The 230,686-nt window shown below is 54.4% G+C and carries 199 protein-coding genes, 3 tRNA genes, 1 rRNA gene and 1 pseudogene (1 of these 204 cut by a window edge); 101 read left to right on the top strand and 103 right to left on the bottom strand.

Features of this window, described 5'->3' with window-relative positions; translation table 11 throughout:
• The 4 genes from ACAW74_RS05600 to ACAW74_RS05615 all read right to left on the bottom strand — a co-directional run.
• Window positions 1-118: ribosomal RNA gene (locus ACAW74_RS05600) — 16S ribosomal RNA — on the bottom strand; the annotation flags it as partial.
• Window positions 119-591: 473 nt separating this feature from the next.
• Window positions 592-1,884 (bottom strand): tyrosine--tRNA ligase, encoded by a 1,293-nt coding sequence (gene tyrS, locus ACAW74_RS05605; protein ID WP_370697227.1) that lies wholly within the window; start codon window positions 1,882-1,884, stop codon window positions 592-594.
• A 95-nt stretch (window positions 1,885-1,979) separates the two neighbouring features.
• On the bottom strand, window positions 1,980-3,176 hold the full coding sequence (locus ACAW74_RS05610) for an S-adenosylmethionine:tRNA ribosyltransferase-isomerase (protein WP_370697228.1): 1,197 nt from the start codon (window positions 3,174-3,176) through the stop codon (window positions 1,980-1,982).
• Window positions 3,166-3,684, bottom strand: a complete 519-nt coding sequence (locus ACAW74_RS05615) for a hypothetical protein (RefSeq protein WP_370697229.1) — start codon at window positions 3,682-3,684, stop codon at window positions 3,166-3,168. The genes ACAW74_RS05610 and ACAW74_RS05615 overlap by 11 nt, the downstream gene beginning before the upstream one ends.
• 96 nt (window positions 3,685-3,780) lie before the next feature.
• Here ACAW74_RS05615 and ACAW74_RS05620 point away from each other — a divergent pair, with 96 nt between their 5' ends.
• Window positions 3,781-4,347 (top strand): cob(I)yrinic acid a,c-diamide adenosyltransferase, encoded by a 567-nt coding sequence (locus ACAW74_RS05620; protein ID WP_370697230.1) that lies wholly within the window; start codon window positions 3,781-3,783, stop codon window positions 4,345-4,347.
• Between the two features lie 97 nt (window positions 4,348-4,444).
• Here the strand turns inward: ACAW74_RS05620 and ACAW74_RS05625 are convergent, their stop codons facing one another.
• The gene (locus ACAW74_RS05625) at window positions 4,445-4,858 is read right to left on the bottom strand and encodes a DoxX family membrane protein (protein WP_370697231.1); all 414 of its coding nucleotides are present in this window, start codon (window positions 4,856-4,858) and stop codon (window positions 4,445-4,447) included.
• A 289-nt stretch (window positions 4,859-5,147) separates the two neighbouring features.
• On the opposite strand from ACAW74_RS05625, the gene ACAW74_RS05630 reads away from it, so the two are divergent.
• The 5 genes from ACAW74_RS05630 (at window position 5,148) to ACAW74_RS05650 (ending at window position 9,518) form a co-directional block, all read left to right on the top strand.
• On the top strand, window positions 5,148-6,218 hold the full coding sequence (locus ACAW74_RS05630) for a branched-chain amino acid aminotransferase (protein ID WP_370697232.1): 1,071 nt from the start codon (window positions 5,148-5,150) through the stop codon (window positions 6,216-6,218).
• Between the two features lie 136 nt (window positions 6,219-6,354).
• A complete protein-coding gene (locus ACAW74_RS05635) occupies window positions 6,355-7,239 on the top strand; it encodes a ChaN family lipoprotein (RefSeq protein WP_370697233.1) in 885 nt (294 codons plus the stop codon).
• Window positions 7,240-7,347: 108 nt separating this feature from the next.
• Complete coding sequence (locus ACAW74_RS05640; RefSeq protein WP_370697234.1) at window positions 7,348-8,757, top strand: MBL fold metallo-hydrolase RNA specificity domain-containing protein; 1,410 nt, start codon at window positions 7,348-7,350, stop codon at window positions 8,755-8,757.
• A gap of 148 nt (window positions 8,758-8,905) precedes the next feature.
• Window positions 8,906-8,989, top strand: a tRNA-Leu gene (locus ACAW74_RS05645).
• Between the two features lie 136 nt (window positions 8,990-9,125).
• Entirely contained in the window at window positions 9,126-9,518 is a 393-nt protein-coding gene (locus ACAW74_RS05650; RefSeq protein ID WP_370697235.1) for a hypothetical protein, read from the top strand.
• A gap of 179 nt (window positions 9,519-9,697) precedes the next feature.
• Here ACAW74_RS05650 and ACAW74_RS05655 read toward each other — a convergent pair whose 3' ends face one another.
• The 5 genes from ACAW74_RS05655 to nhaD form a co-directional block, all read right to left on the bottom strand.
• Entirely contained in the window at window positions 9,698-10,339 is a 642-nt protein-coding gene (locus ACAW74_RS05655) for a hypothetical protein (RefSeq protein ID WP_370697236.1), read from the bottom strand.
• A gap of 24 nt (window positions 10,340-10,363) precedes the next feature.
• Window positions 10,364-11,119, bottom strand: coding sequence for a hypothetical protein (locus tag ACAW74_RS05660; protein WP_370697237.1), 756 nt, complete (start codon window positions 11,117-11,119; stop codon window positions 10,364-10,366).
• A gap of 79 nt (window positions 11,120-11,198) precedes the next feature.
• Window positions 11,199-12,239: a YrzE family protein gene (locus tag ACAW74_RS05665; protein WP_370697238.1), complete on the bottom strand. Its 1,041-nt coding sequence runs from the start codon at window positions 12,237-12,239 to the stop codon at window positions 11,199-11,201.
• Window positions 12,240-12,383: 144 nt separating this feature from the next.
• On the bottom strand, window positions 12,384-12,725 hold the full coding sequence (locus ACAW74_RS05670) for a YtxH domain-containing protein (RefSeq protein ID WP_370697239.1): 342 nt from the start codon (window positions 12,723-12,725) through the stop codon (window positions 12,384-12,386).
• A 315-nt stretch (window positions 12,726-13,040) separates the two neighbouring features.
• Complete coding sequence (gene nhaD, locus ACAW74_RS05675; protein ID WP_370698024.1) at window positions 13,041-14,339, bottom strand: sodium:proton antiporter NhaD; 1,299 nt, start codon at window positions 14,337-14,339, stop codon at window positions 13,041-13,043.
• A 162-nt stretch (window positions 14,340-14,501) separates the two neighbouring features.
• Between nhaD and ACAW74_RS05680 the strand changes: the two genes are divergently transcribed.
• The gene (locus ACAW74_RS05680) at window positions 14,502-14,768 is read left to right on the top strand and encodes a hypothetical protein (RefSeq protein WP_370698025.1); all 267 of its coding nucleotides are present in this window, start codon (window positions 14,502-14,504) and stop codon (window positions 14,766-14,768) included.
• Window positions 14,769-14,884: 116 nt separating this feature from the next.
• Window positions 14,885-16,075, top strand: a complete 1,191-nt coding sequence (locus ACAW74_RS05685) for a DUF748 domain-containing protein (RefSeq protein WP_370697240.1) — start codon at window positions 14,885-14,887, stop codon at window positions 16,073-16,075.
• Window positions 16,076-16,083: 8 nt separating this feature from the next.
• Here ACAW74_RS05685 and ACAW74_RS05690 read toward each other — a convergent pair whose 3' ends face one another.
• The 4 genes from ACAW74_RS05690 to ACAW74_RS05705 form a co-directional block, all read right to left on the bottom strand.
• A complete protein-coding gene (locus tag ACAW74_RS05690; RefSeq protein ID WP_370697241.1) occupies window positions 16,084-16,539 on the bottom strand; it encodes a hypothetical protein in 456 nt (151 codons plus the stop codon).
• A complete protein-coding gene (locus ACAW74_RS05695; protein ID WP_370697242.1) occupies window positions 16,536-17,333 on the bottom strand; it encodes a hypothetical protein in 798 nt (265 codons plus the stop codon). The genes ACAW74_RS05690 and ACAW74_RS05695 overlap by 4 nt, the downstream gene beginning before the upstream one ends.
• 92 nt (window positions 17,334-17,425) lie before the next feature.
• Window positions 17,426-17,944 (bottom strand): hypothetical protein, encoded by a 519-nt coding sequence (locus ACAW74_RS05700; protein ID WP_370697243.1) that lies wholly within the window; start codon window positions 17,942-17,944, stop codon window positions 17,426-17,428.
• A gap of 111 nt (window positions 17,945-18,055) precedes the next feature.
• Window positions 18,056-18,580: a hypothetical protein gene (locus ACAW74_RS05705; protein WP_370697244.1), complete on the bottom strand. Its 525-nt coding sequence runs from the start codon at window positions 18,578-18,580 to the stop codon at window positions 18,056-18,058.
• A gap of 303 nt (window positions 18,581-18,883) precedes the next feature.
• Here ACAW74_RS05705 and ACAW74_RS05710 point away from each other — a divergent pair, with 303 nt between their 5' ends.
• Window positions 18,884-21,715 (top strand): hypothetical protein, encoded by a 2,832-nt coding sequence (locus ACAW74_RS05710; RefSeq protein WP_370697245.1) that lies wholly within the window; start codon window positions 18,884-18,886, stop codon window positions 21,713-21,715.
• Between the two features lie 98 nt (window positions 21,716-21,813).
• On the opposite strand, the gene ACAW74_RS05715 is transcribed toward ACAW74_RS05710, so the two are convergent.
• The gene (locus ACAW74_RS05715; RefSeq protein ID WP_370697246.1) at window positions 21,814-22,995 is read right to left on the bottom strand and encodes a cation:proton antiporter; all 1,182 of its coding nucleotides are present in this window, start codon (window positions 22,993-22,995) and stop codon (window positions 21,814-21,816) included.
• Between the two features lie 161 nt (window positions 22,996-23,156).
• Here ACAW74_RS05715 and ACAW74_RS05720 point away from each other — a divergent pair, with 161 nt between their 5' ends.
• From ACAW74_RS05720 to ACAW74_RS05730, 3 genes are read left to right on the top strand one after another with little or no spacing between them, the layout of a single operon-like run.
• Window positions 23,157-24,173 carry a dipeptide epimerase gene (locus tag ACAW74_RS05720; RefSeq protein WP_370697247.1) on the top strand — a complete coding sequence of 339 codons (1,017 nt, stop codon included), beginning with the start codon at window positions 23,157-23,159 and terminating at the stop codon, window positions 24,171-24,173.
• On the top strand, window positions 24,170-25,255 hold the full coding sequence (locus ACAW74_RS05725; protein WP_370697248.1) for an aminotransferase class I/II-fold pyridoxal phosphate-dependent enzyme: 1,086 nt from the start codon (window positions 24,170-24,172) through the stop codon (window positions 25,253-25,255). Before ACAW74_RS05720 ends, ACAW74_RS05725 begins: the two co-directional genes overlap by 4 nt.
• A gap of 22 nt (window positions 25,256-25,277) precedes the next feature.
• Complete coding sequence (locus ACAW74_RS05730) at window positions 25,278-26,582, top strand: serine hydrolase (RefSeq protein ID WP_370697249.1); 1,305 nt, start codon at window positions 25,278-25,280, stop codon at window positions 26,580-26,582.
• Here ACAW74_RS05730 and ACAW74_RS05735 read toward each other — a convergent pair.
• The 11 genes from ACAW74_RS05735 to ACAW74_RS05785 all read right to left on the bottom strand — a co-directional run bounded on the left by ACAW74_RS05735 (window position 26,566) and on the right by ACAW74_RS05785 (window position 39,712).
• On the bottom strand, window positions 26,566-28,224 hold the full coding sequence (locus tag ACAW74_RS05735; protein WP_370697250.1) for a flavin monoamine oxidase family protein: 1,659 nt from the start codon (window positions 28,222-28,224) through the stop codon (window positions 26,566-26,568). The two genes, ACAW74_RS05730 and ACAW74_RS05735, sit on opposite strands and share 17 nt — an antisense overlap.
• An 18-nt stretch (window positions 28,225-28,242) precedes the next feature.
• Window positions 28,243-29,841 (bottom strand): polyamine aminopropyltransferase, encoded by a 1,599-nt coding sequence (locus tag ACAW74_RS05740; RefSeq protein WP_370697251.1) that lies wholly within the window; start codon window positions 29,839-29,841, stop codon window positions 28,243-28,245.
• Window positions 29,834-30,049, bottom strand: coding sequence for a DUF350 domain-containing protein (locus ACAW74_RS05745; RefSeq protein ID WP_015334208.1), 216 nt, complete (start codon window positions 30,047-30,049; stop codon window positions 29,834-29,836). Before ACAW74_RS05745 ends, ACAW74_RS05740 begins: the two co-directional genes overlap by 8 nt.
• 11 nt (window positions 30,050-30,060) lie before the next feature.
• The gene (locus tag ACAW74_RS05750; RefSeq protein WP_370697252.1) at window positions 30,061-30,249 is read right to left on the bottom strand and encodes a hypothetical protein; all 189 of its coding nucleotides are present in this window, start codon (window positions 30,247-30,249) and stop codon (window positions 30,061-30,063) included.
• Window positions 30,242-31,594: a DUF4178 domain-containing protein gene (locus ACAW74_RS05755; RefSeq protein WP_370697253.1), complete on the bottom strand. Its 1,353-nt coding sequence runs from the start codon at window positions 31,592-31,594 to the stop codon at window positions 30,242-30,244. The genes ACAW74_RS05750 and ACAW74_RS05755 overlap by 8 nt, the downstream gene beginning before the upstream one ends.
• Window positions 31,591-31,944: an S-adenosylmethionine decarboxylase family protein gene (locus tag ACAW74_RS05760; protein WP_370697254.1), complete on the bottom strand. Its 354-nt coding sequence runs from the start codon at window positions 31,942-31,944 to the stop codon at window positions 31,591-31,593. The genes ACAW74_RS05755 and ACAW74_RS05760 overlap by 4 nt, the downstream gene beginning before the upstream one ends.
• Before the next feature lie 16 nt (window positions 31,945-31,960).
• Window positions 31,961-35,467, bottom strand: a complete 3,507-nt coding sequence (locus tag ACAW74_RS05765) for a carboxypeptidase regulatory-like domain-containing protein (protein WP_370697255.1) — start codon at window positions 35,465-35,467, stop codon at window positions 31,961-31,963.
• Between the two features lie 42 nt (window positions 35,468-35,509).
• Window positions 35,510-36,349 (bottom strand): sugar phosphate isomerase/epimerase family protein, encoded by an 840-nt coding sequence (locus tag ACAW74_RS05770; RefSeq protein WP_370697256.1) that lies wholly within the window; start codon window positions 36,347-36,349, stop codon window positions 35,510-35,512.
• Between the two features lie 135 nt (window positions 36,350-36,484).
• Window positions 36,485-36,925 (bottom strand): c-type cytochrome, encoded by a 441-nt coding sequence (locus ACAW74_RS05775; protein WP_370697257.1) that lies wholly within the window; start codon window positions 36,923-36,925, stop codon window positions 36,485-36,487.
• A gap of 64 nt (window positions 36,926-36,989) precedes the next feature.
• A complete protein-coding gene (locus tag ACAW74_RS05780; protein ID WP_370697258.1) occupies window positions 36,990-38,042 on the bottom strand; it encodes a sensor histidine kinase in 1,053 nt (350 codons plus the stop codon).
• A 206-nt stretch (window positions 38,043-38,248) separates the two neighbouring features.
• Window positions 38,249-39,712, bottom strand: coding sequence for a PKD domain-containing protein (locus ACAW74_RS05785; protein WP_370697259.1), 1,464 nt, complete (start codon window positions 39,710-39,712; stop codon window positions 38,249-38,251).
• Window positions 39,713-40,122: 410 nt separating this feature from the next.
• Between ACAW74_RS05785 and ACAW74_RS05790 the strand changes: the two genes are divergently transcribed.
• Window positions 40,123-41,166 (top strand): sensor histidine kinase, encoded by a 1,044-nt coding sequence (locus tag ACAW74_RS05790; RefSeq protein WP_370697260.1) that lies wholly within the window; start codon window positions 40,123-40,125, stop codon window positions 41,164-41,166.
• Here ACAW74_RS05790 and ACAW74_RS05795 read toward each other — a convergent pair.
• Window positions 41,163-42,254, bottom strand: coding sequence for a sensor histidine kinase (locus ACAW74_RS05795; protein WP_370697261.1), 1,092 nt, complete (start codon window positions 42,252-42,254; stop codon window positions 41,163-41,165). The two genes, ACAW74_RS05790 and ACAW74_RS05795, sit on opposite strands and share 4 nt — an antisense overlap.
• Before the next feature lie 314 nt (window positions 42,255-42,568).
• Between ACAW74_RS05795 and ACAW74_RS05800 the strand changes: the two genes are divergently transcribed.
• Together ACAW74_RS05800 and ACAW74_RS05805 are read left to right on the top strand one after the other, a co-directional pair.
• Window positions 42,569-43,366: a carboxypeptidase-like regulatory domain-containing protein gene (locus tag ACAW74_RS05800; protein ID WP_370697262.1), complete on the top strand. Its 798-nt coding sequence runs from the start codon at window positions 42,569-42,571 to the stop codon at window positions 43,364-43,366.
• 20 nt (window positions 43,367-43,386) lie between these two features.
• Entirely contained in the window at window positions 43,387-44,733 is a 1,347-nt protein-coding gene (locus ACAW74_RS05805) for a hypothetical protein (protein ID WP_370697263.1), read from the top strand.
• 37 nt (window positions 44,734-44,770) lie between these two features.
• Here the strand turns inward: ACAW74_RS05805 and ACAW74_RS05810 are convergent, their stop codons facing one another.
• Complete coding sequence (locus ACAW74_RS05810) at window positions 44,771-45,109, bottom strand: cupin domain-containing protein (RefSeq protein ID WP_370697264.1); 339 nt, start codon at window positions 45,107-45,109, stop codon at window positions 44,771-44,773.
• A 142-nt stretch (window positions 45,110-45,251) separates the two neighbouring features.
• Between ACAW74_RS05810 and ACAW74_RS05815 the strand changes: the two genes are divergently transcribed.
• From ACAW74_RS05815 to ACAW74_RS05825, 3 genes are all read left to right on the top strand, one after another.
• A complete protein-coding gene (locus tag ACAW74_RS05815) occupies window positions 45,252-46,016 on the top strand; it encodes a carboxypeptidase-like regulatory domain-containing protein (protein WP_370697265.1) in 765 nt (254 codons plus the stop codon).
• Window positions 46,017-46,214: 198 nt separating this feature from the next.
• Window positions 46,215-46,898 (top strand): outer membrane beta-barrel protein, encoded by a 684-nt coding sequence (locus ACAW74_RS05820; protein WP_370697266.1) that lies wholly within the window; start codon window positions 46,215-46,217, stop codon window positions 46,896-46,898.
• Window positions 46,899-46,917: 19 nt separating this feature from the next.
• Complete coding sequence (locus ACAW74_RS05825) at window positions 46,918-47,535, top strand: hypothetical protein (protein WP_370697267.1); 618 nt, start codon at window positions 46,918-46,920, stop codon at window positions 47,533-47,535.
• 17 nt (window positions 47,536-47,552) lie between these two features.
• Here the strand turns inward: ACAW74_RS05825 and ACAW74_RS05830 are convergent, their stop codons facing one another.
• Window positions 47,553-48,353: a DUF2490 domain-containing protein gene (locus tag ACAW74_RS05830; RefSeq protein WP_370697268.1), complete on the bottom strand. Its 801-nt coding sequence runs from the start codon at window positions 48,351-48,353 to the stop codon at window positions 47,553-47,555.
• Window positions 48,354-48,556: 203 nt separating this feature from the next.
• Here ACAW74_RS05830 and ACAW74_RS05835 point away from each other — a divergent pair, with 203 nt between their 5' ends.
• From ACAW74_RS05835 to ACAW74_RS05845, 3 genes are all read left to right on the top strand, one after another.
• Window positions 48,557-49,678, top strand: coding sequence for a sensor histidine kinase (locus ACAW74_RS05835; RefSeq protein WP_370697269.1), 1,122 nt, complete (start codon window positions 48,557-48,559; stop codon window positions 49,676-49,678).
• A gap of 61 nt (window positions 49,679-49,739) precedes the next feature.
• The gene (locus ACAW74_RS05840; RefSeq protein ID WP_370697270.1) at window positions 49,740-50,852 is read left to right on the top strand and encodes a sensor histidine kinase; all 1,113 of its coding nucleotides are present in this window, start codon (window positions 49,740-49,742) and stop codon (window positions 50,850-50,852) included.
• Window positions 50,853-50,946: 94 nt separating this feature from the next.
• Window positions 50,947-51,738 carry a LytR/AlgR family response regulator transcription factor gene (locus ACAW74_RS05845; RefSeq protein ID WP_370697271.1) on the top strand — a complete coding sequence of 264 codons (792 nt, stop codon included), beginning with the start codon at window positions 50,947-50,949 and terminating at the stop codon, window positions 51,736-51,738.
• A 16-nt stretch (window positions 51,739-51,754) separates the two neighbouring features.
• Here the strand turns inward: ACAW74_RS05845 and ACAW74_RS05850 are convergent, their stop codons facing one another.
• Window positions 51,755-52,663 (bottom strand): DUF1338 domain-containing protein, encoded by a 909-nt coding sequence (locus ACAW74_RS05850; protein ID WP_370697272.1) that lies wholly within the window; start codon window positions 52,661-52,663, stop codon window positions 51,755-51,757.
• A gap of 116 nt (window positions 52,664-52,779) precedes the next feature.
• On the opposite strand from ACAW74_RS05850, the gene ACAW74_RS05855 reads away from it, so the two are divergent.
• The 3 genes from ACAW74_RS05855 (at window position 52,780) to ACAW74_RS05865 (ending at window position 54,674) form a co-directional block, all read left to right on the top strand.
• A complete protein-coding gene (locus ACAW74_RS05855) occupies window positions 52,780-54,063 on the top strand; it encodes an APC family permease (protein WP_370697273.1) in 1,284 nt (427 codons plus the stop codon).
• A gap of 49 nt (window positions 54,064-54,112) precedes the next feature.
• Complete coding sequence (locus ACAW74_RS05860; RefSeq protein WP_370697274.1) at window positions 54,113-54,340, top strand: DUF433 domain-containing protein; 228 nt, start codon at window positions 54,113-54,115, stop codon at window positions 54,338-54,340.
• A 91-nt stretch (window positions 54,341-54,431) separates the two neighbouring features.
• Window positions 54,432-54,674: a DUF5615 family PIN-like protein gene (locus tag ACAW74_RS05865; protein WP_370697275.1), complete on the top strand. Its 243-nt coding sequence runs from the start codon at window positions 54,432-54,434 to the stop codon at window positions 54,672-54,674.
• 9 nt (window positions 54,675-54,683) lie between these two features.
• Here ACAW74_RS05865 and ACAW74_RS05870 read toward each other — a convergent pair whose 3' ends face one another.
• On the bottom strand, window positions 54,684-55,877 hold the full coding sequence (locus tag ACAW74_RS05870; protein ID WP_370697276.1) for an acyltransferase family protein: 1,194 nt from the start codon (window positions 55,875-55,877) through the stop codon (window positions 54,684-54,686).
• 182 nt (window positions 55,878-56,059) lie between these two features.
• Between ACAW74_RS05870 and ACAW74_RS05875 the strand changes: the two genes are divergently transcribed.
• The 5 genes from ACAW74_RS05875 to ACAW74_RS05895 all read left to right on the top strand — a co-directional run bounded on the left by ACAW74_RS05875 (window position 56,060) and on the right by ACAW74_RS05895 (window position 59,869).
• Window positions 56,060-56,824, top strand: coding sequence for a M48 family metallopeptidase (locus ACAW74_RS05875; protein ID WP_370697277.1), 765 nt, complete (start codon window positions 56,060-56,062; stop codon window positions 56,822-56,824).
• A 102-nt stretch (window positions 56,825-56,926) separates the two neighbouring features.
• Window positions 56,927-57,571, top strand: coding sequence for an RNA polymerase sigma factor (locus ACAW74_RS05880; RefSeq protein WP_370697278.1), 645 nt, complete (start codon window positions 56,927-56,929; stop codon window positions 57,569-57,571).
• On the top strand, window positions 57,568-58,170 hold the full coding sequence (locus ACAW74_RS05885; RefSeq protein WP_370697279.1) for a hypothetical protein: 603 nt from the start codon (window positions 57,568-57,570) through the stop codon (window positions 58,168-58,170). The genes ACAW74_RS05880 and ACAW74_RS05885 overlap by 4 nt, the downstream gene beginning before the upstream one ends.
• 14 nt (window positions 58,171-58,184) lie before the next feature.
• A complete protein-coding gene (locus ACAW74_RS05890) occupies window positions 58,185-58,637 on the top strand; it encodes a hypothetical protein (RefSeq protein ID WP_370697280.1) in 453 nt (150 codons plus the stop codon).
• Window positions 58,637-59,869 (top strand): hypothetical protein, encoded by a 1,233-nt coding sequence (locus tag ACAW74_RS05895; RefSeq protein WP_370697281.1) that lies wholly within the window; start codon window positions 58,637-58,639, stop codon window positions 59,867-59,869. Before ACAW74_RS05890 ends, ACAW74_RS05895 begins: the two co-directional genes overlap by 1 nt.
• On the opposite strand, the gene ACAW74_RS05900 is transcribed toward ACAW74_RS05895, so the two are convergent.
• Both ACAW74_RS05900 and ACAW74_RS05905 read right to left on the bottom strand, forming a co-directional pair.
• Entirely contained in the window at window positions 59,841-61,961 is a 2,121-nt protein-coding gene (locus ACAW74_RS05900; RefSeq protein ID WP_370697282.1) for a caspase family protein, read from the bottom strand. The two genes, ACAW74_RS05895 and ACAW74_RS05900, sit on opposite strands and share 29 nt — an antisense overlap.
• Window positions 61,958-63,277, bottom strand: a complete 1,320-nt coding sequence (locus tag ACAW74_RS05905; RefSeq protein WP_370697283.1) for a lipase/acyltransferase domain-containing protein — start codon at window positions 63,275-63,277, stop codon at window positions 61,958-61,960. Before ACAW74_RS05905 ends, ACAW74_RS05900 begins: the two co-directional genes overlap by 4 nt.
• 154 nt (window positions 63,278-63,431) lie before the next feature.
• Here ACAW74_RS05905 and rpiB point away from each other — a divergent pair, with 154 nt between their 5' ends.
• Window positions 63,432-63,860, top strand: coding sequence for a ribose 5-phosphate isomerase B (rpiB, locus tag ACAW74_RS05910; RefSeq protein ID WP_370697284.1), 429 nt, complete (start codon window positions 63,432-63,434; stop codon window positions 63,858-63,860).
• Window positions 63,861-64,026: 166 nt separating this feature from the next.
• Complete coding sequence (locus ACAW74_RS05915) at window positions 64,027-64,665, top strand: DedA family protein (protein WP_370697285.1); 639 nt, start codon at window positions 64,027-64,029, stop codon at window positions 64,663-64,665.
• Here ACAW74_RS05915 and ACAW74_RS05920 read toward each other — a convergent pair.
• Window positions 64,645-65,961 carry a gluconate:H+ symporter gene (locus ACAW74_RS05920; protein ID WP_370697286.1) on the bottom strand — a complete coding sequence of 439 codons (1,317 nt, stop codon included), beginning with the start codon at window positions 65,959-65,961 and terminating at the stop codon, window positions 64,645-64,647. The genes ACAW74_RS05915 and ACAW74_RS05920 overlap by 21 nt on opposite strands.
• Window positions 65,962-66,240: 279 nt before the next feature.
• On the opposite strand from ACAW74_RS05920, the gene ACAW74_RS05925 reads away from it, so the two are divergent.
• The 6 genes from ACAW74_RS05925 to ACAW74_RS05950 all read left to right on the top strand — a co-directional run bounded on the left by ACAW74_RS05925 (window position 66,241) and on the right by ACAW74_RS05950 (window position 73,216).
• Window positions 66,241-67,659 carry a M16 family metallopeptidase gene (locus ACAW74_RS05925; RefSeq protein WP_370697287.1) on the top strand — a complete coding sequence of 473 codons (1,419 nt, stop codon included), beginning with the start codon at window positions 66,241-66,243 and terminating at the stop codon, window positions 67,657-67,659.
• Window positions 67,660-67,716: 57 nt separating this feature from the next.
• Window positions 67,717-69,789: a M16 family metallopeptidase gene (locus ACAW74_RS05930; protein WP_370697288.1), complete on the top strand. Its 2,073-nt coding sequence runs from the start codon at window positions 67,717-67,719 to the stop codon at window positions 69,787-69,789.
• 108 nt (window positions 69,790-69,897) lie between these two features.
• Window positions 69,898-71,262 carry an OmpA family protein gene (locus tag ACAW74_RS05935; RefSeq protein ID WP_370697289.1) on the top strand — a complete coding sequence of 455 codons (1,365 nt, stop codon included), beginning with the start codon at window positions 69,898-69,900 and terminating at the stop codon, window positions 71,260-71,262.
• A gap of 113 nt (window positions 71,263-71,375) precedes the next feature.
• Complete coding sequence (locus ACAW74_RS05940; RefSeq protein ID WP_370697290.1) at window positions 71,376-72,134, top strand: hypothetical protein; 759 nt, start codon at window positions 71,376-71,378, stop codon at window positions 72,132-72,134.
• A 30-nt stretch (window positions 72,135-72,164) separates the two neighbouring features.
• Window positions 72,165-72,587, top strand: a complete 423-nt coding sequence (locus ACAW74_RS05945) for a DUF1016 N-terminal domain-containing protein (RefSeq protein WP_370697291.1) — start codon at window positions 72,165-72,167, stop codon at window positions 72,585-72,587.
• Entirely contained in the window at window positions 72,557-73,216 is a 660-nt protein-coding gene (locus ACAW74_RS05950; RefSeq protein ID WP_370697292.1) for a PDDEXK nuclease domain-containing protein, read from the top strand. Before ACAW74_RS05945 ends, ACAW74_RS05950 begins: the two co-directional genes overlap by 31 nt.
• Before the next feature lie 40 nt (window positions 73,217-73,256).
• Here the strand turns inward: ACAW74_RS05950 and ACAW74_RS05955 are convergent, their stop codons facing one another.
• The gene (locus tag ACAW74_RS05955) at window positions 73,257-73,751 is read right to left on the bottom strand and encodes a hypothetical protein (protein WP_370697293.1); all 495 of its coding nucleotides are present in this window, start codon (window positions 73,749-73,751) and stop codon (window positions 73,257-73,259) included.
• A 174-nt stretch (window positions 73,752-73,925) separates the two neighbouring features.
• On the opposite strand from ACAW74_RS05955, the gene ACAW74_RS05960 reads away from it, so the two are divergent.
• Both ACAW74_RS05960 and ACAW74_RS05965 read left to right on the top strand, forming a co-directional pair.
• Window positions 73,926-75,563 (top strand): amidohydrolase family protein, encoded by a 1,638-nt coding sequence (locus ACAW74_RS05960; protein WP_370697294.1) that lies wholly within the window; start codon window positions 73,926-73,928, stop codon window positions 75,561-75,563.
• 732 nt (window positions 75,564-76,295) lie between these two features.
• Entirely contained in the window at window positions 76,296-77,519 is a 1,224-nt protein-coding gene (locus tag ACAW74_RS05965) for a hypothetical protein (protein WP_370697295.1), read from the top strand.
• A 446-nt stretch (window positions 77,520-77,965) separates the two neighbouring features.
• On the opposite strand, the gene ACAW74_RS05970 is transcribed toward ACAW74_RS05965, so the two are convergent.
• From ACAW74_RS05970 to ruvX, 3 genes are all read right to left on the bottom strand, one after another.
• The gene (locus ACAW74_RS05970) at window positions 77,966-78,760 is read right to left on the bottom strand and encodes an amidohydrolase (RefSeq protein ID WP_370697296.1); all 795 of its coding nucleotides are present in this window, start codon (window positions 78,758-78,760) and stop codon (window positions 77,966-77,968) included.
• A gap of 150 nt (window positions 78,761-78,910) precedes the next feature.
• On the bottom strand, window positions 78,911-79,489 hold the full coding sequence (gene def / locus ACAW74_RS05975) for a peptide deformylase (RefSeq protein WP_370697297.1): 579 nt from the start codon (window positions 79,487-79,489) through the stop codon (window positions 78,911-78,913).
• A gap of 89 nt (window positions 79,490-79,578) precedes the next feature.
• The gene (gene ruvX / locus ACAW74_RS05980; protein WP_370697298.1) at window positions 79,579-79,992 is read right to left on the bottom strand and encodes a Holliday junction resolvase RuvX; all 414 of its coding nucleotides are present in this window, start codon (window positions 79,990-79,992) and stop codon (window positions 79,579-79,581) included.
• 245 nt (window positions 79,993-80,237) lie between these two features.
• Between ruvX and ACAW74_RS05985 the strand changes: the two genes are divergently transcribed.
• The 3 genes from ACAW74_RS05985 (at window position 80,238) to ACAW74_RS05995 (ending at window position 82,340) form a co-directional block, all read left to right on the top strand.
• Entirely contained in the window at window positions 80,238-80,699 is a 462-nt protein-coding gene (locus ACAW74_RS05985; RefSeq protein ID WP_370697299.1) for a type II toxin-antitoxin system VapC family toxin, read from the top strand.
• 189 nt (window positions 80,700-80,888) lie between these two features.
• A complete protein-coding gene (locus tag ACAW74_RS05990) occupies window positions 80,889-81,173 on the top strand; it encodes an ArsR/SmtB family transcription factor (RefSeq protein WP_370697300.1) in 285 nt (94 codons plus the stop codon).
• Window positions 81,174-81,248: 75 nt separating this feature from the next.
• Window positions 81,249-82,340, top strand: a complete 1,092-nt coding sequence (locus ACAW74_RS05995; protein ID WP_370697301.1) for an alkene reductase — start codon at window positions 81,249-81,251, stop codon at window positions 82,338-82,340.
• Between the two features lie 74 nt (window positions 82,341-82,414).
• Here ACAW74_RS05995 and ACAW74_RS06000 read toward each other — a convergent pair whose 3' ends face one another.
• Complete coding sequence (locus tag ACAW74_RS06000) at window positions 82,415-84,031, bottom strand: glycosyltransferase family 39 protein (RefSeq protein WP_370697302.1); 1,617 nt, start codon at window positions 84,029-84,031, stop codon at window positions 82,415-82,417.
• Between the two features lie 218 nt (window positions 84,032-84,249).
• Here ACAW74_RS06000 and ACAW74_RS06005 point away from each other — a divergent pair, with 218 nt between their 5' ends.
• Both ACAW74_RS06005 and ACAW74_RS06010 read left to right on the top strand, forming a co-directional pair.
• Window positions 84,250-85,170 carry a PfkB family carbohydrate kinase gene (locus ACAW74_RS06005; protein ID WP_370697303.1) on the top strand — a complete coding sequence of 307 codons (921 nt, stop codon included), beginning with the start codon at window positions 84,250-84,252 and terminating at the stop codon, window positions 85,168-85,170.
• Between the two features lie 131 nt (window positions 85,171-85,301).
• Window positions 85,302-85,829 (top strand): hypothetical protein, encoded by a 528-nt coding sequence (locus tag ACAW74_RS06010; protein WP_370697304.1) that lies wholly within the window; start codon window positions 85,302-85,304, stop codon window positions 85,827-85,829.
• Between the two features lie 27 nt (window positions 85,830-85,856).
• On the opposite strand, the gene ACAW74_RS06015 is transcribed toward ACAW74_RS06010, so the two are convergent.
• The 5 genes from ACAW74_RS06015 to pyrF all read right to left on the bottom strand — a co-directional run bounded on the left by ACAW74_RS06015 (window position 85,857) and on the right by pyrF (window position 90,146).
• Window positions 85,857-86,369 carry a DUF6265 family protein gene (locus ACAW74_RS06015; RefSeq protein ID WP_370697305.1) on the bottom strand — a complete coding sequence of 171 codons (513 nt, stop codon included), beginning with the start codon at window positions 86,367-86,369 and terminating at the stop codon, window positions 85,857-85,859.
• A 95-nt stretch (window positions 86,370-86,464) separates the two neighbouring features.
• A complete protein-coding gene (locus ACAW74_RS06020) occupies window positions 86,465-86,875 on the bottom strand; it encodes a putative toxin-antitoxin system toxin component, PIN family (RefSeq protein ID WP_370697306.1) in 411 nt (136 codons plus the stop codon).
• A 2-nt stretch (window positions 86,876-86,877) separates the two neighbouring features.
• A complete protein-coding gene (locus tag ACAW74_RS06025; RefSeq protein ID WP_502918606.1) occupies window positions 86,878-87,099 on the bottom strand; it encodes a DUF8507 family protein in 222 nt (73 codons plus the stop codon).
• An 85-nt stretch (window positions 87,100-87,184) separates the two neighbouring features.
• Window positions 87,185-89,230, bottom strand: coding sequence for an OPT family oligopeptide transporter (locus ACAW74_RS06030; RefSeq protein WP_370697308.1), 2,046 nt, complete (start codon window positions 89,228-89,230; stop codon window positions 87,185-87,187).
• A gap of 94 nt (window positions 89,231-89,324) precedes the next feature.
• Entirely contained in the window at window positions 89,325-90,146 is an 822-nt protein-coding gene (pyrF, locus tag ACAW74_RS06035) for an orotidine-5'-phosphate decarboxylase (RefSeq protein ID WP_370697309.1), read from the bottom strand.
• An 89-nt stretch (window positions 90,147-90,235) separates the two neighbouring features.
• Between pyrF and rfbC the strand changes: the two genes are divergently transcribed.
• The 5 genes from rfbC (at window position 90,236) to ACAW74_RS06060 (ending at window position 95,464) form a co-directional block, all read left to right on the top strand.
• Window positions 90,236-90,781 carry a dTDP-4-dehydrorhamnose 3,5-epimerase gene (gene rfbC, locus ACAW74_RS06040; RefSeq protein ID WP_370697310.1) on the top strand — a complete coding sequence of 182 codons (546 nt, stop codon included), beginning with the start codon at window positions 90,236-90,238 and terminating at the stop codon, window positions 90,779-90,781.
• A 146-nt stretch (window positions 90,782-90,927) separates the two neighbouring features.
• Entirely contained in the window at window positions 90,928-91,359 is a 432-nt protein-coding gene (locus ACAW74_RS06045; RefSeq protein WP_370697311.1) for a MarR family winged helix-turn-helix transcriptional regulator, read from the top strand.
• Between the two features lies 1 nt (window position 91,360).
• Window positions 91,361-92,692 carry a TolC family protein gene (locus ACAW74_RS06050; RefSeq protein WP_370697312.1) on the top strand — a complete coding sequence of 444 codons (1,332 nt, stop codon included), beginning with the start codon at window positions 91,361-91,363 and terminating at the stop codon, window positions 92,690-92,692.
• A gap of 19 nt (window positions 92,693-92,711) precedes the next feature.
• On the top strand, window positions 92,712-93,821 hold the full coding sequence (locus ACAW74_RS06055; protein WP_370697313.1) for an HlyD family secretion protein: 1,110 nt from the start codon (window positions 92,712-92,714) through the stop codon (window positions 93,819-93,821).
• An 86-nt stretch (window positions 93,822-93,907) separates the two neighbouring features.
• On the top strand, window positions 93,908-95,464 hold the full coding sequence (locus tag ACAW74_RS06060; protein WP_370697314.1) for a DHA2 family efflux MFS transporter permease subunit: 1,557 nt from the start codon (window positions 93,908-93,910) through the stop codon (window positions 95,462-95,464).
• A 96-nt stretch (window positions 95,465-95,560) separates the two neighbouring features.
• Here ACAW74_RS06060 and ACAW74_RS06065 read toward each other — a convergent pair whose 3' ends face one another.
• The 4 genes from ACAW74_RS06065 to uvrA form a co-directional block, all read right to left on the bottom strand.
• Entirely contained in the window at window positions 95,561-96,241 is a 681-nt protein-coding gene (locus ACAW74_RS06065) for a type 1 glutamine amidotransferase domain-containing protein (RefSeq protein ID WP_370697315.1), read from the bottom strand.
• Between the two features lie 86 nt (window positions 96,242-96,327).
• Complete coding sequence (locus ACAW74_RS06070) at window positions 96,328-98,685, bottom strand: T9SS type A sorting domain-containing protein (protein ID WP_370697316.1); 2,358 nt, start codon at window positions 98,683-98,685, stop codon at window positions 96,328-96,330.
• Between the two features lie 107 nt (window positions 98,686-98,792).
• Window positions 98,793-99,440: an NAD(P)-dependent oxidoreductase gene (locus tag ACAW74_RS06075; RefSeq protein WP_370697317.1), complete on the bottom strand. Its 648-nt coding sequence runs from the start codon at window positions 99,438-99,440 to the stop codon at window positions 98,793-98,795.
• Between the two features lie 200 nt (window positions 99,441-99,640).
• Window positions 99,641-102,571 carry an excinuclease ABC subunit UvrA gene (uvrA, locus tag ACAW74_RS06080; RefSeq protein WP_370697318.1) on the bottom strand — a complete coding sequence of 977 codons (2,931 nt, stop codon included), beginning with the start codon at window positions 102,569-102,571 and terminating at the stop codon, window positions 99,641-99,643.
• Between the two features lie 144 nt (window positions 102,572-102,715).
• Between uvrA and nfi the strand changes: the two genes are divergently transcribed.
• The 5 genes from nfi to ACAW74_RS06105 all read left to right on the top strand — a co-directional run bounded on the left by nfi (window position 102,716) and on the right by ACAW74_RS06105 (window position 111,103).
• Window positions 102,716-103,423, top strand: a complete 708-nt coding sequence (gene nfi / locus ACAW74_RS06085) for a deoxyribonuclease V (RefSeq protein ID WP_370697319.1) — start codon at window positions 102,716-102,718, stop codon at window positions 103,421-103,423.
• Window positions 103,424-103,471: 48 nt separating this feature from the next.
• Window positions 103,472-103,918 (top strand): GatB/YqeY domain-containing protein, encoded by a 447-nt coding sequence (locus ACAW74_RS06090; RefSeq protein WP_370697320.1) that lies wholly within the window; start codon window positions 103,472-103,474, stop codon window positions 103,916-103,918.
• Between the two features lie 109 nt (window positions 103,919-104,027).
• Window positions 104,028-104,561 (top strand): CvpA family protein, encoded by a 534-nt coding sequence (locus tag ACAW74_RS06095; RefSeq protein ID WP_370697321.1) that lies wholly within the window; start codon window positions 104,028-104,030, stop codon window positions 104,559-104,561.
• A 72-nt stretch (window positions 104,562-104,633) separates the two neighbouring features.
• Entirely contained in the window at window positions 104,634-105,710 is a 1,077-nt protein-coding gene (rlmN, locus tag ACAW74_RS06100) for a dual-specificity RNA methyltransferase RlmN (protein WP_370697322.1), read from the top strand.
• Between the two features lie 134 nt (window positions 105,711-105,844).
• Window positions 105,845-111,103 (top strand): hypothetical protein, encoded by a 5,259-nt coding sequence (locus tag ACAW74_RS06105; protein WP_370697323.1) that lies wholly within the window; start codon window positions 105,845-105,847, stop codon window positions 111,101-111,103.
• A gap of 8 nt (window positions 111,104-111,111) precedes the next feature.
• Here the strand turns inward: ACAW74_RS06105 and ACAW74_RS06110 are convergent, their stop codons facing one another.
• The gene (locus tag ACAW74_RS06110; protein ID WP_370697324.1) at window positions 111,112-111,954 is read right to left on the bottom strand and encodes a maleylpyruvate isomerase N-terminal domain-containing protein; all 843 of its coding nucleotides are present in this window, start codon (window positions 111,952-111,954) and stop codon (window positions 111,112-111,114) included.
• 219 nt (window positions 111,955-112,173) lie between these two features.
• Here ACAW74_RS06110 and ACAW74_RS06115 point away from each other — a divergent pair, with 219 nt between their 5' ends.
• The 3 genes from ACAW74_RS06115 to ACAW74_RS06125 all read left to right on the top strand — a co-directional run bounded on the left by ACAW74_RS06115 (window position 112,174) and on the right by ACAW74_RS06125 (window position 117,555).
• Window positions 112,174-112,431: a DUF6582 domain-containing protein gene (locus ACAW74_RS06115; RefSeq protein WP_370697325.1), complete on the top strand. Its 258-nt coding sequence runs from the start codon at window positions 112,174-112,176 to the stop codon at window positions 112,429-112,431.
• A gap of 344 nt (window positions 112,432-112,775) precedes the next feature.
• Entirely contained in the window at window positions 112,776-116,009 is a 3,234-nt protein-coding gene (locus tag ACAW74_RS06120) for a SusC/RagA family TonB-linked outer membrane protein (protein WP_370697326.1), read from the top strand.
• Between the two features lie 13 nt (window positions 116,010-116,022).
• Entirely contained in the window at window positions 116,023-117,555 is a 1,533-nt protein-coding gene (locus ACAW74_RS06125; RefSeq protein WP_370697327.1) for a SusD/RagB family nutrient-binding outer membrane lipoprotein, read from the top strand.
• A 100-nt stretch (window positions 117,556-117,655) separates the two neighbouring features.
• On the opposite strand, the gene ACAW74_RS06130 is transcribed toward ACAW74_RS06125, so the two are convergent.
• Together ACAW74_RS06130 and ACAW74_RS06135 are read right to left on the bottom strand one after the other, a co-directional pair.
• A complete protein-coding gene (locus ACAW74_RS06130; RefSeq protein WP_370697328.1) occupies window positions 117,656-118,720 on the bottom strand; it encodes a Gfo/Idh/MocA family protein in 1,065 nt (354 codons plus the stop codon).
• Between the two features lie 69 nt (window positions 118,721-118,789).
• On the bottom strand, window positions 118,790-119,389 hold the full coding sequence (locus tag ACAW74_RS06135) for a hypothetical protein (protein WP_370697329.1): 600 nt from the start codon (window positions 119,387-119,389) through the stop codon (window positions 118,790-118,792).
• 272 nt (window positions 119,390-119,661) lie between these two features.
• Between ACAW74_RS06135 and ACAW74_RS06140 the strand changes: the two genes are divergently transcribed.
• Complete coding sequence (locus ACAW74_RS06140; RefSeq protein WP_370697330.1) at window positions 119,662-122,508, top strand: M16 family metallopeptidase; 2,847 nt, start codon at window positions 119,662-119,664, stop codon at window positions 122,506-122,508.
• A 74-nt stretch (window positions 122,509-122,582) separates the two neighbouring features.
• Here ACAW74_RS06140 and ACAW74_RS06145 read toward each other — a convergent pair whose 3' ends face one another.
• From ACAW74_RS06145 to ACAW74_RS06185, 9 genes are all read right to left on the bottom strand, one after another.
• On the bottom strand, window positions 122,583-123,062 hold the full coding sequence (locus ACAW74_RS06145; RefSeq protein ID WP_370697331.1) for a Uma2 family endonuclease: 480 nt from the start codon (window positions 123,060-123,062) through the stop codon (window positions 122,583-122,585).
• Window positions 123,063-123,126: 64 nt separating this feature from the next.
• Window positions 123,127-123,672 (bottom strand): DUF2911 domain-containing protein, encoded by a 546-nt coding sequence (locus ACAW74_RS06150; protein ID WP_370697332.1) that lies wholly within the window; start codon window positions 123,670-123,672, stop codon window positions 123,127-123,129.
• 91 nt (window positions 123,673-123,763) lie between these two features.
• Window positions 123,764-125,512 (bottom strand): aspartate--tRNA ligase, encoded by a 1,749-nt coding sequence (gene aspS / locus ACAW74_RS06155; RefSeq protein WP_370697333.1) that lies wholly within the window; start codon window positions 125,510-125,512, stop codon window positions 123,764-123,766.
• Window positions 125,513-125,805: 293 nt separating this feature from the next.
• Window positions 125,806-127,194, bottom strand: coding sequence for a DUF5723 family protein (locus ACAW74_RS06160; protein WP_370697334.1), 1,389 nt, complete (start codon window positions 127,192-127,194; stop codon window positions 125,806-125,808).
• Window positions 127,195-127,439: 245 nt separating this feature from the next.
• Window positions 127,440-128,042, bottom strand: coding sequence for a NifU family protein (locus tag ACAW74_RS06165; RefSeq protein ID WP_370697335.1), 603 nt, complete (start codon window positions 128,040-128,042; stop codon window positions 127,440-127,442).
• Window positions 128,043-128,130: 88 nt separating this feature from the next.
• Window positions 128,131-128,559, bottom strand: a complete 429-nt coding sequence (locus ACAW74_RS06170; protein ID WP_370697336.1) for an arsenate reductase ArsC — start codon at window positions 128,557-128,559, stop codon at window positions 128,131-128,133.
• A gap of 131 nt (window positions 128,560-128,690) precedes the next feature.
• Complete coding sequence (arsN2, locus tag ACAW74_RS06175; RefSeq protein ID WP_370697337.1) at window positions 128,691-129,122, bottom strand: arsenic resistance N-acetyltransferase ArsN2; 432 nt, start codon at window positions 129,120-129,122, stop codon at window positions 128,691-128,693.
• A gap of 37 nt (window positions 129,123-129,159) precedes the next feature.
• The gene (locus tag ACAW74_RS06180) at window positions 129,160-130,047 is read right to left on the bottom strand and encodes an arsenite methyltransferase (RefSeq protein ID WP_370697338.1); all 888 of its coding nucleotides are present in this window, start codon (window positions 130,045-130,047) and stop codon (window positions 129,160-129,162) included.
• A 48-nt stretch (window positions 130,048-130,095) separates the two neighbouring features.
• Window positions 130,096-130,422 carry an ArsR/SmtB family transcription factor gene (locus ACAW74_RS06185; RefSeq protein ID WP_370697339.1) on the bottom strand — a complete coding sequence of 109 codons (327 nt, stop codon included), beginning with the start codon at window positions 130,420-130,422 and terminating at the stop codon, window positions 130,096-130,098.
• Window positions 130,423-130,604: 182 nt separating this feature from the next.
• On the opposite strand from ACAW74_RS06185, the gene ACAW74_RS06190 reads away from it, so the two are divergent.
• Entirely contained in the window at window positions 130,605-132,404 is a 1,800-nt protein-coding gene (locus ACAW74_RS06190) for an acyl-CoA dehydrogenase FadE (RefSeq protein ID WP_370697340.1), read from the top strand.
• A gap of 262 nt (window positions 132,405-132,666) precedes the next feature.
• Here the strand turns inward: ACAW74_RS06190 and ACAW74_RS06195 are convergent, their stop codons facing one another.
• A complete protein-coding gene (locus ACAW74_RS06195; protein WP_370697341.1) occupies window positions 132,667-133,200 on the bottom strand; it encodes a hypothetical protein in 534 nt (177 codons plus the stop codon).
• A 125-nt stretch (window positions 133,201-133,325) separates the two neighbouring features.
• Between ACAW74_RS06195 and ACAW74_RS06200 the strand changes: the two genes are divergently transcribed.
• Window positions 133,326-134,813: a TonB-dependent receptor gene (locus ACAW74_RS06200; RefSeq protein WP_370697342.1), complete on the top strand. Its 1,488-nt coding sequence runs from the start codon at window positions 133,326-133,328 to the stop codon at window positions 134,811-134,813.
• Window positions 134,814-134,907: 94 nt separating this feature from the next.
• Here ACAW74_RS06200 and ACAW74_RS06205 read toward each other — a convergent pair whose 3' ends face one another.
• The 5 genes from ACAW74_RS06205 to ACAW74_RS06225 all read right to left on the bottom strand — a co-directional run bounded on the left by ACAW74_RS06205 (window position 134,908) and on the right by ACAW74_RS06225 (window position 143,339).
• Window positions 134,908-135,471 (bottom strand): DUF308 domain-containing protein, encoded by a 564-nt coding sequence (locus tag ACAW74_RS06205; RefSeq protein WP_370697343.1) that lies wholly within the window; start codon window positions 135,469-135,471, stop codon window positions 134,908-134,910.
• A gap of 152 nt (window positions 135,472-135,623) precedes the next feature.
• Entirely contained in the window at window positions 135,624-136,817 is a 1,194-nt protein-coding gene (locus tag ACAW74_RS06210; RefSeq protein WP_370697344.1) for a PepSY-associated TM helix domain-containing protein, read from the bottom strand.
• Window positions 136,818-136,858: 41 nt separating this feature from the next.
• Window positions 136,859-139,288 carry a TonB-dependent receptor domain-containing protein gene (locus ACAW74_RS06215; RefSeq protein WP_370697345.1) on the bottom strand — a complete coding sequence of 810 codons (2,430 nt, stop codon included), beginning with the start codon at window positions 139,286-139,288 and terminating at the stop codon, window positions 136,859-136,861.
• A 215-nt stretch (window positions 139,289-139,503) separates the two neighbouring features.
• Window positions 139,504-140,541: a sugar phosphate isomerase/epimerase family protein gene (locus ACAW74_RS06220; protein WP_370697346.1), complete on the bottom strand. Its 1,038-nt coding sequence runs from the start codon at window positions 140,539-140,541 to the stop codon at window positions 139,504-139,506.
• A gap of 29 nt (window positions 140,542-140,570) precedes the next feature.
• Window positions 140,571-143,339, bottom strand: coding sequence for a PQQ-dependent sugar dehydrogenase (locus ACAW74_RS06225; RefSeq protein WP_370697347.1), 2,769 nt, complete (start codon window positions 143,337-143,339; stop codon window positions 140,571-140,573).
• An 86-nt stretch (window positions 143,340-143,425) separates the two neighbouring features.
• Here ACAW74_RS06225 and ACAW74_RS06230 point away from each other — a divergent pair, with 86 nt between their 5' ends.
• The gene (locus tag ACAW74_RS06230) at window positions 143,426-144,199 is read left to right on the top strand and encodes an NUDIX hydrolase (protein ID WP_370697348.1); all 774 of its coding nucleotides are present in this window, start codon (window positions 143,426-143,428) and stop codon (window positions 144,197-144,199) included.
• Between the two features lie 854 nt (window positions 144,200-145,053).
• Window positions 145,054-146,097 (top strand): NAD(P)-dependent alcohol dehydrogenase, encoded by a 1,044-nt coding sequence (locus ACAW74_RS06235; protein ID WP_370697349.1) that lies wholly within the window; start codon window positions 145,054-145,056, stop codon window positions 146,095-146,097.
• An 850-nt stretch (window positions 146,098-146,947) separates the two neighbouring features.
• Here the strand turns inward: ACAW74_RS06235 and ACAW74_RS06240 are convergent.
• From ACAW74_RS06240 to ACAW74_RS06265, 6 genes are all read right to left on the bottom strand, one after another.
• Window positions 146,948-147,020, bottom strand: a tRNA-Gly gene (locus tag ACAW74_RS06240).
• Window positions 147,021-147,097: 77 nt separating this feature from the next.
• Entirely contained in the window at window positions 147,098-147,757 is a 660-nt protein-coding gene (locus tag ACAW74_RS06245) for a response regulator transcription factor (protein ID WP_370697350.1), read from the bottom strand.
• A 149-nt stretch (window positions 147,758-147,906) separates the two neighbouring features.
• Window positions 147,907-148,713: a sensor histidine kinase gene (locus ACAW74_RS06250; protein WP_370697351.1), complete on the bottom strand. Its 807-nt coding sequence runs from the start codon at window positions 148,711-148,713 to the stop codon at window positions 147,907-147,909.
• Window positions 148,714-148,725: 12 nt separating this feature from the next.
• The gene (locus tag ACAW74_RS06255; protein WP_370697352.1) at window positions 148,726-149,376 is read right to left on the bottom strand and encodes a hypothetical protein; all 651 of its coding nucleotides are present in this window, start codon (window positions 149,374-149,376) and stop codon (window positions 148,726-148,728) included.
• A 38-nt stretch (window positions 149,377-149,414) separates the two neighbouring features.
• Window positions 149,415-149,777 carry a hypothetical protein gene (locus ACAW74_RS06260; protein ID WP_370697353.1) on the bottom strand — a complete coding sequence of 121 codons (363 nt, stop codon included), beginning with the start codon at window positions 149,775-149,777 and terminating at the stop codon, window positions 149,415-149,417.
• Between the two features lie 369 nt (window positions 149,778-150,146).
• Entirely contained in the window at window positions 150,147-152,426 is a 2,280-nt protein-coding gene (locus ACAW74_RS06265; RefSeq protein ID WP_370697354.1) for a T9SS type A sorting domain-containing protein, read from the bottom strand.
• Window positions 152,427-152,782: 356 nt separating this feature from the next.
• Here ACAW74_RS06265 and ACAW74_RS06270 point away from each other — a divergent pair, with 356 nt between their 5' ends.
• The gene (locus ACAW74_RS06270) at window positions 152,783-153,802 is read left to right on the top strand and encodes a zinc metalloprotease (RefSeq protein ID WP_370697355.1); all 1,020 of its coding nucleotides are present in this window, start codon (window positions 152,783-152,785) and stop codon (window positions 153,800-153,802) included.
• Between the two features lie 74 nt (window positions 153,803-153,876).
• On the opposite strand, the gene ACAW74_RS06275 is transcribed toward ACAW74_RS06270, so the two are convergent.
• The 6 genes from ACAW74_RS06275 to ACAW74_RS06300 all read right to left on the bottom strand — a co-directional run bounded on the left by ACAW74_RS06275 (window position 153,877) and on the right by ACAW74_RS06300 (window position 158,411).
• The gene (locus ACAW74_RS06275; protein ID WP_370697356.1) at window positions 153,877-154,404 is read right to left on the bottom strand and encodes a DUF4123 domain-containing protein; all 528 of its coding nucleotides are present in this window, start codon (window positions 154,402-154,404) and stop codon (window positions 153,877-153,879) included.
• A 31-nt stretch (window positions 154,405-154,435) separates the two neighbouring features.
• On the bottom strand, window positions 154,436-155,017 hold the full coding sequence (locus ACAW74_RS06280; protein WP_370697357.1) for a hypothetical protein: 582 nt from the start codon (window positions 155,015-155,017) through the stop codon (window positions 154,436-154,438).
• A 29-nt stretch (window positions 155,018-155,046) separates the two neighbouring features.
• Window positions 155,047-156,126, bottom strand: a complete 1,080-nt coding sequence (locus tag ACAW74_RS06285) for a hypothetical protein (RefSeq protein WP_370697358.1) — start codon at window positions 156,124-156,126, stop codon at window positions 155,047-155,049.
• Window positions 156,123-156,488, bottom strand: coding sequence for a hypothetical protein (locus ACAW74_RS06290; protein WP_370697359.1), 366 nt, complete (start codon window positions 156,486-156,488; stop codon window positions 156,123-156,125). Before ACAW74_RS06290 ends, ACAW74_RS06285 begins: the two co-directional genes overlap by 4 nt.
• A gap of 14 nt (window positions 156,489-156,502) precedes the next feature.
• On the bottom strand, window positions 156,503-156,913 hold the full coding sequence (locus ACAW74_RS06295; RefSeq protein WP_370697360.1) for a PAAR domain-containing protein: 411 nt from the start codon (window positions 156,911-156,913) through the stop codon (window positions 156,503-156,505).
• A gap of 136 nt (window positions 156,914-157,049) precedes the next feature.
• Window positions 157,050-158,411, bottom strand: a complete 1,362-nt coding sequence (locus ACAW74_RS06300; protein WP_370697361.1) for a DUF58 domain-containing protein — start codon at window positions 158,409-158,411, stop codon at window positions 157,050-157,052.
• Between the two features lie 196 nt (window positions 158,412-158,607).
• Here ACAW74_RS06300 and uvrB point away from each other — a divergent pair, with 196 nt between their 5' ends.
• The 10 genes from uvrB to ACAW74_RS06350 all read left to right on the top strand — a co-directional run bounded on the left by uvrB (window position 158,608) and on the right by ACAW74_RS06350 (window position 169,118).
• Window positions 158,608-160,629, top strand: a complete 2,022-nt coding sequence (uvrB, locus tag ACAW74_RS06305; protein WP_370697362.1) for an excinuclease ABC subunit UvrB — start codon at window positions 158,608-158,610, stop codon at window positions 160,627-160,629.
• A 268-nt stretch (window positions 160,630-160,897) separates the two neighbouring features.
• Window positions 160,898-162,832, top strand: coding sequence for a 1-deoxy-D-xylulose-5-phosphate synthase (gene dxs / locus ACAW74_RS06310; RefSeq protein WP_370697363.1), 1,935 nt, complete (start codon window positions 160,898-160,900; stop codon window positions 162,830-162,832).
• Between the two features lie 221 nt (window positions 162,833-163,053).
• Window positions 163,054-163,779 carry a ferritin-like domain-containing protein gene (locus tag ACAW74_RS06315; RefSeq protein WP_370697364.1) on the top strand — a complete coding sequence of 242 codons (726 nt, stop codon included), beginning with the start codon at window positions 163,054-163,056 and terminating at the stop codon, window positions 163,777-163,779.
• Window positions 163,780-163,792: 13 nt separating this feature from the next.
• Complete coding sequence (locus ACAW74_RS06320; protein ID WP_370697365.1) at window positions 163,793-164,542, top strand: ferritin-like domain-containing protein; 750 nt, start codon at window positions 163,793-163,795, stop codon at window positions 164,540-164,542.
• Between the two features lie 267 nt (window positions 164,543-164,809).
• The gene (locus tag ACAW74_RS06325) at window positions 164,810-165,373 is read left to right on the top strand and encodes an RNA polymerase sigma factor (protein ID WP_370697366.1); all 564 of its coding nucleotides are present in this window, start codon (window positions 164,810-164,812) and stop codon (window positions 165,371-165,373) included.
• Between the two features lie 129 nt (window positions 165,374-165,502).
• Window positions 165,503-165,919, top strand: coding sequence for a phage holin family protein (locus tag ACAW74_RS06330; RefSeq protein WP_370697367.1), 417 nt, complete (start codon window positions 165,503-165,505; stop codon window positions 165,917-165,919).
• 118 nt (window positions 165,920-166,037) lie between these two features.
• Entirely contained in the window at window positions 166,038-166,583 is a 546-nt protein-coding gene (locus ACAW74_RS06335; RefSeq protein ID WP_370697368.1) for a hypothetical protein, read from the top strand.
• On the top strand, window positions 166,495-167,313 hold the full coding sequence (locus ACAW74_RS06340; RefSeq protein ID WP_370697369.1) for a phosphoglycerol geranylgeranyltransferase: 819 nt from the start codon (window positions 166,495-166,497) through the stop codon (window positions 167,311-167,313). Before ACAW74_RS06335 ends, ACAW74_RS06340 begins: the two co-directional genes overlap by 89 nt.
• Window positions 167,314-167,320: 7 nt before the next feature.
• Window positions 167,321-167,776 (top strand): energy transducer TonB, encoded by a 456-nt coding sequence (locus tag ACAW74_RS06345; protein ID WP_370697370.1) that lies wholly within the window; start codon window positions 167,321-167,323, stop codon window positions 167,774-167,776.
• 73 nt (window positions 167,777-167,849) lie between these two features.
• Window positions 167,850-169,118: an aspartate kinase gene (locus ACAW74_RS06350; RefSeq protein ID WP_370697371.1), complete on the top strand. Its 1,269-nt coding sequence runs from the start codon at window positions 167,850-167,852 to the stop codon at window positions 169,116-169,118.
• Between the two features lie 76 nt (window positions 169,119-169,194).
• Here ACAW74_RS06350 and ACAW74_RS06355 read toward each other — a convergent pair whose 3' ends face one another.
• Window positions 169,195-170,232, bottom strand: a complete 1,038-nt coding sequence (locus ACAW74_RS06355; protein ID WP_370697372.1) for a PorP/SprF family type IX secretion system membrane protein — start codon at window positions 170,230-170,232, stop codon at window positions 169,195-169,197.
• A 255-nt stretch (window positions 170,233-170,487) separates the two neighbouring features.
• Here ACAW74_RS06355 and ACAW74_RS06360 point away from each other — a divergent pair, with 255 nt between their 5' ends.
• Window positions 170,488-174,942, top strand: coding sequence for a T9SS type B sorting domain-containing protein (locus tag ACAW74_RS06360; protein ID WP_370697373.1), 4,455 nt, complete (start codon window positions 170,488-170,490; stop codon window positions 174,940-174,942).
• A gap of 155 nt (window positions 174,943-175,097) precedes the next feature.
• Window positions 175,098-176,126, top strand: coding sequence for a Holliday junction branch migration DNA helicase RuvB (gene ruvB, locus ACAW74_RS06365; protein ID WP_370697374.1), 1,029 nt, complete (start codon window positions 175,098-175,100; stop codon window positions 176,124-176,126).
• A gap of 130 nt (window positions 176,127-176,256) precedes the next feature.
• On the opposite strand, the gene ACAW74_RS06370 is transcribed toward ruvB, so the two are convergent.
• The gene (locus ACAW74_RS06370; RefSeq protein ID WP_370697375.1) at window positions 176,257-176,553 is read right to left on the bottom strand and encodes an ArsR/SmtB family transcription factor; all 297 of its coding nucleotides are present in this window, start codon (window positions 176,551-176,553) and stop codon (window positions 176,257-176,259) included.
• A 333-nt stretch (window positions 176,554-176,886) separates the two neighbouring features.
• Here ACAW74_RS06370 and ACAW74_RS06375 point away from each other — a divergent pair, with 333 nt between their 5' ends.
• Complete coding sequence (locus ACAW74_RS06375) at window positions 176,887-178,128, top strand: MFS transporter (RefSeq protein WP_370697376.1); 1,242 nt, start codon at window positions 176,887-176,889, stop codon at window positions 178,126-178,128.
• A gap of 1 nt (window position 178,129) precedes the next feature.
• Here ACAW74_RS06375 and bla read toward each other — a convergent pair whose 3' ends face one another.
• The 4 genes from bla to ACAW74_RS06395 form a co-directional block, all read right to left on the bottom strand.
• Window positions 178,130-179,044, bottom strand: a complete 915-nt coding sequence (gene bla, locus ACAW74_RS06380) for a class A beta-lactamase (RefSeq protein WP_370697377.1) — start codon at window positions 179,042-179,044, stop codon at window positions 178,130-178,132.
• 29 nt (window positions 179,045-179,073) lie between these two features.
• Window positions 179,074-180,000: a DMT family transporter gene (locus ACAW74_RS06385; protein ID WP_370697378.1), complete on the bottom strand. Its 927-nt coding sequence runs from the start codon at window positions 179,998-180,000 to the stop codon at window positions 179,074-179,076.
• Between the two features lie 102 nt (window positions 180,001-180,102).
• Window positions 180,103-181,410: a ribosome biogenesis GTPase Der gene (gene der / locus ACAW74_RS06390; protein WP_370697379.1), complete on the bottom strand. Its 1,308-nt coding sequence runs from the start codon at window positions 181,408-181,410 to the stop codon at window positions 180,103-180,105.
• A 105-nt stretch (window positions 181,411-181,515) separates the two neighbouring features.
• The gene (locus tag ACAW74_RS06395) at window positions 181,516-182,580 is read right to left on the bottom strand and encodes a GTPase Era (RefSeq protein WP_370697380.1); all 1,065 of its coding nucleotides are present in this window, start codon (window positions 182,578-182,580) and stop codon (window positions 181,516-181,518) included.
• A 118-nt stretch (window positions 182,581-182,698) separates the two neighbouring features.
• Between ACAW74_RS06395 and ACAW74_RS06400 the strand changes: the two genes are divergently transcribed.
• From ACAW74_RS06400 to ACAW74_RS06420, 5 genes are all read left to right on the top strand, one after another.
• Window positions 182,699-182,771 (top strand) — tRNA-Met (locus tag ACAW74_RS06400).
• A 287-nt stretch (window positions 182,772-183,058) separates the two neighbouring features.
• A complete protein-coding gene (locus tag ACAW74_RS06405; protein WP_370697381.1) occupies window positions 183,059-184,108 on the top strand; it encodes a hypothetical protein in 1,050 nt (349 codons plus the stop codon).
• 1 nt (window position 184,109) lies between these two features.
• Entirely contained in the window at window positions 184,110-185,645 is a 1,536-nt protein-coding gene (locus ACAW74_RS06410) for a hypothetical protein (protein WP_370697382.1), read from the top strand.
• A gap of 5 nt (window positions 185,646-185,650) precedes the next feature.
• Window positions 185,651-187,321: a hypothetical protein gene (locus ACAW74_RS06415; protein WP_370697383.1), complete on the top strand. Its 1,671-nt coding sequence runs from the start codon at window positions 185,651-185,653 to the stop codon at window positions 187,319-187,321.
• Window positions 187,318-188,358, top strand: a complete 1,041-nt coding sequence (locus tag ACAW74_RS06420) for a DNA adenine methylase (protein WP_370697384.1) — start codon at window positions 187,318-187,320, stop codon at window positions 188,356-188,358. Before ACAW74_RS06415 ends, ACAW74_RS06420 begins: the two co-directional genes overlap by 4 nt.
• A gap of 284 nt (window positions 188,359-188,642) precedes the next feature.
• On the opposite strand, the gene ACAW74_RS06425 is transcribed toward ACAW74_RS06420, so the two are convergent.
• Window positions 188,643-189,671, bottom strand: a complete 1,029-nt coding sequence (locus ACAW74_RS06425; RefSeq protein ID WP_370697385.1) for a DNA-methyltransferase — start codon at window positions 189,669-189,671, stop codon at window positions 188,643-188,645.
• A 121-nt stretch (window positions 189,672-189,792) separates the two neighbouring features.
• Between ACAW74_RS06425 and ACAW74_RS06430 the strand changes: the two genes are divergently transcribed.
• The 6 genes from ACAW74_RS06430 (at window position 189,793) to ACAW74_RS06455 (ending at window position 194,009) form a co-directional block, all read left to right on the top strand.
• Entirely contained in the window at window positions 189,793-190,590 is a 798-nt protein-coding gene (locus ACAW74_RS06430; RefSeq protein WP_370697386.1) for a helix-turn-helix domain-containing protein, read from the top strand.
• Window positions 190,591-190,685: 95 nt separating this feature from the next.
• Window positions 190,686-191,315 (top strand): hypothetical protein, encoded by a 630-nt coding sequence (locus tag ACAW74_RS06435; RefSeq protein WP_370697387.1) that lies wholly within the window; start codon window positions 190,686-190,688, stop codon window positions 191,313-191,315.
• Window positions 191,302-191,754: a hypothetical protein gene (locus ACAW74_RS06440; protein ID WP_370697388.1), complete on the top strand. Its 453-nt coding sequence runs from the start codon at window positions 191,302-191,304 to the stop codon at window positions 191,752-191,754. Before ACAW74_RS06435 ends, ACAW74_RS06440 begins: the two co-directional genes overlap by 14 nt.
• 336 nt (window positions 191,755-192,090) lie before the next feature.
• On the top strand, window positions 192,091-192,405 hold the full coding sequence (locus tag ACAW74_RS06445) for a helix-turn-helix domain-containing protein (protein WP_370697389.1): 315 nt from the start codon (window positions 192,091-192,093) through the stop codon (window positions 192,403-192,405).
• 345 nt (window positions 192,406-192,750) lie between these two features.
• Window positions 192,751-193,698, top strand: a complete 948-nt coding sequence (locus ACAW74_RS06450; protein ID WP_370697390.1) for a hypothetical protein — start codon at window positions 192,751-192,753, stop codon at window positions 193,696-193,698.
• A 125-nt stretch (window positions 193,699-193,823) separates the two neighbouring features.
• Window positions 193,824-194,009 (top strand): hypothetical protein, encoded by a 186-nt coding sequence (locus ACAW74_RS06455; protein WP_370697391.1) that lies wholly within the window; start codon window positions 193,824-193,826, stop codon window positions 194,007-194,009.
• Window positions 194,010-194,044: 35 nt separating this feature from the next.
• Here ACAW74_RS06455 and ACAW74_RS06460 read toward each other — a convergent pair whose 3' ends face one another.
• Entirely contained in the window at window positions 194,045-194,275 is a 231-nt protein-coding gene (locus ACAW74_RS06460) for a helix-turn-helix transcriptional regulator (protein ID WP_370697392.1), read from the bottom strand.
• A 135-nt stretch (window positions 194,276-194,410) separates the two neighbouring features.
• Between ACAW74_RS06460 and ACAW74_RS06465 the strand changes: the two genes are divergently transcribed.
• Window positions 194,411-195,046, top strand: coding sequence for a hypothetical protein (locus ACAW74_RS06465; RefSeq protein WP_370697393.1), 636 nt, complete (start codon window positions 194,411-194,413; stop codon window positions 195,044-195,046).
• Window positions 195,047-195,112: 66 nt separating this feature from the next.
• Here ACAW74_RS06465 and ACAW74_RS06470 read toward each other — a convergent pair whose 3' ends face one another.
• Complete coding sequence (locus ACAW74_RS06470) at window positions 195,113-196,411, bottom strand: site-specific integrase (protein ID WP_370697394.1); 1,299 nt, start codon at window positions 196,409-196,411, stop codon at window positions 195,113-195,115.
• Window positions 196,412-197,386: 975 nt separating this feature from the next.
• On the opposite strand from ACAW74_RS06470, the gene ACAW74_RS06475 reads away from it, so the two are divergent.
• Window positions 197,387-198,694 carry a DUF3472 domain-containing protein gene (locus tag ACAW74_RS06475; protein WP_370697395.1) on the top strand — a complete coding sequence of 436 codons (1,308 nt, stop codon included), beginning with the start codon at window positions 197,387-197,389 and terminating at the stop codon, window positions 198,692-198,694.
• 41 nt (window positions 198,695-198,735) lie between these two features.
• On the opposite strand, the gene ACAW74_RS06480 is transcribed toward ACAW74_RS06475, so the two are convergent.
• From ACAW74_RS06480 to ACAW74_RS06505, 6 genes are all read right to left on the bottom strand, one after another.
• Entirely contained in the window at window positions 198,736-200,103 is a 1,368-nt protein-coding gene (locus ACAW74_RS06480) for a glucoamylase family protein (RefSeq protein WP_370697396.1), read from the bottom strand.
• Window positions 200,104-200,168: 65 nt separating this feature from the next.
• Window positions 200,169-201,833, bottom strand: coding sequence for a glucoamylase family protein (locus ACAW74_RS06485; RefSeq protein ID WP_370697397.1), 1,665 nt, complete (start codon window positions 201,831-201,833; stop codon window positions 200,169-200,171).
• A gap of 96 nt (window positions 201,834-201,929) precedes the next feature.
• Window positions 201,930-202,835: a LamG-like jellyroll fold domain-containing protein gene (locus ACAW74_RS06490; protein WP_370697398.1), complete on the bottom strand. Its 906-nt coding sequence runs from the start codon at window positions 202,833-202,835 to the stop codon at window positions 201,930-201,932.
• An 84-nt stretch (window positions 202,836-202,919) separates the two neighbouring features.
• A complete protein-coding gene (locus ACAW74_RS06495) occupies window positions 202,920-203,285 on the bottom strand; it encodes a hypothetical protein (RefSeq protein ID WP_370697399.1) in 366 nt (121 codons plus the stop codon).
• A gap of 46 nt (window positions 203,286-203,331) precedes the next feature.
• Window positions 203,332-204,864: a RagB/SusD family nutrient uptake outer membrane protein gene (locus ACAW74_RS06500; protein WP_370697400.1), complete on the bottom strand. Its 1,533-nt coding sequence runs from the start codon at window positions 204,862-204,864 to the stop codon at window positions 203,332-203,334.
• A gap of 13 nt (window positions 204,865-204,877) precedes the next feature.
• Window positions 204,878-207,907 carry a SusC/RagA family TonB-linked outer membrane protein gene (locus tag ACAW74_RS06505; protein ID WP_370697401.1) on the bottom strand — a complete coding sequence of 1,010 codons (3,030 nt, stop codon included), beginning with the start codon at window positions 207,905-207,907 and terminating at the stop codon, window positions 204,878-204,880.
• Between the two features lie 141 nt (window positions 207,908-208,048).
• Between ACAW74_RS06505 and ACAW74_RS06510 the strand changes: the two genes are divergently transcribed.
• Both ACAW74_RS06510 and ACAW74_RS06515 read left to right on the top strand, forming a co-directional pair.
• On the top strand, window positions 208,049-210,937 hold the full coding sequence (locus tag ACAW74_RS06510) for a hypothetical protein (protein WP_370697402.1): 2,889 nt from the start codon (window positions 208,049-208,051) through the stop codon (window positions 210,935-210,937).
• A 100-nt stretch (window positions 210,938-211,037) separates the two neighbouring features.
• On the top strand, window positions 211,038-212,675 hold the full coding sequence (locus ACAW74_RS06515) for a sodium/sugar symporter (protein ID WP_370697403.1): 1,638 nt from the start codon (window positions 211,038-211,040) through the stop codon (window positions 212,673-212,675).
• A gap of 9 nt (window positions 212,676-212,684) precedes the next feature.
• Here the strand turns inward: ACAW74_RS06515 and ACAW74_RS06520 are convergent, their stop codons facing one another.
• The 3 genes from ACAW74_RS06520 to ACAW74_RS06530 all read right to left on the bottom strand — a co-directional run bounded on the left by ACAW74_RS06520 (window position 212,685) and on the right by ACAW74_RS06530 (window position 216,472).
• A complete protein-coding gene (locus ACAW74_RS06520; protein WP_370697404.1) occupies window positions 212,685-213,710 on the bottom strand; it encodes an LLM class flavin-dependent oxidoreductase in 1,026 nt (341 codons plus the stop codon).
• A 125-nt stretch (window positions 213,711-213,835) separates the two neighbouring features.
• Entirely contained in the window at window positions 213,836-214,792 is a 957-nt protein-coding gene (locus ACAW74_RS06525; protein WP_370697405.1) for a polysaccharide deacetylase family protein, read from the bottom strand.
• A gap of 90 nt (window positions 214,793-214,882) precedes the next feature.
• Window positions 214,883-216,472, bottom strand: a complete 1,590-nt coding sequence (locus tag ACAW74_RS06530; RefSeq protein WP_370697406.1) for a flavin monoamine oxidase family protein — start codon at window positions 216,470-216,472, stop codon at window positions 214,883-214,885.
• 293 nt (window positions 216,473-216,765) lie between these two features.
• On the opposite strand from ACAW74_RS06530, the gene rpmG reads away from it, so the two are divergent.
• The 5 genes from rpmG to ACAW74_RS06555 all read left to right on the top strand — a co-directional run bounded on the left by rpmG (window position 216,766) and on the right by ACAW74_RS06555 (window position 219,504).
• Window positions 216,766-216,948 (top strand): 50S ribosomal protein L33, encoded by a 183-nt coding sequence (gene rpmG, locus ACAW74_RS06535; protein ID WP_015334349.1) that lies wholly within the window; start codon window positions 216,766-216,768, stop codon window positions 216,946-216,948.
• Between the two features lie 65 nt (window positions 216,949-217,013).
• A complete protein-coding gene (locus ACAW74_RS06540) occupies window positions 217,014-217,169 on the top strand; it encodes a DUF4295 domain-containing protein (protein ID WP_015334350.1) in 156 nt (51 codons plus the stop codon).
• A 139-nt stretch (window positions 217,170-217,308) separates the two neighbouring features.
• Window positions 217,309-218,277, top strand: a complete 969-nt coding sequence (gene ftsY, locus ACAW74_RS06545) for a signal recognition particle-docking protein FtsY (RefSeq protein WP_370697407.1) — start codon at window positions 217,309-217,311, stop codon at window positions 218,275-218,277.
• Between the two features lie 118 nt (window positions 218,278-218,395).
• On the top strand, window positions 218,396-218,869 hold the full coding sequence (locus ACAW74_RS06550; RefSeq protein ID WP_370697408.1) for a carboxypeptidase-like regulatory domain-containing protein: 474 nt from the start codon (window positions 218,396-218,398) through the stop codon (window positions 218,867-218,869).
• An 11-nt stretch (window positions 218,870-218,880) separates the two neighbouring features.
• The gene (locus tag ACAW74_RS06555; RefSeq protein ID WP_370697409.1) at window positions 218,881-219,504 is read left to right on the top strand and encodes a hypothetical protein; all 624 of its coding nucleotides are present in this window, start codon (window positions 218,881-218,883) and stop codon (window positions 219,502-219,504) included.
• Here ACAW74_RS06555 and fbp read toward each other — a convergent pair.
• The gene (gene fbp, locus ACAW74_RS06560; protein WP_370697410.1) at window positions 219,474-220,487 is read right to left on the bottom strand and encodes a class 1 fructose-bisphosphatase; all 1,014 of its coding nucleotides are present in this window, start codon (window positions 220,485-220,487) and stop codon (window positions 219,474-219,476) included. The genes ACAW74_RS06555 and fbp overlap by 31 nt on opposite strands.
• A 35-nt stretch (window positions 220,488-220,522) precedes the next feature.
• On the bottom strand, window positions 220,523-222,139 hold the full coding sequence (gene pckA, locus ACAW74_RS06565; protein WP_370697411.1) for a phosphoenolpyruvate carboxykinase (ATP): 1,617 nt from the start codon (window positions 222,137-222,139) through the stop codon (window positions 220,523-220,525).
• Between the two features lie 308 nt (window positions 222,140-222,447).
• Here pckA and ACAW74_RS06570 point away from each other — a divergent pair, with 308 nt between their 5' ends.
• Window positions 222,448-223,938, top strand: coding sequence for a helix-turn-helix domain-containing protein (locus ACAW74_RS06570; protein ID WP_370697412.1), 1,491 nt, complete (start codon window positions 222,448-222,450; stop codon window positions 223,936-223,938).
• On the opposite strand, the gene ACAW74_RS06575 is transcribed toward ACAW74_RS06570, so the two are convergent.
• On the bottom strand, window positions 223,930-224,310 hold the full coding sequence (locus ACAW74_RS06575; protein WP_370697413.1) for an endonuclease domain-containing protein: 381 nt from the start codon (window positions 224,308-224,310) through the stop codon (window positions 223,930-223,932). The genes ACAW74_RS06570 and ACAW74_RS06575 overlap by 9 nt on opposite strands.
• 182 nt (window positions 224,311-224,492) lie before the next feature.
• Between ACAW74_RS06575 and rimO the strand changes: the two genes are divergently transcribed.
• Complete coding sequence (gene rimO / locus ACAW74_RS06580; protein WP_370697414.1) at window positions 224,493-225,815, top strand: 30S ribosomal protein S12 methylthiotransferase RimO; 1,323 nt, start codon at window positions 224,493-224,495, stop codon at window positions 225,813-225,815.
• Window positions 225,816-225,915: 100 nt separating this feature from the next.
• The gene (locus ACAW74_RS06585; RefSeq protein ID WP_370697415.1) at window positions 225,916-226,152 is read left to right on the top strand and encodes a DUF433 domain-containing protein; all 237 of its coding nucleotides are present in this window, start codon (window positions 225,916-225,918) and stop codon (window positions 226,150-226,152) included.
• A gap of 11 nt (window positions 226,153-226,163) precedes the next feature.
• Here the strand turns inward: ACAW74_RS06585 and ACAW74_RS06590 are convergent, their stop codons facing one another.
• Together ACAW74_RS06590 and ACAW74_RS06595 are read right to left on the bottom strand one after the other, a co-directional pair.
• Window positions 226,164-227,060 (bottom strand): oxygenase MpaB family protein, encoded by an 897-nt coding sequence (locus ACAW74_RS06590; RefSeq protein ID WP_370697416.1) that lies wholly within the window; start codon window positions 227,058-227,060, stop codon window positions 226,164-226,166.
• Between the two features lie 101 nt (window positions 227,061-227,161).
• Entirely contained in the window at window positions 227,162-227,797 is a 636-nt protein-coding gene (locus ACAW74_RS06595) for a pyridoxamine 5'-phosphate oxidase family protein (RefSeq protein ID WP_370697417.1), read from the bottom strand.
• Between the two features lie 101 nt (window positions 227,798-227,898).
• On the opposite strand from ACAW74_RS06595, the gene ACAW74_RS06600 reads away from it, so the two are divergent.
• Window positions 227,899-229,386 carry an aminotransferase-like domain-containing protein gene (locus ACAW74_RS06600; RefSeq protein WP_370697418.1) on the top strand — a complete coding sequence of 496 codons (1,488 nt, stop codon included), beginning with the start codon at window positions 227,899-227,901 and terminating at the stop codon, window positions 229,384-229,386.
• A 67-nt stretch (window positions 229,387-229,453) separates the two neighbouring features.
• On the opposite strand, the gene ACAW74_RS06605 is transcribed toward ACAW74_RS06600, so the two are convergent.
• The gene (locus ACAW74_RS06605; RefSeq protein WP_370698026.1) at window positions 229,454-229,822 is read right to left on the bottom strand and encodes a CHRD domain-containing protein; all 369 of its coding nucleotides are present in this window, start codon (window positions 229,820-229,822) and stop codon (window positions 229,454-229,456) included.
• A gap of 15 nt (window positions 229,823-229,837) precedes the next feature.
• A pseudogene (locus ACAW74_RS06610) lies at window positions 229,838-230,149 on the bottom strand (CHRD domain-containing protein); the annotation flags it as partial.
• Between the two features lie 408 nt (window positions 230,150-230,557).
• Here ACAW74_RS06610 and ACAW74_RS06615 point away from each other — a divergent pair.
• Window positions 230,558-230,686, top strand: partial view of a DUF1553 domain-containing protein gene (locus ACAW74_RS06615; RefSeq protein WP_370697419.1) — the start only. The gene runs 3,381 nt beyond the window's last position; 129 of the gene's 3,510 nt are visible here — the first part of the coding sequence; its start codon is at window positions 230,558-230,560; its stop codon lies beyond the right edge, outside the window.

Raw genomic sequence — 230,686 nt, forward strand, 5'->3', positions numbered from 1 at the left:
GGGCAGGTTATTTACGCGTTACGCACCCGTTTGCCGCTGGTCTTGCGACCCGCTCGACTTGCATGTATTAGGCCTGCCGCTAGCGTTCATCCTGAGCCAGGATCAAACTCTCCATCGTAAATATGTTTGTCCCGCCCAAGGCGGGACGTGTCTTAGTGATCGGCTGCTACTTTTTCTCCGAAGATCGAAAGCGCTTTACCAAATCTCGACATATTGTTATTGTGCTGCCAGTTGGTCAAAGAACAGATCGGCAAACCGTTGTTTACCGGGGTGCTAATCACTTAGCTATTTACTTCTTACTCCTCCCGTTTCGTTGTGTTATCGATTTGGGACTGCAAAGATACGCTTTTGATTTCGTTTGTCAAGCTTTTCGTAAAAAATATTTTTGACTTTTTCCGAGGTGCTGACCCTTTGCCTTCTCAGTAAAAGCGGCCGTTTTGCTCTCGCTTCGTGGCCGTTGTCCCTGATTGGGACTGCAAAAGTAGTAGGTTGATAGGCCCGTGTCAAGCCCCATTTAAAAGAAAGTGGTTAACCTTTTCCCCTCAATCGTGTTAACCACTTTCTTTCAGACGGTTAGCTGTCGAAATTTTTTCAAACTTTTTTCAGCAGGTGATTTTTCTTGCCTTTCGAGACAAGCAAATAGCGCCCCTGAAGCCACTCGATGTCGACGGATGCCGCCGGATCGCTGATTTTTGTTTTGTTCAGGCTGACCGCATTTTGGCTAATTGCCCGCCGGGCCTCACCTTTCGAGGCGTATACTTCTCCCTTCGAGGCTATCGACAGGAGGTCTGTAATGTCTTTGCAGGCATCCAGCTCGGCTGAGGTTACTTCCGTTTGGGGGACTCCCTCAAAGATTTGATCAAACTCATCCAACGCGATGGAGCGTAGGGTATCAATCGTTGCCTTACCAAACAGAACTTCTGACGCCTTTACAGCCAGATCGTAACCAGCCTGCCCATGCACTCGCACCGTTACATCCTGCGCGATGGCTTTCTGCAAAATGCGCAGGTGAGGCGCTTCGGCATGCTCGGCCTCCAAGCGTTCAATGGTCTCCTTGTCGAGTAACGTAAATACCCGAATCAGGCGCGCACAATCACCATCATCGGCGTTGAGCCAGAATTGATAGAACAGGTAGGGCGAGGTCATAGTTGGGTCGAGCCAGATATTGCCCCCAGCCGATTTGCCGAACTTGGTTCCGTCGGATTTAGTAATCAACGGTGTAGTCAGGGCATAGGCATGATGCTCTTCGACCAGCCCACCTTCTTTCCGGCGGATCAGTTCGGTACCGGTCGTGATGTTTCCCCATTGATCTGAGCCGCCCATCTGTAGCCGAACGCCTTTGTGCTTGTAGAGCCAGTAGAAGTCATAGCCCTGTAGCAACTGGTAAGAGAATTCCATAAACGACAGCCCTGTCTCCAGCCGCTTCTTCACGGAATCTTTAGCCACCATATAATTGACGGTGATGTGTTGCCCAGCCTCCCGCAAAAAATCGAGGAAGGTAATGCCTTTGAACCAGTCGTAGTTGTTGACCATTTCGGCGGCATTTTCCCCTGAATCGAAATCCAGGAAGCGCGTCAACTGATCCCGGATACCAGCCTGGTTACGGCGCAGTGTTTCTTCCGACAGATAATCCCGCTCCGTTGAACGCCCCGACGGGTCGCCGATCATCCCGGTGGCACCGCCTACCAACGCATACGGTTTGTGACCGGCGCGTTGCAGATGCACCAGCAGCATGATGGTGGCCAGGTTTCCGATATGTAATGAGGCTGCCGTTGGGTCGAAGCCGATATACCCGGCCGTCATTTCCTTCGATAGCTGTTCTTCGGTGCCGGGGGTCATGTCGTGCAGCATGCCGCGCCAGCGCAATTCTTCGATAAAGTTCATAATTAAATGGAGGAAGGAGGACAGAGGAAATGTGACGCTGACAATTCTATCACTAGCCTCCTGAACGGAGTACAAAAATAGACGCGGGGTTTGGTCTACGGCAACAGTAGCGACGAATCGCCGTAGCTCAGAAAGCGATAGTCGTGTGCCAACGCTTCATTATATATAGTGCGCCAGTCGTTGCCGACCAGGGTAGCAATGAGCAGAATCAGCGTAGAGCCGGGTTGATGGAAATTGGTAATGATGCCCCGGCAGACGCGCAACTGATAGCCCGGCGTAATGTAGATACCTGTATGCGCCGTCAATGTGGGCTGACTGGTTTCCCGCAGGTACGTTAACACCGCCCGGATCGCCGTTTCGGCATCGGGTTGCTCGGTGCTGGGTACGTTGTAGGCGTAATGCTGATCGAGGTGGAACGGGTCGGGGTGGCGTTGCAGCAGCCGAACCCCAAACCAATACAGACTTTCGAGCGAGCGCATCGATGTAGTCCCAACCGGAATAACGTACCCGAGGTGCGGCAACAGATTTTCGAGGTTTTTCTGCGTGTAGATGACCTGTTCGCTGTGCATGGTATGGGCCCGCACATCGGTCGTTTTGATCGGCTGGAACGTACCTGCGCCCACATGCAGCGTCAGTGTATCATGGGCGATACCGCGTTTGGCCAGGTCATCGAAAACGGCTTCGGTAAAATGCAGGCCCGCCGTGGGTGCCGCCACAGCGCCCTCCTGCCGGGCGTAAACTGTCTGGTAGGTAGCGCTATCGGCTTCCGTAGCGGCCCGTTTGAGGTAAGGCGGCAGCGGCATCTGCCCCGCCTGTTGCACGATTTCGGCAAACGCAACATGGGCGGGTTGCCAGCAGAAACGGATTTCGTTCGCGTCGGCATTGGCCCACTCGGCCGTCAGCACGGTATCACCGAGGGACATCTGTAACACCTCGTCGGCCTTCCAGCGTTTGCGGTTACCCACCATACACCGCCAGACAGTCTCACCCTCGTCGGCCATGGCGTCGGTAATCGGGCGGTCGGCGGGCGCGGGATTCAGTAAAAACAGTTCGACGATTCCGCCCGTAGACCGGGTAAAGAGCAGCCGGGCCGGAATAACCTTCGTATTATTGAAGACCAGGTAGCTGTTGGGCGGCAGCAAATCGGGCAGGTCGCGGAAGGTATGGTGAGCGAGTTTCCCCTGCCGGTACACGAGTAGCTTCGACCCATCGCGCTGCGGCAGGGGAAACCGGGCAATGCGCTCGTCGGGCAAGTCGTATTGATACTGATCGAGTACTAAATCAGGCAACATCGTCAACCGGGGGTTTCATCATCAGCCGCACGGGTAGCGAAACAATCACGATCCCCAGAATAGCGGTGCTGACGGGCAGCAGCCAGGCATAATCAGAAGCGCCGACGTTAGTGCGGTTGTTGTTATTCAGAAAGGAAAGCACCATCAGGCCCAGCGCCAGAATGGTGTTGAAGGCCGCCGCCAGCGCATAGAACCAGTCGACATACACAGCCGCTAACTCCTGCCGGTGCCCCTGCCATTTGACCGGGTTTGGATTCGGAATCTTTTCGGCAGGCAATTTGGGAAACAGCTTTGCCACGGCGTTGGTAACCACGTAGACTAGTATGAACAGCGCTACACTGGTGTAAAAAACGGTTTCCCGGCTAAAGTACTGAACGGCCTGTCCGCCTTCATTGAACCGGAAAGCGACATCGATCGGATACGAGATATAGCTACTCAACAGCAACCCTACAAAACCCAGGATGGATAGAATCCGCCAAGTACGAACAAAAAAAGAACCAGCGCGCATAGCTTTGGTTTAACAAGTGAAAATGGGCTGCAAAGGTACGGGGAAGGGAGTTCAAAGTTCATGATCCATCGTCCAAAGTGCGCTAACTAGTCAATAATGAAGATATATACTCGAACGGGTGATGCCGGACAGACGTCGCTCATTGGTGGCCGACGGGTGAGCAAAGCCAATTTGCGAATCGACACCTACGGTACGGTCGATGAACTCAACGCGTGGATTGGCCTACTGCGCGATCAGCCGATCAACGCCAACCGCCGCCTGTTGTTGAAGGAGATTCAAGACCGGCTCTTTACGGTCGGGGCCGAACTGGCGACCGATCCCGGCAAAACAATTCGCAAGGCGCTACCCGCCATTGTCGACCACGACGTGACACGCTTGGAAAACGAAATGGATACGATGGATGCCGAGCTGCCCGAGTTGCGCCAGTTTGTATTGCCCGGTGGGCATGCGTCGGTATCGTACTGCCATTTGGCCCGAACGGTCTGCCGCCGGGCCGAGCGCCTTTCTATCGCGCTCAACGACGAAGCCGAGCAGTTTGGCGGCCCGGTCGATCCGCTCGTGCTAACGTACCTGAACCGGCTGTCGGATTACCTCTTTGTGCTCAGCCGCAAAATGGCCAAAGAACTCGACGCCGAAGAGGTTACCTGGGAACCGAGAGTATAAAACAGTGAACAGTATACAGTATGCAGTGAGTTGGAAAGCTAAATCCTTTTCTATCATCACTTACTGTATACTGTCCACTGCATACTGTTCACTGTATTCAGTCTCTGCCCAGCATCATCCGGTCGACGGAGTAATAATTGGACTGATGCGCCCAAATCAGGATGAAGAAGATGATCGAATAGATCAATTGCGAGGCCACCACGTCCCACTTTTGCTGAAACGACGTACCCACGGTCAGGGCCATCATCAGCACCCCCGCCGCAAATGCCGACACGCGGGTGAAGAGGCCGATTGTGAGCAGTAAACCAAGAATCAGTTCGATGTAGGACAGGGCCGTACCGAACACATACACGGCGAAACCAGGCAACGGAGTCTGACTAAAATCGGCCACCATTTTGTCGCGAAACGCACCCACGCCTTTGGCAAAACGGGAAATGGCATGAAACGAGAAGTTGATGCCAATGGTGAGGCGTAATAAGAGGTAAGCCAAAAACTGATCAGACATTTTCATACGTACATGAGGCAAAAATCAATAAATCGACACGGCCAAGCCAATTAGCAGACCTAGCCTATGGAAAACGACGAGTCTGCCGATTTATCCGCTTCCACGAAGAAAATGTTTAGTTTACGGCTAACCCCGTGATACCGAGCGGGTATTTTTCTATTTTTGTTGTCAAAGCAACTAATTGCAGCGTTCAATGTCCAACGACCAATGTTCAAGGTTGCGAGTGCAGACTTATCGAAGCACGGCATACGCTTGAACGTTGAGCATTGAACATTGAACGCTGCCCCCCTATACCATGACGACTGACTTGCTCCAGATTGAGATGCAGAAGGTGCCGCAGAGCCGCATCAAGGAGGTTGATTTCAACAACTTGCCCTTCGGCAAACACTTCTCCGACCACATGTTTGTGGCCGACTATGTTGATGGCGAATGGACCGACCTGCGGATCGTGCCTTTCAGCGATTTTTCGTTCAACCCGGCCCTATCGTCGTTGCACTATGGTCAGTCGATTTTCGAAGGGTTGAAAGCCTACAAAAACGAAGCTGGCGACGTGCTGACGTTCCGCGCCCGCGACAACTGGGCCCGCATGAACGAGTCGGCCAAGCGTATGTGCATGGCGACGATCCCGGAAGAGGTGTTCATGGGTGGTCTGGAAGCGCTGCTTCGCACCGATGCCGATTGGGTACCTAGTCAGGCTGGTAGCTCGCTTTACATCCGCCCTTATATGTTCGCGACCGACGTGTTCCTGGGTGTAGCCCCCTCGAAAACGTACCGGTTCTGCATTTTCACCTGCCCGGTTGGGGTGTATTACGCCAAGCCGCTGAAAGTAAAAGTCGAACTCGACTACATCCGCTCGGCACCGGGTGGGGTTGGTTATGCCAAATGCGCCGGCAACTACGCCGGTTCGCTGTACCCAACGCTGCTGGCCCAACAGGCCGGTTACGATCAGTTGATCTGGACCGACGCGACCGATCACCAGTACATCGAAGAATCGGGCACAATGAACGTCATGTTCATCATCGATGGCAAGCTCGTTACGCCCGCTACGTCAGACTCGATCCTGCGCGGCGTGACCCGCGACAGTATCGTGCAGATTGCCCGGAGCTGGGGCCTCACCGTTGAGGAGCGCAAGGTGTCGATCAATGAAGTCATCGAAGGCATTCAGAACGGTTCGGTAACCGAAGCCTTTGGCGCCGGTACGGCCGTGGTGGTGTCGCCCTTCCAGGCGATTGGCTACGAAGGCACCGATTACATGCTGCCCGAGCGCGCCCCGGCCGATTCGTTTGCCGTTCGCGTGAAAGAATACATGACCGACCTCCGCACGGGCAAAATCGACGACCCGTTCGGCTGGGCAGTGACGATTTAAGCCGTTCATTTTATACGTAGAGACGCAAACCCTTGCGTCTCACGGGCGTCAGCAATATAGTGTAGTAGTTAAGGTTTATTGCTAACGCCTGTGAGACGCAAGGGTTTGCGTCTCTACGTGTTTATACCCTATTACCATGCGACTACTTGTCTGTTTTCTTTTTCTGACCATGGGGGCGTTTCGAGGCGACAGGCCGGCCTACCAGTTTTTTACCCAAACCGGCAAAACCACTTCCTTCGATAAACTGGTGCGCGACGCAGCGAAGGCCGACGTGGTGCTCTTCGGCGAACTGCACAACAACCCCATTTGCCATTGGCTTCAGTTGCAGTTGATGCAGGAGCTGGTGCAGGCGCGGGCCAACCAACTCGTACTGGGCGCCGAGATGTTTGAGGCCGACAATCAGAAAGCCCTCTCCGGGTACGTTAGCGGGCAACTATCGGCTAAGGAATTTGCCCAACAGGCGCGGCTTTGGCCCAACTATACGACCGATTACCGACCCGTTGTCGATCTGGCGCGGGACAAGAAGCTGTCGTTCATCGCCACCAACGTACCCAGGCGGTTTGCCTCGCTGGTGGCGAAACAGGGGCTACCTGCGCTCGATACATTGTCGACCACCGACAAACGGCAGATAGCTTCCCTCCCACTCACCGTCGACCTGACGTTACCCGGCTATAAGGGCATGCTCGATATGATGGGAACGCATGGCGGGCAGGCCACACAGGGCAGCCACGGCGGTGCCGCCGAAAACTTTGCCCGTGCGCAGGCGCTGAAAGATGCCACGATGGCGCGGTTTATTCTCGAAAACTGGAAGCCAGGGCAAACCTTCCTGCATCTGAACGGCGATTATCACTCGAAAAACTTCGAAGGCATTGTCTGGTACCTGCGCCAACAGAAGCCCGATTTAAACATTGTCACGATTTCGTCGGTTGAAGCCGAAGCCATTCTGAAAGCTAAACCCGACTGGCAAGGACTGGCCACCTACGTGCTGGCCATCCCCGCCGATATGACAAAGACATATTAAGTTCAAGGTTCAATGGCTGACGTTTAACGTTGTTCATACGTCTAAGTACGGCGCATGCTCAATGTTAAACGTCAGCCATTAAACGTCAAACACCTTTTCCTACACGCCATGACCATTCAATTTATGGGGGCTGCCCGCACCGTAACCGGCAGCAAACACCTGATTACAACCAGCAGCGGCTACACCATCCTGCTCGACTGCGGCCTGTTTCAGGGTATCAACACCGACGAACTGAACCAGCACTTCCATTTCGACCCGGCCGAGGTCGATGTGTTGATTCTGTCGCACGCCCACATCGACCATACGGGTCTGGTGCCGCGGCTGGTTCGGCAGGGCTTCAAGGGGCCTATCTACGCCACGCCGGCCACCATCGACCTTTGCCAGATTATGTTGATGGATAGCGCCCGGATTCAAGAAAAGGACCTGGAGCGCGTGAACCGCCGCCGTCAGAACCGGGGCGAGGCCGAACTGGAATTGCTGTATGACGAAGCCGACGTACAGCAGGCCCTCAGCCAGATGCAGCCGGCCGACTACGGCAAACGAACGTACCTGACGCCCGATATTAGCTTTCTATACACCGATACGGGCCACCTATTGGGCAGCGCCGCCATCAGCCTGAGCATCAAAGAACCGGGTGCAGATGGGAAACCAACCGAAAAGCGGGTTTTCTTCAGCGGCGACATTGGTCGCCCCGACGACAAGATTCTGCGCACCTTCGAGACGTTCCCGCAGGCCGATTACATCCTATGCGAATCGACCTATGGCGACCGCCTCCACGAGCCCGAACCCGACATGAAGGCCCACCTGCTGCGGATTGTGCAGGAAACCTGCGTCGACAACCGGGGCAAACTCCTGATCCCCGCCTTTGCCGTCGACCGGACGCAGGAATTGATCTACGCGCTCGATCAGTTGTCGAGCGAAGGCAAGCTTCCCGTCATTCCGGTCTATATCGACTCACCCATGTCGGTGAGCGCTACGCGGGTGATGCAGGACCACGAGGAAAACTTCAACCCGGAGATTCTGGCTTATATCCAGAAAGATGGCGATGCGTTCGATTTCCCGAACCTGCACTACATCTCCGACGTGGAAGACTCGAAGGCCATCAACAACCGGCCGGGGCCGTGCATCATCATCGCGCCTTCGGGTATGGCCGAGGCAGGGCGGATCAAGCACCACATCAAAAACAACATCGAAGACCCGAGCACGACCATCCTGTTTGTGGGCTATGCGTCGCCCAACAGCCTCGGCGGCGTGTTGAAACGCGGCGATCGGGAGGTGACCATTTTCGGGGAAAAATTCGAGGTGCGCGCCCGGATCGAGATTATGGATTCGCTCTCGGCCCACGGTGATGCCAACGAAATGCTCCAATTTTTGAGTTGCCAGAACCCCGCCGCCGTAAAAACGCTCTTTCTGGTGCACGGCGACTATGAGAAGCAGCTCATCTGGAAAGACAAACTAACCGCCGCTGGTTTTCAGCACATTGCCATTCCTGACCTATACGAACGGGTAGAACTGTAACACTTTCCTAAGACCTATAAGGTTTTAAAAACCTTATAGGTCTGCCTGCACATCAACATTTTTTTCAAAAAACCCTTGCAAAAGGCCATTTGAGCCTATTACCTTTGCAGTCCCAACACGGGAAAAGCGAACCTGTACCGGTTCAACCGCCGAAGTGGTGAAATTGGTAGACACGCACGTTTCAGGGGCGTGTGTCTTTACGGACATGCGAGTTCGAGTCTCGCCTTCGGCACAAAGCCTGCTAGATAACTAGCAGGCTTTTTTATTAGTTGTTCACGAGGTCCTACCGCTTAGTGTATAACCAGAAATAAACAGCAGCAAAGCAGCGTTTTCTCGTTTGTAAACGAACTAACGACCCTGCTTTTGCCATGACTATTTCCTTACTAGTGACCGCTTGCCTTGGCCTCACCGGTCTGATACAACCGAACGGATTGTCAATGAAGCCGCAGGATTCCACCCGCTTTAAGTCGCTTTTCAAGTACACGTTGATGGCAAATCAACCCAAACAGAAGCACGCCTTGACGTTGGTTGTACGCCCAGTCAAGACCCAATCGGGGGCAGCTATTAACCTGCCCATCGGTATTGATGAACGAACCGTTCTGGTGAGATCAGGCAGCAGACTACTTACACTGAACGAAGGCTATGTATTCGTAGCTGATGCCACCCAAATTCGTATACTGGACAAACAAGCTTTGACATCAGATCAGCTAACGATTTCTTACGAACTGTTGGCGCCTGCTTATAGCTATAAGTCGCTCTAGTCAGCATCACCGCTCGCTACGACAGGTACGTTGTCAACCATTGCCTAGACTAGTCTCAATCCGTATCAAGATCAAGATGATCTGATACGACCGCTTGGCTGTAATGCATAGGCTAAGAATGTACCCAGACCCTTATTCCGCACGCCGGTTGGGGGCTGAAGTGAGGCCAATTCAACCACCTACGGATTGGGTTTCCGGGCCGTCAGGAGCATGTCGCGGGTTACTTCCTTGTCAATGTCGATGTAGCCGGGGTACTTCACCTGTTTGTTGCCCAGCATCAGTGTCGGCTTGATTTTCAGCGTGACGCGCGAGGGCGGCACCTGACTGCTGCCCGCTAAATTCCGTACCAGGTCGACAAAGGCATTTCGGGTCGATGCGTTCGTTACCAGTTCGTAGGCATTGGCGTTTACGGGAATGGGGACAACCACTTTGCCGCCGCCGGGTGGCACTTCAACGCGCTGCTGAACGGTCCCAGTAGCCAGTTCGTTGCCAGCCAGCAACAGCCGATAGTCAAACTGATTGATCGCGGCAACGTCGTTCGTTGGGTTGACGATCTCCAGGTTAATATTGGCCCTGAACGGAATGTTCCGGCTCAGTAGTCCAGCCGCAATTCGGGGATATTTGAGGGGATTGATATCCTCCAGTTGTCGGATGTCTTTAAACTCCTCAACGTCGTATCCCGCGATGGTAATGCTGTCGGCCGACCGAACGGCATACTGGCTCTTGCCCAGCATTTTGGCCTGTTGCACCTGCCGGTTTATGCCGCATTGCGAAAAGAGCACCGGCATAGCCAGCAGGGCGAGTTTGATAGGTAGTCGCATAGATGTACTGATTTGCGTGGGTGATTAACGTAGTCGATAGGTAAGCAGCACGTTGAGCGTAGGCAGAAAACCGTGCTGACGAAGTTTGGTGTCGATCTCATTATCCAGATTGCCGTACAGCCGCTGAGTAACGCCCAGCCCATCAACCAGCGCCCGATTCGATGTGAATGTATTCTTCGTCGCCACGATCTTACTCACGCTCAGTTCCGTAGCTAAGCCAAACGGCGAGTCGCCAAACTGAAACGAGCGTCCTATGCGAAGACCGGCCAGCCAGAGACTCGATTGCAGGTTGAAGGCGAACGAAGGTGAGTCGAGCAGCCCGAACCCTGAGAAATCCTGTTTGAAGTACACACTCAGTCCGTCGGCGGGCGTGATGGGCCCTGCCGAGAAATTGGTATACTGCCCAAACAAGCCTCCGTACCAGGGTGAGTTGGCGTGTATATTGATCCCGAGGCTAACCGAACTACCGCGCCGGAACGAGCGATCGATTACCCGGCTCAGGTTAGGGTCCAACCCAAATCCTTCCATCAACGCCAGCGTGTACCGATCGAACGGAGCCGCGATAAGCCCGCCCTGCGCCTGCACCGAGATGCGTTGGCTGACCTGATACCGATACCCAACGGTGTAGTTTAGCGGAACCTGCAAGCCTATAAATACCGTGTGGCTGGCTGGTATCGGCGGCCTAACGACCTGTGTGCTGATTGAATCCTGGCCATAAGTGGCCGAAGCGATGCCGACGAGTAGGCCGAGCAGCGTTATATAATGACGAACTGTTTTCATCGCGTACCAACGGAAAGGGCAGAAAAAGAGCCGGCTCGGCACTCAGGTTGAGCGCCGAGCCGGCTCTCGTTTCCAGCTGTTAACGGGTAGCCCCAATGGTACGGTCCAGTGTATTTGCGCTGTCTTTCGATTCGGTACCCATCTTGGCACCATACCCGGCAGCAACAACGCCGATCAGGAGTCCGAAGAAGCCAAAAATGGCGGCTTTCGAGGCGGCCGACGCGGCAGCATCCGCAGCCTGCCGTGCTTTTTCGGCGGCTTCCTGCTTTGTCTGTTCAAACTTGGCCGCAGCCTGTTTGTATGTGCTGATCCAGTTGTCGACGATCTGCTCCGACTCAGCCCGGCTTTTTCCGGTCCGTTTCATCACCACGTTTACTGCATCGTCCCGATCGACACTGTTAACTGTGTTCTGCCCCTGTTTAAACAGTCGGCTAAACAGCCCACCTGCGATATCATCGGCTGCCTGAGGGTTGGCCGCTGCCCGGTCTGCCGCTGTTTTGGCCTGCTGCCCGGCCTGTTCGGCTTTGCGCTCCAGCGTGTTCGGATTCAGATTGGCGTCGCCAGTTTGCCGCAGCAGCCGGTTGGCTTCCTCTTTCAGGTCGGTCAGATCAATGTTTTGCAGATCAATGCCGTTTTGTTTCAGCTGCCCTTCAACGACATTACCGATACCAGGCGCCGCCACCGCAACGGCCGAACCAGCGGTGCGCACCAGACTACCCACCAGCCGACTTGCGCCGCCAATCAGGCTGCCAACGGTTGTCGTCAGGAAATAAATGGTTAGCAACGTGGCCAGAGACCAGGTCAATACGCCATGGATGAGCCCGTCGAACAGGCGGGGTGCACTCGCCAGACGGCCCGCAATCCAGCCACCAATAAACAGCGACAGCAGGCTGCTGACAATGTACCAAATGGCGCTACCTGTGCCCAGGCCCGCAGTTGGGTTTGCTTCTGTTGCCGGGTCGACTGTGCTCAGCCCTATGCCCAAGCCTAATAAAGTCAACAGCATCTGGCTGACAATAGCTACCAGTACACCGGCAAAAACCGCACTCCACGAGATGCGTTTCATAAAATTAGTGCGGCCATAAGCCGACTCAGTTGAGTAAGAAAGTTCGCGTTCCATAACGTTAGGTTTGAATGAACATGAGTCTCGCCAAGTGATCGCCAATCGATCCTCGGTACTAAGAGCGAATCCCCAATTCGATAAGAATCAGGGACTCTTTCAGGGTTGTTGAGTAAATCAGAAAAGCCAGCAGGCTATAACTGCTTAGAAAAATCGGGTCTTGTCTTTGAGCTTGTTGAACCCGTCTTTAGCCTCGTCGGCCAGTTGGTCGGCCTCATCGCCCGCTTTGTCGGCAACCTGACCGACTTCGTCTTTTACGGTGTTGACCGCATCCTTAGCTTGCGACTTAGCCTTTTCCCACTGGTGTTGTACGGTATCCGTCTGATCATCAATGGATTCTGAAAGCTGATCGCGGAGATCCTTACCCGACCGGGGCGCAAATAGTAGGCCGATGGCCAGCCCGCCGATTAACCCTGTAAGTACACCAGCCAGATAGGTCTTATCGGTCAGGTAATCCTGCGGGTATCTTTTTGTGCTAAAAAACATAACGTTGAGTGTATAAAAGTTGAGTACGACAATCGTCACGCCCCACAGCGGAAAGATCATGCCATTTCATTTACCCCTATACTAATTGGTTAGTAGTAAGCAGTTTACGATAACTTATTGTAACTATTTATACCAATCAGCGTAGACCATAATACTCAGCTTGGGGCACACTTACCCCGTCAATAGTATTTATACGTTAGTATATTTTTATATAATTTATCCCTGTCACATAGTCATTATATACTATGGTATCAGATTAAGATCATAGTAGCATATATTCCCTAGTGAGCGTTGACCGGCTGGCGAGCAGGTTGATTAGCCAAGCCATGTAACCATTGCCAGGTACGTTCCGGCACCAGCCAGGTAGCCAAGTAGGGCCAGCCAGCTAATCTTGCGCAGGTACCAGCCAAATTCGAGCTTTTCCATGCCCATTACGGCCACACCCGCCGCCGAGCCGATGAGCAGAATACTGCCGCCCGTACCAGCGCAGTAGGCCAGAAACTCCCATAGCTTGTTGTCGGTTGGGTACGTTTGCAGGTCATACATGCCCATCGCCGCCGCTACGATGGGTACGTTGTCGACCACCGCCGACGCCAGCCCGATCAACACCACAATCAGGTCGATGTTACCCACGGTCTGGTTGAGCCAGTCGGCCATGGCGCGCAGGCTACCTACGCTTTCCAGCGCCCCCACCGCCAACAGAATCCCCAGGAAGAACAAGACACTGGGCGTATCAATGTTTTGCAGGGCGTAGGCGGGCGTGAGGGGTTCGCGCTCGGCCTCGTCTTTGTCTTTGTGAATGAGTTCCGACGCCACCCAGATCGCCCCCAGCACCAGCATCATACCCATGTAGGGCGGCAGGCCCGTTACGGTCTTGAAAATGGGGACGAACAGCATCCCGCCCAACCCGATCGACAGCATGAGGCGGCGGTCGCGGCGGGCCACCTTCGTTACGTAAGGCCGGCTGACGCCCTCCTCGTCGGCCGACGGCACAAAGACGGTCGTGGTGGCGGGGTAACGGTACATCAGGATCAGCAGCGGTACCAGCATCGCCACCAAACTCGGCAGCAACAACGTCTGGATCACATTAAGCGTGGTTATGTGCCCGCCGATCCAGAGCATGGTGGTGGTCACGTCGCCGATGGGTGACCAGGCGCCGCCCGCGTTGGCCGATACAATGACCATCCCGGCCATAATGCGCCGCTGATCGGGGTCGCGTACCAGTTTGCGCAGCACCGACACCATCACGATCGAGGTCGTCAGGTTATCGAGCAGGGCCGACAGGAAAAAACTGAGCAGGCTCACGATCGCGAGCAGCGTGCGCGTGCTGCGGCTGGCAATGCGATCGGTGATGAGCGTGAAGCCATCGTGCGCGTCGATCAGCTCAACGATGGTCATGGCGCCCAACAGAAAGAACAGGATTTCGGCGATGCCCACCAGATGATGCCCCAACTCCTCACTCACACCGTGACCGGCCGGGTACCCGCCCAACGCGTAGATCGTCCAGCACAGCACACCCGTGATCAGGGCCGTAGCCGTTTTGTTCAGATGAATGACGTCTTCGAGCGTAATCAGCAGATAACCCAGTAGAAAAGCGATCAGTAGCACAGGCAGATTGAGTGGTATGTGTTGAGAATGGACAGTTGGGCAGGCAACGCACAGCCCCGATGGAATGTTGGCCCGTGGTTCCGTGTTTACGGTCTGAGGCTTCGTTCATCATCCTTACTTCTTAATCCGCAATTGATTCTCGTTGTTCCCTGGCTGTGGGTAAATGGCATGACCATCTGGCCGTTTGTATTGGTACGACGACCCAACCCGTCGGCTCAATTGCTCAATCACGAGCGTATTCACCTGCGTCAGCAGCTGGAATTGGGCATTCTGCCGTTCTATCTCTGGTACTTCGCCGAATACGGCTACTGGCGGCTGCGGGGCAAGGGGCACTACGCCGCTTACCGCGCCATTTGCTTTGAACGCGAGGCATTTGCCCACGACTCCAACCTGACCTATCTCAACAAAAGGCCATTCTGGGCGTTTATAAAGTAGTTTAACGTTTGAGGTCTATGGTTTGACGTTGGCTGACGCATCAACACTCCAGCGTCAACCAACGTCAAACCATAGACCTCAAACGTTAAACTGCCTTACAAAAACTGCTCAGCGTTTTGAAACGATCCGTTAAGATTCTTATCGCCTTTGTGGTGGTGTTAGTCGTGGCCCGGCTGCTACTACCCTATTTCGTGCTCAGGTACGTTAACAAAACCCTGGCCGATCTGGGCGACTACACCGGACACGTCGAAGACATCGACATTGCGTTGCTACGAGGGGCCTACCAGATCAACAACCTGGTGATTCGGAAGGTCAACGGCAAGGTCAAAGAGCCGTTCGTTTCTATTCCCAAGAGCGACTTGTCGGTCGAGTGGCGGGCGATTTTCAAAGGGCGGCTCGTGGGTGAGGTGGAATGCTACAAGCCCGAGCTCAACTTTGCCTTCAGCGAAAACGAGGCCACCAGCCAGACTGGCGAAGGCGCCGACTGGACGAAGGTGGTGAAAGACCTGCTGCCCATTCAGGTTAACCGCTTTGCCCTGTTTGATGGCCGGATCGACCTGAAAAACCTCGTCACCAACCCCGGCTCCGACTTATCGCTCCAGCAGGTAAATGGTGAGCTGAGAAACATTCGGAACGTCGACGAAAAACCCGGCAGCCTGCCCTCGCCGGTCTGGCTCACAGGCGACGTACCTGGCTACGGCGGCACGATGAAATTCAACGCCAACACGTACCTGCTAAAAGACGTACCTGACTTCAACTACGATCTGCAGTTTAATGACCTGCAGCTGATAAAGCTCAACGAGTTGGCCCGTCATTATGCCAACATCGACTTCGAAGGGGGCACAATGAGCGTGTTTTCTGAGATGGCCATGAACGACAAGAAGCTCAATGGGTATCTGAAGCCGCTCACGAAAGACATGAAGATTTTCCGGCTGAAGGAGCCGGGTGAAAAGCGCACCATCGGCCGGTTTTTCACCGAGCTACTGGCCGAAGGAGGGTCTGAGGTGCTGGAAAATCAGCGGCGCAATCAGGTGGCGACACGGGTACCACTCACGGGCACCGTCGACAACATCGAAACGCACGTATGGCCCACCATTTTCGGCGTGTTGCGCAATGCCTACGTGTCGGCCTTCGAGAAAAAATTCGATAACGACATCACCTTCACCGACGCCTTTAAGTCTTTTAAGGAAAGCGTAAAAGAAAAACGAGCAGATCGTAAGGCCGAACGCAAACAGAAACGAGCCGAGCGCAAAGCCGAACGGCAGAAGAAGCGGGCCGAACGCAAGGCAGCTAAGGATAAAAAGTAGCCGCAGCGTTATTGCGCCGTGAGCAAAAAAGTAAGCGTGGTGGTATAAGCACCGCCGGGCCGAAGAATCTCCTGCCCCCCCGCCAGTTTGTATTCGATGGTCACGGGTACGTTGAACGCGGGCAGTAGCGTCCAGAACGACGCCAGCGTCTGGTAGGCGGTGTTCAGGGTAACCCCGCCCGTGGCGCCCGACAGGTTGGTAACCCGCAGCCGCACCTGCGAGACAGGAATGCTGTACATGCCGCTGTTAAGGTTGCCCGCCGCTTTGACCTGTAAGGAATACACCGTCAGGCCCGACAGGCTCATCTGAAGCGTATTGTGCGATAGGGTAACCCCGTTGGCGTAATCAGATGTGTTGGTGACGTTGAGGGTCGGATTGCCCATTACCCGAAAACTCAACACCTGCGCGTTGGCGGTCAATGTCAGCAACAGCGTACCCAGCAACAGCCATACCCGCCCACTCATTGCATCTCGGTTTCCAGTTCGGCCACTTGCAAGGGCACGTCGGGGCCGCTGTCGATGATGGTAATGACCAGATACCGGCCGGCGGGCAGTTTAGCCGGCAGAGCGGCACGTACCCAGATGCGTTCACCGGGCATCGAATTAACCGTGATCGGCTCCAGTTTTACTTCTTCGGCGGTTTTCAGGTTGGTCAGCTCCACACGCATCTGGCTTTCCAGTTGCAGACTACCCGTGTTGTTCACCCGTACCCGCACCAGCCGATCGGCGTTCGTTTTGGCAAACGCTACGGTGTCGATGGCGATCATTTTCTGGGTTACGTTGCGCGGCGTATGGTACAGGTGCACCCCCAGCTGCACTTTGAAGATGAAGCCCGATTTCACGCCCTGCGCTTCGGCAATTTCGCGTTCGTTGATCTGCGACAACATCAGCATACCATTGTGCAATTGCGCAGGCAGCGGCTTATCGGGGTTGAGCGACACCAGCATGGTTTGTTCACCACCGGGCAGCAACTCAACGGTTTCGGGCTGCACGTTCAGGTAAGGGCAGCACGAGTTGGGCAATTTGCCTGCGGCAAAAAACTGCTTTTCGCCCAGCGAGTCCCGGCGCCAGTCGGCGCAACTCGCCCGAATCACCATCCGCACCTTGGTCGGGTTCGTTAGCTTGATGCGCATGGGCGTCAGCTTCCCGTTCTGTTCGTCGAAATAGAGCTTGGGCGGTTCAACCTGAAAGCCCGACTGAGCCTTTAGCTGACCAGCCAGCAGACAAAGCAGCAGGCAAAATGTAGAGGCGTACTTCATGGGGCAGTGTCGATGTTTATCAATCAGTTGATGATCATCCGTCAAAGAGTATTCCAACCCCAACTGATTCACGCCCGGCAGCCCGCTATTTTTTAATTGGCTACGGCCGTAAACGTCAGCGTGGTGGTGTAGGCCCCGGCCGGTTTGAGGAAATCCTGATTGCCCGCGCTCGTCGAATAGTTCATGTTAACCTGCCGACTGATCGACGCCGGTACACCCGTGGCCAGAGACTGATCGGTGGTGCTGAGCGCGACGCTGGGATTAGCCGCCGACTGCCCCGTGTAGTTGGCCTGAGCCGCTACGTTACTCACCGGAATGGTGTTGGCACCGCTCGTCAGGGTGGCAGTGGTGGTTCGTACTTTCAGGTCGTAGGCGCGGTTGCAGGTAACCGAAATCTGGTTCGGTACCGACGACGACACGCCGTTTTTATAATCGGTAGGTGTGGCGAAGTTCAGTGTTACGGTAGCCGTGTTGACCGTCAGTTGCAGCACGTCGGCCAGGTTGACGGTCATGGTGGCGTTCCCCGACGACTGAGCCAGTACAGGCCCGATGCTGAGACCGCCCGCCAGTAGAAAGATCATGACGGCGCGGAGCAGGATGGTGGATTTCATCGGTTGGATAAAGCGTAATGCGGTGGGATCGGAATGATTCAGGTTGATGAAAAACCCTCCCGGCCATGAGGCCTTTGGCCAAGGAGGGGGTACGCAGTGAGTGGTGAGAGTTTATTTAGCTGATACCGTGAAGGTTAGCGTAGTCGTGTAGGTAGAGGCCGGCACCAGGAATGCTTCGTTCTTAGCCGCCGTGGCATACTGCATTGTGATGGGTTTCGACATCGACGGCGGTACGTCTGAAGCCAGCACCTGATCGGTCGTCGACAGACCCGATACCAGTTTGGCCGAACCGATGCCCTGCCCTACCGGCTGCGCCGAAATGTTGCTGACGGGGATTTTGTTCGTTCCGTCGGTCAGGTCACCTGCCGTTTTCACGCTCAGTTCGTACGGGCGGTTCGACGTAACCATCAATTGGTTGTTTACCGTCGCGCTAACGCCTTTATTAAAATCTTCGGGTGTTGCAAAAACGAGATCCACTGTTTTTGTATTTACAGTCAGTTGCAAAACGTCTTTTACCGTGATGTTCATCGTCGACGTTCCGGTCGTTTGTGCTTGTGCCGATACGGCTGAAAAACCGACAAAAGTAATGGCCAGTATAGCGGCGGTGCGGAGGGTGGTGAACAGTGAAGATTGCATGAGGAACTAGGTGTTTATTGTTAAAATCTGCTTGTTTGCACATTAAGATCATGCCCCCTTCATATGGTCACACGGCAATTTATTTTTGTTGTAAAAAAAGAGGATTACAAATAGTTAAATATTTGACTATCAGCATAAATTTATTTTTAAAATAGTACCTTAAGGTTTGACACAACATAAAAATCGTGCTCTAGCCTGTGACGATGGCTACTTAATTCTGTCAGTATTACTCAAATACGATAAAACTATCATTTGTTTGATTGATCCAGGTTTTATCCGCTGACAGTAGTGTTATCCGGCGACATGAAAAAACTAGTATTTTCTCTGCTCATTCTCTTTTTTTGGCAAGCGGCCGCGGCATTTAGCAATAAGTATGCCGGTATTATTGGCGTTGCGCAACAACAGGTAGATGGCACGCCCGGAGAAACGTTTTCGAACATCATTACACTCACAAATCCTACCGATCAGAGCAGCGATTTGCGGCTGACTTTAACCGCACCGAAGGCGTTTCGGTTGCTGACTCAGTTGCCCACCAAGCTGACGCTGGGCGCGCACTCGACGCGGCAGGTAGTGCTTAAGTTTATGATCGAACGTACCTGGGCGGGCGAGGCCGGTACGGTGCGCATCGAATCGTCGCAGGCCAACGTCACGGAGTCGTCGGTGAGTCAGTTTATGGTGCTGCCCAATCGCAATGCACCGTCGGTTTTGTCGTTCACACTGCTCGACGATGCCCCGCTGCTGGCTCCCGGTCAGGATACTTTGTTTGTACCGGTCCGGTTCTCCAATCAGGGGCCGCGCACCCGCGTCGTACGCATTCGGCTGTACTCACTGCCCGACGGCTTTCGGTTGCCACGCCCGTTTCTGGAAGCCAAACTGACCAACAACCGCGATTCGACCCTTTACATTCCCTGCCTGACGACCGGCGCACTCACCCGCGACCGGCGCTACGACCTGACGATTGAAGTGCAGGACGGCGAAAAACCGGATGGTTCGGGTCCGTTTCTGGGTAGCATCATTTGTCGACCGGTGTTGCTGGCATCGGCCAAGCGCTTTACCGATCGGGATCTGCTGGGCGAGTCGCCGTTTGGGGTGGCCGTGGGTGTGGGTAAACTCGGGCGGGCGGGGTTGGTCAACGAGCTACGTACCTGGGGGCAGCAGGCCGTGGGCAAGGGTCGGCTCGATTTCAAACTGTATTACCTCAATTACGCTCAGCTGAATTACCACGAACTGCGCGACACCTACGTGCACTACCAGCAGAACGACTTCGAGCTGCACGTTGGTAACCTTTACGATATGCACGAACTGTCGCTGATTGGCGTGGGCGTCCGGGCGGCAGGTACGTTCAGCAACGGGACGCGGGTCGAAGGTTGGGCCCTCCGCAATCAGTCGAACTGGCTGGCGGGCCTTGTGCCGTTTAGTGGCAACAGCGCGGCGCAGTTTCAGGCTACGCAGCCGCTCGCCGATCAGACCTACTCGATGCGGGTGTCAGGTACGTTGCCGCTGCCGGGCGAGGCGCGCTACGAACTGAGCAGCAGCTACTACCAGCAACGGCGGCTCGAACGGGCGGGATTGTTGCACTACGCGGCGGCCCAATGGCGGCTCAACGCCCAGTCGACGCTGAAGTTGCGCGTGGGTAACAGCTACGAGTATTCGCCCACCCAACCCAGCCGCCAACAGCTCACAGGCTGGGCGGCGGGTGGTTCATTCAACCACCTGACCAAATCGATCGACCTGTATGCGTCGGCCTACATCAGCAGCCCGGTCTATGGCGGTATTCAGCGGGGCGCCACGCTGCTCGAACACAGTCTGACCTGGAAAAAATGGCGCTACACCCGGCTGGCCTACCGCTATAGCCAAATCAAGTATAACCAACTGGTGCTGAGCACACCCAGCGAACTAACGAGCCGGCAGTATGGCAACACGGTGGCCGATTTGTATTGGGCGCAGCAGATTGGCCGGCTGACGACCGTGTTGCGGCCTTATGTCTGGATTCAGGATCAGGCCCTGCCGAGCGGCGTTAATCAGCAGGCCAATTCGTACCGGCTGATGGCCTCGCTGCGCTACGAAACCCGCCTGGGTGCGCGGCTCGAAGCGGGTGTCGACGCGGGCCGGTTCGATCTGGTAACGCCGCCGACCAACGCCTTTCGGGTACCGTCGATGCGGTATTTCGGCTCGGTGGGCTACGGCAACCTGACCCTGACGGCGCTGTATCAGCAGGGCCCGTTCCTAATCAACGATTATCAGACAGGGCAGGGCAATCCGGCCAATTTTCGGCAGCTGTCGGTAGGTCCGACGGCGCACGTCAGCCTGCTCGACGGGCGGCTGCGGGCCAACCTCGGCGCCGGCCTCACCTACAACAGCACGAGCAACTCCTGGAATGGCCTGCTCTACAACTCCATTCATTTTCAGGCCAACCCGACGTTGCGGTTTAACCTGGACATCAACACCTTATCATACGGACAGTTGTTGACAGACCTGTCGGCAGTGCCGGGGCAGGACACCCAGTTGCGGCTCGAAGTCGCCAAGACGTTCCGGCGGTTACCGGGGCAGTCGGCGCGGACGATGCGGCTGCGTTTTTTCGAAGACGAAAACAACAATCAGCGGAAAGATGGCAACGAGCAATATCTGCCCGATTTGGTGGTCAACGTAAACGAAACGACGCTACTGACCGACCGCAAAGGGCAGGTGCTCTGCAAAGACATTCCACGGGGCACCTACACCATCCGGGCAGTCAGCAAGCTGAGCACAGGCGAGCCGGTCTGGTTTCAGGACACCGTGCAGGTAGTGAACTCGGTGGAACTCGAACTGGGTATCCGTAAAACCTGGCGCACGGCGGGTCAACTGCGCTGCCAACGCGCCCGTTACGACAACCAACCCTGCGATCTGGAACAGTACCGCGTTGAAACGACCGGCGCCGCGGGCGAACTCTACCGCACCTACGCCGACGCCGACGGCCGGTTTACGCTGTACCTGCCCGTGGGTACGTATCAGCTGTCGGTGATTCCGGTGCAGACGCCCGCCAACCGCAAGCAGATCACGTACAACGTAGAAACGGGCGGTCAGCAAAAGCAACTCGATATCGACCTAGCCCCCAACAGCCGCCCCGTGCAGTATAAGCGGTTCACGAAGAATTGAGTTTGGCGTTTAATGTCTAACGTTTGATGTTTAAGGTTGGCGCGGTAACCAGTAGGAGCCAACGGAGCGCGCAAACGTCAAACCTTAAACGTCAAACATCAAACACCTTCCCCTTCCGGCTTGTAGCGGATAGTACCGATGGTCATGGCGACGGACGTGATGATGACGACGAGCGCCAGAATGCCTTCCCGGAAGCCCGTCAGCTTTAGCGAGGCGGGGATGTTCAGGTAAAGCAGGATGGTGATGAGTCCGCGCGGGGCAATCCAGTTGAGGGGCCGGAAATTACCCACATAAAGCAACCGCAGCAGCCCGCCCCGCACCGCCAGAATAACGATGACGAACAACGCGCCGACGATGAGCGCGTCGGTATCGACGAGCGCCGCCAGATTGGTGGAATAGCCGAACAGCAGAAAGAAAAACGTGCGGATGATGAAGGCCCCCTCGGCCGTCAGGTTTTTGAGCTGCTCCAGTTCGCGCTCAAACAAATCGCTCTTGAAGACTTCGGCCAGCCGACCGCGAATAAAGAGTTCGGTATTGTTCAGAAACAGCCCGAAAATCAGCACCAGCACCAGCGACGACAACTCGTAGATATCGGCAATGGCGTAGACCAGCAGCAGCACCGAAATAATGGGCAGAAACTTGACCGGGTGGTTGATCCGACCAATCAGGTAAAGCAGGGCAAAGCAGCAGATAATCGAAATAAAGCCCATCACCAGAATGTCGCGCACAAACCCAAACGTTGCCGATAGCACCGACTGATCACTGACAATCAGAAAGTTATACAGCATAATGCTAATGATGGCAGCAAACGACGTTTCGTAAACCATGAACTCCCGCTGCCCGTCGGACAACACACGGGTAGCCTGCCCCACGATGGAGCTACTGATGATGCTGAAGGGTAGGGCGTTGATGAGGCATTTGTAAAACGATTCGTCGAGCAGCACGAAGAGCATCGACGCGAGCAGCAACGTCGTAATCACGATGGAGAGCAGGGCCGTCAGCCCCGTGCGCCGGACGAGGCTAAACCGCTGGGGCTCAAGATTCAGATCGAGGCCACCTTCCAGCACCACCAGAATCAGCGCCAACGTACCCAGCGTGGAGATGGCCTCAGGTACGTAGGGGATGGTCAGGTTGAGGGAGTTGGTCAGCAGCCGCAGCAGCGCCCCCATCGGCAATAGCAGCAGTACGGGCGGCGTCCGAAACCGGCGGCTCAGCAAGTCGAACGCGTAGGAGATCAGTACGGCGGTGCTAAGGGCAATGATGAAGTAGGAAGTAGCCAAAGTAAACTAGTTTGCCGTTTGCGGTTTAACGTGTAAAGTTGGCTGGCGTACGCGTACTGCTGACGCCGCACGGATGCCTCAATAGGCAACCTGAAACCTTAAACGATAAACCGCAAACTTCTTTTTGCTACCAAGTTAGGCGTGTTTGGTAATTTGAGCGCATGGAACTGATTTTACACCGCTTCGAGCTGCGGCTTCGCCATACGTTTACCATTGCCCACGACAGCCGCGACGTGCAGCAGACGCTTATTGTGGAGCTGCGCGACGGTCCGCTGCGTGGCTTCGGCGAGGCGACGGCCAACCCCTATTACGGCATCACCATCGACCGGATGATGACCGACCTCGGTCAGGTACGTTCCCTGATCGAAACCACCGACTGGACCACTGCCGAAGCGCTTTGGGAACAGGTACACGACGGCCTGAAAACCAATCCGTTTGCCCAATGTGCCCTCGACGAAGCCGCGCATGACCTGGTAGCCAAGCGGGCCGGGCTGCCGCTCCTCAAACAGTGGGGCCTCGACGACACCGCGCCCCGCCCGCTGACCAACTACACCATCGGCCTCGACACGCCCGAGGTGATGGCAGCCAAGCTCCGCGAACTGCCCTGGCCAGTGTATAAGATTAAGCTGGGGCGGCCGGAAACCGACATGGCCACGCTGCGACTCCTTCGCCAGCAGACCGACAGTGTATTTCGAATCGACGCCAACTGCGGCTGGACTGCCGACCAAACGATGGCGTTTATGCCCGAACTGATCGACCTGGGCGTCGAGTTTATCGAGCAGCCACTCCCTGCCTCGGATTGGGATGGAATGGCGCGGCTGCGGGCCGACAGCCCCTTGCCCATCATTGCCGACGAAAGCTGCATCGTGGAAACCGACGTGGCTCGCTGCGCCGATTTTTTCCACGGCATCAACGTCAAGCTGACTAAATGCGGGGGCCTCACGCCCGCCCGGCGGATGATAGCCGAAGCCCGGCAGCGCGGCCTGCGCGTGATGGTCGGCTGCATGACTGAATCGAGCGTGGGGATTTCGGCCATTGCGCACCTGCTTCCCCTGCTGGATTACGTCGACATGGACGGTACGTTATTGATCACCAACGATCCGGCCACGGGCGTTACGTTCGACTATGGCCGGGTTATCTACGCTACCGACAACGGCACCGGCGCCGCTCTCCGATGAACCAACCCTTCACTATCGACCAACAGCCCAACCGCACCATCGTGCACCACCGCGATGGCGGACCGGGGCGAACGTACCTGTTCTTCTCAGGTACGTCGTATCTGGGCATTGCGCAACACCCACAGATGCAGGCCTTACTGGCCGAGGGTGTGGCGCGCTACGGCCTGCATTTTGGGTCATCGCGCAACGGCAACCTGCAATTGTCGATTTACGACGAAGCCGAGCAAAAACTGGCCCTGTGGACCGGGGCGGCGGCCGCCCTCACTACCTCGTCGGGCATGGTGGCGGGGCAGGTGGTCGTCGACTGGTTATCCAGCCATCTCACCCCCGATACGCTCGTGCTGCAAACGGAAGGCACACACCCGGCCCTCTGGCATCCGCTGATTAAGCCACAAACCATACCGTTCACGCCGGAAGGTTTACTGCCAGCCCTCGACCCCGCCGACCACCGTCCGCTCTGCATTCTGACCAACTCGGTCGATGCGCTTCGGGGCGATTATTATGATTTTAGCTGGGTGAGTAACATCCGGCACCGGCGGGTGATACTCGTTGTCGACGATTCGCACGGCATCGGTGTGCTACACGGGCGGCGGGGTATTTACCCGGAATTGGCGGCACTGGTAGAAAAGAACCTACCCAACGTCACGTTCGTCGTGACGGCATCACTGGCGAAGGCGATGGGCCTGCCGGGGGGTGTGGTGCTGGGGCCGTCGCTTCTGATCGAACGTTTACGCCGGACGGCCTATTTCGGGGCCTGTTCGCCCATGCCCCCTGCCTATGCCTACGCGTTCGTGCACGCAGGTACGTTGTACAAAGACGCACGAAAACGACTTGATGACAACGTGGCACTGGCTGAAAAACGGCTGATGCCAACGGGCCTGTTTACCCACGGCGCGGGTTATCCTGTTTTCTACACCGACCACGACGAGCTGTACGCGAAACTACTCAAACAGGGCATTTTTATTTATTCGTTTGCCTACCCCACCCCCGCCGACAAAACCAATACCCGCATCGTTATCTGCGCGTACCATGAACCCGACGACATTGAAAAACTGGCCGAGGCGATTCAGCACGTATTGTAGGGCCGCAACCCTTTTCGGCTATATGGCGTCAGCAACGGCGCTGGCCCAATCGCCCAATCAGGGCAAGACGGACAAGCTGCTGGTCGATTTGCTGGCGAGTCGGCCCGAGCAGTTCAGCGCGGTGCTGGCCCATCCCGAGCGGCACGACGTGCAGATTATCTACACGCAGATCGACCGTGACGCGCAGAATCGACCGTCGTTTCGCACGTTTCAGTACCGGGTCGACAAAGACCGCTATTTCTACCCGGCCAGTACGGTTAAACTCCCGGCGGTGCTCATGGCGCTGGAAAAGCTAAACAAGCTGGGTATCCCGCGCGACGCGCCGATGATCACCGACTCGGCTTACAGCGGGCAAAAGCGGGCGTGGCGCGACACCACCGCCCGCAACGGCAAGCCGTCGGTGGCGCAGTATGCCCGAAAGATTCTGCTCGTCAGCGACAACGACGCCTACAACCGACTCTACGAATTGCTAGGCCAATGTGGCTTCAACGACGATCTACGCGCCAAAGGTTACCTCGGCCACCGCTTCACGCACCGGCTATCACTGCCCCTAACGCCCGACCAGAACGCGCACACCAACCCGGTTACGTTTCTGACGAATCAAAGCACGTCGCCCGTTGTCAAGATCAGCGATATCAGTCAGCTCACGAAAACGCTGGACACCACGCTGGCGCGGCTAATGACCTCGCTGCCCGCTCAATTCTGCGATCACACACCCGCACCCGCCGGGCGCATTTTGCGCGGGACCGGCTATATGGCCGGTGGCTCGTTCTATGCGGGCGATTCGCTGGTGAAACAGCCGTTCGACTTTACGGGCCGCAACTGCTTTCCGCTGGAGGAACAGCAGGCGATCCTGAGGGCAGTGCTCTTTCCTGAAGCCGTACCGGCCAACCAGCGCTTTCAGCTGGCGCCCGACGACTACCGGTTTGTGTACCAGTACATGTCGCAATTGCCGCGCGAAACACGCTGGCCCAACTATCAGGCCGACCCAAAGCTGTATGATAGTTACTGCAAATTTCTAATGGTCGGCGATCGGAAAACGCCTCTACCCGGTTCGATTCGGATTTTTAATAAAGTGGGCGATGCCTACGGCTACCTGCTCGACAACGCCTACATCGTCGATTTCGACAAAGGCATCGAGTTTATGGTCACGGCCATGATTTCGTGCAACAGCGATGGCATTTTCAACGACGACAAGTACGACTACGACACCGTCGGTTTCCCGTTCATGGGCAATCTCGGCCGGCTCATCTACGACTATGAAATCGCTCGTAAAAAGCTCCGTAAACCCGATTTAAGCCGGTTCAAGCTCACATATGGCGAGTAGATAGCACATCGCTGGCCGCACGAATGCCCTGATGGAAGGCCTCTTCAAAAACAGATACGCCGCTGAGGTCTGAGTGGGCCAGATAGATGCTATCCGCAACGGGTTGGCTCAGTTGCGCGCGAACATGGCCCCAGATGTAGCCGGGCGTGGGCGACACCATGCCGTGGCCCCACACCCAGAAGTCGGCCTGTTGCACCTGCGCGCGCAGGCCGGGGTGAGCGGTTTCCAGTTCGTCCAGCACTTGCGACAACCATACTTCGCGGGGCGTTTCGTAAGCCATTCGCCGGGCCACGGCCGGGTCGCTGTGGCAGAGGGGTCGGTAGCAGGTCAGTACCCGTTGTGGGTCGTTGGTCAGGTGCTGATGGTTCGCCACGATATACCCCACCGACTCGGTGCCATACAGCACGTTGTCCCAGCATAGCGGTGCACCCTTTGCCTGCGCCAAGTCGTTGACCGTCAGATTCGCCACCAGCCAGGGTGCATAGTGGATCGCCGAAGCCAGCTTGGCCCGGTCGGGGTCGAGTGGGGTCAGGAGCCGCGCGGCCACAAACTGCGGGATGGCCAGAATAACCCGCCGGGCCAGCACGCGGGCCGTCGTGTGCCGGTGAGTGTCGTATACCAGCGCTTCGATGCCTGTCTGGGTACGTTGTAGCGCATAAACGAGCGCGTTCGACCGGATAGGCGCTGCACCCTGCTGACGTAACTGGTCTACCAGGAAGCCATTGCCTTCGGGCCAGGTGAGCACGGCTGAACTATCCGCGTTGGCGGCTTGCCCCCGCCGGGCCGCGAAGTAATGCAGCCCCGCCCAGGCCGAGGTCTGTTCGGGCAGGCTGCCATAATCATCTTTACAACAATAGGCCAGGTACCAGCGCAGGTACGTCGACGTGTAGCCCTGCTGATCCAGGTACGTTGCCAGCGAAATCGCGTCGAGCTGCCGATAGGCTGGGTCAGCCGAGGAGCGGTCAAGCGGAATGGCGAAGGCGGGTTTTCCGTCGTTGCCGACGGCCTTTTTCAGCTGGTCGATCAAAGCAAAAAAACGAGCAATCTGCCCTTTATCAGCCTCGGTGATACCTTCGTGCGGCACCAATCCTTCCTGCCAGCGCCCGTGCAGGAACAGGCGTTCTTCGGGGTCGTGGCAGAGCGCGTAGTCGTCGTAGACGGGTAGCCCCCGGTCAAAGCCGGTGATGAGGCGGCTCTCGGTTAGGAAATCGATCAGCTCGCGGTCGGTGGGATCGGCAATGGGCAGGTAATGCGCCCCCCAGGGATAGGCCGAGCTTGTGTTTTGACCATGCGCCGCGTTACCACCTACCTCATCTTCCAGTTCGAGCAGCAGTACATCGCGCACGCCCTGTTTGTGCAGCCACCGCCGCGCCGATAATCCCGCTACGCCGCCGCCTATGATGAGCACGTCCGTTTGGCTGGTTTGGGTTGGTGCGGGAAACGCTAGGCCATCGCGAAACCGATGCCCCGCCGCCTGATTGGGACCCAGTAATTGCCCCGGAATGGCGGCGTCGGAACCGCTTAGCTGCTCAAAAAACGAGGCGCTGGCCGGCTTCCCGCCCGACTGGCAACCCACTGCGCCGGTTGCCAGCGCGGCAGCGCCGAGGGTGGTTTGGGCGATAAACTTACGGCGTGTCGGCATTGAACGGTGCGCAGTGAGCTACTGCCATTTACCCCAGTCTTCTTCAAAATAGCGCACCAGCACCTGATTGTTGAGCCGGTTCACGTCGGTGGGCAGTTCGGCCATATCGGGCGGGAAATTACCCATTTCGCCGAGCGTCTGCGCGTTTACGTAGCGCAGACCAGCGGGCAACGTACCTGTCGCGCGGGCAAACGGGTCGCCAGGTACGTTGCCCGCCGAAGGATAGGCCAGCACATAGCCCCATTCGCCAAACGACGGTACGTAGGCGTGGTAAGGCTGCGTCTGAAACCCCACCGCCTGTAGCGTGTGAACAATGCACCAGAACGACCGCCGCCCCATAAACGGCGACGTCGACTGCACCACCATCCGACCGCCGGGCCGGAGCAGGCGGGGTAATTCGCGATAAAAGGCCGTGCTGTACAGTTTGCCCACGCTGTAATTCGACGGGTCGGGGAAGTCCATCACGATCAGGTCGTAACGGGTGGTATCGGTACGTACCCAGTTGTAGGCGTCGTCATTCCAGACGCGAACCTTGGCGTGATTCAGCGCATTGGCGTTGAGGGTCGTCAGGAGGGTGTTTTGCCGGAACAGCCGCGTCATGGCGGGGTCGAGGTCGACCAGATCGATCTGGCGCAGGTGAGGGTAGCGCAGCAGTTCGCGCACGGCCAGGCCATCGCCGCCACCCAGCACCAGCACGCGGCTCGCCTGCGGCAGTTGCCGCATGGCGGGGTGAACGAGCGCTTCGTGATAGCGGTACTCATCAACCGAACTGAATTGCAGGTTGCCGTTCAGATACAGCCGCATTTCGTGCGCATTGCGGGTCAGTACCAGTCGTTGGTAAGGCGTATTCTTACTGAAAATGACCGTGTCGCGGAAAGTCGCCGTTTCGGCAAAGGTTACGATGCGGTCGGCACCGATAAACGCCGCCAGCAACGCCAGCACGGACAGCGCCACGGCCCACCCCATCGACCGGCGGTAGGGACGCGTCTCGGCAAACTGAGCCAGCAGGTAGCCCGCCACGCCCACGTTGAGCAGCCCAAACAGTACCGACGACCGTACCAGCCCCAGATACGGCACCAACACCAGCGGGAAGATGAGCGACGCCAGCAGCGCTCCGATATAATCGAAGGTAAACACTTTGGAAACCAGCTCTTTAAACGACAACTGATCTTCCAGAATACGCATCAGCAGCGGAATTTCCAGCCCGACCAAGATGCCCGTGAGGCCAACGAGACTGTAGAGCATGAGCCGGAACGAGGCGACATATTCAAACAACACAAAGAGCAGCGGCGCGCTGAATCCGCCCACCAATCCCACCAGCAATTCGACGCGAATGAACCAGCGCAGCAGGTTGCCCTCTACAAATTTCGACAGCCACGAGCCGATGCCCATCGAGAACAGATAGACACCGATGATGGTCGAAAACTGCGTGACCGAGTCGCCCAGCAGGTAGCTTGCCAACGTACCCGCAATGAGCTCGTATATGAGCCCGCAAGTGGCAATGACAAACACCGCCAGCAGCAACAGCCACTGCCGCGGCGGAGCCAGCCGCCCCCGGCTCCCGGGTAGGTACGTCCCGCGTTCATTCACGCCACTTGGCGGTGCCGGATCAACCATGCGATGCGAAACCGATGATGATCGCTACGGCCAGCATGAACCCGGCGGCCATGATTGCCAGGGCCATATTCTGCTCATCGACAATCTTTTTCCAGAGGTTTTCGGGCGCAATCTTTTCGATCACCACAAAGGCAATCACCAGAATGATGATGCCCAGCAGCGAGTACACCACCGAGGCAACAAGGGCTTTCAGGTTCAGGTAATCCATGAGACGATTGGTTATTTATGGTAAAACGATGTGCGGCCCCGGTATCCACGCCGCACCGATGATGACGACGTCTCTTCTTTGTCGTCGCCCAGCAGGCGGGTGCCAGATAGCTCGGCCCAGGCAAAGACACCCAGCCCAAACAGGATAAAAAACGGGTACAGGCCGTATTGCCGATACAGGGTTTTCAGGCGGTTAATCATCCGAAGCGTTGGGGTTATAGTCGCTTTGTGCCCAGCGGTCGCGTTCAAACCAGCGGCCACGCGCAAACAGGTATAGGGGATAGAGGCTGCTCAGCAGTAGCCAGACAAGCACATTGGAAAACGGCGCCGGGCCCGCCGTGACATGCACATCCAGCGACAGATTGGCCTCGTCGGTATAAGGCTTGATAGTCAGAAAATAGCGCCCGCTCGGAATGCGCGACAGCGAGGCGTCGTCGGCTTTGTCGCCCTCGCTCCAGCTCTCGCCCCCATCGACGCCCTGATAATACTCCACGGCTTTGGTGAACGAATAGGTCCGCCCCGTTTTCTCATTGACCATATCGGCTTCAAACTCAGCCCAGTGGTTGTTGAGGTCGGTTACGTACTCTACACCCACGTGCGCGGGACCGTTGACCTGAAACGAGTTGGTACGAACCGTTGGGCGGCCCTCCGTCGTGGCAGTGTCCTTCGCCACTGAAAAATGTTGCGTCAGCACCTGTGCCGGATGCGGGTTGATCATCGCCAGGAACAGATGCAGCGCCAACGCCCCGACGGCGCCCAGCGCCCACACCCGGATCGTTGGGAGCCAGCGTTCGTCGGTCGGATTGGGCTGAATAGCCCCGACGCCGTAATGCGGGCGCAGCGTTTTTGCGTCCAGGTCGAAGCCTTTTTCCAGTTCTTCCGGCTCCACATACCGGGCTTCGTACCAGTCGACGTTCTCGCCAACCGTTTCGGCAATGAGCATCGTTGGCGGCTGAATGTATTCGTAAACAGTCATCTGCTCTTCGTCGAGCAGGTTGTAGTCGAACTCGCCCACCGCCCCGACCAGCTCAATCTGGTATTTATTATAAAGCGTATACCTTCGGTTATCGGTTCGGTCGTGTACGTAGGCCCCGGTATGAGCAGTGTGTTTGCCAAACTCGAATAGCGCGTAGTTGCTCGTATACGCGACAAGGGTATGGGCGGTTGGCTCGCTCCACATCCAATGCTCGTTGTATTCCGACAGGGTGCGGTACGAACCATCATTGAGCAGCAGGTAATACTCGCGCCAGTCGTAGCGGGTGCCGGCTTCGCGCTTGATTACGCACCCAACCATACGTACCCATTGCCCAAACAAATACCCCTCGGAGCCAAGCGCGATGGCCGGTTGGCCACCTATCGGAGCGAACTGCCGCAGAATCTGGGGCGGGTCGTCGTTTTCGTACTTGAAATAGGTGTGGCAGTTAGGGCAACCGTAGTAGTAACTGCCCGTTACGTCGTAATAAGTGATGGTTGTCTGGCAGCGGGGGCAGTCGAGCGTGGCCGACGGTTGCGGCGTGGTAGCAGGCTCGCGTTCGGAATCGGTCATCGCCGGATCTGGTGTTTGGTTTGCTCGGTACCCTCAAACTGCCGCAGCGTCTCGGCGTAGAACGTCTCTACCTTGGCGGCATTATCGCGCCGGAAGTTAGACAAAAACACGTCGAACGTAGCCAGCCCGAATTCGGGCCACGTATGAATCGAGACGTGCGATTCGGTCAGGCATACTACCGCCGTGAAGCCGCCTTCGGGAAAAGCGTGGTACGTTTCGCCCACCTTCGTCAGGCCCAGCGTCGCAATCAGGCCATCGAAGGTAGTGCGGCAGGCCGCCACGTCGACAAGCCGGGCAACGGGTGCCGAAAACGTAGCCAGTAGGTGCAGACCGGGCTGATACGGAGTCATGTCTTTTTACAACTTGCTAGGGACGAACGGGTAGCTCCCACGTAGCGGAAATGGGCGCTCCCTCACTGGTTATTCCCTGTATGACCAACCGGAGCCGCCTGGTAGTGTCATTCAGTTGAAAAAGCAGCCTGGCCTGACCGTCGGCGTCGTTCTGTCCTAATGGTTGCCAATATACTACGTCCCGCCTGTCCTTCAGCGTCTCAGATGCTGTCGGTTCGTAACGGGGCGTGTAAAATTCGCGGGACGTGGCAAAACCGGGTACCAGCGCCGAAACACCGCTGCGGATCGTGGGGACGCCGCTGCTGCCTTTAGTCAGATAGATAGCAATAATGCCCCCTGCCGCCCGCGCGCCATACATGGCAGCACTGCTGTGTTTCAGCAACTCAATACGGCTAACCTGCAGCGGATTAATTTCCGCCAGTACATGCTCATCCACATACACGCCGTCGACGATGTACAGAGGTGTGTTATCACCAAAACTACCAATACCGTTCAGGCGAATCTGACCGCCAATGAGTTGCATTCCGGGCACCCGTTTGATCAAATCGAACAGCGTGAGTGCCGACGCAGCCGTGTTTCTGTCTACAACCAGTACACCATCGGCCATTCCGTGCAGGCTGCTACGTTGCACGTCCAAAGGGCGCTCCGACGGGCGTTTATTCGCCCTGACGATTACCTCGGCCAACTGACGGGCGGTCGAATCCCGGTAGAGGGCGGGCCATGCCGCCTGGCGCGTTTCGGCTTCGTTCAGCCAGGGGCGCAGGGCCGCCCAGTTAGGTACTGACGCTTTTGGAGCAGCGAACGGAAGGCCGGGGGCATCGAAGGTTAGCCGCGTTTCAGACGGATCGGCGCCCGGCACACTGCCTTTAACCTGAATCGTGTCCTGATTCAGTAACCCCTTAAGTTGAAAACGCCCTTTGTCATCCGTCGTCCGGCTTTGCATTAGTTTCTGGCCGTCCTGTTCCAGCTCCAGTAGCACGGCGGCATTCGCGATGGGTTTTCCTCGTCCATCCCGAACGTGTCCCCCCAAGGCCCAGCCGGTCAACGAACCGGCCCCGACCGGCGCCGGTAACCGTCGCCACCCCTGAGTAAGCAGCAGGTTATCCAGATCCTGTCGATGGGCGTTTTGCAAATAATAAGTGGGCGATTCGACCACCCCGCGAAGGCCGGCCGTTAGCAACAGGTACGTTCGCATATCGACCTGCGCCGTGTCGGCAGGCAATTGGTCGGCATCCGTTACAGCCGCTGACCAGGAACCCAATACCGGGTACCCGTTTTCATCCCGAAACTGCACCCCAACAGCGACCTGTTCTCTGGCGGTATACTGCGGTTTGGATAAACTGATCCGCAACGACGTACCTGCCACGCGCTCGGGCACGAATACCAGCCGTTCGGCGCGAGGCTGGCTGGCGGCGTCCCACAGCGTCAGCCGACAAACGCCCGGAGGGAGCGAAGCCGCCGACAGCGAGAAGGTAGCGGCACCATTCGTCAGTGTCCATTTCTGATTGTACACGAACTGCTCCCGACTTTGCAGCGTGATATAAACCGGCTGTTGGGTATAACGACCGGTAGCGCGCACCGTCACGGTCAGGCGACTGCTGTCTGACACAGCATCCACGGCCAGCGCCCAGCCTTCCGGTTCAACGGCTGGTAAGGCCACCGACTGACTAGCCTTGCCCGCCGATGCATCAACAATCGCTACGTACCGCTGCCCTGCTTTGGGCGTCATGCTCACTTGCCCTATGCCCAGCCAGTTGGTTGTAAATTGAGCTACGTCCGCGCCGCGTTGGTCGATGATACGGCCACGTAGGGCACGGCCATAGCCATCGGGGCCAACCGCCTTAATGCCCACGCGTCCCGCTACGTCGGCCAGCCAACGGCCGCCTTCTGGCAAAAACTGCACATCAACAACGGCAGCGGAGGGGGCTACAACGCTCGCGTTGGTGAAAGAAGCGACCTCGTCAGCGGCCAGCACATGCGCGCCGGACTGCCTGACGTTGTAGACGGGAAACGAACACTCAAACGCAGGGCCATTGGCTTCCTGATCTAGCGCGGTATAGGCTCGCAGGTGGTACGTACCTGGGGAGAGGGTATCGGCGAGTCGAACGTTCGCAGCGGCCCGGCCGTCCAATAGACGTACCCACTGATGCTGTACCGCCCGGCCGGTAGGCGCAATCAATTCTACCTGCAGGGCCGTTCCGCTGCGACCGGCCACAGGCAACTGACGGGCGGGATCCAGCACATAAGCACTCAACCAAAGCTGATCGCCTGCACAGTACAGCGTCTTGTCGGTATGGATATACACAAGAGGAGGCGTTCGCTCGGCCTGACGAAGGCGCATGGCGACAAGCGAGTCTACACCGGCGTCGGCCCGGCCGGGGCGGCCAGCGACCACATCACTCGCCGTTATTACCTCTGCACCGGGCAGCGTCCAGTCGGTCGGCAGCAGAGTGGCCAGTCGGTCATTACCCAGGTAGCCTCGCACATCCAGGCCGTTCCCCTGCGTAATGCCACCGTCGACCGTCAGGTCCACGAAGCCTTTTGGTAGCAGTAGGAGCGAGTAGGCGTAGGGCAGGTCGCGGTATGGCGAGTTAGCGGCATAGACCCGATTGTAGTAAACCTCCAGCGGCTGATCGGATTGCAGCCGACGCTCGAAAGGCAGATCGGCCGACTTGAACAGCCCCTGAGCCCTCTCCTTTCCGATATATTGACGATCACCGATACCCACAATGGGCATCGACTGATCGCTGGCGTTGCTGGCAAGCGGTGCCCGGTAGACCACGTACCCAGCCTGCTCATGTGTACCGGCCAGCAAATTCACCAGCAAGTGTTGCAGCGAGCCCTGGTAGACTTTCAACCGGTTGGCTTGCCAAACAGCTTTCTGCTGAGTCGAAGTGGAGGGCAGTTCTTCGAAACGGGCAGTACCGGCAAACTGCATTTTCCCCTGATAAAGGTCGAAGAACAGCAGGTTGTAATGCAGTTGATAACCCAGCGCGCCATTTTCAATGACCAGTGGTTCGCTCGCCTGCGCACGCAGATGTCCTTTTTCTTCCTGAAATGACAGGACATTCGGGTTGAGGATACGGCACTGTCGGGCCTGTGGCCGATTGCCCAGCAGCTCGCGGCTGAACGTACGGAATTGCCGTGACCAGGCCGAGCTATGTCGGGCCGTGACGGTGACCGCTGCCAGTGCCTGATCGGTCGGCTCCAGCCGGAGATCGATTGTTCGTGGTTGTACATCGACCAGGCGAAGCGGCTGACGGACAACCTTGTAGCCCAGTACTGACCCGACGAGCTCATGACTTCCCAGCGGTACGTGGGTCAATTGATAGCGGCCGTGCTCATCTGCCGCGGTACCCCGTGAGCTGTTGTTAATGTAAACCGTCGCAAAGGGAAGCGGCTCGCCTGTTTTAGCGTCGAGCACACGGCCTGTCACGGTTGCCGTTGAGTGCTGAGCAATGGCAAAGCCTAAACTGCCATATAGCCAGCCCACTAACCACAGTGCGGCGCGTTGTGCGTTCATCGCATTCAGCTTAAATCACGCTTGATGGAGTTACTAAAGGGGCTATTTCAGTCCGCGCAGGAAGGCGATGCTACGGGGCATCTGTTCCATCGAACGCGACGATTCATCTTCGATGAAAAAATGCTTTACCCCCGCCCGTTTGGCAGCCTCCATAAACTGAGCGATGCCAATATCGCCATCGCCGAGGGCCACGTTCGTTTCCACGTCGGCATGGCCGGTGGCGGTCAGGGGCGTACCCGGCTTGCGGTCTTTCAGGTGCGCGAGCGGGAAGCGTTTACGGTATTTTTTGAGCAGTTCGAGCGGATCCTGCCCTGGTGCTTTAATCCAGTACACATCCATCTCGAAGTTCACGAAGCGCGGATTCAGATTGGTGGCGAGGTAGTCGAAGTAATTCCCGCTGAAGCCCGGCACGGGGCCAAATTCATACCCGTGCGTGTGGTAGCAGAATTTGATGTTCTGATCGGCCAGCAGCCGCCCGGCGGTGTTGAACACGTCGATGGCGCGGTCGGCGTCGCTCTGCGAAAAGATATCTTCGGTATGCGGAATCCAGGCGCAAACCACATAACTGGCTCCCAGCGCTTTAGCCTGCTCGATCACCTTGGGTACGTCGCTTTCCAACGCCTCGAAATCGGCACCCATGCTCACGGCTTTAAGGCCATTTTTGTCCAATTCCTGCCGAAACGCGGCGTCGCTCATGCCGTACGTACCGGCGACTTCGACCTCCCGAAACCCCATCTGCTTCACGATGGCCATCGTGCCGGGTACGTCCTTGCTGAATTGATCCCGGAAACTATAGAGTTCAAGGCCAACCGGGGCGGGTTGTTGCGCCAGCGCAGGCAGCGTCAGCACCACAGCCAACATAATTAGGAGAGATGGTTTCATAGGGAGTTTAGGGGGGTGTTAATGTACAATGCATAATGTACGATGCACAATGGCTGGCGACAGAATAAACAGCTGATCGTCAGCCATTGTACAGTATTCATTGTTCATCGTACACCGTACATTATCAATTTTGCATTACTTCTTCCCCCGCTGCGCCTGCACCTCGTCGGACGTGATAGCCGGGGCTTTGTTACCGAAGTTACTACGAATGTAGGTCAAGACGTCAGCGATTTGTCCGTCGGTCAGGAAATCGTGCGAAGGCATCACATTGTCGTAGGGTTCGCCCTCGATTTCCACGTTTTGCAGCCCGTTGAGCAACACACCGATCAGGCGCGTTTTGTCGCCATTCACCCAGTCGGTGCCGCGCAGGGGCGGATTCAGGCCGGGCACGCCGCTGCCGTTGGCCTGATGGCAGGACAGGCAATTCTGTTTATAGATCAGCTCACCGGGTTGGGCGGCTGCCACCGACTGACTGACGGGGCGTGTCGACACGGGTTTGGTGGCTTTCACGGGCTTTTTGACCTGGGCAAAACTGGTCGTTGCTGACAGCATCAGTAGCCATACGAGTTGCTTCATGGGACAGGCATACGCAGGCTGGTTCGTTGAGGGCGTATGTTCCCCTAAAAATAAGGAGTGTTTGTCAGCGTACCGAATCCACCGGCGTTTCGAGCAGCGGCAGCGTCACGCTAAACGTATCGGCACGTTCCTCGATCTCGACGGGTCTGTCGGTCAGATGCCGGTATTTGGCAGTCAGGTTGACGAGGCTATGCTGCGTGGTCACGATAACCCGACTTTTCCGCTGCCGGGTATTGGTGACCCGGATCGACGGCCCCGCCACCGGCTCAATCTGAATCACCAGCGGCCGCGCTGCCGACATACTGTTGTGTTCCAAGGCGTTGTCGACCAGCGTTTGCAGGCTTGAAGGTGGCACGCAGGCCATGTAGGCCGGTTCGGTGGGCAGCTCGATACGGATGGCCGCCCCGTAACGGACCCCCAGCAACTGCGCATAGGTCTGTAGAAACGTCAGCTCCTCGGCCAACGACACCAACGGCCGGTTGCCCGCCTGAAGCAGGTAGCGGTACACTTTGGCCAGATCATCCACGAAGCGTTCGGCCAGGGCGTTGTCTTCCCCGATCAGGGCCGAGATGGAGCTGAGGCTGTTGAAGAGAAAGTGGGGGTTGACCTGCCCCTTGAGCGCCTCGAACTGCTGCTGCAAAACGGTTTGTTGCAGGCGTTCGGCTTCGGTCGCATTCTGTTTCCACTGCTCAAACGTGTAGAACAAACCCAGAGTCGTGCAAAGCAGCACATCGAACACGCCGCCCAATACCCAGATGTCCTGCACGGTCGCCCAACTAAAGCGGACACCCGTTGCCGGAACCAGACTATACACCCACACGTCGACGGGGGCCAGCACAACCGTACAGAAGGCCACCATCAGCAGCATCGCCCACAAACGGGTGCGGGTCTGGCGCACGTCGGGGAAACGCGCGATCACCCGCCGCACCACCACTGTCAGCGTGATGATGGAACACCAGTACAACCCGAACACCACCAACGTACCCGCCACGAAGGTGTCGAGGTACTGGAAGTAACGTGGTCCAATAAAGAAGTAGTTGCCCAGCGGAAATAGCACCGGCATCATAGCCAGGTGGTACCACCATTCGTAGTGGGAAAAGAAGCGAGGGCGAATCACGTTGAGGAGAGCAGGGTAAACGAGCTATTTTTAAAGATAGATACGCACCAGGCAGCTGGCGTTGGCAAATTTGGATGTCTGGTAACAAAACAAGGATAAACTGTTTGAAATCGGGGTTCAGTTGCACAGCCCATATAACCAAACGCCTCGCCGCCCTCCGACTATCAGAGAGCAACGAGGCGTCGCTATTGGCGGCGTTCGGGGCGCTACAGTTTATACAAACTGGCCTGGGCATTGCCCGAAAACGTATTGGCCGATCCGGCATCGGTGTTCAGCTCGGCGTCAGACGTGTACATGATTGCGTAACCGCCGCTGTTGCTCAGACGGCTGTTTTTCACGGTTGTTTTGGCACCTTTTCCATAAACCGTCAGCAGGGCTCGCTGCCCGGACACAATGGCCGCGCTGCCACCACCGCTGATCTCGACGCCATCGAGTACCGTCAGGTTGCTGACCGAATACACGATCACGCCCCGCCAGTAGGCTGCCGTGTGGCCCGCCCCCGTAATGGTCACTTTTTGTTCCGCCGTCCCTTTGGCCGATAGGTATCCGCCTTTGTTCACGCTGATGATACCATCGCGCGCCGCCTCGACGATCACGCCGGGCTGCAACGTCAGGCCTGCCTCGATGGTCAGGTTACCGAGCAGGCGATAGGGCGTTTTGTCGCCGAAAGCCGACCACTTTACGTCCTGCGCACCCGTGATCGCCGACGAACTGATCTCGACCACGTCGCGGCCATTGCTGCCGGTAAAGGCCGAGGCGGCATCCAGCCGGGTAGCGTTGTAGGCATCGATCAACACCGGCGCTTCGGTTTGTTTGCTGAATCCGTTGCGAGCAAACGTGCGCAGCAGGGCACCGTCCTGCACATACAATCCGTAGCCGTCGTTGCTGGTAAACCGGCTGTCGGTCAGGCTGATCTGCGCGTGGTTGTTACCGAACAGGGCCAGTCCGGCTTTCGTCCCCGTAAAAGCGACCCGGCTACCCGCGTATTCGATATCGACAAACGCCAGCGCGTTGGCGGTGCTGGGCGAATAAATAATCAGGCCGGCCCAATAGCTTTTTTGGGCCTGTGTACCCGTAAACCGGATGCGCCCATCGGCTACACCTGTCGCGTTCAGCGTACCCTCTTTCTCGATCGTCAGTCGTTTGTCGCGCTCAAACGCCATCACCACCCCCCGATCAATGGTCAGTTCGGCCGTAGTTGCCAGGTCTTTGGTCACGATGTAATCGGGTTTGGCTGGGTCGATGATACGGTCCATCAGCCGGGTTTTGCTGGTGATGTCTTTGTCGAGCGTAAGTGGTGTGGGGTATTCGACCGTTACCAGCACACGATCCTGACTCTGTTCGGTGCCGCTGCGTACGGTCAATTCCAGTTCGTAGTACCCAACGATATCGGGGTTGAAACTGAGCGTGGCGCTGCTGGCGCCGTCGAGCGTCATGTTGCTGTTACCTGGTTTGCGTACCACCGTCCACTGATACGTCAGTGGCCCCGTACCCGTAGAGGTAGAGCCGTCGAGTTTGACAGTCCCCGTGGGTAGCACAGCCTGATCGGTACCGGCTTTAGCCACCAGTGTTTGGGACGGCGTAGGGGTTATCGTTTCGGTCTTTTTGCAGGCCGACAAGCTGCTGATAAGGGCTACCGCGAAGGCGGCGGTGATGAAATTGAGTTTCATGGTCAAGAGAGCGATTTGCGTTTGGATGGCCCAAAACTGCCCTCTCCGCCCCTGTTTCTGAAACCAACTCATGGCTGAACTGCGTAAAACGATACCTTGATTGTGTATTGATCTGCGCAAATTGTAACAGCCTGACTGACATTCACATAGCCCCTTTCAGCAACGTACCTGGATAATCCCTATCCCCTCAACATCGTACCTTTTCGGTCACCGGCAACGTACCTGAACGGGCTCGACAGACTGCGGCCACCAAACAGGCCAGACAGTTCAGGCACGGTTTTGCGCAGTTGATCCGTCGTAAGTGCGCTTTGAGTCAACCGGGGTGGTATAATCCAGCGACTCAGCGCTTAGTTTTATACTTGGTTGCGCTACCCTCCCGGTTATTGCCAATGAACGAACCCACCGACTCCATGCATAGGTTGAACGACAAGTGGATGCGCATCGTGGGGGTGCCGCTGCTGGCGCTGGTAGGGCAATGGATCATGTATGGTTACACCAGCGTCCCCTACCCCGACGACTGGCGTATTCCGTTTTTCTTCGTGCTGGGTTCGGTGCTGGTTTGGGAAGTCAATCGGCAGGGCATCATCCTATCCCGACGTCGCTACCCAACCTTGCCCCAAACGCGGCAGCGGGTGTTGTTTCAACTGCTTTGGTTCGTTGGGTTCTCTACCCTTATCCGCATTACGCAGACGGCCTTTTACCACTGGCTGAACCTCTGGCCAACAGAAGATTACCTGCTTTTCAAGCCCTATTTCTTCAACACACTGGTCTCTGTCGTCGGCACCATTCAGGTGGCAGCCTACTACGAGGGGCTCTATCTATACCATTGCTGGCGGGTGTCGTATACCGAAACCGTTGAACTGAAAAAAGAAAACCTGCAAAGCCAGCTGGAATCGCTGAAGACCCAGATCAATCCGCATTTTCTGTTCAACAACCTCAACTCGCTATCGGCCCTCATCAGCAGCGACGCGCCCCTGGCCGAAGAATTTCTGGATCAGCTGTCGTCGGTATATCGCTATTTGCTTCAGCAAAACACCCGCGATTTGTGCCCGCTGAGCGACGAAATTCAGTTCATCGAAGCCTATTTCCACCTGATCAAAACACGTTTTGGCGATGGCATCAGCCTGGATATGGCCGTTGATCCAACGTACCTGTCGTTCCGGGTGCCACCGCTGACGCTACAATTGCTGTTTGAAAATGCCATTAAGCACAACATCATTTCGAGCAGCCGCCCCCTCACCATCCGGCTATACACGCAGGAGGCTTATCTGTATGTCGAGAACAATTTGCAGAAGAAAAAGCTATCGGTACCGTCGAGCCAGATTGGCCTGCAAAACATCATGCTGAAGTACAAGCTGCTCGATCAGTCGACGGTGACGGTTTATCAGGACGACACGCGCTTTCTCGTCAAAGTCCCCCTCATCACACCCGCAGTTGAGGCGTCGGTACTTTAATAAACTGCCACCACATCCTGCACCAGTGGCAGCGTTACGCTGAAGGCCGTTTCGGTCTCTTCGATACGCACCGGCATCGTGATCAATTGCTGAAATTGAGCCGTGAGCGAGGCCAGACCAGACCGGTTCGTGGTCAGATGGCGTTTTTTTCGCTGTAACGAGTTGACGACCTCCACCTTCAGGGGTGGCCGAATCATCACCTGAATCACCAGCGGTTGCGTCGCCGACATGCTGTTGTGTTCCAGCGCGTTGTCGACCAGCGTTTGCAGACTTAGCGGGGGCAGATACCCCGACGCCTCCGTCGGCTGCACAGGCAGCTCGATACGGATGGCCGCCCCGTAACGTACCCCCAGCAGCTGCGCATAGGTCTGAAGAAACGTCAGCTCCTCGGCCAGCGGCACCAACGGCCGGTTGCCCGCCTGAAGCAGGTAGCGGTACACTTTGGCCAGATCATCCACAAAGCGTTCGGCCAGGGCGTTGTCTTCCCCGATCAGGGCCGAGATGGAGCTGAGGCTGTTGAAGAGAAAGTGGGGGTTGACCTGCCCCTTGAGCGCCTCGAGCTGCTGCCGTAACGTCTGGTTGCGCAACTGCTCTAGTTCGACCTGCTCTTTTTTCCACTCCGTATAGGCGTAAAACAGATTCAGGACAATGCAGAAAATGCTCACATAGGACACGATAATCAGCCACATCGACTTGAGCGTTTGCCAGGTGAAATCGATCCGGAACAACGCTATGTGGCTACAGAGGTAAAGTTCAATCAGGTTCAGCAACATGGCCGCAAGGCTCACCAGCACAACCATGACCAGGGTCCGGTGCAACGTTTGCTGAGAGCCCGGATAATGGGCCACAATGCGCCGGACCAGCAGCGTGAGCACGACCACCGAACTGGCATACATCAGCAGCCCTGCCAGACTCCCGGCCACGAACACCGGCCCTTCGCTCAGATACGGCTTGCCAAAAAAGAGGTAGTTGCCAATCGGAAACGAGACCAGGGCTAGGGCTAAATGAAACCACCACTCCCTCCTGGAGAAAAAGGTCGGGCGAGATCGCTCAACAAGCTGGCTTACGGGCAGGAGAAAACTCGGCATCTGCATGGACTGAACTGCGGGTTTTAGTCCACTAAAACTACGGATTATTAGCTAATTTTAGTTACCCTAACTGCCTGATATTAAACAAATAACATCCCTTTCAGACAGGTTAGTACACCCTTAAGTAACCGGTTCTAGATAGCGGCTATTCACCGCGTGGGTACGTTGTCGGTTTGCAATTCAGGTTCAGTCCGGCGCAATTGGCAACGTACCTACGTCAGTTGGTACCGATCCTGGTTGAATTCCCCCTAGCCGATCCATCAGTTTTGTGTCGTCAGTGCACGCTGGCAACCACAAGAACAAACAGACTACTGATGAATCGCTCCCAAACCCTCCGCCTCCTTACCGGCTCGCTCCTGCTGCTCAGCGGCCTTAGCCTGACTGCCTGTAAGAAAAATACCATCGACCCTACCGAACCCACCGACCCGATCAACGGACCGGGCGGCAAGGCGGGCTACCTGGTCGGTAAAGTAACCGACCCACAAGGCAAAGCCCTACCTCGGGCAACAGTCTACACCGACAATACGGTTTTTAGAGGCCGTGGGGCCGAAGTGAAAACCGGTAACGACGGCACCTACCAGATTCAGCTGGTTCAGGACCTTGGTCAATGGGTGGCCAAAGGCTATATCCTGAAGCAATACAACGACCGGACATACAAAATCAACCTCGATCCCGAGAACCCCGATTCGTTTACCGACAGCGAAAAACCGGTTCGCAACTTCCAGTGGAAACTGACCGGCCACATCCCCGACCAGAGCCTGGACCTGTATTACGGCGGTACACTGGAGATGTCGCGCGACCCAAACATGGATTTGTATGACAACGAAAACGTCGAGTTTACGCTGACGCCGGTGGGTCCGCTGATCGATGGCTCTACGGGAAAAACGCTCACCCTGCGGGCCAAACGCCGTTACGATACATTCCTGAAAGACATTCCCATGGGCCGCTACAAGATCACGGCCGTGTACAAGCCCACCGGGCAGGCACTGCGGGTGTGCGACTATTACAACGACAGCGACTATGCCTACGCCTCGTCGGTGACGGTCGATTTTACCGGTACAGAATCGGCCAACCGCGGCAACATGATGGGCATCAGCTACACCAATCGCTAACCAACCACACCCTTTTAGTCATGAAACGAATATACCAGGCCGGGTCTGTCCTTACCTCACTGCTACTGGCCGGTTTGCTCGCCTGCCAACCCCACGATAAAGGCATCGTTCCGGGCCCCGACCTACCGGTTACCGGCACCCCTACGCCGGTCGGCAAACCGATTGGCGCTGCCTTCACGGCCACCATCAGCCCAGGCGGCGGGTCGGTGACCAGCCCCGACGGCAAGCTCTCGCTGACGTTTCCGGCCGGGTCAGTCAGCAAAGCCACGCAGCTGACGATACAGCCCGTTGAAAACACCGCGCCAAACGGGGTAGGTATGGGCTACCACATTAGCCCCGACACCCTGACGTTTGCGCAACCCGTGACGTTCGATTATCGCTATCAGGACAGTGACCTCACGGGCCGGTCGGCCGACGCTATCGGCATTGCCTTCCAGGATAAAGACAACAGCTGGCAGCTGACCCAGCCCGCCATCGTCGACAAGACGCATCGCATTATCCGCACACGCCTGAAAAAAGCGCGCTGGTGGAGCCTGATAACGCAGTACCAGCTAACGCCCGAAACAGATACCGCCGTGGTCAACGAAGTGCGTAACCTGCAACTGATTCGGGCCATCAACGGCGAATGGCCTAGTTACTCGGCCAACAACAGCAAAGACGACCTGCTAACCCCGCTTATCCGTTCCGCAGTGGCCAACAAAGATGTCCGGGGCGCTTACCTGAACGGGCAGGACTGGAGTTACAAGGCCCCGACCGATCAATCGTGGGGCAGCCTGACGATTGATTTTCAGGATGCCAAAATTCTGTACATGGCGCCCAGCAAGAAACCCAAGGCCAACAACCCGGTGAAAATAGGCATTGCCGTGAGCACCGGCGGCACCAACGGGCTGCTCGTACTTTTCAGTGAGATGTATGTCAAAGGCGATGTCGCGCTTACGTTGAACGGCCGGGATTTCAGCAGTAACATACTGGCGCAGGGTTCGGTCGCCAACAATACCCTGAATCTGGCCATACATGGTGTGGATTCGACCGGCAAAAACGGCACCATGATCGTTTCCGTCAACGATCCGCGGGTGGGTTCGTTCAAGTGCGATCTCGACAAAACATCAGTGGGTACAAGCAACGAGGCCGGCAAACAACTAGAGGAAAATGGCGCGTCTGTTTACGAAGCCTGTTCTACGGCGAAGCCCGCCGAGTGCACCGTCTTTCTCACCAAAGTGGAGCCCTCTGCTACTCCAGGCTATCTACGGGTAGAGGGACGGGTGGCCGGTTCGCTGGTTGTTCGCCACGAAGAAGACCGTTGCAAGGTTACAGCCCACGTGACCACACAGGTATACGCTGAGTTTTCGCTCCTGGTCAGACGGTAAGATGGTAGCCGCAACTAGTCAGCGCCAATACTGATGCTTACAACACAAAATCGGCACGCATGGGTGTAAATACGTCGATCAGTACGCCAGCTTCCAGGCACACAGCCCCGTGGGGTACGTGCGGCGGAATGTAATAGGCATCACCCGCCGCCAACTCCCGGTCGACGCCGTCGATACGGATGGTGAACCGCCCGCTTTCTACGTAGCTCATCTGGGTATGTGGGTGGGTGTGCAGCGCTCCGACGCCCCCCGCGTCAAAGGCTACTTTCACCATCATCAGGTTATCGTCGAAGGTCAGAAGCTGGCGTTTCAGGCCGCCACCCAGTTCCTCCCAGGCCAGGGTTCCCGATTCGACAAAGCGTTGCTCTCGTTGCATACGTCAGGTTGTTCGGCCACAAGTTAGTCAGCTTTTCCCGCGATTGATAACCGGCAAATCCCAGTTCGTACATACCTGCTTTTCCGAGGGATAGCCAACCCGACAACTTTGCCTACACCTACTCTTACTTCCTCTTTTTACTATGAAAATCATCGTCAATCTCCTGTTGGTCGCCGGGCTCCTTAATGCAGCGGCCTGCAAACAATCGGGCGATACGGTATCGCCCAGTACCACTTCAGCCGAAAAAGGCGTGGTTAAAGGCCGCGTCGTCGATGGTCAGGGGCAGCCGGTTGCCAACGCCCAGATCATCGCCAACAGCACCGATTATTACAACAAAACCACAACGGCCTATACCGATGCCAACGGCGTTTATCGTATGCAGTTGCCCACGGGCGTGGCCGAAGGATCTTACTCGGCCAGCGGCACCGTTACGATCAAGTACCACGGCAAAAACTTCAAGATGGCGCTTTATGAAGAAAATACGCGGGTGTTTTCGGCCTACGATGGCGCCGTGCGCAATTTCGTCTTCCGCCTGACGGGCAAGCGCACCGCCAACGATGACGACACCGCCAAGCCGCTGGGTGGTTCCGTGCAGGTGCACCACCAGGTTGACAACGTAGTCTGGGAAAACCTCGAACTCACGCTCCAACCTGTGGGCCCGCTCGTCGACGGTAGCACCGGTCAGACGATCATCAGGACCATGCCCGCCCACGACAATTACCTCCGCGACATCCCGGTTGGTCAGTATGCCATCACGGCCCGCGACAAAGTAACCGGCAAGCGGCTGGGGGTCACCATCAAAGACTCGTTCAAAGACTACACGTCGTCGGTCACGACCCTTTTCAGCGAGGAAAATTTCGACGGCGATACGTTTTGGGAAATCGTTTTGCTGGTCAACACGCTGTAAACCGTCTTTCGTGCTAGCCCGCTGCTTTTGGGTAGCGGGCTTTTTTGTGGAAAATCAGTTCAGGTGAGCGTCCAGACAGTCTGTGATGCCCAATTGGCAACTCATGCATAGCACCATTTCGGAAGCAACGTACCCAGCCGACTTTTGACCTCGTCAAGAACCGATAACCCGGCCTCGGGCCGCCTTCCTCCTTTTGCTATGATCACTCGTTACGTTCAGTTGCTCATTCTAACGTACTTGCTCACGTCAGGTACGTTACTGGCGCAGTCAGGTGCCAAAAAAATCACCGTTGGGCTTAAAGTCGGGGCCAATTTCTCGAAGCTCGACAACCTGTCTTACCGGACACCCCGCCTCGATCAGCATGGTCTGCCGGTGCTCTCGGGTGGCAGCATCGTTTATGACTTCTTCCAACAGAACGACGCCCGTTCGGCGGGGCTGGTGGGTGGCCTGTTTGCCCGCTTCGGCAACCGGTTTTATGTACAGCCCGAGTTGCTGTTTTCTGTCAAAGGCGGCCGATTCGACATCATCCGGCAAGGGCTGGAAACCGAGTCGGTCAAGGTGAAAGTCGGCACGATCGACTTGCCCGTATTGCTGGGCGTACGGTTGGGGCTTCTGCGGATCAACGCCGGCCCAATGGCATCGCTGACGGTGCTGGACGGTAATCTGAAAGGGACCTTCGCTCAATATGGCTCGCAGCCTATCGGTGAAACGGCCAAACAGGCCACGTTGGGCTATCAGGCGGGCGTTGGTCTCACGCTGGCGGGCCTGCAACTCGATCTACGGCACGAAGGCGGCTTTACCCGTACAGTTGCCGTCGGCGGAGCCACTACCCAACCCACCCGCTCTGACCTCTGGCAGCTGACCGTCGGTTTTGGCTTTTAATCAACAAACAATCAGCTACATGAATACGAAACTGCTGGGCGGCTTTGCCCTTCTCGGCGCCCCCTGCCTGGCCATTGGCCTGAGCCTCGAATCCATTTTCGGCAATGCCTCTCGCTCGCCCTGGATGGGCCTGTGGGGTATCCTGTACATTTCGGGTTGGATGGCCAGCCTTATCGCCCTGCGCGACTTGGGCGTTTTCGACGCTAGAAGCCTACAGGCCCGCCGCGTGGGCCACACGCTCGCCCGCCTCATCCTCGTCACGCTTACACTCGCCAACATCCTGAACGTATGGGAGATGGTCGCCCCCACGTACAAGCCGACCCTGTTCTACATAGTCGATCTGGGCTGGCCGGTCAGCAACCTGCTGATGCTACCCATCGGCGTCGCTATCCTCATGGCAAGGCAGCTATATGGCTGGCAGCGGTGGGCACCGCTGGCGGTTGGGTGCTGGTTACCCATCGCACTGCTTACCAAAAACATACCCGACCTACGGTATCTACCACTGGTTTATTCGGCCGTTGCCTGGGTACTGCTGGCCGTAGTGGTACTGCTCGAATCGGCGCGTCAGCAACGTACCCACACCATCAGTGGTATTGCCCTGCGCGACGACATCCCCCGCCCACTCATTCAGGAATAACGTAGTGGCGAACAGAATCAACGCTTTTTCCGGAAATCGAGTGAGTGATTCACGTTGAGCCGGAAGCCGTTGTTGATTTCAAAAACGGGGCGACCCGATACAGGGTCAGTGTCGGCGTGCTGCACCACCTGATTGAGCGCGTTGAGTTCGATTTGCAGCCCGTCGCTCACCTGATAACCCAGCCCGACCGAAATCCGGTTCTGGTTATAAATGTTCTCGCCCACGTTCTGCCCGAAACCGATAAACAGCTCATCGAAGAAATTGAGGTAGAGCTCCCCGTCGTCGACTGTAGGGCCGTTCAGCGCCAGTTCGCCCGCGATCTGGTACCGTACCCGGTTCTGAAACTCCCAACTGGCGGTTTGCCGGGGGTCGGTGTCGGCCAGCTGGGCCAGCCAGCGTTGTTCCAACCGGATGCGGTGCGTCAGGCTCAGCCTACCGTAGCTTTCCGACAGCGACACATCCTGATGCAGCCGGTGCTCGGAATAAGGCACGCCCAGATCAGCCTGGGGGTAATCGCCGTAGGGGAAGGTAGTGAAGTACGTATACCCGGCTCCGAATTTTACCCGATCCGACGATTTGTAGTTGACTCCCAGCCGGGCCAGCGACTGCTGCCAGGTACGTATGAGGTCGATACGGCGCCATTGGTATTCGGTATGCAGCGTCCAGCGTTGGGCTATCTTATGATCGCCGTTGTATACGTACCAACCAATGGCGTTATGATCGAGCAGACGTTGCCGCTGCCCGAAGCCGTCGGTTAGCAACGTACCCAGCAGGGCAAGAATCAGGAAGCAGCGGTAACCAGTCGTAGTGAATGTCATGAAAACGCAGTAAGACGTACCCGAGTTAACCCCGTAACCGCCCGACTGTTCAACTGGCGTTGAGCCGGTTGGGTGTTCCCTGACAATTCATACACGTTTTTTCGCAATTCAGACAGCGCCTGTGCCAACTGATACACGTCTGGCACGGTATTTTGCCCATAGTGGGGGTATTTTTGGTAAAGGCATCGACTGCCCCCACGCGCATGCCACCACTGCTAACGTACCTGTCACGCTTCTTCAACACGATCCGACACGATCCACTGCGGCGCTACATTTACCTGCTGCTGTGGCCGTGGTTTATCCCGGTGGTGAGCTACCTGATCTTCGGGGAAGCGCTGCTTGCGGGCTGGCGGCCCTTTGTCAGTGGCGTGGTGGTGGTGCTGTTGCTTTCCACGCTGGCCAACGAGGTCGATACCGCCGCGCTCATCCGCATCATTCATCGCTTTCCTGGCTTCGATCAGACCATCTGGCGGCTGGTCAGCATGGTGGCTGCCTTTTCGTTGCTCAACTGCCTGCTGGCCGAGGTAAGCCTGCGGGTGTTCGAGGTCACGCACTTCCTGGGGTATCGCGCCAACGCCGACACGCATAAATGGACGCAAGCCTTCGTCTTTATCTCAGGCGTGGTGGCCGCCGGTCTGATCGAAAGTGCCTATGCCTTCACGCAGTGGCGCACCCACCAGTCTGACCGGCAGAGCCTGGAGCAGGACAACCTCCGCATCCAGCTCGACAGCCTCCGGTCGCGCATCAATCCCCACTTCCTGTTCAACAGCCTCAACTCGGTTTCGTCGTTGATCGCCGACGACCCCAAACAGGCCGAAGCACTGGTCGACGAGCTGTCGAAGGTGTATCGCTACATGTTACAGGCCAACCAGAAACCGCTGGTCGAGTTGAGCGCCGAGGTGCGGTTTATTCAGTCGTATGCCCGGCTGCTCGAGGCCCGCTACGGCGCGGCGCTACAACTCCACATCGACATTCACCCCGCCGCCAGCGGATTGCTGCTGCCGTCGCTATCGCTACAGTTGCTGCTCGACCACATCTGCCAGCACAATGCCCTTACAGCGGCCCGCCCGCTGACTATCCAGATCGAAACATCGGGCGGAGGTCGGCTTTGGGTACGGCACAGCCGGCAGCCCCGCACCATCCTGATCGACCGACAACTACCCGGGCTGGACGCCATTGCGGCCCGCTACGACTGGCTGGGAAGCGAGCAGATTCTGGTCGACGAAACCGACCGGCAGATCACCATTGCCTTGCCCCTGTTACCTGCTGATACGTCTCCGCCACCTCTGTCCACAGTTCAAGCCGCCGATTTGCCAATTGAGTAAGGTTCCGCATCGTATTGCACCCGTTGTCCAATAAGTTGCCGCCGAAATCCTAACGATGAGCATGTTTTCCCTACTGATGACCCACGAGCGGTTCCGCTACCGGCCCACGAACCAACTGAAATGGCAGTTGATTCTGCTGTTTCCGTGGTTTATTCCGCTGGTAACGTACCTGTTGCTGGGGCCGCGCTACTTCCAGCACTGGCCTACGTTTGTGGGGGCCACGCTGATCAACGCCAGCATCGGGGTGACTTGCCAGTTGCTGCTCGATTACATCACGCAACGCATCGCCGACCGCTATCCGGGCCTGCGCCAAACCGGGCTGCGGCTGTTCTGGCTGCTGCTGTCGTTCATGACCATCACGCCGCTGTTTATTCTGGGCCCGATGTGGGCTTACGACCATGGTCACTGGTTTGGGTACGTTTATACGCCCGGCACCGCTACCCGCATTTTGCTCTTCAACGTCGTGGTAAACCTGATCTCGGTAGGGTCGTTCGAGAGCGTGTATTCGCTGACCAAGTGGCGGGAGAATATGCTTGAAAAAGAGCAGCTGAAGAAAATCAACCTGCAAAGCCAGTACGAAAGCCTTAAGAACCAGGTCAACCCGCATTTTCTGTTCAATACACTGAACTCGCTTTCATCGCTGATCGCCGATGAACCCGAGCGGGCCGAAGCGTTTGTCGATGAAATGGCGAAGGTGTACCGCTACCTGCTGCAAACCAACCGCCGCTCCGACGAGTCGACCGATGGCGAACTGACCACCCTGAAAACCGAACTGGCGTTTATCCAGTCGTATTTCCATCTGCTGAAGACCCGCTACGGGCAGGGTATTGCGCTGGTTGTCGACGTACCTGACTCGGCACTCCCCTGTCTGCTACCCCCGCTGACGTTGCAGATGCTGGTCGAAAATGCGGTGAAGCACAACGTCATTCACCCCCAAAAACCGCTAACCATCGAAATCCGGGCCGAAGCCAACAGCCGACTGCTGGTACGCAACAACCTCCAACGTAAAACAACCCGCGTCCTGAGCAATCAGGTGGGGCTAAGCAACATCACCGCCAAATACCGGCTTCTGACGCAGGGTCGGACCAACCTTAATCCCGCCGCGGCTACCGTGATTGTCGACGAAAGCAACGACTATTTCACGGTAAGCCTGCCGCTACTGGGAAATGGGTAGTCATTCATGGTCATTAATTGCTTTTACGATGAATGACTACCAATGACCATGAATGACAATCAATGACGCCGCAAGCAAATGACTACTAACAACCATGAACGTACTAATAATTGAAGACGAAGACCTGGCGGTGCGGAAGCTCCGCAAGCTGGTCGCCGATGTTGACCCCTCGTTGCAGGTGATGGGCGTAACGGCAAGCATCGAAGATTCGGTTAACTGGCTGAACGAACACGCGCCACCTGACCTGATTTTTATGGATATCGAACTGGCCGACGGGCAGAGTTTCGAGATTTTTGAGCAGATCGACATTCGGAGCCGGGTCATTTTCACAACTTCCTACGACGAATACGCGCTACAGGCGTTCAAAGTCAACAGCATCGATTACCTGCTCAAACCCATTCAGCGCGAAGACCTCGAACGTAGCCTCCGCAAGCTCCGCGAGCTAACGACCGTCGATCAGAAAACGGCGGAGCTGACTACGCCACCGCTCAACATCGAGAAGCTACTGCGCGAGTTGCAGGGGGCCGGTAACCCCGCCGCCCGGGAATATCGCAAACGGTTTCTGGTGAAACAGGGCCAGAAGCTGCTGTCGATCGAGGTAAACGACATCCTGTATTTCTACACCGACGAACGGTTCAGCTTCTTCAAGACCCGCACCAACCAAAAATTCTTGGTCGATTATACCCTCGACGAACTGGCCGATTCGCTCGACCCCGCGCAGTTTTTCCGCATCAACCGGGGGCTGATTCTGACGCACGGGGCCGTTGAGCAAATTCAGCCGTATTTCGGTAACCGCCTGGCCCTTACTCTCAAACCGACGTTCGACAAAGACGCCATCGTGAGCCGCGAAAAGGTGAGCGATTTCAAACACTGGATGGGAAAATAACGCTACCTATTGCCCCTTAGCGGCCTGTCTGCGTCGTAAACGTACTCTCGAAAATCTTGTCGGCATTGCCCGCCTCGAAGCCCTCGCGGCGGTGAGCGCGGGTGAGCTGATCGCTGGGTACGTTGGCAAATTCGGGCAAGACACGCCGCTCGGCAAACTCAACGTATGAACCCGCGATCCGCTGCGTTTCGCCACCGGCAAACTCGGCCTCGACCAGTTGCGCTACGGTAGATGCCTGCCGCAACCCGCCATCGGGGCTCACTTTAACCACCCCGCCCGACGAATTCAGCCGGATGCCGCGATCCTGCAAAAAACCCACAAACTCGTCGATGCGGTTGTAGCCTTCTGGCAGGTTGTGCACGCTGATGGTGAAGTGGTTGAGGTAATAGCGGTTATAGATCACCCAGGCCGCATACTCGCTTTCGGCCAGCAGTGTCTGGTAATCGGCGAGGGTGGGCGTCGGCCAGAGGGGCTGGTGCAGAAACGCGTCGATGGCCGCGCCATCCCTCAGATCGAGCGCATCGACGGGATCGCTCGTGACCGTGTCGGTGTATTTGTGGATAATCGCCTGCGCCGTGGTGGATAAGTCGTCGACGCGCAATTCGCTCACGAAGATGCGGGGCAGGTTACCGCCATTGGCTTCGTCAGCAGCGGGTGGGGCATACCACCAGGCATTCAGTTTCTTCTCGACAAACTGGTAGGGGTCGCGTTTTTCGTAACCCAAGGCCAGAAATAGCTTTTCAAACGAAGCGATACCCAGGTGGGGTACGCCCATCGTACGGAAGGCGATGTGGTCGTTTTCAATGTCGGCGGCCGAGTCGATCATGCCCGCGTCGATCATGGCGTCGATGATGCGCTGCACATCGGGCACGCGTTCGCTGTAGCGACGCATCAGCCCGGAAAGAACGGTTTGTAAGGTTGTCATGAAGTTTTTAACGCGAAGTGCGCAAAGGTTGGCGCAATGTGCGCAAAGATTCTTTATTCTCGCAACCACATCCCTTCGCGCTCTTGGCGCCAGCCTTTGCGCACTTCGCGTTCACAATGACAAAAATATCCTGGCAGACGGCTTGCGGACTGGTGATCGCCAACATGATTGGCACGGGGGTGTTTACGAGCCTTGGCTTTCAGCTGGCTACCGTTCAGAACACTTGGTCGATTATCCTGCTCTGGGTGCTGGGCGGCATCCTGGCCCTGATCGGTGCGTTTACGTTTGCCGAATTGGGCACCCACTACGCCGACCAAACCGGCGGCGATTACGTGTTTATCCGCAATGGCTTTCACCCCTTTCTGGGTTATCTGGCAGCCTGGACGTCGCTGATCGGTGGGTTTGCCGCGCCCGTTGCCATTGCAGGGAAGGCCATGGAAGCCTATCTCACCCCCTTCGGGTCAGCCCTCGGAGGAGTCAACCTCCGGGCGCTGACAGTCGTGCTCATCATCAGCATCGGGCTGCTGCATACGGTGAGCCTGCGGCAGAGTAGCGTCTTTCAGAACCTGACCACGCTCATTAAGCTGGCCTTTGTGCTGGTGCTGCTCGCCATTGGTGTGTTTGTGACCGCCGCCCCCGACAATGCGCTGAGCTGGGACGGTAGCGTTCAACGCGAGGTATTCACGTCGCCTTTCGCCGTCTCGCTGCTTTATGTGACCTACGCCTACACGGGCTGGAATGCGGCGGCCTACATCGTTGCCGAAATCAGCGCCCCCCGCCGTAACCTACCCCGTGCCCTGCTGCTGGGTACGTTGCTCGTTACGGTGCTGTATGTAGGCCTGCAACTGGTGCTGCTCAAATTCGCGTCGGCAGGGCAGTTAACGAATCAGGCCGACGTTGCCGTAATCGCGATGCAGAACCGGCTGGGGGCATCGGCGGGGCGGTGGGTCAGCGCGGGAATTGCCCTACAACTACTCGCCACCATGAGTTCGTATGTCTGGGTGGGAAGCCGCGTGATGCAGCGTATGGCGCAGGACTTTCCGCTCTGGCGCTTCTTCGCTGTCCAGTCGGCGCAGCAGATTCCGGTGCGGGCTATCTGGCTGCAAACCGCCGTAACGCTGGTGCTGCTGTTTTCAGGTACGTTGGAGCAGGTGCTGCTCTGCACCTCGTTTGTGCTGCAACTGATGGGTACGTTGGCCGTGGCCAGCCTGCTCCGCACGCCGCGCCGCCCGTCCGATTTTCACAGCCCGTTTCGGCCGTGGCTCCAATGGGCTTACATCGGGTTCAGCCTGTTTGTGCTGGCCTTCATCCTGACCGACCGCCCCCGCGAAAGCCTCGCGGGCCTGGCCATCATCGCCGTTGGCGGGGTTACGTATTGGATTGGCAATCAGAAGCATTAACTTAATTCGCGGATAGAACCGTTACAAGGGCATACAGATCACCAGTAGTATGGACAATTATCAGCAATATATCAGTCTCGATCCGGCCATTCGGTTTGGTAAACCATGCATTAAAGGCACCCGCATTACAGTACAGGACATCTTGAACTGGCTGGCATCTGGTATGACAAACGAGGAGATTCTCGAGGATTTTCCAGAATTGGAACTGGTTCATATCCGAGCGGCCCTCTTTTTTGCCGCCGACAGCGAACGTCGTACCCGTCTGGTAGCCGCTTGATGAAACTGCTCCTCGATGCCAACCTCTCCTACCGGTTGGTTAAAAGCTGGCTTCTGTTTACCTGGTTTGTCAGCACGTTACGCGAACAGGTTTGCTGGTTCCGGCCGATGACATAAGCATCTGGAACTGGGCAAAGACTAATGTCTACGTTATCGTGACTAATGATGACGATTTCTATAATCTGGCAAATACGTACGGATTCCCGCCGAAAGTGGTCTTACTACGCATGGGCAACCAATCGTCTTCAAGCGTAGTAGCCACCCGGTTTAAGCATACAGACGATTTGCGGCGATTGGCCGATTCAGACGAATACGGTATCCTCGAACTATTCTGACTAACGTCGCTACAACACACCAGCGATGGTGTCATTTTTCCGAAGCCATTGACTGCTGAGCCAGCTCAGGCTAGTAGCCCCTGCAAAAACCAGCAGGCATTTGATGCCGGCGGGCCACTCAACCGGTAGTAGGGCAAACTGAAGCCAGGTTACGAAGCCATAATGCACCAGGTAGATGGCATAGGCGTTGGCCGACAGCGATGACCACCCTTTGCTGGGCCGGTTCATACACTGCCTGAACAGGCTGAGGCAGGCCGCTATGCTAGCCAAACAACTGCCAACAACCAGTATATCATACAGCAGGTACCCCTGCGTTTCGGTCAGGTGGCCGAGCCCGACCTGCTGCGCACCGAACTCGGCTTCGACCCGTACCAGTCCGTAACTGAGTAAGCTCAGACCAACCCAAACCGGCCAGTTCACGCCCAGGAGTTTTTCGTGCCGGAACAGGTGGCTTTGCCAATCGGTCGTACCCAGGCAAAGACCCAGTCCGAAGGCCATCAAATAAAAGAGCACCCGGTTAAGCTGAACGTCGAACGGCCCCCAGTTCCCCACCCAGGTAAAATGGCCTACATAGAGGCTCAACGGCGCCAGACTGACAAACAACAGGCCATAGAGGACAGCGCAAAACCGGAGCGGGTGCTGGCTCAGGTTCGTCAGCCAGCGGCCTGTTTTTACAAAAAAAGCGGAACTCCATTGAAACAGTAGCGCGGTAATTACGTCGAAGAAAAGCAGCAGCCAGATAAACCAGGGCGGGCCCACCGGCCATTGCTGGCTGGTCAGGTAATCCGAAACGAATACATCGAGGCGGGAGGTGCCAGTAGCCAGGTAGAATGAAGGCCAGTAAGCCAGCGGAATCAGCAGCAGTTCGGCGATGAGAAACGGAACTACCAGCCGGGCTACGCGATCAGCGAGATACGCCTTCGGCCCCTTGCGCGACAGGCCCCGATACACAAACAAGCCACTCAAAAAATACATCAACGCCATGAAAAACAGGTCGTTGAACCCAACAAACACATCCAGTCCCACCCACCGTTGCTGGTCGACGATGGGCGCCGTCGACTCGATGTAGCGAGTGGGTACAAACCGAGCGAACGTGGTGTAGGCCAGGGCCGCATGGTGTGCGACCACCAACACGGTAATGAATGAACGCAGGTAATCGAGCCAGAGCGCCCGGTCCGTCTTACGAGACGTAGTAGATTCCATGCCAGGGTTACAGCTTGGCCGCTTTTTCAGTAATGAAGCGAAATAACTGTAAACGCTGCATGTCTTCTAACGGGTTGGCGGGACAATGGGCGGGCTAAACTATTCGACGGTTTGTTGGTCTATAGATAAATGTCGTGCGCTGGTTGCGCTACGATACCCATTGACAAAACACACTCAACCATATGATTCGCAAGACCTTAATCGCCATGAGCCTTGTTGCAACGACCACCTCGGCAACGCTGGCTCAGAACGGAAGTCTCGGTCAGGCCGCGGCTGAAGGCCTCGGTTCACTGACTTTATCCGATCAGCAGGTAGCCGAGTATTCGCGGCAGGCCGTAGCCCAAATGGACGCCCAAAACCCCATAGCCGGGCCCAACGATCCATACACACAGCGGCTTAACCGCATCGTTAGTCGGCACCGCACCATCGATGGCGTACCAATCAACTACAAGGTGTACATGGTGAAAGATGTCAACGCCTTTGCTACCGCCGACGGCAGCGTGCGGGTGATGAAGGGCCTTATGGACATCATGACCGACCAGGAACTGCTGGCCGTGATGGGTCACGAGATCGGGCACGTCATCAACCACGACACCCGCGACGCCATGAAGGCAGCCCTGCGGCGGTCGGCTTTCCGTAACCTGTTGGCGTCGCGCTCAGGCGTGGTGGGCAACGTAGCCCGCTCACAACTAGCTACGCTGGCCGACGGGTTGTTCGGGGCCAAGTTCAGCCGTCAGCAGGAAACCGAAGCCGATGACTACAGCTACGGCTTCCTGAAACGGAACGGCTATAACGTACTTACACTGGCTACGTCGTTCGAGAAACTGGCCAAACTGAGCGGCGGAAGCGGCGGTGGCCGGGTGGCCGAGATCGTATCGAGCCACCCCGACAGCCAGCGTCGGGCGCAGCGGGTTCGCGACCGGGCCCGTCAGGAGGGCATTCGATAAGGTACTTCGAGATGATTGTGAAAAAAAAAACAGCGGGACTGGTAACCTCTGGGTACCTTCCGACATATACTTATACAAGTGGGAAGTTCCCATGGACCCGCTATGAACACACTCGTGCCATTCAGCAAAACGGTCGAACTGATTCGCCAACGTGACCCAAGAGTCTGGAGTGCGCTCCTGCGGCGGAATAAGGTGCGCCTAGCAGGGTATGCACACCGCAACGGTCTCTTTGGAAGCGACGACATTGCCGATCTGGTTAACCGGACGTTTGTGGTATTAATGGAACGACTTGATGATACAGGCATCCAGCTCAGTTTCGAAAACGAAGCGAAGCTGGATGCTTATATTTTAAAGATATTTATCAACCTGACTCACAACGAATTGCGAAAAAAGGGCAGGCATTCGAAGCTCCACATTCCCATGGAACGGATTGAATTGCCTGATGATGAAGACTCAGACTATCTGTCGCAGCCCGACGCTCTACCAGCTGTCGAAGCCTGGTATACCGGCAACGACCCCATCGACGAACAGGAGCGTATCGCACAGATGGGCCGGGCGCTCGAATCATTATCACCTGACGACCGGGAATTACTGATGCTTTGGGCGCAGGGTTATAGCTACGTCGCCATTGCCGAAATACTAAACCTGGGCATTGCCGTCGATAGCCTGAAAGTGCGGGTGCATCGGGCAAAGCTGCGCGTTTCCCGATGGTTCGCCGAACATACACAAAAAATTGCCCTTATATGACCACCTCCCCTGATGCCTTTGGCTTTGCCTTGCAACGTATCTGGCTGGCCGCCCCCGACCCGTTCACCGCCCTGTCGGAACAGACGGCCGATCAACTTGTCGACTACCTGATGGTGACAGAGCCGTCGGCTACACTCCCCTCCTTCTACGAACATCAAATCCTGGAACGGCTCGGCATTGCAGCGTCTTCACCATCCTTAGGCGATTACCTAGCTACCCGGCTGGTAGACACCCGTCTCGACTGGCAAACGGAGCAAACCGGTTTGTCGACCGATACACTGGAAGCCATCTGTCAGGATAACCTTATGCCGACATCGATTCCGCTGATGCGCATGAAACGGCTCATCGGCTTTCTGGCGCTCTCGGTCGAAGATACCCTGCTAGCCATTGAAGAAACGGCCTATCGGTTTCAGAAACAGTTACGGGCCAACCCAGCTTTGGCGCAGGTTGCCTACAGCCGAATCGCTCCACCCAGTAGCGAGAGCGCCTCGTTGGCCAGTAGTAACGGCGACCGGTTGTTTGAACAGGATGAAGCGATACAAGTATATCTCGATCGGTTGAGTGCCCTGCTATCAGCCGATGTTCACAGTCAGGATTAATCTTCATCAACGTTATGTCTATTATCAACTCATGGACCAGCCAGTATTCAACGCTGGCCGGCGTAACCGATTCGATCAACGAGTCGGTGCAGGTGTTAATCAAGGAAAAACAGGTCAGTAAGTACCCACAGCTGGCCGATAAGTCAAGCTTTCAGGTGACCGACGAGCAGGTGCACGACGCGCGAAAACAGATAGCGAGCCTAATCGAGAATCTGATTGCCCCCATTGCGAGCGATCCGGTAGCGGTGTATCGAACGGCCCCGCTGCCCGAGGATCTGCTCGACGAATACCGCGAACGACTGGAAGAAAACCAACCGGCTCGGAAGCGCTTCGAACAGCTTTATAGTGTGTTACAAAGCGACAAACCCGTGCGCGATGCAGACAAACCAGCGCTCGATGACTTGGTTATGACACTGGATGGGAGCCGGAAAGAGATTTTTCAGAAACTTAGACAAAGCGGCGGCTAATGCGAACGTACCTGATGGGCCTTTTTGTGGATGTACAGGGACGTACCCAGCGAATGCTCGACGAGCTGACGCAGCGGTGCTCACCCCTGTCACCCACGGCTGCCTTTCTGGCGGCGGCACCTCTCAGGGCGTTTATGGACGATACCCTCGAAAACCTGCGCACGCTCGCCAAAGACACCGGCCACATCATCGCCGAACGAAGGCAACTGTACACCGATCTGCTCGTGCTGGGTTCCGATGACGCCGAACGCGAACTGGCCGAGTACGATTCCAGCTACTTCGGCATTTACTCGCGCCTTTACGAACGTCTGCAAAGGCTCGACTATCGCTACACGGTTATTATCCACTACGGCCCGGATTCAGCCGAAATAGGCCATCTACTGGCCCGTATCTACGCCGAAATTGGGCTGAGCACGATTGCCCCGCCGGTGGTATCGCTCATCAGCAAGGCTGAAGACTATTACAGCGCCAATTGCGAAGATGGTGTCATAGGAGCACCTTTCGAGGAAAAACACCACCTGCTCAACTGGCCTGACATCTACCACGAGATCGCGCATTTCATCTACGAAAACCACAAGCACTTTTTGCTCGGACAGGGGCAGATAGAGCAGCAGGTTCGTCAACACTTTAGCTCGCAGCTTGAACAGGCCGAGGCGTCGCGGAAGGGTTTCTGGCGCGACACGCAGTCGCGGTGGCTATCCTACTGGCTCATGGAGTTTACCTGCGACCTGCTGGCAACGTACCTGACGGGCCGGGCCTACGCTTGGAGTAATTTCCGGCTGTCATCGGTCATTCCGGTCGATGGTGATCGAAAGCCCAAACGGCACGTCTACACTGCTTACACCACACACCCACCCAATGAAGCCCGGATGCGGGCCATTTTCAAGATGCTCGAACGCTGCGGCTGGCACGAGGCAGACCTCACGGCGCTCAAAGCCGACTGGATGGCCTACATCCGGTTGAGCGTTCACGAAAAACCCGTCGCCTACGAGGCTATCATCCCTGATGACTTGCTCGAATTGCTCGTCGGATGTGTGTTCGAGGAGTGCCCCAATATTTTACTTCGAAGTTACCACGAGCAGCTTCGGCACGCGCCCATCCGAACGCCCATCGCGCACCTGCTCGACGTGGCGTGGCAGGAATTGCTCGTCCGTCCCGAAAATTATCCGGTCTGGGAAGCCGAGCAAATCCGCCAGCTGCACGCTACCGATACCCCAGCGACTGGGGCGTAAACGAGCCAGGCTGACCAGCAAACACTGCCAGTAAACCACCCGGCCGGAAGTACCGCAGGGCGTCGCGGAGTTGCCGCTGTAGTCTTTCGAGCTGGGTACGTTGCTTTGGGCCGGGTACGTTACTGCTCAGCAGCCGGTCGAGTTGCCAGACTGCCATGCTAAACGCTTCACCCGTGCAGGGCATACCTCGCTGCAGGAGTTGGAGCAGGTTGGCAATAACCTCCTTGTCTCGTTTAGGGGCGTTGGTTTGCAGTAACCAGTAATTACGGAGCAAAAGTCCGTCAGTCAATGCCGGGAACCACTCGGCCAGATTACGTAGCCAGTCGCCTTTGGCCAGATCGTAGCGGCGGGCCTGCAACAATACAATAGACCCTACCACGGCTCCGAACGGTGAGGTACGTTTGGCCTGTAGAGCATCTTGCAAAAAGGTCATATCGATCAACTCGGCGGCCGACACGGCATTAACGGTTTGGTATTTTTCCCAGAGGTTAGCGACCTGCCGAAGCGACGACTCGCTGTTGTTGGCCAGATCGGCTTCGAGTTCTGTTACCTGTCCGTCGGCGGCTACGTTAAAGTTGATTTGAAAAAAGGTCCTTTCGCTACCCAATAGTGTACTATTAATGGGAAGAGGCATGCCAAAGGTGGTCTGGCCGCTGGTGAATTCAAGCCAGAGCGAGAAGCGATGACCGGTACGTACCGAAAACACGACTCGATAGCCCGTCGCCAGGGGCGAATAGTCGGTCCGCTCGACCTGCTCCAACACTATAAACGGCGCGGTAGACAAGGGGAGGCCAGTGCGCCGGTCGTAGAGCCGGGCGCTATCCCAGAACGCCGTGACCGTTTCGCGCCCCATCAGGTCGTGCAGGCTCATGTCCCGTACCGGCGGGCGGCCAAACTCCTCGCCGGGCAACGCGTTGATACTGACCCGGTAAAATGTATTGTTCGGCGTAGTTTCCGGAAAATCGCCAGCCGATTCCGGAAAACTGCGCGTGTCGTCGGCAGGCCTTTCGTTTGTACCGGTGTCAACGGCAAACCGGTGCGTAAACTGCCCCTGTTCCTGCGTCCAGACCGAGGGGATGTACGGGGCCGGTTGCGTGGGGCTGGGTACGTGGGTGATCACCGAAAACAGGTCGAGGGGTTCGCTGCCAAGCTTGATGTATTGCCGTGTTTGCCAGCCCGCCGCCTGCAACAGCTGGTTGTACCGCTGCCCGATGAACCGTTGCAGGTGCGCGAGTTGCACCGAACACGGCTGCGGAGCACATTCGGGCACAAACCCTGCCTGCGACTGTAGCCCGTCGAGCAGCGACCGCCCAAATAGCGAGTAGCCTTTGTCGACGTCGTTGTACTGGTGGGCTGGCATACCGCTGGCCGTCGCGTACAGAATGGCCGAATTGCAGGCCGAGTTGACCGCCGTACCCGACGTGATGGTTAGCACACCGTCGCCCTGAATGCTCAGCGCGGCCAGGTCAGGATGGGTGTTTCGGCAGGCATCGACAAAGAAAAACTGGTCGCAGACGGGCAGGGTCGTCATAGCGTCGGCCAGTTTGCGGATACTCAGCGCCCGGTTGTGCGTGTTGGGCAGGCGTAGGTAGTCGGTTGGCAGCAGCACCTGTTCGCGCTGGTGTATTTCGAGGCCATGTCCGCTAAAAAAGAAGAACGACCGGCTGGCTTCGGCAGCGGCTTTGGGCAATTGCGCCATCGTGTGGCTCCAGAGCGCAACGGCGTCGGTCAGGTTATTGAACGTACCCGGCAGGTTGTGGGTCAGTACGTCGGGTACGTTGTTCTGCTGTACAGCCTTGTTGATGGCCTCAATCTCACTGTCGGTGGGTGCCAGCAGCAGCCAGCAGTGGGCCAGCGGGGCGTTGGTGTACGCGTAGGTCCGGTGGAGCCAGTCGAAAAGGGCGTAGGTGGTCCAGGCCGATACGGCGAGTTGCGCCAGCCCATAGGTATTGGTGGCGATGGGCCCCTGCCCGCCGTCGAGGTGGTCGTAGCGACTGACGCCGATGAGCAGGGCAAATGTACCCGGCGTGCCGGGCGTCCAGTCCTGATTGACCCAAAGGCCGGGTTGCTGCGGAGCGGGTTGGAGATTCATGGGCGAAACCAGTCGGCTGGCAGGTGGGTACGTAGCTTGGTGGCGAATTTGCGGTAAAAACTAGGTTGTTGCAGGTACCCCCCGTGCGCGCTGATCACCGACATACCGCTGTCATAGGATTCGTCGTCGATATTGTCAAAAATCGGTCTGGCGGTATAGCTGAGGTAGTCGTTGGCATCCCAGACGTTCCACCAATGGCCGAGTTGCGCGGAAGCAGGGAGCATCATCTTATTCCCTTTTGCCTGACTAAAATTGGGGCTGCTCATGGCAAAGAGTTTCATTTCCTCGAAAATGCCCACCTGCGAGGCCGTCGCACACCAGAAGTCGACCTTGATGTGCTGGTACTGGGGCATGTTGGGCAGGAAGTACGTCAGCACGTCGTATACAATCTGCCCGCCCATGCTGTGGCTCAGCAGTACAATTGGCTCACCGTGGCGCTGCTGTTGCAGGTCATAAGCCTTTTCTAGCTGATCGAGCAGTCGTTGCGTAATCTCGCCGGGCTGTTCGGGTGTACCCCGCCGACCCAGGTACGTAAACACATCGCCGAAAAACAACATAGCTCCGCTGTTGAGCGCCGGCCGGAACCGATTGAGCACGCGGGTCAGCACAAAACCGTCTAGTTGGTCGGCGCGGGTCATGGCTTCCTTGATCCGGTCTTTCAAATCACCAAACCAGCCCGGTCCCTGAAGCAATAGCCCATCGCGATCCCGTTCAAGTTCGGTGTATCTGGCCTCGATCAGCTTTTGCAGCAGGGCGGTTTCGGCATCAGCATTGGGTTCGGCGGCCAGTTTGGCAAACGTCGTCGGGTTCTGAGCTACCTCGTCGGCAGCGATGATCGCCAGGGTTTGTTGCCACGGTTCGGTTACAGGTTTGGTCAACACCGTCGTTACGGCCAAGTCGCTCAGTTGGTCGGCGTTCAGGTCACGTAGGCGAGTTTTAGGTTGGGCTGGTGGTGGGGTGGTGTTGGTATTGCCCGTAGTCAGCCCCGAATTGGCATTTGCGGTTACCGCGGCTGGCGTCGCAAGCGGTACGCCTTTCAGCTCGGGACCAAACTCGGCCATGAGTTGGGCCTGTTCGGCGGGCGATACGGCAGCGGGGCCACCCATCATCTGCAGCGGGTCGGGGCGGGGGCAGGCTTGCAGGTTCCAGGCGAAGGTCGCGCCGAGGTCGCCCCAGAACGTGCGCAGGATGGGAACGTTGCCGGGTACGTTGGGGTGCTTTAGTTCATCACTGATGTAGCGGCTAAGCATGGCTTCGCGCTGCGCGAGGTCGTCGGGTGTACGGGTCGCGACACCGTGGATATGTATGATAGGCATAGGAAACGGGGGAGGGCTGGTCAGTCACGAAAATAATCGTTCCATTCAGGGCATCTTTCCCAATTGAGTAAGTGGCAACTGCAGGCCCGATTATGACAAATCGTGTCGAAGTGATGCCGATATTTGGCGCTTCATTCACCTGATTGTTTTTGCTATGACCATCGCCCTCGGCACCGACCACGCTGGCTTTCAGTATAAGGAACTCGTCAAAGCCCACCTCACGCAGGCTGGCCATACCGTTATCGACAAAGGCACGTTCTCGCCCGACCCGGTCGATTACCCCGATTTCATCCGCCCGGCGGCGCAGGCTGTGCTCGACGGCGAGGCCGACCGCGCCATTGTCTTTGGTGGCTCGGGCAACGGCGAGGCCATGACCGCCAACCGGCTGAAAGGCATCCGCTGCGGCCTCTGCTGGAGCGAAGAAACGGCCCGCCTTACCCGCGAGCACAACAACGCCAACGTACTGTCGATGGGTGCCCGCATGATCCCGGAAGACCTCGCCCTGCGCATTGTCGATATTTTCCTGACTACCGAATTTGAAGGCGGCCGCCATCAGGCCCGCATCGACAAACTCGACGCGTAGGGAAACGGCAGGGGGTGGCAGGGAGCAGAGATGGCAAGGCAAGTAGCTAACCCCCGCTATCCCTGCCACCCCCTGCCGTTTCCAACCCCCGCCCCTACGCTAACAAAATAAACACCGGGTGGCTGCGGACGTTTTGCCAGGTACGTTATGCAAAACTTGTCCAGCTATGTCGTTCCAGGAGCTAATGCTAACCTATGGCTACCCGATCCTCTTCGTGGGGGTGATGCTTGAAAGCGAAGCCTTTCTGATCGTAGCCGCTTATCTGGCCCATCGGGGCTATTTCTCGCTACCGCTGGTGATTGGGGTGGCAGCACTATCGTCCTTTGTCGTCTCGCAGCTTTGCTTTTATCTCGGCCACCGCTACGGTTCGGGCTTTATCAGCAAGCGCCCGGCCTGGCAACAGCGGTTTGCTCGGGTGCAGGCACTCCTGCATCGCTACGGAGCGGGGCTCGTGTTTGGCTATCGGGCGCTGTATGGCCTGCGTGGTTTTATTCCCGCCTCACTCGGTCTGGCCAATTATTCGCGCTCCCGGTTTCTGCTGATCAACGGTCTGAGCGCCGTCGTCTGGGCGGTCGTGGTCGCGCTGGCGGGCAACAGCATCGCTCATTACGCTGAATCGCTGTATAGCCAGATCCGGCAACACGACAAGCTGGTGATTCTTTGCCTACTAGGCTTGGGCACGGCGTGGACGCTGTACAAACTGTACAAACAACCCAGCACCAACACGCGCCCTAAAGCGGCAACCGCGGGTTTGCTAGCCGAACCCAAGCAGCAACTGAGCCCTCTACCCCACAAACACGCTTAACGCCATCACCCCGGCCAACCCACACACCGACACGAGCACTTCCATCATCGACCAGGTTTTGATCGTATCGGCCATCGAGAGTTGAAAATAGTCGCGGAACAGCCAGAAGCCCGTATCGTTGACGTGCGAAAACATCATGCTACCCGCGCCGATGCTCAACACCATCAGGTTCGGATCAACGCCCGACTCTTTTAGCAGCGGTAGTACAATGCCAGCCGTGGTGATCCCCGATACGGTCGAAGAACCCACGCAGACGCGGATGACGGCGGCAATGCCCCAGCCAATGACGTAAGGATGCAGCGACGCGTGTTGCATCAGATCGGCGATCGACTGACTCACCCCCGCATCGGTCAGCACCTGTTTCAGCGCCCCCGCGCCGCCAAAAATCAGGAAGAGCATCGCCACTTCTTTTACCGAATCGGCCAGCAGGTCGGCCACTGCCGCCATGGACTTACCGCGCCAGAGGCCCAGCGTAAACAGCGCCACCAGCACTGAGAGCAACATGCTCACGATGGGTTCGCCTACAAAAAGCAGCCCTGCTTTGAGTCCCGACCCCTCGGCCAGAAACGGACTACCCAACGTGCTGACGCTGATGAGCAGAATCGGCAATAGCACCGTCAGGAAGCTCACCAACGTACCTGGCATCTGCTCGTCGGTGAGTTCGGGCGCAATAAATGCCTGATTAGGCAACGTTGTGTACCGTTTCAGGGTCGAGCCGAACAGCATACCCGATACCAGAATGGCCGGAATCGCCACGATAATGCCGTAAAACAGCGTCTTGCCCATGTCGGCGTTGAACTGCTTCAGAATAGCCAGCGGCGCGGGATGCGGCGGCAGATACCCCTGCGTCACCGACAGCGACGCCAGCATAGGAATGCCCACGTAGACTGCCGACAACCGATACCGATGCGCCACCGCGATTACCAGCGGGGCCAGCAACAGAAAGCCTACCGAATAGAACAAGGGCAGGCCCACGATAAAGCCCGTTAGCATAAAGGCCCAGCGGATGTGGCGTGTACCTACCTGCCCAATCAGGGTGGTGGCGATTCGTTGTGCCGCTCCACTTTGGGCCACCAGTTTCCCCAGCATGGCCCCCAATGCAATAATACCCAGAATGGAGCCGAGCGTGCTGCCAATGCCTTTCTGCACCGATTCGACAATGGCCAGCGGAGCCATCCCGAGTGCCAGCCCCACCCCCAGCGATACTACCAGGAACGCCAGAAACGCATGAAGCCGGGCGTAAGAAATCAGTACCACCAGCGCAGTGATACCCAGAACGGTAATCAGTAGAGACATGACAACGGAATGGGTAAGCATTCGCGCAGCGGCCGAAGAAGCGAAGGATCAGTAACAATAAGTATAAAGCCTTACTGACACTATAAAGTCGATTGATAGCTAACCACCATTCAACCGGCCACCTTTCCTTTCGTGTAATCCCCGAACCGCTGCGTAGTGCTATGTAACGCCCAAATTGTATTTTTATACCCAGTCGGCGATACGAAGTGGGTAGATTTGGCCAGTTTCTGATCAGTTTACGCAGTCGATCGCCCATTCATCATACCAAAACCGTTACTCATGAAACGTACAGTACTGCTGCTGGCAGCAGGCGTTTGCGGTCAGCTTATCGCTCAGGCGCAACCCAAAAAGGCGAAGCCGACGCCCACTCAGGCGGTCGTCAGCGCCGGGGCCAAATCAGCGGCCAACACCACACAGGGCCGCATCAAATTTTCGGAGTTTGATCTGCCTAATGGCCTGCACGTGATTCTGCATCAGGACAACAGCACCCCACTGGTGGCCGTAACGATGATGTACCACGTTGGCTCGAAAAACGAACAGCCCACCCGCACCGGATTTGCCCACTTTTTCGAGCACCTGCTCTTTGAAGGCTCGGACAACATCAAGCGGGGCGAGTACATGAAGATCGTGAAAGGCAATGGCGGGCAGTTGAACGCCAACACCAGCCAGGACCGGACCTTCTATTACGAGGTAATGCCGTCCAACAAACTTGAGCTGGGTCTGTATCTGGAATCGGAGCGGCTGTTGCACGCCAAAATCGACGAGAAGGGCGTAGAAACGCAGCGCGAAGTGGTGAAGGAAGAAAAGCGGCAGCGCATCGACAACCAGCCCTATGGCTCGATCTTCACCGAAGTGCTGAAGCATGCCTACACGAAGCACCCCTACCAATGGGCGCCCATTGGTTCGCTGGAGCACCTCAACGCCGCTACTATCGACGAATTCCGGCAGTTCTACAAAGATTTCTACGTACCCAACAACGCTATCCTGTCCATTGCGGGCGACATTGACCCCGCGCAGGCTAAAACGCTGGTAACGAAGTATTTCGCCGAAATTCCGAAGGGCACGAAAGCGATCTACCGCCCGTCGATTAAAGAACCGGCGCAAACGAAAGAGATCCGCGACACGATCTACGACAACATCACGCTGCCCGCCGTAGTGCAGGCCTACCACATCCCCGCGCAGGGTACGCCCGATTCGTACGCGATGGAGGTGTTGCAGACGATTCTGGCTGGGGGCGAAAGCTCACGCATGACCAAGGAGATTGTCGACAAACAGCAGAAAGCGCTTCAGTCGGCGGCCTTCCCGGTGGCCAACGAAGACGCGGGCCTGTTCCTGACGTACTCCATTGCCAACCAGGGCGTTAAACCCGACGAGCTGGAAGCTTCGGTGAACACGGAAGTAGAACGCGTGAAGAAAGACCTCGTTACCGACGCCGAACTGACGAAGGTGAAAAATCAGATCGAAACGAACTTCGTCAACCAGAACGCCCGCATCTTCGGGGTGGCCGAAAACCTCGCCAACTACAAGATGTACTACGGCGACGCCAACCTGATCAACACGGAAATCGATCGGTATAATAAGGTGACGAAAGAAGACCTCCGCCGGGTAGCTAATCAGTACCTCCGCCCCGAAAACCGGGTCGTGCTGTATTACCTGCCGAAAGCCGCCGAAGGCAAAGACACTGGTAAAGGCAAATAGCTTAACTACCCCCCGCCCGAACGCGGGACCGCCTAAAGGGGGTAAATACACAAAGCAATGACACTCAAACATACCATTATGGGCCTATCGCTGCTGACGACAGCCGCGTTTGCCCAAACTCCGCTCGATCGGAGCAAATTGCCCGCGGATGCGCCTGCGCCGCAAATCAAAATTGGGAAACCCGAAACCTTCACGCTGCCCAACGGCCTGAAGGTGTTTGTGGTCGAAAACCACAAGCTGCCCCGCGTTGCCGTAAACCTGGTGCTCGACCGGGAACCACTGCTCGAAGGCGATAAGGTGGGCACAGCCAGTTTTGCCGGTCAACTCCTGCGTAACGGCACCAAAACCCGCAGCAAAGCCCAGCTCGACGAAGAAATCGACTTCATCGGCGCCGATCTGAGCACCTCGCCCACCAACGTGTTTGGCCGGTCGCTGAGCAAAAACTCGGGTAAGCTGTTCGAACTAATGTCGGACGTGGTGCTGCACCCAGCGTTTCCGCAGGCTGAACTCGACAAGCTGAAAAAGCAGACGAAATCGGCGCTGGCGTCGCAGAAAGACAACCCCAACGCCATCGCTACGAAGGTGGCCAACGTGGTAATGTTCGGCAAAAACCACCCCTACGGTGAGCAGCAAACGGAAGAGACCGTCGACAACGTGACGCTGGCCGATGTGCAGAATTACTACAATACGTATTTCAAACCCAATATCGGCTACCTCGCCGTGGTGGGCGACATCACGCCCGCACAGGCTAAAACCCTGGTGGAAAAGGCCTTTGGCAGCTGGCAGCGTGGCGACGTACCCAAGCCAACGTACCCAGCCCCGGCCCCCGTTGCGAAAACCAAGATTGCGCTCGTCGACCGTCCGTCGTCGGTGCAGTCGGTCATCAGCGTGGGGTATCCTGTGGCCTTGAAACCCTATTCGCAGGAAACCATTCTGGCCAGCGTGATGAACGACATTCTGGGTGGTTCAGAGGCCCGCCTGTTCAACAACCTGCGCGAGAAACACGGCTACACCTACGGCGCTTACTCGAGCCTGTCGGGCGACCGGCTGGTGGGACGCTTCCGGGCTGGAGCCAGCGTGCGCAACGCCGTAACGGATAGCTCTGTGGCAGAAATCATGAACGAACTGAAGGCCATCAGCACTACGCCCGTAACGGCCGCCGAGCTGAAGCAGACGAAAAACGCGTTTGGCGGTAACTTCATCTTCACGCTCGAAGACCCGCAAACTGTCGCCAACTTCGCCATCAACACAGCCCGTTACGGTCTGCCTGCCGACTTCTTCCCCAACTACCTGAAGTATGTCGATGCCATCACTGAAGCCGACGTGGCCACAGCCGGTAAGCAGTTCGTTAAGCCCGAAAACGCCGTTATCGTGGTGGTGGGTAAAGCGAGCGAAATTGCCGACAAACTCAAGCGGTTTGGCGATATCGAGTATTACGACGCCAAAGGCAACCGCGTGGAAGCACCCAAAGCTGCCGCGGCCGTGCCTGTTGGCCTGACGGCCCAACAAGTGATCGACAAGTACCTCGCTGCCATTGGTGGCAAAGAGGCCCTCTCGAAAGTGCAGGACATGACCATGCAGATGAGCACCGAAATGCAGGGCCAGAAAGTGTCGATGATCCGCAAGGCCAAAGCGCCTAACAAATCAGCGATGTCGGTAATGGTAATGGGGCAGGAAATGATGAAAACCGTCAGCGATGGGCAGGCGGCCAGCCGCACGGTGCAGGGGCGCAGCCAGAAACTGGAAGGTAAAGACTTGGACATGGCTGTTCAGGCCGGGATGTTCCCCGAACTCTATTTTGCCGCCAACAAAGTGAGCAGCACGCTGGACGGCACCGAGAAGGTCGACGGCAAAGACGCCTACCGGATTAAAAACAGCACCCCCGGCGGCGCCACTTGGACGAATCTGTACGACGTGGCTACAGGCCTGAAACTGCAAACCATTTCGATGCAGCGCGGGCCGCAGGGCGAAACGGCCGTAGCCGTCGATTACGCCGATTACAAAGATGTCAATGGCATCAAAGTTCCTTACACGATGATCCAGCCGATGGGTCCCATGAAGATGACGCTCACCGTTGATAAGGTCGACATCAACAAAGGCCTGAGCGACGCTGACTTCACGGTGAATTAAGTACGGGCACTATTTTACAGCCCGATACGCTTAAAAAGGAGTAATAGATGCCTAGACTAGGTGGCTGTTACTCCTTTTTTCGTTGTATTGTAAAACACCTGATTCGGCATGAAGATCATCATCTGCGTTATCAGCTTCGTGGCCCTGCCTTTGGCAGTGCAGGCACAGATCCGTATCAACGACCCCACAAAGGTGGTGCAGCGGCGAGTAGAGTCGGGCATCAACAGCCGGGTGAACAAAGAAGTCAACGGGGGTATCAAAAAGGCGGAAGACAAGGTCACCAGCAAACCGGCCAAGAAAACCAGTACGTCGTCTACCCCATCAGCTGAGCCTGCCACCCGACCAACAACAGAGTCTCGCCCAGCAAGCGACCGCACAGCGACAACAACGGCGGGCAACTCCGCTGGATACGTACCCGGCACGGGGGCAACGGGGCCATACAGCCAGTTTGATTTTGTACCGGCCACGACCATTACCCTGGCCGAAGATTTCAAGCATACCAAACTGGGCGATTTCCCGGCGGGCTGGAACACCAACAGTACGGGTGAGGTCGTCACGATTCGGAACATTCCAGGGCAATGGCTCGCGCTGAGCAAGCAGGGCCAATACATGCCGGAAGCCATTACCGAACTGCCCGAGAACTTTACATTACAGTTCAACCTGGCCTGTTCTACCCAACTTACCGCCGCTTCAACGGCCTTCTCGACCGCTTTTGTGGCGATGAAAAAACCGGCCAAGGAGTTTGCACAGTGGACCTACGGCCGCACCGAAGGTGGGCATGGCGTAAGTTTCACCCTGCACCCCTACGACACCAACGGACAGAACGGCAACAGCGAACTCCACGTCATTACCCCACGCGATGAACGCCTAACCAACAAGGTGGCCGTGCAGTCGTTCATGACGAAAGGGCGCAACCTCGTGCGGGTTTCGGTGTCGCGGCAGCAGGAGCGGTTGCGTGTGTACATCAACGACGAAAAAATCTGGGACGTACCCCACGCCTTCCAACCCAAAGTCGATTATTCGTCGATTGTTTTTGCGCTGGGCGAAACGCATCAGCCCAACGAGTTTTATTACCTCAGCAACCTGCAATTGGCCGTAGGCGCGCCGGATACCCGCACGCAACTGCTCGATAAAGGCAAGTTCGTCACGCGGGGTATTCACTTCAAAGCCAACAGCGACCAGGTCAAACCCGACTCGAATGGCGCCCTGCGCGATATTGCGGCGGTATTGAACGAGAACCGCACCATCCGCGTGCTGATCGTCGATCATACCAATACGGAAAGCAGCGATGCGGCGAATATGGCGCTGTCGAAACGGCGGGCCGAAGCCGTTCGGGCGGTATTGGCCAGTCAGTTTGGGGTCGACGCCAGCCGCCTCAGCACCGACGGCAAGGGCGAAACCCAGCCGGCTGTCCGGGCCGATTCGCCCGAAGGTCAGGCCAATAATCGCCGCGTTGAATTCATTCGTCAGTGACAGCCAGCCAGTTGCCCGGCGCGATCTGAGGCAACTCAAAGCCCTGTCGTTCGGTTTTAGGTATAGTCTCCGGCTCCGTCAGCAGCTATCCCTGGCGCCGCCCTGTTCTGCATATGCCTCGTTTTGTGTTTGTTCTGCTGCTAGTTCTTGCCGCCTGTTCAGATAAAAAAGATCGCCCGGCCGCTGTCGCCGACGAACCCAGCTATACGGTGTTTTTCATCGACAAAAGCCTGAGTAACAACAGCCTGGAAGGAGCCAGAGCCACCTACGAGCGCGTCATCCGGGAGGCCATTGCCGACAACGTGCATCAGAAAGGCGATAAGGTGGTGGTCTATTTCATTCACGACAATACAGCCAAAGCCCGTGCGCTTTCACTGACGGCTCGCACCCCTTTGCCCGAGGTGGAAGGTGCCAGCCCCACCGACCGCGAAGCTGCCCAGTCGGACTACGAATTGCAACTAGCCCGCGAGCAGGCGACGCTCCAGCGGCAGGTGCTGGCCAAGCTTGATCAGGGTAACAGCAACAAGTCAAATCAGCATACCGACATCTGGGGCAGCCTCGACGTGTTGGCTCGCGCCGACGAATCGGGGCGTCAGGTACGTGCCTATTACCTCAGCGACATGGTCGAGAGCATGAACGGAACGGATCGGCGCGATTTTCACAAAACGCCCCCCGCCAGCAATGAACAGGCCGACGACTGGGCCAAAGCCGACGCGAAGAAGCTGGGCGAACAATACGCCATTGGGTCCCCCACTGTACGGCTGGTGTTGCCCTTTGCAGCAACGGCTTCCGCCAAAGAAAACAACCCCACCGTCACGCGATACTGGCACACCCTGCTCGAAACGATGGGCGCCCAGGAAGTGACGGAGTAGCATTTGTGATTAGCTTACCAATTCCCGCCCATGCCTCAATCCCACCACACCGACGACTACGGCCACCTGCTGGCCGATCTTAAAGCAGCCATTCGTCAGGCCCGCTTGCGCGCTACCCTGGCCGCCAACACCGAGTTGTTACATCTCTACTGGCAATTAGGGCACGCCATTCTGGAACGCCAGAAAACGGCGCAGTGGGGTGATAAAGTGACGGCACAATTAGCAGCAGATTTGCAACGTGAGTTTCCCGAAATGAAAGGTTTGTCGCATCGCAACATCAAGTATATGAAGCCGTTTGCCGCGACTTATCCTGACTTCCTAATTGGGCAACGGCCCGTTGCCCAATTACCGTGGGCGCACCATGTGATCTATTGGACAAGGCAAAGTCGGCAGAGAACCGGGCGTTTTATATCGCTAAGGCGGTGGAACATGGCTGGTCACGCGATGTGTTGAGCCTGCAAATCAAGTCGGGATTGCATGAGCGGCAGGGAAAGGCCATTACCAATTTTGACAACAGCCTGCCTGCGCCTCAGTCTGATCTGGCTCAGCAATTGACCAAAGACCCATACCTATTCGACTTCCTGACCCTTCAGGATGACTATCAGGAAAAGGATCTGGAAAATGCCCTTACCAGCCACATCACCAAGTTTCTGCTTGAGTTAGGAGCCGGATTCGCGTTCGTCGGCAAGCAGTATCATCTGGAAGTGGGCGATCAGGATTTCTATCTCGACTTACTGTTTTACCACCTGAAACTTCGGTGTTACGTTGTTGTCGAGCTGAAACGGGGCAAGTTTCAGCCAGAATTTGCTGGTAAGCTGAATTTCTACCTATCCGTCGTTGACGATCAGCTTAAAACAAGCCTTGATCAACCCAGCATTGGTTTGCTCATTTGTCAGGACAAAGACAAGGTGATTGCCGAATATGCCCTGAAAGACATTAACAAACCCATCGGCATTGCCGAGTACCGGCTCATCGACAGCATTCCTGCCGACCTGCGGGGTACGTTGCCGAGTGTTGAAGAGCTGGAGCGCGAATTACAAGGGGCCGCCGATAGCGATGATCAACCTACCAGTGTGCCCTAACGCACGGTCGGGTCAGGAAAGGCAAAAAGCGTTGCGAACGTCACTGCTTAGTGGCTTTCAACTCCATGCGCACAGTTTCGCCGCTTTTGTTAGTCTCTTCTATAGTCACCACAAAGGCATTGTCGTCGAAGCGGGCAATTTTCCGGCCTTTGCCATACAGATCATAGCCATTGCCGTTGGTCTGTATCTCCATATCCTGCTGGTAACTAATGTTTTCAACAGCAGCCCCCTGCTGAAATACCGACTTATCAATAACCGTCGAGACGGCCAGGTTGATCAGGTTTTCGGCTTTTCGCTCCACCTTGATCTGCGACGACAGCACCGGTTTGCCGTTCAACAGAATCGGGTACTGAATTACCTGTTGTGGGTACGTTCCAACCTGCATCCCGATCGTATTGACCTCATACGTACCGGCCAGACGACGGCCCCGATCGGCCGACGTGGGCGAATCAGCGGGCGATACCGTTGAGTCGGCGGGGGATGAGCAGCCAGCCAGCGCCAGCAGAAAAGCCATTGGGTAGAGTAAGCGTTTCATAGACGAGTCGCGTTAAACGTAAAGTGGATTGGAACGGGGAACACGTTGAGCAATAACCTCAGCAAAGTAGCTGATTGGTAGCAGACTAGCTACATAAAGTTAGCCAACTGCCCTTGTGTTGATGGCCCTTTCGTCACGTGTGCTATCTTGCATTTCCCACAAACCGCCTCCCCCATGCGCCGCCCCTCACTGCTCATCGTAGCGCTCCTTCTCCATTTTACGTTTTTCATTTTTCATTCCGCTCTGGCGCAGGTCGAAAAGGCACCGGCGCGCAGGACTGGCGAAGGCGGTGGCCCCTACAACCGACTGATCATCCGGGGCGTCACGCTCATCAACAGCACCGGTGCACCACCGATGGGACCGGTGGATATTGTGGTGGAAAAGAACCGCATCGCGCAGATTCAGCAGGTAGGCTACCCCGGCGTAGCCATCGACCCGAAAAGTCGCCCGAAAGACAATGCAGGCGATCAGGAACTGAACTGCGAGGGCATGTACCTGATGCCGGGGTTCGTAGACATGCACGGACATATTGGCGGACAGGCGCAGGGGGCCAATGCCGAATACGTCTTTAAACTCTGGCTGGGCCACGGCATCACCACGATCCGCGACCCATCGGCGGGTAACGGGCTGGATTGGGTGCTGGAACACCGGGCTAAAAGCGACCGTAATGAGATTGTGGCGCCGCGCATCAAAGCGTATACCGTATTCGGGCAGGGTAGCAAAGCCGCCATCACCACCCCCGAACAGGCCCGTGCCTGGGTACGTCAGAACGCCGAACGGGGCGCCGATGGCATCAAATTTTTCGGGGCTGAACCGGGCGTATTCCGCGCGGCACTCGACGAAAACAAAAAGCTGGGCCTGCGCTCGGCCTGCCACCACGCCCAGTTGGAGGTAGCCCGGATGAACGCGCTGGCGACGGCCAAAGCCGGCCTGACTACGATGGAGCACTGGTATGGCCTACCCGAAGCGCTTTTTGCCGACCGGACCGTGCAGGATTACCCCGCCAACTACAATTACAACAACGAGCAGAACCGCTTCGAGGAAGCCGGTAACCTTTGGCAGCAGGCCGCTAAGCCCGGCACCGACCGCTGGAACAAGGTGATGGACGAGCTAATCGCCCTCGATTTCACCCTCGACCCGACATTTAACATCTACGAAGCCAACCGCGAACTGATGCTCGCCCGCCGCGCCGAATGGCACGACGATTACACGCTGCCCAGCCTGTGGCGTTTCTATGGCCCCAGCCGCATCTCGCACGGGTCGTACTGGCACAACTGGGGCACCGAGCAGGAAGTAGCCTGGAAGAAAAACTACCAGCTCTGGATGGCATTTATCAACGAGTACAAAAACCGGGGTGGGCGCGTCACGGCGGGTTCCGATTCGGGCTTCATTTACCAGCTCTACGGGTTTGCCTACATCCGCGAGCTGGAACTGCTGCGCGAAGCCGGTTTCCATCCGCTCGAAGTGGTGCGGGCCGCCACCATCAAAGGGGCCGAAGCCTTGGGCATGGCCGATCAGATCGGGTCGGTAGAAGTGGGGAAACTGGCTGATTTCGTCATCGTGAAAGAAAACCCGCTCGCCAACCTGAAAACGCTCTACGGCACCGGAGCCATTCACCTCAACGAGAAAAACGAAGTCGAGCGCGTAGGCGGCGTGACCTACACAGTGAAAGACGGCGTAGTCTATGACGCCAAACAACTGCTCGCCGATGTGCGAACGTTGGTAGCCGAGGCCAAAAAGAAAGAGAATTTCGAGATCACGCAGCCGGGGATTGCGCCCAAAGCCGCCCAGCAAGGCTCAGGCAAGCAATGAGCACCGTGCTGTTTTGATAAATTCTGTATGTTTGCATACGCTCAATGGTAAAGTTCTAACTGTCAGCAATTTAACATTTAGTGATTTGACGCACAATAACATGTTGGGTGAACCGGCCAAGCCGTTGCTTCCATTTCCGGGCTGCGTGTGACAAAGTGAACGCCCCGTTAGGCAGGTTTGGGCTTCCATTTTCGGGTCTCGGCTGACAGGCCAACCGCCCCGATAGGTAGCGTTTTGGTTTGTGTGCCACGTACCTGGCGACAGGGTAAACGTCTCGACAATCGGGGTTTGACAGAAACAGATAAAGCTATGGGAGTAACTTTTGTAGTAGTGTTGATTCTTTTGGCGGCTGGCATCGGTACCGGAGCCACTAAAAAGCGTAATCCATTTGGATAATCAGGCTTCGCGCTGGGCTGTAATCGGATTGTACGTTTTGTTCGCTCCGCGTGGGGTTGCTTCCTGTGACAGGACTCCGGCCCCGTCTTGGAGGCCGCAGCCCAACCAAACAGGGGTGTAAAGGTTGCAGGTGGCTCTTGTTCAGGGAGGTATCATCATCATCCATCAACCCCTGCGGTCGTTGGGTGGCCCGTCCATGTAAGCGGGTATTTCTCGTCTCGTGCGACAGGATAGCCGATTAATAAAAAATATTTCCTTGACTCTTTACAAGTAGAGAAAATACATAAAGTTTTCGTTTATTATTTGTTTTTTCACAATTATTATTAAACTAGTTCCATGGAAGACGCCGAAGGTCAAGTATTTGAATTAGGAGAGCAAAATATTCTCGAAGAGTTTTACGAACTAATCGAAAAGCATAGATTAAGTAAAAATAACTATTTTCAATTAGGGGACTTTTATGACTATCTAAATAGTTTCGATTTGGCTTATCAAAAGTTCAATACCGATAATGAAGGGAAAGAATCGGTTACATATATAAATAAATATCTAACACATTCTTTGTATATTTTTCTTGTATTATTCAAAATGCGGGGGTTTACTGATCGCCCTATTTTTTATAGTTTTAAACGGTTTATTCATTGGTTCAGCATAGTTTTACAAAAAAATCATAATTTGACAAGTGAATTCTTTTTTGCAAAAAATATATTTCAAAACTTTTCAAGCCTCGTAAAGGGTAGTTACGTTAAATTTCTGTCCGAAAATCCGTTAAACTTTAATTTATATAAACCATATCAGTATGCTGATTTAGCGTATAGAGCTGATGAAGCTGAACATAATATTTCTGTTGACTTTGGTATTATTGCAGATGGAGATATATATAGAGATAATCTTCTAGTTTTTGGTGACGATTTTTCTGTTACTAATTACCGGATAAGTCCATCTAATGAAAATTTTGAAGAACTTGAAGTTGTTTATGAAATGATTTTAGATTTTACAATTGCAAATGAAGATAACGATGCTGCTAAAATAGTTACTAGCTTGAGCTTCATTCTAAATAGCATATCACATATCGAAAATGTCAAAGTAGAAATTGAAAGTGTAAGCGTTGGTAGTTTGTACGCGCGGGTAAGAGTATACTTAAAAGATTTAGTAGCAAAAGAAGAAACCAAAGCTGTATTAGAAGCTTCCAAAGAAATTGTAGTAAAAACACTATCAGGCGGTCAAGTATCTTACTCGGAAATAAAAAAAGCCAATGCTGAAGTTACTAAAATAAAAGCCGAAACTGAGTTAATCGAAGCTGAAATACAAAATAAGCCTGATGAGTTTGAGGCTAAGATGGCTATAGCACTTGATTTAGAGAAGAAAGCTTTGGAAAATGAACAGCTTAAAGTTCAAATAACAAAGGAGAAAATAGAGGTGATTAATAAATTGTCAGACTTAGCTACGAAAGGGATTCTTTCAGTTGACGATGTAAGAATTGATATTAATGAAGTTTTATATCTCTTGAAGCAGGGAAATTCTATTCAAGATCCAAATGTAGATATTGATAAGATAACCTAAATCCAAACCATTAGTCGACAATCCAAAGTCCCTTTTATAGAACGCAATAAAGTGTTGCGTATAGTAAGTGAACCTATCTGGTTGAAACCGTTCAACAAGCTTTTTCTTGTTTGGTTTCGTGTGTAGTTTATTAGCTCTGCTAGGTCCACTTACCTCTGATAGGAAACTGTCCGGTTAGTCAAACCGGCACCCAACAAAGGCAAAGTTGAAAAGGTCGAACGTACCTGATGATGGTTTATCTTTTGGTGCACCATCAGCCTTTGCAGGCGTTGGGTGCAAAACATCGTCATTTATTTGTTGAATAACAGCCTCAATTGTCCGGCCCCTGTAGATCTATTCTGGTACTGAATGCGAGCTACCAGCAATGCAGGCTGAACAGTATAAACGCAAAAAAGCCAACTAAGAAGCGGGCAATAATGAGAGCTAGTAGCATTAACTAGCTTTATTTACTCAATCGTAAACTCATCGGCGTCGAGATAGGCCGGGAATTTGACGCGGAAGGCTCGTAGGTCGTCGAGCGAGAGTGTCTGCTGATGGACCACTTCGGTATCGTACTGCCGGAAGAGTACTTCTCCCTTGAAGTCGATCAGGGCGGTGCCGCCTGTGTAAGGATGGCCGTTGCCGTCGGTACCTACGCGGTTGACGCCCGCCACGTAGCTGAGGTTTTCGATGGCGCGGGCCTGCAACAGCGTGTCCCAGGCCGTTTGGCGGGGTGCGGGCCAGTTGGCGACATAGAGCAACAGGTCGTAGTCGAGTTGGTCGGAAGCAATGGGTCGGTTGCGGCTCCAGACCGGAAAACGCAGGTCGTAGCAGATGAGCGGACAAATGCGCCAGCCGCGCCAGGTACGTATCAGTCGCGACGTACCCGCCGTGTAGGTCTTCTCTTCCCCCGCCATCCGAAACAAGTGGCGTTTGTCGTAGGTAGCGAACGTACCGTCGGGCTCCATCCAAACCAGCCGATTGTAAAACTGCCGATCGGCTTTACCCCCCTCCTGCACTACGTAACTGCCCGTAATGGCCGCGTTGGTCTGCTGCGCCAGTTGCCGCAACCACCGAAACGTGGTCAGGTTCATCGGTTCAGCCACCGCCGCCGCGTCCATCGTGAAGCCCGTTGTGAACATTTCGGGCAGCACGATCAGATCCGTCGGCTCGGGCAGGTTAAACAGCGTCTCTTCCAGCATCGCCCGGTTCGCAACCGGGTCGTGCCAGTGAAGGGCCGTTTGGATCAGGGTCAGGTGCATAGGGAGGTAATGTACAATGAACGATGTATAATGTACGATGTCTGCGCAATCACGAGTAACTACGCGATTACAATGGCTACCAGATCACCAGTCTACCGCAGCAGCGTACCGCATTGTGCATTGTGCATTGTACATCGTACATTATACATTCTATTTCAGAAACCGCATCTTGTACTCGACGTCGACGTTGCCTTTGGTGATGTCGGCGAGGCGTTTTTTGAGGAGTTGCCGTTTCAGCGGCGACATGTAATCGGTGAAGAGTTTGCCGTCGAGGTGATCGTACTCGTGTTGAATAATCCGGGCGGCGATACCGTCGTATTCTTCCACGTGCTCGTTCCAGTCGAGGTCAACGTACTTGATCTTGATGAATTCGGGGCGGTATACGTCGTTACGGATACCGGGAATGCTGAGGCAACCTTCTTCAAAGGCCCATTCATCGCCGTCTTCTTCCAGAATTTCGGGGTTGATAAAGACTTTCTTAAAGCCTACCAGCGACGGGTCGAACTCGTCATCGTCGGGGGTTTCATCTTCGTTCATAGGCGTACCATCGACCACAAACATTCGCAGGCTCTGCCCGATCTGCGGCGCGGCCAGGCCCACCCCCGATGCGGCATACATCGTCTCAAACATATTGTCGGCCAACGTCTTCACATCAACCTGACCTTTCTCGATCTCTTTGGCGCGCTTCCGCAAAACCGGATCGCCATAGGCTACAATTGGGAGAATCATATAGTAGGCAGTTCAACGTTCAAACTGTCCAAGGTTCAAAGCTGGTCATTGATTCATCAACCTTGAACATGGGACCTTGAACCTCGAACCTATTTTTTACTTTCCATAAATGACTGTAAAATGATCGTCGCACTAACCATGTCGATGGCCCCTTTCTGGCGACGGTCTTTTTTACTCGTACCACCGGCGATCATCGCCTGCAAGGCCATCCGCGACGTAAACCGCTCGTCGTGCTGATAGACGGTTTGCTCGGGAAACACCGTTCGGAGCTTTTTCAGCAAGCCCCGCACGGCGGCCGTCGTGTCAGTGTCGGTGCCGTCGGTGTTGGTTGGCCAGCCCACTACGAACCCTTCTACCGGTTCGGCCGCCGCATAGGCCTTCAATCGGTCGATGAGCGTGTGGGTCGGCACCGTCTCGAGCGCCGTTGCAATCAGTTGCAGCGGGTCCGTGACGGCGAGGCCGGTCCGTTTGTTTCCGTAATCAATCGCCACGAGTCGCGCCATAATGCGGGCAAAGGTACGGCGAAAGGCGATTAGCGACTTCTTTTCATAACTTTGTATATTGAGTTAGCTGTTATTCGGATTATGAAAGCACCCAAGCCTCTTACTGTGCGCGAAACAGATAAAACTACCAGGCCGAAGAAAAAACGCAGTCTGGACAACTCGTCATTGTTACCATTTTTCGGTAAGAGTCCTGAGGGTATTTGGGATAAGGATATCCATACGGGCGAAGGGGACAATAGCTTCTAATGGATGAGCTCATTCTTGATACGATCACGTTAGATTACCTTACCCGTAACCAGAAGGCGCTTTCTGCAGCCGCCCGTAGGCGCATCGAACAAGCCGATACGGTCTATATCTGTGTAGTCAGCATGTGGGAACTGGCTAATCATATTCGCGAAGGGCTCATCGTGTTGAACGCCGATTTTGATACGTTTTATCAGAGAGCCCTACAAACACTGGGCATTACGCTACTGGACACCCAGTGGCTGGCACTCAACTACCTGTCTGCGTTCGATTACCAGATCATTAGCAAACCCTGGCAGCGAACAATTAAAAACACACTGACAACGGGTATCAAGCAGGAACTACACAAAGACCCGTTCGATCGGATGATCATTGCGCACGGCATAACCATGAACCTACCCGTTGTGTCGCCGGATACACTCTTCCCCTATTACGCTGATCGCGGATTGAAGGTCATCTGGTAAGGTCGTGTTACGGTTCGTTCTCTCCTCAAACAGTCGCGGCGAATGAACGTACCTGGGCAGCTTCGTCCCGTTTGTCGTTTCCTCAGGCAGTCTCTCAAACGGACAGGGATACGTTGGGTCCCTACCAATTTTTGCACCTCGCCGGTTCGTTCGCTGAATTATACTAGTTTTAATTCGTGTTAACCCAGTATGACTGACACCAACATGGAGTTACGCTCAATTGAAAAAGCCACCAGCGCCATCGCCGACAAGTATCGCCTGTCGATTCTGATGCAGCTGGCCAAGCAGGAAACCATGACCAGCTCCGACGTGCAGGAGCTGACGGGCCTCTCGCAGCCCTGTGTGTCGCACCATGTCAAACAACTGACCGACAGCGGTTTGGTGGAAGCCCAGAAAGAGGGGCGAAACCTGTTTCTGCGCCTCAACAAACCAGCCTTGCAGGAATTGGGTGAGTTTCTGAAAAGCCTTGGCTAAAATTTTTCAGCAATACATTCAAACTTTTAAATCTTTAAATGAGTTGTCCCTCCGAATCGTACTAACCAAATCAACATGGCAACTCAGCTTTTCGAACCGGCCCAGTTGGGCAACCTCACCCTGTCAAACCACATCGTCATGGCCCCCATGACCCGCAACCGAGCTACAGTTGGCCACGACGTTACCGACATCATGGCTACCTATTACGCGCAGCGGGCGTCGGCCGGTCTGATCATAACGGAAGGTGTCGCTCCGTCGGCTAATGGCAACGGCTATGCGCGGGTACCGGGTCTGTATACGGCCCAACAGGTGGCAGGTTGGAAACAGGTTACCGACGCCGTACATGCCGAAGGTGGGCGCATTTTTGCCCAGTTGATGCACACGGGGCGGGTATCTCACCCGGTTAACATGCACGAAGGAGCACAGATTCTGGCCCCGTCGGCCATAGCAGCAGCCGGCCAGATCTACACCGACGAGCAGGGCATGCAGGACCACCCGACGCCCGAGGCGTTCACCATCGACCAGATCAAAGCCACTGTTCAGGAGTTTGTAACTGCCTCGAAAAACGCGATCGAAGCTGGTTTCGACGGGGTTGAGCTGCACGGTGCCAACGGCTACCTGATCGAGCAGTTCCTGCGCAGCACCAGCAACCAACGTACCGACGAATACGGCGGTAGCGTGGAAAACAACGCTCGGTTCGCGCTGGAAATCGCCGAGGCCGTATCGGCCGCCATCGGCAAAGACAAAGTGGGTATTCGCCTGTCGCCCTACGGCGTGTTCAACGATATGCCTTATGATCCGGCTTTCGACGCCCTTTACCATTACCTGGCCAAGCAACTGAACGATCATGTGGTGTACGTGCACCTTGTCGACCACGCCAGCATGGGTGCGCCTGCCGTAGCTCCCGAGATTGCTGAGGCCGTTCGCGAACACTATACGGGCGTGCTCGTTCTGAGCGGTGGCTATACGGCCGAAACGGCAGAAGCCGCCCTCGAAAGTGGCCGGGCCGATCTGGTGGCGTTTGGCCGTCCGTTCATCTCGAATCCGGATCTGGTGGAGCGCCTGAAAACGGGTGCCGACCTGAACCAGCCCGACTTCTCGACCTTCTACTCGCCCGGCGAAAAAGGCTACACCGACTACCCGACGCTGGCCGAAGTAGCCGCCTAAGTCAGGTACGTTCAGACTATATAAAAAAGGCCTGTCGCAAGCGACGGGCCTTTTTTGTGCTTCTAGCTAGTGAATCAGGGACGTACCCGGTAGATCCGATAGCCATCGCCACCCGGCGGGCCGTCGATTTCTTTGACCACCTCTACCTGTCGGCCGTGTTCAGCCACGATGTCGAGAAAGGGGCGACAATAGAAATCGCGGAAGCGGGCGACCTCGCCCCTGTTCATCGGGTTGGTAGAATCGATGAACAGGTATTCGCCGGGCTTCGTCAGGTATTTTTGGGCAAACTCAGCATGGTCTTTGGCCCGAATGGTCAGGAATTTATGCGTGACGTTGAACAGATACGCCAACTCGTAATATTTGTCGGGCTGCTGCGTCATCGTAATCAGCTGCGTGGTGCAGGCCCCGCCCACGATCACGAATTTCTGATTTGTCGGGCGGGCGTACTCGATGAGCTGATTGATGGCCGCCCCGTGCAAAAACGGCTGCCGACGCAGGCCCTTCATCATGTACAACTGCGTGGTCAGTACCAGCCCGAACAGTGCGGCCATCGTCAGCCCCGTTCCCAGCCGACTAAGGGTTACCGAACCGGGCAAGCGAGCCCACAACCACCTGATCGCATACAGCCCAGACAGCGTAGCAAACGGATAAACAGCAAAAATATGCCAGCCGTAGCGGGCGCGTTCGGTCACAAACATCTGCGCCAGCAGCGCAAACAGGATTACCGTCGAAAACAGGAATAGCCGATCCTGCGCCGCCAGGGGGCCGATCAGCCGGGCGCGGAACAGCAACGTACCTGCCACGATCACCGACGTACCCAGCAGCAACGTCGCCACGATGGGCTGAACGGAAAAGAGCCACTGCGGCCAGCCACCAAAGCCAAACCAGTAGGTATACACCATCAGGCCCGAGCCACCCATCACGTCGCCAAACAGGTCGAAGACCCGGAAGAAGGGTTCAGCCAGGCCTTTCTCGTTGCCAATTTTCTGGCCAAACACATCGAACAGTCGGTTAGCCACGAGCAGATACACCACAGCCAGCAGGTACGTTCCTCCGATCGCCAGGAGCGCCTGCACCCGTTTGGCTCGGCGCGCCTGCTGCCACCAGTCGAACGCCCAGCGCCCGTAGGCCACCACCAGCCCGGCGTAAAACGCGTTGATGTACCAGATGAAATTGAGTTTATTGAATTGCCCCAACAACAGAACCACGCCGATCCAGACCACGTAACGTACCCGGCTTGTTTGCACAAAGCGCAGCCAGAGAGCGACCGACGCAATTTTGAGAAACAGTTCGATCGCGTTGGGACCGGTATCGAAGCGGGTATAATGAATAAAACTGGCATCGAAGGCCAGAAAGAAAGCGACCAGCAGGGCCATCCGCCAACCCCATTCGCGCCGGACAAGGTCGGCCAGCCAGAACAGTCCCCCTATCGTGAGAAGGGCCATCGGCAGACGAATTGACCAGATCGACACGCCAAACAGTTTGAAAATGGGGTAGTAAACCCAGGCTTTCAGGGCCCCGATGTAGTCCATCAGCAAAATAGGGACGTCGCCCCACTTGACGAAGTTGAACAGATCGGGGTCGACGCCGCCCAGTGCTGCGTTGCAAAACAGCAGTTCGTCGTACCCAAGCGGAATGCCGGTCAGTCGATAACAGGCAAAGACCAGGTAAACGGCGGCTGCAATTGCCAACAGGGGGTAGTAGAAGGTAGGTGTTGGCGAGGCAACAGGAATGGTGGCGTGGGACCTCGCGGATTCAAATACGTGACGCATACGCTGTAAAATAACGGCCCGATGCTGGTTTATCCCAAAAATCGTTTATCTGCATCCGTTTTATCGCCCGTCCGGAGACCATACCTTTCTATTGTCCACATCCGTACCTTTGCGGCTTCATTTTCAGCATATATAGCATGAGCTTACTCACCGTGGGGTCGGTCGCCTTCGACGCACTGGAAACTCCCTTTGGCAAAACCGATAAGATCATCGGCGGGGCCGCCACCTACATTACGCTTTCAGCTTCCTACTTCACGTCCAACAACAACCTCGTTGCCGTGGTGGGCGACGATTTCCCGCAGTCGATGATCGACACGCTGGTGAGCCACGGCGTCAACGTTGACGGTTTGCAGATTCGGGAGGGCGAAAAAACGTTTTTCTGGTCGGGCAAGTACCACAACGACATGAACAGCCGCGACACGGTGGAGGTGCAGCTCAACGTGATGGAAAACTTCGACCCCATCATTCCCGATCAATACCAGAACTGCCAGTACCTCATGCTGGGCAACACGGCGCCGGCTATTCAACATCAGGTGTTGAAACGGCTCACCAACCGCCCTAAACTGGTGGTGCTCGACACCATGAACCTCTGGATCGAGATTGCCAACGCCGATCTGAAAGCGCTGCTCAAGGATGTCGATGTGCTGGTGCTGAACGACGAAGAAGCCCGGCAGCTTACCGGCGACTACGCGCTCGTGCGGGCAGCCACCAGCATCCGGGCAATGGGCCCCAAAACGGTCATCATCAAGAAGGGCGAACACGGCGCGTTGCTTTTCCACGAAGACCGCATCTTTGCCGCACCCGCTCTGCCGCTGGAAGAAGTATTTGACCCCACCGGCGCGGGCGACACGTTTGCCGGCGGCTTCATTGGCCACCTTGCCAAAACCGACGATCTTTCGTTCGACAACCTCAAACGCGCCATCATCTACGGATCGGCGATGGCCTCGTTCTGCGTCGAAAAGTTCGGTGCCGAGCGTATCCTGAACTTAACGCAAGACGAGATTCAGGACCGCGTCGATCAGTTCGTCCGGCTCTCGGCGTTCAGCGTGGAGATGTAGTTCCTAACGCGAAGGGCGCGAAGGAATGCGCAGAGAATGTGAAGCATTCGGCTCAGTAGTAATGACATAAGAAAGGCGCAGGGAAACTCGTTTTCTCTGCGCCTTTCTTGTTTCTTCTCTCTGACTCGTCAATGCGCCGCGCGACCATTCTGATTCTGGCAATAACCTTGACACAGCAAAGCTATTGTCAGGTTCAGACCAGTCACACCCTTATCGAAAACCTAGCTTCGCGGTTCACGTACCGCCCCCAGCTCGATTCATCGATCAACATCAATGCCCTTTCCCATGAGCAGTGCAACCAGCTCATCGAGCGCATGCATCGTATTGATCAGCAGTATCGTAAAGAGCTTGGTTCCGATATGAACCGGCAGGATGAAGCAGCGCAAAAAGCGTGGCGGTTGATGAGCGTCAACGATCAAACCAATCAAGTCATCCTGCTGAAACTTCTCAAGCGCTTCGGCTGGCCTTGCAATAATACCAAGCGGCAACTCGGCGATAAAGCCTATTGGATCGCGTGGCATGCCCGAGGTGATTACGATACGATGGCAGCTTTCTACCCTTACCTGCAACGGGCAACCCGACAAGGCTGTATGCACACCGCTTACGAAAAGGAGTACAGAACCCGGCTGACCGACTTAAAGCGAGCGTATGGGCGATGAGTTGCGCTAACCACACTCGGCAGTGGCCTACTTACGTACCTGATTGAAGATGAACAGGTCGCTGAACGCCCATTGCCCGTCTTTTTGCTGCCCACGCTGAATGACCAACTGGGTGGGCGACCGACGTTCGTAGATGATGCGGATGGAACCGTCTTCTTTCTCGAACAGCGCCTGATTTTTCTGCGCACTGATAAACGCATAGCGATCCGACTTATCTTTCTCTTCAACGCCGATCATGCCGGGTTTGAAGTGCTTGACCATCGCCACCGGGCCGCGTTCCGTCTGCTCGAAGACAAACAGTTCGTACAGCGACGGTTTGTTGTCCTTCATCATGCGGATGTAGCCGATGATGTTATCGCTGGCTGGGGCCGTCCAGGATGCTTCGATGGGGCCGCCGTTATACGTACCCAGCCAGTGGCCTTCGAGTAAGGCAACATCGGCCAACGAGCCGGGTTTTGATGAGGTAGTTTGCGCCTTGGCAGTGAGTAGTGTGGTGCTGCTCAGTAGCAGAGCCAGCAATAGGGTTTGAATCGTTTTCATCTACACAGAAGTTGAATCGAGCCCTAAACTAATGGACACTAAGGTTTGTATGAGTCTCGATTAGCCAACTATAGCCAACCAGTCTCGCTCGCTTGTTACCGCCCGACTAACTGCCTGAACGCTTCCAGTCGAACTACTTTGATTTTAGGGTACTCCCGTTCAGCCAATACATTAAAATCTGTATCGTTACTGACCAGATAATCCGCTCCGGCAGCGAAAGCGACATCTGCGAACTTGTCATCATCCGGATCGTGGCGAATCATCAGCCATTTAAAACTCGCCTCGACATGAATGACATGCGGTGCAACAGCCAACAATTTTAATACATTTTGAGCCAGCGAAGGGCTATAAAACTCACTTAGTTTTTCTTCGTATTCAGTCAGAATTTCCTGGCTAACCACCCATTCGAAGTCACGAGCCATAAACGCTGTATACAGCCAATAGTGCTCACTCGAACGGGGAATAGCGGCGATCAGGCAATTGGTATCAAGAACAACCCGGAGCATAGTCATGGCCTTGTTCGCTGCTGCTGATTCAGTATCTGGTCGAGGTTAGCCTGCGTGTAGCCTTTCTGCTGCATAATTTCGTCTGCTTCATTGCCGATCAACTCACTGTAGTACTCCATCAATAACTGATGCACTTTATCCAGTTCATCAGGTTGCATGGGCCGGTCAAAAAGCCGCATTAGTGATATCTGAACAGAATTAGGGCGGTTCGTTTCGGTCAACATCTTAAGCAATGGTTTACAGCCTATTGTGCCATCAGTATCGAATCTTGTTCCAAACTACTGACACAATAGGCTAACAACTAGCGGTTTACTCTGGTTTGCTCAGGCCCACGCGGCCCAGCGTGAAGGCCAGCGCGACGAATGCCAACGTACCCAGCAGCATGTAGCCGCCTTCGCCCAACGCCTCCGCCAGCGACGGTTCGAGCGACAGGCTCGACAACGCCCTGAACGCCCCCTCATTGACCGACAACCCCGCGACCAACACGCCTGCCAGCGCTCCACCAGCGACGAGGCCCGTAGCAAACAGATTGCCTTTGCTCAGGTCGTCGGTCTCTTCGGTTTCTTCTTCCAGCGGCGCGCCCGAATGCTTCACAATGGGCTTTTTCGTCCGCCAGTCGACGAAGGCTTTGACGCAACCACCCGCAAAAATGGGCAGCGTCGTCGACAGCGGCAGGTACAACCCCACGGCAAATGCCAGCGCGCTGATGCCCACCAGTTCAAACACAAACGCAAGCACGGCTCCTACCAGCACAAACTGCCAGTCGAGGTTGAACGACAGCAGGCCCTTGATGAGTGTCGCCATCAACGTACCCTGCGGGGCGGGGTAGCGGTCAGAACCAATCGCGTGGGTAATGCCCTGCGCCACCAGATCGGGCGTGGGCGTATCGAGCAGCTTCACCGTAGCGCCAACTACCACCGACGACACCACAACGCCCACGAACAGGGCCAATTGCTGGGCGCGGGGCGTAGCCCCGACCAGATACCCCGTTTTCAAATCCTGCGAGGTAGCCCCCGCGTTGGCCGCTGCTACGCAGATCAGGCTGCCCACCACCAGCACCGCCGGTTCGTAGGTACGTCCTGTCAGGCCGATACCGATGAAAATCAGCGCCGTACCCATAATGGTAGCGATGGTCATGCCCGACACCGGCGACGAACTCGACCCAATCAGCCCGACGATCCGGCTGGCGACGGTCACGAAGAAAAAACCGAATACGAGTACCAGAATGGCAATCAGCAGCTTGGTCAGGTACGTATCGCCGGGAATCTGCGGCAGCAACACCATCACGCCCACCAACACCAGACAGCCGATCACGACGGTGCGGCCACTCAGTTCCAGATCAGTCCGTAGTACCGGGCCAGCGGCTGTTTTGGCGTCGCCCTTGCTGATCGACGACCGAAACGACGAGACAATCGTCGGGATGGTTTTCAGCAGCGTCATGAAACCACCTGCTGTTACAGCACCAGCCCCAATTTGCCGGATGTAGGCCCGGTACACCGCCGCCGCTGTGTCGGTAAATGACTTGGTCGCGGGATTCCAGCCACCGGGACCACCAGCTTTGGTCAGGTCGTCGAGGTAACCGAGTTTTTGCAGTTGCAGGGCAATGGTTTCGCCCGGCACCAGCGACGCCAGCAGCGGAATCAGGCCCAGCCAGGCCAGGAAACCACCCGCTACCAGCACCGCCGAAATACGAAACCCGATGATATAGCCCACCCCGAGGTACTCCGGCGTAATTTCGCCCGCCACCTGCGCCGATGGGAAAAAGCGGTTGGTCTGTTTGGTTGCCCAGACCGGCACCTCGGCCACAATGTGCAGCACTTTTTGCAGGGCTGCATATAGAAACGCCGCGCCCAGCCCCAAGTAGGCCGTTCGGGCGAAGTCACCACCTTTTTCACCGGCAATCAGCACCGACGCACAGGCCGTACCTTCCGGGTAGGGTAACGTATCGTGTTCATCCACAATCAGAGACCGGCGCAGGGGCACCATCATCAACGTACCCACCAAGCCGCCAATGATCGCCAGCGTCAGGATCGTCCAGTAGTTGAAGAAGTTAGTCCCGGCGCCTTCCGTCAGAAACAGAAAACCCGGCATGGTGAATACAACACCCGAGGCGATGCTCTCCCCCGCCGAGCCGGTGGTCTGGATAATGTTGTTTTCGAGAATAGTGGTACCCAGAAACCGACGCCCAAGCGAGATAGCCAGCACCGAAATCGGGATGGAGGCCGACACGGACAACCCGGCTTTGAGCGAGAGGTAAACGGTGGCGGCGCCAAAGAGGACACCAAAAAAGGCGCCCACCAGAATGGCTTTGAGCGAGAGCTCAGCCGGTGATTCGGAAGCAGGGATGAAGGGCAATGGTTCGTTAAAGGTTTGATGTTTGTAGTTTGAGGTTGGCTTTCGTCGGAGAACTCCTGGGCGTTAGCCAACCTCAAACTACAAACATCAGACCTTAAACCAAAAAAGTAGCCATCTCCTGCTGAATAGCCTTAGCTTCGGCAGCGGCGGCTTCGGCGAAGTCGGTTCCTGACGAGGCATAGAGAATGCTGCGCGAGGCATTAACGAGCAAACCACCGTCGGGTGTGAGGCCATTTTTCGAGACATCGGCCAGCGAGCCGCCCTGCGCGCCTACCCCCGGCACGAGCAGGAAATGCTGCGGAGCCAGTTCACGGATGCGGCATAATTGTTCGGCTTGCGTGGCTCCCACCACAAACATCAGTTGCTCGTGGGTAGCCCAGGTTTGGGCTTTTTCGATAACCGTCTCAAACAGTTCCTGCGTATCATTATCGACCGATTGACGCTGAAAATCAGCACTACCGGGGTTGCTCGTCAGCGCCAGCAGAATCACCCATTTCCCGGGGTAGTCGAGGAAGGGTATCACCGAATCGTGGCCCATATAGGGCGCAACCGTCACGGCGTCGAAATCCAGCCCAGCGGCCGATTTATCGAAAAACGTGCGCGCATACAGGCCCGACGTGTTGCCGATGTCGCCCCGTTTGGCGTCGGCGATGGTGAAGCAATCGTTCGGAATATATTCCAGCGTTTTTTGTAGGCTTTCCCAGCCGCGAGGTCCCTGCGCTTCGTAGAACGCGATGTTGGGTTTGTAAGCCACGGCGTAGGGCGCGGTGGCGTCGATAATGGCCTTGTTGAACGCAAAAACGGGGTCGGCCTCACTCAGCAAATGCGGTGGGAGTTTCTGAATATCGGTGTCTAACCCCACACAGAGGTAGGATTGTTTTGCCTTGATGAGTGCCGAAAGTGCCTGATAATTCATGCTTTTAATCAATTGCGGTGGGTCAAAAGTACGAACGTACCCGGCGGAAGTCTATTTTTGCTCCCGATTCAGCATCGAAACAACTTCACATGCAAGTGCGTCAAACGGCCATCGACGGCCTGATTGAATTGATTCCCCGCGTTTTCGAAGACGAGCGCGGCCATTTCTTCGAATCATACAACAAGACATTATTCACGTCGCTGGGCCTGCCGATGGATTTTGTGCAGGATAACCAATCGTTCTCGACCAAAGGCGTATTGCGCGGGCTGCATTTCCAGAATGAGCCTTTCGCGCAGGGCAAGCTGGTGCGGGTGATCACGGGGCAGGTGCTCGACGTAGCCGTTGACCTGCGGCCCGACTCGCCCACGTTTGGCCAGTACGAGACCTTTCTGCTCGATGGCAAAATGGCCAACATGGCCTGGATTCCTGAAGGCTTCGCCCACGGTTTTGTGGCGCTCGAAGACAGTATCTTCAGCTACAAATGCACCAACGTGTATAACAAAGCCGCCGAAGGTGGCATCCGCTGGGATGATCCCGACCTGAATATCGACTGGGGCATTACCAACCCCAACGTGTCGGAAAAAGACCAGATTCTGCCTACGTTCCGGTCGCTCTTCCCCCACGTAGTGATCTAGCTCTTTTCCTGGAATACCCTTTCATCAGCCACCTGTTGCCCTATCTGGCGCACTGGGTGGCTGATCTTATAATTGGATTAAATTTCGTTTAAACGAAATTCGTTCAAACAACTATTGGTTATACCTTTACCAGCCTATCAGCCGTCATGAATAAGCCTTATCGCAATGAATATCACCGACTTATCGCCAACCTGCATAAGACAGATGGCTATATCGTCAACTATTTCGCGCAGAAACTGGCCCCGTTTGATCTGTCAGTACAGCAGTACGTAGCCCTTCGGCGGCTCTCAGAGGTCTACCCCAATAGCCTGACGGCGGGCGAACTTAAAGAGAAGCTCAACGACCTGAATCCCGACCTGACCCGACTGGTCGACCGCCTCGTGGCCAAGAACCTGGTAGTGCGCGAAGTCGACCCCGACAACCGCCGCCGCGTGAACCTGCGGCTCACGAGTGAGTCGATTCAGTTCGTGGAAAAAGTAGCGACTGAGTTCAACGATTTTGAATCCATCGTCAGCCACCTGACCTACGATGAAGTGAATACCCTGAATACACTCCTGACTAAAATTCGTACCAAGTAAGATGAAGAAGTACCTCGTTGGCCTGAGTTTGTGGAGCCTGAGCGTTGGAGGGGCGCTGGCCCAACCTGCACCTCAGGTGTTGCCGCTGGATCAGGCCATCCAACTCGCGTTGAAAAACAACAAAGGCCTCAAACTGGCCGATTCGCGTACCCAAGCCGCTCAGGCCCGGGCGCAGGAAGTAAAAGACCGCAACCTGCCGCAGGCCACCGCTTCGCTGGCCTATTCGCGTTATAGCCTCACGGGCCCCTTTGCTTTCGGAGAGGGCTCAGACGGCAAACCGCTGTTTGGCATTCCGGCGGGGTCGTTTCCCGCCACGATCGGTGGCGTAACGGTCAGCAAGGAAGTTTTTGGTGGATTTGCCGAAAAATCGGCGAAGCTTTCCGCCGACCTACTGGCCCAAGCCAGCAAACTCGATGCGCAGCGCAACCGGGAAGAACTGGTCTACACGGTTACGGAAGCGTATTACAACATCGTGAAGCTGATTCGGTCGACGGCGGTAATCGAACAGAACATCCGGCAGTTTGACGAGCGGGAACGCGAAGCCAAAAATTTGCAGAAAGAGGGGGTCGTCACGGCCAACGAAGTGTTGAAGATTCAGCTTCAGCGCAACAACCTGCAACTGAGTCGGCAACAGGTGGAAAAGTCGCGCCAGACGGCCCTGTATAACTTCGGTTTGCTGATTGGTCAGCCTGACAATCAGCCTATTTCGGTCGATACGACCCTGCGCAACCCAGCCACGACACTCGCCCCGATGAGCGATTTTCTGACGAAAGCCGTTCAGGTACGTCCCGAGGTGCAGGCCAACAACCTGCGTGTTCAGGCGGCCGACGCGCAGTTGACCAACGTAAAAAGTGCCATGTATCCGCACCTGGGTGTATCGGCGGGCTACAATTACATCAACCCGTCGGCGCGGGTGATTCCCGAAGGCAATTCGTTTATCAGCGCCTGGAACGTGGGAGCGGGTATCAGCTACAACATCGGGTCGCTTTACAACCTGAAAGGTCGCCTGAACACCGCCAAAACGGCGATCGATCAGGCCACGATTCAGGGGCAACAGCAAACCGACCAGATCCGGTCGGAAGTGGTGACAGCCTACAACAATTACCAGCTGGCGATTGAGCAGCAGAGTGTGATCCGCACGGCGGTCGATCAGGCGCAGGAGAATTACCGCCTCGCCGAATCGCGGTTCCGCAACGGACTGGTGGGTTCAACCGACCTGCTCGAAGCCGACAGTTTCCTGATTCAGGCCCAGCTCAACGTGATCAACGCGACCGTCGACGCCCAACTGGCCTACCAGCGGCTCCTGAAAGCGAGCGGCATCAACCTTAATTAACCGTTTTCGATACAACCTTATGAATACCAAGTTATTGCTCCGCGTAGGGGGCGTTCTTATTCTGGTCGCTGCGCTTTTCTTTGGGTACAGCGAGTTTCGGTACCTGCAACGCTATGAAACCACCGACGACGCCCAAATCGACGGCGACGTTGATCCCGTAACGCCCAAAGTAGGTGGGTACGTGAAAGCCATTCGCTTTAAAGACAACCAGTTTGTGCACGAAGGCGACACGCTCTTTGTGATCGACGATGCCGATTACCGCATCCGGGTGGCGCAGGCCGAAGCTGCCCTGCAAAGCGCGCAGGCCGGTGTTGGTGTGAGCCGGTCGCAGGTAAACGTGGCGGCCGCCACGATTCAGAGTTCGCAGGCAACCGTACAGACGGCCCGTAATCAGGTCGCTACGGCGCAGGCCAATCTGGCCGCTGCTCAGGCCCGTGCCCGCAAAGCAAGCCAGGATTTTGACCGGTACAGCCGGTTATTAGCCGAAAAAACGGTGCCGCAACAACAGTTCGACGCCATACAGGCCGAACGTGATGCGGCGCAGGCACAGGTACAGGCCGCACAGGCGCAGCTCCAAACGGCGCAGTCGCAGGTGAGCGCGGCCGGTACCCAAACAGGTATCACCAACTCGCAGCGCCGGGCTACAGAAAGCCAGATTTCGGTGGTGCAGGCAACGATCAAACAACGGCAGACCGAACTCGATCTGGCCAACCTGCAACTGTCGTACACGATTGTGCGGGCACCGGCGTCGGGCGTGATTTCGAAACGGTCGGTGCAGGTAGGGCAGCTGATTCAGGCGGGTCAGGCGCTGTGCTCGGTGGTTGGCAATGACAACCTGTGGGTAACGGCCAACTTCAAAGAAACGCAGGTGGGGCAGATGCAGCCGGGACAACTGGTTAACGTTGAAGTCGACGCCTTCGATGGCGAGAAATTCACGGGCCGCGTTGGTTCGTTTGCCGGTGCCACGGGTGCCAAATTCTCGCTGCTACCGCCCGACAACGCTACGGGCAACTACGTCAAAGTAGTGCAGCGGATTCCGGTACGGATCGAATTAGCCAAAAACAGTCCCCTCTTCGCCCGCCTGCGCCCCGGCATGAGCGCAACCGTAGCCGTGGATATTCAGAAGTAGTTTAATGTCTGACGTTTAAGGTTTGAGGTTCAGTGCAACTACTGCGTCTTAACCTTAAACGTCAGACGTCAAACCTCAAACAATTTATGAAATTAGGCTTTGATAAATGGATCGTTGTCCTGACCGTGACGACGGCAGCGCTGCTCCAGACCATCGACTCGTCCATCGTCAACGTGACGCTGAACCAGATGATGGGCAACCTCGGCGCGTCGCTGGGCGATATTAGCTGGGTCGTAACGGGCTATGCGGCGGCCAGTGCGGTCATGATTACGATGTCGGGTTGGCTCAGCGCCAAGCTGGGGCGGCGGAATTACTTCGCGGCCTCCATCGTCGTCTTTACCATCGCGTCGGTCTTTTGCGGCCTGTCGACCAACGTGTGGGAACTCGTCTTTTTCCGGGTCTTGCAGGGCATTGGCGGGGGCGGCTTACTCACCACAGCTCAATCCATTCTGATCCAGACGTTTCCGAAAGAAGACATTGGCATCGCCAACGCCATCTTCGGGATGGGCGTGATCATCGGGCCATCGATTGGTCCTACGCTGGGTGGCTACATTACCGACAATCTCTCGTGGAACTGGGTGTTCTACATCAACATCCCGTTCGGCATTCTGGCCACCGTGATGACCTACGCTTACATCAAAGAACCGACGGAGAAGGTCGCGGCGGGCAGTATGGACTGGCTGGCGCTGATCATGCTGATCGTGGGTATCGGTGGGTTGCAGATCATTCTCGAAAAAGGACAGGAAAACGACTGGTTCGATTCGAGCTTTATCACCATCATGACCACCGCCGCCGTGTTGTGCATCATCGGCTTTATCTGGCGGCAACTGACCGTCGACATCCCTATTCTTGACCTACGATTACTCCGCTTGCGGCGTTACGCGGTGGGTACGTTGTTCAACTTCATTCTGGGCTTCGGGCTGTTTGCGTCGGTGTTTATTATCCCGGTGTTCTGCCAGACCATTCTGGGCTTCACGGCGAGCCAAACCGGGTTGCTGCTGATGCCAGGCTCGCTCGCCACCGGCCTGATGATGCCCGTGGTGGGTGGGTTGATGAAAAAGAATTTCACCTCGCCCATCGTCTACGCTGGCATCGGCTTCGTGCTCTTCTTCGGCTTCTGTTTCGATCTGTCGTACATCAGCCTGGAAGCGGGTCCCGAATATTTCTTCTGGCCGCTCATTATCCGGGGCATCGGTATGGGACTGATTTTCATCCCGTTAACCACCGTGACGCTGGCTGACCTGAAGCCCGTCGAGATTCCGCAGGGATCGGCCCTGTCGAACACCATCCGGCAGTTGGGCGGTACGTTCGGTACGGCCATCATGACAACCTATATCTCGACCCGGACGGTCTTTCACAGCTCGCGGCTGGGTGATAACATCTCGCTTTACAACCCCCTCTCGGCCGAGCGGCTACGGCAGTATACGCAGCTATTCCTGTCGAAAGGCGACGCGCTGGTAACGGCCACCAGCAAGGCGTACCGGCTGTTGCAAGGATCGGTAGTGAAACAGGCGCTGGTGATGACCTACGCCGATGCCTTCCTGATTATTGGCGGTTTCTTCCTGGTCTGTGTGCCGCTGTTGCTGCTCTTCATTGGTAAGAAGATCGAAACCCCCGCCCACGTCGAGATGGCGATGGAGTAAGGGGAGTCTTCTGTTTGCTGTTCACTGTCCTCTGTTGGCTGACGCACGTGTATGTATGCGTCAGCCAACAGAGGACAGTGAACAGCAAACAGAAGACTACTTTTCAAACATCTCTTCCACCACTTTCCGACCGACTTTGCGGGCGGAGAGGGGATTCTGGCCGGTGATGAGGCGCTCATCGACCTCTAAGTGCGGCATGTATGGAATCAGCGATTTGCTGTAGATCGCGCCGCGTTTTTTCAGCTCATCTTCCAGCAAAAACGGCACTTCGCCATCGAGCCGGACCAGTTTTTCTTCCATGTTGGAAAAGCCCGTCACCTGTTTGTCTTTCAGGAAGGGCGTGCCGTCGGAGAGCGTCACGTTGAGCAGGCCCGCCACACCGTGGCAAACCGCCGCCACCATACCCCCGTGTTCATAGATCTGTCGCGTGATGGCCTGTAGGGCTTCGTTGTTCGGGAAATCCCACATGGTACCGTGGCCGCCCGTAAAATAGATGATCTGGTAATCGGCAGCACGTACCTGATCGGGCCGCAGCGAATTGGCCAGTTTCTCCTGAAACACCGGGTTATGCGTCCACTTATCGTTGGTGTTATCGCGCGATTCGACGCTGCGCTCATCGAGCGGAATCGGGCCACCCTGCGGGCTTACAAAGTCGAACTGGATATTCCGATCCTGCAATTCGTCGTAGAAATGCGTAGCCTCGCTGAGCCAAAGGCCCGTCTTCTGGGGCTTGGTCGGGTAGTTGGAGTGGCTCGTGCAGACGATCAGTGCTTTCATGGCAAGGCGTATTCAGTAGGCAACGGCGAAAGTTACGGCATAACGGCGGAGGGGGCAAACTGCGGCCTTCGCTTACCCCGTCAAGATTAGCGCGTTACCATCAGTTTGTTGGTCTGGCTGTAATCGCCCGTGTCGAGCCGGTACAGGTACAGACCCGCCGACCACGTGCTCGTATCCACTCCAATCCGGTGCGTACCGGCTGGGTACGTGCCCTCGGCGAGTGTCCTGACCAACGTACCTGAACTGCTCAGCAACCGCAGGGTTATAGCGCCGGCGCTCGGCAGCGTAAACGAGATGTATGCCATCTGACCCGCCGGGTTGGGTACGTGGCGCAGGTTCACGCGCAACGTTGGCTCGCTGGCTGTCAGCACAAACGCGTCTGACACATTGCTACAGCCGTTGGTCGTAACGCGTACGGCATACGTACCCACCGCCGTATTGGTAAACGTTTGCCCGGTCGCATTCGGAATCACGGCCCCATTCAGGAGCCACTGATTGCCCGTCGGGCTGCTCGACGTCAGCCCGTTGGCCGTGGCGGTGATGGTCGGTTTGGCCGGGATGGCATTGATGCTGACGGCCACGGGCGACGAAGCCGTGCTCACACAATTGCTCGTGTTACGTGCCGTGACGGTATAATTGCCCGATGCCGTGGCCGAATACGTTGGCGACACGGCACCCGCGATAGGCGCGCCGTTGAGCAGCCACTGGTAAGTAACGCCCGCTCCGTCGGCGGTCAACGACACAGCCGAGCCCATACAGACCGAGGCGCTACCAGCCACGGTTACCGCAGGCGTTGCCGGAGTTGCACTCGTCGTTATGGCTATTTCATTCGAAAGCAAGCTGTTGCATCCAGCTGCATTCCTGACCGACAGCGCATAGTTACCGGCCTGTGTAACGGTGAGCGAAGCCGTGCGGTCGGGCAGAGGCACGCCGTTGAGATACCAGATGTACGTATCGCTCTGAGGCGCTACCAGCAACGCCGAACCGCCCGGACAAAAGGTTGCCCCCCCGCTGACGCCAATGGTGGGTCGCGTGGGTACGTTGGCGCAGTTGACGTTGGTGTTGAGCAACGCCCGCAACGTAGCGCGGCCGCCCGTAGCAACCTGAAACGGCTTGCCCATGTATGATATCAAGCCCTCGGTTGCTTGCATCGCTGTCCGACCCTCGGCGCGTTTGGCCATGTAATCGTAATAAGCCATTTCGGTGGGCGTGAGCAGGCTTTCCGACAGCACGATAGAGGCGATGGCGTACCGTTTCTGGCTCTGCGTGGCGTTAGGCACCCGTGGGCCTTCGATGGCGATAAAGTCGTTGATGCTGTAGGTATTGAACGCCGTTTTGGGGAATGTACCGCCCGCAGGTACGTTGGTCTGGTCTTTGAAAATGATGGCGGTCTGTTTCACATCGGCGGGGGCGAGTAACCCCATCATGTACAGCTCCCAGTCGTTGTAGCCGCCTTCGACCGTCTTGGGGTTGTAGTCCAGCCGCCAGCTATCGCCAAGGTCCACGAAGTTGTAGTTGAAATTGCTGCCCTGCTTGGTGGCGCCGCCGCTGTAGCCCATGACGGCCGTAGCCAGGTTGGAGATAGGCCAATGCGGAACCCCATCTTTTAAAAAGCTTTTGCTCGACTGGTTAATCCACTGATGCGCTATTTCGTGAATGTAGCCCTGGTTGGCCCCGTCGAATAAGCTGGGCAGCGGAAACTGATTGTAGCCGATCAGCCGCCCCGCGCTACCAAACGGAACACCGCCATTGGCAGGCCCGGTACCGAAGCCAATACCCTGCACGGTGTTGTTGATCGTGGCGTGATAGCGGTTATCCAAAAAGCCGGGCACAAGCACGTAATTGATAAAATCAAACTCGTCGGCGTGGTATTTATAAAACGTTTTGGTGTACGCCTGCCGGTCATTATCGGCCGGGGTATTGATCGTCGACGGAACGACGATGTTGAAGACGTAATCCGAATACTGGGTGCTGTTGTCGATTTTCCTGGGCGTAACAACGGGTACGTCGGCGGGGAGTAGCAGGATGAACCCGTTGACCTGCGAGATCTGTGTAGTGCCCACAAACAGGCGAATGAACCCAAAGAAAGGCTCGGCCCATTTGCCAGCAGGAGGCGCCATGTTGGCCGAAAAAATGCCGTCTTTGGCTTTCTTGTCGCCGTTGCTGCCGTTGTCGTTCAGCGTTACTGTTGTCTGCGTGGTTTCGTTAACCATGCGCAACTCGGTAGGTTGTCCTGTCGTTGTCACCTCGAGCAAGACCTGTTGCGTACTGTTGATCGGAACTACGCTCGGTGTCAGCGCATACCGGACAATACGTTCACCCGCCAACGGTTTGTTGAGGGTAACCATCTGCGCCAGATCGTTGTAGCAGCTTGTCGTAGACTGCGCCTGTAAGGCAGTGATCAGGTGCAGCAAAAAGAGGGCGGATAGTAGCAGTTTTTTCATGCAGCAAAACGGATTTAACTGGATCTAAAGCAGTTAGTCAGCGAAGATATACCGTTTTGCGAAAGCCCGGTCAGCGACCCAAACAGACCGCCAACCGGGCTGGCTACTTACGACCGACTAGCCACAAACAGCGCCTGCCGATGGTACGACCGATCGGTGAGTTGATCGATCAGGAAACGGGCCAGATCTACTCCGGCAATGTGTTGGCCGGGCAGCTGATGCGCCGCCACAACGTACCCAGCCGCTTCGGCTTCCGGCAAAATGTGGGGTACACGCACGTACGTCCAGTCGAGATCGCTGTCGTGCAACAGCTGATACTCTACACGGCGGTCGTTCATCATGGCCGGAAAATGCTGTTGCATGTAGTCGGCAGCGGCGCGGGTTGGGCCGTCGAGTGGTTCCTGCCCCGTATCAAACAGGCTGGACACGACTACGTACCGGCTGATGCCCGCCTGTGTCATCGCCGCGATAATCCCACGGGTAACGCCCGACGTGATGGGCACAGTTTCACCCTTCGGGTGGCCCAGCGTGCTCAGCAGGGCAGAACTACCCGTCAGCAGGTCGCGGAGGGCGTCGGCATCGCGGGCATCGCCCGGTAGAATCGTGAGATTAGTATCCCGGATCGTAGACTGATCGGGGTGGCGAAGCAGCAGTCGAACGCGGTATGCCGCGCCAAGGGCTGCCTGCACAAGGGGCCGTCCGGCTTTGCCGGCACCGCCCAAAATAGAAATCGTTGATTGTGAAATTGTATGCATACGGCTAACCGGCTGATGATGAAAAATCAGACATACCGTTCCCGGTGCCGTTGAGGGCACGCAGAACAGGCGGATATATGGTTAGCAGCGTTTAATGGGGTAAAAATAGGGTTTAAAGTTTAACGTCTAGCGTTTAAGGTTGGCTGACACACACAGAGAATGCATCAGCCAACCTTAAACGCTAGACGTTAAACTTTAAACTACACTTTCCCTTTCAGGAAATCAGCCGTGTAGCTGACGCCTTCGTCGAGTTTGGTCATCTCTTCGGGCGTGCCGGTGAAGGTAACGTACCCACCCGTGTCGCCGCCTTCTTTGCCCAAGTCGATGATGTGATCGGCCGATTTGATCACCTCCATATTGTGCTCGATGATAATCACCGAATCGCCCTGATCAACCAGTGCGTTGATGGCTTTCAGCAGCTTACGGATGTCGTGAAAATGCAGGCCGGTGGTGGGTTCGTCAAAAATGAACAGCGTCTTGCCTTTGTTGGGGTTACCCTTCGTCAGGAACGACGCCAGCTTCACGCGTTGCGCCTCACCACCCGACAGCGTATTGGCCGACTGCCCCAGGCCGATGTAGCCGAGACCTACTTCCTGCAACGGCAGCAGCTTGTCGACCATCTTCGGCTCGACTTTCCGGAAAAAGTCAATGGCTTCGTCGACGGTCATGTCGAGAATGTCCGACACGTTTTTGTCGCCGAGCGTGACCTCCAGCGTTTCCTGCTTGAAGCGTTTACCGCCGCAGCCTTCGCATTTGAGGTAAATGTCGGCCATGAACTGCATCTCGACTTTCACCTCGCCTTCGCCCTGACACACCTCGCAACGCCCGCCGTCGACGTTGAACGAAAACTGGCTGGGTTTATAGCCCCGCGCTTTCGAGATGGGTTGGTCGGCCATCACCTGCCGGAGGTAGTCATAGGCCTTGATGTAGGTGACGGGGTTCGATCGGCTCGATTTGCCAATCGGATTCTGATCGATCATCTCGATCGCCGCAATCCGGTCCACCGACCCCGTGAGTTCGGTGTATTTACCCGACTCTTCGCCCCCTTCGCCTTTCATCCGACTAAGCGCGGGGTAGAGCACTTTCCGAATCAGCGTCGATTTGCCCGATCCCGACACGCCCGTCACGACAGCCATTGTATTGAGCGGGAAACGTACGTCGACGTCTTTGAGGTTGTTTTCACGCGCACCCTTCAGGTCAATCCAGTGCGTTGGCTTGCGCCGGAACGTCGGCACCGGCACGGTTTCCCGCCCCGTCAGAAAGTCGAGAGTGTGGGAGTGCAGGTCGGAAAGGTATGCAGCAGAAAGGCTCCCCCCTGCTCCCTGCTCCGTGCCCCCCGCAATGTCGTCCCATGTTCCCTGGAACACGAGGTGACCACCACCAGAACCCGCTTCGGGACCGATGTCGATGATCTGATCGGCGGCGCGCATCACTTCTTCTTCGTGCTCCACCACAATCACGGTGTTACCCATGTCGCGCAGGGTTTCGAGCACGCTTACGAGCCGTTGGGTATCGCGTGGATGCAGCCCGATACTGGGTTCGTCGAGAATATACATCGACCCCACGAGCGCCGAGCCGAGCGACGTTGCCAGCTTAATCCGCTGGTACTCTCCACCCGACAAACTGTTGGTCAGCCGGTTGAGCGTCAGATAGCCAAGTCCCACGCGCTCCATGTAATCGAGCCGGTTCTGGATCTCGACCAGAATCCGGTCGGCTACTTTACGATCGCCTTCGGGCAACGCAAGCGTACGGAAGAACTGCGCCGTCTGAGCGATGGGCATCAGCACCAAGTCGGTAATCGACTTGCCGCCCACCTTCACGAAGCTGGCATCACGGCGGAGGCGCGAGCCCCGGCACTCCGGACAAGTGGTTTTGCCCCGGTAGCGCGACAGCATCACGCGGTATTGCACCTTGAACGTCTGGCTTTCGACAAACGAAAAGAAATCGTTCAGGCCACTGAAATACTGGTTGCCCGTCCAGAGCACCTCCTGCTGCTCGGGCGTCAGTTCTTTATAAGGCCGATGGATGGGGAAGTCGAACCGGATGCCGTTGCGCAGCAGGGGTTTCAGGAACTCCTCGCTCATCTTCTCGCTTCGCCAGGGCATAATAGCCCCTTCAAACACCGACAGATTTTTGTCGGGAATGACCAGATCGGGGTCAATACCCAACACCTTCCCGAAGCCATCGCAACGGCGGCAGGCGCCGTAGGGATTATTGAACGTGAACAGGTTAACGCTCGGCTCCTCGAAGGCAACACCATCCAGTTCGAACCGGTCGGAGAAGTCACGTACCTCAACGCCCACCACATCGACGCGGCAGGCGCCTTCGCCTTCGTTGAAAGCCGTCTGCACCGAATCGGAGAAGCGGTACTGCGTGTCTTCGTCGGGTTGGCCGTTTTCGTCCAGGATCACCGTACCCCGGTCGATGAGAATGTATAAGTCGGAGGAAGGGAGGCTAGATGACGGGCTTCCGTCTCCATCAATAACAGCCTCGATCTGAAGCACCTGCCCTTCCGAAACCAGCCGCGTGTAGCCTTTCTGGAGCAGAATTTTCAGCTCGGCAGTCAGGGGGCGGTCTTCGCGGAGGTGCAGCGGCGCCATCACCATCACCCGCTGACTTTCGGGCTGGGCGAAGATGAAATTCACTACGTCGGTGACGGTATCTTTTTTTACTACCCCACCCGAAACGGGCGAATAGGTAATGCCGACACGGGCATACAGTAGTTTGAGGTAATCGTAGATTTCAGTCGACGTACCTACGGTTGACCGCGGGTTGCGCGAGGTCACCTTCTGCTCGATGGCGATGGCCGGCGACACACCCTTGATGTACTCGACTTCGGGCTTTTCCATCCGGCCCAGAAACTGCCGGGCGTAGCTGCTGAGGCTCTCGACATACATGCGCTGCCCTTCGGCAAAGAGTGTATCGAACGCCAGCGACGACTTGCCCGACCCCGACAAACCCGTGACCACCACCAGTTTGTTGCGCGGAATGGCCACGTCGAGACTCTTTAAATTGTGGACTTTAGCCCCCTTAATGATAATAAACTGTTTGGGGTCTAACTGATCAACCGACCCATTCAGGGCACCATTAGACTGAATGGGCTGAACGTCGGCTTCGGCTTGTTGACTCATGCGTTGGAAATGCAGATGGGCTATCTTGTTTCCAACGGAAAACCGCGGTGGTAGGTTCTGTTTGAGTTGACATATACTAAGTTTAAAGTCTAAAGTGCGTCAACTCGCGTTGTACGGGTAAAATCACCTTATAGCAACTGTCCTTTGGCCACTCAACCCCTTAATCGACCCGTTGGGCCACCTTGGCCCGATAGCCCAGAAGCGGCCGTTGCCTTGCAACAGCAACTGCGGCATCAGGTACGTATCCAACCGCTGACCGAGCCGCCCCAGACCATTGCGGGTTGCGACATTTCGTTCAACAAGTTTGAAGAGACCGTCTACGCGGGCATCGTGGTACTTCGCCTCGACACGCTGGAAACCATCGCCGAAGCCACCGCCATCACCACTACGAGCTTTCCCTACATACCTGGCCTGCTCTCGTTCCGCGAAATCCCTGCCTTGCTCGAAGCCTGGGACAACCTGACCGTCTTACCCGACGTAGTCGTATTTGATGGACACGGTATTGCACACCCGCGCCGGATAGGTATTGCGTCGCACGCGGGTCTGTACCTCGACCGGCCCACTCTGGGCTGCGGCAAGTCGGTGCTGGTGGGCCGCTACGACGAACCGGCGCCCGAACGCGGCGCATGGTCGCCTATGCTGCACCGGGGCGAGGTGATCGGCGCGGCGCTACGCACCAAAAATCGGGTCAACCCGGTCTACGTCTCACCCGGCCACCTGATCGACCTCGACACGAGCATCGACCTCATGCTTCGTTGCGACGGTGGCTATCGCATTCCGGAGCCAACCCGTCGGGCGCATAATCTGGTCAATGCCGTGCGGCGGGCCAACTTAGCCGACCAGGCCCAATAGGTTTAAAAACCGACGTACCTTTGCCTATTCATTCAATCAACTACCCTGATGACACTGAAAGAACAAATCGACGCCGATATTAAAGAGGCCATGAAGGCCAAAGAGCAGGATCGCCTCCGCGCACTGCGGGCCGTGAAGAGCATGATTCTCCTCGAAGAAACCAAAGAGGGCGCTACCGGCACGATCTCGAAAGACGATGAAATCAAGCTACTGTCGAAAGCCGTGAAACAACGCCGGGACTCGGCCGACATTTACCGCCAACAGGGTCGCGAAGATTTGTTGGCTACGGAAGAAGCCGAAATCGCCGTGATCTCGAACTACCTGCCCAAGCAACTGTCGGAAGACGAACTGCGCGCCAAAGTACAGGAACTGATCGCGCAGGTAGGTGCCACCGGCCCTGGCGACATGGGCAAGGTAATGGGCGCGGCTTCGAAAGCGCTCGCCGGCCAGGCCGAAGGCAAAGCCATCTCGGCGATGGTAAAGAGCTTGTTGTAATGTCTAATGAACAATGGATAATGCACAGCACATTGTTGTATCCGGTCTTGTTGACCTAACCAATCTATTGTGCATTATTCATTGTGCATCGTACATTATTTACTAAGAAATGGCTACCCTTGATATTCTGATCCTGATTCCGCTCATTTGGGGGGCCTACAACGGCTACCGCAAAGGGCTGCTGGTCGAGATCGTGGCCATACTTGCCTTCGTGGTTGCCCTGATTATCGGGTTCAAGTTTCTGCAATTCGGCATCGACCTGCTGGCTCCCTACATCAGCCGCGAGCTGGCCCGGAAATTTCTGCCCTGGCTGGGCTTCTCGGTCATTTTCTTTCCGGTCGTGTTCATGATCAACCGCATGGGGTATTCGCTACGCCGAACCCTGCGCTATACCCTGCTGGGTACGTTCGATAGCCTTGCCGGAGCGGCGGTGGGCATCTTTACCTGGGTGTTTGGAATTAGTACGATCTTATGGCTGTTCAGTTTTATGAACGTCAGGATGCCGCCCAACCAAACCCGCGACAGTTTCATGTACCCGCTGTTACGCCCCGTAGCACCCAAGGTCATGGACGTAGCAACCGTCTGGATGCCGAAAGGCCTGGAGGCAGGTCGGCGATTGAAGCGTGAACGACTGCATGAGTGAACGAGTGGCTAACGCTCGGTGCTTGTTCAGCTTGTTGACCATCCAGGTAGTCATCCTTTCGCTCTTTACGAAATGAAACAGGATATTCGTACATACAGCCCGGCGCAGTTGACCGAGTGGTTCAAGCAGAATGGCGAGCCGGCCTTCCGGGCCAAACAGGTACAGGAGTGGCTTTGGAAAAAAGCGGCCCGGTCGTTTGGACAGATGAGCAACCTCGGCCTGCCCCTGCGCGAAAAGCTCGATCAGCATTTTGCCATCAACGCGCTGACGGTTGCCACCGAGCAGCGCAGCAACGACGGGACCATCAAATCGTCGTTTAAGCTGTATGATGGTAATCTGGTAGAGGGCGTGCTGATTCCGGCGCTTCGTACCGATGACCGTGGCGACGGACCGCAAGATCGAATGACCGCCTGCGTATCGAGTCAGGTAGGGTGCTCGCTTACCTGCAAATTCTGCGCGACGGGCTACATGGACCGCAAGCGGAACCTCACTGCCGCCGAGATCGTGGATCAGGTGGTCGAGATTGACCGGCAGGCCAAAGAAGCCTACAACAGCCCGCTGACCAACATTGTCTACATGGGCATGGGCGAGCCGCTGCTCAATTACAAAAGCGTAATGGAGTCGGTAGACCGGATTACCTCGCCTGATGGGCTGGGCATGTCACCGAAGCGAATTACTATTTCAACGGCGGGCATTGCCAAGATGATCCGGCAGTTGGGCGACGATGGCGTGAAGACCAATCTGGCCCTGTCGCTGCACGCCGCTAATGACCAGAAACGCGATCAGATTATGCCGATCAACGAAAGCAATTCGCTGGCAAATCTGGCCGATGCGCTCAATTATTTCTACCGGAAAACCGGCACCCGCGTCACGTTTGAGTACATCGTGTTTTATCATTTCAACGATACTGTACAGGACGCCAAAGAGTTGTTCGAGTTTACGAAAAAGGTGCCAGCCAAGGTGAACATCATCGAGTATAACCCCATCGCCGAGGCCAATTTTAAGAATACCGACCCTCAAACACTCGACAAATTCGCGGGCTATCTAGAAGATCGGGGTGTTACGGTCAACATACGCCGGAGCCGGGGCAAAGACATCGACGCGGCTTGTGGACAGCTAGCTGGCAAGGAAAAAGCCCAGATTAAGTAAACATTCGCCACCGATACTGGTACGCTATGTTACTGGCATAAAATTTTAATATTAAAATAGGGGCATATACTGCCCTATCTATTAAGTCGGGCATATAGTTTGATGCGGGACAGGTAACTCTGCTTTGTCCAAGTATGCCTGTACGTTTACGTTTGTCTTCCAGCCTGCCTACGGTTCTGATTATCCTGATCATGTCCGTATCGGCACTCGCCCAAAAATCACAGCTCAACAATCCGTTTGTCACGCGCAACACGAGGCAACTCGATTCGCTGCGTCGTGTCATTGAGCAACAGCAGCGCCAACGTACTCAGGATCCGGCGCTGGGTCGTGTCCCCACTGAACGCCTCGCTGGCATTCGGCAGGAGCTAGCCAGCCAACGGCAGGCTCGTGCTGCGGCCCCCATAACCTGGACCGAACGCGGCCCACAGGGCGTTACCGGCACGATCCGCACCTTTCTGGTCGATCCACTCGACCCCAACGGCCGCAAAGTATGGGCCGGGAGCCTCACGGCGGGGTTGTGGGTAAACGGAAACATCAACAGCGCCGACAGCGTATGGCGGTGCGTGAGCGATAGCTGGGATAACCGGGCTGTCTCGGCACTGGCGGCCGACTCAGCCAATCCGCAGGTACGTTACGCCGCTACCGGCGACTTGCTGAGCACGCTGGGTGGGCCCGACGGTGGTGGCATTTATAAATCAACTAACGGCGGTGCAAGCTGGGCCAAGCTTAGCTCGACCGTGCCGACTAGTGGCACCGGCCTGCTTCAATCGGCATTTCTGCGCGTCAGCAAACTCGTGGTGGGGCGAGGCAGCGCCGTATATGCCGCGACGCAATACGGTTTGGTCCGCTCGGCCGACGGGGGTACTTCCTGGCAATTTACGCTGGCTCCCCAACAGAATATCGGTGCACAACCCGTTACCAATGGCGATGATCGCATGACTGACGTGGAGATGCACAGTAACGGACTGATCTACGCCGCAACTGGTACAGGCCGCATTTTCCGCTCGATCACTACGGCGGGTACGTCGTGGACCGAAGTTACGCCTCCCTCCACAGCCCCTTATACGGGTGTACGTACCGAGATTTCACTAGGTCCACTACTGAAACCAGCTACACAGGGCATCTACGCGATCAATATTGCTTACGATGCCACCTACGGAGGCTACACAACCCGATGGTTACGCCGCTCGGGCGACGGAGGCAAAACCTGGGTAACGCTTACGAAACCCATTAATGCCAACTATCCGGGCATCGACTTTACCCTTGGTTTCGGCGACAATTATTTAACCATGAATATTGCCCCGGACGATATAAATACCATCAACATCAGCGCCTACGACCAACTGTACCGCTCGACCGACGCCGGCAAAACCTGGTCGGCAGGTACGTTTATCGATCGGACGACGGCGATGCTACAAACGTCGACTCAACGCGTTATCTGGGGGGGCGATGTAGCCGTTCGGTACGCCCCGGTGATGAGCACATTGGCTAAACAAGGGTTCACCGAGGCGCAGAACGCACGATCAAAAGGGTTCGGCGGGCTCTCGGCCAACGGTGTTGCCATGCGGAATTCGGCCGGTAGCGTGTACCGACTGATTGGGGGCCGGGGCGAACCCGGTTTATTGGAAATGCCGGTTTCGGGCGGTAGCGCCACGGCGGCACAGGTCAGTTATCCGGCTTACCCGTTGCGCCCCTACATTGATCAGGACGAACCGGGCTTACAACTGGCCACGACACCCGGCGACGGTTTTTTGTGGCGAAACACAACCCAATCGGCCGACTGGACGTACACGTCGACTTCTCTGGCCACCGGCAATACATCGCTCAACGATTTGTCGGATTACGACAGCCGGACCAATACACTTTATTACTGGGCTGGCAACTACCTGACCGCCACCTTCAACGCGGCCAACGGCACTCTTGCCGACCCCACCTTCAAAGCACTATCGACCACGCTCACGCAGCCGACAACCCTAAAAGTAGGCGCATTGCCAAACACCCTTCTCGTAGCGACAGTCGATGCCAAACTGTATCGCCTGACGGGCACCAACCAATCGACGATGGTCGTGACGGCGATTGACCGGGGTGCTTTTCCGGCTAATAGCGCTATCAGTAGTATCGACGTGGGTGCGACGAACGATGAATTGATTGTGACGTTGGCTAATTACGGCGTTAAATCGGTTTGGTACACCAGCAATGGCGGCACCACCTGGACCAGCAAAGACGACACCGGGTCTGGCCTGCCCGACCTGCCCGTTTATGATGCGCTGATGAACCCAACCAACCGCAAGCAGGTCCTGCTGGCCACAGAACTGGGTCTTTGGGCTACCGACGACATCACCGCGGCCTCGCCGGGCTGGACGCTCAGCAACGGATCGATGCCGGTCATCCGCAGTACGCAACTTGCTTACCGGGCAGCCGATGGGCGCGTCGTTGCAACCACCGACGGGCGGGGCGTCTGGGAAACCAACGCCTGGGCAATTGCCAATCCGGCTTCGCCTACGCTGACGGTCGGTCGCCTGGCGCAGACCTCGGTTTGCGCCGGCAGTACGCTGCCCGTCCCCTTCACGCTTGTCAACGGCAATGGTACCCCTATCGAGGTGCGTTTATCCGACACACAGGGAAGTTTCACCACTAGTGTTCTGGTGGGCAATGGCACAACCAGCCCTCTATCGATTACACTACCAGCCAGCGCGACTTACGGCACCCGCTACCGCCTGCGACTCGACGTACCTGACCTAAACCTGACAGCAACAGCGAGCCAGACCCTGACGATCAGCGACTTGCTCACGCAGCAGCCGTACATCTCTGACCGGCGCAATGCAGCCGATCCGCGCTTGGCCTTGGTTCGCTTTACCGACGGCTACATCTGCGTGGGTGACACCGCTACTCTATATGCCAGCGTACCTGGCCGCCCACTCTCAACGTCGGCTACGTACCGTTGGGCCGTCGATGAAACCGTGCTGACCGCCGCAACATCGGCCACGATCAAAACGAGTCAGACGGGCACATACAGCTTTACCGTCACTGAATTTGGTTGCAAGGCCACCAATGCTGATGGGTTTCTGCTGAAAGCTACAGACAGCCCTGCGCCGATTGTACTGAACCCAACTCCCGACGATGGTCCCATCTGTGCCGGTCAGAAGGCGCCGCTGGTAGCCAGCTATCTGGGCGAACGAGCGGCGTACCAGTGGTTCCGGAATGAAGCGGTTATTCCCGGCGCCACATCGGCCCTCTTTTCGGCCACACAGACCGGCGCCTATACCTATAGCGTAGCCAGGGGTACGTGTGGCGTAGCAGCGCCACCTGTCGTCCTGACCTTCAGCAAAGCAATTCTGGCCTCACCCATCGCTGTGGTGGGCGATGTAGCCCCCACACTTTGCGGCTCCAATACGGTACAACTGTATGCCACCCGCCAGCCCGACAGTACGGCTTACCAATGGTTACGCAACGGGTATCCCGTGAGTGGGCAAACCACGCCCGAACTCACCGTGACCGACGAGGGCCTTTATGCCTTGCGCGTACAACGGGGTGGCTGCCAGGCCGTCAGTAGTGCCTTATCCGTCACAACCAGTACCCAGCTAGCCACCGGATTTTATTATTTCGGCAGTACAACCGCCTGTACGGGCGAAGGAGTTTCGTTATACGCCAGACGCTACGATCAGTCGTTGCAGTGGATGAAAAACGGCGTTGATATTCCGGGAGAAACCGACCTGTTCTACGAGGCAACGACCTCAGGTACGTATACGCTTCGGGCTACCTCCGGCGGTTGTTCAGCTACAGCCGTGGCTGTGTCGCTGGTGTTCAGCCAGACCATTACACCCAAACTAACCAGCAATGAGCGCTGCACCAGCGTTGACCTCTCGACGCAGGATTACCCCCGCAGCGGCACTACGTCGTTTTACTGGCTACGGAATGGGCAGGTAGTAGCCAATGGCGATCAGGCTTACCAGACCATATATACCTCAGGTACGTATAGTCTGTCGGTATCTAATGGCGTCTGTGGTGGCATTTCCGCGCCGCTACCCCTGACGATCGGCCAGCCAGCCGCGCCTGTGATTGAGGCAAGTGGTGGTGTGCTCCGCTGCCCCAACTCGGCGGTTGAACTGATCGTCTCGAAGGGACCATACAGCGTCTGGAAACGGAACGGTATACCCATCGACAATGCCAATAGCTTTCACTATGCCGCTACCGAATCGGGCATTTACACCGTAGCCTACGAAGACGGAAGCTGCACGACCCAATCGAACGCCCTGACGATTACCTTCGGTCAGTCGGTATCGGCTACGTTGGCAGGCCGTACGCTGATTCAGCCCGGGCAGTCGACCACCTTGTCGATTGGTTTGACCGGCACGGCTCCGTGGTCATTGTCCCTGTCCAACGGGCAGTTGATTACCAACACAACTCAAAGCCCCTACTCGCTCACGGTTGCGCCAGCCCGAAGCACCAGCTACTCGGTTGTCAGTGTCGCCAATAGCTGCGGTTTCGGCTCGGTCAGCGGCTTTGCCCGGGTCTTCGTAGGTGGGGCCGATGTCTCACTGAGCAGTTGGGTCAGTAGCCGAAAGACCGAAATAAACGGAGTTGTTACACATACAGTACAAGCCTACAACGCAGGTCCCGATGCTGCCGAAGGGCTTGTTATTACGAACCGCCTCCCGGCAGGTACGTCCTACGTAGGGAGTGCTTCAGCGGTAAGTGCAACCAGCTATACCGTGGGTACGTTAGCTGCCGGGCAATCAGTGACTTACAGTTTCGGTATCAAGACGAACCTAGCTGGCACATTTGTTAATGCCATTGAGGTTAGCGCTTGCGACACGCCCGACCCCGATAGTGCCCCAGGTACGGGTACAGACGATGGAGAAGATGACGCCACCCAAGCAAGTTGGCGTTCTTTAACTTTCCGATCGATAATTGACACTACACGGTATTATGCGGTTTCACCCAATCCTAATGGGCGTGTTCTACCCGCAGTGTCCATGAATCAGCCCCCACCGGTTGCCAACAAAGCAGATTTGAGTCTGATGCTCTGGACCAGCCGACGCGTAGTAGCCAGCAAAACCGATACGATTCAGGTTGTGTTGAAAATCCAGAATCGGGGGGGGCTTGCCACCTCCAACGTCCGCGCGTCGCTCACGATTCCCAACGGGACGTTCAGCACCGATGGCGAAAACTGGTTTTCGGTTGGGGGTAACGCATCGTTGTCCATGAGCTTAGGGCAGGTAGGCGCCAATCAGGCCCTGACCAAAATCATCTACTGGATTCCAACGGCATCGGGCCGCCTCAGTAGCGAAATCTTGAATTCATCCGTTGCAGATCCTAACTCAACACCCAACAACAGCAGCACCCGCCCCGGTGAAGACGATGAAGCCATGGCCGACATTCGAGTATTCTAACGGCACAGCTACATCATGACCGACCGCGTGGCTAACACCTGCCGACCCAGCGCCTCATCGCCTTCGATCTGAACGAAGGCAGTGGCTTGCTGGGTTGGCAGGTTGCGGGTGAATAGCTGCCAGGCAAAAACCCGGTCGATGCGGACTGTCACGTCGGGCTGAATAGCTGTCTCGTTTAGCACTAATGCCCATCGGTCGGCCAACCGATGCAGCCACCAATCGCCTCCGTTGAGGGCCGGCACCGAAACGCGCAACAACGTACCTGTGGGAGCCGACACCTCACGATACGCGTGGGGTAAAGCCCGCATAAACGTGTCGAGCAGGGGTTGATACAACTCGTCGGTCAGCAACGCTTCCTGCTGCCCAACGGACAGCTGAATCTGCTGCTGATGGTGCCAGCGTTCGGTGTATTCGCGGGCTATATGAAACCAGTTGGGCGACTCGGCCTGCCCGGCCCACGCTACGGAATAGATGGCCGGTTCGTCAGGGGAAAGCCCCATCACCAGCGCATCGGCGGTGCGGCCCGCATCATCCAGCCAATCGACCAGTAACCTGGGGCTAAGTCGGCGGGTGGAACGTACCCAATCATTGTTGAGCCGGTTAAGGTAATCGACCAGATCGCGGTATGAATGAATTGCCACGTTTTTGGGCGACGGGTAGCCATCCCGATAGAGCGTAATGGTGCGCAGTGACGTGTCGAGCAGGTGCGAGACCACATCTTTCACCGTCCAGCCCGCACAGATCGTATCGCGGTGCCAGTCGTCGGGCGAAAGGCTGCGGAGAAGATCAATGAGCTTTTCGTGGAGAACGGGGAAAAGCGGGGCGGTTTCGATGGGGCCGATCGGTTTCATATACGTTGTCTTGATGTGCGAAGATACCGGCAACGCCTTTTTCTCAAAACCACTCCCCTATCTGCGCAACCCCAGGCGCTGACCCCAATCGTCGGGAACGTACCTGAGCCGATGGCTGGTTGCCGACCGCTCTATACTTCCTCACGAAGAAAACTGAACCAGTCGGCTCTCGATTAGTTACTCCATAAAATTAGTAGACAATCTCAACCATCAACAACGATGAAAACGGACCCGAACATTGACCGGCGCGACGACGTGCAGCCTGCCGAAGGCGAACACAAATACGGCGACGTTGACTTTGCCGACCCAACGAACAAAAAATACCCCATCGACACGCCCGAGCACGTGCGCGCTGCCTGGAGTTACATCAATCACAAAGACAATGCAGCCAAATATGAGGCCGATGAAGTACGGATTGTTAAAGACCGTATCGAACGGGCCGCTAAAAAGCACGGCGTCGAGATTCAGACCGACTAACCTTGCTTGCCTGTATCGGCCCGTCCGTCAATTTATAATAACCAGTTTATACGTATAAGGACTGGGCTGATACAGGCATGAATCAACCAGCCCTATGATATACTCAAATCTATTCATGTGGCGACAAATAGCTAATCACCTGACAATCTATTCATTCATGAACTTAATGGTAAGTTCAACGTAAGTAAATTACATAAATATAACCTGCTTCGTATACGCTACTCAGTGCAACTGATTACATATTGACTTTTACTAGTTAAAAATAAACGCAAGAATAAAGAATAGTACTTTTTGGCGATTTAGTTTTGTTATATTTCTGTCGTAAACCTAATATCTTTTACGACATGATAAACAAATACTTGTGGGGCAGACCGGGTCTACTGGCAACCTGGCTCTTGCTCAGTATCCTCATTTGCTGGACTGGAGCGGTACATGCGCAGGATCGGCGCATAACCGGGAAAGTAGTTTCCAGCAAAGATCAGCAGGGATTACCGGGCGTCACCATTCTGGTCAGAGGCTCGCAACTGGGCACCACAACCGATGCCAATGGTGGGTTCGTACTCAACGTTTCACCCAGCGCAACGCTGGTTTTTAGTGCAATCGGTTTCACAGGCACTACGGTCGAAGTGGGCAACCAAACGCAGTTGAACGTTACGCTACAGGAAGCCGAGCAGAATCTGGGCGAGATCGTGGTTACGGCACTGGGTATTAAGAAAGAAGCCAAAACGCTCGGGTACGCGACGGCAACGGTCGATCCGGCGCAGATGACCACCAACCGGACCGTCAATTTTATGAACGCCCTGCAAGGTAAAATTGCGGGCGTCAACATCTCGTCGCTCGGGACGGGGGCTGCGGGTACGTCGAAGATCCGGATTCGGGGACAGTCGTCATTTTCGGGGCAAAACAACCCGCTGATCGTGATCAACGGCGTGCCGGTCGATAACACCAACTTCGGGCAGAACGACGGCAACCGGGGCGGCGACAACTCCGTGGGTAACCGCGACCGAAACTACTCCGATGGTGGCGACGGGCTGTCGAGCATCAACCCCGACGACATCGAGGGCATGACCGTGCTGAAAGGGGGGACGGCGGCGGCGCTCTATGGCTCGCGCGCCAAAGACGGTGCCATCCTGATCACCACCAAAACGAAAGGAACAACGGGCGGTATTGGCGTGGTCTACAACTCTAACTTCACGACCGACCATCCAGTCGATTTTACTGACTTCCAGTATGAATACGGGCAGGGTGAATACGGTGTGCGCCCCACAGCGGCCAACCCCACGTCGGGTGTGTGGAGCTTTGGCGAGAAGTTTCAGCCGGGTATGACGCAGGTGCTGTTTGGCGGTATTACGGTGCCTTACCAACCTGTACGTAACCGTATCAACACCTTCTACCGCGACGGCAGCACCTGGACCAACTCCGTTGCGTTGTCGTCGGGCAGCGAGAAAGGCGGTTTCAACCTTTCGCTCTCGAACCTCGACAACAAAGGCATCACGCCCAACAACACCTTTACGCGCCAGACTATCAACCTGGGTTTCAGCTACAACCTGTCGCCCAAGCTGATCGTAACGGGCACCATCAATTACTCGAACGAGCTAAACAAAAACCCGCCACAGATTGCGCAGCAGGACAACAGTACGCCAACGGTTATCTACACGCTGGCCAACTCACTGCCGCTCGACGTACTGGAAGCCAACCAGATCAACCCCGCCACGGGCAACGAGTTTGTGTATTCGCGGTTTATGAACCGCACCAACCCGTATTTCGTCCTCAACAACAAGTTTGAGAACATCCGGCGCGACCGTCTCCTCGGCAACATCACGGCCCGCTACAATTTCACCGACTGGCTGTATTTGCAGGGCCGGATCGGGCAGGATTTCTGGGCACGCGATCAGGATTATAACTTCCCCACCGGGCAGGCGTCGCTGGCAGCAGCACCCGCCGGTTTTGTGAATGGCGCCTATGTGCAGGAAGCCCGCCGGTTCCGCGAGCTCAACAGCGATTTCCTGATCGGGGCTAACCAGAAGTTTGGCAAAATTGGCCTGAACCTCACGGCCGGTGGCAACCAGCTCTACCGGCGCAGCGATGTGAATTCAGTACTGGCTACCGACTTCATCGTGCGGGGCCTGTATGTACCACAAAACGGCCGCGTGAAAGATCCAACCTACGGCCTTACTGAACGCCGGGTGAACTCGCTGTATGGTGCGCTCGAGGTGTCGTACAACGATTTCCTGTACATCAACGCCACCGCCCGTAACGACTGGTTCTCGACGCTGGCCCCGGCCAACCGAAGCATCCTGTACCCCTCGGTAACGGGTAGCTTTGTGTTCTCGCAGGCGTTGAAGAACGTACCTGGCTGGCTCAACTTTGGTAAACTGCGGGCCGCCTACGCGGAGGTGGGTAGCGACGGCGACGTCGCCCCGTATTCCAACAACCTATTCTACGGCGTATCAGCCAACCTGTTCCCGAATCCGTCGGGAGCCGGGCAGCCTGTCGGGTTCATTACGTCCAATACGGTACCGAGTGCCTCGCTGAAACCCAGCCGCACCGCCGAGTCGGAAGTGGGTCTTGAGCTGAAGCTGTTCAATAACCGGGTGGGCGTCGACCTGACGTATTACAACAAAGTCACGCGCGACCAGATCGTATCGGTGCAGTCGTCGGACGCATCGGGCTACACCAACACGCTCATCAACAGCGGGGTTAGCCGCAACCGAGGCTTCGAGTTACTGCTGAATCTGGCCCCCATACGTACCTCGGCGTTCTCATGGGATATCACGCTCAACGGCTCATACAACGAGACGAAGCTGCTGAGCCTGATTACCGACGACGACGGCACACCCGAGCGCGATTACAACAAAGACAAACTGCCCGAGCAGATTGTAGTGGGTACCGGCGTGTTTGTGGGTGATCTGCGGCAGGTGGTGGGCCTGCCACTCGGTCAGCTCTACACCTATGGCTACCAGCGTAACGCAGCGGGGCAAATCATTCACGGCACTGACGGGCTGCCACTTCGGACCAACACGCCCATTTCGTTTGGTTCGGCGCTGCCTAAGTACGTAGGGGGTATCACCAACTCGTTCAACTACAAAGGCATCACGTTGTCGTTCCTGATCGATTTCAAACTGGGCAACAACATGATGTCGGGCACCAACCTGAACCTCTTCCGGCACGGCTTGCAGAAAGAAACGCTGGTGGGCCGGGGCGATGCCGACAACAAAATGGTGGGTGCTGGTGTGAACGAGAAAGGCGAACCCAATACGGTTCGGGCGTTTGTGCAGGACTACTACTCAGTGGGCCGTTCGAAAAGCTTGGGCGAGCAGGTTATCTACAACGCCGGTTTCTGGAAACTCCGTCAGATTTCGGTGGGCTACGATTTCACGCCGCTGCTGCCGAAAAGTTTGTTTATCAAAGGGTTGCGTCTGAGCGCAGTAGCCAACAACGTAGCTGTATTGAAAAAATGGGTGCCCAACATCGATCCCGAGCAATTCGGCTTCAGTTCCGACAACCTGATCGGTCTGGAAGCGACGGGTCTGCCCATTACGCGCAGCATTGGCTTCAACCTGAATGTTCGACTATAAGCCCAACCTGACCATGAAAAAAATACAATTCCTTGCTCCGCTGGTGGCCCTTGTACTGGGCGTCAGTAGTTGCGATAAAGGGTTCGATGCGCTGAACGTAAACCCAACGGCAGCGACTTCGCTCAACCCGGCCTTTTTGTTCAATAACGCCTTGATTAACAGTACATACCCCGGTTCGTCGCTGATCTTCGAACACCCGATTGTGCAGCAGTTGTTTACGCCCAACTCCGGCATTGTGGCAGGCGGTAATTTCAACATCGACAACCGCGGGCCAACCGGCGCCAACGCCGCACTCTGGCAACGCTACTACCGGGACAACATCCGGTATCTGGTCGAGGTGCTCAATCAGACCAAATCCGATGCCAACCGGTCGAATCTCTACAACATGGCCCGCATCTGGAAAGCCTATTCCTTTATGGTGCTAACCGATACGTATGGCGATATTCCCTATACGGAAGCGGGTTTGGGCTATATCGGCAGCAACGTAGTGCCTAAATACGACACGCAGGAAAGCATCTACAACGACATCATCAAAGAGCTGACCGAGGCATCGGCGGCGCTGGACGCGGCCAAACCCACCGAAGCCGGTGAAGTCGTATACGGCGGTAATATTGCCCGCTGGAAACGGTTTGGCTATTCGGTGATGTTGCGGGCGGGCATGCGGCTCTCTAAAGTGAACCCGACGCTGGCTCAATCAACGGTGCAGAAGGCGGTCGCCGGGGGCGTATTGCAGTCGAACGCCGACAATGCCGTGTTGCGCAACGATGCCAACTACCAGAATCAGATCGGCGTTACGCTCAACTCGACCGAAGCGGCTAACTACTACCTGACGGGCTACTTTGTCGATTACCTGAAATCGACCGCCGACCCACGGCTGGCTTCCATTGCCGTTCGGTATGTGGGGGCGAAAAGTGGTCCTGAGCAAACAGCCGCCCGCGCCAACCGCGACCCGGCCATACAGAAAGGGATGCCGCTCGGTTTCGATAATGGTACGATCGGTGCCCGCGCCACGGCCGATGGTCTGGCCAGTTTCTACGATTACTCGCAGCTCGACCGCACGCGCATGGGCAAACTAGCCGCGCCAACGTATTTTGTCACGTATGCCCAGACCCAATTGCTGCTGGCCGAAGCCGCCGTACGTACCTGGACTACCGGCAACGCAGCCGACTACTACAATGCGGGCGTAAGAGCACATATGCAGCAGTTGGGCGACTACGATGCCACCTCGCTGGTATCAGACGCTAACATTGCTACGTACCTGGCTGCTAACCCCTACGTGGCTGCCAGAGGGCTGGAACTGATCAACACGCAGTACTGGGTAGCGTCGTTCCTGAACGGCCCCGAGGTGTTTGCCAACTTCCGCCGCAGTGGTTTCCCCAAACTGACGCCCAACCCGTATCCGGGCAAGGAGATCAAAGGCAGTTTCATTAACCGCCTCTCCTACCCCGATACCGAAATCTCGGTGAACTCGGCGAAAGTCCAGGAAGCCATCTCCCGGCAAGGCCCCGATAACCTCGACACCCGCGTGTGGTGGGATAAGCAGTAAACGTTAGGTCAAGGTCCAATGTCCAAGCGGTCCAAAGTTGGCTGGCGCGTATTCTGCTTGCGCCAGCCAACTTTGGACCGCTTGGACATTGGACCTTGTCCTATATGCTCACCGCTTGTCCGGTACGTTGCGACTCGTAGATGGCTTCGAAAAGTTGAACCACACGACGACCGTCCTGTGCCGTAATGGCCGGGGTACGTTGCTCCCGAATGGCTGCGCAGAAATCGGCGAGTTGCAGCGCAAAATAGTGCGTCAGCGGGTTAATCTGCCCGAACAGGGTAGTGTCCTCCTCTTTCCACTCCGCCAACAAATGTTCTTCGCCGGGTACCGTCCACAGGTCATTGACGGGAGGTTCCTGAATACCCGACCGGCCAGCAATAAACATGCTGCCGCCATCGGTCTGTACCCCCACCGACGCCCCACTACTCCCGTGCAGGTGTACCTTGCCGTAGAGACCGGGTTTCTGGCTATTACTAGCCACAATATTGCCCACACCCCCATTTTTGAACTGTACGATGGCCACCGCCGTATCTTCGACCTCGATGTACGGGTGATTCACGTTGCGCCACTGCCCGTAGACCATCGTGGGCTCACCCATGTACCAGAGCAGCAAATCCAGTTGGTGCGGCGCCTGATTGACCAGCACCCCACCGCCTTCGTGCTGCCACGAACCCCGCCAGGGGTCCGACCCGTAGTAGGCTTCGTCGCGCCAGCCGAGCATCTGTACCATCCCCAGTGCGGGCATGCCAATCTTGCCCGCGTCGATGGCTGCCCGGATGCGCTGCGACGGTGCATAGAACCGCCGCTGACTCACCACACTCAACACCCGCTGGGTACGTTCGGCGGCTGCGATCATCGCATCACAATCGGCCAGCGATGCTGCCAGCGGTTTCTCTACCAATACATGCGCCCCGGCTTCCAGCGCGGCAATCGTGGGTTCGCGGTGATTGGGGTGCGGCGTCAGCACCACGCACACGTCGATACCTTCCCGGCTCACCATCTCCGACACGCTGGTGTAGGGCGCGATGCCATACTGACGCGCAAAGTCGGCGGTTTTTTGTTCGTTCCGGCCGCATACGGCTGCCAGCGTAACATCGGGGATTTCCAGCACAGCTTGGGCGTGCAGATGGGCTACTTTACCAGGTCCAATCAGGGCTATTTTCATAGGATGAAAAGCAAAAAAACGGCCCTCACATACTGTGAAGGCCGTTTGATTTCTGAAAAGAGCGACGTTCTACCGACGGCCACCGCCGATGTCGAAGCCCAGTTTCACACCCAGGTACGAGTTTTTGCTTTGTACGCTCGTGCCAACTTGCACGTTGCCGTTGCTGTCATAAACTACTGAGTTCGTGTTCGGCACGATGTTGTATTCGGCTGCCAGTACGAAGTGGCCTGTTTTGAAGCCAGCCCTCACCATACCGCCAAACACGTTGCCTGCCTGGATTTCGCCGTTGGTACCCTGGTTGCCATTCGTTACGAATGACGTACCGGCAATACCGAACAAGCCGATACCAGCCCCGATAAACGGACGGAAGTTTGCATCAGACAACAAATAGTTGCCCGTCAGCAGGTACGACGCCGCCCCAGTGGCGTTACCTGACGTTTCGTTGCCGTTGTAGACAACCGACCGGGCCATCGCAGCCAGTTCGAGGCGAAGACCCACGTCGATGCGGTCACTTACGCCATATTTGGGTTCAATAGCGAACAGCACGCCGCCGCCGCCGCTGGGGATAGCAGCCCCCAGTGACACGTTCACTTTGAAGGGTTTGAATTCCTGCGCCTGGGCCGACACGGCCAACAATAAGGCTACGCTGAGGGAGAGAAAATACTTCATCGGTTGGTTTTGTAAATGGTTTATCGGCGGCGAAAGTATATCAGCTTCCCCAATATGAAACGTTCTGTTATCACTTATTTCAGACTTATCTATCCAATAGTCTGATAATCAATCCGAACACTTCATTCGCTGATTAATTATGCTTAACCGGTGCGGCAACTGTTCTTTTTCGTAAATCGTTATACCCAACGTAAGTACGTAACCCTGGGTTTATAGCCTGAAAACCGCCCAGGAGCAGGCTAAGTCCAATCCCCGAATCAACTCGTTTCTGCATGCATTCAACCCTGCTTAAGTCGCTGCTTTTCGTAGCGGCCTTGAACGTACCTGGCACGGTCTCCACCGCGCTGGCCCAAACGGCTCGTAAAGCCGCCCCCCAACCCAGACAACCTCTGACGGCACCCATTCCCTTCGACCGCGACGTGAAGGTGGGCAAGCTGCCCAACGGCCTCACCTATTACATCCGCAAAAATGCTGAGCCAGCCAACCGAGCCGAGTTGCGCCTCGTGGTCCGGGCGGGGTCGGTGCTGGAGAACGACGCCCAACAGGGTCTGGCTCACTTCATGGAGCACATGGCGTTCAACGGAACCAAAAACTTCCCGAAAAACGAGCTGGTCAATTTTCTGCAATCGTCGGGCATCCGCTTTGGGGCCGACCTCAACGCCTATACCAGTTTCGACGAAACCGTGTATGAACTCCCCGTACCAACCGATTCGGCGGGTGTTTTTGAGCGGTCGATGCAGATTCTGGAAGACTGGGCGCACAACGTAACGCTCGACCCGGCTGAGATCGAAAAAGAGCGTGGCGTGGTGCTTGAAGAGTGGCGCCTAGGCCGGGGTGCCCAACAGCGGATGCGCGACAAGTATTTCCCGTTTATCCTGAACAACTCGCGCTACGCCAACCGCCTGCCCATTGGTAAAGACAGCATCATCCGCACGTTCAAGCCTGCCGTGCTGCGCGATTTCTACAAGACCTGGTACCGACCCGACCTGATGGCCGTGGTGGCCGTGGGTGATTTCGACGTAAAACAGGTGGAAGCGATGATCCGGCAGAAGTTCGGGCGTATTCCGAAGGCCACTTCGCCCCTGCCCCGCCCGACGTTTACGATTCCGCCCCACAAAGACACGAAGGTGGTGATCGTGACCGACAACGAGCAGCCGAACACCATTGTCCAGATTATTTACAAACGGCCGCAGTTGAAAGAAAAAACGCTGGCCGACCTCCGGTCCGACATCGTCCGCGACCTGTTCAATGGCATGCTGGGCAACCGCATTCAGGAGCTGACCCAGCAGGCCGACCCGCCGTTTCTGTATGGCTACAGCAACTACGGCAGCTTCCTGGGAAACCTCGACGCCTTCACGGCCTTTGCCGTGGCTAAAGAAGGCAACATCGAGCGGGCCATTCGGGCGTTGCTCGACGAAAACGCCCGCGTGAAGCAGTTTGGCTTTACGCCCACCGAGCTGGCCCGCGCCAAAACCGACCTGCTGCGCGGTATCGAGCAGGCGTATCTCGAACGCGACAAAACCCGCTCGGCCAATTACGTAGGCGAATATGTCGGCAATTTCACCGATCAGGAGCCCGTGGTCAACATTGGCTATTACTTTGATTTTGTGAAGCAGCACCTCGACGGGATCAAACTCACGGAGGTGAACGGTCTGGTCGATCAGTTTATTCGGAACGAAAACCGGGCGGTGGTGCTGATGGCACCCGAAAAAGATAAAGCCAAATTGCCCAGCGTGGAGCAGGTCATTGGGTACGTCGATGCGGCGGGCAAAAACCTGACGGCCTACGACGACAAGGTACTCGACAAACCCCTACTGGCTAAAGCGCCCGTTCCCGGCAAGATCATCAGCGAACAGAAGCTCGACAAGATCGGCGTGACCGAACTGCGCCTGAGCAATGGCGTTCGCGTGGTGCTGAAACCAACCAATTTCAAAAACGACCAGATTCTGTTTTCGGGCAATAGCCTCGGCGGCACCTCGCGCTACGAACTGGCCGATTTTCAGAGCGCCCGCTTCGCCTCGACGCTGGTATCGCTGGGTGGCACAGGCGAGTACAGTCAGGTACAGCTGGGTAAATTCCTGGCGGGTAAGGCGCTGAACGTGAGTCCGTACATCAGCGAGTTGAACGAAGGCGTCAGTGGTGGCACGGCCCCTAAAGACCTCGAAACGGCGCTGCAACTGCTCTATAGCTATTTCACCCAGCCGCGCAAAGACCCCGACGTCGTAGCGGGTTTCCTGTCGAATCAGAAAAGCGCGCTCGCTAACCAATTGGCAACGCCCACGCCACAGAAGGTTTTTCAGGATACGGTGAGCGTGACGCTGGGCAACAACAACCCACGCCGCCAGCCGCTAACCCCCGCCGACCTCGACCGTATCAACCTCGACCGGGCGCTCCAGATTTACAACGATCGGTTTGCCGACGCCAGCAATTTCACGTTCACCTTCGTGGGTAACTTCGATCCGGTCAAGATCCGGCCGTTGCTCGAGACGTACCTAGGCGGCCTGCCCAGCACCCAGTCGAACGAAACCTTCCGCGACTTAGGCATCCGCGCCCCGGAAGGCCAACTGAGCAAGACCGTCCGGCGGGGCGTCGACCCTAAAGCGAGCGTGCAACTGGTTTACACGGGCAATTTTGACTGGACGCCCGAAAATGCCGTGCAGGTCGACGCGCTGGCCGAAGTGCTGGAAATTAAGCTAATCGAGAAGCTGCGCGAAGAAGAAAGCGGCGTGTATGGCGTTAGCGCCAGCGGCGTCTATGGCCGGTATCCGGTGCCGCGCTACACGTTCCGCATCAATTTCGGCTGTGCGCCCGAAAACGTCGACAAACTCATTGCCAGCGTCAATCGGGAAGTGGCCAAGCTAAAGACGACCGGCGCTGACCCGAAAGACATTGCCAAGTTCAAGGCCGAAACCCAACGTGAGCAGGAGGTACAATTGCGCGACAACAATTTCTGGCTCAGCTACCTGGCCAACCAGTATTACAACGGCGACGATCCGCAGGAAGTGCTGCGCCAGCCCGAACTGCTCAAAACCGTGACCGTCGAGAGCACCAAAGCTGCCGCCAACACGTACCTAGGCAACAACCTGATCAAGTTCGTGCTATTGCCGACGGGACAGTAATGGTAACGTACCTGTAAAACAAACAAGACCGCTTCTATAAAGAGCGGTCTTGTTTGTTTTACAGGTACGTTACGCTATTCGAATACTTCATCAATTGCTAGTTCAATGCCCGTAGCAGGGTCGGTGAGCGTAGTTCCGCTGTTGAAGAACTGGTACTGGCCGGGCGCAGAATAAACAGATATGGATTGGAAGCTCGGAATCACCAGCCAGCAGGACTGTACACCGGCCGCAAAATACCGCTCGAACTTAGCCAGAATCTCGTCATTCGACTGCGACGGCGAAATGATCTCGACAACTGTCAAGGGAATTTGCGTCATCGACTGGATATCATGCAGAAAGTCGACGGGAAGCTTTAGATAGATTGCCAAATCCGGAACGGTATCAGGCCGCTCGGGCATGGTTATATTAATCTCCGGTAGTATAGTATACGTGTTTCGATGACCCGCTTTCAGTAAAAAGAGCAGATTACCCTGTACAATCGCGTGATTGAAGGTGGGCATAGGTTTACCTCGTTCGAGTTCGTACTCAGAGAGTTGATCGATGATAGCTTCCATAGCGTCCGTCTTTTCTCAAATATAGTCAGAACGACAATACGACCTCCTGCCAGCGGCAACGTACCTAGGCGGCTTTCTGGATCGGGACAACTGCCTGCGTTTCGTCCCAGGTCAGGAGCATGTTTACCCCGCCGGGTTGTGGCTCGAAGCTGATGAAAAACTGCTCGGCGGCGGGGGTGTAGGTACGTGTCGGTACGGTCAGGCGCATGATGTCGGCGTCTTCTTTGTAGCTTACGCCCCACTGCCCCGTGCGGCGGTTGATGATGACCGTCCAATCGGTGAGCGTCGGGATGGTATACAGCGAATACCGGCCTTTGGCGAGTCGGTTACCACCCAGGCGCACATCCTGCGCCAGTTCGATGATCGTGGCGGCATTGGCACCCGTACGCCATACTTTATCGTATTTCACCACCTCTCCGAAGACGGTACGCCCCCGTTTACTGGGTTGGCTGTAAATCACTTTTACGGAGATACCGTTCTGCGTTACCTGCGCCACAGCTTTAGGGCTACGGCTGCTCGACCAGCGCAGATACAGCGCGATCAGAATAAGGAGGAGTACAACCCCGCCAATAATGAGCCAGGTGGTTGTGTCAAATGCGGTTAAGTCCATGAGTAGCAGAAACAAGTAGTGAAACAAGCGTAATGAAAAAGGTCCGAAGAAACGGACCTTTTTCGCAGTATATCTTCAAACCGATCTACGACTAAACGGTCGTTTTGATCTTTAGTTCGTCCAGTTGTTTGTTGGCAATGGTCGAGGGTGAGTCGATCATCACGTCGCGGCCCGCGTTGTTTTTCGGGAAGGCAATGAAATCGCGGATGCTGTCGGCCCCACCGAAGAGCGAGCAAAGCCGGTCGAACCCGAAGGCGATGCCGCCGTGCGGGGGCGCGCCAAACTCGAAGGCGTCCATCAGGAAGCCAAACTGTGCCTTGGCCTCTTCGTCGCTGAAACCCAGCAGGCTGAACATCCGGGCCTGCAAGTCGCGGTTGAAGATCCGGATGGAGCCCCCACCCACTTCGGTACCGTTGATAACCAGATCGTACGCATTGGCCCGAACGGCACCGGGGTCGGTGTCGAGCAGCGCAATATCTTCGGGCTTGGGCGAGGTAAACGGGTGGTGCATGGCAAACCAGCGCTGTTCTTCTTCGCCATATTCGAGCAGCGGGAAGTCCAGAACCCACAGCACTTTATAGTCGTCGGGGTTGCGCAGGCCAAGGCGCGTACCCATTTCAAGGCGCAGTTCGTTTAGTTGCTTCCGGGTTTTGTTGGCATCACCCGCCAGCAACAGCAGCAAGTCGCCCGGCTGTGCGTTCATGGCCGTTGCCCAACCCGCGAGGTCTTCGGGCGAATAGAACTTATCGACCGACGATTTCACACTACCGTCTTCGTTGACGCGGGCGTAGATCAGGCCTTTCGCGCCAATCTGCGGGCGTTTTACCCACTCGGTCAGTTCGTCGATCTGCTTGCGGGTATATGAAGCGGCGCCCGTGGCGCAGATACCCACGACCAGTTCGGCGCTGTCGAACACGCTGAAGCCTTTGCCTTGCACCTGCCCGGTCAGCTCAACGAATGGCATACCGAACCGAATGTCGGGTTTGTCAGAGCCGTAGAGCCGCATGGCGTCGGCATAGGTCATGCGGGGAACTTCAGGCAGGTCGATGCTTTTCACCGTTTTGAACAGGTGGCGCACCAGCCCTTCAAACATGTTGAGGATGTCCTCCTGCTCCACAAACGACATTTCACAGTCGATCTGCGTAAACTCGGGTTGCCGGTCGGCGCGCAAATCTTCGTCGCGGAAACACTTGACAATCTGATAGTAGCGATCAAAACCCGACACCATCAGCAGCTGTTTGAACGTCTGCGGCGACTGGGGCAGTGCATAAAATTCGCCGGGGTTCATGCGGCTGGGCACCACAAAGTCCCGTGCTCCTTCGGGCGTCGATTTAATCAGGACCGGCGTTTCAACTTCGATAAAATCCTGGCCGTCCATGTACTCGCGGGTGCGGCGGGCGACCTGATGGCGCAGTTCGAGATTCCGGCGAACCGGGGTACGGCGCAGGTCAAGGTACCGGTAACGCATCCGCAGGTCGTCGCCGCCGTCGGTTTCGTCGTCGATCAGGAAGGGCGGCAGTTTGGCGGGGTTCAGAATCGTCAGTTCAGTCGGACGTACCTCGATGTCGCCGGTGGGCAGGTTCGGATTTTTCGCCTGCCGCTCGGTCACCTTGCCCTTAGCCTGAATCACAAATTCGCGCCCCAGGGTGCGGGCCGTTGCAAAGAGCGGTGCCGCCGAAACACCTTCTTCCAGAATCAGCTGGGTGATGCCATATCGGTCGCGCAGGTCGATCCAGAGTACCCCTCCTTTGTCGCGGATGGTTTGTACCCAGCCACTTAGGCTAACCGTTTTTTCACTATCCGACAAACGCAGTTCGCCGCAGGTATGTGTTCGAAGCATGATAAGGTCTCAAGGGTCAACATCAGCGACCAACGATCAATAGCAGCTCCGACCGGCTTATCTACTGACAGCGTTGCCCCGCCAACGTTGAGCGTAAAAAGTGGCCGCAAAAATAGCCAGCTTAGCAGGGTTTCGCAATGATAAAGGTGGAGATGGGAACGCTGATGCTACAGATTGAACAAATGACCACAGATTGATAGAGCGATAAGGGCCGAACAGGCTTCTTTTTAACCTTCAGTCCTTCACCAATCGGCGACGATCCGTTCAATCCGCATGATCCGTGTACCAATCCGCTAGTCGTTATCGGCGTTGCGCGAGCCAAAGCCCATGGCCAACCCCAGATATACATCGACCCCACGCGGGCGAATGCCGTTGTTGCTGGTACCAATCAGGCCCAGCAGGTTATCGGAGCCAGCCCAGACCGGACCGGCGCGTAACGACAACCCTACTTGCGCGCCCCCGTTCACGACCGAAAGCGGCACCGATACGCCGCCCCATTTTACGTCGTAGCGCGGCACAATCGCCAGTACGGTGGGTTGGTGGGCCGCCACTGCTGAATTGCTGCGCAAATCCTGCCACAAGGCCACCTGCAAACCCAGCCCAGTTGGCAGGGCATAATCGGCCGATAAGTTGAGCGAGGTGGGTAGGCCACTCGTAAACTTACCCCGGTTTTGGGCCTCGGTTACGCCCAGTTTCTCGCGGATGATGTTCACCGCCTGTTCGGTATTGCGCACGTCGTCGAAGTCGCTGGGCAGGAATCGGGTCTTCTGCTGGGTAATATCATACGATTCGCCCGAATACGTCACAGCCCCCAGATCGGTTAAGGCCAGCCCCAGCCGCATGGTAGGGCTTTCTGAGTCAACCTGACGCACATAGGCCAGCCCAACGTCGACCCCCACGCCGCGCCCCGGCGCGTTGCCACTCACCAGCGAGCTGAGGGTCAGGTTCTGGTTATTCAGGAAAGACGTGAAACCAAAGTCGGCGTCGATGCGGCTGATGTCGAGGTAGCCCCCGTCAGGTACGTTCGGGTCGGGCAGTACGGTGTAGTCGAGACCCCGGTTAACGAAATAGCCCGATGTGAAGCCGACGAGGTATTTCAGGGTAACGCCCGCCATCAATTTGTCGGTTTCCGATTCGAGCAGCGTGTGCCCGATGCTGGCGGCCAGTTCACCATACACGTTCGTGTTGACACTGAACGCGTTGTTGCGGCTGGGAATGCTATAATAGGCCGAACTGGCAAGGCTGGCCCGGATGGCCGCCAGCAGTTGCTCCGACGCCCCCCAGATTTGGCCCGAAGCGCGCAGGCGCGTCGACAGCCCAATGACGGTGCGCGGTCCGAGGCTCAATTGTGCCGACGGCCCCCGGAACTCGGCCCAGAGCGTGCCGTTTTTGGGTTTGCCGTCCAGTATTTCCTGTGTGTAGTCGGTTTCAAACCGGAGCGCTCCGTTGGCCTGCCGGTATTGGGCAGGTACGTTACCAGTTACCAGTCGTAGCAGTGAATACGGCGCCTGATACCGCACAAAGTTGTTGTTGACGTTGAGGCCAACCGCGCCAAGGCTGAAGTAAAACCGGTGGGGCGAATCGGCCAGCCAGGCCGGATTCTGGTAAGCACGGTGAATTCCCCCTTCTGGACTGGTGGTTAAGCCCAGCAGATTCTGCGCAGATGCGACGAATGGTGCCATACCGACACCAAGAAAAAAAAGCCGACGGAGGTAGGATCGCGTACGCAAAGATGAGTTGGTTGTATTCATACGCATGCCACACCGCAGGTTGTCTGTAGGCAGCTATACGTCGCAAAGAAAACGCCAACGTGGCTAAAGCGTTGGCGTTTTCTTTGTTTTTCTGATGAAACGGACGAATGACCGCTCTACAGGTCGACGTTTTCAGGCAACAGCAGGCGCTGAGTGCTCAACAACCCAACCTACGCTTAGACGCCTTCCGCCTCAACCGTTTTCACGGCGGGCACCAGGCGCGTCAGCAGGTTTTCGATACCGGCTTTCAACGTAAGAGTCGATGAGGGGCAACCGCTGCACGAGCCCTGCAACAGGACCTTTACCGTACCGGTTTCTTCATCAAACGTATGGAAGTTGATGGCACCACCGTCTGACTCAACGGCCGGCCGAACGTACTGATCGAGCGCGGCTTTGATCTGTTGCACGGTCTCGCTGTCGGCTTCGAGGCGGGTCGAGTTCAGCTCCATGGTGCGTTGCACAAACACGGGCTTGTCGGCCTCAAAATAATCTTTCAGGAAGACTTTTACTTCAAACAGAATCTCACCCCAATCGACGTCTTCGTCTTTGGTAAGGGTGATAAAGTTACCGGCGATGAATACCCGACGGACGCCATCGACGCCAAAAAGGGCAACGGCGAGCGGTGAATTTTTGCCTTCTTTCAGCGCTTCCGACGGCTCGGCATAGTCGAACGAAAGACCATCAGGAACCAGTTCTCGGTTCAGCACGAACTTCATCGAGTTGGGGTTCGGGCTTTGTTCCGTGTAAATCGAAACGGGCGGGCGCAACGCTGCGTGCATGGTAATGAGTTTGACGTTTAGGGTTTAACGTTTACGGTTCCGCGCAAAGTTCAACAGAGGGAGTGATGAACGATGAATCGCTTACCACTTATCGTTTATCGCTCATCACTTCCTGCACAAACGCCTCACTAAATGCTTTGATCTGATCGCGGATGCGGGCGTAGTTGGCCATGACGCTTGCCTCGTCGGGGCCGGTCACTTTGGATGGGTCTTCAAAGTTGTGGTGCAGCCGATTGGTTTTGCCGATCCAGACGGGGCACCGTTCAGCGGCACTGTCACAAACCGTGATCACGTAATCGAACGGCAGGTGCGCGTACTCATCGACGTGGTTCGACGTGTGGTGACTGATGTCGACGCCATCGTCGGCCATGGTCTGTACGGCGCGGGGATTCAGGCCGTGGGTTTCTACGCCTGCGCTGTACACCGCCGCCCGGTCACCGGCCATGTGTTGCAAATAGCCGTGCGCCATTTGACTGCGCGTCGAATTGCCGGTGCAGAGAACAAGTATATGTAGCATAGTCAGTTTATAGTTCGCTGTCTTCTGTTTCACTGTTCGTTGTTTGTCGAAACGAATTGCTTGCTGTACAGAGGCCGATACGGAGGGGATGAGCCGTTGGAAACAGTGAACAGAAGACAGTGAACGGTTATCTATATGGTGAGTTGCATGACAACGGACGAGTCGGGGCAGAGGGTAGTGAACTGCTGCGTTTGGGCAATGGCTTCAGGTACGTTATTACGGCTGACGTAGCCGAACCCTAGCCGTTCGAAATACGCATCGGCGGTGGTCGTGAGCAGGTATACGTCCGTGAGGCCGTTGTGTTGCGCTGCCTGTAGCAGGCCGTCCACCAGCGTTTGTCCAATGTATTGGCCCCGAAAATCGGGCGACACCGCTACTGAGCGCAGCAGCCCCACCTCGCCCAATGGCTCAATTCCCGCTGCCCCGATCAGGTCGCCTTCTTCGGATTGAGCCAGCAAAAAAGTCGACAAATCGGCCGGCAAATCGGTGGTGGGTAGTTCAGCCTGCGTCAACAGAGCAACGAGGGCGGGGCGGTCGTCGGCAGTAGCGGGGCGGTACGTCATGGCTTGGCTATTTGGTAACAAAACTAACAGACGCAGACTAACAGCAATCAGGACCGCAACAGGCCGAACCGGTAGTAGCGCCCGCCAGAGTCGTGTCGGCCGACACCTCAGCGGTTGCTTTTTCGGCGTAAACGGTGATGCTGAAGATACCAATCTCCGCGTCTTTATACGCGGCTAGTTCCGTCTGAGTCAGATATTGCGTTAGCAGGTCGTCGGGCAGCGTAATCGGTTTACGTTTCTGAGTCTGGATGTTGGTAAACCCGGCCTGCGCCACCGTGTCGAGGTACGCCTGCTCCTGAATCGCGCCCGATACGCAGCCCGCATACAATTCGGCGGCCTCTCGTATACCCGCTGGCAACGTACCTGACAGTACAATGTCTGAGATGCTGAAATGCCCGCCCGGTTTCAAGATTCGGAAGGTCTCGGCAAAGGCCTGCGCTTTGTTGGGTACCAGATTCATCACGCAATTGCTCACCACCACATCAGCCAGATTATTGGGCAGAGGCATGTCTTCAATGTCGCCATAGACAAACTCAACGTTGGTGTAACCCAGCTTTTGGGCGTTCTGTCGGGCGCGGTCGATCATGGCAGGCGTCATATCCAGGCCGATCACACGGCCGGTTTCGCCCGTTTCGGCGCGGGCCACAAAGCAGTCGTTACCAGCCCCGGAACCCAGATCAACGACCACGTCGCCGGGTTTGATCTGGGCAAACTGCGTAGGCAGCCCACAGCCCAGGCCGAGGTCGGCGTCGGCAACGTACCCAGCCATATCGGTATAGTCGTCGGCCATGATCGCTGCGTCGTCGAGGGGCGAGCAGCCACAGGCAGAACCGCAGCACGAGGCCGCATTGACCACCCGCGACTGATCGGCCACCTGCGTGTAGGTGTCGCGGACAAGCGTTTTGAGTTGTTCGTCGGTTTGCATAGCGAAATTGGTTTATTGCGATATTACGATGATTGATTACAAAATTTTTTAACAGCATACATTCCCTTCAAACGAGGTCAGCAGCGCCCCAAATATGACCTTAGCTTCTGCCCAGACCTCTTCGTTGATGCAGTAGCACACGCGCGGCGGCTGGACATTTCCTTTAATGATACCAATCCGGCTCAGTTCTTTCAAGTGCTGTGACACCGTTGCCTGCGACAACGGCAGCACATCGACCAGATCGCCGCAGATGCACGACTGGGTTTTGACCAGATGCTGCAAAATGGCGACCCGCGCCGGGTGCGCAAACGCCTTTGCCAGATCGGCCAGGCGGTTTTGGTCGGCGGTAAATACTTCGGTCTTGGTCAATCCCATGCTGTAAAGGTAGATCTGCTTTTGTTAATCGCAATAATACGATAAACATTTTTGCAGTTGACAGTCGATAAGGGCAAGTCGGAACGCCCATCCATAAAAAAATGTTATGCATGCATACTACCTATCCACCCATTCACCATCTTTGTAGTGAAATAGTATGCACGCATAACAATTCCTGACCAATGATTGCCACCGACAACAAAGCGTCGATTAAGGGCGGCGAATTCCTGATCAAAGACACTGACGCCTCGCAGGTTTTCATACCCGAAGAATTTACCGAAGAACAGCAAATGATTGCGGCGACCTGCCGCGAATTTCTGGAGCGCGAAATCTGGCCTCGTCTGGATGAAATCGACGCGGCGAAATCGCCCGAACTGATGTCGTCACTGATGGACAAAGCGGGCGAACTGGGGCTGCTGGGTACGTCGGTTCCCGAGGAGTACGGCGGCTTCGGCATGAATTTCAATACCTCGATGCTGGTGGCGGAAGCAACCGGCGCGGGTCACTCCTTTTCGGTAGCGCTCTCGGCTCATACTGGTATCGGTACGCTGCCGATCGTGTATTACGGCAACGAAGAACAGAAAGCCAAGTACCTGCCCAAACTCGCCACTGGTGAGTGGAAAGCCGCTTATTGCCTCACCGAGCCCGATTCGGGGTCAGACGCCAACTCGGGCAAGACCAAAGCCAAACTGACCGAAGACGGCACGCATTACATCATCAACGGGCAGAAAATGTGGATCACCAACGGTGGTTTCGCCGATCTCTATATCGTTTTCGCCAAAATTGATGATGATAAAAACCTGTCGGCCTTCATCGTAGAGCGGTCGTACGACGGCATTACGATGAACGAGCCCGAGCATAAACTGGGCATCAAAGGCTCAGACACGCGTCAGGTTTTCTTCAACGACGTGAAAGTCCCGATCGAGAACCTGCTGTCGGAGCGCGGCAATGGGTTTAAAATCGCCGTAAACATCCTGAACATCGGGCGGATCAAACTGGGTATCGCCGTGGTAGGTGGTGCCAAACAGACCGTCAACGAAGCCGTTCGCTACGCCAACGAGCGCAAGCAGTTTGGCATCAGCATTTCGCGCTTCGGGGCCATCAAGCACAAGCTGGGCGAAATGGCCGTAAAGATTTACGCTTCAGAATCGGCCAGCTATCGCGCTGGTCAGAATATCGACGATGCCATTGAAGACCTTAAAGCGGGCGGCATGGACGACGCCCAAGCCAAGCTGAAGGCGCTGGAGCAGTTTGCTATCGAGTGTGCCATCATGAAAGTACACGGCTCGGAAGCCCTCGACTACGTGGTCGACGAAGGCGTGCAGGTGTATGGCGGCATGGGTTACTCAGCCGACGCGCCGATGGAACGCGCCTACCGCGATGCCCGGATCAACCGGATTTTCGAAGGCACGAACGAGATCAACCGGATGCTCGTGGTGGATATGCTGCTGAAACGGGCCATGAAAGGCGAACTCGACCTGATGGGCCCGGCCATGGCGATTGCCAAAGAAATCATGTCGATTCCCGACTTCAGCAGCGACGATGATGAAACATTGTTTGCCGCCGAGAAGAAGGTGCTGAAAAACCTGAAAAAATCCGTACTGATGGTGGCGGGTGCCTCGGCGCAGAAGTTCATGGCGAAACTCTCGCACGAGCAGGAGATCCTGATGAACCTGGCCGATATGGCGATCGAGGTGTATGTAGCCGAGTCGGTGCTGCTGCGCGTCGAGAAGCTTATCGGTATGAAAGGCGAAGGCGCGCTGTCGCTGCAAAAAGACATGGCCCTGACGTACCTGCACGAGGCGGTCGAGAAGATCAACAACGCAGGTCGCGCCGCTATCACCAGTTTTGCCGAAGGCGACGAGCTGCGCGTGATGCTAATGGGCCTGAAGCGGTTCACGAAAATTGAGCCGATGAACCTCAAAGACGCTCGCCGCCGCGTGGCCGACGCCATGATCGCGGAGAATAAGTACGTGTTTTAGTCATTAGTAGTCAAATGACATTTCCCCTTTACAACAACTGAAGAGTCAAAAAGCCATTGCCGGATTCGGTGATGGCTTTTTTGTGTGAATTTTTGAACGCAAAGGCGCAAAGAAAACGCGAAGGGCGCAAAGGTGATTTGCTGGTGTAGTTTTCTGTGCCCTATATAAGGCACCGTCAGATTATTAAGCCGATCACAACTAATACCTACAGAATGCTTTGCGCCCTTCGCGAAATTCTTCGCGCCTTTGCGTTCAAAACCCTCTACTTTTTTGCGTTGATGTGCCGGATGACTTCGCGTTTGGGGAAGGCCAGCCGCCAGACGGCCAACGGTTGTTTCTGGGTACCGAAACAGGCCTGACAGAGTTTGTCTTCAACGGGAACGGCATCGTTGTAGACGAAGAGCGTATCGCCGATGCGCTGAATGTTGGACGACTGCGGCAGCTTCTTCTCGACGTTATACAGGTACGCGTCCAGCACCTCACGTTCTTTCTGGGCCAGTTTGGGGTTTTGCACGTCGGCGACCCCCAGCAGGCTGATGGTCATCCCGTAGCGTTTGGCCAGCGCCTGCGTCTTGGGTAGGGCACTCAGGTTACAAACAGCGAGCGTTTCGGCACCAGTTGTCAGTTTGGCGGTGGCTTCCCGGTTGGCGATAGCCACGATTTGCTCCCCCCAACTATTTACAGCTTCACTGAGATCAGCGTTGGTAACACGCTTCACTTTCATGTCGGCCATTTGCTGTTTGAGCTGATCGTTGTACTGCACCCGGTCGGGATTGCACGAAAAAAAGAAAGACAATAGAGCGGTAGAGAACAGAAGGCGAGCGCAGTGCATTGGGTACGTTGTTTGTCCCAACAACGCCAAACCCAAATGATCGGTTTTCACGTTATCCTAGTAAATTTGGTGGACACCCATCAACGCGTATGTACGAGAAAAATATAGGTACAAAACAGAAAGCGCTACGCATTAACCTCGACCGACGCATTTACGGCTCGTTTGCCGAGATCGGGGCGGGCCAGGAAACAGCGGCCATGTTTTTCAAAGCGGGGGCCTCGTCGGGAACCGTTGCCAAAACAATGTCGGCCTATGATATGACGTTTAGCGACGCCATCTACGGCACGGAAGAAAGCGGCCGGTACGTGGTTGAAACGCGGCTGGTGAAAATGCTCAACAAAGAGTATAGCCTGCTCGAAAAACGACTATCGGAAAAGCGCGGCGCCGACACTACTTTTTTTGCCTTCGCCAACACGGTGGTGGCGCTCAACTACCAGAAAACCAACGAAGGCCACGGCTGGCTGGGTTGCCGGTTCCAGAGCGAACCGCAGGGGCCATACAACGACGTCATCATCCACGTGCGGCTGCTCGACAACGAGAACGTGCTGCAACAGCAAACGCTGGGCGTCATTGGCGTGAACCTGATCTACGCTTGTTTTTATTACAGCAAATCGCCCGAAACGCTGCTGCTGTCGCTCATGGACGACCTCTCGCCCGAGCGCATCCAGATCGATACAGTTCGCTGCGAAGGGCCCGAATTTGCGCAGGTCGATAACCGGCTGATGAGTCTGTATCTGGTTCGCAACGGCTTCACCGACGCCACCCTATTTGACCCCAGCGGCCGGATTCTTCAGCCAAAAGAGGCCCTGTACAAGAAGAACATCCTGGTGATGCGCGGGCGGCTGCGCCCCCTCACCAACGTGCAGCTCGACATGATCGAGAATGGCTACAAGCAGTTTCTGGAGGAGCCCGACGTGGAAGCCAACCGCGTGGTGCAACTCTCCGAACTAACGTTGCACAACCTGAAAGCCAACGAGCAGGGTATCGACGAGAAGGACTTCCTCGACCGCGTGGATATTCTGTGTAGCATGGGACAAACGGTGATGATCTCCAACTACCACGAGTATTATCGCCTGGTGGCGTATCTGTCGCGCATTACCCGCCTGAAAATCGGCCTGATCATGGGTATCCCGAACCTCGAATACATTTTCGAGGAAGAGCACTATTCGTTTTTGCCAGGCGGTATTCTGGAAGCTTTCGCTACGTTGTTCAGCCGGAAAGTGAAGCTGTTTATTTACCCCACGCTTCGCGACGGTCAGCTCTACACCGGCGAGCAGTTTCAGCTATCACCGGCCTTGGAACCGCTGTTTCAATACCTGAAACAGAACGATAAGATCGAGGACATCACCGACTACAACGAACAGAACCTGCACATTTCCACCGATCAGGTGCTGGAGATGATTCAGGCCGGGCAGGAGGGCTGGGAAGATATGGTACCGGCGCAGGTGGTGAAGCGTATCAAAGACAACTGCCTGTTTGGGTATCCCTGCGAAGTCGAGTACGTATCGCTCAGCGAGCAGATCAAACAAGCGGCCGAGCAGGGCGAGTTGGGCGCTGTCGAGTCGGCGGGCGTGTAAGATTTGCTTACAAGGTTAAGGGTCCGGGTTTATAGCCAGTTAAGTAGCTATAAACCCGGACCCTTACTTATAAACAAAGCCCCGTTGGCTCACTCTATCTTGGGGCCGATATCGGCTTTTGCTCGGTTAACCGAACCTGTATGATAAGCAGAATGCCCAGCCCAATCGGGAAGAAGCCCATAATGCCCAATGAGTCGATCAGACCAATAGGACGCATCAGAATATTGAAGGCCAGATAACCAGCCACCACCACACTCAGGAAGTGAAGGAGTTTATTGGGCAGCGACGAGCCGCCCTCCATGAGCGCGGCGTACATAGCCCGCACAGCCTGCAAAAAGGCGTAGATCAACGCCCAGAAGCCCAGCATATCCACGAAATTCTTTAGTCCGCTGCTGGCGGTGATCAGAAACACCACGCCAAAAATCAGGTCGTTCAGGCCGTGCAGAACCACCCAGAAGTTGTTGCCATCGACCCGACTGTTGGCTCGCGCGTAGGCCGAGCCAGCCAGACCTGCTACCAGCGTAACCACGCCCAGAATACGCCCCGTACCCGGCGTGAAGGTGTTGGCATAGACAAACATGCCTGCACCCATCAGGATGTAACAAACCCCACGGGCGGTCAGTAGCCAGCGGTGCTGAATGTGCTGTTGATTATTCATAACGTTGTGTTGCTTACGTACCTTATACAACGTACCCAGCCGGTCTTTGTTCGGCCTTTAAGAGCCTGTAAACCAACAACAACAGTCCGTTTCCGGCTTATACTCAGACAGATAGACCTACCCCGGCAGGTCAGTCATGGCAGGCGCGCACCTTATGGATTAGGTAGCTGGCTGGTCCGTAACCGCGGGCGAACACTATGCCGAACGGGCTTGTGTGGCCGCACCACCTTCTTAGCTTTCTTACGACGCCCCCACCAGATCAGGAAGCCGGTAACGGGCAGGCTCGCCACCAGCAGGCTGGCCAGAAAGGCAATGAGTTTGCCCGGAAGCCCGAGTATGGCCCCTACGTGCACGTCGTAGTTGAGCCGGGCAATTTTCTGGGCTACCGACACCGTCTCATCGAATCGACCGTACTGGTGGTTTACCGACAACTCCTTCAGCGTGTACTGATCGTAATAGCGATGATCGCCCTGCCAGTAGGTGGCGGCGTCGGGGTTGGTGCTGATGGCAATGGAGGCCGTTGGGGTTTCGGGAAAGTGCACCTCTACCGTTTCAGCGGTTGGGTTGCTGGCTATCGTTTGCTGCCAAAGCCGATCGACGGCGGGCAGGTCGGCAGTCTGGGATCCGGCAGGCACCGTCGAGGTGGGCTCATAATAGACTGGTAGCGACTCGCCGCCCGACGTGGCCCAGTACACCGATTTAGCAAACCACTGGAAGCCCCACACGAGCCCGGTCAGCGCCAGCAGCATGGCGATGCCCATCACGTAGAACCCAAACACATTGTGCAGGTCATAGTTACGCCGCCGCCAGGGTGCCGTCCATTTGACCGTGAACCGCTGCTTGCGCGCCGCCCGGTTTTTAGGCCACCATAGCACCAGCCCCGTGATGAGCAGCACGACAAAGATCAGGGTTGCCGAGGCCACGATGGGCTGCCCGATGGTGGGCGGTAGCCAGAGGTAATAATGCCCCTGCAACACCTGATAAAAGAAATCGCGGCTCATGTCCTGCACGTGCAGCACCTTACCCGTATACGGATGAATGTAGGCGAGGTAGTAGTAGGTTGGTTCGTAGTGGTAAAACGCCAGGATCGCCGCTCGCCCGCCGGTGCGGTAGGTAACGCTGTGCAGGTTTTTGCCCGGCAACAGTTGTTGGCCAATCGCTTCGAAACGCGACGGTGGCAGGGCCGGACGGGCCTCCGCAGGTACATAGCGATAAGCCTGCGTCAGGTCTTCAATCTCCGTTTTGAAGGCATACAGGCAGCCTGTTACGGCTACGATGAACACAATCAGCCCGGAGGCCAACCCAAGCCACAGATGAAGTTTACCAACAGCTTTCCTGAACGTCATACCCTTGAGCGACTAAACAAACTACAAACCAACCCACTCCCTTAAAACTTGTACGTTACACTCCCCACGAAGCTGCGCAGCTTTTGCGGATTCATGGTCGTGTAGCCAATCCAGTAGCGCTCGTTGGTGAAATTATCCGCTTTCACGGCCACCCGGAACTTGCGCTGCTCATAAAACGCCGATGCGTTCAGGACTGTATAGGCGGGTAGAATAAACACGCCCTGACTGATGCTGTTCTGGATCTTGTTGTCGCTGGCGTAGTTACCGCCAAACCCAATACCCAGGCCACGCAACACACTGCTCTGAATGCGGTAGCTAAGCCACAGATTGGCCAGCACAGGCGATGAGGCCGTGGCGGGGCGGCGCCCGTTCACGTCAGCGGCAGCGTTGGTCAGTTTCGAGTCGTTGTACGAGAAACCCGCTACCATATTGAAACCCACAAACGGATTGGCAACGACGTCGACTTCAACACCCCGGCTTAGTTGGGTACCATCCTGCGTCTGAGCGAATTTGGCCGCTGCCAGCGGGTTCGGGTCGGTGCGCAACAGGTTTTTCACCTGAATATCGTAATAGCTGATGGTGGCGCTCAGGCGGCCGCTGTAGGCGTTGAGCTTAACCCCCGCCTCAAACTGGTTGGCTTGCTCAAGTTTGGCAAATCGTTGCGTCAGGCTATCCCGCGCCGTTACGTCGTAGGCGTTATAAATGCCTTGATTGTTGAAGCTATTCTGGTAGTTGGCAAATAGCGACACCTTGTCTTTCACGGCCTGATAGACCAAACCAAATTTGGGTGAGAACGCCGTTTGCTGATAGCCAGGTACGTCGGAGCCAACTTTTCCACCCTTATTGTTGAAGTTGTCGACACGCAACGCGGCCAACACGCTCAACTGGTCAGTCAGGTTCAGCACGTCAGATACGAAAGCGCTGTATGTATTGCGAATCCCCGTGATCGGGTACGTAAAATCGGGGGCTTTGTTGGCATAGAGCGCCGCCAGCGCCGCGCCATTGAACTGGCTGTAGTCGGTGTTGGCCGAGAGCGGAACGGTGTCGAACACGCTACCAAAAAACAGCTGATTTGAATTAACGTGCAGGTAATCAAGCCCAACCACGATGCGGTTACGCAGGCTACCCAACCGGAAATCCCCGTTGATCAGTTGTTGCACCTCAAACACATCGTTGGTGCTGTTGCGCGTCGACTGGTCGGCCCGGACCAGGTTGTTGGTGCCCAGCGCGCCACCCGAGGGAAGCAGGTAGAAGTAAGGGCCAAAGCCGTTCGAAAAACTGTGGCTGCTGCTGAGGTTGGTCGACGACGTAAACGAGGGCGAGATCCGGTAGTTCACCTGCCCAAACAGGTTGGTGCTGCGCGTTTGCTGCGTCAGGCCCTTGCCCATATACGAGTTGCGGTAGTCGACGTTCAGCTCGTTGGCGCGGGTAGCCCCGAGTGTGGCGGCCGGTACGTAGAAGAACAGCAGTTGCTTGCCGATGCCCTCGGCCCGGAACAACTCCGCATCGAGCAGAATCGACAGCCGGTCGTTCGGTTTGTACAAAAGACTGGGTGCCAAGGCAAACCGGCGGCTAAAGCCCTGCGTCTGGAATGTGCCTTCGTGGGTAAACGCCGTATTCACGCGCAGCATCAGGTTCCGGCTCTGGTTTAGAGGCGTGTTCACATCGACGCTGGCTCGCTGAAGATCGTAGCTGCCTGCTGAGAGCGATACTTCGCCACCAAACGTTTCGTACGGTTTCTTGGTCACCCGGTTGATGAGCCCGCCGTAGGAGGTCAGCGCGCTACCGAACAGCGTGGCCGATGGCCCTTTAATCGTTTCCAGCTTTTCCAGATTGACGGCGTCGATGTCGCTCGTGACGTTGCCAGCCAGCCCGTTTCGCAATTGGCTTTGTACAATAAAGCCACGCGTATTGTAGTAGCTGCCACCATCGCCAGCGCGGCCGGTCGCTTCCCACATTTTCTGGATACCCGGTGCGTTGCGCATGGCATCGTCGACCGAGAACACAAGCTGTTCGGTCAGGAGCTCTTTACCGACGCTATTGTACACCTGCGGGTTCTCGATGTTCTTCAGCGGCATCTTCGATACATAATCGCTCGACGAACGGGCAAATCGGTTGATACGCCCCGCGCTGACGGTCACTTCCTGAAGCTGCGCCGTGTTTTCGGCCAGCACAAAATCGAGCGTTGCGCTTTCGCCCGTGTTCAAGGTCAGTTCTTTCTCGGCCGTCGTCAGCCCCACGGCCGACACCTGCACGGTATACGTACCTGGCTTCACCCGGTTAATGACATACTGGCCCTTGTCGGTGGTAACGCCCCCCTGCCCTTTTCCTTTCAAACTCACCGTGACAGCCTCTGCCGGATTACCGTCGGAGGTCGTTACGGTGCCACGAATACTAGCGGCTTGCTGAGCCTGTGCCACGAACGGCAATAGCCCGATAGCCAGTATATAAGCCTTTATAAATGGTCGCATATGGTTGCTTGGGTAATAAATCTGGCTGCAAAACAAGGCACGACAGGCGACAAAATGAAATTGTTTTTAATTAATCTAAATAATACCTGTTCCGTACAACCACATTCCCGGTATCGTCCTACTTTTTAGGTAGCCCGGTATACTGCCAAGCAAAACAGCCAGCTACCGTTCCGATAGCTGGCTGTTAGGGCGCGTTGCCAACCAGACTGGCTCGCTTACGACAGCTCGGTTCGTACGCGTTCCAGTAGCGTTTTCGTTGCTTTAACACCGTCGGTGCTCGACAGATAGCCCCCCGTCGGGTTATAGGCATTCATCAATCCGCCTTCATATTCAATACCGACGTACCCGTTGAACCCGGCATCCTTGATAATCTTGAACATCCGCCGGAAGTCGGTTTCGACTTCGTTACCGTTGGCATCGAACTTATGCGTTTTGGCGCTGATGCCCTTGGCGTACGGCATCATCTTCTTCACTCCCTCATAACGGTCATACTCCTGGATGCATTTGGTGTCCATAATGCCCTTGATATCGTTGGTTTTGGGCTGGGTACGTTGCCGACAGAAATTACCGAAATCGGGCAGCAGCCCAGCGTTGGGCATGTTTACCTGCTTCATCACCCCCACCAGCCAGTCGATATCGGTTGAGTTACCGAAGTGATTTTCAACGATCACGTTCATCTTCTGCTTGGCAGCAAATTCGAGCAGTTTGTGGTATCCGTCGGCAGCCGATTTGGCCGCTTCATCGGCCGGATCGTCGGCCACGCCCGAAATGGCCTTGCTGGTATCGCCCAAATTGACCCGGATGGCCGAACAACCCAGAAATTTGGCCGCATCGACCCAGCGATAGTGCCACTCCACCGCCTTTGCTCGCTTGGCGGCATCCAGATCGGCAATGTTGGGACCATCGACCATGATCAGGTTATTTTTCATCCCCAGGTCGTCGCAACGTTTCTTTAGCTCGTTCAGGTACGTCTGGTCGGTGTGTTTGTCGCCGAAAAACATGGAAACGTATTCGAGTACGTTGATACCGAAGTCATTTTTAGCTTTGGCCGGAAACTCCATATTGGTCATTTTACCGCCCATCAACTCGGGGGCAAACGAGAACTCGGCCAACGAAATCTCAAAACGCAGCGCTGACGTGTCGGCGGCAGCGGTAGTGGCCGCGATCGAACGAGACGGTAAAACAGAGGCCAGGCCCAGGCCAGCAGCCGACAGCCCAAGCTGATTCAGAAATTGACGACGTGAAGAATGCATAGTCGATATTGGGAAAAGGTGATGGTCAATTAATTGGCTAACAGTACCGTAACTGGCACAAACAGCGGCGACTTACCCGCTTTTTCATTCTTGAAGACGAAGAACAGATCATGTCGCCCAGTCACCGGCGTCAGGTTTGCTTTTGCCAGGCTGGTTTTGAAGGGGTCGGCGTCTTTGGTCTCGGCCGGTAGTAGTTCGTCGGTCTGGCCAAGCAACGGCCCCGTTGGTGAGTCGACCCTGATTTCAATCCGCCCGCCAACGGCATTCAGCTGCGCTTTCGGAATCGACACCGAGAACGTCATGGTTTTGACGCCCGTCAGGTCCAGCTGATTGAACTGCACGTATGTATCTGGCGCCATCACAACGACCAACGGGTGAGGTTGCGTGCCCATTTTAAACAGCATAACGCCTTTCGACTGGCTATTGCTCGCGCCCAGGGGTAGCAGCGGATTGCGCAGTACCAACGCCTGTTCGGTTGTCTGGCCGGGCAAGCCGTTAGCGCCTTTGTCCTTATATGAGGCGCGCAGCACCAAGTCGGCGTTTTCGGCGCTGCCGGGTGCATACGTACCTTTAATGGGCAGCGAGGGCGTAACCACGGGCTTATCGGCCAGCGTCAGGATGTAGTTTACAATCTCGCTGGCGTCCGACGTACCCAGTTGCGGGTGGGCCGTCATGATGGCATCGCCCCAGACGCCACCACCGCCTTTGATGATCTTGTTCGAGAGACTTGCTACCGCATTAGGGTCTCGTTTATAGCGCCTGGCGACGTCGATGAATGAAGGCCCAACCGATTTTTTATCGGTAAAATGGCAGGCTTTGCAGTCGCTTTTGTCCATCAGCGTCTTGCCCATGCCCAGGTACGTTGCCTCCGAAAACTTATGGCCTGCCGCGCTGGTGACCTGCGCGGCGTCGGTCAGGTACGTTGCCTGCACCATCACCTGTTTGGGTTGAATTTTGCCGCTGGCGAGGCTGCCGTCTTCCTTGTCGGTCACGCTTACCTGATAGGCAATGGGCTGGCCGGGAAAGTAAAAACTTTTGTTACCCTTCGTGATGTCGAGCGCAACGGTTGGCGGTTGGTTACCGGCCATGATCGTCAGTTCACGCGTGTCGGCAAGGCCCTGCGCATCGGTGACTGTGAGCACCGCTTTATACTGGCCGGGCTTCTGAAACGTAAACGTCGGGCTGGGTTCGGTGAACAGGGTCGGTTGCCCGCCCGCCTTGCTGTAAATTTTCCACTGATACGTCAGCGCATCACCATCGAAATCTTTCGTGCCGGTCGATGAAAAAGCCACTTTTAGCGGTACGGCGCCCACCGTCTGGCTGGCCGAGGCCTGAATGGCTGGCTTCCGATTGCCCGCGTTAAATTCAATCCGCACCAGCCGCGAGTCGTCGTTTTTCACGAACCAGCCGGTGCCGTATTCGAGCACGTACAGGTCGCCATTAGGCCCGAAGGCCATATCGATCGGGTGGCTGAAAGCCATATTGGGCAGGAAACGCTCGATGTTGGTCATGTCGCCCTGTTCGTTGACACTAACCGCCAGAATCATGTCACGCATCCACTCGAACAGAAAAACCTTTCCGTCGTAGTAATCAGGAAAGGGCCGTTTGGCTCCGCCAAAATCACGTTTGTAGTAGGTTGGCCCCGCCATTGCGCTCCGGCCGCCCGTGCCCATGATCGGGAATTTTTTACTGCCGCTGGCCGGATACGAGATCAGCGCCGGTTGAGCCGGAGGCAGCTCGCGCAGGCCGGTGTTGTTGGGGGAATTGTTGACCGGATGCGCTGGATCGAACTGGGCCCCCGCCTTATTGCTGGCAAAATCGACGTCGTTATACGCTTTGTTGTCGCCCACAAAGTAGGGCCAGCCAAAATTGCCGGGCCGTCGCGCCTGGTTGTATTCGTCTTCGGCCATTGGCCCAACGCCCGCTGAATCGGCCCCGGCATCTGGCCCAACATCGCCCCAATACACGTACCCCTTGTGTTTATCAACCGAGATACGATACGGGTTTCGGTGACCCATCGTATAAATTTCGGGGCGGGTTTTGGCCGTTCCTTTCGGAAACAGGTTCCCGTCGGGAATGGTGTAGGTGCCATCGGGTTCGGGATGAATCCGCAGAATTTTGCCGCGCAAATCATTGGTGTTGCCCGACGACTTCTGCGCATCCCAGGGGCCGCGGTCGGGGCGCTCGTCGATGGGGGCATACAGGGTAGCGCGGGGGCTGGTGTTATCGCCCGTCGAGAGGTACAGATTACCGGCCCGGTCCCAGTCGATGGAGCCGCCCGTATGGCAGCATTGCTCGCGCTGAACGGGTACCTCCAGCAGCACCTTTTTCGACGAAAGCACCAGTTCGTCGCCCTTCAGCTCGTAGCGGGTCAGTATGTTTTTGGGTTCATCGCCCGCGGGTGAGTAATAGAGGTATACCCAGTGATTTTGCTCGAAATTAGGGTCGATGTTCACCCCCAGCAGGCCGTCTTCGGCCTCGGTTTCGTGCCCCTCTTTATCCTTATATTTCGTGCTGACCGGAATCGTTGCGATGGTCACCAGCTGCTTCGTCGCGGGCGAATAGATTCGGACGTCGCCGTGTCGCTCCACCAGCAATACCCGCTCATCGGGCAGAATAGCCATTTCCAAAGGCTCGTTGAGCTTTTCGGCCAGCACCACTTTGGTGAACCGGTTTTCGTCGGGCGGGGTGCCGGGTTCAGCCAGTGGCCGGGCCGAATACGCCCATAATCCCACGGCGCTGACACAAACTGCCGCCACAGTCCGGTAGGGCATCCGCGTCAAAAGAGCTGGTTTCATAACCAATATGTATTTTTAAAACAATAGTAGAAAGAAGATCTCAATGTGTATTATTTACACACTAGTTATTTTTTTATAATTTCTTCATGGAATACCAACATGAGTTGCAACGGCTAATCACCGACATCCGCCTCAACTGCCTGCCTTCTGTATCGATCGACTGCGTCATTTTTGGCTTTCACAGCGGGCAGCTTAAAGTGCTGCTGCTGCGTTGGAAAGGAACTGGCGACTGGTGCCTGCCGGGTGGACGGATTCGCCACGAAGAAAGCCTCGACGAGGCGGCTCATCGCAGCTTACGCCAGCGCACTGGCCTGAGCGAAATTTTCCTGCAACAGTTTCATACGTTTGGCGACGTGACGCGCTACAAACACTTCAGCGTGCAGGAAACGCTAAAAAAACTAGGCCTGCCCGACGATGTTGGGCAGGCCATTATCAGCCGGGATGTATCGGTTGGGTACTATGCACTGGTCGAATTTGCCAACGTAACCCCCACCCCCGGCCCTTTCACGGACGAATGCCGCTGGTGGAGTATTGATCAGATTCCGCCGTTGCTATTCGATCACAACGACATGATCAGTCTGGCCCTGAAAACCCTTCGGCGGCAACTCAGCTACCAGCCCATTGGGTACAATCTGTTGCCCGACAAGTTTACCATGCCCGATTTGCAGCAGTTGTACGAGACCATTCTGGGGCAGCCGCTGGACCGCCGCAATTTTCAGAAACGCATGTTGGGATATGGCATTCTCGAACGGCTGGACGAGCGCAAATTGGGCGGTGCACACAAGGCACCGTACCTGTACCAGTTCAACCAGGCGAACTACATGGCGGCACTTGATGCCGAGCGCCTTTATGTCGACTGAGCTTTTTCGTCGTGCAAGACAATCTGGGTGAACGTGTGATTGCACCAACAGCAGCGATATCGTCGGGTGGTCAGGAAAAACAGCGCCAGTTTGGTCATTGGGTTACGCTTGATACGCTCGAGCGTATGGTCTGCCCCACAGTTTGGGCAACGGCATTGGGTTGAAAAATTTAAGAGAGCCATGAGGTTGCTACAAACACGTTTAATCGTTAAGGTACTTGCTCCAGGTACGTTCATCGGATGTCGACCAACGTGCCTGTTCGCTTACTTTTCTATTCGAAAAATTCAATTAAATAGAGCAATTATCACTGCTAACTCATTGATAATTAGCCAATTTGAAAGGTAATCAAATCCAAACAGAGCTGAGCCGTATCCATCGTCTTTTAATGAGTATGTTACTGAGCGGCGGGGGCTTTTAGCGGGCTATTCATTCGTCTGTCGGTAAGCGACGAAGCCCAACTAGCCAGCATTGGGTACGTACCTGAACACAATCGCTGGCGCTGCCTGGTTGCGTAATCAGGTCAGCAGTATGGCGGCTTACAGCCTTTCTTCAGCCAGGTATACCTGCCCGGAATCGTTACGCTTCGGACAGGTGCCAACAAGCTACGCAGCCCGACAAAAGCGTACTTTTCTGAGCTACCGACCAAAACCCCGGCCGTTAATAAACCGGCAAGCGATTTATTAGCGATAAAAAAAGCCACACAACACTGAGAATGGCTGATTAAAAAACATCGGGAGGAATAACCTGTTGAATCAACGTACCCAACGTGCCTGTACTGTCATGACCAATCCGTTTTGACCGCTCAGGTACGTTGGATTTGAGGCCCAACATCAAGCCGTATAAACTAACTTATTATGATCGCTGCTAAAGGATACGCCGCTCAAACCAAAGACACGCCACTTGCCCCCTGGGCCTTCGACCGACGGACCGTTGGGCCACACGATGTTCAATTCGATATTACACACTGTGGCGTTTGCCATTCCGACCTGCATCAGATCAAAGATGAGTGGGGCGGCGGGATCTTCCCGATGGTGCCGGGGCATGAGATTGTTGGCCGGGTTATAGCCGTTGGCGATCAGGTCAGCAAATTCAAGGTAGGCGATCTGGCTGGTACAGGCTGCATGGTCGACTCGTGCCGCACCTGCGAGAATTGCCAGCATGGGCTGGAGCAGTATTGCACCAACGGCAACACGCTCACCTACAATAGCCTGGAGCAGGACAGGAAAACACCCACCTATGGCGGGTATTCCAACACCATCGTAGTGCACGAAGATTTTGTGCTGCATATGCCCGAGAAGCTCGACCTGGCGGCTGCGGCCCCGCTGTTGTGCGCCGGCATCACTACTTACTCGCCCCTTCGGCATTGGCAGGTTGGCAGAGGTCATAAACTGGCCGTGGTAGGGCTGGGTGGCCTCGGCCATATGGGCGTGAAGTTTGGAGTTGCTTTTGGTGCCGAGGTAACTGTGCTAAGCACATCACCCAAAAAGGAAGAAGACGCCCGCAGACTAGGTGCTCACAAGTTTGTCGTTACCAGTGATCCCGAGCAGGTGGCTGCCGTAACGGGCTATTTCGACTTCATTCTGGATACGGTTTCAGCCGAGCACGACTACAATCAGTACCTGGCCATGCTGAAGACCGACGGGGTACACATTTGTGTAGGCGCGCCACCGACTCCGGCGGCGATTCTGGCTTTCAGCCTTATCCCCGGCCGAAAATCGCTCGCGGGTTCTACCATTGGTGGCATTGCCGAAACGCAGGAGATGCTCGATTTTTGCGCCGAGCATAACATCGTTTCCGACATTGAGCTGATCGATATTAAGGATATTCATCCGGCCTACGATCGGATGCTGAAGGGCGATGTTCGGTATCGGTTCGTAATCGATATGGCGACGCTGTAGTAGCCACCTTGTTGGCTAGCCCTTCAGTTGCCTTTCGCTTTAACGCTACTAGCTATGCAGCTGAGACAAACTCTATCATTTTCGCTTACGAACTGGGTCACTGAATCAAAATTTCTTTCATTCACAACATCTGCACATATATTGGCATACAAAATTGAGCAGATTTCCATCTTTCTTCGCTAATTGCTAGCTGAAAGGTCGAATTAGTAGTTTATAAGCTTAACAAACACGCAGCTTCATCAGTCATCGATCTGAAGAAGCTGGTTAAACATAAAGCAGGTCCATGCGCTTGCATAGACCTGCTAACCTTCTTTAGTTGGATAAAGCGTAATGTGAAAAGCTTCAGCCGCATCGAGTTGAAGCTTTTTTGTTATTGCGTTCGATAGTAACACACGCAAATATGAGACCTACACTAACAACTCCAAATTTTACTTTGTCAAATTATCACTTAGATAAGCTATTTGTAGTTATTCAATTTAATTAAGTTAACACTATAGCTAACCTATATTGATACCCAAAATAGTGGGCTACCGCTTTACGCAGCAGCCCACTGGTCGATTTCCTAGTTGAATAAAGCAAAGAAAATATAGTAATCAATACAAAATGCATCGTTCGTAGTCACTATAAGCTCACGTGCATTTATACATATGATTGGTCTTCTAACTAGAACTACTCGACAATTGTTGAAAAATATTGGTAAACTTTTTGTTACCTCACAACAATACCCAGGAAACACAAGTATTCGTCACGCTAGGAGATAGTCCACGGCAAAACTTTTAAGCAAAGCGACAGTACTTACAGCCAACAAAAAAGCCAGCTAGACTTGATCTAACTGGCTGATTATGAGTTGAGCGGGAAATGGGTCTCGAACCCACGGCCTGCAGCTTGGGAAGCTGCCGCTCTACCAACTGAGCTACTCCCGCTTATGTTGTACAAATATACAGCCTCCCCCTACTCCTGCAAATAGCACTGGCAAAATTTACCGCCCAATCAGGACAAGCTAGGATAAGCCCAGCTTGATTGCTTCCATTACCAGGCCGACCCGCGTTTTTACCTGTAGCTTCTCAAATACAGCCTCCCGGTAACCATCTACGGTACGCGGACTCACGCACATTTTATCGGCAATTTCTACGTAGGTCAACTCGCTACAGGCCAGTTTCACAAAATGCCGCTCGCGGTCATTGAGCCGTCCGGATAGGCTGGATTTTACCTCAACGGGCGCCGGTGTCAACGTAGGTCGGCTAAGCTGCCCCAGTAAATGCCCGGTCAGGAACGCCGATGAATACACGCCTTTGTCGCGCACGTCGTCGAGCGCCTGCCGGAGTTCGTGCGGATGGCAGCCCTTCAACAAATAACCGCGTGTACCATGTTGCATCATTTGCACCACCGTCTGTTCGTCGTCAAGCATCGAGAGGGCAATCACACGTAACGCAGGATAACGTTCTCTCAGTTGAATGGCCGTGTCGAGACCATTCATTATGGGCATGTTTACGTCGAGCAGCACCAGGTCAGGAACAGCCTGTGTTTCTAACTTTCGGAACAGATCCTGTCCGTTTTCGGCGCAGAACAGGATGGTATAGTCATCGAGCCGATTGATCAGGTCGGCTAATGCCTGGGCCAGCAACCGATGATCATCAACAATGGCAACGGTGGTTTTCATACATCAACATAAGACAATGTCAGACAGCAAGTTAAGTAAAGTATTTTGCAGCTGTCAATACCAGATTGGCAGTAGATACTACCCAATTACTTAGTAGACGGTTAGCAAGCCGCTTTACTCGACTAACGCTATTACGACAATAGCCTAACTCAACTACTGCGCGGAATGGTCAGCACAACCTGGGTTCCTTCGCCGGGTGCCGTATGCCACACGCAGCTCCCGCCCAGCAGTTGTGCCCGCCGACGCAGGTTATGCAGCCCCTGCCCGCCTTTGCCGAGTGAACGGCTGTTCACTTCGGGCATCGAGAAGCCGGGGCCTTCGTCAGCAATGGTCAGCTGAAGCGCATCAGGCTGGTAATTGAGCGTCAGGTGGATGGGGGCGTAAGGGGCGTGCTTCAGGGCATTGTTGAGCGCTTCCTGCACCATGCGCAACAGCACAATTTCGCTGTCTCCTTTCAAAGCGTACGCGTCACCCAACACCTGAAACTGGGTACGTTGCTGCCCGGCGGCCCGATCGATTCGATCAAGTTCCAGCCGTATACATTCCAGTAGCCCAAAACGGGCTACAGTGTCGGTACTTAACGATTTGGACAGATTTCTGACGTCGGCCACTACAGTGGCCGTGTGGGTGAGCAGTTCTGATACTTTGCCCTGCACCGGTGAGTTGGCGGTTTCGTCCTCGAGCAGGTTCAAGTGCAGCCAGATGACCGACAGCATCTGCCCGATGTGGTCGTGGAGTTCGTCTCCGATGTGTTGAAGTGTCTGGTTTTGGGTTTCGAGCTGGGCCGTCAGGATTTCGCGCTGATGGGCTTCGTACAGATGCGTCAGTTCGGCCTGATGTTCAACGTACCGGCGCTTGTAGACAAAAAGCAATACGGTGATAAAAGCCCCTAGCAAAAGCAGTAGCAACGTACCCACGATAATTAGCAGCACTACATCCGATAATCCGTACTCCATACGCATAGCTGGTTATACCCCACGCTGGACATACTGCCGATTCACGTACCAGGCCACCATAAATAGCACCACCTGCAACCCGTTCAGTAGTTCCTGAATCCAATATACTGACAGCGCGTGTTGAGTGGACCGCTGAATGAGGTAGTTCATCAGCCCCTGTACAAAGAGATTACCTAATGCCGTGTAAAGAATAGCCGTACTGACCCAGAACATAGGGTCTTTTTCGAGCCCAGCCACCTTTATTTCCGAAAAAAGCTGCCGAAGGTATTGTAACGACCAGACACACAGCAGGCAATTGTAAATAGTCAGGGTATAGGAGTTGTAGTGCGTCCAGGGTTGAATCGTCAGCGAGAACCCCAGTGCAACGAGGGTAAACATGCCCGCCGACCACACGGCCGCCCGCTGCCAACCTGCTCCGACCAAAGCCCGGCTGAACATTAGCGAGAAGGCCACATACTGCCCAATCGTAAGCATATGAAATACATAGAGATTGTTGGGCTGCTTAAGCACCCGCCAGGCGATCACAGCCGTCAGGTTACCAACGAACGTTATGCCTATGCCGATCGCCAACCAACGTAAAGGCGGCATCAGTACGCTGTAATGACTGCCATACATGAGCGTACTGATGCCTAAGATAGACAGGTAAAGGACGGTGTCAATCATGTCAGAACAAAGCAGACAGTCTGCGCCAAAGCGGCTGGTCAGCCTACCGTATAATAGCGGTCAGATAAGGTGTCGGGGCAGGGTGGTTTACTACAGCAGCACATAACCGCTACGGCGTCGTTCCCGGCGAGCGCCCGCCCATCGGTAGCAAGGGGGGCAAGAAAAAAGAAATGATTACCGGTTTCGTCGAGTGCATTATAGAGTTTTACATACTTGGCTCCGGCTTCCTGAGAAAGCGTTAGGACTGTCTGCAACCGATTGATGCTGACCGCTTCAACCTGTGCAAATCTGGCTCGAACGGCCTCCCAGGCGACAGAATCGTCGAGAGAAACACTAAAACGGGTAACGGCTTCCCGGAGTTGCTCGGGAGTTAGTTCATAAAGATTAATGGCTGTGGACATACTTTTGAGGCTTATGGTTACTAGTGCAAGCAAACTAAGCCTCAGAAGGAGCAGTGAATAGGGGAAAATCACCCTATTTGACGGTTTTTTTTCTGGTTAGAATAGGGCAGAATCACCCGTTTGCGCCGGGTTTGGGGTCTTTATTTTTGGGAGAAAATTCAGCAGGCGATTCACTCTGTGCCTTGCGGTGAGTTTTCCGCCCAATCCACACCATCCGCCTTTTTCGGTTGCGGGCGAGCCGTCATTGGCTGACCGCCCGCAACCGAATATACAACGTACCTACGCCCCCCTCAGCCCGTCGCCTATCGTATCGTTTCCAGGTACGTTACTACCCCCGACAAACTCGTCAGCTATACGCAACGTGTGCTCTTATTCTACCAGAATACGCCGCACCGTGGTCTGTTCACCCACCCGAATCCGGAGCAGGTACGTACCTGCGGGCCAGTGCGTAAGTGGTACGGTTGTCGTCGTTTGCATGATTCGGTGCTGCTGTTTCGTTTTTCCCTGCATATCCAGTAGGTCAAGCGTGGCCGACTCGGTTAAGGGTTCAGCAAATTGCACCGTCAGCGCCGAGGTGGCCGGGATGGGGAATACTCGGACCGATTCAGTCAGTCCGTCCATCCGCAGCGGTTCGGTAGCCAACAGCGGCAGGACCGTAACCACCAATGGGGCAGGTAGCCCCGGCGCATTGCCGCAGCCATTACTCAGAGCCGTTAACCGGTAGGCGGTTGTTCGTTGAAGATGAAGTTCGATACTATGCGGATTGGCGTTGGTGGTCACCTGCTGCGCGGTGCCAACTACATTACTACTGTCGCGATAACTGAACGTCCAGGGGCCTTCGCCACCCAGCGTGACGTTGAGTTTGACCAGTTCGCCAGCCTGCGCCGGGTTTGGGGTGGCCGACAGGGTAGCACTGGCGGGAGCCCGTACCGCGATTTGGGTGGGTGTGGTCGTGTTGGTCGTCGAAATGTCGGGGTTGGTCGATACCACAACCAATGAATACGTACCCACGGCCAACGTGGCAGGCAACGTACCTGTCACCTGCCCTATGCCGACCCGTTGATCCGTCAGATCCGTGTACGTCAGCGCGGTCGTGCCTGCCTCAATCCGGGCGATGCGTACCCGGAAGGTATTCCCGGCGTTGAAACCGCCCGTGGCCTGGAAATTCGCCGTCACCGGGCTACCCGCACACACTACGCTGGCCGACAGCGGCAATGTACGGATCGAGGGTACCTGTACGGTAATGGTAGCCGAGCTGGTAGGCAGGCCTGTGCCGCAATTGTTGCTCACCTCGGCCACTTGGTAGACAGTCGTGCTGCTGGGGGTTACGCGCACCGTCGTGTCTTTCTGCGCCGTACCTGAAAGGCCATTCGACAACCTGAACCGATAAGGCCCGTTGCCCGTAAACGTGAGGGTGAGCGTGGCAGTCTGACCCAGCGTAACGGTTGTGCTGCCCGACAGGGCCAATGTGGGTGGCCCCAAGACAAACACCCGAATGGCGACACGCGGGCTCACGCAGCCATTACTACCCGTTTGGGTTACGTAATAAATGTCGCCATCGGCACTCTTGGTCACCTCGCTGGTCGAAGGCATGGGCGCTGCGGCGAAGGTTGTCCCCGTAGGGTCGGTCCAGCGTAGGTTCGTGCCGGTGGCTGACAGGGGTTGGGTTGTGCTTCCCTTACAAACATCAAGGCGGGTCTGACCGACGGCTGGCACCGGTGTGGTCTGAACAGCCACCGTCAGGCGCACTTTAGGGCTTTCGCAACCATTTACCGACTGCACTACCTGATACGTTTGCGTACCCGGCTGACTGGTTGGCGGAACAGGGGCCGTCGTTTCCGAAAGCAGTTTATCGCTGGCATCGTACCAGGCCAGATTCGCGTTGGCCACTGTGGTGTAGGCAGCTAACGCTGGGGCATTACTGTTCAGGCAATACGTCAGCGTTGGGTTGGGTACCGACGGTACATCGGGGCGGAGTTTCACTTCGGTTTGCAGGTAGGCCACCGCGTCGTTGCCGGGGTTGCAGCCCCGGCTGGCATCCGTCACTACAAAACGCAGGTTATAGGTCGCCTTGCTGGGCGTCGCTGTCGTAATAGTCGGGGCCGTAAATGTCTTCTGACTAGTGGGTGCGGCCCCGCTGCCGAAGTCGTATTGTACCCGGTAGTTGTCGGGCACGGGACCAGTAATGTCGGACAACGTAACGGGCTTATCGTTCTGGCAGAAGGTGTACTGGTACGTATTCGGGGCAACCAGCTGGAGCGGCACGGCTGGTGCGCCGGGCAGGGTTTTCACCGTCAGCGTGGTTGGGCTTACGGTACCTAATACACTGCTACTCACCACCCGCACCCGGTAGGCATTGCTATAAGTCAGGCTGGCCGGGATCGTCGCCGTTATGGTGTAGGCAGCTCCGTTCTGCGTGGCGGCACTCGTAGGTACGTTCACAAAGGCACCATTGCCATTGGCCAGCTGCACGGTGTAGGCAGTCATAGACGTAACCGACAGGCCACTGCTGGTGAAAGGTACTTCGATGGTAGAGCCCGCACAAACGGCGTTCGTCGCGATGGCCTGCGTAGTGATGAGTTGGGCAAAGGCGAGCGGGCTCGTACCAAATAAGATTAAAAAGAAGAACGACCGTATATATTTCGTCATAGGTATCAGAATAAGTCAACGCAGAAGCGCAGTAGGCGACCAATCAGTAACAGGCAGGTATTATGTAGACGGATAAATGAAGATGGGTCAATACCACACAGCTAATTTATAAAAGACAGTCAACCTCATCGCATGCACCACACGAGCCAATGAGACTCATTGACCGAAATGACAGCCATTCCTGCGCTTAGTATTGACTTACGCTGGCGCGGTCGGTTACAGGCGGAAGCAACCTAATTAACGCGCTCTTATACATACATTCCTTTCTGTAAGTCTTAAATTATTTTTAAAAAGTGTCATTTGTTAATATTTAGAATAAAGTATAGGTTTGATCAACCATTAACCTAACCATGCTAATGAAAAAATTCCTTTTACCCATCGTTTGTTTGGCTATCGTTGGTGCCGTGTCTTCCTGCTTTGACCCAACTATTGACCAGTCAGGTACGTCATCAGCAAGTGACCGAAATGCGAAACAGGGCGAAGATGGCCCCCGTCAGTGCGCCACGATGGACGTGCTGGCCGAAAACATCAAAGAAAACCCCGGTCTTGCCAAAAAGCTGGACGATATCGACAAACAAGCCAGCCGTTTCATGAAAAGCGGGTCGTTAGCGGCAGCCGCTGCGCCCTACACAGGTGTAGTCACCATCCCGGTCCGGGTGCACGTGATCTACAACACGGCGCAGCAAAACATCAGCGACGCGCAGATTCAGTCGCAGATTACGGTCCTCAACCGCGACTACCGCAAAACCAACAGTGACGTCAGTCTGTTGCCGGGCGTCTTTTCGAACCTGGCTTCCGACATGCAGATTCAGTTTACGCTGGCGAGCGTCGATCGGAAGCAGTCGAGCAAAACATCGTGGGGTACTCGTGACGCCATGAAGAGCAGCAAAAAAGGGGGCGTCGACGCCATCGACCCGACTCGTAGCCTGAACATCTGGGTCTGTAACATTGGCGGTGGCATCCTGGGTTACGCGCAATTTCCGGGTGGTACGGCCGCAACGGATGGTGTGGTTATCGGCCCACAATACTTTGGTAGCCGCGACCTCGTGCCGTCGGGCGGCTATTTTGCCAGCCCCTATGACAAAGGTCGCACCGCCACGCACGAAGTTGGTCACTGGCTTAACCTGCGGCATATCTGGGGCGATGCCAGTTGCGGTAATGATCAGGTTGCCGATACCCCGACGCAGCAGACGGCCAACTATGGTTGCCCGGCCTTCCCGCACGTCACCTGCGGCAATGGACCCAACGGCGATCTGTTTATGAACTACATGGACTACACCAACGACGCCTGCATGTATATGTTTACCAACGGCCAAACCGCCCGCAGCCGCGCGCTGTTCGCGTCGGACGGTGCCCGCCGGACATTTGTGCAGTAAGCCAGGTACGTTATCTAAACGCAGAAGGCCTTCTACCGAGCGATAGAAGGCCTTCTGCGTTCGACAGCTGTCGGTCAGGTACGTTGGTAGCGCTTCGCCAGATACTGCTTCAGGTACGTATGCGCTTCAGTTCGGGGGAGGCGTTGCTGACGGAGTTGCCCCTGTTCTACAGAAAAATTAAGCGCATAAGCCGAGTCTTCATCTTCGGCAATAAAATAACGAACCGGTCCAAAGAAGGTCTGGAGTTGATCGGTGTCGCAGGTGGGCAGGAATAATCGCAGAGCGCGGGGGTCATAGTAACGAAAATACAGCGCAGGCCCCTGTTCGGGTCTGACATAGAGAAAGCGCTTCAGATGTTGATACAGCGCCGATGGTTCGGCATCGGTAACAACGACTACACCCCAGGCCTGCCCCCAGCCTTCGGCCAGTACCCAGTCGACGAAAGCAGAATTTTGCAGTGAAAACAGGTAAGGTGCTACGTGGCTCAGGGTTTCTTCGGCACTACCGGCGTAAAGGCAACGGTATTGGTTTTCGCCCGCCAGTTCTTTGGCCGTATCCATTGCCTCGCTCATCCGGGCGGCATCCAATAAAACATGAGCCATATGATGCAGGTACGTCCTGGCCAGTGACCAATTAATGTTTCGTTAGTTCGTCGGCCGGATAGGCTTCGTTGGAGCTGTCCGCCACGTTTATCGCCTTGATGGTGCGGCCGCCTACCTTAGCCACGTGCGGTTTGCCGGTTACCCAACCCTGAAAATCGTCTTTACCAATGGCTTGCCTGGCACGAGTCTGGAAGGCGATTTCTTCGCCGTATTCCAGATCAATGAAGACCAGCGACGTGCTGGTAAAGCTTTTTTTGTCAAGGATGCCGTGGGGTTGGTACAGTGCCAGGTATTTACCATCTGGCGACCAGCTTTGGTGGTTACCAGCCTTTGTATCAACCATGTAACCATCTTCGGGTCGCGCCTCAATGGTAAAGGTATCGTCGGGCAGGTGGATCGTCAGTTTTTTCCAGGCAGCCACTTCGCCTGTTTCCTCCAGGAGAGCAGGTTCGTGGAAGGTTAATTTAATTTTTGAGACAGGGTGCGTCATGGTGAAACTGGGTTTGGCGCTTTTGCGAGCCACTCGACGAGTGGCCTGCCCGTTGGCGGGCGAGTTTATGCCAGCAGCAGCCCAGAGCAGTACCAAAACAAGAACGACGCATTGATTTCGCATAATGGGAGCACGTTGACGATTGGCTGGGTTCATGAAGGCGGCGTGTCGGCGGGCACTACCGGATTGGGCGCATCGCGTATACGTTCGTATCGCCCTTTCATATCCGTACCTCGTCGGGCTGGCCCATAAATAGAATTGATTTCGTCCTGATAAGTTTCCCGATTCTCGCCCCAGTCGGCGGGGTTCTTCGACACCTTGGGGTTGTTTTTATAAAATGTATCAAGGGCCGACCCATAGTCAGTTGACAGATAGGCGGGGCGGTTTACACTCTGGTCAAGCGCCAGTGCCCGGCCTTTGTCGGAGGTCATGTAGTCGGAGATGGGGTAGTCGTAGCCTTTGGGCTTTGTACCAGTTGCCTTATCGATCCGTTTTTTAAAGTCGATGATTTGCTGATCCTTGAAATCATCATCTTCGCCAGCCTTCCGCATCGAATCGAGTGCTTTCTCGACCTGCGCCTTGGTCTCAGCGTCGGTGTTGGGATCGCAGTAGCTTTTAATGAAGGCATACAGTTTATCGCCACCGACAGTTACCTGCTCGCCCTTGCTGTTGGTATAGGTGTATTTGGCGCGCGTTTCGGTGGTCGTGATGGTTTTCTTTTTCTTGCCCTTCCCTACCGTCTTCGTCACCTCTACCTCTTCGGTATCCCAGCCCTGATCCTGAAACACTGTCTTGTACTTGTCGGGCTTGCGGGCTTTGAACGCCACCATCTGATCGGTTAGCTCTCCTTTACCATCTGGCGCAATCGTTTTTTGCATGGCGCCCATCGTCAGTGCCTGGTTGTCGTAGGCCTGCACTGCGTTGAAATCACCTTCGTTGGGTGACATTAGCAGCATCGTTTTCGCGTCGCCTTCGGTAATCTGCTGGCTATCGATGAGTGAGTGCCACCGCCGATAGTCGCTTATGGGCTGCTTGTTCGTCTTATTGTTGTAGGCCGGTCCCCGCAGCTTGCCATAGCGTAGGCAACTCCAATCGCTCTTAGCCGCCTTGGCACAAGGCTGCGTGCTTTTGCTGACGGCATTGGTTTTGGGCACGGCACCGGTAGCCACTTTCAACTGCGCCGCTTTGGCGGGGGGCAGTGGCTTCGCGGGCGGTTTGGGTTGTGTGCTCATGGTTTGGGTTCTGCTTCGGTCAGGTACGTGTCCAAGTGGCTTCGTAACTGCTCTGTTTTCTCATCTTCACGGAGGCTGTCATCGGTTAAAATAGCCATTGCCCACTCGCTATTCGACGGAAAATCGGAGCCGTACACCAGCCAGAAATCAGTAAAGATGGTCAGGTTGGCGTCGGTGGTAAGCCCATAGCGGCGAGCCACATCGAGACTTTGCCGGATTGTCGTGCTGTGCTGATCCGTAGCCAGTTGATGAGCATACTCATCAGGCAAGTGCATGGCCACATGCTGGCGAATAGCCTCGATCAGTTTGTTCTGAAAGTGAGCATCGAGGCGTTCGATCTGTTGGGTGCGGATAGTCAGCATGTGGGTGGATCAGCCTAGCAAACTTCACAAAAAACGGCCCCACTGTTGGCTGCCTGTTTCAGCGCCATGGTTTGCAGGGCTGCCCGTTTTCCGGCATTCGAGAGTTTATCCAGCCAGTTCAGATCAGGTAGGCTTATACCCGGTACGACCACGCCCATATCCCCAATCAGCACAGTTGGGCAACCACCCACGATAATGCCTCCGTGAATGGTATTATCGCCCATACGGGCAGCCGGCTTGCCATTGATATACACTGACATCGACCCGACAATGATCGAGTCGGTTGGTCCTACGCACACACAAGTATCCCCCACCGTTGCCGCAGGCAGGCCACCGATCAGCACGTTAGATGACCCTTTTAAGATAGGTCCTCCTACGTGGGGAACGGGTGGTGTCCCTGGCGTGACCATCGGACAGGTGTGCATATCGGTTGAACGAGCAGCAGGCTTTCCCATTTCATCGGCGCTTTTATTAGGCTAAGATATTCAGATAACGTTCACTCACCAGTACCATTTTATAGTTTTTAGTTACTGGAAAGTAATACCGTACTATCCTTTGTGCTCAGATCATGCCGCGGGCTTTCAGTTCGAGGTATTTGTTGACGGTGTTGGCGGTCAAGTCTTTGGGAGCAGTCAGGATGCTCTGAATGCCGTATTGCTGGAGCTCTTTCACAATCTGCCGCTTTTCGTAGGAAAACTTTTCGGCAATCGTCTTCAGATACACCTCTTCGGTATTCTTAGCGGGCGTGTCGAGCAGCGAGCGTAGTTCGGTGTTGTCGAAAAAAACCACTAGCAGGAGGTGGTCTTTGGCCAGTCGGCGCAGGTAAGGCAACTGCCGCCGCATGCCACTAATGGTCTCGAAGTTGGTGAACAACAGCAACAGCCCGCGCTGACGTACCTGGGTACGTATGGTAGCGTACAACGCCTCGAAGTCGGTTTCGAGATAGCGCGTTTTCTGGCGATACAGCACCTCCAGAATTTTCAGCATGTGGCCCGGTCGGCGTTCGGCGGGCACCACCTGCCCAATTTTGTCGGAAAACGTAACGAGGCCGGCGCGATCCTGCTTAATGAGGGCAATGTTGCTCAACACCAGCGAAGCGTTGATAGCGTAGTCGAGCAGGGTAAGGCCCTCGAAGGGCGAGCGCATCACGCGGCCTTTGTCGATAAGGCAATAAACAGCCTGCGACCGTTCGTCGGTGTAGGCGTTCACCACCAGATTCGACTGGTTGGGATCGGAGCGGCGGGCGGTGGCTTTCCAGTTAATCGTACGGAGATCGTCGCCCTGCGTGTAAGGACGTACCTGCTCAAACTCCATGCTGTGACCAATACGCCGGATCTTCTTGATCCCCAACTCGGTGAGGCGATTGCTGGCGGCCAGCAGTTCATACTGCCGCATTTGCAGATACGACGGATACACGGGCACCAGCCGCCCCTGCTCAAACTGAAAGCGCCGTTTCAGCAGCCGCATGGGAGTCATTACATAGACATTGATGGCCCCGAAACTGTACTCGCCTCGCCGGACCGGGCGCAATTCATACCGTATTGTCTGGACTTCATTTGGTTTTACCTCACTCTGAAACAGTACGTCGCGCCGTTGAAACTGAAAGGGTATTTCGTCGATAATCTCGACAGGTACGTTGAACGGGTACCGGCTTTCGAGATATAGGGTGACGGGGTTGTCGTCGCCGTTCGACAGGCGTTCGGGCAGGGCGCGGCGGGCGAAAAACACGGGCTGGCTACCCACCTGACTCTGCCGGAAGAGCAAAAACGCATCGATCAGCAGCATCCCGACAAATACCACGAAAGCGATTTCCAACAGAGGGAACAGCAAGGGAAGCGCGTAGGCCACCACGAAAGCAACCACAAAGCCCAGCAGGATCAGCCAGACACGAAGCGAAACGAAAAGGGCGCGGAAGAACGTCATACGGGGCAAAATACAGCTTTTGCGCGATCAAGGCACATGGGCTGCCTCAGTATTGTAGCGCGGCGTGAGTCTGGTGAGTTCGTGTACCCGGCGCAGGTACAGAAACCTATCAAAACTACCTTGTCATTCGGAGCGTTTATGCGTAACTTGCTGTATTCCGCCGGGCAGCGTATGCCAACTCGGAGCAACAACACTGATGAACTTTGAATTAACCTCGGAATTTCAGCCAACCGGCGATCAGCCCAAGGCCATTGCTGAACTCGTTGACGGCCTGAAAAAGAATGAACCCGCGCAGGTTTTGCTCGGGGTTACGGGCAGCGGTAAGACATTTTCTATAGCCAATGTCATTCAGCAGGTCAATCGGCCCACGCTGGTCTTGAGCCACAACAAAACGCTGGCGGCCCAGCTTTACGGCGAATTCAAGCAGTTTTTCCCTAACAACGCCGTCGAGTATTTCATCTCCTACTACGACTACTACCAACCCGAGGCCTACATCGCCACCACCAACACGTACATCGAGAAAGACCTGGCAATCAACGAGGAAATCGACAAGCTCCGACTGGCAGCGACCTCGGCCCTGATGAGCGGTCGGCGCGACGTGATCGTGATTGCGTCGGTGTCGTGCATTTACGGCATGGGCAACCCCGAGGAGTTTCGGAACAACGTAGTCCGTATTGGCGTGGGTGAGCGCATGAGCCGCAACCAGTTTTTGCACAAGCTCGTCAGCATTCTTTACAGCCGCACCGAAGGTGACTTTGCCCGCGGTAACTTCCGAGTGAAAGGCGACACGGTCGATCTGTTCGTGGCTTATGCCGACTTCGCCTACCGGGTTATCTTCTTCGGCGACGAAATCGAAACCATTCAGCGCATCGACCCGGCCTCAGGCAAAAAGCTGTCCGACGAAAAGCTGGTGACGATCTTCCCGGCCAACCTGTTCGTGACGGGGCGCGACACGCTCAATGGAGCCATCACTCAAATCCAGGATGATCTGGTGTCGCAGATTCGGTATTTCGAGAGCGAATTTCGGGAGCAGGAAGCCGAGCGAATTAAGGAACGCACCGAGTTTGACCTGGAAATGATGCGCGAACTGGGCTATTGCTCGGGCATCGAGAACTACTCGCGCTATTTCGACCGCCGCAAACCCGGCCAACGCCCATTCTGTCTGCTCGATTATTTCCCCGACGATTTTCTGATGGTCATTGACGAAAGCCACGTCACGATTCCGCAGGTCAGGGCGATGTGGGGCGGCGACCGTTCGCGAAAAGTAGCGCTGGTCGATTACGGGTTCCGGCTCCCGTCGGCGATGGACAACCGACCGCTGACGTTTCAGGAGTTTGAAGACCTGTCGGGCCAGACGATTTACGTGTCGGCTACGCCATCAGACTATGAATTGCGCAAGAGCGAGGGCGTGGTCGTCGAACAGCTGATCCGCCCTACGGGTCTGCTCGACCCGGAAATCGAGGTACGTCCCAGCCTGAATCAGATCGACGATTTGCTGGAAGAAATCGACGTGCGCATCAAGCGACACGAGCGGGTGCTGATTACGACCCTGACCAAGCGGATGGCTGAAGAACTGACCAAATACCTGGAGCGTGTCGGCATCAAAACGCGCTACATTCACTCGGAAGTAAAAACGCTTGACCGGGTCGAGATTCTGCGCGATCTGCGATTGGGCAATTTCGATGTACTGGTAGGGGTAAACCTGTTGCGCGAAGGGCTCGACCTGCCCGAAGTATCGCTGGTCGCCATTATGGACGCCGACAAGGAAGGCTTCCTGCGCGATATCCGGTCGCTCATTCAGACCATCGGCCGGGCCGCCCGGAATGCCAACGGCAAGGTGCTCATGTATGCCGATACCATCACGGGTTCGATGGCAAAAGCCATTGACGAAACAAACCGCCGCCGGGCCATTCAGATGGAGTACAACGCCGACCACGGCATCACGCCGCAGACGGTACTGAAATCGCGCGAGTCGATTCTGGGGCAAACCAAGGTGGCCGATTCCAAACCGAAGCAATTCTATGTAGAGCCGGAAGAGATTCGGATTGCGGCCGACCCGGTGGTGCAATACATGGGCAAAAGCGACCTGGAACGGCTGGTCAAGGAGACGCAGTCGCGGATGGAACGCGCCGCCAAGGACCTCGACTTCATCGAAGCCGCCCGCCTGCGCGATGAGCTTTTTCAGCTTCGCGATAAGCTGAAGAAGGAAGCCGTGTAGCGCATTTGTAGTTACCTGGTTAAGAAGGTGCTAACCTCACAGGCACCGGCCTCTTCTTAGCCAGACAACTACCAACGTGCCTATCAGGTGTACTTCTGCATAGAATCAAGGAATAGTCCTATTCTGGACAAGCCTTGCCCTATCAATTATCCAAACAATGCCGTATTTTTGCGCCCTTGCTGTCAGACCTTTACAGGTAATAGGCGTAGAAACAATTCCCCATCCAGGCTTGTTTACCCACCACAGTTAACACTTCACGCGGTTTATCATGCTGATTACCCCCGGCCCTCTGTTGGCAACCGTCAATACCCCCGACCAGTTGCGCCACCTCCCCAAAGAACAGCTCCCTCAACTTTGCGATGAGTTACGCCAGTTCATTATCGATGTGGTGTCGGTCTACGGGGGGCACTTCGGGGCTAGCCTGGGTGTAGTCGAGCTGACAGCCGCCCTCCACTACGTTTTCAATACGCCCGACGACCAGCTGATCTGGGATGTAGGCCACCAGGCTTACGGCCACAAAATTCTGACGGGTCGTCGCGATAACTTTTACACCAACCGCTTCTACGGCGGACTGTCGGGCTTTCCCAAACGCAAAGAGAGCCCCTACGATGCCTTCGGCGTGGGCCATTCCTCGACCTCGATTTCGGCGGCGCTGGGTATGGCCGTCGCCTCACAGTTACAGGGCAATGCTACCCGCAACCACATCGCCGTCATTGGCGACGGTTCGATGACCGCCGGGCTGGCTTTCGAAGGCATGAACCACGCGGGCGCCACCGATGCCAACATGCTTATCGTGCTCAACGACAACTGCATGAGCATTGATCCCAACGTGGGCGCCCTGCGCGAGTACCTCACCGACATCACCACCTCGCCCACATACAACAAGGTCAAAGACGAGGTCTGGAACCTGCTGGGTAAGTTCAGCACGTTTGGTAAGTCGGCACAGGAGATCGTCTCTAAAGTAGAGAACGCTATCAAATCGTCGGTCCTCTCGCAGAGCAACCTCTTCGAGTCGCTGCACCTGCGCTACTTCGGCCCCATCGACGGCCACGACGTCGACCGGTTGGTGGATGTGCTGGCCGATCTGAAGACCATTCCCGGCCCCAAGATCCTGCACGTACTGACGGTGAAAGGCAAAGGCTACGGCCCGGCCGAAAAAGACCAGACCAAGTGGCACGCGCCGGGTCTGTTCGACAAGCTGACGGGCGAGATCAAGAAAAAGACGTACCTGACGCCCCAGCCGCCTAAATACCAGGATGTCTTCGGCCACACGCTGGTAGAGCTGGCTGAGCAGAACCCCCGCATCGTGGGCGTGACCCCGGCCATGCCCTCGGGCTCGTCGATGAACATCATGATGAAGGCTATGCCCGAGCGGGCTTTCGACGTGGGCATTGCCGAACAGCACGCGGTCACTTTCTCGGCGGGTATGGCTACGCGGGGCGAAGTGGTGTTCTGCAACATCTATTCGACGTTTATGCAGCGGGCCTACGATCAGGTGATTCACGACGTGTGTATCCAGGAACTGCCCGTAATTTTCTGTCTGGACCGGGCTGGTTTTGCCGGCGCTGACGGTCCCACCCACCACGGGGCCTATGACTTGGCTTACATGCGGTGCGTACCCAACATGATTGTGGCAGCACCGATGAATGAGCAGGAACTGCGCAACATGATGTACACGGCGGCTTCGGCCACGGTGCAGCAGGGCAAGCAGGCCTTCACGATCCGGTATCCACGGGGCGAAGGCGTGATGCCCAACTGGCGCACCCCGCTGGAAGAACTGCCCATCGGCAAAGCACGGCTGGTGCAGGACGGCGAAGAGGTCGCGATTCTCACCATTGGCCATATCGGCAATTACGTTACGCAGGCGCTGGGTACGTTAGCCACAGAAGGCATCCGACCGGCGCATGTCGATATGCGGTACGTAAAGCCGCTGGACGAGGCGATGTTGCATCAGGTGTTCCAGCGCTTTGATCGGGTGTTGACGGTCGAAGACGGCTGCTTGCAGGGCGGCTTCGGGTCGGCGGTGCTGGAGTTCATGGTGGATCACGGCTACAGCGCGCGGGTGAAGCGACTAGGCATCCCGGATGCAATCATCGAGCACGGCGAGCAGTTGGAGTTGCAGCGGGAATGTGGTTTCGATCCGCAGGGTATCGCCGATGCCGTTCGCCAATTGCTCTATGCCAATCAAAAAGTAAGCGTATAAAATACTATTTAGTTTATGATGCGGCTGGGACGTCATTTAGTCTAAAAATGGGCTAAATGACGTCCCAGCTGCATTATTGTGTTCTTCGTGATTTTCCTCTCTACAGGACCTTAGTTAGAAATAACAGACTTTTTTTTGGGCTTTATAAATCCGAAACAGCTTCATATTCCGTAAGCATAGTGGGTCTGCAGGTGGCAGATCGTAGTAACGTTTGAAAAACTATGCTTACATCCAAGAATGATCAGCAGGAACCAAGCCCTGTTGTCTCGCCCGAACACCCGTCTCTGATTGTAGGCCGGCGGTTGTTTCTCCGCTACGCTGGTTTCACCGCTGCTTCGGCCAGCCTACTTGTAACGGCTTGTAGCAAAAACGACAACGTCGGTACAAACCCCACCCCGCAGGCAGTCGACCTCGGCGCGGGCGATGTCGGTATTCTCAACTATGCTTATGCCCTTGAGCAGTTGGAAGCCGCCTTTTACACACAGGTTATTGCCACGCCCTACAGCGGCATGAGCGCCGACGAAATGACCATCCTGACGGAAATCCGGGATCACGAGCAAATCCACCGCGACTTTTTCAAGACGGCTATCGGTAGTGCTGCCATCCCAGCCCTGACGCCTAACTTCGGCGCCATCAACTTCAATGACCGCAACAGCGTACTGACCGCAGCCCGCACCTTCGAAGATCTGGGTGTATCGGCCTATAACGGAGCCGGTAAACTCATCAAAGACGTTAACTATCTGTTGCTGGCCGGTAAAATTGTTTCGGTTGAAGCCCGCCACGCCGCTATCATCCGCGACCTGCTCAATTCGCGCACGGCGGCCTTCGCCGGTGACGATGTTGTTACGCCTTCGAACGGCCTTGACGCCGCCCGTCTGCCCTCAGCCGTGTTGCCGCTGGCTCAGCCTTTCATTCAAAATAAAGTAACCGCCACTCAGCTGGCTTAACATACTCAGCACTATGAATCTGTTCCAGCTTTTCGAAGATATCGAGAAAGTAGACGGCGATATGGCCGAACGCGTGTCATATTACAGTCGCCGCAACTGGCTCAAAATGAGCCGGAAAGTATCGACTGCCGTAGCCGCACCAACCGTACTGGCCGCCAGCCTGAACGAAGCCTATGCACAGGCTTCACAAACGGCCGTTGTCGATGTACTGAATTTCGCCCTGACGCTCGAATACCTCGAAGACGAGTATTACCGCACGGCCTTGAATACCACTGGCCTGATTGCCTCCGATGACCAGATCATCCGCCAGATCAGCAAGCACGAAGCCGCGCACGTAGCGTTGCTGAAAGGTGCGCTGGGTAGCGCTGCCATAGCGAAACCGACGTTCAAATTTGGTACTGTGTTCAGCAGTCAGCAGACATTCCTGGCCGTTGCGCAGGCACTCGAAGATACGGGTGTACGGGCCTACAAAGGGCAGGCGGGCAATCTGCTCGGTACCGATGCGCTGACTACGGCATTGCAAATTCACTCGGTTGAAGCGCGCCATGCCGCGATGATCCGCCGGGTACGTGCCCAGAAAGGATGGATCTCTGACCCGGCCGAACAACCCTCGGCTGTGTATGCTGGTGAAGACAACACCACGCAGGCGGGTGTAGCCCTCCCCGGTGCCACCGGTAAAGATGCCGCACGCGTTCGGGAGGCTTTTGATGAGCCGCTGACCAAAGAGCAGGTACTGGCCATTGCGGCTCCTTACCTCGCATAAGTAACAATTATTTTTATGTTAATGCTTCGTTATACAACTTGGTGTTAACTTGTTCATGCAAACCCGCAAGGTCCTGTCAACAGTTGTCAGGACCTTGCGGGTTTTAGCAGAATCCGCTCGTTACGCTCTAAATTTTAAACTATAGTGCCAATGCGCTGTTGAATACTAGTTACTCCTATATGCTGCTCATAATTACGGCATACTATGGGTCAGGTATACGTTGCTATTATTCAGCCGTTATATTTGGAGAGACATCCCCAACCTGCCTTGTCTAAACGTTCGCCCCTTGCTACAGAATCGGTTCTCGTCGAGAAGCTACTTCAGCGCGACGAGCAGGCTTTTCAGTGGCTGTATAAACACTATTCAGCGGCGCTGTATGGCGTCCTGCTGAAGATTGTGCGGGAAGAAGAACAAGCGCAGGATCTGCTTCAGGAGGTCTTTATCAAGATCTGGAATAATACAACCAGCTACGATACCCAGAAGGGAAGGCTCTTCACCTGGATGCTCAATATTGCCCGCAATACCGGCATCGATGCCGTTCGGTCGGGCAAAGCCATGAGCCGGCCCAGTAACGCACAGACCTTGTCAACCGACGACGCAGGTACGTTCGCCGTTGACCGCGAGTATGCGGTTGCGCCCGAGAACCCCGATCACATCGGCCTGCGCGAAGTGATTCAGCAGCTCCGGCCCGACCGGAAGCAGCTTATCGACCTGGTTTATTTTGGCGGCTACACCCACGAAGAAGCCGCCGATGAGCTCGGCCTGCCCCTTGGCACCGTCAAAACCCGCATCCGTTCTGCGTTGCAGGAGCTCAAACAATTGTTCAGGTAAGAGGCGGTCGTTTGTCGGCTTTGGTGGCCATGTTAGGCCTTCCTTAGAATAGACAATCCGCAAAACCTCAAACAATGCTGCCGTTTGTTAGTAATATACTGGCAATCCACAGTAAACAATTGAAGAGTCATGCTAGAACGTCTGGAGGAAATTCGCGAAAATATATTCCGCTACCTCGAAGCGCGTATTGAATTATTTACCCTCGAAACGCGGGCTAAAGTTGAAGAAGGGGCCGTAGTCGCTACTCATGGCGTTATCCTGGGTTTTCTGGCAACGATCACGACAATCTTCCTGTTCAGCCTGCTGGCCGCCTACCTGAACGAGGTCACCAACAGCCGTTACCTTGGCTTTCTGATTGTAGCGGGCTTTTTTCTCATATTGACCATCATTTGGGCCGTATCGAAGCAGTCAATGGTTAGCCTGATCCGGAAAATCGCCTACAAAGCCCTCAAAGAAAGCCAGGAGAAGAAAGCCGACGAACGCTCACAAGCCGTGCAGGACCTGATGAATCAGACCACCGCGTCGATGAAGCAGATTGGTCAATAGGCCAACCGGCCGTTCCCCTTTTTTGCTGGTCGCCAACAAAGCTTACTAGAGCCAGTTCTGCGGACTAACAACGCATCAACAACTCAACTTTTTCTTTTTATTTTAGACACGTAATATCATGGATGATCCTAAAGTACCGTTTTCTGATACGACAGCCCGCCGAGCGCAATTGATGCAGGCGACAGAACGCTTCAAATCATCGATTCAGGAGAACGTCGATTCGCTGAAGTCTGACGCATCGGAAATCGGGAAAACGACCGCCTTGGTGGCTGGTGTTGCTTTCGGTGTATTTTTGCTTGCTAATCTGATTCTTCCGAAGTCTGACGAATACCGCCGGGCTGAGAAATACGGAGAATGGGATGATGACGACGAAGACGAGTATACTGATTACGACGATGAGGATGACGACGACGAGCCTGTGGCCCGGAGACAGCCCAAGTCTGTTCAGAAACAAGCCAAAGAAACGCAACGATCAGCGGCAGCGAGCGGGCTCATTGGCGGATTGTTAACGTCAGTACTGACAAACATCGCCAAAGAACAGCTCTCGGGCCTGCTGACGCGCATTCGGACAAATAATGCAATCAACCCCACAGCGCAACACGCTGCCACACAGTACCACGAAAAGGCTTCCACAGAGCCTGCTGACTACACTCATCAGTCGTAGGGAGCAGGGGCGTAAATCCTTTGCCGTATTGCTCGACCCCGATAAGGTTGAGCAATACGATTTTGATCAAATCGTCAGCCGGGCTGCTCAGCATCAGGCTGACTTTTTTTTGGTAGGTGGCAGTTTGATCACCGACTACGTTCAGCGTGACATGATCGCCACGATCCGCCGTCTGACTCAGATTCCCGTTATTCTGTTTCCCGGCAACTCGCTGCACATCGAACCTTCGGCCGATTCGCTGTTGTTGCTTTCGCTCATTTCGGGGCGTAATCCCGAACTGCTCATCGGGCAGCACGTGATTGCCGCGCCCCTGCTCAAGCGCAGCGGGCTCGACATTATCCCGACGGCCTACATGCTCGTGGATGGGGGCGTACCAACCACGGTGTCGTACATCAGCAACACCACGCCCCTCCCCCACGACAAACCCGGCGTGGCGGCCTGCACAGCCATGGCCGGCGAACTCCTGGGGCTCCGGCTAACGTACCTGGATGCTGGCAGCGGTGCCCGCCGCCCCGTGCCACCCGCGCTGATTGCCGCCGTACGGGCCGCCGTTGACTCGCCGATTGTGGTGGGCGGCGGAATCAATTCCGGCGAACGCGCCTACGAAGCTCTCAACGCCGGGGCTGACCTGATTGTCGTGGGCAACGGCATCGAACAAAACCCCGACCTGTTGCCGGAACTGGCCAATGTAGTGGCTTCGTTTAATTCGTTATCCTCTGTTAACCAATAATATACGTATGCGTACCCGGCTTGTTCGTTTGTTCCAAACGAGCCTTTTTGCAATCACCCTGCTGGCTGGCGTGTCAATAACCGCCACTGCGCAGCCCAAACCCCGCCGAACGTACCCAGGCCGTTTTTATACCTCGGTTGAAAAATTGGCCCAGTTCCCCGGCGGTCGTGAGGCGATGCTGCGTTTTCTGGCCGATAATATTGAGTACCCCAACGCCCTCGACCGAATTCAGTACAAACCGGGTCCGGTTACCGTGCGGTTCATCGTAGCCCCCGACGGCGCCCTGTACGACATTACAGTCGACTCCAAGCCGGTCACCAATCCCGAGGCGGAAAAGGGCATGGACACCTATCGCATCAGCATCATCCGGGCGATCGAAAAGATGCCTCGCTGGAAACCCGCCCAGCTCGACGGCGGCCCGGTTGCCATGCTATACACGTTGCCGCTACAGGTCGATAACTGAATTAAAAAGCAACAGAACGAAAGGTGAACGCGGGCAGCACGTACCTGAGCTATTCGTTCGCCCATTAACCCATATGAAGGTATTCAAATTCGGTGGCGCTTCGGTGCGCGACGCGGCTGGCATTCGCAACGTAGGCCGTATCATCAGCCAAACCATCGCCAACGGGGCCGAGCTGCTAATTGTGGTCTCGGCGATGGGCAAAACCACCAATGCGCTTGAAGAAGTCGTTGTCAGCTACATGGCTGGCCGTTCAGACGAGGCTCAGCTTCGGTGGCAGAACGTAGTGATTGCGCATGAGTTGATCGTAGCTGAATTTGAATTGCCCGAAACTCTGCTAACTCCCGTCAGGAACACCTTTGCAACAGTAGCCACCCAACTGACTACGCCCGCTACGCAGGGCTACGATGAAGCGTATGACCAGATTGTGTCGATGGGCGAAGTCATCTCGACGCAACTGCTCACGGCCTATTTAACTCACCTCGGTTTGCCCGTACAATGGGCCGACGCCCGGCTGCTGATTCGCACAGACGACACGTTCCGCGAAGGCCGCGTCGATTGGGCCATCACCGAAACGCAGATTCAGGCATTGATGGCCTCAAAACCCGGCCTGATCGTAACTCAGGGTTTCATTGGGGGCACTTCAACTGGCCAGACCACTACCCTGGGCCGCGAAGGTTCCGACTACTCGGCGGCAATTTTTGCCTATTGCACGCAGGCGCAGGACGTAACCATCTGGAAGGACGTACCTGGCGTGCTGAATGCCGACCCGCGCTATTTCGACGAAACGGTGCTGTTGCCCTCGCTGACGTACCAGGACGCCACAGAACTGGCCTATTATGGCGCGACGGTCATTCACCCGAAAACCATCAAGCCGCTTCAGAACAAAGGTATTCCGCTCTATGTACGGTCGTTTGTGCAGCCCGATCAGCCGGGAACGATGGTGGGCGGGGCACCCGTGCCGAACCCCACGCCTTCGTTTATTTTCAAGGTGAATCAGTTGCTGATTTCGCTGCACCCGACTGACTTCTCGTTTATCGCGGAAGACAACCTGAGCCTGATTTTCAGCCTGTTTGCTGAAGCGGGGGTGAAGATTAATCTGATGCAGAATACAGCGCTGAACTTCTCAGTCGTGGTCGATTCACGCCCGGAGCGTATCCCCGATTTGCTCGAACGACTCCGCGATCATTTCCGCGTCACCTACAACGAAGCCCTGGAGCTGATCACAATCCGGCATTACGACCAAAGCACCATCGACCGGGTACTCGTCGGGAAAACTATGCTGCTGGAACAAAAAAGCCGCATCACCGTGCAACTGGTAGTGCGGGACGAAGGGAAAAGCTAGTTTGATGTTTCGAGTTGGCTGACGCCGGAGTAAACTTGCGTCAGCCAACTCGAAACGTTAAACCCGAAACTCTAAACTAAAACTTGGGACACGACAGCATACCTTTCTTCGGCTTGTAGCGATCCCGGTTGCTTTCGGGGCGGTCGAAGATGTAGGAGAGCGAAATTTCGTGTGAGCCGCCGCTGGCAAAACCCAGCGTGGAAATGGTTGCATCGTAGCTGTAGCCAATCGAGAATTTATCGGCCCGGTAGCCAATCAGCCCTGCAAACGCGTCGTGATTGTTGATCCGCTGATCGTACTTCTTGAACGGAATGCCCCGGTAGTAGACACCCACCGTAATCGGCGAATAGGTCAGGTACGTGCCAATGTCGAGTTGATCGTATTTGCCCTGAAACTTGTAGTTAACAACCGGCGAGATGCTGATCTCACGGTCCATCTCATCGCCATAGCCCGTGATGCCCTGCAACGGGATACGCAGCCCGGCTTGCAGGCTTCCCTTGATGGGCAGGCGGCTACCGGTGGTGGTTGAGAAAAAGCTCTGGTCGGGCCGGTTGATGTGGTGCGCCGAGAGCCCCACCCAAAACCAGTCGGAGTAGAAGAGGCCGCCCGTCGAGAAATCGAGATACTTATTTACTGGCGCACCCGCCAGTACCACCGGATCGGAGGTTTTGTCACGGATGATGCCGCTGGTCGAAAACTGATCGCCGAACGTCAGGCCGAAATAGTTGACATTGCGGTTGACATAGCTACCCTGCACCCCAAGCCGCACAAACGACGCCTCACCCACCTGAAACTGGTATGCATATTGCGCAGCAAACTCTGTTGACTGCACAGCACCCTGCCCCTGGTTGTCGCTGATGAACATCACACCGATACCACTGTTCAGTTTCGGGATAAAGTGGTCAACGCCCACGACCGTAGTGACGTAATTGGTAATGGCAGGCCACTGGTTACGATAGTTGATGGTGGCCCGTGGTGCCAGCGCCGACCCCGCAAAGGCCGGGTTCAGGTACTGCGGAGCCGCATAAAACTGCGTAAACTGAGGGTCCTGTGCCCAGGCCGACAGGTTGCCGAGCAACATCAGCACGCCAAGAAACGTATATCGTAATGCCATATGGATAAAACTGCGCAAAATTAACGCCAAACAGAACGTGAATGGGCTTTTCGTAACGACTATTGACGGTCGTTAGGCCCGGCCACAAATCGAGCAACTGGTTCCAACGTTTATCCCTGTAATACTCGTCTTATTGAGTGAAACGTTGAGAGTTAGCCCGGTAAAATTTTACGCTTCCCGATTCGTTTAACATAACGTAACGAGTCTGTTGTCTGTTATGTACGCGCCAGACTTTCGTTTGTTCTCAACATACCTATGAACCGCTGGGTTACCTTTACCATATACGCGACACTTTGGGCGATAGTCGGGCTGCTGCTCCTTCCTTCCAGCGGGTGGGCGCAAACCGGCCCCGTGTCGAGCACGCCCACGGCCGCCTCGCTGATTCGGCAAACCGAGCAGGAAAACCAGATCAAGATCGTCGGCAAGCTGTGTACGCCGACTAACCCGGGCGGGCCAGTCAGCACCACGGGCAGTTCGGGCTCGGCTACCTCGGCCAACGCCAACTGCGGCAGCGATCCCGTCAATTTTTACGATGTTGACCCGGCGTCTTTCAAGGATCGAACCGTTTGGGTGATTGAGGGCGGTGCTCCACAAACTGGCGGCGTAGCCAGCACGTCCTTCACGACACCGGGGGTCAAATCCATAACGCTGACCCGCTTCTATTCATCGACCGTAACCGGCGGCGTCTCTACTACCGTCAGCGTACCCAAGACATTTACCGTCAACGTAGGTACGCCCCCCAGGCAATTTCAGAACTGGCGCAACGACACCACTATTTGTAAGGGTACCGAACTTAAGATTGACCCATATCCAAGTGGAGCACCTGATGGCGTAACGTACCTGTGGTATCCGAAAGGCGAGGTAACGCAGGCGATTAGCACTACAGCCTCAGGCTGTTATTCGGTGGAGGTCACCAATGCAGACGGCTGTTCTGTTCAGGATAAAATTCAGGTCAGTTTGTGCCCGGAACAGAATGCGTCGGCGGGCTCTAAATGGTATTTTGGCAATAACGCCGGCCTTGACTTTGCCGGAGGCGAGCCCAAACCCATCGATGATGGCAAGCTTAGTACCATTGAAGGGTCGGCCTCCATCACCGACACGAAAGGGAACGTACTATTCTATACCGATGGTATCACCATCTTCGACAAGGATGGCAAGCCGATGCAGTTGTTTGACCCCATCAGCGGCACCTTGACCACGGCGGCCTCGCTCAGCGGCAACCAGCGCTCTACGCAGTCGGCCATTATCGTGCCTAAGCCGGTTTGTCGGGGCTGCGACTACGAGTACTACGTCTACACCACTGCCGAAATCAACGGTACCCGGCAGGTTACGTACAGCATCGTCGATATGCGCCGGAACAGTGGCGCGGGCGCTATCACCCAGCAGAACTTGCCGGTCGTTTCCAACACAACGTCGTCGAGTAGCACTGAACGGTCGGCTTCGGTTCGCCGCGATCGCGACACGACGTACTGGGTAATGACGCACGATTACGGCACCAACTGTTTCCGGGTCGACCACCTGACAGCGCAGCTTAAAACCGAACAGAAACAATATTGCCTCGGCACGGCGCACGATTCGCCCGCCCGCGGGGAAGGACAGATGAAATTTGGCCCGGCTCCCCAACCCGCCAGCACGACCGCCACCAGTGGCACAGGTACGTCGGGAACGGTGGTGTCAGGTACGGCTACGCAGGGAAATAGCAACACGGCTGTCAGGCCCGTCGCGGTGGTCATACCCGGCGATCCAAACAGTACAGACCCGGATCGACAGAAAAGCTACGTCGAGATCTTCAACTTCAATACAGAAACGGGCGAACTCAAGGGGCCTGATAAACGAATTGATATGGGGCCCGCGCCGCCCACCGCCTACGGGGTCGAGTTTTCGCCCGACGGCAGTAAAATCTACGTCACGCAGATTGGCTCCGTCTCCAGCGTGAGCGGGGTACAAACGCAGACGGGACCCTCGCGCATCATTCAGTACGACATCACCGACGCCGACCCAGCCAGTACCAGTGCGGTGGTGGCCGAAAGCACACAGCAGCAGTTTGGTTCTTTACAGATTGGCCCCGACGGAAAAATCTACGTAGCCGTACAGGGAGCCACCTCGTTGGGGGTAATCGACAATGCCGATGGCAGCGGTGCCACCACAACCAACCCGTTTGCCAAGCCGCCAACGTTTACGCTGACAGGACAGGATTTGGGTGGTAAGATCAGCCAGTTAGGCCTGCCTAACCAGGTAGCTAACTTCAGCCAGCCATCGAGTAACCCCGGTGTGTCGGCCAGCAATGTCTGCCAGGGGAACCCGGTCGAGCTACAGATTACGCCCTATTGCCCTAAGCTGAAAGAAACCTACAACCTGCGGGTACGTAACAGCTCAGGGGCTATTGTAGCCCAGACCCTGTCGTTTACGACGACTTCGCAGAGCTACAGCATCTCGACGCCAGGTACGTACTCGGCGACGCTGGAGGTGCGCGTGATTACGTCAACCGGCGCTACCTGTACGACTGCTACGGCCGAGACGTCGTTTACTGTCATTGAGCAGCCACCCGCCTTCGATCTGGGGCCCGACATTAATAAGTGCGACTCGAACCCGGTTTCGCTAACGATCCCCGCCGTAGCCGAGCAATACGCCTGGGTATTGGGCAGGCAAATCGTCAGTACGTCGAGGGTGCTCAGCACGACCGTCTCCGGTAGGTACACAGCCTATATCGGGAATGGCGGCGAGTGTGTGGAGCAAGATCAGATCACGATCAATTTCTATAGGCCTGGCAATATCGACTTGGGGCCACCCGTACCGCTTTGCGAGAAGAGTACACGCGAACTAACCCTGACGTCGCCCGGCTTTACGTCCTTTAGCTGGACATCGGGTGTGTTAAGTACCACCCTCACCGATCGGACCATCACAATCGACAAGCCAGGTACGTATTCGCTGGTGGCCTCCTATGATCGAACAACGCCAACCGGGCCGCTCACCTGTTATGCCCGAGATCAGATCGACGTCGTGTCAGCCAAGTTGCCAACAATTACTTCATCGCTGCGTCAACCGGCTAGCTGTACCGCTGCCGATGGGGTTATCACCATTACGCCGGCCCCTACGTCGGTCGTATCCGGTACGCCCACAGCCAGCACGTCATTTACGTATTCCTGGACAGCGGTCAGCGGGACGCCTATTTCCACGACTGGCAATTCAGCTTCGGCCTTAACCGAAGGCACCTATCAGGTGAGCGTCACCGATGCCAACGCCTGCTCGGTGGTAACCCCATTCACGTTGCAGTCGACGTCGCAACGCCTACAACTGGCCCTGACGCCATCGCTGCAACAGTGCGGAGAGCCCACCAGTGGCAGTATTGCGCTGGGCGTTAGCAATGGCACTGCCGTCGAGATCCGATGGGTAGGACCACCCGGCTCATCGTTTGTGTCGACAGGTACGTCGCTAACCGGCGCTTCGGCGGGAGTTTATAGCGTGTCGGCCACCAACAACCTGGGTTGTGTTTCGTCGGCCTCGACGACGGTTGGGCTCAGCACCACGTCGACACTCAGCCTGTCGAACCGCAGTAATTGCGTGGGCGATACCGTGCAGTTGATCCCGTCACGGCTGGGCAATTTCACGAGTGGGGTTATTTATCGCTGGAGCACCGGCGAAACCACCGAGCGAATCTCGCCCCGAACGGCGGGTACGTATTCGCTCACGGCCATCAACACGCAGAATGGGTGCATCGGTACGGCCAGTGCTACAGCTCAGTTTGTGCAGAAGCCCAATGTCTCGGCGGGCAACAACCTGTCGCTTTGTCTGGGTTCGCCGCAGTCGCTTACGTTGTTGCAGCTGACGGGGGCTAGTCCCGGCGGGGGTACCTGGGCGGGCCCGAGCGTCAGTTCGACCGGCTCGTTTACGGCGAACCCGGCTCAGGTTGGGCAGGTGGTAACCGTGACGTATTCGGTTACCGTTAGTGGGTGTGCCAACTCCGCGCCGCGCCAGATTGCCCTGAATCAGGTGCCACAGGTTAACGCCGGGCCCGATGCCGATTTCTGCGAAGGCAGTGGTCAGGCGCTGCGTGCCTCTGGCTCACCGGGGGCTGTGTTCCGCTGGAGCGACGGCACGCAAGGGTCGTTGATTCGCCCCAACCAAACCGGGCGGTATACAGTGACGGCCAGCCTGAATGGTTGCGAAGCCAGCGACGACCTACAGGTGCTAGTGCGTCCCGCGCCCCGCTTCGACCTGACGCGCCAGGCGGTTATCTGTGTGGGCGACCGTCAGCAAACCCAGTTGCGGGTGGTACCGCAAAGCAACGACCAAACCGTTGTCTGGACCACGAGCAACACCGCTTCAACTACACTCACCGTTAGTGCGGCGGGTACGTATTCGGTGGTGGTGACGGGGGCCAATGGTTGTGTGGCTGGCGATGCGGCCGTGGTACTTGACCGCTGCGAACCGCGCGTGTTTGCACCCAATGCGTTCTCGCCCAATGGCGACAGTAGTAACGATCGGTTTGGGACGCTCAACGCCTATACCACCGACCTGGAACTGCGCATCTATAATCGCTGGGGTGAGGTGATTTTTGCCAGTACGCCCGAAACCCCCGACTGGGATGGTACGTACCGCGGCGAACCGGCTCAATCGATGCTGTATCCGTATACAATCACTTACCGCAGCCAATACTTCCCCGAACGCCCCGCCGTTGTCAAGCGCGGCAGCGTATTGTTGCTGAGGTAAAGAAAAGATACGAAGAAAAGGTACAAGGTCCAAGGTCCAAAGTTGGCTGGCGCGTCATGCTCGCGCGCCAGCCAACTTTGGACCTTGGACTTTGTACCTTTTCTTCGTATCTTTAAGGTAGAACAGACAGGACAACAACTACCTGATAATCAGTTATGCGCAAAGATTTTATGACCGGGTCGGGGGATGCCATGTCGGCCACGGAAAAGGAAATCGAACGGGCGTTGCGGCCCCTTTCGTTCGAGGACTTCACCGGGCAGGCCAAAGTCCTCGATAACCTGGAAGTCTTCGTCAAAGCGGCCATGCAGCGGGGCGACGCCCTCGACCATGTGCTGCTTCATGGCCCGCCGGGTTTGGGCAAAACGACGCTATCGCACATCATTGCCAATGAGTTAGGCGCTAATATCAAGATGACGTCTGGCCCCGTACTCGACAAACCCAGCGATCTGGCGGGCTTGCTGACCAACCTTCAGCAGAACGACGTGCTGTTCATCGACGAGATTCACCGGCTCAACCCCATCGTGGAAGAGTACCTGTATTCGGCGATGGAAGATTACAAGATCGACATCATGCTCGACTCGGGGCCCAATGCCCGCACCGTGCAGATTAAGCTGAATCCCTTCACACTGATCGGGGCCACTACCCGCGCCGGGATGCTCACCTCACCCCTGCGCGCCCGCTTTGGGATCAATTGCCGCCTGGAGTACTACGACGCCAAATTGCTTACGACCATTGTGCAGCGGTCGTCGGCCATTCTGGGCACCGCCATCGATGCCGATGGGGCCTTTGAGATCGCCCGGCGCAGCCGTGGCACGCCGCGTATTGCCAACAACCTGCTGCGCCGCACGCGTGACTTTGCGCAGGTAAAAGGCAACGGCTATATCAACGTCGCGATTGCCGAGATTGCCCTGAACGCCCTCGACGTCGATCAGCACGGGTTAGACGAAATGGATAACCGTATTCTGTCGACCATCATCGAGAAATTCAAAGGTGGCCCCGTAGGGTTGTCGACGATCGCTACGGCCTGCGGTGAAGAGTCCGAAACGATCGAAGAAGTGTATGAGCCGTTCCTGATTCAGGAAGGGTTTCTGAAACGTACCTCGCGCGGCCGCGAAGCCACCGAGAAAGCGTATTTCCACCTCGGGGTGGTGCCGGGTATGCGCAACGGCGAGCTGTTTAACTAAGTATTCCCAGCTTAACAACGCACAAAGTCCAGCGGTCGAAGCTGTTGACCGTCTATAAGGACGAGTCAGCACCTTCGATCGCTGGACTTTGGCGTTTACTCAATTTCTGTATCGGGAGCGAAACAGTGGGTTAGGCTGCCGCCAACATTTTGCTCCGGTAGATGCAATCGATGATATCAGATACCGAACTATCGACAAGAAAATAGTAGATATTCTTACCGCTACGCCGGATTTCCAGAATCCCCTTATCACGCATGTTGATCAGGTGATGTGAAATCAATGATTGCTCAGCATTCAGGTTCTTATAGATCGTCGATACATTCAGCTCCTTGTTTTCGTGAAGCATCTGAATGATTTTGATCCGCAATGGATGTGCTACTGCTTTGAGCACATAGGCTGTTTTTTCAATACGCTTATCGTCTTCCATGATTTTACGGGTTTATTCAGGTTGTGTGGATTGACTAGGTTTTGTTTAAATGTTCTTGATATACCCTAAATCCACCTAATGCTAAATAGCCGGACTTGCGATCAGTTCTTGGTGAAATGAATGGTTAGGCAGCCACAACGTCGTCTCCGATGTGTGTGGTCTCTGTACACAGACTGTGGTTAATCAAAAAGGTCACACCCTGTTTTTTACGGAATTGTAAAAATTAATGACCAGTCTGCGATTAGCGACCTATTGGCATACATTATGTGGCGACGGCCATTATGTCCCGGCAAACGCTTATGTTACATCGCCTTAGGTCATCTCGCCTGTTCCATGAGCTTCCGTTCCCGCGTTCTGTCGTTGCTGGTGCTGCTTTCTACTATAACGTATATTGACCGCACTTGTATTTCGCTGGTTGCCGCCGATATAAAAAAAGAGTTACACATAGCCAATGACGCCTGGGGCTGGGTCCTGAGCGCGTTTGCGCTATCCTACGCACTGTTTGAACTACCCACCGGTGCCCTGGGCGATCGCCTGGGCCCGCGCCGGGTGCTGGTGCGCGTGGTTGGCTGGTGGTCGGCATTTACGGCCCTCACCGGCACGGCGACCAGCTGGCTGTATCTGGTGATTGTGCGGTTTCTGTTCGGTGCGGGCGAAGCGGGCGCTTACCCCAATGCGTCCATCGTGGTGTCGCGCTGGTTTCCGAGGCAGGAGACCGGGCGGGCGCAGGCCTACATCTGGGCAGCAGGGCGTGTTGGCGGGGTATTAGCCCCCTGGTTGGTGCTGCCCATTGCGGCTAGCTACGGCTGGCGGGTCTCGTTCTACGCCATGGGTCTGCTCGGCCTGCTCTGGCTGGTGATCTGGTACGTCTGGTTTCGTGATTTCCCGTCGGAGAAAGCGGGCGTCTCCGATGAGGAACGTACCTACATCGAAGCCAACCGGCGTTTCAAGCACAATAGCCATCACATTCCGTGGAAAGCCGTATTGCGTAGCCGGAACATGTGGGCCATTATGCTCATGTTCCACTTCTTCATGTATGGAGCCTATTTTTTCACGGGCTGGCTACCAACGTACCTCAAAGAGGGGCGGCACTTCAACCAGAGCCAGATGCAGTTATTTGCTACCCTGCCGTTTGTGCTGGGCGCCATCGGCTGCTTTGTAGGTGGTTACGCCAGCGATTGGCTATCCCGGCGGTACGGGCTGCGTATGGGGCGTCGTAGTGTAGGCATTGTGGGCATGGGCCTGTCGAGCGTCATCATCCTGAGCGCGGCTCTATCGGCTGATAATCAAACGGCGGCGGTGCTGCTGGCCGTGGGAATGGGCTTCAAAGACCTGACCTTGCCCGTCGCCTTCGCTGTTTGTAACGATGTGGGCCGCAGCCGGGCGGGGGTGGTGTCGGGGGCCATGAACATGGTCGGGCAGATGGGCGCGGTATTCCTGGGTGTAGTGTTCGGCTACATCGTTGAAGCCACCGGCGATTTCAACAAGCCGCTGTTCCTAATTGCGGCCCTCCTGCTCGGCGGGTGTCTGCTCTGGTTCCGCATCGACCCACTGGAAGAAGTCGTGCTGGACTAACTCATTGCCAGCGACTCCACAGCTTTTTGGCGATTTGCGCGATGACCCGTTCGCGGGTTGCCTGATCGGTACGGGCATCGCTCACAAACACAGCCACGGCGAGGTGTTTTCCAGAAGGCAGGGTAATGAGCCCTACGTCATTCGTGGCGGCGGTTTTGCCATCAACGGTCAACGACGTACCGGTTTTGTGAGCGACCAACGTACCTGGCGGCAGTTGCCCTTTCAACCGGTTCAGTCCGGTGGGGGTATCGGTCATCAGGTTCAGCAGGTACGTTCGGCTGGCGGCGGATAGCCCGCGCCCCAATTGCAGTTGCCGCAGCAGGCTCACCACCTCGACTGGCGTGGCCCAGTTGGCATATTGCACCGAATCAGCAGTGCCCAGTTCGCGCTCAGTATTTTTGACGATTACCCCCTTCACGCCGATTGTGTTCAGGTACGTTTGCACCGCCGAAGCTCCGCCCACTAGCCTCAGCAAGACGTCGCTCGCCGACCCATCGCTCTCCGAAACGGCGTAGCGCAGCAGATCGTCGACGCTCACGGTTGCCCCCTCCGGGTATTTATCCCGTAACGGACTATGCTGCTTCGGCCCGACATACTCGGCTTTCTCGACTACAACCGGTTTCTGCCGACGGATGGTACCGGCATCAATCGCCGCCAGTGTTGCCATGGCGATGGGGAATTTATAGACGCTCTGCATCGGAAAGCGCTCATTGCCAGCGAAGGCTACGGCCTCGCCTGTTTCAACGATAGCCGCCGCGACTCCAATCCGCCCCCTGGCTTCGGCCGCCATCTGCTTCATGAAAACCTGAAAATCCGACGCATTAACGGTAAAGTTGGTTGGCCGCTGTTTTGGCGTCTGAGCAAAGGCGGCCTGACACAGGCTAGCGAGCAGTAGAACCGGGATCAATCGAGGCATGTACATGGCGATCAACAAAAAGCTTGCGTTTATTTCTTCCCTTTCCAGCCGATCAGGAAAACACCGGCCAGCACAAGGGCGGTACCGATGAATTGCCAGCCGGAGATGTGCTCGCCCAGGATCGACGTAGCCAGCACGATGGTGAAAATAGGGCCGATACTGCCAATGATCGACGCGTTGCTTGACCCCACCCGTTTGATGCCTTCAGCCATTAGAAACGTCGGAATAACCGTATTGACCAGGGCCATCAACAGGCCAAGGCCGTACACCCGCAACGGAAAATGCGCCAGTTGCAGGCCGTTTTCAACCGCATTATGAATAACCGTGGGTACTACGGCGGCCAGCAGGGCATAGCAGGTGTATCGCTGCGACCCCAGGCGGGCGATCATAGAATCGCTGCCTACGAGATAAATGGCGTAGATGAGTCCGCTCAGCACCACCCAAAACGCACCCAGCCAGATGGTACGGATGTTTTCGCCACCGGTCAAATGGGGCAGAAAGGCCATCAGAATGCCCGTATACGTTAGCGCCAGGGCCAGCCATTGCAAGCCTGCCACGCGCCGTTTCAGCACGGTCGCGTTCATCAGCAGCACAAACGTGGGGTAACAAAAGAGCAGGATACGCTCCAGACTGGCGTCGATGTACAGCAGACCAAGAAAATTGGTATAGCTGGCCAGATAATAGCCCGTGATGCCCAGCAGCGCCACGATTCCCCATTGGTTGGCGGGCAGCTTAAGAGGTAGCAGGCGCCTCGACAACCACAGCAACGTACCTAGGTAAAACGGCATCGAAAACAGCATCCGCAACGTCAGCAAATCAATGCTGTCGACGCCGTAGCCATAGCCTACTTTGATCAATACGCCCTTGAGCGCAAAGCAAAACGCCGCGAGAAACACACACAGCGCCCCAACCCAGTAACGGGTACGTGGCGGGGCGGCGGTAACGGGTGTTTGCATGAGTGTTAATGAATAATGTACGATGGACAATGTACAATGAGCCAAGCAGCAGTCCGCCACTCGGCTCATTGTACATTATTCATCGTACATTATTCATTCTCTTTACTTCTGCCGGAAGAACAACGTCAGGGGAACGCCATCGAAGCCGAAGTGTTCGCGGAGTTTATTTTCCAGGTAACGCTCATACGACTCCTTGATGTACTGCGGCAGGTTGCAGAAGAACACAAACGTGGGCGAAGCCGTTGGCAATTGAAGCATGTACTTGATCTTCACGTACTTGCCTTTAATGGCTGGCGGCGGATACGCCTCGATTACGGGCTGCATCAGCTCGTTGATTTTCGAGGTCGGAATCCGCTTCTTCTTGTTCTCATACACTTCCATAGCCTTCTCCATCACCTGGAAAATACGCTGTTTTTCGTGCACCGATGCAAACACGATGGGCAGGTAATCGATGGGTGCCAGCCGTTGCAGGAATTCCTTCCGCCAGACGTCGGCCGTTTTGTGGTCTTTCTCCACGGCATCCCATTTGTTCACCATGATGACCACGCCTTTTTTAGCCTTGATCGCCTGCCCGATGATCGTCATGTCCTGCCCTTCCATACCCCGGGTGGCGTCGAGCAGAATCACGCAGACATCCGACTCTTCCATCGCCTTGATCGTGCGCAGCGTTGAATAGAATTCGATGTTGTCATTGACGCGGGCCTTGCGGCGCAGGCCGGCCGTGTCGGTCAGCAGAAATTCTTTGCCAAACGCCTTATAATGGCTATCGATGGCGTCGCGGGTGGTGCCGGCAATGTCGGTAACGATGTTGCGTTCTACCCCCAGCAGTGTGTTGACAAACGACGACTTACCCACGTTGGGTCGACCCAGGATGGCAATGCGCGGAATGCCTTCATTGGGGTTTTCGATTTCCTTGGTCGGGAAGTGTTTGACTACCGCGTCGAGCAGATCGCCCGTGCCGGACCCCGTCTGTGCCGAAATCGGGTACGGATCGCCCATGCCGAGGCCGTAGAACTCGCTGGCGGCGTGCATGCGATCGCTGGTTTCGGCTTTGTTGGCCACCAGAAACACCGGTTTTTTCGACCGACGCAATACATTGGCAAACTCATCGTCGAGGCCCGTTACGCCCGTCATGGTATCGACCACGAACAGTACCACCGTCGCTTCTTCGAGCGCGATTTCCACCTGCTCACGAATCGCCTCCTCGAAGACGTCTTCCGAGCCAACCACGTACCCACCCGTATCGATCACGGTAAAAAAGTGGTCGGTCCATTCGGCCCGTCCATAGTGCCGGTCGCGCGTTACACCCGACTGGTTATCCATAATGGCCTGCCGCTGCTCAATCAGTCGATTAAACAGCGTTGATTTACCCACGTTAGGGCGGCCTACAATAGCTACAATATTTGACATGAAAATGGGGGGAGGAGGGCGTACGGAGGAAGAAGAAGGAGCTCTGCCAGTCAAACTGACGTCTACAAAGCACCTTACTCAATCCTCCGCACGCCCTCCTTCTTTTTATTCGTCATATCCCAGCCGGCGAAGCATTTGCTGCTTTTGGCGCCAATCGGGTTCTACTCGGACGTGTGTTTCTAAAAAGACTTTTTTGGCAAAGAAGCGTTCCAATTCTTCGCGGGCCATGATGCCGGTTTTCTTGATCATGTTACCCTTTTCACCCAACAGGATAGCCCGTTGCGTGGGTCGTTCCACTAGAATATCGGCCGAAATCACGATCATATCGTCGCGTTCCTTGAATCCGTGAACAACCACCTCCGAGCTGTAGGGCACTTCTTTTTTGTAATTCAGGAAGATCTTTTCCCGGATAATTTCCGAAGCAAAGAAGCGCTCGGGCTTATCGGTCAGTTCGTCTTCGGGGAAGTAAGGCGGGTGATTGGGCAGGTGCGCCATGATCGAATCGAACAGCCGATCGATGTTGACGCCATTCAGGGCCGATACGGGAATGATCTCGGTGGCCTTACGCGGGCCTGCAGGCGCGGCGGCCTCAGGTACGTTGCTCGGGGTCGGTTCGTCGTCGAGTTCATGCTCGGCGGCCAGTTCGTCGATGTCCGGGTCGACCACCGCCGCGTCGTCTTCTTCGTCGGCGTTGACGATCCCGCCAATTTCGAAATGCTCTTCCCAATACCGGATCTTGTCTTCGATCTGCTCGTCGGTAGCCTGATCGATCTTGTTGATCAGCAGTAGGATGGGTACGTTGGCGTACTTGAGCCGCCGGATTACGTCGTCTTCGTCGTGTTTTTCGAAGATATCCGTCACAAACAGAATGACGTCGGCGTCTTCGAGCGACCCGCGTACGAAGTTCATCATCGACTCGTGGAGCCGGTATTGCGGCTTGATGATGCCCGGTGTATCGGAGTAAACGAGTTGGAACGGCTGACCGTGGTGGTTGCCATTCATGATGCCCATGATGCGGTGGCGCGTGGTCTGTGCCTTCGATGTAATGATCGAGAGGCGTTCACCCACCAACTGATTCATCAGGGTGGATTTGCCCACGTTGGGCTTGCCCACGATGCTCACAAAGCCCGCTTTGTGCCCATCGGGTGGTTGTATGTCAGGTGATCCCATGCGAGATGGCTGAGGTGAATTTTCGGCCCGGTGTCTGACGCCGAGCAAAAAACTTAACTTTTTTTTACAAAGATAGTTGATTTAGTTGAAAACGTTATTACCTTTGCACTCCCAACATCGCGGGATGGAGCAGTTGGTAGCTCGTTGGGCTCATAACCCAAAGGTCGCTGGTTCGAGTCCAGCTCCCGCTACTAAAACAACCCCTAATTGTCTAAGTATTAGATGATTAGGGGTTGTTTAATTTCGGCGTATACTGATTGGTATACGGAATTAACATTGTTGAAAGAAGAAGTTACTCAGCAAGTGAATGGCGTATAGGGAGTGGCTTTGAAAAAAAATGAATAAGAGCGTAATTGTGCGCCACAGAAGTGTATACTTAAGTAAGACTGAGTAAACAAGTATCTTCACTTGAGCTTAAAGAAAGCAGTAATACATGACAAAAACCACATACATACCAAGCCTACACAGGCCGTTCCACATGCAGCTTAAGGCTACAAAATGGGTATGTATGTTTATTTACAAAAATGATGTATCAGTAAAAAAATCAGAATTCAACTATAAATTCTATTTTTTTTTAGTAGACAGATTGAACAAAGAGTATAAATCGACTGATATCAAAGAATTAAATGGCTTACCAAGTCCTACTTCAATAAGTAACGTATACAATTATTTTAAAGCTTTAGAAAAGACTGATCGAATAAAATCGATTGAAAATATACTTAGGGAAGAACGGGAATCTTTAATTCACAAACAAATTTATACGACGTATAAAGCTGCGTCATATTACGTAAATATGGCAAAGGATAAGCTAAAAATAATAACTGAAGAAAATGAATTAACAGAGAAAGGAAAAGAATTAATCCGCATGAAGTCAAGCTTTTTTAAACTTTCTGTGCAAGAAAAAAACTTCTACTTTGAAAGATTAATAGAGGTCGATTCATTGATGATTTTAACAATCCCATTGTTTAAAAAATTATCATTTAAGTACAAAAGAAAAGAATATACAGAATTACAATTAGAATTTCTGGAAATATACTATAAAATAAGATATTCATACTTCACAAAAACAAGTTTAAGTAACTACGAAGCTGTACGAGAACATTGGGTAGAGAATTTGAACCTGTTAGACAAGAATCTAAATCTCAGAGCACACTACAAAAACATAATATTTACTAAAACAGATCATGCCTCTATTTACACAAAAATTTTAGAAAACTTTGATGACTATAAAAAAAACCACTTTAAGATTAATAATAAGTACAATATAAACAGAGAAATGTTTGAAATAAATTACCAAATAAATATTGATAGAGGTAGTTCAGACAACGGTTACGTTAATCTTTACGACATAAAGGAAAAAATGAATTTATCACACTCTGCTTTTGAATCATTCTTAAACGACTATAATCACAAAGAAAAAAAGAGCAGAGTAATTTTTTTTTCAAATCTGGTAAATTCAATTGACCGACGACAACGATTTGAAGTGAAAGGAGTACCGGTTTTAAAAATTAAAATCAGAAAAATTTGATATGGAACTTCAAACACTTTGGGAGAAATTAATCCCACGGAAACAAAATCTGGAAACTTTAAAACAAGACTTTGAAGAGGGCAGAGTACCCTTTTTGCCATATTTTATAATTAATGAGCTAAAAGCAAAAAGCAAAGTAAAAGAAAAGCTATCAAGAATAGATGGAGAAAGATTTGAAAGTAATTTGATAGCGTCTGAATATGGAAATGGGAAGACAAATTTTGTCAAATACTTGCAGCTATATTTCGAAACTTACAAGGAATATAATGTCGATGTTATATACAGCAGGATGGACGTTGATCAGCCCGACCTAATCTTATTCTTGTTAAAACAGATTCAAGATCATTCACTTGATAAATTGATAAACTCTATAAATTTCATTAAGAATGGCACGATAGAAATAAAAAAATACGCAAATGACTTTCAAGATGGATTCGCAGCAATAAGAGAATATTCAGAGAAACTTTTTAGTGTAAATAACTCGCCTGAGGACTTAAAGAGAATAATATATTTAGGCACAGGCACATTGTACACAAAGAAAAACTTTACAAATTATGGTATTCACCCTATAAGTAATTATAGCAGACGAGAAATATTAGTTCTATTTCTGAATATATTAGCAGAATCAAAAAACTATAATATATTCATAATCGATGAAATCGAAAAAGTTCAAGAAAAATCGAAGCTCAGGTTCAATCAATTTTTAACATCATACAGGGAATTGATAGACTTAGCTAGCACTATAAAGGGACATTACCTACTGACATGTTTTTCGAACGCTAGAGCTTCATATGTATTACAAGAAGCAAATGAAGCCTTGTTTACTAGAATAAGCTCAAGCATAATAGATTTAAGTGTAATTGAAAAGAATGAAGATCTAAAAGAGCTAATAAAATATTTATCAGAATTATTTGAAAAGCCATTAGGAAATTCTGACGTGGCAAGCATATTGACTCAGTTAACAAAAGCAAATTCCGTCAGAAACAGAGATTTGATTAGGAAAACTGTTGAATTAATAAAAGGCCTAGAACCAACAAGTACTTTAGAAGAAATGCTAAGCTCGTATGGCATTCAAGACCAATTTGAAAATACAAAACACATACTGGAAATAGAAGATTCTCTAAAATCCCTAACAAGATACTTTTTCGATCCTTTAGAGTATTATCTGGAAGACAATCGATTAGCAGAACCAGAAGATATTTCAAGGATAAGTAGATCATTCTATGAAAAAGCCGGAAACACATTACAGCATTTCGTTTTCGATGAAGTGATCGATATAGATATTATTCAAAAAAGAATTCAAGAAGCAATCTCAAGGTTAAATTTAAAACATATTTTGAACCTAAATGTGACGCTTTTTCTTCCAGAAAGACATGATGTAAGTAATAGTAATTTGAGTTTTGATGATAGATCATTCAAAATTATTGACTATGATCCGGAAAAGATGTTTGTACTACTAAACATGTACAGAGAAAACATTGATCTAAGAGATACTTTGAAAACTGTAATTGGCAAATACACACTCAATAACCTGTAATTGTTATGTTAATCAATAAAAGCAATATTTACAGTTTCAATTATAAAGTAGATTTTTTAAATCCTCTCAGCTTATTTCTAGGATTATTTCATGAAATAGCTGTAGCAACAATTGATGATTTTGATTATAGGGAATTGTTCACGCCAGATTTTATAATCAGCATTGGGTTGGATGTTGACTCAGACTTTACTTACGAGGACTTGTCATATTATGTTATAGAATATTACAATAAAGAAATCTTCAACATTATCAATTTAGATGAGACTAATATTTTATACGTATACAAGAATAGTAAAATATTGCTCACATATGTTCGTCCTGAAGGTGACAGCGAGAACTCAAAAAAAGCTGTCATAAACCTAATAAAGAAGGCAAATATATTTAGTTTGCTTTTATCAAAAGTTAGATCATTTAAGCTAAAAAATAATTTATCAAAATTAGGAAACATTAAGTTTTCAGATGAATTGTATTCGAAAGTATTTAACATAGAGAACAAAGCTGAGATTTCTTCTCCCATAATTGAATTTTCAACCTTAAATAGCAACTTGATAGAAGAGGATTTTATTGATGAAAATGACACACACATTAATAAAGCGAGAGTTTTAGAAAAATTTAATGTTGAGATTTCAAACCCTGATCAGATTACTATCGTTAAAGACAAAGCTAAATCAACAAAAAAAGTTATTGGCATAAAATATAATAATTTATTACTACCGTTTGAAACTTCAATTGAACAGTTTGTCAAACAAGATGAACTAATAAATTATTATTGGCTATCACTTAAAATAATATATCAAGAAAAAGTAACCCGTAAAAGCTATACAAGTAATGATCTCTTGAAATCATTCAAAGATGAACTGAGGAATTTGGAGTTCATACATTTAATGTCTCATCTTGAGAATAATCATAGTTTAAAGAAAACTTTTTCGATACAAGACCAGCATAAAAAATACTTTGAACTTGCCACTAAAATAGATAGGTTGAAGGAGATAGAACAGTTCAAGTTTTATATTACTAATGTTGAGGACGCTACAGCACTTGGCATCTATGTTGATCCTAAGTTTGGCAGTAGTTATAATTTGTTGCACTGGATTAAGAACGAAAGCAGGGCAAAAAAACTTAATCATTATAGGTCAATTAATCCTATTCCACTAGCGGTAGAGGAAGTTCAAGTTCTGAAACCTGAACTTGCATTTTATTTTATTGAAAGTTTTTTTGAAGATTTTTTTGAATATACATTAATTAATACAAGAAAAGAATACATTAGGAACTTCAAACTTTACTCCGAAACCAAAATAATAGGAGAATTCGATTTTCTAGTAAAATCTAAGAATAAGCTTATATTCATTGAGGTAAAAACCAAATTAACAGATTTTTACATCGATAAATTCATAAACACTTGCTCCGAACTACTTGAGCATATTGGACATTGGCCTGCGAATTTAAAAATCGAATTCTATTTATTTTCTGCGTTTAGTGATGACAGTTGTCTGACTAAAGAGTTTTTTATTAATAGAACAAAGAAAAAACCAAATTACAATAGTCAACGCTTAGGATTGAAATCAGTCCCTTACTATTTTACAATCCCTATTTTTAAACATCCCAAATTTGAACTAACTTGCATTGCAGAACCTGAATTTAAGAAGCTTAAGAAACTTGTTAATAATTTGTTATGAAATTGAACACTCCGACTACTCGGTATTCGGGCTCAAAGCGTAAACTAGTAAACAAAATTTGGCAAGTAATTGACTCCTTAGGTTTAGAATTTACCTCTGTATTAGATGTATTTGGAGGAACAGGTTCTTTTGCTTACCACGCCAAAAGGCATGGAAAGCAAGTAATCTATAACGATATATTTAAGTTTAACTATCTGATTGGGCAAGCGCTGATTGAAAACGATACCGTTGAGTTGACTTTGGATGAATTAAGAAATTTATTTAATCATAATTATTGTGTTAACTACGACAATATTATTGAAACTAATTATAAAGGAATCTATTATACCGATGAAGAAAATAAGCAAATTGATATTTTAGTAAAAAATATTCAAAATTTAGATTCAGATAGCAAGCGTGCAAGTGCCTATTATCTTCTATTTCAGTCTTGTCTCATCAAACGCCCCTACAATCTTTTTCACCGTAAAAATCTCAATTTAAGAGTAAACTTTAATGGTGGTAGATTTGGTAATAAAACTTCTTGGGAAACAACTTTTTCTGAATTATTTGAAAGGTTTTATAAGGAACTGATACAATATTGTTTTAGTAACTCACAGGAAAATTATGCTATTAATCAATCAGCACTAGACTGTGATGCTCATGCAGAACTAGTTTATATAGACCCTCCATATTTTAACGATAATACTCACGTTACTTACCATTCAAGGTACCACTTTCTTGAAGGCCTAGCTAATTACGAAATTTTAGAGGCAAATATAAATCATTCTAAACGTAACAAGGAAGTTGAAATTAACAATAATAATGATTTTGAAAATAAGCATGAATTTCTAAACAACTTATCTGCCTTAATTCTTAATCATAATCAGTCCATAATTGCTCTATCCTACAGAGGTAATGGCTTTCCTCACATTTTATCAATCAAAGAGGTTGTAGAGCAATATAAACATACTGTTGAAGTTGTTGATTTGGGCAATTACAGTTACGCTTTAAATAGGAACAATAACTTAAATAATGAGTATTTAATTATTGGATATTGATGTGTTTGAACAAGACAATAATGACTTGGGAGCAAAATTTGGAGGTTTTCAGCCATTTCCATATAGTATAGCAAACATTGAAACAAAGTAGGTGATAGAGTAGATCCAGCTACTAATATAGCCCTAACAGTCTAAAAATCAGGCCATTAGAGATTATTTCTTTACAGGGTATACGTATTAGTGTATTGTATTACGCCCAACACTGAAAAGTGAAGCCCTGACTAAAGTGCTAGGGCTTCAACTATACCGGTAGTCAGATACAGAACTTGAAGATGAACAGTTAGCTATAACAGTGTTAGAGATAGTTGATCTGGCACATTGTAAGTACGTAAATCGACCATCTGGTTTTCTAGAATTAAGTTATAGGGATGTCCGGCCGCGTTCGTACCGGGCTTAGGCTTAGGGAGAAAACGAAAAGAGGATGCGGCAACATATTGTAAATCTGCATCACAAGACAGCCAACGTCTTCCAAGGGATTCAGCCACTTCCCCGGTAGTGTTGCTCCCCGCAAATATGTCCATCACAAGGTCACCGGGCTCTGTTAAATATTTTATAAAGAACTCCGGTAAGCCTTTAGGGAATCGGGCTGGATGGCTCTTGACACCAAACTCTTTACAGCTCGCTGTATAATGGCCTCCAGATTCACTGTTTGGTATCTGCAACAAATTAGACGGGATTGCTCCTCCGTTATCGTTACCAAAGCTTTTCCCGATGTCATGACCAGATGGTCGTTTCTTTGGGTCGTAGTACTTCTCAGGATCTTGCAGGAGCTTTTTCATACGCTCACTGTACTCGGTAAGCACTTTACTAACATTTGCTTTAGGCCATTCGGTTTTACTGAACCACCAGATATTATTTACGGAATCCTTCGCACGAATCTTTCGCTTGTTGACCCACTCAATAGGACTTGGAAGTTTTGAGCTATTAAACCAATAGAAATCCTCGGCTAAGAAGTAACCCAAATCGTCACAAAAGTGAATTGGCACCCTAAATGGATACAAACTTCTTGTGGGTGACCCTTTTTGATAGGCTCCACCAATATCCATCACTAGGCTACCAGTACTTTTAAGTTTTGGCAATGCTGCTAATGCGAAAGAACCCAACCAAGAAACATATTCAGCCTGATCCTCATTCCCATATTCCTTCTTTCGAAGTAGTGCAAAGGGCGGACTAGTCATTATCAAGTCGACACTTTCGTCTGGCAGTGTCGCCAATAGATCCCTAGAATCACCAAAAAAGGCGGCACCCTTCTCTGTGATGTAGGATGGAAGCTGCCCTACAAGAGTTCTACTAAAATGCTCGTTAACAGTCATGTACTTGTTTTACGTCTGCTTAGTTCAGTTCAAATATAATGAATCAATAGCAATTTACTGAAAATATTCAGTGGAACTAGAAGAGTGGGTCCGGCAATTTTGGTAAAATTTCCTATGCCGAATGAATAGTCAAAGCAACTCTGATACGCTCAAAATCTTTGCTACAAATTTACTACGATTACGAAAAGAGCGTGGCCTTACCCAAGAAGCCCTAGCACACATGGCTGGATTAGATAAGTCCCATATAGGATATATCGAGCAGCTTCGGCATACACCGACCCTTGATACTGCAACCAATATTGCAAAAGCACTGAATGTGCCTATTTCAGAACTTTTCAATTTACAAGCAGGAGAAACAGGAGACGACATAGAGTTAGCAAGACTAAATGCATTATTACCACACGTTCGTAGATATCAAGAATTGGCAGACGAGTATGGTATTGATGACGTTTTTCAAGATAATGGGGGTAAGCTTTTACAAACCTTAATTCTAACAGGCTTACAGAACATGTCTGGTCGAGAAGGTAATGATGCAGTTGATAATCAAGGTCAAGAATGGGAGTTGAAAACAGTAAATGCTAAAAAGGTAAAAAGCTTTTCAACACATCACCATCTAACTGTTGAGATACTTGCGAAATACAGAAAAGCGAAATGGCTCTTCAGTGTGTATGAAGGAATTGAAGTAGTTGAAATTTGGATAGTAGAACCGGATCAATTAGAAGGTTTTTTCACAAAGTGTGAACAATCTTTATCAAATAAGCAAAAGAGTATGAGCAGTGGACTTGCCCATATCAACAATCCTAAAATTCCGCTTAAGGATGTAAGATTATTTGGTAAACTGTATTACAGAGATAGACAAGATGATAAAATACGCCCAACGCAAAAATTAGCCTCTTTTAAAAATAAGTACTCAAAATAATAATATTTTATTACCAACAAACCTGCATGATCACAATTTAACTCATATCTTTTATGGGTTATTTTTTTGTAAATTCTTATTAAAATTAAAAAATCATGCATTCTGACATTAAAACTCAATTCCTGCTTGAGGTACAACAATCCTATCTATCATATTTAAGTATAAAGAAAAATATGCATATGGGGGACAGTACTGATTTAAGGAAAGCTATGGAATGCGCAACTCCGATGTATCATTTTGGCGAACACCTAGCAGATTATTTATCAAAAGATTTTAATAAAGAATTTAACGAAGAAATAAAACGAGACTGTTCAGACTATTCACTTTTGAAAGATGTGGTTAATGTGCATAAGCACAGAAAAATTAATAGAGGGAAAATTTCATTATCCAATATCAATCAAGTACAAGAAGTACTGTGCATTATTGAGTTTAAGGATTTTATTGGAAAATATACAGAAGCAGAAAAAATGATATTATTGACTTTAGATGATGGCAGAGAAAGGGATTTACTCGAAGTTTTGACTAATGTTATTAATAACTATTACACCTTGATGGTTAAATATAAAATATTAAAAGAACCAAAACATTTTAAATATAATAGAGACGTAATTATCCCGCGTGCCAACGATCATAACGGCATAGCAAAAATGAATCTCTTTGCCACATCAGGCACAAAACCAACCTTTACATTTAGAATGGAAAAATATAATTATGAAAAAAAATAAAATAGAACCCATCGAAAACGAATATGAAATAACTGGAAAACTTTTAAATAAAGAAAACAATAGAGAAACTAAAGTGAAGTTGAAACTTACACAGGATGAATACAATCAATATACTTCCATTCATGATAAAGATGTTAGCACTAAATTCATAGAAAATTTAATTCAGCAAAAAAACTTAATTAAAAAATCATTAAAAGAACAGAAAATTAATTTATTTGGATCTGAAAAATTCAGCAACAAGGTCAAGGCTTGGATAAGTAATAAAAATGAAACAATAGAAACGATATTTGATTTATCAAATGACGAAGTAGATTTTTGCGAGAAATTATCTACAGAAGAAGAAAAAAAAGATTACATCAGAAATTTAGCTTTACAAAAAGGCATTATGAATAAATTACATGAAGAGGGTGCCAAAAAATGGCCCGAATTTTATCTATGAATTTTTAATAAAACAGTTACTAATACAATAAGTAGGGCCATTAAAAGATAAAGTCTATATACTTTATTAACTAGCTCAATATTTTTAATTAAAAATTTTCATAAGAATTATTTCGAACAAAACAAATTTATAGTCATTTATTTTTTGTTCAATAATTAACAAAATGTAAGATTATAAATTTGAAAAAGTATAAATTATCAGAATATTATATTGCAAAAATAGATATAATCAAAATAATGCTATATGTGACCTAATACACAAAAAAGATACAATTACAATTAAGCGAACTTTTTGACATAGGCTCAAGTTTGCCATTTACACTAACACAAAGAAAATATGTCTCAAAAAATTACACAGATGGTCGTTGAAAATTGTGATTCTCAATTCCTAATTAATCAAATAAAGCAGACAGTTATTGATGAAGTTAATCGCATCATGTCGAGTTCAAAAAATGTTGGTAGTCAAGATAAATTATTCTCACGACAACAAACAGCAAAATATTTCGACATTTCCATGACTACATTACATGATTGGACTAACAAAGGAATTTTACAGGCTCACAGTATCGGAGGTAAAGTTTTTTACAAACAGTCATCAATAGAATCAGCAATTAGACCAACTAAACCCTACACATGTAAAAAAAAGAAATAAATTCCTTCTCACATTTTAAAAAAATCAATACAGAAAATTTATGAATAGAAGAATAAGAAAAATAAATACTCAAGAATATGAACTTTTACGCAATGAAATTAGATCACTAAAGGAATATCTTAAAATACACCTTCAAAGTTTATCAACATCTGCCCAAGCGTCATACAATAAGACATATTCAAATGATCAAATAAATAGCATGATAGATTTACATGAATCAGTAAGAGAATTAATAATTATAATAGATATCCTACTTGACGTCTATTACAAATAATTTTACTCAGCAAAAACCAATTGAATATAATATTCAAAATAACAAGAACAAAAAAGTTTAAAATTACGCGCATGTTAGATACAATAAGAATAATTTACAGTTGGAAAAATTTCACAGAAAAGGAAGTAACTGACGCCTTTTTAAAAGACAATTACTATCCAAAAATTAAAACTACACTTAGGACTGAAATGGAACTTATGAACCAATCTACCGAAGTAATTGAAGGGAATTTCAACGGTTTCAAATTCTGGTCAAACTATTATGGCATATGTATGGAAGGAAGTCTTTGGAAATTTTATCATGGTAATAATGATAAAGAATTTACAAACGATCAAATAAAATTAGCATTTGAGAAATTACAATCTCGAATACCGACAATTGATTGGAGTGACGCACACTTTACAAAACTAGAGTTTGGCTTAAATTTTGTTTTAAAGAATTCAGCAGATGTCTACTGCTCATTTATAATGGGTAAAAAGGGCAAAAAGAAAACTATAGTTTCGGGCAAATCAATATCAGTGGCAATTGGAAACACTAACAATCAAATGTCTTTCTACAATAAATCTGTAGAAAGTAACAATGAATCAGGCGAAAATATTCTAAGAATTGAGAAAAAGACGAATTCAGAATCTTTTAGAAAAAAACATTTTCATTCCAAAAGCCCAAAATTGTCTTACCTAATTAATAACCTAAATTTATTGTACAAAATATGGTATGATGATTACGTAAGTATTGAAAAAGATTACAGCCCTGTAATGAAGAACATTTACTCTTTCAACGACTTACAAAATTCTGGAATCACTAACTTAGGTTATAATATTTGTAAGCAAACAATCAAATCTAGTTACAATGCAGGTACTTTAAGCAAAAATAAATTTAACTATTGCAACAGGAAACTAGCTGAATTAATGAAAACATCAAAAGTCAATTCTCCTGAAAATCATCCACTTGTTGAACTAGATCAAAAAGTTATGAATTATATTTTGTCGATAAACGGTGAAATAAATTTGGAAGATTAGTAGATAATATAGGTTATTTTCAGGCAGATTTCTGGAGAAGGTATAATTGTTTTTTTCATCATTCATTTGTAATGTGAAGAATCAATTATACCTTTATGATTTGTTACAAAATCTAAATTAAAACTATGGCCTTGAAATTAATACTTCAAAAAAACGAGTTAGTCAAAGATACATTATTAAGCATTTTAGCAGAAATAGATCAGCATAATATTTCTAGCAAAAAATCAACAGAAATAAAGGTAGCAATATTTAAAATACTTTCAATTAGTGAAGAAATAGATGAATCATTGATTTCATTAATTGACGACTAATCTCATTGTATTAAACTATTCAGAAAAAATATCTATCATAGATTATTTATCTCGAAGCTTAAAAGTTCAGGTACTGAAACTTTAAGAGCAAGTGCTATTTCATAGAGATAATAGATAGAAGGATTTACTTTGCCGTTTTCAAGCCTCTCTATAGACTGTCGATCTTTTTCGGTTGCGCGAGCAAGATCAGACTGCGACCATCCCTTTACGGTACGGATGCGTACTATATTTCTCCCAAGGTGTATCAGGTAAGTTTGCTTGTCCATTGCTAACGCGCAAGGCCAAGTTGCTTACCTTATAAAAAATAGATGTCATCGGATTTGTTGACACGGGTAATAACCGTTAGATTTATTGACTACAAGGCAATATCTTTTCATATTATCTCCACAACATCCAATACGATGCATAAGATACTTTTAACTGGCATTAGTTTGTTAGCTACTGTGATTGCGCCAGTATACGCTCAGAGAAAATCATCCTCAAACGATTCTTTCACTCAAACTTTAAAAAATCTACAAAGGATAGAAGCGCAAAATAGGTTAGTCAAAATTCAGAAAGCTCCCTCCGTTGACAAACTAATTTTACTTACAACAGTGGACTTTGGTAAAGCTGAAGCTATTCTTTCAAAGGAAGGCTGGCAGTTTACTGGAACAGATAGTTCAGGTACAGATGTAGAGTTTGCTTACAATTTAGTTGGAAGAAATCCTTGGTATACTTTAACTATTCCTACTAATGAAAAATTCACGATATTTACATTTGACGAAAAGGGTATACATGACAAGTTATTAACGCAGCTAGGCTCAACAGGATTTAAATTTTTGTCTACCAGTATTAGTAACAATAAATCAATAATAAAACTGTATGCCAAACGAATAAAAGACAGTTTTATCACTGCGACTTTAGTTACAAATAACCCAAATGATAGAACCTCTATAAGCAGTGATTATTTCTTTACAATTGCCTTCAAGTCATCTTACGATGAGGAAAGAAGTAAAAAGATGCAAGTTGTAATTGATCGTTTATTTTCAAGCGAGTAAAATAATGCCAAAGACTGAGTTGTAAATAATAAACAATTTTAAAAGACAATAAAATTCTAATAATTTTCATAAATCCTTTACCTGAGTAACAAATTTATCCCAATATCTGGCCATTACTTTTGCGTGCTGCTCTTCATCAAGTTTTATATACTTCATGAAAGATCTTTCAGTTTTATGTCCGGTAATCTTCATGATTGTCATAGCAGGAATACCCATTAAATACATGTTTGTAGCAAATGATCTCCTTGCTGTGTGGGTACTAACTAATTCCCATTTTTCAAATGATTTGGTAACTCTCTTACCAGCTTTCGTCTGTGACTTGGTTTCTATACTATTGATACTAGCCATTTTGCAAACCTCTTTAAGGTAATCGTTCATCTTCTGATTACTTATACTCCGAGGCAATTTACCATCGTATTTTCTTAACATATCAAGAACAACTTCATGACATGGTATAACTACTTTCCCTGAATTTTTTTGTTGCTCTATTCGAATCATTCCATTTTTAATATATTCAGGACGTAAGTTGGTTAAATCTGAAAACCTTAAGCCTGTATAACATCCAACCAGAAAAAGATCTCTTACCTTTTCTAATCGCTCAGACTTAGATAAATCTGTATTCAATAATTGTCGTAATTCTGATTCATTTAGATAAATATCATCAGCATCTTCTTTTACCACTTTAAATTTACGACTTCGGTAATCTTGTCTAACTTGAATTCCTCTAGAGGATGCATCGTTCAAAAATACCTTTAATGTTTGTAGATACTTACCTACATTATTGGTTGCGAATTCCTTTGTAACTGTCAAATAAGTAGTGAATGCATCATAGAAATCTAAATCGATAGTGTCAAAGTCAACTCTATTGCTATAAACAGTTGAAAATTCCTTTAGCACTTTAAGTACCGTTTCATATTTCTGTATTGTACGCTTTTGTATATGCTTACCTGTTTCTATATTGACCCTTCTAGGCGCTGCTGCAATGAAATCCGCAATGAAGCTGAATAGAGCAGACTCTTTTCCTTTAATATTTACCTCCTCTACAGGTCTAATAGCCTCTTTGATTCGAAGCTTAACGCTATCTACATTTAATTCTGTACGACTAGCTTTTAAATCAGTAATGATACGTTTGATAATTGTTTCTGTAGAATCTAACCAGTCGTTAATTGCATGCCTATCAATGGCAGCAACGTAGTTTCCAACACGTTCCAGAACAGGTTTCCAGTATTCAGGTGTCACTTTGAATCCAGTGCCTATGTTGATACGGTGATTGTTGAAACGAACTACACATGTTATAGGCGTTGGTTTAGTCGCCTTTGGGTCGCGTAACATGTACGTAACAGGCGAGTTTGATGAACGTGGCATAGTTATAAGTCAGATTTTTGTTGTTAACCAAAGATAGTTCATGAATACTGGTGTACGGAATGGTGTACGGTATTTCTTTACTTATCCTTATTAAAGCTTACTTATCTTAACTATAAATAACGTGCATTTCTACATTAAACGACAGGTTTACAGGCTTTTTATCCGTTTTTAGCCCGTAAAGCTAAAGTAGAAATAAAGTAGGTGATAGTCCAGCTCCCGCTACTAAGGAGGCCCTGACAGATTCTGTCAGGGCCTTTTCTTTTTTAGGTTTGGCCGATCGGAAGCGCACTACGTGAGCTGATGCGATCCGGCTAGTCGGCGAAAAACGAGTGCACCATTACCAGATTTGTACCGAGTGAGCGGGGTCAACGTCCTGCCTGGCCTTCAGACGGCCCATAATCGCTATCAGCTGACTTATTTTCAACGTCGTCTCATGCGATGCCGGATCGCCTTATCCGATAAGTCGTGGTCTTGAGGCGAATTAGTTTGCCTTCTAGACAACTTGCTGCGTCGGCTGCCCACGCCGTGAAGGATTCAGGAAGAAAGACCAGTTGCTGTTGAACCGACGCTACTAGCCATGATTGTGATCGTTTTGTCGATTGATCAGGCAGATTCCACGATTTTTTTCGATTCCATGCAAACGATTGCGCAGGGTAGTACAAACGGTTGCACACCCAGAAAGCCCGTTTTTTATCCCGTCGATGAAAACCGAACCCTTTACTTCCGGTGCTGGCATTAATAGGTTTAGGTGTTCGTTCGGAGCGTTGCTATCAACGAAACGATTATCCGACGTTCATAAACCCTGTTTGTGATGCGCTCAACAACTCGACGTACTTCCCTAAAATCGCTGCGTTGAGCCGTGACACCATGCCGTTGCATCCCGCTCTGATCGCCTTTTCGCTATTGGCAAGTCAATCCCAGACGCCGGCAACCGATTCCGTTGGGTTTATTGCCAGCACTCTTCATCTACCGTCTATGTCTTTTCTAATCCGGAGTTATCTCCTAAGTCTGCTTCTCGCCAGCCAGCCAATGCCCGCCACGCCGCTCGTTCCCGTTGTACCTGCCCCAGTTGTGTTGCCGGTTCCGCTGGGCGGCAATAGCTGGGTAACAAGCTCGGCAGAAAACGGGCCTTCGATCACGCAGGAAGGCTTAACCAACTGGACCACTGCGGCGAGCCGGGTGACTACCTACGTTCGCTTTGACCGGACAGGTACGTTGGCCTTGTCGGCGCTGCTGCGTGTTCCGGCAGGCAAGAGTCGGCTTCGGGTTACGCTGCTGGGGCAGTCGAAAGAGGTTGAGGTAGAGGGGCAGTCCTTCAGCAGTAGGCCGTTGGGGCAGTGGATCATCCCGCAGGCTGGGTACGTTCCCATCGTGCTGGAGGGTATCAGCAAGACGGGGGCCGTCTACGCGGACGTTAGCGAGCTAGGCGTCAGCGGCGATGCCGTCGACGAACGTACCTGCTTTGTCCGCAACAACGAAGGCAATTTTTTCTACTGGGGGCGGCGGGGGCCTTCGGTGCATCTGCGTTACCCAATTCCAGACGGCGTCGACGCGGAGTGGTTCTATAACGAAGTCACCGTACCGAAAGGCAACGATGTCATTGGTTCGTACTTCATGGCCAATGGGTTCGGCGAAGGGTACTTCGGGATGCAGGTCAACTCCCCCACCGAGCGCCGGATTTTGTTTTCGGTCTGGAGCCCATTTCAAACCGACGATCCCAGTAAAATTCCCGCCGACCAGAAAATCCTGCTCGCCCGAAAAGGCACCGATGTCACGACCAACGACTTCGGCAACGAAGGATCTGGCGGGCAGAGTTACCTGCGCTATAACTGGCAAGCCGGACAGACGTACCAGTTCCTGCTGCATGGCCAGCCTGTAGACGGCGGTTATACGCAGTACACGGCCTATTTCAAACCGGCCAGCGAACCAATTTGGCGGCTCATCGCCAGCTTCAAACGGCCCAAAACCAATACGTACCTGAAGTCGCTGTACTCCTTTCTCGAAAACTTTACGCCCGAAACGGGTAACCTTCAGCGCGAAGTTAAGTTTGGTAACCAGTGGGTACGTGGTACCGACGGCCAGTGGCACGAGCTAACCGATGCTCAGTTTACGGCCGATAACACAGCCCGGAAAACCTACCGGATGGACTACGCAGGCGGTCTACAACAAAACCAGTTTTTTCTCCGCAACTGCGGTTTCTTCTCCACGTACACCCCCATCAGCACGTCCTTTTCGCGACCGCCCCAACGCAGGCCGCCCACCATTGATCTGAACAAACTGTAATATACACTCCTGCAGTTTGGTGAACGGGTTTCACTCGCGTCTCACTTCAGCCAGCCGCCGGTAAATCCGGCGCGGGCGAGGCCACGGCGGATGTGCGGGTTCCGCTTCATCAGGTTCCAGACGAAATCGGTGCGGGCGTTCTCGGCCATAAGCAGAATCGGCCCCTGATCGATGCCGAGATAATCTATATCAAACCAGCCGTTGGTGGTCGGGCCGTTGGCGTAGGCCGATGGATACCGATAGGTCGGGTTGAACGCGTCGCGGAATCCATAGGGGCCGTATAACTGACGGCCGTATTTTGCTTTCATCGCCCGTAACGCAGGCAGGCAGATTTCCGGGGCAAACGGCAGGGAACCACCGGCCGCCGTAGGGGCTATAGTACCATCATCGACCACCTGCTGAATAGCCGCCCCCCGCGCCCGGTAGGAGAAGAATGCCTTGCCCACCACGGTAGTGTCTTTCGGGCCGTCGCAGGCCGTCAGTCCCCAGATGGTGGCGCTGTAGTCCTGCCAGCCAGCGGGATTGCTTAGGCAATAGGCGCGGTTGGCGTAGGTAGCCCGACGCGAGTTTTCGGCGTAATCGAATCCTTTCGACCGCATGTAGTTATCGCGAATACCGCGGAAGTCGATCCAGACGTGCGAATACTGATGGCCAAACAGCGGGTCGAAGTTGACGTGCGGCTTTTGTCCAAACGGCGCGGCCCAGTCGTAGGTTTTCACCCAGGCAGGCCACACTTCAGGGCCAACCGGGTGGGTCGGAGAGCCAAGCGCCAGCACGTAGAGCAGCATAGCCTCGTTGTAGCCCTTCCAGTCACTAGTGATAAATCCTTTTTCGGGGTGCCAGCCCATCGACACAAATGGCTTGTTGTGCTGGAACCAGGTCCAGTCGACACGGCCGTAGATCTGCTCGGCCAGCTTCCGGATTTCCGCTTCGACGGAGTTATTTCGATCGAAATAAGTCTGACTGCTCAAGATACCGCCCAGCAGCAGCGCCGTATCGATCGTCGACAACTCGACCTGTTTGAAGCGTTCGCCGGTCTTCATGTCCAGAAAATGATAGAAGAACCCTTTATAGCCCGCCACGCCGGTGGGTTTGTCGGATTGAGGGGCCTGCGCAAAGAAACGGAGTGTCTGCCGGGTACGTTCGGCGGCCTGCTCACGGGTAACGTACCCACGCTCGACGCCAACCAGATACGAGGTCAGGCCAAAGCCAACGGCTGCGATACTGGCGAACGAGGGCGTTGGAGCCCGGTCGGGAACAAGTCCGTTGGCGGGGTTGGCCGTTTCCCAGAAATACCGAAAGGTATCGCGCTGCAAGCTATCCAGAAACGCGTTGTCGGCTTTGGTAAAAGTATATGGCTGTGCGAATCCGACGCTAACCGTCAGAAAGAAGAGAACAAGAATCCGCATGAGGCAAGAGGAAGTTGGCTAGTTGTGGGATTGAATCGGTTGGCATCGTGGTCGGGAAAGAGGCCTCAGTTGAGGTTCGGGCTCTGGAAACCCAGGGTTTTCATACCCCGTTTCACCTCCGGGCAACTCATAAACAGGTTCCAAAGCAGGCCTGACCGGTGGTTTTCGATCATGCCGATAATGGGCCCCTGATCGATGGCCAGAAACTGATCGGAAAACCACAGGTTGGTAAGGTTAAAGGCGTCGGTAAAGCCCTGATCTTTCCAGATGCGATCACCGAGTTTGTAATAGAAAAACCGCATCGCCCGCATCGACTCGGTGGGTGTGAAAGGCATTGCCGAGAGGGCTGCCGTTGGCGTGAGCGTTCCGTTGTCGTTGTTGGGCTCGTGAGCCGAATAGCCGTTCTGCTCGTCGCTGGCGGTGAGGCCCCACGAGTCGGCACTGTAGCCGCTGAATCCTTTCGGGTTGGTTTTGCAATAGGTATAGTTGATAAGCGAGTGCGCCGTGTTCTGCTGCCAGTAGTCGGCGTAGGCGTCGGTCAGGTTATGCGGATTGATGCCCAGAAATGAGTACTGCGAAAAGAAAAGTGGACCACCGTAGGCCGGGCCAAGTGGTAGTTTAATGCCGTAATAGCTGTTGCCATTCGCCATGCGCCCATTCTGCGCCCAACTGTTGTCATACACCGTTTTGCTGATGGGGTACGTGTTCGACGAAGCTGCCAGCGCATAGGTAATCAGGGCTTCGTTCCAGCCCCGCACGAGCAGGTTCATATCCCAATTGTAGTTGGGTGACCAGTGCCAGTAAAGGTTGGTTTCGGCCCCGTCTTTTGTGAACCACTTCCACTCCACTGCGTCCCAGAGTGTGTTGATGGTTTTGCGCAGGGCAATTTCCTCTGCGTTGGTCGTGCTGTTGAAATACTGCCGGGCGGTTAGCAGCCCCTGCATCAGATACGAGGTTTCGACCAGGTCAGCCCCGTTATCTTTCTGGCTGAATGGTACAGTAGCACCCGTAGCACCGTTGAGCCAGTGCGGAAACGCCCCGTGGTAGCGAATAGCCTTATCGGACAGGAAATTCGTGATTTTCGACAGCCGCGCCAATCCATCCTGCCGACTGATAAACTGCCGGTTGACGGCCACGACAATCGCCATGACGCCAAAGCCTGTTCCTCCTGAGGTAACGACATCGCCCGACGAGTTGCGTTCGCGGGCCATACCCGACACCGGGTGGCCGAAGTCCCAGAAGTACCGGAAGGTCTGTTTCTGCACCAGATCGAGCAGTGCGTCGTCGCTAAGGCGGGGAAACTTGTCGGTACTGTCGAGGGCTGTTGTCAGGCCAACGGTTATGGTTGAATTAAGCGCCGTATTACGCCGCGAAACCAGTGTCGGGGCAATCTCCAGCGTGTAGGCCGTCAGCGCATTCAGTGTGTTCTTTGGCGTCAGTGTCAGCGTCGTATCGTTGGTGGCTGTTACCGTCAGCGGTACGTCCTGCGCGTTGGACCGCTGAATGAGCCGGATAGCGGTGGCAGCCGTCGTCGGTTCGACCGGGGCCGAAAATGCTACCCGAAAAACAGGCTTCAGCCCCGCATCCCGGAACGTCATCGACGCGGACGTTTGCCCGTCGACCTGCACAGTTCGGTAAAAAAACGATTCGGGCGGCTGTACATTCTGTTTCGGCTGACAGGCGATTGCCAGTAACCCACACAGGGCAGCCAAGTAAACGACTCTGTTCATGCTGTTTTTCAATGCGTTGAGAAAGAAGTTTCTGAGGCCCGGAGTCCAACACGGACAGTATCTATCATGTTGAATCCCGGACCTCAAAATGCATGATTAACGGCCGACTGCTTCTAACTGGTAAAGGGCACTGATATCGGCGTCTTTCAACGGTGTGTTGTAGACTCTGATATTATCAATAGCAAAGGTTCCTTTCGTAGTATAAGCTGGCAGGGGGCCTGCCTGAGTAAATCCAATATCACTACTTGCCAGACTCCCAATGACGGCCTGACAGGGCACTAGCATGTTGAGGGCAACCGTGTTGACGCCCCTGTTATTATATGCTCCAATCGACTTACCGTTGCCGAAAATCTCTAATAAGTGAGTATTAGGGTCGAATCGAATCACAAAGTGACTCCATACGCCCGCTCCCTTAAATACACCAACTGGCGTAGATGCTCGAGGATCAGGCCTGTTGTCTTGACCATTAAAATTACCATCAGCCATCAACGACTTGTAATTAGCTTTCAATACCAATGTATCGGCGGCCGCATTGGGTGCAAACCAAGCCGTCTCAGCACCGGCGCTCAGATTGCCAAATGCCTCTTTACTTGCTGTGGGAAAAAGCCCAAAAAATGACGTGAAGAACTGTTTATTGTTTTTGACATTGACCCACAGACTAATTGTATAGCTTGCCAGGGCATCAGCCGTATTGAGTTTTGCAATCGCAGGATAAACAACAGCCCCAGTAGTAAGATTAAGCGCTTGACCTGAACCAGATGCCCCCGTAACATAGTTGACCGAGCCATACGTATTGGCTGGAGCTGTTCCAGAGATGCGCTCATTAGGACTTCCTTCAAATGTCCAGTTCGCCAGCAGATTAGATGGAGCAATATCATTTGAGGCGTTATACCCGCCAATAGCAGGCAGGGTTGCGGTCTCTTCTTTTTTGCAGGACGAAACGAGCGTTGCGCCCGCCAACAGAGCAGCAATAGCCCAGGTACGTTGCGTTGTAGTGTTCATGATTCTGTTTGAGTTAAATTGAAAAATAAACAAATTGTATTAGAGGTAATCGATTGGTTGTTAATGCGTTGGCTGGGGATGTTTTCAGCGTCTCTTACTTGTGTATATCGTTTTCGCCCCAACCACTTCGGAGCTAAACGCTTGTTGTTCTCGTAGCGAAGAACCATATTGTTTGATCCGCTGACCAGTACAATCAAGCAACGTTGTGCTAAATATGATGTACTCGCAGGCTGGGTCCGTGATGCGGGTGAAGTACACGGTTTGCCCTTTGTACGTGCCTTGAAACAGCGAGCTGATGCAATACGATTGGTCCAGAGATGCTGTCAGGTCCTTGACCCATGATATGGCCAGCGGATCGGTCGCCGTGCAGGCGTTTTCTGGTGTAGCAGGGTCATGTTTGCAGCTGATAGTCAGCAGGGTAAGGCCAATAATGCTCAAAAGCGTTTTCATACGGAGTTCTGTTTTGTCGTTGATCTACAGCTATGACTCCTTTTTATCAGTACCCTGGATTCTGATCGAGCTTGCCGCCGCTTAGCTGAATCTGGAGGTTGGGAACGGGAAGCAATTCGTGTTTACCCGCAACGAACGCCTTGCCCTGCGCCCGCATTACCTGCGCCGCCCGCCCCTGCCGGACGAGATCGAAAAAGCGGTCGTGTTCCATGGCCAGTTCGAGCCGACGCTCGTTCCAGATCGCGGTGCGCACGTCGGCTTGCCCGGCAGCTTTGGTAACGGCCAGCCCCGCGCGGGTACGTATCTGGTTCAGGTACGTGATGGCCTGCGCGGTTTGGCCCAGCTCGTTGGCCGCTTCGGCATTCATCAGCAGCACATCGGCGTAGCGGAGCAGGCGCACGTTTTTCTGCTTACGGTCGCGGTTGCCCAGATACGGTTCCACGCTGGGGTTCTCACTGGCGTAGGCCTTGTAGTTGTAGTAGTTGTTCTGCACCGAGTCGCCGCTCGGAAGGCGGAAGCCGTCGTAGAGCAACGTACCCAGCCCCCGCCCGCTACGGTCGATGGCAATGATGGTCGATGCTTTGCGCTGGTCGCCCGCCTCGTAGGCATTTACCAGGTCGGTCGTGGGTGTGCAAAAGCCAAAACCAAGGTCAGTCCAGCCGCCGCGTGGTCCTACGCGGGGTCCTTGCCAGGTGCAGTAGCCCCCCACTGCCAGATCGCTATTATTGAACGTACCGCTCTGCGTCTCAAAAATCGATTCCCGGTTATTGTCGCCCGCTTTGCGCCACAGGATCGTGTAGTCGGGCATGAGCGAGTACTGCCCCGACTGGATGACGGACTGGGTTAGATTCAGGACCTGCTGCCAGTTTTTACGGTACAGGTACGTCTTGGCTAACAGTGCCTGCGCGGCTCCTTTGTTGGCATGACCCACCGCCGCCTGCGCCCGCAGGGGCAGGTTGTCGATGGCAAATTGAAGGTCCTGCGTGATGACGTTGTAGATCGTATCGACAGGGGCGCGCGTCTGGAAAGCGAGGTCGGTGTTGGCGTCCTGCGCGTCGAGGGGCACCCGCACGACCTTGGGTACTTTCCCGAAAAACCGGACCAGGTTGAAGTAATAGTAGGCCCGAATGAACCGGACCTCGCCGATCAGCTGGTTTTTGGTAGTTGGGCTAAGGGCCGCATTCGACAGAGCGGCCAACGCCTGATTAGCCCGCGAAATACCGCTGAAGTAGCCGTTCCAGAGCGCCGCCACGAAGTTGTTGGTCGGCGTCGTGTTAAAATTATCGATGTCGTTCAGCAGGGGCTGATCGCCCGGCGTGCTGCCTTTTTCAGCATCATCGGAGATGATATTGGTGGCGGCAATGAAGCTGATGCCGTGCACGTCGCCGCCCGCTCCGCCGAAGGCCTCGCCGTTGTACAGGCTGTTGTATACCCCCGTGACCAGGTTAACGGCCAGATTAGGGTCGGTAGCCGTGGTGGCCTGCCCCTGCACAGGTACGTCGAGGAAGCTTTTCTGGCAAGCCGTAACGCCCAGCAGGGTGGCCGTGGTGCCGAGTAGAAGCAAAGAAAGTCGGTTCATCCGTCAGGTACGTTTAAAAGCTGGCGTTCAGGCCAATGGCAAAAGTCTGGGTGGTGGGATAGGCATTCAGCTCGATACCCTGACTGGTTGGGTTACCGGGCAGTTCGGCCGTGAAGCCGCTGTATTTTTTCATCGTCAGGATGTTCTGCGCCGTCAGGAAAATTCGGGCGTTGCTGGCTTTGATTTTGTCCATCAGACCGCTGGGTAGCTTATAGCCCAGCGTGAGGTTGTTGATCCGCACAAAATCACCCGATTCGATGAAGTAAGTCGAGGGGGGCAGGTTACCACTGTTGGCACCCGGCTCGGTTTGCGAACCATTAGCCGACGTCCAGCGATTGTAGGCCATCGACCGCTCCACGTTGTCGAGTACGTTCTGCCGGAAGGCGCGTTTGCCGTTGTACACCTGATTGCCCACGTTGCCGTAGATATCGACACCCAAATCCAGGTTTTTGTAGGTCAGCCCAAGGTTCAGCCCGAAATAGGCTTTGGGCTGATACGAACCCGCAAACACACGGTCGTTATCGTCGATACGGCCATCGCCATTCACATCCTGATACCGGAAATCGCCCGGTGCCGCCGAGGGTTGAATGACCTGTCCCGCTGCATTTTTGTAATTATTGATGTCGGCATCGTTCTGAAAAACGCCCAGCACATTCAGCACATAGAAGCTCCCCACTGGTTGCCCGTTGTCGGTACGGGTTGTGTATTGCTGATTGGCCCCAATGCCGCCATCCAGGATGGGTTGCCCACCGTTCAGGCCGATGACGCTGTTCTGATTGAGGGTCGCGTTGCCGCCGATGCGATACGTCAGGTCATTGCTGATGCGACCCCGCCAGTTGAGCGTGACCTCCAGCCCCTGGTTCTGGATCGAGGCGGCGTTGGTCAGCACGACGCCATCGGCATCGCCCGTCACCGACGGCACCCGCACGTTGATCAGCAGGTCGCGGGCTTTTTTATTGTAATAGTTGATCTCACCCGTCAGTCGGCTGTTCAGGAGACCAAATTCCAGACCCAGGTCAAACTCCTCGGTGGTCTCCCACTTCAGGTTGGGGTCTTTGATCTGCGTAATAGCACTCCCCGGCGTTGCCACCCCACCGCCAAACGGATAGGCCAGATTGGGCTGCACGGTCACGGTGTAGGCGTCGGTCGGAATCCGGTCGTTGCCCACCCGGCCCCAGCTTGCCCGCAGCTTCAACAGGTCGAACAGCCGCTGATCTTGCAGAAAGGGTTCGCTCGTGAGCAACCAACCGGCTCCCACCGAGGGGAAATAGCCCCAGCGGTTCTGGCTCGGAAAGCGCGACGAGCCATCGATCCGCATCGTCGCCGTCAGCAGGTATTTGTCGTTGAAATTGTAGTTCAGACGGCTGATGTACGAATTCCGGGTGTATTTATCGCCGGTGCCGTCGTTAGTCGAGGTGTTGGCGTTGCCCGTGCCGATATACCACAGATTCTGGGCCGCAGGTACGTCCTTGCGGAAGGCCGAAAACGTGGTCGAGGTGTACGTTTCAGCGGTGGTTCCCACCAGTAGGGTAAACGCATGCGCTCCAAACCGGCGATTGAACGTCAGCAGGTTATCCCATGTCCAGTGGAACACGCGCGTGTTACTGAACGACAGGTTACTGTTCGGGTTCCGCTGATTGCCACCGGGGTTGATGAATGTGGTGGTATCGTTGTTAAACTGGTAGTTATACACCCGACTATTCTGGTTGATCCAATCGCCGCCTAGGTTGGTGCGGTAGGTGACCCACTCTACGGGCTTGATTTCCAGGTAGGCCGACCCCAATAAACGGTTGTCGGTGGCGAGGTTATCGTTTTTCTCGATGTCGAGCACCGAGTTGCCCACGTTCTGGTAGACCGACGTGTTGCCGTATTTGGAACCTACTTTGGCGGGAATAATTGGTGCGGCCCGGTAGGCGTTGTTGTAGGCCGTGCCCAGGTTGGCCAGTTGGTTGTTACCGTTGGCATAAGAGGCCGAGAAACCCGCCCGCACTACCTTATTGAAGGTGTAGTCGTTGTTGGCCCGGATCGAGAATCGCTTATACTGATTGTTGATCACAATACCCTGATCGGTGAAATAACCGGCGCTGACGAAGTAGGTCGACTTGTCGGTGCCGCCATTGATCGACAGGCCATGGTTCTGCTGAAAGCCGTTGCGCAGGATTTGCCCGTACCAGTCGGTCGAGGTTTCGCCGGGTGTAATCAGATTACCGCTAGCCGTGCTGACGTAGTTGGCGTATTCAGCAGCGTTGGCCATAGGCACCAGGTTGGCCGGTAGCCGAAAACCAGCGTTGCCGCTGTAAGCAACAGTCATTTTTCCGGCCGTACCCCGTTTGGTGGTGATGATAATGACGCCATTGGCACCGCGAGCACCATAAATAGCCGTCGCCGAAGCGTCTTTCAGTACGTCGACGTTGACAATGTCGGCCGTGTTGATGTTTGTGATGTCGTCGGTCAGTACGCCATCCACTACGTAGAGTACCGCCGTTCCGCCCAGCGCTGTGCTGGTACCACGGATGCGAACGATGGGAGCGCTACCCGGTTGGCCACTGCTGATAATCTGAACCCCGGCAGCTCGGCCTTGAAGGGCCTGCGTGGCGGTCAGTACCGGTTGCTTCACCAGTTCGTCGCCTTTGATAGTGACTGTGGCCCCCGTCACGTCGGCCCGACGTTGGGTGCCGTACCCCACGACAACGACCTCGTTAAGCGCACGGGCGTCGTCGGCCAGTATCACGTTCAGTTCTGACCGGTTCGCTACGGCGATTTCCTGCGTCGTGTAACCTATACTTGAGAAGACAAGTGTAGCATTTACCGCCGCCTGAACTGAGTAGTTTCCAGCGCCATCGGTGGTGGTCCCCAACGTTGTGCCTTTAACCTGAACCGTTACGCCCGGTAGCCCTGTATTCGTAGCTTTGTCGGTGACTCGGCCCTGTATACGTAAGCCTCCCGCCCCGGTTTGGGCCATAAGTCGAGTGGAGCCACCGGTCAGGACGGTAAAGACAAGCAGCAACAGGCTGATTGTCTGGATCTGTAAGGTGTGTTTCATGATAGCACGCATGGGCAATAATTTTCCCATAAATAATTGCACAAAAGTAGGTCTAAGTATCGTTGTGGGCTAAAAAGGGGGTACATCATTACCACATCATACCCTCTATTCTGAGCGGAAAAGGCCCGTTTCAACTACATCATGGCTTTCTATATCGTCTTGATAACTTTTTTCTTCACGCTGAAAGGCTGGGCAAGCATAGGCCGACTAGTTGGTTTGTGTTTTGGGATTTTGTTGGCCGATTATCAGGCCTCCGCCCAGTCGGAGTACACTTTTTGCCGACCCGAAATCCTGTCTTTCAACCGGCAGAAATACGGAGCCTATAACCAGAACTGGAGTATCGCGCAGAACCCCCGCACCCGCTTCATGTATCTGGCCAATTCGAGGGGTTTGCTGGAATACGACGGGAGTGCGTGGCGGGTATACGAACTACCCAAAAAGCAGCGGGTACGGTCGGTGGCGGTCGACGAAACGGGTCGGATTTTTACGGGCGCTCTGGGTGAATTTGGGTACTGGACACCCGGCCCGACCGGCGAACTAACGTATCATTCGCTGGCCCCGCTGATCAGGGAACCAGCATTTCGAAACGAGGAAATCTGGAACGTGCTGGTCACGCCGCAGGGCACGCTCTTTCAATCCTTTGCCTATATGTATCGATACTGGCAGGGGCGGGTCGAAGCGATTCATACGCCCGGCAACGTGCTGTTTGTGCGGGCGGTGCGGAACCGGTTGCTGGTGGAAGTCATCGACAAAGGCTTGTATGAACTGCGCGGGAAGACGTTCACGCTGATACCGGGCAGCGAATTTCTGGGGCATGAAACCATCAACACGCTATTACCGCTGGGTGAGACGGATTGGCTTATCGGTACCGAGCGGGCTCTTTACCGCTACGATGGCCGCACGTTTCGGCCCTTCAATGCGCAATTGAACGCCTTTATTCAGCAGAACCGGCTCAACCGGGGTATTCAATTAGGAGCAGATGGGTATGCGTTCGGGACACTGTTGAACGGTGTGCTGGTGACTACCACCGACGGGCGCATCCGCTACCTGTTCAATCAACAGACGGGGTTGCAGAACAACACGGTGTTGGCGCTCTGGCATGATGCAGACCGGAATCTTTGGGTTGGTATGGACAAGGGTGCCGATCTGATCAACCTTAGCTCACCCATCCGCTACTTTACCGACAGCGACGGCAATCTGGGTACGTTCTTCGATCTGGCCCGCCATCAGGGTAACCTCTATCTGGGCACCAATCAGGGGGTTTATTATAAACCACTAAGCCGACCCGAGCTACCGTTTCGGTTGATCACGGGTACTCAGGGCCAGGTTTGGCAACTGAGCGTACAGGACGGGCAATTGCTGTGCGGGCACAATCGGGGTACGTTCCTGATCGACGGGACAACGGCTCGCCTGTTGTGCCCTATCACCGGCGGTTGGTCACTCCGCCGATTAGCCAAACAGCCCGATCGACTGATTCAGGCAACGTATACCAAGCTATGCGTGTATCAGAAAGACAGGCAGGGCAGTTGGACCTTTGCGCATACTGTGGAAGGCTTTTCGGCACCGGTGCGGCAACTGGAGGAAGACGAGACCGGGGCGATCTGGCTCAACAAAGCGCCAAACCAGGGTATACAACGCCTGCAACTCTCACCCGACCTGAAGCGCATTGTCAAAAGCACCAGCTACGATTCCCCGGCTTTCCAGACGACCACAGCCAACCTGGCCAAGTTGGCGGGCCGGATTGTGGTGACAGCCGCCCCTGTTGCGCAGGTTTTCGACCCAACCCGGCAGCAGTTCAGCCCGGCGCCGCTGCGTTTCCCGTTTCTGAAACCAGGCGTCCAGAAGCTTTTTCAACTCTCGGGCGACGATCTGTTTCTCTTGCATCAGGATGGGCGCTTGCAGTATGTGCAGGCGGGACAAACGACCGCGCACGATATTCCGGTACGTACCAATCTGTGGGTCGAAGAAGACGAAACCCTGGTCGACCTCGATACGAATTACTTGGGGCTTTGCCGCGAAAACGGGTTTGCACTGATTCCCCGCCACGGCCTGAGCCAATTACGCCGGACGGCCGTTCCCCCATCCCTGATCCGCAGCATTACGACCCTCGACACGCCCGCCGTGCAACGTACGTTTCAGGCACCACAACAGGCCGATGCTACTCTGTCGTTTTCCCATAAGCAGGCCAACCTGCTGGTTACGTTCTGCACGCCTGCCTTCACACAGCCGGTACAATACAGCTACTGGCTGGAAAACAACATGGTCGGTTGGTCGCCTTATCAGCACATCCAGCAAAAGGAGTTTAGTAACCTGCCTGCGGGCCACTACGTACTGCATCTGCGCTCTAGCGGCAACCCGGTAGAGAGCACCCTCGCTTTCGAGATTCGCCCGCCCTGGTACTGGTCGGTCTGGAGTAAGCTGGGCTATCTGTTGCTGGGCATTGGCGCGCTGGGCCTCTCCTACCGGCTGCACCTACGCCGCGTGGCTACCAAGCAACATCAGCTACGTACCGAGTTGGAAGCCCAACTGCGTCGCCAGGAAGAAGCCAGTCAGCGGGAGATTATTCTGTTGCAGAAAGAGCAGTTGGAACAGGGCCTGATTCAGAAATCGGAAGAACTGGCCAACTCGACCATGACGCTGATTCAGAAAAACGAACTGCTGATGCAGTTAAAGGAAGAACTCGGTCAGGTAAGGAGTCAGGTCAGCGGGCGCGGCACGGGCGAGCACTTCCAGCGCATCGACCGGCTGATCGACCAGAATATTTCCAGCGAGCAGGACTGGGCATTGTTCGAAGCCAATTTCAACAAGGTACACGAACAGTTTCTGAAACGGCTGATCGATCAATACCCCGACCTTGGGCAAGGTGACATGAAACTGGCCGCCTACCTGCGCATGAACCTGTCGACAAAGGAAATCGCGCAATTGCTCAACATAACGCCCCGCAGTGTCGAGTTGAAACGGTATCGCCTTCGTAAGAAACTGAACCTCGACGCACAGGCCAATCTGGGCGAATTCATGATCAAATACTAAGCACGTATCACCCTCATTATCTGACAGATAACATCGGAACGGGTACAGAAACGGGCAGTTTGTCTTTTGGTAGCACCTAAAGCCTAAACGCCTGCCTTTCATGAACCACCTCGCTGCCGCCGACTACGCAGTTTTCCTGATTTATTTTGTCGTTGTCGTTGGTTACGGCTACTGGATTTACCGCTCGAAGCAGTCGGGCGCGACCAATACCAAAGATTTTTTTCTGGCCGAAGGGTCACTCACCTGGTGGGCCATCGGGGCGTCACTCATAGCGTCCAATATTTCGGCCGAGCACTTCATCGGCATGGCCGGGTCGGGCTTTGCGATGGGGCTGGCCATTTCGTCGTATGAGTGGATCGCGGCGGCTACGCTCGTCATCGTAGCGGCATTTTTCATTCCCATCTACCTCAAAAACAACATCTCGACCATGCCCCAGTTTCTGGCGCAACGGTATTCCGATACCGTCAGCACCATTCTGGCGATCTTCTGGCTGGTGGTCTATGTGCTCGTCAACCTCACGTCGATTCTGTACCTGGGGGCCATCGCCATCGAATCGCTGGCGGGCATTCCGTTCACCACCTGTACCATCGGGCTAGCCATTTTTGCCATTTTCATCACGCTCGGCGGTATGAATGTCATCGGCTACACCGACGTGATTCAGGTGGTAGTGCTCATCTTTGGCGGCTTGGTGGTAACGTACCTGGCGCTGCAACTGGTGGCCGACAAATCGGGCGTCGATGGCGTCTGGAACGGGCTGGCGACCCTCCGCACCCGCGCCGACGATCATTTCCATATGTTTTTTGCCGAAGGGCACCCGCATTACAACGCCCTGCCGGGGATGTCGCTGGTGCTGGGCGGGATGTGGATCAACAACCTCTACTATTGGGGCTGTAACCAGTACATCGTACAGCGCGCGCTGGGTGCCGATCTACCTACGGCGCGAAATGGCATTCTGTTTGCCGCCTTTCTGAAGCTACTCATCCCGCTTATTGTGGTGATTCCCGGCATTGCCGCCTTTGTGCTCTATCAGGAGGGCACCTTCGCCACCGCCATGACCGACGCCAACGGTAGCGTCAAACCCGATCATGCGTATCCGGTACTGATGAATCTGCTGCCTACGGGCATGAAAGGGTTGGCCTTTGCCGCCTTGACCGCCGCCGTGGTGGCCTCGCTGGCGGGCAAATGCAACAGCATCTCCACCATTTTTACGCTCGATATCTACCGCAAATTTGTCGACAAAGATGCATCGGAGCAGAAGCTGGTGCGAGTGGGGCGCTGGGCCGTAGTGGTCTCGTTTATCGTGGCCATTCTCATCGCGCCCATGCTACGGTCGTTCGATCAGGTCTATCAGTACATTCAGGAGTACACTAATTTCCTTACCCCTGGCGTGTTTGCTATTTTTGCGCTGGGCTTTTTCTGGAAACGCGCCACCAACCGAGCCGCCCTCACGGTCGCCATCCTGACCATCCCACTGTCGATTCTGTTTAAATTCTGGCCGGCCATCAGCGAACTGGTTGGCGAGCGGGCGGCCGAGATCCCCTTCCTTCACCGCACCACCTGGGTCTTTTGTATCGACGTGCTGCTGATGGTCGTGATATCGCTCACCGACCCGGCCAGTGAGGGCAACCCCAAAGGTCTGGCTATCGACAAAGCCATGTTTCGGGTGTCGCGGTCGTTTCTGGCCGGATCGGCGGCAATCGCAGTGGTGCTGCTTACCTTATATACCTTGTTCTGGTAGACAACGTACCTAGGCGGCTACAGTTGCCCCAACCGCCTCGCGAGCCAGCGCGTCACGTATCTGAGCCGTCAGCTCAAAGGAGCGAAGGCGGGCCGTATGGTCGAAAATCTGGGCGGTCGTAATCAGTTCATCCGGATGCAGTTGCTCGATGAACCGGGCCAGTCCCTGCTGCACCGTTTCGGGTGAACCAACCATCGCGTACCGCAGCGCATGACTAGCTCCTGCCTGATCGGCCGCGAACTGAAGCAGATCGGGGCGATCGACGGGCGGCGGCAACATACCGGGCGCACCCCGGCGCAGATTAATAAACTGCTGCTGTACCGACGTAAACAGGCGTTGTGCTTCGGCGTCGGTATCGGCCACGACCACGTTGGCCGCCAGCATGACGTAAGGCTTATCCAACGACTCCGACGGGGTAAACTGCGTTCGGTACACGTGCAACGCCTGCAATAGGGCATCGGGCGCAAAATGAGAGGCAAACGCAAACGGCAAGCCCAGCATGGCAGCCAGCTGCGCCCCAAACAGGCTGGAGCCCAATATCCAGATGGGTACGTTCAGACCTGCCCCCGGTACGGCCTGCACCGCCTGCCCCGGTTCGGTGGGCTGGAAATAATCACGGAGTTCGACCACATCCTGCGGAAACGTATCGGGTCCGGTCAGGTTGCGGCGCATGGCCCGGGCCGTTACCTGATCGGAACCCGGCGCCCGCCCCACACCCAGGTCGATCCGGCCGGGGTACAGCGACGCCAGCGTACCAAACTGCTCGGCAATAACCAGCGGCGAGTGGTTGGGTAGCATAATCCCGCCCGAGCCAACGCGTATCGTATTCGTACCACCCGCGATGTAGCCAATGCCCACCGACGTAGCCGCGCTGGCCACGCCCGTCATATTATGGTGTTCGGCCAGCCAGTAGCGGTTGTAGCCCCAGCGTTCGGCGTGTTGGGCCAGATCGAGCGCATTGTGCAGTGCCTGCCGGGGGGTGCTCCCCTCAGTAACCGGCACCAGATCTAAAATTGAGAAAGGAATATTCTTCATGGCGTTGGAAAGCCACGTACCCGGTCAGGTTGTGTGCCGGAGGGCTTTCGTGTAGAACACAAACGGCCCGAAAATCATTACGTAAACCGACCAGTCCAGGATTAACAGATGTTACTTACTGCGTTTCATTGACCGGTAGCCAGGGTATTGATTGCCATGGGTACTTCTGGCTCACCCTTGAAAAAGGCGCCGCGTTTACCCTGTGTCAATGCCCAGCGGTGTAGCCACGAGATACCACCGTTGCGCACGTAATCGTCTTGTGACTGATAGGCGGCGTCCTGAAGTGCATCATCCAGCGAGACAAACAGATACCCTTCGGCCGTCAGGCGAGCCAGTAGGTCGCCCAGATACTGCGAATTGATCGTATTGGCATGTGTTAGCAGAATATGCGCTATGGGGCGCCTGAACAGGGAGTCGGCCTGCGCCTCATAATAGTGAACACAAGCCAGCATATAATCGACGTACTGCCTACCGACCGATGAGGCCAGGGCGGTGTCTTTCCGGAGCAACGCTACGTCGTAGGCAGCAGAGAATAGATAATCGGCATTGTCGATAGACACCGGCGCTTCTACATACTGCTGGCTGGCCAGATAACGAACCAGCGAATCGCGCTTACCGACTGTATTACCGCGTTGCAGGTAGGGATGCCGAAAATAACGAAGGCGTTGATTAGCCGATCGAAGCAACGGACGCAGCACGGCATCGACGCCGGCTACGTCTTGCTGGTAGGCAGCGGCCGATATCGTATTGTACCCCAGGTGCGCAAACGTATGATTGCCCAACTCCATACCGGCGTTCAGCCAGCGTGTCAACAGGCGTAGTTGCGCTTTGTCGGGTTGTGACTGGTTCATCAGTTTTTCGCCGACGACGAAGCCAATCGCAGGTACGTTGTGTCGTTTCAAATGCGCCAACAACTGGCCAGTCAGCGAGTCCTGCCCGGCGGCTGTCCGGTAAACCCGCGAAACCGTAGGCAGGTCATCAACGGTAATACACATCCGTTTCTGAGCGCAGGCGGGCCCCAGCCAACCGATTAGTAATAACGACGTGAGTACAAGTCGACAGGAACGTACGGTTGCGTGCATAAGTCGTTGTTGATACTACTAAGAATGGCCTTCGGAAAGCTATTGATGAACCCTTGCTTTCCGAAGGCCAGTATTGAACGTACCTACTGGCTAAGCAGTCACACCAATTGCTTGCAGAATACCCTCAGCAGCAACCCGACCGGTTTCGGCCCCGCCGTTCATGTAGCCCTGATAGTCGGCGCTGCAATGCTCACCCGCGAAGAACAGTTTCCCGACTGTTTCGCCCTCAGCACCGCCAAAGCTGGTTTTCTGCCCAATGGTGTAGCAGGCGTAGCTACCCTGCGAAAACGAATAGCTAGGCCAGTGGAAACGCTCGGCCCGAGCCGTATAGCGAGCCGACGCACCCGGGAAAATCTGGTTGAGTTTGGGCAGGTATACCTGAGCCTGCTGCGCCGCCGTGCCCAACCCAAGCTGAACGCCGGTGAGGCCACCCGTGTAGACGGTGAAACCACCCGCACTCCCCGCCTGTAGCTGGCTGTTGTCCCAGCCCGACTGAATACCATTATTGGTGAACACGTACCCAGTATAGCCCAGTGTGCGCCAAGGCCGGTTGGAGAAGCCAAGCAGCAGTTTGGCATTGGTGCCATAACCCAGTTCATTGATCGCCCGACGCTTACGCAGGGGCAGGCTTACGTTTAGCTGCACCTGCCGCAGTTTGGTGAACGGAAGCGTGAGAATCACGTAATCGGCCCACACGGTAGTGCAACCGTCGAAAGTCAGCTCATATTTAGAGCCTACCGTCGAAATCGACCTCAGTACGGCGCCCGTCCTGATGCTGTCCTGATAAAGCTGGGTAAGCCGATCGGTGATTTGCTGGTTGCCGCCCGCGATTTTGTAGCGTTCGTCGCTTTCTCCGAAGACCTCAAACTGCCCGCCCGTCGTATCGGATGAAATAAGCGTAAGCAGGTTGATCGCACTCTGCACATCACACGACAGACCGAACTCGGTTTCGTAAGCAACCGTCAGCAGAGAGCGGATAAGCCCGAAAGCGCCGATCGTGGTGAGGTACGTACTGATTGATAGCCAGTCGTAGAGAAAGCCTACTCCGCTGGTCGCTGTGTAATCGATCACATCGGGCAACTTATTGATGTCGGCCTCAATACGGCTCGCAATGGGCCGAAACGCACTCACGATCTGCGCCAGCGAATACATCCGCCCATCAAAATAGTAAGCATCTTTGATCAGCGCGGTTTCCGAAGGAGCCTGCGTATCAAGCAGTCGCAAGCCAAACTCCCGGGCCAGTTGGAGCATATCGTCATGGCCACTGTCGATAAACTCACCGCCCAGTTCGGTCGTCAGGCCGGTAGCCATCAGGTTTTTGGCAGTCCGAATACGCCCCCCCGTCTGGGTGGCTCCTTCATAAATGGTAAAGTTGCCAACGCCGCTTTTGGCCAGCGTATGCGCGGCGTGCAGGCCAGCAATACCAGCGCCAATAATCGCTATGCTGGGGCCACTGGTGCTCAGCCGGGCATTGCGAACAGGCTGGGTAGGATCGATGTCGTCAGTTCGACAGCTGGCAAGCGCGGCTAATCCGCCGGCAGCCAGTGCCATCTGGCCCGACGAGCGCAAAAATGCCCGGCGCGATTGCTGCTCGATCAATTGGCCGACTAACTCATCAGCAGGCACTTGGGTACGTTCTGAGGCGATAGCGAGACGATAGGCCTGTCGCAACAGACTCATTAAAGGAGTTTTAGAAGTAGTCATTATTCGCAAATTAACTAAGTATAATTGCTCGACAATTTGCGAATAATTAACTAATATTAGTCAATAGCGAGTGACAAAATCTTGCTTTTTGCGCCTGATGGCTGGTTTATCCGCGTCATAGATGAAGACTACGGACCATCTTGAGGGCACCAACTGGCAATAATTGTCGTTTACTCTTTATAAGAATCTGACAGCCAAACAAAAAATGGCGTTGCGCTTTCCAATTGTGTTTTCTATCTTTGCGCTCCCGTTGAGAAAAAGACATAGCCATGGCTAAGAAAGGTAATAGAATCCAAGTCATCCTGGAGTGCACCGAGCAGAAAGAATCGGGCGTACCGGGAATGTCGCGGTACATCACGACTAAGAACCGCAAAAACACGCCCGCACGTATCGAGCGTAAGAAGTACAACCCCTTCCTGAAGAAGGTAACGCTTCACAAAGAAATTAAGTAATTGTCATCTAAACTGGCGGAACCCGGCCTAACTCGCCGCGGCACACGTCGAAACCAACATAAGCAATGGCAAAGAAGGTAGTTGCAACCCTGAAAACGAAGGACAACGGCAAAGCATTCGCGAAAGTGATCCGCGCCGTAAAATCACCCAAAACGGGTGCTTACACCTTCAAAGAGGAAATGGTACCCGTCGACGACGTGCAAAACGCACTGAAAGCGTAATCGGTTAGTTGCCTTTCCCGAAAACACTACACTGAAAAGTCCCCAAAAGGGACTTTTTTTGTTATATCGTAGCGCACGGCTCCAGCCGTGCTTGAGTTAACTATTTATACGGCACGGCTCTAGCCGTGCGCTACTCATAATGGCCTTTTTTGGATTATTTGGCAAAGAGAAAAAAGAATCGCTCGACAAGGGCCTGGAAAAAAGCAAAGACAGCTTTTTTTCCAAGCTGGGCCGGGCGGTCGTTGGCAAAGCAACGGTCGACGAAGAAGTACTCGATGAACTCGAGAGCGTCCTGATCTCGTCGGATGTAGGCGTAGAAACCACCGTCAAGATTATCAATCGGATCGAAGCTCGTGTAGCCCGCGACAAATACATGGGGACGAGTGAGCTGGACAATATCCTGCGCGAAGAGATCGCAGGGTTGTTATCCAGCAACAAACATACTGGCAGCAACGTACCCACCGACGATTTTGCGCTCCCCACGGATAAGAAACCCTACGTGATTATGGTCGTTGGGGTGAATGGGGTCGGCAAAACCACTACTATCGGCAAGCTGGCAGCGCAGTTTCACAAACGCGGCAAGCAGGTCGTGCTGGGTGCGGGCGATACCTTCCGGGCAGCGGCCGTCGATCAGCTCAAGCTTTGGGGCGACCGCGTGGGCGTTCCCGTGATTTCGCACGGTATGAACACCGACCCCTCGGCCGTGGCTTACGACGCCGTGAAAAAAGGCACCGAAATGGGGGCTGACGTGGTCATTATCGACACCGCCGGCCGGTTGCACACCAAGGTGAACCTCATGAATGAGCTGTCGAAGATCAAGCGGGTGATGCAGAAATTCATCCCCGACGCCCCCCACGAGGTACTGCTCGTACTCGACGGATCGACCGGGCAAAACGCGTTTATTCAGGCTACCGAGTTTACGAAAGTGACTGAGGTAACGGCGCTGGCTATTACCAAGCTCGACGGCACAGCCAAAGGCGGGGTGGTTATCGGTATTTCCGATCAGTTCCAGATACCGGTCAAGTACATCGGGGTAGGCGAAAAAATCGAAGATCTACAGGCGTTCGACAAGATGGAGTTCGTCGATTCGTTTTTCAAGAAAGTGTAGAGACGCAATCCCTTGCGTCTCTTACGCGTCAGCAATCCATCTTTCTTCCGTTGTAACGCAAAAAATGGCTGACGCGTAGGAGACGCAAGGGATTGCGTCTCTACCATTGTTCCCTCCTATGCGCTATCTACTCCTGTTCCTTTGCCTGCTGACGGTCAACGCCATGGCCCAGAAAAAACCGCTGCGGAAAGCAACTCCTAAACAGGGAATCTGTGGGCTGGTTGTCGAGAAAGTAGGCAATCAGATGCCCAGCCCCGACGTACCCAGCGCGAAGCGGTCGGCATTGGGGTCGCCCGTAAGTCGGGAGGTGCTCGTGTATCCTCTGATGAAGATGGAGGCCGTGGAAGGCATCGAGGATGGCTTCATCACGTCGACCAACGGTGTACAACCTATCAAAACCACCAAATCGGCCGCCGACGGCACCTATTGCCTGACCGGCCTGCCCGCAGGACGCTACACCGTGCTCGTACGCGAACCGAAAGGCCTCTACGGCAGCCTGTTCGATGGCGAAGGCAACATTAACCCCGTAACGGTGCCAGCAGGCAAAACCGCCCGGCACACCATCCAGATTACGTATCAGACCGCTTTCTAGCTATAGCGATTATGATAATAACATTGCTGGTCGTTTTTGGGCTATTCTTCCTGCTGATGCGTGGGCTTTTGCGTTACTCCAGTCAGTCCCTTGGGGATGAGTCTCCGCTCAGCAAGCCCGTTACGTATGCATACCCCAACAACTATTTCTGGTGGCGCGAAAGTATATGGGCCTTGCCACTTCTTATCGTCATGTTGGTTGTGGGCTGGCTCACACTGAAAAACTATGATACAATTACCCAATTCTGGCATTACCTCGTCATGGGTGGGGTACTGGCGCTACCTGTTTTCCTGTTCTACCTATTGAGTCGCCTCGACTGGACCGAGCGCCAGTTAGCCACCATCATTGAAGATACTGCCATTCACCTCGACCCGGCTACGCAGTCTGTTGTCGTCAGCCGAGCCGACACCGATACGGTGTTAACAGCCGCCAACGTTGTTGCTATTGAGATGCATACCGTCTCATTTGGCAAATTCCTGTATTCGTATTACCGCTTCATTGATCAGGACGGCCGGGCCACGCCAATCTATGATTACGGCAAAGGACTCCCATTCGGCCTTGAAGCCTATTTCAAGGGTGTTCCCGTTACCGCTTTCACCCACAGTTACCCCACGTCGCCACTGCCGTTAAGTTGACGAACCATCTCGGCGGATCCGATAAACAGCGGGCTTCGCTGATGCAGGTTATTGGGCTCCACGTCGAGCAAACGTACCCGCCCGTTGGTGGCCACGCCGCCCGCCTGTTCGGCAATGAACGCCATCGGGAAGCACTCATAAAGCAGCCGCAACTTGCCGTTTGGCGTTTTCACGGTGGGCGGGTACAGGTAAATGCCACCTTTGATCAGATTCCGGTGAAAATCAGCGACAAGCGAGCCGATATAACGGCCCGTCAGGCGTTGTTGGCGGCAGGTCTGCAGGTACGTTTGTACGGATGCCGGATAGTCAAGTACGTTGCCATCGTTGCAGGAAAAAACCGGGCCGGTCGGCGGCTGCTTCAGTCCCGGATGCGACAGAATGTATTCGCCCAGCGACAGATCGTAGGTAAAGCCATTGACTCCGTCGCCGGTCGTCAGCACCAGAATCGTTGAGGAACCGTAGAGAATATAACCCGCCGCCACCTGCTGATCGCCCCCTTGCAGAAAATCGGCCAGCGTCGCGGCAGTACCAACGGGCGTAATGCGGCGGTAGATACTGAAAATTGTACCGATCGACACGTTTACGTCGATGTTGGATGAACCATCGAGCGGGTCGATCGCGACAACGTACCTGGCGTTCACATTGCCCGTGTGAATGATATCCTCATCTTCTTCCGAAATAATGGCGCAGGTTTGGCCACCGTTTTTGAGCGCCCGAATAAACCGAATATTGGCCACCACGTCGAGCTTTTGCTGCGTTTCGCCCTGCACGTTGCCCGACCCCGCCGAACCGGTGATATCCATCAGTCCCGCCCGGTTAATTTCCCGGTTGATGATTTTACTGGCCAGCGCCATGTCGCGCAGCAGCTGCGACAGTTCGCCAGTGGCATAAGGCACCGCCAGCTGTTTCCGCATGATAAAGCGGTCGAGCGTAGTGCCCACGGGAAGGGCCAGATTTGACAGCGAAGACAGTGTGGTTGTCACGGTCGAAGGGGTTTGCAATGCGTGAATGGGTGGGACTATAACGCGTTGATTTTCTGGTCGAACCGGGCTTTCAACTCACTCGCCTGCGCATCGTAGGCAGTTCCGTCGGTCCAGGTTTGCCGCGGGTCGAGCAGGGAATCCGGTACGTTCGGGCAGGTAGTCGGAACAGCCAGGCCAAAAACGGGGTGCTTCTGATACCGAACGCCATCCAGGTCAAGGGCACCGCTGAGCGCGGCGTGAATCAGAGCACGTGTATGGCTGAGGCTGATGCGGTGTCCTATACCATACGGCCCACCCGTCCAGCCGGTGTTGATCAGCCAGACGGTAGTACCATGCTGCCGGATTTTTTCGCCCAGCAGCTCGGCATATTGGCGGGCAGGCAGGGGCATAAACGCCGACCCGAAACAGGCTGAGAAGGTGGCTTCTGGTTCAGAAACGCCCATTTCGGTTCCAGCTACTTTAGCCGTATAGCCCAGCAGAAAGTACTGCATCGCCTGCTCGGTGGTGAGCCGGGCAATGGGCGGCAACACGCCGAACGCATCGCAGGTCAGGAAGAAAATCGTATCCGGATGCCCTGCTACCGACGGATTCAGCGCGTTATCGATGAAGTGGATCGGATACGACGTGCGGGTGTTTTCGGTCAGCGTTGTATCGGTGTAATCGACAGTGCTGCTGCCCGGCTTGAAGCGCGTATTTTCGACAATCGCCCCGTAACGGATGGCGTCGTAGATCTGTGGTTCGCGCTCGCGAGTCAGGCCAACCACTTTGGCGTAGCAACCTCCTTCAAAGTTGAAGATGCCATCATCATTCCAGCCGTGTTCGTCGTCGCCCACCAATTGGCGGGTCGGGTCGGCCGAGAGCGTCGTTTTGCCCGTGCCCGACAGCCCGAAGAAGACCGCCACATTGGATTTACCATCCGGCCCCATACCCACGTTGGCCGAGCAGTGCATGGGCAGCACGTGCTGCCGGGGCAATAGAAAATTAAGCGCCGAGAAAATTCCTTTCTTGATTTCGCCGGCGTAGCCCGTACCGCCAATCAACAACGCCCGTTTCGAGAGATTCAGAATGGCAAAATTCTCGCCACGTGTGCCATCCTCCGCCGGGTTTGCTTTGAACTCGGGCACCGCCAGAATCGTGAAATCGGGCTGAAAATGCGCTAGCTCATGGCTCTCAATGCGTTGGAACATGTTGTAGCAGAACAGATTTTGCCAGGCCGAGGTCGTCAGAATGCACAGGTTGAGCTGCTGAGCGGAGTCGGCTCCCGGTGCCGTAGCACCAGCGCAGGCGTACCGCACGTAAATGGTCTGGTATTCGAGGTAACTCCGCATCCGGCGGTGCAGTTGGTCAAACTGCTGCGGATCGAACGGCAGATTGACCCGCCCCCAATCGACGGTGGTTTCGGTCAGGTCATCGCGCACGATATAGCGGTCTTTGGGCGAACGGCCCGTAAACGTACCTGTAGCGCATTGCAGTGCCCCCGTATCGGTCAGTTGACTTTCCCCCTGCTGAATAGCCTGCTCGATGAGCGCCGCTGGTGGCAACTGAAAAAACAGTTCGGCCGGGTCGTTCAGGCCCAGAAAATCAATGGCCCGTTCGGCAGGAAAATTAAGGCTGATAAGGTTGGCAAACGGTTGCGCTTGTTCGATAACCATGATTGATGAAGTTAAGTAAGGGCACAAACATACTGCGAACTTTCAAATATTAGCGAACGTTCGCTAATTTAATTTCAAACGCTCATGTCGGCTGCTCTTTGTAGCTTTGTACCCCACCCCCTGCCCCCTCCCCTTAAAACAAGGGGAGGGGAATTGCTTGCGAATAGGCTACGCTGGTGCAGCCACTGCCAAATAGTTCTTTTCACTGGATTCGGGAAAAGGAAGTTTCTTTTGTCTGTTAGCGAAGCTACTCCGAAGCAGTTCCCCTCCCCTGCGTTTCAGGGGAGGGGTTAGGGGTGGGGTACACCATGACAACAGACCGCGATAAAGTACGCCTCATCTTTGGGCTGAAACTGAAGCAGCTACGCGCTGAACGGGGCTTCTCGACCTACGACCTCGCCGACCGGACGGGCCTGTCGCCTTCGTACCTCAACGAGATCGAAAAAGGGAAGAAGTATCCGAAGACAGAGAAGATTTTTGCGCTGGCTAAAGCACTGGATACCGACTACGATGCGCTGGTGTCGCTGAAGGTCAACAAGCAGTTAGAGCCGGTGGCCGAGCTACTTAACTCAAACGCGCTCAGTCAGTTGCCGTTTGAACTGTTTGGTATCGAGCCTGAATATTTTCTGGAGGTGATGGCCAACGCCCCCGCCAAGCTGAGCGCCTTTATCAACACCATCATCGAGATCGGGCGGAACTACGACCTGCGCGTTGAGCAGTTTTTTCTATCGGTGCTGCGGACGTATCAGGCCATGCACGACACCTATTTCGATGATCTGGAGCAACAGGCCGATGCCTTTCTGGCAACGCACAACGTACCCGGCCGGAAACCAGCCAACGACGTACCCACGTACCTGTGTCAGGTACTCACCAGCGAATACGGACTCACCGTTGTGCCCTACGATGCCGATACGTACCCCGACTTACTGGCACTGCGATCTGTTTTTTTACCCGAAAAAAACACGCTGCTAATCAACAGCCAACTCTCGACCGAGCAGACCGCCTTTACGTTAGGACGCGAAATTGGCTATAATCAGTTGAAGCTGGCCAACCGGCCATTAGAATCGTCGATGCTTCGGGCGGCCTCGTTCGATGAAGTGCTGAACAACTTCCGGGCGTCTTATTTCGCGCGGGCTATCCTGATTCCGCGGCAAACGTTACACCCGCTGCTGACCGCTCTGTTTCGCCAACGTACCTGGCAACCCGATCAACTACTGGGTATCATGGCGTCGTTTACCGTAACGCCGGAAATGTTTATGCTCCGGATGCTGAACCTGCTGGCGCATGATTTTGGCCTCAACGACCTGTTTTTCCTGCGATTCGATCAGCCAGACGACCGGCAGCGATTCGTGCTGTCGAAAGAATTGCACCTGAGCCGCCTGCACACTCCACATGGTGTGGCGCGTGATGAGCACTATTGCCGCCGACAAGTCGCCCTGACGATGCTGACCCAGCTTCGCGAACAGCAAGCGCAGCGCCAATGGAACGGGCAGCCCATTTGCCAGGCCCAGATCACGACCTACGCCAGTGACGGCTCGGCCTATCTGGTCCTGTCGATTGCCAAATCGTCGCCACCAACGACCACCAACAGCAGCATCAACATCGGCCTGCCCCTCACCGATACGCTGCGGAACACATTGGCTTTCCTGGACGACGAGGCCATCCCGCGCACCGACGTCGGCGAAACCTGCGAACGCTGCCCCATCACCGATTGCACCGTACGCGCCGCACCGCCCGCTGTCCTGCAAAAAGAACAACGTACCCAGGCGACTCAGGCCCAGATCGCGGCGTTACGTTGACCCCACCCGGACGCGGCCAAAGCAAGAGGCGATTTTAGCCAGAACAGCCTCTATATCGTTCTCAACCTCGCTGTTCGTTATCCGCACTGTATGAATCGATAATTGCGCCAGCGTTGCGTCCCGTTCGGCATCATGCTGTCGCGCCTGCTCGGTCGCATGAACGCTACCGTCTACTTCAACGGCCAAACGTTCAGCGGGGCAGTAAAAGTCAAGTACATACATGCCCACACTATGCTGCCGCCTGAACTTTCGCCCCAGCAACTGACTGCTGCGTAGTCGTTCCCAAAGGCGTGTCTCGGCGCCAGTCTGCCCCTTGCGCAAGTCCCGCCGCACCGCCTCCATGTGTTTACGATTGTGTATTAACTGACTCATTAGTAGTGCATTAGTGGTTCACCCTCAATATACTATTGCTCATCAAAATAGCCTTAACCATCAGATGCAGACATATGCTTGAGCCACCCCCTCCCCTTTTTTTAAGGGGAGGGGGCCGGGGGGTGGGGTCAACACCGAACTTTGCGCCGTCGATCAGTCGTTACCCACAAAACCGATTTGTTTTGAAGACCAAAGGCTTAGTAAAGAATAAGATTAACATCGTCACGCTGGGTTGCTCCAAGAACCTGGTCGATTCCGAGAATCTATACACGCAACTGAAGGGCAACGGCATGAACGTTACCCACGAGTCGAAAAAAGACGATGCCAACATTGTGGTGATCAACACCTGTGGGTTCATCGACAACGCCAAGGAAGAGTCTGTCAACACCATCCTGCGCTATGTGGACGCCAAAGAGGCGGGTGTTGTCGATAAGGTCTATGTCACGGGCTGTCTGTCGCACCGGTATAAAGACGAACTGGAAGTCGAAATGCCGACCGTCGATGCGTGGTTTGGCACCAACGAGCTGCCCCGTATCCTGAAAACCCTCCGCGCCGATTACAAACAGGAACTCGTGGGCGAACGCCTGCTGACGACCCCGGCGCACTATGCTTACCTGAAAATTGCCGAGGGCTGCGACCGCCCCTGCTCGTTCTGCGCCATTCCGCTCATGCGCGGGCACCACGTATCGCGCCCCATGGACGAGCTGGTGACAGAAGCCAAATCGCTGGCCCGCCGCGGCACCAAAGAACTGATTCTGATTGCCCAGGACCTGACTTATTACGGCCTCGATCTGGACAAAAAACGCTCGCTCGCTACCCTCGTTGATCGCCTGGCCGATGTGGAGGGCATCGACTGGATTCGGCTGCAATACGCTTATCCGTCGGGCTTCCCGATGGACGTGCTCGACGTGATGCGCGACCGGCCCAACGTCTGCAACTACCTCGACATGCCGCTGCAAACCGGCTCGACCGAGTTGCTGAAGCTCATGCGGCGGGGCATTACGCGCGAAAAAACCGAAGAGCTAGTGCATACCATCCGTGAGAAAGTACCCGGTATTCACCTGCGCACCACCCTGATTGTAGGCCACCCCGGCGAAACCGACGCCCTGTTCGACGAAACCCTTGATTTTGTGGAGCGGATGCGCTTCGACCGGCTGGGTACGTTCACCTACTCGCACGAAGATCAGACGCATTCCTTCACCATGCCCGACGACGTACCTGAGGAGATCAAACAGGAACGCGCCGACGCTATTATGGAAGTGCAGGAAGGTATTTCACACGAAAAGAACCTCGCCAAAATAGGGCAAATCCATAAAGTGCTTTTCGACCGGAAAGAAGGTGGTTATTTCATCGGCCGCACCGAATTCGACTCGCCCGAAGTCGACAACGAAGTACTTGTGCCCGCCACGAAAGACACCTACGTGCGCCTCGGCGATTTCGCTCAGGTACGTATCACCGACGCCCAACCCTTTGACTTATACGGCGAATTGGTAACGACGGTGTAATACAAAGCGACTGATCGATAAAGCAAAAGGCAGGTACGTTACCTGCCTTTTTTTATGTGCTTTTTGTTAGCTTCGTAGACGCAGTTTCAAGCCATTCTTTATGACAAACGTGCCCCAACCATACCAGCAATATATTTCCATCGACTCCGAAATTCGTTTCGGCCGACCGTGTATCACCGGTACGCGTATCAGCGTTTATGACGTTTTAGGCTGGTTAGGGTTAGGCATGAGCCCGGCTGAGATTATCGACGATTTTCCAGAACTGACGGAGGAACAAATCCGCGCTTGCCTCCTATATGCCGCTGATCGCGAACGCAAAATTCGCGTTGTCGCATAAGCAATAATTCATCAGACTCCCCGCCGAATTGACTCCGGCCCGACGGCTTCGATGGCCGGTACGCCAGCGGGGTAGTGGCGGTACGTGGCTTTCTCGACGAGCGACGGATACGGCTCGAACGTGAGCCAGCGGAGGGGCCACTTGCGCAGCCACAACGCCCCTTCCAGCGAATTGACAACCCACGCCGGTGCCGCCGGATAGCCAAAAGCGGCTCGGAGCGGTTCGGTCAATAGCGCTGAGGCAGCGGGTTTTACCACGAAGCGTAACCACGTCGGAAACCAGCCTTCCACAATCCGAACAGTCGCATCGGCCACGCGGCGGTTGCTCTCGGTATACCGAAAATGCCGTTGCTCGTAGTCCGTCGTAAATACCTGCATCGCGCTTAGCGAGTCAGGCAGGTCGTGCAGATTCATGCGACGGCCCACTTCCATAAAAAACGTGAAGAGCGCCAATTCTTCGTTCGGGGTGAGCGCCCGCCAGCCATAGCGCCGCAGCCAGTTGATGGGGTACGTTACAAACGTAGCCAGCACAAACAGATAATCGGCGTTGTCGATGCGGTAATGGCTGTGAATCAGGTTCATGTGCGCGATGGCGCGCTGCCCTTTTTCATCGTCGTACCCCGACTCCATAAACTGCGCAATCAGTCGGCTGGTATCGTCGTAGCGTTTCTGACCGTGTCGCTCAAACTCGCCCGTGCGGGCCAGCAAACCCGATACGCGCGGACTGGCGTAGGTGTGAAACAGGGCTAATTCGAGCGACCGCACGATGTCGTAGGGAAATTCGTAAGCGACCAGCAGGTGAACTATGCGCTGATTGTCACGCACCGGGTCGAGCCGTTCCAGTTCCTGCCGCACCGCCGGATCCCGAAACAGGCCGAATCGCTTATGATAGATCGTCTCCGTTTGCATCCTTACGAAGATACGAACGCGGATGACGCGGATTGTTAGGATGATCGCAGATTGTGTCGTGCAAAAACCTATCAAATCCGCGATCATCCTAACAATCCGTGTCATCCGCGTTCCTGCCCGTCAAGATATCCCGGCAGTTCAGCTGTGTTGTAGCTGGCGGGGATGGGCGCCCCCCACGCTGTTTCCAGCGGAATAATACCCGCCCAGGTCGGCAAATCGACATCGCCGGGGTCGTCGTTGGGGCCACCCGTGCGGACTTTCGCCGAAGCCTCGGCTAGCGAAAAAGACAACACGGTTGTTTTACGCAGTTCGTTGTCGGTCGTGGGGCGCAGGTCGGCCCAGCGGCCCGGAATCAGGTGGTCGGTAATCAGCGTCAGCGCGCGCAGGCATTCGGCTTCGTCGGTTACCTTTTCGGCTTGCGCCATCACCACCACCGACCGGTAATTGACCGAGTGCGAAAAAGCCGATTTGGCCAGCACCAACCCATCGGCCAGCATCACGCTGATGCAGACCGGCGCGCCGTTCTCGATGCTGCGGATAAAATGGCTTCCAACGGAGCCGTGAATATAGAGCCGGTCGTTGTGGCGGGCATAGGCAGTGGGGATAGCCATTGGTTGCCCGTCCAGTACATAACTGACCGTGCAGAATAGGGCCTCGTCCAAAATGGAATAGATCGTTTCGATGTCGTAAGCGGTGCGTTTCGCCAGACGGCTTGGCGTTGTTCGTGGAGTTTGCATGGCACAAACGTCGGCTTTAACCGGCCTACTCAGATATACCACTTTTTGAAAAATAGCTAGTCCGCTTTAGTTTTAGCGGGATAACGCTCTCCCATCCTTCTATGCTTCCATTCGCCACTTTACTTCAGTTAAATGCAGCCGCACCAACACCGCTTTACGTTCAGCTTAGTCAGCAGTTGGGGCAACTGATTCGGGCGGGTACGTTGGCGGCAGGGCAGCGGCTACCCGGCAGCCGGTTATTGGCTGCTCAACTGGCTATCAATCGCCTGACAGTCGTGGCGGCCTACGATGATTTGCTGGCGCAGGGGTGGCTAAGCAGCCAGACGGGCAGCGGTACGTTTGTTGCGGACCATTTACCCGACTTGACGCCCCAATCGCTGCATAATCAACCCGTCAACCCTACCGTTCAGCCGGGTTATCCCCTGGTACTGCGTCCACACCTGAACGTACCTGTGCGCAACAGCCCCGCTGGCTTGCGCTTCGACGATGGCCTGCCCGACGCCCGGCTGGCCCCACTCGACGAACTTAGCCGGGCCTATCGGTCGTATAGCCGTTGGGGCAATCGGCAGGCGCATTTTGGCTATGCCGATACCCACGGCCATCCTTTTCTGCGGGAGCAACTGGCGCAGCACCTCAACGAAACGCGGGGGCTGCAAATTGGCCCAGCCAACGTGCTCATCACGCGCGGCACGGTGATGGGTATTCATCTGGTTTGCCAGGCGCTGCTCCGGCCCGGCGACGTGATGGTGACAGGCGGCATCACCTGGACGACTGCGAGCATGAACGCCCAACAGGCGGGAGCCAGCGTGCTCACGGTGCCCGTGGATGAACATGGCCTCGACGTAGAGGCACTGGCCGACCTGTGCACCCGACAGCCCGTTCGGATGGTGTACATCACGCCGCACCATCATTACCCCACCACCGTCACGCTCCGCGCCGACCGTCGCCTGCGTCTGCTACAACTGGCTAACCAATATGGGTTTGCGCTCTTTGAAGACGATTACGATTATGATTTCCACTACCTCGGCCGGCCCATCCTGCCCCTCGCCAGCGCCGACCGCCACGGTATGGTCGTGTACGTGGGGTCGATGACTAAATCGGTAGCTCCCGCTTTTCGGGTGGGGTACGTAGTGGCTCCCTCAGCACTGATCGACGAGCTGGCCCGGCTACGACGCATTATCGACCGGCAGGGCGACCCGGCTCTCGAATTCGCTATCGGGCAGTTGTTTGAGACGGGCGAAATGAAGCGGCATTTCCGCAAGGCCCTGCGAACGTACCTGGCTCGCCGCGATCACCTTGCCCAATTGCTTACCAACGAGTTGCCCGACGATATCGCCTTTACCAGACCCGACGGTGGGCTCGCACTCTGGGCTACATTCCGGCCAGAGATCGACCTGCCTCTATTGGCCGAGCAGGCCGCGCAACAGGGGCTTTCACTTTCATCGGGTATTCCGCATGTGCCGCCCGGCCAGTTACCAAGAAGCGTTCGCATGGGCTTTGCTTCGTCAACCGAAACCGAACTGGCACAGGCCGTGACGATCCTGAAACAGCTCGTAGCAGGTTCTACTAGCAAAGCCTCCCGTCGATAGCCGCGCTTTAGCTACCAACCGGGAGGCTTTGTAAGGGTATGTTTGACAGACCGATCTATTGGCGGAGTCAGAATGGTTTGATATCGCCCCGGATTTCACCAGCTGGATAGGTTGGCGTGTGCAGATTAGCGTAGTAGAAGCCATTCAGCATACTATCCACCCGCGTGGCGGTCGTCAGCGTGGTGATGCCGATAATAGGCGAGCTCAGGGCGGCAAACGGGATTTCAACCGGCCCGACTCCCGTTGGTGAATTGGGCGTAATCCGGTGCAGGTGACCCGCCGTTGGCGTAATACCCGCATACGTGACCGTGTAGCTCAACACCCGGGTGGCCGGGTCGAGCACACCCGCAAACGTACCCGTGGCGGCCGACGGCGTTGGCGTTGGTTTTTCGCTAGCGCCATTCAGCACCGCACTCAGCTTCACAGGCCCATCCACCCGAATATTCCCGCGAATTTCGCCGGCCGGGTTGGCGGGCGTGTGCAGATTGGCGTAGTAGAACCCCCGAATCAGGCTATCGGCCCGCCCCTGCGAAGCCAGTATGGCCGTACCAATAATGGGCGACCCCAGCGCCGCAAACGGAATCTCGACCGGCCCCGTCAGCGTGGGTGAACTAGGCGTGATGCGGTGCAGATGGCCCGCCGTCGGGGTAATGCCGGAGTAGGTCAGCGTGTAGCTAAGCACCCGGGTCGATCGGTCGAGAATTCCCACAAACGTACCTGTGCCGGGCGAGTTCACCGGGATTGGGCGTTCGCCTGAACCGCTGAGGTTGGCGACTAAACGTACCTACGCATCGGCGGGCAGGTCGATCCGGTGATCGCAGGCGGCGAGGGCTATACTCAGGATACTACTGATCAGAGCATACAGGAAAAGGTGATGGCGTGAGCTGGTCATTTGCTTTTTGTGTTGACGTGTTTGATAGATTGGAGCCTGCATACGTCAATCGCCTGATTCGTAAACAGTTGTATACCGCTACGAGGCATATCGGTGAAAGGTTGCGTAACTTATTCTATTTTCAGTTAACACCTCTCTCAACTGTCTTTTTTTCGCAGTATACAGGCACTTTTCTGCGCAAAAAGATCAATATACTACACAACTCTATCAGGAATCAGAGATTTTTTTGACCTATTCCAACGTAATTTTGATTCCTACAACCAACTTATCTTTAGTTGTATGCAGCGTTGGTCAACGAAGCGTTTAACGTACCTGGGTTTTCTGGCTTCCGCTACCACGTTCGGTAGTGTGATCTGGTCATCCTGCGGGCAGCACCATACCCTCGACAAACCAGCCGATGTGGTGGCC

This window comes from Fibrella musci (assembly GCF_041321105.1).
In the GTDB taxonomy this organism is placed as follows: domain Bacteria; phylum Bacteroidota; class Bacteroidia; order Cytophagales; family Spirosomataceae; genus Fibrella; species Fibrella musci.

Excerpts from the sequence above, each read along its gene's own strand:
- dxs (WP_370697363.1), top strand. The coding sequence starts at position 160,898 with ATGCTGATTACCCCCGGCCCTCTGTTGGCAACCGTCAATACCCCCGAC.
- ACAW74_RS05800 (WP_370697262.1), top strand. The coding sequence starts at position 42,569 with ATGAATCGCTCCCAAACCCTCCGCCTCCTTACCGGCTCGCTCCTGCTG.
- ACAW74_RS06405 (WP_370697381.1), top strand. The coding sequence starts at position 183,059 with ATGCAGCTTAAGGCTACAAAATGGGTATGTATGTTTATTTACAAAAAT.
- ACAW74_RS06220 (WP_370697346.1), bottom strand. The coding sequence starts at position 140,541 with ATGCATTCTTCACGTCGTCAATTTCTGAATCAGCTTGGGCTGTCGGCT.
- ACAW74_RS05830 (WP_370697268.1), bottom strand. The coding sequence starts at position 48,353 with ATGACATTCACTACGACTGGTTACCGCTGCTTCCTGATTCTTGCCCTG.
- ACAW74_RS06215 (WP_370697345.1), bottom strand. The coding sequence starts at position 139,288 with ATGCGACCATTTATAAAGGCTTATATACTGGCTATCGGGCTATTGCCG.
- ACAW74_RS05820 (WP_370697266.1), top strand. The coding sequence starts at position 46,215 with ATGATCACTCGTTACGTTCAGTTGCTCATTCTAACGTACTTGCTCACG.
- uvrA (WP_370697318.1), bottom strand. The coding sequence starts at position 102,571 with ATGAGTCAACAAGCCGAAGCCGACGTTCAGCCCATTCAGTCTAATGGT.
- ACAW74_RS06230 (WP_370697348.1), top strand. The coding sequence starts at position 143,426 with ATGGAATACCAACATGAGTTGCAACGGCTAATCACCGACATCCGCCTC.
- ACAW74_RS06435 (WP_370697387.1), top strand. The coding sequence starts at position 190,686 with ATGCATTCTGACATTAAAACTCAATTCCTGCTTGAGGTACAACAATCC.
- ACAW74_RS06430 (WP_370697386.1), top strand. The coding sequence starts at position 189,793 with ATGAATAGTCAAAGCAACTCTGATACGCTCAAAATCTTTGCTACAAAT.
- ACAW74_RS06480 (WP_370697396.1), bottom strand. The coding sequence starts at position 200,103 with ATGCGGATTCTTGTTCTCTTCTTTCTGACGGTTAGCGTCGGATTCGCA.
- ACAW74_RS05610 (WP_370697228.1), bottom strand. The coding sequence starts at position 3,176 with ATGTTGCCTGATTTAGTACTCGATCAGTATCAATACGACTTGCCCGAC.
- ACAW74_RS06170 (WP_370697336.1), bottom strand. The coding sequence starts at position 128,559 with ATGCTACATATACTTGTTCTCTGCACCGGCAATTCGACGCGCAGTCAA.
- ACAW74_RS05870 (WP_370697276.1), bottom strand. The coding sequence starts at position 55,877 with ATGGAATCTACTACGTCTCGTAAGACGGACCGGGCGCTCTGGCTCGAT.
- ACAW74_RS05860 (WP_370697274.1), top strand. The coding sequence starts at position 54,113 with ATGGACAATTATCAGCAATATATCAGTCTCGATCCGGCCATTCGGTTT.
- ACAW74_RS06410 (WP_370697382.1), top strand. The coding sequence starts at position 184,110 with ATGGAACTTCAAACACTTTGGGAGAAATTAATCCCACGGAAACAAAAT.
- ACAW74_RS06355 (WP_370697372.1), bottom strand. The coding sequence starts at position 170,232 with ATGGCATTACGATATACGTTTCTTGGCGTGCTGATGTTGCTCGGCAAC.
- ACAW74_RS06250 (WP_370697351.1), bottom strand. The coding sequence starts at position 148,713 with ATGGAGTACGGATTATCGGATGTAGTGCTGCTAATTATCGTGGGTACG.
- ACAW74_RS05665 (WP_370697238.1), bottom strand. The coding sequence starts at position 12,239 with ATGGAACGCGAACTTTCTTACTCAACTGAGTCGGCTTATGGCCGCACT.
- ACAW74_RS05690 (WP_370697241.1), bottom strand. The coding sequence starts at position 16,539 with ATGAGTGGGCGGGTATGGCTGTTGCTGGGTACGCTGTTGCTGACATTG.
- ACAW74_RS05720 (WP_370697247.1), top strand. The coding sequence starts at position 23,157 with ATGGAACTGATTTTACACCGCTTCGAGCTGCGGCTTCGCCATACGTTT.
- ACAW74_RS06375 (WP_370697376.1), top strand. The coding sequence starts at position 176,887 with ATGAGCTTCCGTTCCCGCGTTCTGTCGTTGCTGGTGCTGCTTTCTACT.
- ACAW74_RS06140 (WP_370697330.1), top strand. The coding sequence starts at position 119,662 with ATGCATTCAACCCTGCTTAAGTCGCTGCTTTTCGTAGCGGCCTTGAAC.
- ACAW74_RS06465 (WP_370697393.1), top strand. The coding sequence starts at position 194,411 with ATGCATAAGATACTTTTAACTGGCATTAGTTTGTTAGCTACTGTGATT.
- ACAW74_RS06110 (WP_370697324.1), bottom strand. The coding sequence starts at position 111,954 with ATGAAACCGATCGGCCCCATCGAAACCGCCCCGCTTTTCCCCGTTCTC.
- ACAW74_RS05710 (WP_370697245.1), top strand. The coding sequence starts at position 18,884 with ATGAAAAAACTAGTATTTTCTCTGCTCATTCTCTTTTTTTGGCAAGCG.
- ACAW74_RS06210 (WP_370697344.1), bottom strand. The coding sequence starts at position 136,817 with ATGACGTTCAGGAAAGCTGTTGGTAAACTTCATCTGTGGCTTGGGTTG.
- ACAW74_RS06075 (WP_370697317.1), bottom strand. The coding sequence starts at position 99,440 with ATGCATACAATTTCACAATCAACGATTTCTATTTTGGGCGGTGCCGGC.
- ACAW74_RS05625 (WP_370697231.1), bottom strand. The coding sequence starts at position 4,858 with ATGAAAATGTCTGATCAGTTTTTGGCTTACCTCTTATTACGCCTCACC.
- ACAW74_RS06150 (WP_370697332.1), bottom strand. The coding sequence starts at position 123,672 with ATGGACTTAACCGCATTTGACACAACCACCTGGCTCATTATTGGCGGG.
- ACAW74_RS06600 (WP_370697418.1), top strand. The coding sequence starts at position 227,899 with ATGCTTCCATTCGCCACTTTACTTCAGTTAAATGCAGCCGCACCAACA.
- ACAW74_RS06370 (WP_370697375.1), bottom strand. The coding sequence starts at position 176,553 with ATGGAAGACGATAAGCGTATTGAAAAAACAGCCTATGTGCTCAAAGCA.
- ACAW74_RS06060 (WP_370697314.1), top strand. The coding sequence starts at position 93,908 with ATGAAATTAGGCTTTGATAAATGGATCGTTGTCCTGACCGTGACGACG.
- ACAW74_RS05825 (WP_370697267.1), top strand. The coding sequence starts at position 46,918 with ATGAATACGAAACTGCTGGGCGGCTTTGCCCTTCTCGGCGCCCCCTGC.
- ACAW74_RS06025 (WP_502918606.1), bottom strand. The coding sequence starts at position 87,099 with ATGTTGACCGAAACGAACCGCCCTAATTCTGTTCAGATATCACTAATG.
- ACAW74_RS05620 (WP_370697230.1), top strand. The coding sequence starts at position 3,781 with ATGAAGATATATACTCGAACGGGTGATGCCGGACAGACGTCGCTCATT.
- ACAW74_RS06010 (WP_370697304.1), top strand. The coding sequence starts at position 85,302 with ATGCGCCGCGCGACCATTCTGATTCTGGCAATAACCTTGACACAGCAA.
- bla (WP_370697377.1), bottom strand. The coding sequence starts at position 179,044 with ATGCCTCGATTGATCCCGGTTCTACTGCTCGCTAGCCTGTGTCAGGCC.
- ACAW74_RS05785 (WP_370697259.1), bottom strand. The coding sequence starts at position 39,712 with ATGAAACTCAATTTCATCACCGCCGCCTTCGCGGTAGCCCTTATCAGC.
- ACAW74_RS06115 (WP_370697325.1), top strand. The coding sequence starts at position 112,174 with ATGAAAACGGACCCGAACATTGACCGGCGCGACGACGTGCAGCCTGCC.
- ACAW74_RS06440 (WP_370697388.1), top strand. The coding sequence starts at position 191,302 with ATGAAAAAAAATAAAATAGAACCCATCGAAAACGAATATGAAATAACT.
- ACAW74_RS05920 (WP_370697286.1), bottom strand. The coding sequence starts at position 65,961 with ATGTCTCTACTGATTACCGTTCTGGGTATCACTGCGCTGGTGGTACTG.
- ruvB (WP_370697374.1), top strand. The coding sequence starts at position 175,098 with ATGCGCAAAGATTTTATGACCGGGTCGGGGGATGCCATGTCGGCCACG.
- ACAW74_RS06500 (WP_370697400.1), bottom strand. The coding sequence starts at position 204,864 with ATGAACCGACTTTCTTTGCTTCTACTCGGCACCACGGCCACCCTGCTG.
- ACAW74_RS05680 (WP_370698025.1), top strand. The coding sequence starts at position 14,502 with ATGACCATCTGGCCGTTTGTATTGGTACGACGACCCAACCCGTCGGCT.
- ACAW74_RS06335 (WP_370697368.1), top strand. The coding sequence starts at position 166,038 with ATGGATGATCCTAAAGTACCGTTTTCTGATACGACAGCCCGCCGAGCG.
- ACAW74_RS06020 (WP_370697306.1), bottom strand. The coding sequence starts at position 86,875 with ATGCTCCGGGTTGTTCTTGATACCAATTGCCTGATCGCCGCTATTCCC.
- ACAW74_RS06065 (WP_370697315.1), bottom strand. The coding sequence starts at position 96,241 with ATGAAAGCACTGATCGTCTGCACGAGCCACTCCAACTACCCGACCAAG.
- ACAW74_RS06130 (WP_370697328.1), bottom strand. The coding sequence starts at position 118,720 with ATGAAAATAGCCCTGATTGGACCTGGTAAAGTAGCCCATCTGCACGCC.
- ACAW74_RS05955 (WP_370697293.1), bottom strand. The coding sequence starts at position 73,751 with ATGAAACGCTTACTCTACCCAATGGCTTTTCTGCTGGCGCTGGCTGGC.
- pckA (WP_370697411.1), bottom strand. The coding sequence starts at position 222,139 with ATGGTTATCGAACAAGCGCAACCGTTTGCCAACCTTATCAGCCTTAAT.
- ACAW74_RS06205 (WP_370697343.1), bottom strand. The coding sequence starts at position 135,471 with ATGAATAATCAACAGCACATTCAGCACCGCTGGCTACTGACCGCCCGT.
- ACAW74_RS05880 (WP_370697278.1), top strand. The coding sequence starts at position 56,927 with ATGAACACACTCGTGCCATTCAGCAAAACGGTCGAACTGATTCGCCAA.
- ACAW74_RS05985 (WP_370697299.1), top strand. The coding sequence starts at position 80,238 with ATGGATGAGCTCATTCTTGATACGATCACGTTAGATTACCTTACCCGT.
- ACAW74_RS05970 (WP_370697296.1), bottom strand. The coding sequence starts at position 78,760 with ATGCACCTGACCCTGATCCAAACGGCCCTTCACTGGCACGACCCGGTT.
- ACAW74_RS05740 (WP_370697251.1), bottom strand. The coding sequence starts at position 29,841 with ATGGTTGATCCGGCACCGCCAAGTGGCGTGAATGAACGCGGGACGTAC.
- ACAW74_RS06090 (WP_370697320.1), top strand. The coding sequence starts at position 103,472 with ATGACACTGAAAGAACAAATCGACGCCGATATTAAAGAGGCCATGAAG.
- ruvX (WP_370697298.1), bottom strand. The coding sequence starts at position 79,992 with ATGGCGCGACTCGTGGCGATTGATTACGGAAACAAACGGACCGGCCTC.
- ACAW74_RS05730 (WP_370697249.1), top strand. The coding sequence starts at position 25,278 with ATGGCGTCAGCAACGGCGCTGGCCCAATCGCCCAATCAGGGCAAGACG.
- tyrS (WP_370697227.1), bottom strand. The coding sequence starts at position 1,884 with ATGAACTTTATCGAAGAATTGCGCTGGCGCGGCATGCTGCACGACATG.
- ACAW74_RS05990 (WP_370697300.1), top strand. The coding sequence starts at position 80,889 with ATGACTGACACCAACATGGAGTTACGCTCAATTGAAAAAGCCACCAGC.
- ACAW74_RS05650 (WP_370697235.1), top strand. The coding sequence starts at position 9,126 with ATGACTATTTCCTTACTAGTGACCGCTTGCCTTGGCCTCACCGGTCTG.
- ACAW74_RS06470 (WP_370697394.1), bottom strand. The coding sequence starts at position 196,411 with ATGCCACGTTCATCAAACTCGCCTGTTACGTACATGTTACGCGACCCA.
- ACAW74_RS05895 (WP_370697281.1), top strand. The coding sequence starts at position 58,637 with ATGCGAACGTACCTGATGGGCCTTTTTGTGGATGTACAGGGACGTACC.
- ACAW74_RS06420 (WP_370697384.1), top strand. The coding sequence starts at position 187,318 with ATGAAATTGAACACTCCGACTACTCGGTATTCGGGCTCAAAGCGTAAA.
- ACAW74_RS06125 (WP_370697327.1), top strand. The coding sequence starts at position 116,023 with ATGAAAAAAATACAATTCCTTGCTCCGCTGGTGGCCCTTGTACTGGGC.
- ACAW74_RS05660 (WP_370697237.1), bottom strand. The coding sequence starts at position 11,119 with ATGAAAACAGTTCGTCATTATATAACGCTGCTCGGCCTACTCGTCGGC.
- ACAW74_RS06360 (WP_370697373.1), top strand. The coding sequence starts at position 170,488 with ATGAACCGCTGGGTTACCTTTACCATATACGCGACACTTTGGGCGATA.
- ACAW74_RS06280 (WP_370697357.1), bottom strand. The coding sequence starts at position 155,017 with ATGCGAAATCAATGCGTCGTTCTTGTTTTGGTACTGCTCTGGGCTGCT.
- ACAW74_RS06425 (WP_370697385.1), bottom strand. The coding sequence starts at position 189,671 with ATGACTGTTAACGAGCATTTTAGTAGAACTCTTGTAGGGCAGCTTCCA.
- ACAW74_RS06095 (WP_370697321.1), top strand. The coding sequence starts at position 104,028 with ATGGCTACCCTTGATATTCTGATCCTGATTCCGCTCATTTGGGGGGCC.
- ACAW74_RS06345 (WP_370697370.1), top strand. The coding sequence starts at position 167,321 with ATGCGTACCCGGCTTGTTCGTTTGTTCCAAACGAGCCTTTTTGCAATC.
- ACAW74_RS06385 (WP_370697378.1), bottom strand. The coding sequence starts at position 180,000 with ATGCAAACACCCGTTACCGCCGCCCCGCCACGTACCCGTTACTGGGTT.
- ACAW74_RS06235 (WP_370697349.1), top strand. The coding sequence starts at position 145,054 with ATGATCGCTGCTAAAGGATACGCCGCTCAAACCAAAGACACGCCACTT.
- ACAW74_RS06510 (WP_370697402.1), top strand. The coding sequence starts at position 208,049 with ATGGCTTTCTATATCGTCTTGATAACTTTTTTCTTCACGCTGAAAGGC.
- ACAW74_RS06570 (WP_370697412.1), top strand. The coding sequence starts at position 222,448 with ATGACAACAGACCGCGATAAAGTACGCCTCATCTTTGGGCTGAAACTG.
- rfbC (WP_370697310.1), top strand. The coding sequence starts at position 90,236 with ATGCAAGTGCGTCAAACGGCCATCGACGGCCTGATTGAATTGATTCCC.
- rpiB (WP_370697284.1), top strand. The coding sequence starts at position 63,432 with ATGACCATCGCCCTCGGCACCGACCACGCTGGCTTTCAGTATAAGGAA.
- uvrB (WP_370697362.1), top strand. The coding sequence starts at position 158,608 with ATGAACTTTGAATTAACCTCGGAATTTCAGCCAACCGGCGATCAGCCC.
- ACAW74_RS05850 (WP_370697272.1), bottom strand. The coding sequence starts at position 52,663 with ATGACAACCTTACAAACCGTTCTTTCCGGGCTGATGCGTCGCTACAGC.
- ACAW74_RS05930 (WP_370697288.1), top strand. The coding sequence starts at position 67,717 with ATGACACTCAAACATACCATTATGGGCCTATCGCTGCTGACGACAGCC.
- ACAW74_RS06515 (WP_370697403.1), top strand. The coding sequence starts at position 211,038 with ATGAACCACCTCGCTGCCGCCGACTACGCAGTTTTCCTGATTTATTTT.
- ACAW74_RS06530 (WP_370697406.1), bottom strand. The coding sequence starts at position 216,472 with ATGAGTCTGTTGCGACAGGCCTATCGTCTCGCTATCGCCTCAGAACGT.
- ACAW74_RS06180 (WP_370697338.1), bottom strand. The coding sequence starts at position 130,047 with ATGCAAACCGACGAACAACTCAAAACGCTTGTCCGCGACACCTACACG.
- ACAW74_RS06495 (WP_370697399.1), bottom strand. The coding sequence starts at position 203,285 with ATGAAAACGCTTTTGAGCATTATTGGCCTTACCCTGCTGACTATCAGC.
- ACAW74_RS06005 (WP_370697303.1), top strand. The coding sequence starts at position 84,250 with ATGAGCTTACTCACCGTGGGGTCGGTCGCCTTCGACGCACTGGAAACT.
- ACAW74_RS05775 (WP_370697257.1), bottom strand. The coding sequence starts at position 36,925 with ATGAAGCAACTCGTATGGCTACTGATGCTGTCAGCAACGACCAGTTTT.
- pyrF (WP_370697309.1), bottom strand. The coding sequence starts at position 90,146 with ATGAATTATCAGGCACTTTCGGCACTCATCAAGGCAAAACAATCCTAC.
- ACAW74_RS05615 (WP_370697229.1), bottom strand. The coding sequence starts at position 3,684 with ATGCGCGCTGGTTCTTTTTTTGTTCGTACTTGGCGGATTCTATCCATC.
- ACAW74_RS05905 (WP_370697283.1), bottom strand. The coding sequence starts at position 63,277 with ATGCCTATCATACATATCCACGGTGTCGCGACCCGTACACCCGACGAC.
- ACAW74_RS05940 (WP_370697290.1), top strand. The coding sequence starts at position 71,376 with ATGCCTCGTTTTGTGTTTGTTCTGCTGCTAGTTCTTGCCGCCTGTTCA.
- ACAW74_RS05635 (WP_370697233.1), top strand. The coding sequence starts at position 6,355 with ATGCGACTACTTGTCTGTTTTCTTTTTCTGACCATGGGGGCGTTTCGA.
- ACAW74_RS06260 (WP_370697353.1), bottom strand. The coding sequence starts at position 149,777 with ATGTCCACAGCCATTAATCTTTATGAACTAACTCCCGAGCAACTCCGG.
- ACAW74_RS06450 (WP_370697390.1), top strand. The coding sequence starts at position 192,751 with ATGTTAGATACAATAAGAATAATTTACAGTTGGAAAAATTTCACAGAA.
- ACAW74_RS05890 (WP_370697280.1), top strand. The coding sequence starts at position 58,185 with ATGTCTATTATCAACTCATGGACCAGCCAGTATTCAACGCTGGCCGGC.
- der (WP_370697379.1), bottom strand. The coding sequence starts at position 181,410 with ATGTCAAATATTGTAGCTATTGTAGGCCGCCCTAACGTGGGTAAATCA.
- ACAW74_RS06460 (WP_370697392.1), bottom strand. The coding sequence starts at position 194,275 with ATGGACAAGCAAACTTACCTGATACACCTTGGGAGAAATATAGTACGC.
- ACAW74_RS06590 (WP_370697416.1), bottom strand. The coding sequence starts at position 227,060 with ATGCAAACGGAGACGATCTATCATAAGCGATTCGGCCTGTTTCGGGAT.
- arsN2 (WP_370697337.1), bottom strand. The coding sequence starts at position 129,122 with ATGACGTACCGCCCCGCTACTGCCGACGACCGCCCCGCCCTCGTTGCT.
- ACAW74_RS06190 (WP_370697340.1), top strand. The coding sequence starts at position 130,605 with ATGATTGCCACCGACAACAAAGCGTCGATTAAGGGCGGCGAATTCCTG.
- ACAW74_RS06340 (WP_370697369.1), top strand. The coding sequence starts at position 166,495 with ATGCAATCAACCCCACAGCGCAACACGCTGCCACACAGTACCACGAAA.
- ACAW74_RS06395 (WP_370697380.1), bottom strand. The coding sequence starts at position 182,580 with ATGGGATCACCTGACATACAACCACCCGATGGGCACAAAGCGGGCTTT.
- ACAW74_RS06445 (WP_370697389.1), top strand. The coding sequence starts at position 192,091 with ATGTCTCAAAAAATTACACAGATGGTCGTTGAAAATTGTGATTCTCAA.
- ACAW74_RS05810 (WP_370697264.1), bottom strand. The coding sequence starts at position 45,109 with ATGCAACGAGAGCAACGCTTTGTCGAATCGGGAACCCTGGCCTGGGAG.
- ACAW74_RS05855 (WP_370697273.1), top strand. The coding sequence starts at position 52,780 with ATGACAAAAATATCCTGGCAGACGGCTTGCGGACTGGTGATCGCCAAC.
- ACAW74_RS05995 (WP_370697301.1), top strand. The coding sequence starts at position 81,249 with ATGGCAACTCAGCTTTTCGAACCGGCCCAGTTGGGCAACCTCACCCTG.
- def (WP_370697297.1), bottom strand. The coding sequence starts at position 79,489 with ATGATTCTCCCAATTGTAGCCTATGGCGATCCGGTTTTGCGGAAGCGC.
- ACAW74_RS05695 (WP_370697242.1), bottom strand. The coding sequence starts at position 17,333 with ATGAAGTACGCCTCTACATTTTGCCTGCTGCTTTGTCTGCTGGCTGGT.
- ACAW74_RS05790 (WP_370697260.1), top strand. The coding sequence starts at position 40,123 with ATGCATAGGTTGAACGACAAGTGGATGCGCATCGTGGGGGTGCCGCTG.
- ACAW74_RS06270 (WP_370697355.1), top strand. The coding sequence starts at position 152,783 with ATGAAAAAATTCCTTTTACCCATCGTTTGTTTGGCTATCGTTGGTGCC.
- ACAW74_RS05875 (WP_370697277.1), top strand. The coding sequence starts at position 56,060 with ATGATTCGCAAGACCTTAATCGCCATGAGCCTTGTTGCAACGACCACC.
- ACAW74_RS06285 (WP_370697358.1), bottom strand. The coding sequence starts at position 156,126 with ATGAGCACACAACCCAAACCGCCCGCGAAGCCACTGCCCCCCGCCAAA.
- ACAW74_RS05705 (WP_370697244.1), bottom strand. The coding sequence starts at position 18,580 with ATGCAATCTTCACTGTTCACCACCCTCCGCACCGCCGCTATACTGGCC.
- ACAW74_RS05805 (WP_370697263.1), top strand. The coding sequence starts at position 43,387 with ATGAAACGAATATACCAGGCCGGGTCTGTCCTTACCTCACTGCTACTG.
- ACAW74_RS06050 (WP_370697312.1), top strand. The coding sequence starts at position 91,361 with ATGAAGAAGTACCTCGTTGGCCTGAGTTTGTGGAGCCTGAGCGTTGGA.
- ACAW74_RS05885 (WP_370697279.1), top strand. The coding sequence starts at position 57,568 with ATGACCACCTCCCCTGATGCCTTTGGCTTTGCCTTGCAACGTATCTGG.
- ACAW74_RS06485 (WP_370697397.1), bottom strand. The coding sequence starts at position 201,833 with ATGAACAGAGTCGTTTACTTGGCTGCCCTGTGTGGGTTACTGGCAATC.
- ACAW74_RS06225 (WP_370697347.1), bottom strand. The coding sequence starts at position 143,339 with ATGAAACCAGCTCTTTTGACGCGGATGCCCTACCGGACTGTGGCGGCA.
- ACAW74_RS06135 (WP_370697329.1), bottom strand. The coding sequence starts at position 119,389 with ATGAAGTATTTTCTCTCCCTCAGCGTAGCCTTATTGTTGGCCGTGTCG.
- ACAW74_RS06540 (WP_015334350.1), top strand. The coding sequence starts at position 217,014 with ATGGCAAAGAAGGTAGTTGCAACCCTGAAAACGAAGGACAACGGCAAA.
- ACAW74_RS05770 (WP_370697256.1), bottom strand. The coding sequence starts at position 36,349 with ATGAAACCATCTCTCCTAATTATGTTGGCTGTGGTGCTGACGCTGCCT.
- ACAW74_RS06200 (WP_370697342.1), top strand. The coding sequence starts at position 133,326 with ATGTACGAGAAAAATATAGGTACAAAACAGAAAGCGCTACGCATTAAC.
- ACAW74_RS05815 (WP_370697265.1), top strand. The coding sequence starts at position 45,252 with ATGAAAATCATCGTCAATCTCCTGTTGGTCGCCGGGCTCCTTAATGCA.
- ACAW74_RS05925 (WP_370697287.1), top strand. The coding sequence starts at position 66,241 with ATGAAACGTACAGTACTGCTGCTGGCAGCAGGCGTTTGCGGTCAGCTT.
- ACAW74_RS06290 (WP_370697359.1), bottom strand. The coding sequence starts at position 156,488 with ATGCTGACTATCCGCACCCAACAGATCGAACGCCTCGATGCTCACTTT.
- ACAW74_RS05630 (WP_370697232.1), top strand. The coding sequence starts at position 5,148 with ATGACGACTGACTTGCTCCAGATTGAGATGCAGAAGGTGCCGCAGAGC.
- ACAW74_RS06475 (WP_370697395.1), top strand. The coding sequence starts at position 197,387 with ATGTCTTTTCTAATCCGGAGTTATCTCCTAAGTCTGCTTCTCGCCAGC.
- ACAW74_RS06295 (WP_370697360.1), bottom strand. The coding sequence starts at position 156,913 with ATGCACACCTGTCCGATGGTCACGCCAGGGACACCACCCGTTCCCCAC.
- ACAW74_RS05915 (WP_370697285.1), top strand. The coding sequence starts at position 64,027 with ATGTCGTTCCAGGAGCTAATGCTAACCTATGGCTACCCGATCCTCTTC.
- ACAW74_RS06595 (WP_370697417.1), bottom strand. The coding sequence starts at position 227,797 with ATGCAAACTCCACGAACAACGCCAAGCCGTCTGGCGAAACGCACCGCT.
- ACAW74_RS06520 (WP_370697404.1), bottom strand. The coding sequence starts at position 213,710 with ATGAAGAATATTCCTTTCTCAATTTTAGATCTGGTGCCGGTTACTGAG.
- ACAW74_RS05745 (WP_015334208.1), bottom strand. The coding sequence starts at position 30,049 with ATGGATTACCTGAACCTGAAAGCCCTTGTTGCCTCGGTGGTGTACTCG.
- ACAW74_RS06185 (WP_370697339.1), bottom strand. The coding sequence starts at position 130,422 with ATGGGATTGACCAAGACCGAAGTATTTACCGCCGACCAAAACCGCCTG.
- ACAW74_RS06585 (WP_370697415.1), top strand. The coding sequence starts at position 225,916 with ATGACAAACGTGCCCCAACCATACCAGCAATATATTTCCATCGACTCC.
- rpmG (WP_015334349.1), top strand. The coding sequence starts at position 216,766 with ATGGCTAAGAAAGGTAATAGAATCCAAGTCATCCTGGAGTGCACCGAG.
- ACAW74_RS06455 (WP_370697391.1), top strand. The coding sequence starts at position 193,824 with ATGGCCTTGAAATTAATACTTCAAAAAAACGAGTTAGTCAAAGATACA.
- ftsY (WP_370697407.1), top strand. The coding sequence starts at position 217,309 with ATGGCCTTTTTTGGATTATTTGGCAAAGAGAAAAAAGAATCGCTCGAC.
- ACAW74_RS06505 (WP_370697401.1), bottom strand. The coding sequence starts at position 207,907 with ATGAAACACACCTTACAGATCCAGACAATCAGCCTGTTGCTGCTTGTC.
- ACAW74_RS05960 (WP_370697294.1), top strand. The coding sequence starts at position 73,926 with ATGCGCCGCCCCTCACTGCTCATCGTAGCGCTCCTTCTCCATTTTACG.
- ACAW74_RS05835 (WP_370697269.1), top strand. The coding sequence starts at position 48,557 with ATGCCACCACTGCTAACGTACCTGTCACGCTTCTTCAACACGATCCGA.
- ACAW74_RS06330 (WP_370697367.1), top strand. The coding sequence starts at position 165,503 with ATGCTAGAACGTCTGGAGGAAATTCGCGAAAATATATTCCGCTACCTC.
- ACAW74_RS06350 (WP_370697371.1), top strand. The coding sequence starts at position 167,850 with ATGAAGGTATTCAAATTCGGTGGCGCTTCGGTGCGCGACGCGGCTGGC.
- ACAW74_RS06300 (WP_370697361.1), bottom strand. The coding sequence starts at position 158,411 with ATGACGTTCTTCCGCGCCCTTTTCGTTTCGCTTCGTGTCTGGCTGATC.
- ACAW74_RS06055 (WP_370697313.1), top strand. The coding sequence starts at position 92,712 with ATGAATACCAAGTTATTGCTCCGCGTAGGGGGCGTTCTTATTCTGGTC.
- rlmN (WP_370697322.1), top strand. The coding sequence starts at position 104,634 with ATGAAACAGGATATTCGTACATACAGCCCGGCGCAGTTGACCGAGTGG.
- ACAW74_RS06015 (WP_370697305.1), bottom strand. The coding sequence starts at position 86,369 with ATGAAAACGATTCAAACCCTATTGCTGGCTCTGCTACTGAGCAGCACC.
- aspS (WP_370697333.1), bottom strand. The coding sequence starts at position 125,512 with ATGCTTCGAACACATACCTGCGGCGAACTGCGTTTGTCGGATAGTGAA.
- ACAW74_RS06320 (WP_370697365.1), top strand. The coding sequence starts at position 163,793 with ATGAATCTGTTCCAGCTTTTCGAAGATATCGAGAAAGTAGACGGCGAT.
- ACAW74_RS06575 (WP_370697413.1), bottom strand. The coding sequence starts at position 224,310 with ATGAGTCAGTTAATACACAATCGTAAACACATGGAGGCGGTGCGGCGG.
- ACAW74_RS06255 (WP_370697352.1), bottom strand. The coding sequence starts at position 149,376 with ATGATTGACACCGTCCTTTACCTGTCTATCTTAGGCATCAGTACGCTC.
- ACAW74_RS06415 (WP_370697383.1), top strand. The coding sequence starts at position 185,651 with ATGTTAATCAATAAAAGCAATATTTACAGTTTCAATTATAAAGTAGAT.
- ACAW74_RS05945 (WP_370697291.1), top strand. The coding sequence starts at position 72,165 with ATGCCTCAATCCCACCACACCGACGACTACGGCCACCTGCTGGCCGAT.
- ACAW74_RS06315 (WP_370697364.1), top strand. The coding sequence starts at position 163,054 with ATGCTTACATCCAAGAATGATCAGCAGGAACCAAGCCCTGTTGTCTCG.
- ACAW74_RS06275 (WP_370697356.1), bottom strand. The coding sequence starts at position 154,404 with ATGGCTCATGTTTTATTGGATGCCGCCCGGATGAGCGAGGCAATGGAT.
- ACAW74_RS05700 (WP_370697243.1), bottom strand. The coding sequence starts at position 17,944 with ATGAAATCCACCATCCTGCTCCGCGCCGTCATGATCTTTCTACTGGCG.
- ACAW74_RS05725 (WP_370697248.1), top strand. The coding sequence starts at position 24,170 with ATGAACCAACCCTTCACTATCGACCAACAGCCCAACCGCACCATCGTG.
- ACAW74_RS06265 (WP_370697354.1), bottom strand. The coding sequence starts at position 152,426 with ATGACGAAATATATACGGTCGTTCTTCTTTTTAATCTTATTTGGTACG.
- ACAW74_RS06070 (WP_370697316.1), bottom strand. The coding sequence starts at position 98,685 with ATGAAAAAACTGCTACTATCCGCCCTCTTTTTGCTGCACCTGATCACT.
- ACAW74_RS05900 (WP_370697282.1), bottom strand. The coding sequence starts at position 61,961 with ATGAATCTCCAACCCGCTCCGCAGCAACCCGGCCTTTGGGTCAATCAG.
- ACAW74_RS06245 (WP_370697350.1), bottom strand. The coding sequence starts at position 147,757 with ATGAAAACCACCGTTGCCATTGTTGATGATCATCGGTTGCTGGCCCAG.
- ACAW74_RS06145 (WP_370697331.1), bottom strand. The coding sequence starts at position 123,062 with ATGGAAGCTATCATCGATCAACTCTCTGAGTACGAACTCGAACGAGGT.
- ACAW74_RS06120 (WP_370697326.1), top strand. The coding sequence starts at position 112,776 with ATGATAAACAAATACTTGTGGGGCAGACCGGGTCTACTGGCAACCTGG.
- ACAW74_RS05840 (WP_370697270.1), top strand. The coding sequence starts at position 49,740 with ATGTTTTCCCTACTGATGACCCACGAGCGGTTCCGCTACCGGCCCACG.
- ACAW74_RS05795 (WP_370697261.1), bottom strand. The coding sequence starts at position 42,254 with ATGCCGAGTTTTCTCCTGCCCGTAAGCCAGCTTGTTGAGCGATCTCGC.
- ACAW74_RS05670 (WP_370697239.1), bottom strand. The coding sequence starts at position 12,725 with ATGTTTTTTAGCACAAAAAGATACCCGCAGGATTACCTGACCGATAAG.
- ACAW74_RS06490 (WP_370697398.1), bottom strand. The coding sequence starts at position 202,835 with ATGAACACTACAACGCAACGTACCTGGGCTATTGCTGCTCTGTTGGCG.
- ACAW74_RS05755 (WP_370697253.1), bottom strand. The coding sequence starts at position 31,594 with ATGACCGATTCCGAACGCGAGCCTGCTACCACGCCGCAACCGTCGGCC.
- ACAW74_RS06550 (WP_370697408.1), top strand. The coding sequence starts at position 218,396 with ATGCGCTATCTACTCCTGTTCCTTTGCCTGCTGACGGTCAACGCCATG.
- ACAW74_RS05765 (WP_370697255.1), bottom strand. The coding sequence starts at position 35,467 with ATGAACGCACAACGCGCCGCACTGTGGTTAGTGGGCTGGCTATATGGC.
- ACAW74_RS05655 (WP_370697236.1), bottom strand. The coding sequence starts at position 10,339 with ATGCGACTACCTATCAAACTCGCCCTGCTGGCTATGCCGGTGCTCTTT.
- ACAW74_RS06165 (WP_370697335.1), bottom strand. The coding sequence starts at position 128,042 with ATGCACGCAGCGTTGCGCCCGCCCGTTTCGATTTACACGGAACAAAGC.
- ACAW74_RS06160 (WP_370697334.1), bottom strand. The coding sequence starts at position 127,194 with ATGGCACCATTCGTCGCATCTGCGCAGAATCTGCTGGGCTTAACCACC.
- ACAW74_RS05845 (WP_370697271.1), top strand. The coding sequence starts at position 50,947 with ATGAACGTACTAATAATTGAAGACGAAGACCTGGCGGTGCGGAAGCTC.
- ACAW74_RS06555 (WP_370697409.1), top strand. The coding sequence starts at position 218,881 with ATGATAATAACATTGCTGGTCGTTTTTGGGCTATTCTTCCTGCTGATG.
- ACAW74_RS05640 (WP_370697234.1), top strand. The coding sequence starts at position 7,348 with ATGACCATTCAATTTATGGGGGCTGCCCGCACCGTAACCGGCAGCAAA.
- ACAW74_RS05750 (WP_370697252.1), bottom strand. The coding sequence starts at position 30,249 with ATGATTAACCGCCTGAAAACCCTGTATCGGCAATACGGCCTGTACCCG.
- ACAW74_RS06045 (WP_370697311.1), top strand. The coding sequence starts at position 90,928 with ATGAATAAGCCTTATCGCAATGAATATCACCGACTTATCGCCAACCTG.
- ACAW74_RS06525 (WP_370697405.1), bottom strand. The coding sequence starts at position 214,792 with ATGCACGCAACCGTACGTTCCTGTCGACTTGTACTCACGTCGTTATTA.
- ACAW74_RS05935 (WP_370697289.1), top strand. The coding sequence starts at position 69,898 with ATGAAGATCATCATCTGCGTTATCAGCTTCGTGGCCCTGCCTTTGGCA.
- ACAW74_RS05760 (WP_370697254.1), bottom strand. The coding sequence starts at position 31,944 with ATGACTCCGTATCAGCCCGGTCTGCACCTACTGGCTACGTTTTCGGCA.
- ACAW74_RS06105 (WP_370697323.1), top strand. The coding sequence starts at position 105,845 with ATGCCTGTACGTTTACGTTTGTCTTCCAGCCTGCCTACGGTTCTGATT.
- ACAW74_RS05735 (WP_370697250.1), bottom strand. The coding sequence starts at position 28,224 with ATGCCGACACGCCGTAAGTTTATCGCCCAAACCACCCTCGGCGCTGCC.
- ACAW74_RS05965 (WP_370697295.1), top strand. The coding sequence starts at position 76,296 with ATGGAAGACGCCGAAGGTCAAGTATTTGAATTAGGAGAGCAAAATATT.